General features: G+C 43.1%; 198 protein-coding genes and 3 tRNA genes. 117 read left to right on the top strand and 84 right to left on the bottom strand.

Annotated elements, in window-relative coordinates:
• Window positions 1-238: 238 nt before the first annotated feature.
• From ispH to ACQKC9_RS09960, 11 genes are all read left to right on the top strand, one after another.
• Window positions 239-1,195, top strand: coding sequence for a 4-hydroxy-3-methylbut-2-enyl diphosphate reductase (ispH, locus tag ACQKC9_RS10010; RefSeq protein WP_427621658.1), 957 nt, complete (start codon window positions 239-241; stop codon window positions 1,193-1,195).
• Between the two features lie 59 nt (window positions 1,196-1,254).
• Window positions 1,255-1,503 (top strand): hypothetical protein, encoded by a 249-nt coding sequence (locus ACQKC9_RS10005; protein ID WP_290176364.1) that lies wholly within the window; start codon window positions 1,255-1,257, stop codon window positions 1,501-1,503.
• A gap of 54 nt (window positions 1,504-1,557) precedes the next feature.
• Window positions 1,558-2,373: a thioesterase family protein gene (locus ACQKC9_RS10000; RefSeq protein WP_427621657.1), complete on the top strand. Its 816-nt coding sequence runs from the start codon at window positions 1,558-1,560 to the stop codon at window positions 2,371-2,373.
• A 535-nt stretch (window positions 2,374-2,908) separates the two neighbouring features.
• Window positions 2,909-4,870 carry a molecular chaperone HtpG gene (gene htpG, locus ACQKC9_RS09995; RefSeq protein ID WP_427621656.1) on the top strand — a complete coding sequence of 654 codons (1,962 nt, stop codon included), beginning with the start codon at window positions 2,909-2,911 and terminating at the stop codon, window positions 4,868-4,870.
• A 320-nt stretch (window positions 4,871-5,190) separates the two neighbouring features.
• Window positions 5,191-6,672, top strand: coding sequence for a C13 family peptidase (locus ACQKC9_RS09990; protein WP_427621655.1), 1,482 nt, complete (start codon window positions 5,191-5,193; stop codon window positions 6,670-6,672).
• A gap of 72 nt (window positions 6,673-6,744) precedes the next feature.
• Entirely contained in the window at window positions 6,745-7,635 is an 891-nt protein-coding gene (gene fghA, locus ACQKC9_RS09985; RefSeq protein ID WP_057761382.1) for an S-formylglutathione hydrolase, read from the top strand.
• Between the two features lie 241 nt (window positions 7,636-7,876).
• Window positions 7,877-8,146 carry a TIGR03643 family protein gene (locus ACQKC9_RS09980; protein WP_427621820.1) on the top strand — a complete coding sequence of 90 codons (270 nt, stop codon included), beginning with the start codon at window positions 7,877-7,879 and terminating at the stop codon, window positions 8,144-8,146.
• Window positions 8,147-8,260: 114 nt separating this feature from the next.
• A complete protein-coding gene (gene rpe / locus ACQKC9_RS09975; protein WP_057761380.1) occupies window positions 8,261-8,950 on the top strand; it encodes a ribulose-phosphate 3-epimerase in 690 nt (229 codons plus the stop codon).
• A 211-nt stretch (window positions 8,951-9,161) separates the two neighbouring features.
• Window positions 9,162-9,560 (top strand): hypothetical protein, encoded by a 399-nt coding sequence (locus ACQKC9_RS09970; protein ID WP_427621654.1) that lies wholly within the window; start codon window positions 9,162-9,164, stop codon window positions 9,558-9,560.
• A gap of 143 nt (window positions 9,561-9,703) precedes the next feature.
• Window positions 9,704-10,015, top strand: a complete 312-nt coding sequence (locus tag ACQKC9_RS09965) for a hypothetical protein (RefSeq protein WP_057761376.1) — start codon at window positions 9,704-9,706, stop codon at window positions 10,013-10,015.
• Between the two features lie 221 nt (window positions 10,016-10,236).
• On the top strand, window positions 10,237-10,548 hold the full coding sequence (locus tag ACQKC9_RS09960) for a hypothetical protein (protein WP_101205798.1): 312 nt from the start codon (window positions 10,237-10,239) through the stop codon (window positions 10,546-10,548).
• A gap of 168 nt (window positions 10,549-10,716) precedes the next feature.
• Here ACQKC9_RS09960 and rpmG read toward each other — a convergent pair whose 3' ends face one another.
• Complete coding sequence (gene rpmG, locus ACQKC9_RS09955; RefSeq protein ID WP_010201403.1) at window positions 10,717-10,872, bottom strand: 50S ribosomal protein L33; 156 nt, start codon at window positions 10,870-10,872, stop codon at window positions 10,717-10,719.
• 128 nt (window positions 10,873-11,000) lie between these two features.
• On the bottom strand, window positions 11,001-11,237 hold the full coding sequence (gene rpmB, locus ACQKC9_RS09950; protein WP_057761372.1) for a 50S ribosomal protein L28: 237 nt from the start codon (window positions 11,235-11,237) through the stop codon (window positions 11,001-11,003).
• A gap of 484 nt (window positions 11,238-11,721) precedes the next feature.
• Between rpmB and ACQKC9_RS09945 the strand changes: the two genes are divergently transcribed.
• Both ACQKC9_RS09945 and purU read left to right on the top strand, forming a co-directional pair.
• Entirely contained in the window at window positions 11,722-13,788 is a 2,067-nt protein-coding gene (locus tag ACQKC9_RS09945; RefSeq protein WP_427621653.1) for an Ig-like domain-containing protein, read from the top strand.
• A 206-nt stretch (window positions 13,789-13,994) separates the two neighbouring features.
• On the top strand, window positions 13,995-14,915 hold the full coding sequence (purU, locus tag ACQKC9_RS09940) for a formyltetrahydrofolate deformylase (RefSeq protein ID WP_290176376.1): 921 nt from the start codon (window positions 13,995-13,997) through the stop codon (window positions 14,913-14,915).
• Window positions 14,916-15,000: 85 nt separating this feature from the next.
• Here purU and ACQKC9_RS09935 read toward each other — a convergent pair whose 3' ends face one another.
• Window positions 15,001-15,765, bottom strand: coding sequence for a cytochrome C assembly family protein (locus ACQKC9_RS09935; protein ID WP_427621819.1), 765 nt, complete (start codon window positions 15,763-15,765; stop codon window positions 15,001-15,003).
• A 452-nt stretch (window positions 15,766-16,217) separates the two neighbouring features.
• On the opposite strand from ACQKC9_RS09935, the gene ffh reads away from it, so the two are divergent.
• The 7 genes from ffh (at window position 16,218) to ACQKC9_RS09900 (ending at window position 22,736) form a co-directional block, all read left to right on the top strand.
• On the top strand, window positions 16,218-17,762 hold the full coding sequence (gene ffh / locus ACQKC9_RS09930) for a signal recognition particle protein (protein ID WP_427621651.1): 1,545 nt from the start codon (window positions 16,218-16,220) through the stop codon (window positions 17,760-17,762).
• Between the two features lie 270 nt (window positions 17,763-18,032).
• Window positions 18,033-18,734: a tRNA (adenosine(37)-N6)-threonylcarbamoyltransferase complex dimerization subunit type 1 TsaB gene (gene tsaB / locus ACQKC9_RS09925; protein ID WP_427621818.1), complete on the top strand. Its 702-nt coding sequence runs from the start codon at window positions 18,033-18,035 to the stop codon at window positions 18,732-18,734.
• A gap of 141 nt (window positions 18,735-18,875) precedes the next feature.
• Window positions 18,876-19,718, top strand: coding sequence for an undecaprenyl-diphosphate phosphatase (locus tag ACQKC9_RS09920; RefSeq protein WP_427621650.1), 843 nt, complete (start codon window positions 18,876-18,878; stop codon window positions 19,716-19,718).
• Between the two features lie 66 nt (window positions 19,719-19,784).
• Entirely contained in the window at window positions 19,785-20,684 is a 900-nt protein-coding gene (locus tag ACQKC9_RS09915) for a class I SAM-dependent methyltransferase (RefSeq protein ID WP_427621649.1), read from the top strand.
• Between the two features lie 91 nt (window positions 20,685-20,775).
• Complete coding sequence (locus ACQKC9_RS09910) at window positions 20,776-21,018, top strand: hypothetical protein (RefSeq protein ID WP_347162935.1); 243 nt, start codon at window positions 20,776-20,778, stop codon at window positions 21,016-21,018.
• Between the two features lie 130 nt (window positions 21,019-21,148).
• On the top strand, window positions 21,149-22,066 hold the full coding sequence (gene ubiA, locus ACQKC9_RS09905) for a 4-hydroxybenzoate octaprenyltransferase (RefSeq protein WP_427621648.1): 918 nt from the start codon (window positions 21,149-21,151) through the stop codon (window positions 22,064-22,066).
• A complete protein-coding gene (locus ACQKC9_RS09900) occupies window positions 22,059-22,736 on the top strand; it encodes a DUF4112 domain-containing protein (protein WP_427621646.1) in 678 nt (225 codons plus the stop codon). The genes ubiA and ACQKC9_RS09900 overlap by 8 nt, the downstream gene beginning before the upstream one ends.
• A 143-nt stretch (window positions 22,737-22,879) precedes the next feature.
• On the opposite strand, the gene ACQKC9_RS09895 is transcribed toward ACQKC9_RS09900, so the two are convergent.
• The 6 genes from ACQKC9_RS09895 to ispZ all read right to left on the bottom strand — a co-directional run bounded on the left by ACQKC9_RS09895 (window position 22,880) and on the right by ispZ (window position 27,743).
• Window positions 22,880-23,518, bottom strand: a complete 639-nt coding sequence (locus ACQKC9_RS09895) for a hypothetical protein (RefSeq protein ID WP_427621645.1) — start codon at window positions 23,516-23,518, stop codon at window positions 22,880-22,882.
• 82 nt (window positions 23,519-23,600) lie between these two features.
• A complete protein-coding gene (locus ACQKC9_RS09890; RefSeq protein WP_427621644.1) occupies window positions 23,601-24,035 on the bottom strand; it encodes a secondary thiamine-phosphate synthase enzyme YjbQ in 435 nt (144 codons plus the stop codon).
• A 101-nt stretch (window positions 24,036-24,136) separates the two neighbouring features.
• Window positions 24,137-26,188, bottom strand: a complete 2,052-nt coding sequence (mnmC, locus tag ACQKC9_RS09885; protein WP_427621642.1) for an FAD-dependent 5-carboxymethylaminomethyl-2-thiouridine(34) oxidoreductase MnmC — start codon at window positions 26,186-26,188, stop codon at window positions 24,137-24,139.
• A 123-nt stretch (window positions 26,189-26,311) separates the two neighbouring features.
• Window positions 26,312-26,701: a hypothetical protein gene (locus ACQKC9_RS09880; RefSeq protein WP_427621641.1), complete on the bottom strand. Its 390-nt coding sequence runs from the start codon at window positions 26,699-26,701 to the stop codon at window positions 26,312-26,314.
• Between the two features lie 56 nt (window positions 26,702-26,757).
• A complete protein-coding gene (locus tag ACQKC9_RS09875) occupies window positions 26,758-27,084 on the bottom strand; it encodes a YciI family protein (RefSeq protein ID WP_427621640.1) in 327 nt (108 codons plus the stop codon).
• A gap of 107 nt (window positions 27,085-27,191) precedes the next feature.
• Window positions 27,192-27,743, bottom strand: coding sequence for a septation protein IspZ (gene ispZ, locus ACQKC9_RS09870; RefSeq protein WP_101205812.1), 552 nt, complete (start codon window positions 27,741-27,743; stop codon window positions 27,192-27,194).
• A gap of 291 nt (window positions 27,744-28,034) precedes the next feature.
• On the opposite strand from ispZ, the gene ACQKC9_RS09865 reads away from it, so the two are divergent.
• Window positions 28,035-28,916, top strand: coding sequence for a PHP domain-containing protein (locus ACQKC9_RS09865; RefSeq protein ID WP_427621639.1), 882 nt, complete (start codon window positions 28,035-28,037; stop codon window positions 28,914-28,916).
• Between the two features lie 256 nt (window positions 28,917-29,172).
• Window positions 29,173-30,600 carry a diguanylate cyclase gene (locus tag ACQKC9_RS09860; RefSeq protein ID WP_427621637.1) on the top strand — a complete coding sequence of 476 codons (1,428 nt, stop codon included), beginning with the start codon at window positions 29,173-29,175 and terminating at the stop codon, window positions 30,598-30,600.
• 105 nt (window positions 30,601-30,705) lie between these two features.
• Here the strand turns inward: ACQKC9_RS09860 and truD are convergent, their stop codons facing one another.
• A complete protein-coding gene (truD, locus tag ACQKC9_RS09855) occupies window positions 30,706-31,878 on the bottom strand; it encodes a tRNA pseudouridine(13) synthase TruD (RefSeq protein ID WP_427621816.1) in 1,173 nt (390 codons plus the stop codon).
• 390 nt (window positions 31,879-32,268) lie between these two features.
• On the opposite strand from truD, the gene ACQKC9_RS09850 reads away from it, so the two are divergent.
• Together ACQKC9_RS09850 and ACQKC9_RS09845 are read left to right on the top strand one after the other, a co-directional pair.
• Entirely contained in the window at window positions 32,269-33,915 is a 1,647-nt protein-coding gene (locus ACQKC9_RS09850; protein ID WP_427621636.1) for an FAD-dependent oxidoreductase, read from the top strand.
• An 88-nt stretch (window positions 33,916-34,003) separates the two neighbouring features.
• A complete protein-coding gene (locus tag ACQKC9_RS09845; RefSeq protein WP_427621635.1) occupies window positions 34,004-34,627 on the top strand; it encodes a GNAT family N-acetyltransferase in 624 nt (207 codons plus the stop codon).
• Between the two features lie 44 nt (window positions 34,628-34,671).
• Here the strand turns inward: ACQKC9_RS09845 and ACQKC9_RS09840 are convergent, their stop codons facing one another.
• The 4 genes from ACQKC9_RS09840 to ACQKC9_RS09825 form a co-directional block, all read right to left on the bottom strand.
• Window positions 34,672-34,833, bottom strand: coding sequence for a hypothetical protein (locus tag ACQKC9_RS09840; RefSeq protein ID WP_227670814.1), 162 nt, complete (start codon window positions 34,831-34,833; stop codon window positions 34,672-34,674).
• A 301-nt stretch (window positions 34,834-35,134) separates the two neighbouring features.
• On the bottom strand, window positions 35,135-36,499 hold the full coding sequence (gene gorA / locus ACQKC9_RS09835; protein ID WP_427621634.1) for a glutathione-disulfide reductase: 1,365 nt from the start codon (window positions 36,497-36,499) through the stop codon (window positions 35,135-35,137).
• A gap of 174 nt (window positions 36,500-36,673) precedes the next feature.
• Entirely contained in the window at window positions 36,674-37,126 is a 453-nt protein-coding gene (locus tag ACQKC9_RS09830) for a threonine/serine exporter family protein (RefSeq protein ID WP_057761340.1), read from the bottom strand.
• A 1-nt stretch (window position 37,127) separates the two neighbouring features.
• Entirely contained in the window at window positions 37,128-37,916 is a 789-nt protein-coding gene (locus ACQKC9_RS09825; RefSeq protein ID WP_427621815.1) for a threonine/serine ThrE exporter family protein, read from the bottom strand.
• A gap of 264 nt (window positions 37,917-38,180) precedes the next feature.
• Here ACQKC9_RS09825 and ACQKC9_RS09820 point away from each other — a divergent pair, with 264 nt between their 5' ends.
• Window positions 38,181-38,462: a DUF503 domain-containing protein gene (locus tag ACQKC9_RS09820; RefSeq protein ID WP_427621633.1), complete on the top strand. Its 282-nt coding sequence runs from the start codon at window positions 38,181-38,183 to the stop codon at window positions 38,460-38,462.
• 69 nt (window positions 38,463-38,531) lie between these two features.
• Here ACQKC9_RS09820 and ACQKC9_RS09815 read toward each other — a convergent pair whose 3' ends face one another.
• From ACQKC9_RS09815 to uvrA, 3 genes are all read right to left on the bottom strand, one after another.
• Window positions 38,532-40,322 carry a P-loop NTPase fold protein gene (locus tag ACQKC9_RS09815; protein ID WP_427621632.1) on the bottom strand — a complete coding sequence of 597 codons (1,791 nt, stop codon included), beginning with the start codon at window positions 40,320-40,322 and terminating at the stop codon, window positions 38,532-38,534.
• Between the two features lie 127 nt (window positions 40,323-40,449).
• Window positions 40,450-40,725 carry a hypothetical protein gene (locus ACQKC9_RS09810; RefSeq protein ID WP_427621631.1) on the bottom strand — a complete coding sequence of 92 codons (276 nt, stop codon included), beginning with the start codon at window positions 40,723-40,725 and terminating at the stop codon, window positions 40,450-40,452.
• 315 nt (window positions 40,726-41,040) lie between these two features.
• The gene (gene uvrA, locus ACQKC9_RS09805) at window positions 41,041-43,947 is read right to left on the bottom strand and encodes an excinuclease ABC subunit UvrA (protein WP_427621630.1); all 2,907 of its coding nucleotides are present in this window, start codon (window positions 43,945-43,947) and stop codon (window positions 41,041-41,043) included.
• Between the two features lie 715 nt (window positions 43,948-44,662).
• Here uvrA and ACQKC9_RS09800 point away from each other — a divergent pair.
• The 11 genes from ACQKC9_RS09800 (at window position 44,663) to ACQKC9_RS09750 (ending at window position 57,682) form a co-directional block, all read left to right on the top strand.
• Entirely contained in the window at window positions 44,663-46,027 is a 1,365-nt protein-coding gene (locus ACQKC9_RS09800; RefSeq protein WP_160022262.1) for an MFS transporter, read from the top strand.
• 129 nt (window positions 46,028-46,156) lie between these two features.
• Entirely contained in the window at window positions 46,157-46,768 is a 612-nt protein-coding gene (locus ACQKC9_RS09795; RefSeq protein ID WP_427621629.1) for a DUF3833 domain-containing protein, read from the top strand.
• Window positions 46,769-47,099: 331 nt separating this feature from the next.
• Complete coding sequence (gene ssb, locus ACQKC9_RS09790) at window positions 47,100-47,699, top strand: single-stranded DNA-binding protein (RefSeq protein ID WP_427621627.1); 600 nt, start codon at window positions 47,100-47,102, stop codon at window positions 47,697-47,699.
• A 1,106-nt stretch (window positions 47,700-48,805) separates the two neighbouring features.
• Complete coding sequence (locus ACQKC9_RS09785; RefSeq protein WP_101204384.1) at window positions 48,806-49,129, top strand: H-NS family nucleoid-associated regulatory protein; 324 nt, start codon at window positions 48,806-48,808, stop codon at window positions 49,127-49,129.
• Window positions 49,130-49,358: 229 nt separating this feature from the next.
• Window positions 49,359-50,186 (top strand): type II secretion system protein N, encoded by an 828-nt coding sequence (gene gspN, locus ACQKC9_RS09780; RefSeq protein ID WP_427621626.1) that lies wholly within the window; start codon window positions 49,359-49,361, stop codon window positions 50,184-50,186.
• A complete protein-coding gene (locus ACQKC9_RS09775) occupies window positions 50,187-51,092 on the top strand; it encodes a type II secretion system protein N (RefSeq protein ID WP_427621625.1) in 906 nt (301 codons plus the stop codon).
• Between the two features lie 77 nt (window positions 51,093-51,169).
• A complete protein-coding gene (gspD, locus tag ACQKC9_RS09770; protein WP_427621624.1) occupies window positions 51,170-53,413 on the top strand; it encodes a type II secretion system secretin GspD in 2,244 nt (747 codons plus the stop codon).
• Between the two features lie 204 nt (window positions 53,414-53,617).
• The gene (locus ACQKC9_RS09765; RefSeq protein WP_427621622.1) at window positions 53,618-53,794 is read left to right on the top strand and encodes a hypothetical protein; all 177 of its coding nucleotides are present in this window, start codon (window positions 53,618-53,620) and stop codon (window positions 53,792-53,794) included.
• 161 nt (window positions 53,795-53,955) lie between these two features.
• Window positions 53,956-54,888 (top strand): TatD family hydrolase, encoded by a 933-nt coding sequence (locus tag ACQKC9_RS09760; protein ID WP_427621621.1) that lies wholly within the window; start codon window positions 53,956-53,958, stop codon window positions 54,886-54,888.
• Between the two features lie 100 nt (window positions 54,889-54,988).
• Window positions 54,989-55,849, top strand: a complete 861-nt coding sequence (locus ACQKC9_RS09755; protein ID WP_427621620.1) for a tRNA threonylcarbamoyladenosine dehydratase — start codon at window positions 54,989-54,991, stop codon at window positions 55,847-55,849.
• A 30-nt stretch (window positions 55,850-55,879) separates the two neighbouring features.
• Complete coding sequence (locus tag ACQKC9_RS09750; protein ID WP_427621619.1) at window positions 55,880-57,682, top strand: ATP-binding protein; 1,803 nt, start codon at window positions 55,880-55,882, stop codon at window positions 57,680-57,682.
• A gap of 158 nt (window positions 57,683-57,840) precedes the next feature.
• Here ACQKC9_RS09750 and efp read toward each other — a convergent pair whose 3' ends face one another.
• Window positions 57,841-58,413 (bottom strand): elongation factor P, encoded by a 573-nt coding sequence (gene efp / locus ACQKC9_RS09745; protein ID WP_160022040.1) that lies wholly within the window; start codon window positions 58,411-58,413, stop codon window positions 57,841-57,843.
• 160 nt (window positions 58,414-58,573) lie between these two features.
• Between efp and epmB the strand changes: the two genes are divergently transcribed.
• The 8 genes from epmB (at window position 58,574) to ACQKC9_RS09705 (ending at window position 69,622) form a co-directional block, all read left to right on the top strand.
• On the top strand, window positions 58,574-59,581 hold the full coding sequence (epmB, locus tag ACQKC9_RS09740) for an EF-P beta-lysylation protein EpmB (RefSeq protein ID WP_427621617.1): 1,008 nt from the start codon (window positions 58,574-58,576) through the stop codon (window positions 59,579-59,581).
• 368 nt (window positions 59,582-59,949) lie between these two features.
• Window positions 59,950-61,707, top strand: a complete 1,758-nt coding sequence (locus ACQKC9_RS09735) for a hypothetical protein (protein WP_427621616.1) — start codon at window positions 59,950-59,952, stop codon at window positions 61,705-61,707.
• A gap of 322 nt (window positions 61,708-62,029) precedes the next feature.
• Window positions 62,030-64,117 carry an EAL domain-containing protein gene (locus tag ACQKC9_RS09730; RefSeq protein ID WP_427621614.1) on the top strand — a complete coding sequence of 696 codons (2,088 nt, stop codon included), beginning with the start codon at window positions 62,030-62,032 and terminating at the stop codon, window positions 64,115-64,117.
• Window positions 64,118-64,205: 88 nt separating this feature from the next.
• Window positions 64,206-64,640, top strand: coding sequence for a c-type cytochrome (locus ACQKC9_RS09725; RefSeq protein WP_224737767.1), 435 nt, complete (start codon window positions 64,206-64,208; stop codon window positions 64,638-64,640).
• Between the two features lie 24 nt (window positions 64,641-64,664).
• Entirely contained in the window at window positions 64,665-65,708 is a 1,044-nt protein-coding gene (locus ACQKC9_RS09720) for an AAA family ATPase (protein WP_427621613.1), read from the top strand.
• A 253-nt stretch (window positions 65,709-65,961) separates the two neighbouring features.
• Window positions 65,962-66,978 (top strand): DUF58 domain-containing protein, encoded by a 1,017-nt coding sequence (locus ACQKC9_RS09715; protein ID WP_427621612.1) that lies wholly within the window; start codon window positions 65,962-65,964, stop codon window positions 66,976-66,978.
• Window positions 66,975-69,239, top strand: a complete 2,265-nt coding sequence (locus tag ACQKC9_RS09710; RefSeq protein WP_427621611.1) for a transglutaminaseTgpA domain-containing protein — start codon at window positions 66,975-66,977, stop codon at window positions 69,237-69,239. Before ACQKC9_RS09715 ends, ACQKC9_RS09710 begins: the two co-directional genes overlap by 4 nt.
• A 95-nt stretch (window positions 69,240-69,334) precedes the next feature.
• Window positions 69,335-69,622, top strand: a complete 288-nt coding sequence (locus ACQKC9_RS09705; RefSeq protein ID WP_057761296.1) for a DUF4031 domain-containing protein — start codon at window positions 69,335-69,337, stop codon at window positions 69,620-69,622.
• Between the two features lie 91 nt (window positions 69,623-69,713).
• On the opposite strand, the gene ACQKC9_RS09700 is transcribed toward ACQKC9_RS09705, so the two are convergent.
• Window positions 69,714-70,232: a DUF302 domain-containing protein gene (locus ACQKC9_RS09700; protein WP_427621610.1), complete on the bottom strand. Its 519-nt coding sequence runs from the start codon at window positions 70,230-70,232 to the stop codon at window positions 69,714-69,716.
• A 111-nt stretch (window positions 70,233-70,343) separates the two neighbouring features.
• On the bottom strand, window positions 70,344-71,264 hold the full coding sequence (locus ACQKC9_RS09695; RefSeq protein ID WP_427621609.1) for a LysR family transcriptional regulator: 921 nt from the start codon (window positions 71,262-71,264) through the stop codon (window positions 70,344-70,346).
• Between the two features lie 292 nt (window positions 71,265-71,556).
• Between ACQKC9_RS09695 and ACQKC9_RS09690 the strand changes: the two genes are divergently transcribed.
• Window positions 71,557-72,687, top strand: a complete 1,131-nt coding sequence (locus tag ACQKC9_RS09690) for an S-(hydroxymethyl)glutathione dehydrogenase/class III alcohol dehydrogenase (protein WP_057761290.1) — start codon at window positions 71,557-71,559, stop codon at window positions 72,685-72,687.
• A gap of 123 nt (window positions 72,688-72,810) precedes the next feature.
• Here ACQKC9_RS09690 and ACQKC9_RS09685 read toward each other — a convergent pair whose 3' ends face one another.
• Together ACQKC9_RS09685 and ACQKC9_RS09680 are read right to left on the bottom strand one after the other, a co-directional pair.
• Window positions 72,811-73,506, bottom strand: a complete 696-nt coding sequence (locus ACQKC9_RS09685) for a haloacid dehalogenase type II (protein WP_057761288.1) — start codon at window positions 73,504-73,506, stop codon at window positions 72,811-72,813.
• A 44-nt stretch (window positions 73,507-73,550) separates the two neighbouring features.
• Window positions 73,551-74,204, bottom strand: coding sequence for a DsbA family oxidoreductase (locus ACQKC9_RS09680; protein WP_427621608.1), 654 nt, complete (start codon window positions 74,202-74,204; stop codon window positions 73,551-73,553).
• Window positions 74,205-74,595: 391 nt separating this feature from the next.
• On the opposite strand from ACQKC9_RS09680, the gene nfsB reads away from it, so the two are divergent.
• The 7 genes from nfsB (at window position 74,596) to ACQKC9_RS09645 (ending at window position 82,475) form a co-directional block, all read left to right on the top strand.
• Window positions 74,596-75,252, top strand: a complete 657-nt coding sequence (gene nfsB, locus ACQKC9_RS09675) for an oxygen-insensitive NAD(P)H nitroreductase (RefSeq protein WP_427621607.1) — start codon at window positions 74,596-74,598, stop codon at window positions 75,250-75,252.
• A 335-nt stretch (window positions 75,253-75,587) separates the two neighbouring features.
• On the top strand, window positions 75,588-76,259 hold the full coding sequence (locus ACQKC9_RS09670; protein ID WP_427621606.1) for a 2Fe-2S iron-sulfur cluster-binding protein: 672 nt from the start codon (window positions 75,588-75,590) through the stop codon (window positions 76,257-76,259).
• Entirely contained in the window at window positions 76,256-77,248 is a 993-nt protein-coding gene (locus ACQKC9_RS09665) for an FAD binding domain-containing protein (protein WP_427621605.1), read from the top strand. The genes ACQKC9_RS09670 and ACQKC9_RS09665 overlap by 4 nt, the downstream gene beginning before the upstream one ends.
• 2 nt (window positions 77,249-77,250) lie before the next feature.
• Window positions 77,251-79,689 (top strand): molybdopterin cofactor-binding domain-containing protein, encoded by a 2,439-nt coding sequence (locus ACQKC9_RS09660; RefSeq protein ID WP_427621604.1) that lies wholly within the window; start codon window positions 77,251-77,253, stop codon window positions 79,687-79,689.
• A 111-nt stretch (window positions 79,690-79,800) separates the two neighbouring features.
• Window positions 79,801-81,150 (top strand): XdhC family protein, encoded by a 1,350-nt coding sequence (locus tag ACQKC9_RS09655; RefSeq protein WP_427621603.1) that lies wholly within the window; start codon window positions 79,801-79,803, stop codon window positions 81,148-81,150.
• Window positions 81,147-81,851 carry a nucleotidyltransferase family protein gene (locus tag ACQKC9_RS09650; protein ID WP_427621602.1) on the top strand — a complete coding sequence of 235 codons (705 nt, stop codon included), beginning with the start codon at window positions 81,147-81,149 and terminating at the stop codon, window positions 81,849-81,851. The genes ACQKC9_RS09655 and ACQKC9_RS09650 overlap by 4 nt, the downstream gene beginning before the upstream one ends.
• A 48-nt stretch (window positions 81,852-81,899) precedes the next feature.
• On the top strand, window positions 81,900-82,475 hold the full coding sequence (locus tag ACQKC9_RS09645; RefSeq protein WP_427621601.1) for a GNAT family N-acetyltransferase: 576 nt from the start codon (window positions 81,900-81,902) through the stop codon (window positions 82,473-82,475).
• 28 nt (window positions 82,476-82,503) lie between these two features.
• Here the strand turns inward: ACQKC9_RS09645 and ACQKC9_RS09640 are convergent, their stop codons facing one another.
• The 11 genes from ACQKC9_RS09640 to hutU form a co-directional block, all read right to left on the bottom strand.
• Window positions 82,504-83,175, bottom strand: a complete 672-nt coding sequence (locus tag ACQKC9_RS09640; RefSeq protein ID WP_427621599.1) for a class I SAM-dependent methyltransferase — start codon at window positions 83,173-83,175, stop codon at window positions 82,504-82,506.
• Window positions 83,176-83,591: 416 nt separating this feature from the next.
• Window positions 83,592-84,206: a hypothetical protein gene (locus ACQKC9_RS09635; protein WP_165598498.1), complete on the bottom strand. Its 615-nt coding sequence runs from the start codon at window positions 84,204-84,206 to the stop codon at window positions 83,592-83,594.
• Between the two features lie 140 nt (window positions 84,207-84,346).
• Complete coding sequence (locus ACQKC9_RS09630) at window positions 84,347-84,970, bottom strand: hypothetical protein (RefSeq protein WP_427621598.1); 624 nt, start codon at window positions 84,968-84,970, stop codon at window positions 84,347-84,349.
• Window positions 84,971-85,094: 124 nt separating this feature from the next.
• Window positions 85,095-85,844 carry a PhnD/SsuA/transferrin family substrate-binding protein gene (locus ACQKC9_RS09625; protein WP_427621597.1) on the bottom strand — a complete coding sequence of 250 codons (750 nt, stop codon included), beginning with the start codon at window positions 85,842-85,844 and terminating at the stop codon, window positions 85,095-85,097.
• Window positions 85,845-85,847: 3 nt separating this feature from the next.
• Window positions 85,848-86,342, bottom strand: a complete 495-nt coding sequence (locus ACQKC9_RS09620) for a PAS domain-containing protein (RefSeq protein WP_394124917.1) — start codon at window positions 86,340-86,342, stop codon at window positions 85,848-85,850.
• Between the two features lie 176 nt (window positions 86,343-86,518).
• Window positions 86,519-86,881, bottom strand: a complete 363-nt coding sequence (locus ACQKC9_RS09615) for a roadblock/LC7 domain-containing protein (RefSeq protein WP_010201036.1) — start codon at window positions 86,879-86,881, stop codon at window positions 86,519-86,521.
• A gap of 244 nt (window positions 86,882-87,125) precedes the next feature.
• Window positions 87,126-88,451: an imidazolonepropionase gene (gene hutI, locus ACQKC9_RS09610; RefSeq protein ID WP_427621596.1), complete on the bottom strand. Its 1,326-nt coding sequence runs from the start codon at window positions 88,449-88,451 to the stop codon at window positions 87,126-87,128.
• Between the two features lie 62 nt (window positions 88,452-88,513).
• A complete protein-coding gene (gene hutG, locus ACQKC9_RS09605) occupies window positions 88,514-89,554 on the bottom strand; it encodes a formimidoylglutamase (RefSeq protein WP_427621595.1) in 1,041 nt (346 codons plus the stop codon).
• A 27-nt stretch (window positions 89,555-89,581) separates the two neighbouring features.
• The gene (gene hutH, locus ACQKC9_RS09600; protein ID WP_427621594.1) at window positions 89,582-91,144 is read right to left on the bottom strand and encodes a histidine ammonia-lyase; all 1,563 of its coding nucleotides are present in this window, start codon (window positions 91,142-91,144) and stop codon (window positions 89,582-89,584) included.
• A 226-nt stretch (window positions 91,145-91,370) separates the two neighbouring features.
• Window positions 91,371-92,735 (bottom strand): YjiH family protein, encoded by a 1,365-nt coding sequence (locus ACQKC9_RS09595; RefSeq protein WP_427621593.1) that lies wholly within the window; start codon window positions 92,733-92,735, stop codon window positions 91,371-91,373.
• A 70-nt stretch (window positions 92,736-92,805) separates the two neighbouring features.
• Complete coding sequence (gene hutU, locus ACQKC9_RS09590) at window positions 92,806-94,524, bottom strand: urocanate hydratase (RefSeq protein ID WP_427621592.1); 1,719 nt, start codon at window positions 94,522-94,524, stop codon at window positions 92,806-92,808.
• 385 nt (window positions 94,525-94,909) lie between these two features.
• Between hutU and ACQKC9_RS09585 the strand changes: the two genes are divergently transcribed.
• The 4 genes from ACQKC9_RS09585 to ACQKC9_RS09570 all read left to right on the top strand — a co-directional run bounded on the left by ACQKC9_RS09585 (window position 94,910) and on the right by ACQKC9_RS09570 (window position 98,491).
• Window positions 94,910-95,665 carry a UTRA domain-containing protein gene (locus ACQKC9_RS09585; RefSeq protein ID WP_427621590.1) on the top strand — a complete coding sequence of 252 codons (756 nt, stop codon included), beginning with the start codon at window positions 94,910-94,912 and terminating at the stop codon, window positions 95,663-95,665.
• Between the two features lie 429 nt (window positions 95,666-96,094).
• Window positions 96,095-96,931 (top strand): amino acid ABC transporter substrate-binding protein, encoded by an 837-nt coding sequence (locus ACQKC9_RS09580; RefSeq protein ID WP_296208476.1) that lies wholly within the window; start codon window positions 96,095-96,097, stop codon window positions 96,929-96,931.
• A 14-nt stretch (window positions 96,932-96,945) separates the two neighbouring features.
• The gene (locus ACQKC9_RS09575; RefSeq protein ID WP_057762590.1) at window positions 96,946-97,689 is read left to right on the top strand and encodes an amino acid ABC transporter permease; all 744 of its coding nucleotides are present in this window, start codon (window positions 96,946-96,948) and stop codon (window positions 97,687-97,689) included.
• A gap of 58 nt (window positions 97,690-97,747) precedes the next feature.
• A complete protein-coding gene (locus ACQKC9_RS09570; RefSeq protein WP_057761251.1) occupies window positions 97,748-98,491 on the top strand; it encodes an amino acid ABC transporter ATP-binding protein in 744 nt (247 codons plus the stop codon).
• 114 nt (window positions 98,492-98,605) lie between these two features.
• Here the strand turns inward: ACQKC9_RS09570 and ACQKC9_RS09565 are convergent, their stop codons facing one another.
• On the bottom strand, window positions 98,606-99,559 hold the full coding sequence (locus ACQKC9_RS09565; protein ID WP_427621588.1) for a DMT family transporter: 954 nt from the start codon (window positions 99,557-99,559) through the stop codon (window positions 98,606-98,608).
• 298 nt (window positions 99,560-99,857) lie between these two features.
• Window positions 99,858-100,409, bottom strand: a complete 552-nt coding sequence (locus ACQKC9_RS09560; protein ID WP_427621587.1) for a lysozyme inhibitor LprI family protein — start codon at window positions 100,407-100,409, stop codon at window positions 99,858-99,860.
• Window positions 100,410-100,466: 57 nt separating this feature from the next.
• Between ACQKC9_RS09560 and ACQKC9_RS09555 the strand changes: the two genes are divergently transcribed.
• Window positions 100,467-100,607, top strand: a complete 141-nt coding sequence (locus ACQKC9_RS09555; protein WP_427621586.1) for a hypothetical protein — start codon at window positions 100,467-100,469, stop codon at window positions 100,605-100,607.
• 2 nt (window positions 100,608-100,609) lie between these two features.
• Here ACQKC9_RS09555 and ACQKC9_RS09550 read toward each other — a convergent pair whose 3' ends face one another.
• From ACQKC9_RS09550 to ACQKC9_RS09540, 3 genes are all read right to left on the bottom strand, one after another.
• Window positions 100,610-101,257, bottom strand: a complete 648-nt coding sequence (locus ACQKC9_RS09550) for an anthranilate synthase component II (protein ID WP_427621584.1) — start codon at window positions 101,255-101,257, stop codon at window positions 100,610-100,612.
• A 72-nt stretch (window positions 101,258-101,329) separates the two neighbouring features.
• Window positions 101,330-102,748, bottom strand: a complete 1,419-nt coding sequence (locus tag ACQKC9_RS09545) for an anthranilate synthase component I family protein (protein ID WP_427621583.1) — start codon at window positions 102,746-102,748, stop codon at window positions 101,330-101,332.
• A gap of 100 nt (window positions 102,749-102,848) precedes the next feature.
• Complete coding sequence (locus ACQKC9_RS09540) at window positions 102,849-103,124, bottom strand: Trp family transcriptional regulator (protein ID WP_427621582.1); 276 nt, start codon at window positions 103,122-103,124, stop codon at window positions 102,849-102,851.
• 495 nt (window positions 103,125-103,619) lie between these two features.
• Here ACQKC9_RS09540 and ACQKC9_RS09535 point away from each other — a divergent pair, with 495 nt between their 5' ends.
• The 3 genes from ACQKC9_RS09535 (at window position 103,620) to ACQKC9_RS09525 (ending at window position 110,392) form a co-directional block, all read left to right on the top strand.
• Window positions 103,620-105,707 carry a TonB-dependent receptor domain-containing protein gene (locus ACQKC9_RS09535; RefSeq protein ID WP_427621580.1) on the top strand — a complete coding sequence of 696 codons (2,088 nt, stop codon included), beginning with the start codon at window positions 103,620-103,622 and terminating at the stop codon, window positions 105,705-105,707.
• A gap of 868 nt (window positions 105,708-106,575) precedes the next feature.
• Complete coding sequence (locus ACQKC9_RS09530) at window positions 106,576-108,897, top strand: FepA family TonB-dependent siderophore receptor (protein WP_427621578.1); 2,322 nt, start codon at window positions 106,576-106,578, stop codon at window positions 108,895-108,897.
• 220 nt (window positions 108,898-109,117) lie between these two features.
• A complete protein-coding gene (locus tag ACQKC9_RS09525; protein ID WP_427621577.1) occupies window positions 109,118-110,392 on the top strand; it encodes a PepSY-associated TM helix domain-containing protein in 1,275 nt (424 codons plus the stop codon).
• A 429-nt stretch (window positions 110,393-110,821) separates the two neighbouring features.
• On the opposite strand, the gene ACQKC9_RS09520 is transcribed toward ACQKC9_RS09525, so the two are convergent.
• The 4 genes from ACQKC9_RS09520 to ACQKC9_RS09505 form a co-directional block, all read right to left on the bottom strand.
• Window positions 110,822-111,592, bottom strand: coding sequence for an ABC transporter ATP-binding protein (locus ACQKC9_RS09520; protein ID WP_427621576.1), 771 nt, complete (start codon window positions 111,590-111,592; stop codon window positions 110,822-110,824).
• Between the two features lie 77 nt (window positions 111,593-111,669).
• The gene (locus ACQKC9_RS09515; protein WP_427621575.1) at window positions 111,670-112,755 is read right to left on the bottom strand and encodes an iron chelate uptake ABC transporter family permease subunit; all 1,086 of its coding nucleotides are present in this window, start codon (window positions 112,753-112,755) and stop codon (window positions 111,670-111,672) included.
• A 96-nt stretch (window positions 112,756-112,851) separates the two neighbouring features.
• Complete coding sequence (locus ACQKC9_RS09510) at window positions 112,852-113,937, bottom strand: ABC transporter permease (protein WP_427621574.1); 1,086 nt, start codon at window positions 113,935-113,937, stop codon at window positions 112,852-112,854.
• A gap of 82 nt (window positions 113,938-114,019) precedes the next feature.
• Window positions 114,020-115,072: a siderophore ABC transporter substrate-binding protein gene (locus ACQKC9_RS09505; RefSeq protein ID WP_427621573.1), complete on the bottom strand. Its 1,053-nt coding sequence runs from the start codon at window positions 115,070-115,072 to the stop codon at window positions 114,020-114,022.
• A 486-nt stretch (window positions 115,073-115,558) separates the two neighbouring features.
• Here ACQKC9_RS09505 and ACQKC9_RS09500 point away from each other — a divergent pair, with 486 nt between their 5' ends.
• The 3 genes from ACQKC9_RS09500 (at window position 115,559) to ACQKC9_RS09490 (ending at window position 117,851) form a co-directional block, all read left to right on the top strand.
• On the top strand, window positions 115,559-116,506 hold the full coding sequence (locus ACQKC9_RS09500; RefSeq protein WP_427621572.1) for an energy transducer TonB: 948 nt from the start codon (window positions 115,559-115,561) through the stop codon (window positions 116,504-116,506).
• Window positions 116,507-116,614: 108 nt separating this feature from the next.
• Window positions 116,615-117,304 carry a MotA/TolQ/ExbB proton channel family protein gene (locus ACQKC9_RS09495; RefSeq protein WP_427621570.1) on the top strand — a complete coding sequence of 230 codons (690 nt, stop codon included), beginning with the start codon at window positions 116,615-116,617 and terminating at the stop codon, window positions 117,302-117,304.
• A gap of 145 nt (window positions 117,305-117,449) precedes the next feature.
• A complete protein-coding gene (locus ACQKC9_RS09490; protein WP_201548193.1) occupies window positions 117,450-117,851 on the top strand; it encodes an ExbD/TolR family protein in 402 nt (133 codons plus the stop codon).
• 241 nt (window positions 117,852-118,092) lie between these two features.
• On the opposite strand, the gene ACQKC9_RS09485 is transcribed toward ACQKC9_RS09490, so the two are convergent.
• Window positions 118,093-118,632: a DUF2799 domain-containing protein gene (locus ACQKC9_RS09485; protein WP_427621569.1), complete on the bottom strand. Its 540-nt coding sequence runs from the start codon at window positions 118,630-118,632 to the stop codon at window positions 118,093-118,095.
• Between the two features lie 357 nt (window positions 118,633-118,989).
• Between ACQKC9_RS09485 and ACQKC9_RS09480 the strand changes: the two genes are divergently transcribed.
• Together ACQKC9_RS09480 and topA are read left to right on the top strand one after the other, a co-directional pair.
• A complete protein-coding gene (locus ACQKC9_RS09480) occupies window positions 118,990-119,586 on the top strand; it encodes a hypothetical protein (RefSeq protein WP_179797808.1) in 597 nt (198 codons plus the stop codon).
• A 283-nt stretch (window positions 119,587-119,869) separates the two neighbouring features.
• Window positions 119,870-122,524 carry a type I DNA topoisomerase gene (gene topA, locus ACQKC9_RS09475; RefSeq protein WP_427621568.1) on the top strand — a complete coding sequence of 885 codons (2,655 nt, stop codon included), beginning with the start codon at window positions 119,870-119,872 and terminating at the stop codon, window positions 122,522-122,524.
• 236 nt (window positions 122,525-122,760) lie between these two features.
• Here the strand turns inward: topA and ACQKC9_RS09470 are convergent, their stop codons facing one another.
• Window positions 122,761-123,318: a superoxide dismutase family protein gene (locus ACQKC9_RS09470; RefSeq protein ID WP_427621567.1), complete on the bottom strand. Its 558-nt coding sequence runs from the start codon at window positions 123,316-123,318 to the stop codon at window positions 122,761-122,763.
• 359 nt (window positions 123,319-123,677) lie between these two features.
• Window positions 123,678-126,281, bottom strand: coding sequence for an endopeptidase La (gene lon, locus ACQKC9_RS09465; RefSeq protein ID WP_427621566.1), 2,604 nt, complete (start codon window positions 126,279-126,281; stop codon window positions 123,678-123,680).
• A gap of 434 nt (window positions 126,282-126,715) precedes the next feature.
• Between lon and ACQKC9_RS09460 the strand changes: the two genes are divergently transcribed.
• Both ACQKC9_RS09460 and ACQKC9_RS09455 read left to right on the top strand, forming a co-directional pair.
• Window positions 126,716-128,077 carry a Na+/H+ antiporter family protein gene (locus ACQKC9_RS09460; protein WP_427621565.1) on the top strand — a complete coding sequence of 454 codons (1,362 nt, stop codon included), beginning with the start codon at window positions 126,716-126,718 and terminating at the stop codon, window positions 128,075-128,077.
• A 127-nt stretch (window positions 128,078-128,204) separates the two neighbouring features.
• On the top strand, window positions 128,205-128,420 hold the full coding sequence (locus ACQKC9_RS09455) for a hypothetical protein (RefSeq protein ID WP_371531944.1): 216 nt from the start codon (window positions 128,205-128,207) through the stop codon (window positions 128,418-128,420).
• A 35-nt stretch (window positions 128,421-128,455) separates the two neighbouring features.
• On the opposite strand, the gene ACQKC9_RS09450 is transcribed toward ACQKC9_RS09455, so the two are convergent.
• Together ACQKC9_RS09450 and ACQKC9_RS09445 are read right to left on the bottom strand one after the other, a co-directional pair.
• Window positions 128,456-128,704 carry a hypothetical protein gene (locus ACQKC9_RS09450; RefSeq protein ID WP_427621564.1) on the bottom strand — a complete coding sequence of 83 codons (249 nt, stop codon included), beginning with the start codon at window positions 128,702-128,704 and terminating at the stop codon, window positions 128,456-128,458.
• On the bottom strand, window positions 128,704-129,414 hold the full coding sequence (locus ACQKC9_RS09445) for a 5-formyltetrahydrofolate cyclo-ligase (protein WP_427621562.1): 711 nt from the start codon (window positions 129,412-129,414) through the stop codon (window positions 128,704-128,706). Before ACQKC9_RS09445 ends, ACQKC9_RS09450 begins: the two co-directional genes overlap by 1 nt.
• Before the next feature lie 212 nt (window positions 129,415-129,626).
• Here ACQKC9_RS09445 and fumC point away from each other — a divergent pair, with 212 nt between their 5' ends.
• Together fumC and ACQKC9_RS09435 are read left to right on the top strand one after the other, a co-directional pair.
• A complete protein-coding gene (gene fumC, locus ACQKC9_RS09440; protein WP_102092240.1) occupies window positions 129,627-131,030 on the top strand; it encodes a class II fumarate hydratase in 1,404 nt (467 codons plus the stop codon).
• A 169-nt stretch (window positions 131,031-131,199) separates the two neighbouring features.
• Window positions 131,200-131,874: a tetratricopeptide repeat protein gene (locus tag ACQKC9_RS09435; RefSeq protein WP_427621561.1), complete on the top strand. Its 675-nt coding sequence runs from the start codon at window positions 131,200-131,202 to the stop codon at window positions 131,872-131,874.
• Window positions 131,875-132,009: 135 nt separating this feature from the next.
• Here the strand turns inward: ACQKC9_RS09435 and ACQKC9_RS09430 are convergent, their stop codons facing one another.
• From ACQKC9_RS09430 to ACQKC9_RS09410, 5 genes are all read right to left on the bottom strand, one after another.
• Entirely contained in the window at window positions 132,010-132,285 is a 276-nt protein-coding gene (locus tag ACQKC9_RS09430) for a hypothetical protein (RefSeq protein ID WP_201578737.1), read from the bottom strand.
• Window positions 132,286-132,396: 111 nt separating this feature from the next.
• Window positions 132,397-133,209 carry a MipA/OmpV family protein gene (locus ACQKC9_RS09425; RefSeq protein ID WP_427621560.1) on the bottom strand — a complete coding sequence of 271 codons (813 nt, stop codon included), beginning with the start codon at window positions 133,207-133,209 and terminating at the stop codon, window positions 132,397-132,399.
• Between the two features lie 147 nt (window positions 133,210-133,356).
• Window positions 133,357-134,433 carry a rhomboid family intramembrane serine protease gene (locus ACQKC9_RS09420; protein WP_427621559.1) on the bottom strand — a complete coding sequence of 359 codons (1,077 nt, stop codon included), beginning with the start codon at window positions 134,431-134,433 and terminating at the stop codon, window positions 133,357-133,359.
• Between the two features lie 198 nt (window positions 134,434-134,631).
• Complete coding sequence (locus ACQKC9_RS09415; protein ID WP_427621558.1) at window positions 134,632-135,831, bottom strand: alpha-hydroxy acid oxidase; 1,200 nt, start codon at window positions 135,829-135,831, stop codon at window positions 134,632-134,634.
• 56 nt (window positions 135,832-135,887) lie between these two features.
• Window positions 135,888-136,196, bottom strand: coding sequence for a glutaredoxin family protein (locus tag ACQKC9_RS09410; RefSeq protein WP_427621556.1), 309 nt, complete (start codon window positions 136,194-136,196; stop codon window positions 135,888-135,890).
• 297 nt (window positions 136,197-136,493) lie between these two features.
• Between ACQKC9_RS09410 and mtgA the strand changes: the two genes are divergently transcribed.
• From mtgA to ACQKC9_RS09380, 6 genes are all read left to right on the top strand, one after another.
• Complete coding sequence (gene mtgA / locus ACQKC9_RS09405) at window positions 136,494-137,183, top strand: monofunctional biosynthetic peptidoglycan transglycosylase (protein WP_102093061.1); 690 nt, start codon at window positions 136,494-136,496, stop codon at window positions 137,181-137,183.
• A gap of 149 nt (window positions 137,184-137,332) precedes the next feature.
• Window positions 137,333-139,567 (top strand): polyphosphate kinase 1, encoded by a 2,235-nt coding sequence (ppk1, locus tag ACQKC9_RS09400; protein ID WP_427621813.1) that lies wholly within the window; start codon window positions 137,333-137,335, stop codon window positions 139,565-139,567.
• A 313-nt stretch (window positions 139,568-139,880) separates the two neighbouring features.
• Window positions 139,881-140,051 (top strand): hypothetical protein, encoded by a 171-nt coding sequence (locus ACQKC9_RS09395; RefSeq protein WP_427621554.1) that lies wholly within the window; start codon window positions 139,881-139,883, stop codon window positions 140,049-140,051.
• Between the two features lie 63 nt (window positions 140,052-140,114).
• Window positions 140,115-140,372, top strand: coding sequence for a hypothetical protein (locus tag ACQKC9_RS09390; RefSeq protein WP_427621553.1), 258 nt, complete (start codon window positions 140,115-140,117; stop codon window positions 140,370-140,372).
• Window positions 140,373-140,438: 66 nt separating this feature from the next.
• Window positions 140,439-140,765, top strand: coding sequence for a hypothetical protein (locus ACQKC9_RS09385; RefSeq protein ID WP_102092250.1), 327 nt, complete (start codon window positions 140,439-140,441; stop codon window positions 140,763-140,765).
• 72 nt (window positions 140,766-140,837) lie between these two features.
• Window positions 140,838-141,038, top strand: coding sequence for a hypothetical protein (locus ACQKC9_RS09380; RefSeq protein WP_427621552.1), 201 nt, complete (start codon window positions 140,838-140,840; stop codon window positions 141,036-141,038).
• A 179-nt stretch (window positions 141,039-141,217) separates the two neighbouring features.
• Here ACQKC9_RS09380 and ACQKC9_RS09375 read toward each other — a convergent pair whose 3' ends face one another.
• Window positions 141,218-142,015, bottom strand: coding sequence for a tRNA-(ms[2]io[6]A)-hydroxylase (locus ACQKC9_RS09375; RefSeq protein WP_427621551.1), 798 nt, complete (start codon window positions 142,013-142,015; stop codon window positions 141,218-141,220).
• A 551-nt stretch (window positions 142,016-142,566) separates the two neighbouring features.
• On the opposite strand from ACQKC9_RS09375, the gene ACQKC9_RS09370 reads away from it, so the two are divergent.
• The 12 genes from ACQKC9_RS09370 to ACQKC9_RS09315 all read left to right on the top strand — a co-directional run bounded on the left by ACQKC9_RS09370 (window position 142,567) and on the right by ACQKC9_RS09315 (window position 158,152).
• Window positions 142,567-144,765: a malate synthase G gene (locus ACQKC9_RS09370; RefSeq protein ID WP_427621550.1), complete on the top strand. Its 2,199-nt coding sequence runs from the start codon at window positions 142,567-142,569 to the stop codon at window positions 144,763-144,765.
• Between the two features lie 608 nt (window positions 144,766-145,373).
• Window positions 145,374-146,420, top strand: coding sequence for a porin (locus ACQKC9_RS09365; protein ID WP_427621549.1), 1,047 nt, complete (start codon window positions 145,374-145,376; stop codon window positions 146,418-146,420).
• Window positions 146,421-146,669: 249 nt separating this feature from the next.
• Entirely contained in the window at window positions 146,670-147,791 is a 1,122-nt protein-coding gene (locus ACQKC9_RS09360; protein ID WP_427621548.1) for a porin, read from the top strand.
• A gap of 195 nt (window positions 147,792-147,986) precedes the next feature.
• Window positions 147,987-149,621, top strand: coding sequence for a CTP synthase (locus ACQKC9_RS09355; protein WP_057761184.1), 1,635 nt, complete (start codon window positions 147,987-147,989; stop codon window positions 149,619-149,621).
• Between the two features lie 215 nt (window positions 149,622-149,836).
• Window positions 149,837-150,712: a 3-deoxy-8-phosphooctulonate synthase gene (gene kdsA, locus ACQKC9_RS09350; RefSeq protein WP_201571001.1), complete on the top strand. Its 876-nt coding sequence runs from the start codon at window positions 149,837-149,839 to the stop codon at window positions 150,710-150,712.
• A gap of 27 nt (window positions 150,713-150,739) precedes the next feature.
• Window positions 150,740-150,997, top strand: coding sequence for a cation transporter (locus ACQKC9_RS09345; RefSeq protein ID WP_427621546.1), 258 nt, complete (start codon window positions 150,740-150,742; stop codon window positions 150,995-150,997).
• A 254-nt stretch (window positions 150,998-151,251) separates the two neighbouring features.
• Window positions 151,252-151,476: a heavy-metal-associated domain-containing protein gene (locus tag ACQKC9_RS09340; RefSeq protein ID WP_427621545.1), complete on the top strand. Its 225-nt coding sequence runs from the start codon at window positions 151,252-151,254 to the stop codon at window positions 151,474-151,476.
• A 268-nt stretch (window positions 151,477-151,744) separates the two neighbouring features.
• Window positions 151,745-154,102 carry a heavy metal translocating P-type ATPase gene (locus tag ACQKC9_RS09335; protein ID WP_427621544.1) on the top strand — a complete coding sequence of 786 codons (2,358 nt, stop codon included), beginning with the start codon at window positions 151,745-151,747 and terminating at the stop codon, window positions 154,100-154,102.
• Window positions 154,103-154,428: 326 nt separating this feature from the next.
• A complete protein-coding gene (eno, locus tag ACQKC9_RS09330) occupies window positions 154,429-155,745 on the top strand; it encodes a phosphopyruvate hydratase (protein ID WP_057761174.1) in 1,317 nt (438 codons plus the stop codon).
• Window positions 155,746-155,911: 166 nt separating this feature from the next.
• Window positions 155,912-156,220, top strand: a complete 309-nt coding sequence (locus tag ACQKC9_RS09325; protein WP_427621543.1) for an FtsB family cell division protein — start codon at window positions 155,912-155,914, stop codon at window positions 156,218-156,220.
• A gap of 167 nt (window positions 156,221-156,387) precedes the next feature.
• Entirely contained in the window at window positions 156,388-157,116 is a 729-nt protein-coding gene (ispD, locus tag ACQKC9_RS09320; RefSeq protein ID WP_427621542.1) for a 2-C-methyl-D-erythritol 4-phosphate cytidylyltransferase, read from the top strand.
• Between the two features lie 427 nt (window positions 157,117-157,543).
• Entirely contained in the window at window positions 157,544-158,152 is a 609-nt protein-coding gene (locus ACQKC9_RS09315; protein WP_201578723.1) for a BLUF domain-containing protein, read from the top strand.
• Between the two features lie 239 nt (window positions 158,153-158,391).
• Here ACQKC9_RS09315 and ACQKC9_RS09310 read toward each other — a convergent pair.
• From ACQKC9_RS09310 to pyrC, 3 genes are all read right to left on the bottom strand, one after another.
• Window positions 158,392-158,467 (bottom strand) — tRNA-Glu (locus tag ACQKC9_RS09310).
• Window positions 158,468-159,000: 533 nt separating this feature from the next.
• Window positions 159,001-159,660, bottom strand: a complete 660-nt coding sequence (gene rnt / locus ACQKC9_RS09305; RefSeq protein ID WP_179797889.1) for a ribonuclease T — start codon at window positions 159,658-159,660, stop codon at window positions 159,001-159,003.
• A 291-nt stretch (window positions 159,661-159,951) separates the two neighbouring features.
• On the bottom strand, window positions 159,952-161,022 hold the full coding sequence (gene pyrC, locus ACQKC9_RS09300; RefSeq protein ID WP_427621541.1) for a dihydroorotase: 1,071 nt from the start codon (window positions 161,020-161,022) through the stop codon (window positions 159,952-159,954).
• Window positions 161,023-161,357: 335 nt separating this feature from the next.
• On the opposite strand from pyrC, the gene ACQKC9_RS09295 reads away from it, so the two are divergent.
• Window positions 161,358-162,596, top strand: coding sequence for an argininosuccinate synthase (locus tag ACQKC9_RS09295; RefSeq protein ID WP_057761167.1), 1,239 nt, complete (start codon window positions 161,358-161,360; stop codon window positions 162,594-162,596).
• Between the two features lie 145 nt (window positions 162,597-162,741).
• On the opposite strand, the gene ACQKC9_RS09290 is transcribed toward ACQKC9_RS09295, so the two are convergent.
• Window positions 162,742-164,010, bottom strand: coding sequence for a hypothetical protein (locus ACQKC9_RS09290; protein ID WP_427621540.1), 1,269 nt, complete (start codon window positions 164,008-164,010; stop codon window positions 162,742-162,744).
• A 140-nt stretch (window positions 164,011-164,150) separates the two neighbouring features.
• Between ACQKC9_RS09290 and ACQKC9_RS09285 the strand changes: the two genes are divergently transcribed.
• Window positions 164,151-164,666 carry a L,D-transpeptidase family protein gene (locus ACQKC9_RS09285; protein WP_427621539.1) on the top strand — a complete coding sequence of 172 codons (516 nt, stop codon included), beginning with the start codon at window positions 164,151-164,153 and terminating at the stop codon, window positions 164,664-164,666.
• A 151-nt stretch (window positions 164,667-164,817) separates the two neighbouring features.
• On the opposite strand, the gene ACQKC9_RS09280 is transcribed toward ACQKC9_RS09285, so the two are convergent.
• Window positions 164,818-166,416, bottom strand: coding sequence for a CYTH domain-containing protein (locus ACQKC9_RS09280; protein WP_427621537.1), 1,599 nt, complete (start codon window positions 166,414-166,416; stop codon window positions 164,818-164,820).
• 148 nt (window positions 166,417-166,564) lie between these two features.
• Window positions 166,565-168,151: an isocitrate lyase gene (locus tag ACQKC9_RS09275; RefSeq protein ID WP_201548219.1), complete on the bottom strand. Its 1,587-nt coding sequence runs from the start codon at window positions 168,149-168,151 to the stop codon at window positions 166,565-166,567.
• Between the two features lie 683 nt (window positions 168,152-168,834).
• Between ACQKC9_RS09275 and ACQKC9_RS09270 the strand changes: the two genes are divergently transcribed.
• Together ACQKC9_RS09270 and ACQKC9_RS09265 are read left to right on the top strand one after the other, a co-directional pair.
• Window positions 168,835-169,824, top strand: a complete 990-nt coding sequence (locus ACQKC9_RS09270; protein ID WP_057761159.1) for a LysR family transcriptional regulator — start codon at window positions 168,835-168,837, stop codon at window positions 169,822-169,824.
• Window positions 169,825-170,226: 402 nt separating this feature from the next.
• On the top strand, window positions 170,227-171,600 hold the full coding sequence (locus ACQKC9_RS09265) for an NAD-dependent succinate-semialdehyde dehydrogenase (RefSeq protein WP_427621536.1): 1,374 nt from the start codon (window positions 170,227-170,229) through the stop codon (window positions 171,598-171,600).
• A 164-nt stretch (window positions 171,601-171,764) separates the two neighbouring features.
• Here the strand turns inward: ACQKC9_RS09265 and purN are convergent, their stop codons facing one another.
• Together purN and purM are read right to left on the bottom strand one after the other, a co-directional pair.
• The gene (gene purN / locus ACQKC9_RS09260; RefSeq protein ID WP_427621534.1) at window positions 171,765-172,457 is read right to left on the bottom strand and encodes a phosphoribosylglycinamide formyltransferase; all 693 of its coding nucleotides are present in this window, start codon (window positions 172,455-172,457) and stop codon (window positions 171,765-171,767) included.
• Window positions 172,457-173,518 carry a phosphoribosylformylglycinamidine cyclo-ligase gene (gene purM, locus ACQKC9_RS09255; protein ID WP_427621532.1) on the bottom strand — a complete coding sequence of 354 codons (1,062 nt, stop codon included), beginning with the start codon at window positions 173,516-173,518 and terminating at the stop codon, window positions 172,457-172,459. The genes purN and purM overlap by 1 nt, the downstream gene beginning before the upstream one ends.
• Window positions 173,519-174,018: 500 nt before the next feature.
• Here purM and ACQKC9_RS09250 point away from each other — a divergent pair, with 500 nt between their 5' ends.
• From ACQKC9_RS09250 to ACQKC9_RS09240, 3 genes are all read left to right on the top strand, one after another.
• Entirely contained in the window at window positions 174,019-175,125 is a 1,107-nt protein-coding gene (locus ACQKC9_RS09250; RefSeq protein ID WP_057761151.1) for an AI-2E family transporter, read from the top strand.
• A gap of 328 nt (window positions 175,126-175,453) precedes the next feature.
• Window positions 175,454-176,257 (top strand): DnaA regulatory inactivator Hda, encoded by an 804-nt coding sequence (hda, locus tag ACQKC9_RS09245; RefSeq protein ID WP_420229410.1) that lies wholly within the window; start codon window positions 175,454-175,456, stop codon window positions 176,255-176,257.
• A gap of 102 nt (window positions 176,258-176,359) precedes the next feature.
• The gene (locus ACQKC9_RS09240) at window positions 176,360-177,064 is read left to right on the top strand and encodes a DUF2057 family protein (RefSeq protein WP_427621531.1); all 705 of its coding nucleotides are present in this window, start codon (window positions 176,360-176,362) and stop codon (window positions 177,062-177,064) included.
• Between the two features lie 118 nt (window positions 177,065-177,182).
• Here the strand turns inward: ACQKC9_RS09240 and ACQKC9_RS09235 are convergent, their stop codons facing one another.
• Both ACQKC9_RS09235 and ACQKC9_RS09230 read right to left on the bottom strand, forming a co-directional pair.
• Window positions 177,183-177,668: a Dps family protein gene (locus ACQKC9_RS09235; RefSeq protein WP_427621530.1), complete on the bottom strand. Its 486-nt coding sequence runs from the start codon at window positions 177,666-177,668 to the stop codon at window positions 177,183-177,185.
• A gap of 266 nt (window positions 177,669-177,934) precedes the next feature.
• Window positions 177,935-178,594: a YcxB family protein gene (locus tag ACQKC9_RS09230; RefSeq protein ID WP_427621528.1), complete on the bottom strand. Its 660-nt coding sequence runs from the start codon at window positions 178,592-178,594 to the stop codon at window positions 177,935-177,937.
• Window positions 178,595-179,092: 498 nt separating this feature from the next.
• On the opposite strand from ACQKC9_RS09230, the gene serS reads away from it, so the two are divergent.
• The 4 genes from serS to ACQKC9_RS09210 all read left to right on the top strand — a co-directional run bounded on the left by serS (window position 179,093) and on the right by ACQKC9_RS09210 (window position 184,551).
• Window positions 179,093-180,379: a serine--tRNA ligase gene (gene serS / locus ACQKC9_RS09225; protein WP_427621527.1), complete on the top strand. Its 1,287-nt coding sequence runs from the start codon at window positions 179,093-179,095 to the stop codon at window positions 180,377-180,379.
• Window positions 180,380-180,683: 304 nt separating this feature from the next.
• A complete protein-coding gene (gene tkt, locus ACQKC9_RS09220; protein ID WP_427621526.1) occupies window positions 180,684-182,681 on the top strand; it encodes a transketolase in 1,998 nt (665 codons plus the stop codon).
• 271 nt (window positions 182,682-182,952) lie between these two features.
• Window positions 182,953-183,495: a hypothetical protein gene (locus ACQKC9_RS09215; protein ID WP_427621525.1), complete on the top strand. Its 543-nt coding sequence runs from the start codon at window positions 182,953-182,955 to the stop codon at window positions 183,493-183,495.
• A 60-nt stretch (window positions 183,496-183,555) separates the two neighbouring features.
• Window positions 183,556-184,551 (top strand): NERD domain-containing protein, encoded by a 996-nt coding sequence (locus tag ACQKC9_RS09210; RefSeq protein ID WP_427621523.1) that lies wholly within the window; start codon window positions 183,556-183,558, stop codon window positions 184,549-184,551.
• 27 nt (window positions 184,552-184,578) lie between these two features.
• Here the strand turns inward: ACQKC9_RS09210 and ACQKC9_RS09205 are convergent, their stop codons facing one another.
• From ACQKC9_RS09205 to exaC, 8 genes are all read right to left on the bottom strand, one after another.
• Window positions 184,579-185,550 (bottom strand): peptide ABC transporter ATP-binding protein, encoded by a 972-nt coding sequence (locus tag ACQKC9_RS09205; protein WP_102093680.1) that lies wholly within the window; start codon window positions 185,548-185,550, stop codon window positions 184,579-184,581.
• A complete protein-coding gene (locus tag ACQKC9_RS09200; protein ID WP_057761130.1) occupies window positions 185,547-186,614 on the bottom strand; it encodes an ABC transporter ATP-binding protein in 1,068 nt (355 codons plus the stop codon). Before ACQKC9_RS09200 ends, ACQKC9_RS09205 begins: the two co-directional genes overlap by 4 nt.
• A 1-nt stretch (window position 186,615) precedes the next feature.
• Entirely contained in the window at window positions 186,616-187,530 is a 915-nt protein-coding gene (locus ACQKC9_RS09195; protein WP_427621522.1) for an ABC transporter permease, read from the bottom strand.
• 156 nt (window positions 187,531-187,686) lie between these two features.
• Window positions 187,687-188,703, bottom strand: a complete 1,017-nt coding sequence (locus ACQKC9_RS09190; protein ID WP_057761126.1) for an ABC transporter permease — start codon at window positions 188,701-188,703, stop codon at window positions 187,687-187,689.
• A 195-nt stretch (window positions 188,704-188,898) separates the two neighbouring features.
• Window positions 188,899-190,539: an ABC transporter substrate-binding protein gene (locus ACQKC9_RS09185; protein ID WP_427621521.1), complete on the bottom strand. Its 1,641-nt coding sequence runs from the start codon at window positions 190,537-190,539 to the stop codon at window positions 188,899-188,901.
• Between the two features lie 459 nt (window positions 190,540-190,998).
• The gene (locus ACQKC9_RS09180) at window positions 190,999-192,627 is read right to left on the bottom strand and encodes a GMC family oxidoreductase (protein WP_427621520.1); all 1,629 of its coding nucleotides are present in this window, start codon (window positions 192,625-192,627) and stop codon (window positions 190,999-191,001) included.
• Between the two features lie 190 nt (window positions 192,628-192,817).
• Window positions 192,818-193,144, bottom strand: a complete 327-nt coding sequence (locus ACQKC9_RS09175; protein WP_427621519.1) for a DUF779 domain-containing protein — start codon at window positions 193,142-193,144, stop codon at window positions 192,818-192,820.
• 157 nt (window positions 193,145-193,301) lie between these two features.
• Window positions 193,302-194,828, bottom strand: a complete 1,527-nt coding sequence (gene exaC, locus ACQKC9_RS09170; RefSeq protein ID WP_427621518.1) for an acetaldehyde dehydrogenase ExaC — start codon at window positions 194,826-194,828, stop codon at window positions 193,302-193,304.
• A 326-nt stretch (window positions 194,829-195,154) separates the two neighbouring features.
• Between exaC and ACQKC9_RS09165 the strand changes: the two genes are divergently transcribed.
• The 3 genes from ACQKC9_RS09165 (at window position 195,155) to ACQKC9_RS09155 (ending at window position 198,583) form a co-directional block, all read left to right on the top strand.
• The gene (locus tag ACQKC9_RS09165) at window positions 195,155-197,092 is read left to right on the top strand and encodes an AAA family ATPase (RefSeq protein WP_427621517.1); all 1,938 of its coding nucleotides are present in this window, start codon (window positions 195,155-195,157) and stop codon (window positions 197,090-197,092) included.
• A 159-nt stretch (window positions 197,093-197,251) separates the two neighbouring features.
• Window positions 197,252-198,400, top strand: coding sequence for a type I glyceraldehyde-3-phosphate dehydrogenase (locus ACQKC9_RS09160; RefSeq protein WP_427621811.1), 1,149 nt, complete (start codon window positions 197,252-197,254; stop codon window positions 198,398-198,400).
• A 92-nt stretch (window positions 198,401-198,492) separates the two neighbouring features.
• Window positions 198,493-198,583, top strand: a tRNA-Ser gene (locus ACQKC9_RS09155).
• A gap of 105 nt (window positions 198,584-198,688) precedes the next feature.
• On the opposite strand, the gene ACQKC9_RS09150 is transcribed toward ACQKC9_RS09155, so the two are convergent.
• The 3 genes from ACQKC9_RS09150 to ACQKC9_RS09140 all read right to left on the bottom strand — a co-directional run bounded on the left by ACQKC9_RS09150 (window position 198,689) and on the right by ACQKC9_RS09140 (window position 200,338).
• Window positions 198,689-199,420, bottom strand: coding sequence for a hypothetical protein (locus ACQKC9_RS09150; RefSeq protein WP_427621516.1), 732 nt, complete (start codon window positions 199,418-199,420; stop codon window positions 198,689-198,691).
• 322 nt (window positions 199,421-199,742) lie between these two features.
• Window positions 199,743-200,072 carry a hypothetical protein gene (locus tag ACQKC9_RS09145; RefSeq protein WP_057761113.1) on the bottom strand — a complete coding sequence of 110 codons (330 nt, stop codon included), beginning with the start codon at window positions 200,070-200,072 and terminating at the stop codon, window positions 199,743-199,745.
• 190 nt (window positions 200,073-200,262) lie between these two features.
• A tRNA-Asn gene (locus ACQKC9_RS09140) sits at window positions 200,263-200,338 on the bottom strand.
• A 505-nt stretch (window positions 200,339-200,843) separates the two neighbouring features.
• Here ACQKC9_RS09140 and ACQKC9_RS09135 point away from each other — a divergent pair.
• The 13 genes from ACQKC9_RS09135 (at window position 200,844) to ACQKC9_RS09075 (ending at window position 215,206) form a co-directional block, all read left to right on the top strand.
• Window positions 200,844-201,188 (top strand): DMT family transporter, encoded by a 345-nt coding sequence (locus tag ACQKC9_RS09135; RefSeq protein WP_427621515.1) that lies wholly within the window; start codon window positions 200,844-200,846, stop codon window positions 201,186-201,188.
• A gap of 1 nt (window position 201,189) precedes the next feature.
• Window positions 201,190-201,759: a TetR/AcrR family transcriptional regulator gene (locus tag ACQKC9_RS09130; protein WP_218870191.1), complete on the top strand. Its 570-nt coding sequence runs from the start codon at window positions 201,190-201,192 to the stop codon at window positions 201,757-201,759.
• A 165-nt stretch (window positions 201,760-201,924) separates the two neighbouring features.
• Window positions 201,925-203,427 (top strand): betaine-aldehyde dehydrogenase, encoded by a 1,503-nt coding sequence (betB, locus tag ACQKC9_RS09125; RefSeq protein ID WP_427621514.1) that lies wholly within the window; start codon window positions 201,925-201,927, stop codon window positions 203,425-203,427.
• A 118-nt stretch (window positions 203,428-203,545) separates the two neighbouring features.
• Window positions 203,546-205,246 carry a choline dehydrogenase gene (gene betA / locus ACQKC9_RS09120; RefSeq protein ID WP_427621513.1) on the top strand — a complete coding sequence of 567 codons (1,701 nt, stop codon included), beginning with the start codon at window positions 203,546-203,548 and terminating at the stop codon, window positions 205,244-205,246.
• A 292-nt stretch (window positions 205,247-205,538) separates the two neighbouring features.
• Window positions 205,539-207,584, top strand: a complete 2,046-nt coding sequence (betT, locus tag ACQKC9_RS09115) for a choline BCCT transporter BetT (protein ID WP_427621511.1) — start codon at window positions 205,539-205,541, stop codon at window positions 207,582-207,584.
• Window positions 207,585-207,805: 221 nt separating this feature from the next.
• Window positions 207,806-208,294: a M48 metallopeptidase family protein gene (locus ACQKC9_RS09110; RefSeq protein ID WP_102092284.1), complete on the top strand. Its 489-nt coding sequence runs from the start codon at window positions 207,806-207,808 to the stop codon at window positions 208,292-208,294.
• Between the two features lie 261 nt (window positions 208,295-208,555).
• On the top strand, window positions 208,556-208,978 hold the full coding sequence (locus ACQKC9_RS09105; RefSeq protein WP_427621509.1) for a tetratricopeptide repeat protein: 423 nt from the start codon (window positions 208,556-208,558) through the stop codon (window positions 208,976-208,978).
• A gap of 137 nt (window positions 208,979-209,115) precedes the next feature.
• Window positions 209,116-210,270, top strand: a complete 1,155-nt coding sequence (locus tag ACQKC9_RS09100; RefSeq protein WP_427621507.1) for a flavin monoamine oxidase family protein — start codon at window positions 209,116-209,118, stop codon at window positions 210,268-210,270.
• Between the two features lie 78 nt (window positions 210,271-210,348).
• On the top strand, window positions 210,349-211,290 hold the full coding sequence (locus ACQKC9_RS09095; RefSeq protein ID WP_427621506.1) for a DMT family transporter: 942 nt from the start codon (window positions 210,349-210,351) through the stop codon (window positions 211,288-211,290).
• 209 nt (window positions 211,291-211,499) lie between these two features.
• Entirely contained in the window at window positions 211,500-213,260 is a 1,761-nt protein-coding gene (locus tag ACQKC9_RS09090; RefSeq protein ID WP_427621504.1) for a TrkH family potassium uptake protein, read from the top strand.
• Window positions 213,261-213,349: 89 nt separating this feature from the next.
• Window positions 213,350-214,051, top strand: coding sequence for a potassium channel family protein (locus ACQKC9_RS09085; RefSeq protein WP_427621503.1), 702 nt, complete (start codon window positions 213,350-213,352; stop codon window positions 214,049-214,051).
• A gap of 44 nt (window positions 214,052-214,095) precedes the next feature.
• Window positions 214,096-214,638, top strand: coding sequence for a DUF3124 domain-containing protein (locus ACQKC9_RS09080; protein WP_347163042.1), 543 nt, complete (start codon window positions 214,096-214,098; stop codon window positions 214,636-214,638).
• A 148-nt stretch (window positions 214,639-214,786) separates the two neighbouring features.
• Window positions 214,787-215,206 (top strand): PaaI family thioesterase, encoded by a 420-nt coding sequence (locus tag ACQKC9_RS09075; protein WP_427621501.1) that lies wholly within the window; start codon window positions 214,787-214,789, stop codon window positions 215,204-215,206.
• 21 nt (window positions 215,207-215,227) lie between these two features.
• On the opposite strand, the gene ACQKC9_RS09070 is transcribed toward ACQKC9_RS09075, so the two are convergent.
• The 10 genes from ACQKC9_RS09070 to ACQKC9_RS09025 all read right to left on the bottom strand — a co-directional run bounded on the left by ACQKC9_RS09070 (window position 215,228) and on the right by ACQKC9_RS09025 (window position 226,399).
• Complete coding sequence (locus ACQKC9_RS09070) at window positions 215,228-215,926, bottom strand: c-type cytochrome (RefSeq protein ID WP_427621500.1); 699 nt, start codon at window positions 215,924-215,926, stop codon at window positions 215,228-215,230.
• 103 nt (window positions 215,927-216,029) lie between these two features.
• Entirely contained in the window at window positions 216,030-217,631 is a 1,602-nt protein-coding gene (locus ACQKC9_RS09065; RefSeq protein ID WP_427621499.1) for a flavin monoamine oxidase family protein, read from the bottom strand.
• A gap of 70 nt (window positions 217,632-217,701) precedes the next feature.
• On the bottom strand, window positions 217,702-219,075 hold the full coding sequence (locus tag ACQKC9_RS09060) for a c-type cytochrome (protein WP_427621809.1): 1,374 nt from the start codon (window positions 219,073-219,075) through the stop codon (window positions 217,702-217,704).
• 121 nt (window positions 219,076-219,196) lie between these two features.
• Window positions 219,197-219,811: a YceI family protein gene (locus ACQKC9_RS09055; RefSeq protein ID WP_427621497.1), complete on the bottom strand. Its 615-nt coding sequence runs from the start codon at window positions 219,809-219,811 to the stop codon at window positions 219,197-219,199.
• Between the two features lie 272 nt (window positions 219,812-220,083).
• Window positions 220,084-220,878, bottom strand: coding sequence for a PAP2 family lipid A phosphatase (locus ACQKC9_RS09050; protein ID WP_427621496.1), 795 nt, complete (start codon window positions 220,876-220,878; stop codon window positions 220,084-220,086).
• A gap of 67 nt (window positions 220,879-220,945) precedes the next feature.
• Complete coding sequence (locus ACQKC9_RS09045; protein ID WP_427621495.1) at window positions 220,946-221,416, bottom strand: diacylglycerol kinase; 471 nt, start codon at window positions 221,414-221,416, stop codon at window positions 220,946-220,948.
• 178 nt (window positions 221,417-221,594) lie between these two features.
• Entirely contained in the window at window positions 221,595-222,935 is a 1,341-nt protein-coding gene (locus ACQKC9_RS09040) for a sensor histidine kinase (RefSeq protein ID WP_427621494.1), read from the bottom strand.
• 112 nt (window positions 222,936-223,047) lie between these two features.
• Entirely contained in the window at window positions 223,048-223,743 is a 696-nt protein-coding gene (locus ACQKC9_RS09035; RefSeq protein ID WP_427621493.1) for a response regulator transcription factor, read from the bottom strand.
• Between the two features lie 106 nt (window positions 223,744-223,849).
• Entirely contained in the window at window positions 223,850-225,568 is a 1,719-nt protein-coding gene (locus tag ACQKC9_RS09030) for a phosphoethanolamine transferase (protein ID WP_427621492.1), read from the bottom strand.
• Between the two features lie 141 nt (window positions 225,569-225,709).
• Complete coding sequence (locus ACQKC9_RS09025) at window positions 225,710-226,399, bottom strand: Crp/Fnr family transcriptional regulator (protein WP_427621491.1); 690 nt, start codon at window positions 226,397-226,399, stop codon at window positions 225,710-225,712.
• Window positions 226,400-226,484: 85 nt separating this feature from the next.
• Here ACQKC9_RS09025 and ACQKC9_RS09020 point away from each other — a divergent pair, with 85 nt between their 5' ends.
• The 3 genes from ACQKC9_RS09020 to ACQKC9_RS09010 form a co-directional block, all read left to right on the top strand.
• Window positions 226,485-227,276 (top strand): class II aldolase/adducin family protein, encoded by a 792-nt coding sequence (locus ACQKC9_RS09020; RefSeq protein WP_427621489.1) that lies wholly within the window; start codon window positions 226,485-226,487, stop codon window positions 227,274-227,276.
• 7 nt (window positions 227,277-227,283) lie between these two features.
• A complete protein-coding gene (locus ACQKC9_RS09015; protein ID WP_427621488.1) occupies window positions 227,284-228,162 on the top strand; it encodes an alpha/beta fold hydrolase in 879 nt (292 codons plus the stop codon).
• A 943-nt stretch (window positions 228,163-229,105) separates the two neighbouring features.
• The coding region (locus ACQKC9_RS09010) for an ESPR-type extended signal peptide-containing protein (protein ID WP_427621486.1) at window positions 229,106-230,686 on the top strand (1,581 nt) is incomplete at its 3' end.

Here is a 230,686-nt window from a genome sequence, read left to right as displayed (position 1 = left end):
ATAGAAATTATAATAGATGCATTATTATAAACTGCTTTTATACAAGTTAAAGCTGGTTTTGCAATATGTCGTAAGTATGCTGAGGTTTGCCTACAAAATATTGCTATGAGTAGACAGCTATTTTAGAGAGCGATAAAAGCAAATTATGCTAAAGTAGAGCATTGATTTCGCCCCAACTTTTGAATAAAAAATTCAAAAATACGTTTTAACTATAAATTATCCAATGATAGGCCTTTTTATGCAAATTTATCTTGCCAATCCCCGTGGATTTTGTGCTGGTGTGGACCGTGCAATTGCGATTGTTAATGAAGCATTGACGCGTTTTGAGCCGCCCATTTATGTCCGTCATGAAGTTGTGCATAATAAGTTTGTGGTGTCAGACTTGGCCAATCGTGGTGCGGTATTCGTTGAAGAGCTTCACGAAGTGCCAGACGGCTCCATCGTTATTTTCTCTGCTCATGGGGTCTCCAAAGCGGTTGAAGATGAGGCTGAGCGCCGAGATTTGACAGTGTTTGATGCAACATGTCCGTTAGTGACTAAAGTACATATCGAAGTGGCAAAATTTGCGCAAGATGGAATGGATGCAGTGTTAATAGGACATGCAGGACATCCGGAAGTCGAAGGCACTATGGGACGCTTTAATCGTCGCCATGGTGGACAGATTCATTTGGTCGAAGATGAAGGTGATGTGGCTGCATTAACTGTACAAGACGCCGAACGCTTGGCATTTGTGACTCAGACAACTTTGTCGATGGATGATACTGCGCGCGTCATCGATGCGCTGCGTGAAAAATTTCCTAGTATCCAAGGCCCTCGCAAAGACGACATTTGCTATGCTACTCAAAACCGCCAAGATGCGGTAAAAGATTTGGCCAGTCGCTGTGAAGTGGTTTTGGTAGTCGGTTCACCAAACTCATCAAACTCTAATCGCTTGCGTGAGCTGGCTGAGCGTATGAATTGCCGAGCGTATTTAATCGATAATGCCAGTGAGATGGACAAGGGTTGGTTAGATGGTGTGCAGAGTATAGGCGTGACCGCTGGTGCATCCGCGCCCGAAGTGTTGATCCAAGAAGTATTGCAACAGCTGCAAGACTGGGGTGGCGATCTACCTAGTGAACTATCTGGTATTGAAGAAAATGTGACGTTTAGTCTGCCGAAAGCATTGCGGATACCTGTTACTCAGGTTGGTAAGTAACTAATATTCGTGTTTGTATTTATATTTGTATGAACCATCATTGATATGGATAAGGTCGCATGAAAGAACCAAAAGCCAGATTTGTATTGGCAGAGGCCACGCTCGCTGAAGTCAACAAGCAACTAAAGCTCAATATGATAGTGATGGCAGCAGTAGTTTTTGTATTGTTTATGAATATCATGAAGTTTATGGCAGAAAAAAGCTTTTTCTATGCGATGCTCGCAGTAGTCATGATCTGTTTACTATTTTTCTTACAAAAAGCTCGCCGTATTCTCACGCTAAGAAAACAAGAGCTTATCCATAAATAGAAAGTACAAGCCTAAATAAAAAATACAGATGAAAGTGCCAAATATAGGATAGCTATGACTGCTTATTACAAATTTATCAAACGAGAACTACAAGAAGACGGTGTTAGTGTGGCGCATTATCAGCCAACCAAGCATGCTCAAGGTGCTTGGAATGAGCATGAGCAGCACATGGCACCAGCAACAGGCCTATTAACAGCCGAGATTAATAGCTTTGCGCCACAACCTAATACCCGTATCGCACGTATGAGCCTCGATATCTTGGGGTTAATACCGCTTGACGATTTTACTATTACTACGCGCTGTATCCGACCGGGCAAGACTATTGAGCTGGTCGAAGCGGTCATGAGTAGCCGTGGCCGCGATGCTATCATTGCAAGAGCATGGCGACTGATTACTCAAGATACCAGTGAGATTGCTGGACTTGAAGATCAACCAGCAGAATACAAACCTGAAGAGTTGCCAGTTTGGGAAGGCATGAAAGGCTGGCCGGGCGGCTTTATCGAAAGCGTACGTCTAGTAGCGACAGAAGACCGTCGATCTGGTCACGGTATGGTATGGATTACCAATGATCTAGACATGGTAGAAGGCGAGCCGACTGATGACTTGGTGCATCTATTAGGTATGGTCGATACTGCCAATGGTGTTGTACCAAGATTGGGTCTTGGTTTATCTAAGTTAGAATGGATGTTTCCCAATACTGATTTGCAAATCCATATGCATCGCTCGCCAGAAGGTCGTTGGCTCGGTATCGAGGCTGTACAACAATATGGCGATGATGGTATCGGATTGACCAGTGCGGTACTGCACGATGTACATGGGCCTTTTGGTCGTAGTGAGCAAATCCTTACTATTCGTCCGATGCCACGTTAAAAGGCTAAGAGTCAGTCAGCTTATAGTTTTGTAAAATAAAATAATACGTTGTAATCAATTAATTATACAAATAATAGAGAAATGGTTTTAATAGTAGCTAACAAGACAATATTACTAAAAAGATAATATTACTAACAAGCCGATGTTAATCGACATAGAGGTTACTATGAAAACCCATACTCAATTTTCAAAAAAGCTGACGACTCTCTGGGATATATTGATAGAAGCATATTCAGAATAGTTGCTGTTGTTTGCGCGTTGATTGTTATATCAGAAAACAACTGAGCAATTAAATGACGAAGCAAGTAAATAACCGAGTAAGTAAATAACTGATACCAGAACACCGCCTTGATAAACCAGCGCGGTGTTTTTTATGGAATAAAGATTTTGAGCTTGAATTTTTTCTCAATGCCCCTATTAGTATAGACAGTTTAACGGTATTACATACGGCAAGTTCTCTAACATTATGAGAGCGGCTTTAGTGAGTGTATCGTTATCTGATAATAGGTCTTTCATAGAATTTAAAGGAGTTTTTATGAGTGAAGCAACTCAAGCTGAAGGTCTGAATCCAGAATTAAAAAAACATACGTTTGAAGCGGAAGTGGCGCAGTTACTGCATTTGGTAACGCATTCACTATATTCTAACGCTGATATTTTTGTCCGCGAGTTGGTATCTAATGCGTCAGATGCTTGTGATAAGTTGCGCTTTGAAGGCACAAATGATGATAGCCTTTATGAAGATGATGGCGAATTAAAAATCCGCATCGCCGTCGATGAAGCAGCCAAAACTATTACCTTTACCGACAATGGTATTGGTATGAACGAAGCCGATGCAATCGAAAACTTAGGTACGATTGCTAAATCAGGCACCAAGGCGTTTTTAGACAAACTGTCTGAATCACAGAAACAAGACGGTCAATTGATTGGTCAGTTCGGTGTTGGTTTTTACTCAGGTTTTATTGTGGCTGATACCATCAGTGTTGAATCACGTAAAGCGGGCGAGCCTGCGGATAAAGGCGTGTGCTGGGTATCAGATGGTACCGGTAGCTTTACTGTTGAACCTATTACCAAAGACACGCGCGGTACGGCGATTACTTTGCATCTAAAAGAAGAATATAGCGAAGGCGAAGATAACTACTTGGATCGTAGCAAAATCAAGCGCTTGGTTAATAAATACTCTGACCATATCAGTTTGCCGATTCAGATGCGTAAAGAGATCTGGCAAGAAGATGTAAAAGAAGACGAGAACGACGACACGCCTGCTGGTGGCCAGATGGTACTCACTGATGAGTGGGAAACAATCAACAAAGCCAGTGCACTATGGACGCGCTCAAGCTCTGAAATTGAAGACGATGAGTATGTCGATTTTTATAAGAATATCTCTTATGACATGGATGCGCCGCTTACTTGGACGCATAACCGTGTAGAGGGTCGCGTACAGTATACACAGCTACTATATATTCCTAAAAAAGCGCCAGTTGATCTATACACTCGTGAGCAGCAGCATGGTCTAAAGCTTTATGTAAAGCGCGTCTTTATCATGGACGAAGCTGAGCAATTGCTACCGATGTATTTGCGTTTTGTGAAAGGTGTGATCGATTCAGCAGACTTACCATTGAACGTGAGCCGTGAGCTACTACAAGAGTCACGTGATGTAAAATCTATTCGTGATGGTAACGCTCGCCGTATTTTGACCTTACTCGCAAGCCTTGCGAATAGCGAAGACAGTGACAAGCAAGAGAAATTTGCCCAATTCTATGCAGAGTTTGGTGATGTCATCAAAGAAGGTCTAGGCGAAGACGCAGGCAATCAAGAACGTATTGCTAAGCTATTACGTTATGCAACTAGCACCCAAGACGGTCTGGTAACAAGCTTCGAAGATTATAAAGGTCGTATGAAAGATGGCCAAAAAGCCATCTACTACCTCACCGCTGATAACCTAGCCGCTGCGAAAAACAGCCCGCAACTTGAGTTATTTAAGAAAAAAGGCATCGAAGTTATCTTGATGACTAGCCGTGTTGATGAATGGGCAATGAACTTCTTGACCTCATTCGATGAGACACCGCTGCAAAACATCGCCAAAGGCGCCGTAGATTTAGGCGACTTGCAAGATGAAGCAGAAAAAGCGGAAGCAGAGAAAGCACAAGAAACGCTAAAGCCAGTAGTTGATAAACTAAAAGCTGCGTTGGGCGAGCGTGCTAAAGACGTCAAAGTGTCTACTCGTTTAGTCGATAGTCCAGCTTGTTTGGTTGTAGGTGAAGGTGAGTTATCACCACAAATGATTCAGATGCTACAACAAATGGGTCAGGACGTACCAGCAAGTAAGCCAACGCTAGAAGTAAATCCTGATCATCCACTCATTAAGAAGCTTGAGAGCAGTGAGCAATTCGATGATCTGGCGCAAGTCATTTTTGATCAAGCGTTATTGGCAGATGGTGGTCAGCTAGACGATCCAGCCGCTTACCTAAAACGCGTCAATGAGCTATTGATGAGATAATGTTTAGTAATGAGTAAAAAAAGGAGGCTTTATATAAGAGGCCTCCTTTTTTATTTGAATTTTTGGCCGAATTTGAGTGAATTTTACAAATCAGCCTTATCCTCTTAACCGACAATCCGTTACAATCGCGATAGATTAGCGAGCTAAAATATTAGGCAGTGCTAGTCATCTTCTATAATCACTCCATCGTGAATTCAATATAAATCGATGTCTGCATGCTGTACAAAAAATCGTCAACTGATTGCACCGCGCGGCTGTTACATTAAGATAATTATCATTGAGTCATTTTATTTTTCTCGACTGGCTAGAGGTCTAAGTCTTTGTCACTTACGTCGTTAAAAACCGTCTCGCTTCAGCGTTTTTCGCTCAATTTCGCTGCCAATATTATTGCAACCTTGTGGATGCTAGTGGGCTCAACACGGGCTTTTTCTTGGGTTAAACCTACTTTTGTACAGTTTGCCGTATTTGCACTATTGGCGCTTGGTAGTAATGTCTTATTTTCATGGTTAGCTGCTGAAAGTGGCAGCATATTTAATGAGCAAGGATTGGTCAGTTATTTGATCTGGCCGATGATTATTTTGCTTGGTGGTATTATTTTGGCTCGGCGAGCGAGCAATCAAGCATTGGTATTTGTACCAGTAGTATTATGGTTGGTTGCTGATACATTATCAGCCCTATTGCAGAGCTTGGTGCAGTTTTTTGGTAGCTATGGTTGGTTGCCAAATTGGAGTTATTCGTTCTTACCAGTATTGTTTTTAGTATTGTTCTTATGGCAAACGCTAGCTTTATTGTGGATTTTCTCCCGCCGTCTGCGTATACCATGGTGGGAGCGAATCATTGTATTGATTGGCGCGGTGGCGTTGCTGACCATCTGGCAGCGTAATGTCGCTGATCAGCCAATCTTTAAGCAAATACCCGTAGAGCCTGTATTAGAAGAGGCGGCACTATATCAGCAGCCACGCCTATTACAGCAAGCATTGGATAGTATAGACCCGAGTATCGATGGCAAAACTGACTGGTACTTTATGGGAGTTGCAGGGTTTTCTGATCAAAACGTCTTTCGCTCTGAGATTAATAAAGTGCGCGAGTTGTTTGATGTACGCTTCGGTACTAGCGGGCATTCACTATCGCTGATTAATAACACTTATAGCTGGCTAGATGAACCAATCGCTACTAAGACCAGCATTTTGCGCGGCCTAAAGAAAATCGGTCAGCAGATGAATGCTGATGAAGATGTGTTGTTCCTGACGTTGTCTTCACATGGTAATCAGGATATCGTCCAGTTGGCAAATCCGCCGCTTGCGATGGATAATTTAGATGCCACCTGGTTGCGTGAGGCGCTAGACGCATCTGGTATCCGCTGGCGTGTGATCGTGGTGTCTGCCTGCTACTCAGGTTCGTTTATTGACGAATTGGCATCGCCAACCACGGTAGTGATTACTGCATCAGCTGCTGACAAAGCATCGTTTGGCTGCACCAACACAGCTGAGATGACCTATTTTGGCCAAGCGTTTTTTGCTGAAAGCCTACGAGGGAATACCAGTTTTGAGTCGGCTTTTAAGGATGCCAGTATACGGGTCAATGAGCGTGAGAGCGCAATGGGCTTTGAGCCATCAGAGCCGCAAATGGTCATTGGTAGCTTAATGGAGACGGCATTGCCTGCGTTTGAGCAAGTATTGTTTGATAAGGCGCGCCCATCAGTTGCTAGTATTACAAATAATGCAGCTTCTACAACGGTTAATATTTTACCTGACAGCGCTACTAATCTGTCGGTAGACGAAGTAGAGATAGCCACTGAATAAATACAAAATATGATTTAGCATTTATTAAAAAATATCGTCATTGGTTCTATTTTGAATAAAAGGATATCACTCATGCAAAATTCCTATAGTCATAGTTTATCTACCAATAAACAGCTTACTCAAAAAAGCGTGAATCGCTGTTTTAATGGTGAGCAGCATTATTATAGTCACGAGTCGACATCTACCAAAACCTCTATGACGTTTAGTATTTATCTACCTGATGAAGCCTTGGCTGGACGACGTTGTCCTGCGATATTGTACCTATCAGGTTTGACGTGTAATGCTGATAATGTCACCCATAAGGCGCATTTTCAGCAAAAATGTAGCGAGCTTGGTATGATACTTATCGCACCTGATACTTCGCCTAGAAGTAGTGAAGACAGCGATGTACCAAATGACGATCGCTATTTTGTCGGTCAAGGTGCAAGCTATTATGTTGACGCGACCCAAGCGCCGTGGTCAGACAACTTCAACATGCAAAGCTACATCGTCGATGAGCTATATGACCTATTGCGTTCAGAGTTCCCTATTCACAGCATCGGTGTCACAGGACACTCAATGGGTGGTCATGGCGCGTTATTGCTAGGGTTCAAGTTCCCAAGTAAGTTTGTCAGCGTATCGGCTTTATCGCCAGTATGTGCGGCAAGTGAGTCTGCATGGGGGCAAGCTGCCTACACAGAGTATTTCGGTGATGATAAGTCTCTATGGGCGCAAGCCGATGCCTCACAAATGATTGAAAAGGTTGGCCAGCAGTATTCGAGCATTTTGGTTGATCAAGGTGCAGCTGATAACTTCTTAGCAGAAGGTCAGCTACAGACCTCTAAACTACAAGACGCTTGTGCAAAAGCCAAACAGCCCTTAACATTACGCTATCAAGCGGGGCATGACCACAGCTATTATTTTATCCAAACGGTAATTAATGATCATATCGAACATCATTGGCATATGGCTCAAATGAGCTAAGATGTCCTGCAGATGACCGTGATACATTTTTCGATATTCCATTCATGCTCAACAGGTGATTTTTATGGCAAGTTATCAAGATTTGACCGCTTCTAATCCAAAGAATAAGTCAGCAGATACGAGCTCTACAAAAGCGACTATGCAAGCTGATATGGATGCTGCTCTACAAAACAAACAACGTAACATTGATTATAATGATGAAGTGTCTCAAGTTAAGTCAGACGAGTTGATTGCAAAAACCATCAACGATGCTGGCGATAGAGTACTTGATGATGTGCAAATATCTCGTGTGATAGAGATGGCGTGGGAAGATAGAACACCATTTGGTGCCATAGAGCATAGCTACGGTCTCGATGAGACTGGAGTTATCAAACTCATGCGCCAAGAGTTAAAGCCGTCATCTTTTCGCTTATGGCGTCAGAGAGTAAGCAATCGCGCCACCAAACATGAGGCAAAGCGCTCTTTCGAAGTTGGCCGTGCTTATTGCAAAACCCAATATAAGCAGCGCTAAACCATTAAGTATTTAACATCAGTGTATAACAGGCTTGCAGCATATATGAGCCGCTTGGAATTTTCTTTTTAATTTATCAATATCTTATATAAACATGAATTAGGTAGCTCAATTATGAACAGTCCTGCTAAACCTTATCTTATTGCACCATCGATACTCTCAGCTGATTTCGCGCGGTTGGGCGAAGAAGTGGAGAAGGTACTAGAGTCGGGTGCCGATGTGATTCATTTTGATGTAATGGATAACCATTACGTACCCAATTTGACGTTTGGTAGCATGATTTGTAAGGCATTGCGTGACTATGGTGTTGAAGCGCCAATTGATGTACATCTGATGGTTTCACCTGTCGATAGTATGATTGAGCAGTTCTTGGAAGCGGGTGCTAGTATCATTACCTTCCATCCTGAAGCCAGCGCTCATATCGATCGCTCGCTTCAACTTATCAAAGATGGTGGTGCAGAGTGTGGCTTGGTATTGAATCCAGCGACACCATTACATTATCTTGATTATGTCATGGATAAAGTAGATCAGATTTTATTAATGAGTGTAAACCCAGGCTACGGCGGACAGTCGTTTATCGATAGTACGTTAGACAAAGTCCGTCAGGTACGTCAGCGTATTATTACTAGTGGTCGAGATATTCGATTGGAAGTTGATGGCGGTATCAAAGCCAGTAATATACGTGCGATTGCTGAAGCGGGCGCTGATATGTTTGTTGCGGGTTCTGCGATTTTTAATCAAGAAGACTATAAAGCCGCTATTGATGAGATGCGCGCAGAGTTGCTATTAGCCAACAACAGCTAGCGAGTGTTGTATGGTTAATAAACGCTATTAGCCATGCCATAATAATATTAGAATGTGCTGTATAACTTATGACTATATAGTTAATCCTCTATAAAAGAGCTACAGCGTTAACCGCGCCTGAAGTATCACGTATACATCTGCACTCAGTTGCCTTGTATCTCTTTTAAATTGAACCAACTTTATATAACGGTCAGTCACGTAAAGGTGAAATATGGACACAAATAATTCTAGCAGTTCAAAAGAACCTTCTGTGCAAGCAAGTTCTCATGAGACGTTGAATCAGCAGGCTAAGCAATCACTTGCAAGTGAAACACCGCAGCGCAGTTTGGTACCGAAAGGTATTACCATTGGCTTAGCGATGTTTGCACTTGTACTTAGTTTGGCAGGTTATGGTTTTCGCCTGATGGTAGGTGATGACGTCGAAACAGTGCTGCGTCACGCTGCAGTCATTGTACCTGCATTTATGCTAGGCATTCCGCTGTTTTTTTGGGTAGGCTCTCGCATACTCAATAAAGTCAAAGGCCTGCATATTGAAACTTGGAATGCCATTAGTTTGGGCTATTTGACCTCTTGTGTATCGATGCTATGGCTGATGGGTACTTATAGTTAAGTTATATTGCTGTAAATAGAATGCTTTTTCGCGCCTGTATCGTTTACTCGCACCTATATTGCTTATTCGCGCCTATATAGTGTCGTAATATTTTATATTTTTAATCATTAAGCCATGTCCTACAAGCATGACTGGAATTTTATATGAGAATCGTACCAGCCAGTATTGCTAAAATTATCTATCCTAAAGACTTACCAAATGGCTTATTTACCAGCTTAATTATCGCTTGTTTATTAATGGGGTTGGCGTCACTACGTCACGGAACCGATTTACAAGGTTGGCTAAATGTCATTGAAAATTGGCTGCTTATGCTGCTGATATTGCCTACTGCGACGGCCACCGTTGCACTGCCATTTAAGTATCGTGATCCTAGCCTTGAGCTAAAGCTGGTTTATTACCTTGGAATGTTTGTGGCCTTCTTATTTACATTAGGAAAGTTACGTTATTGGCACTAATATATACAAATGACATGGCATTCAAGTTTGCTTTTATAGCGAAGACTTATGTGACAGCCCTTGAATTTCAATGTTAAAGCGTCCATTGTATGAGTAAGACAGATTTACCCGCGTTACTGTAAGACGATAGATTTGCCGAATGAGTTTATTTTTAAGAAATGACTGCTTTGCAATGACTAGTTTCTCTACCAGTACTAAACGGGATAATAAGGAACACATTAATGCCATACGATATCGATAATGATATAGAAGTAGATAACGAGAGTAGCGATCAATTTGCAGGATTTGCCAAAGAAACCACGTTAGAGTTGGTGGAAGCAGATGATGGTAGATTGTTGTTGCGTGATGCTGAACAAGATGAAGCGCCGCTGATGACTATTGATTTTTCAGACAAGCTAAAAGAGCTACTTGGTAGTGACACTCAAGCCATTGGTCAACACATGATTCATGCTGCGATTCAGGTCATTATGCAAAAGCAGATGAGTAAATGGCATGCGCATGTATATGATAAAGAACCAACACACTACAGCTAAGCTTTGGTTATTTTTGAGCACTAGTTAAGGCGAATAACTGAAGATATAGCTTAGCAACATGAAACTACAGCCATAAAAAAGGGTTTATCAATTGATAAACCCTTTTCTTGTTCAAATAACTCCTTTATAGAAAGTATTTATAAAAATGCCTTCTACAAATGGTGGTAGTTACTTGATTTTAGCTTCTTTAAAGATCACATGCTGGCGTACTTTTGGATCAAACTTTTTGATTTCCATTTTGCCAGGCATAGTGCGCTTGTTTTTAGTAGTGGTGTAGTAATACCCAGTACCAGCTGTTGATACTAATTTAATTTTATCTCTCATGATAGCTTTCCTGTAAATGAGGGGTCTTCAAACGATAGGTACGTGTCTCAAAGAGTAAGTTGCCACAATTAATGTAGCAAAACAGCAGCCTAAATGATGAGAGTCATCACTCAGCTGCTATTTTTAACTTAAACTTTTTGACCTTGTGCGCGTAGATCCGCTAACACTTTATCGATACCAAGTTTGTCAATGATGCGCATACCTTTGGTAGACACACGTAGACGTACAAAGCGGTTTTCAGACTCTACCCAAAAACGATGGTTGTGAAGGTTTGGTAGAAAGCGACGACGGGTTTTGTTGTTTGCATGCGAAACATTATTACCCACCATAGGGCGCTTTCCAGTCACTTGGCAAACTCGAGACATGGCGAACTCCTAATCTATGAGGTATGAGTTTTTCTCATACCAGTCTGGGCAAGTTGCACGTTTTTGCGGCATGGACACAGCAAGCGGCAGCTTTGCACCAAACAAAACTATATGAAGGTTGAGCTGGTTTTGCTGCTATCTAAAGGCAAATAACAGGCTGACCAATTCAGAAAATTTTAAAGCCGACATTTATACCATAAAACAGATGAATACTCAAATATTTTTACAATAACTGTCGAATTAAAGGAGGGCTATTATACCCTGAAATGAGCGCTCTATGTTGTTGATTGTTTAATAGTAAAGATTAATTTTTAGTTGTAAGTTATAACAAAAGTCAGTAAAGTTGCTGTTATATATTTAATACAATCTATTAATACATCAGTATTACTGTAAATCTATGTATCATTACCAATATCTTCTGATTCTGGGTAATGATTTTTTGCTTATTTGCTCAGATAAATTACTGCTCATGCGGAGTCAAAACATGTCATATACATCATTGCCTACTTCCAAGCTATTTCAGTTAACAGCGCTCACATTATCGTTGGCCTTAGTGGGTTGTGGCGGCGGTGATGGCACTGATACGATTGCGCCAGCGCCTGATTTGGGTGTTACGATAGGTACTGATGATGGAGGTGTAGGTAGTGGTGATATTGGAGACGTTTTAAATGTTAGTACGGTATCTCTATTAGACGCAAATGCTAATCTGACTAGAGTAATTTCTATGTCAGGTGTTACGGCTAGAGTAGTTGTTACTGACTCTGAGGGTAATGGGGTAAGTGGTGCTTTAGTGACATTTAGCGGCGATGGTGTACAGTTTGGCACATCCAATGGAGCAGTATTGACTAATGCTGACGGCGTAGCAACAACGTCTGTCGTACCATTATCTTCTACTGATACTGGTAGTTATAGCTTATCTGCGACAGCAACATATGACGATGTGAGTGCAACCACTGCTAGTTATAACTACTCATTGCAAGCGGTTGATATTACGCTGGTGAATTTTTCGACGGGTGAAGACACTTTAGAGTCTGGTGGATCTACAATCGTTACCCTGCAAACCAAAGACACAGTAACTGATCAATTTCAGAATGACGTGACTGTTAATTTATCATCTACTTGTGGTTCATTTGAGAACGCTAGCATCAGCTCTTCAAATCAAGGCAATGTGAGCTCAACTTATAGCGCTATTGATAGTAATGGTAATTTGTGCGAAGGTACCCAAACCATTACTGCAGTCACGGCAAACGACACATCTTCTTCACAAAGTATTGATGTAAATATTAAAGCCATCGAAGCGAGTTCTATTGTCTATACAACGACTAACTCTGTTGTATTGGGTGCAAAAAATAGCGGATCATCTTCATCTAGCCAGATAGATTTTACTATTTATGCTAATGGTGTGCCTGCAGCGAACCAAGAAGTTACTCTGGATTTAATTAAATCACCAAGTGACTTTAATTTCGTCTCGCAAGGCAATCGAGCCTCGAAAACTCTAAAAAGTGATTCTTTAGGGAAAGTCACAGTAAATCTATATCCTGGAAATATTCCAGGCCCTGTGGAAATTAAGGCTTCTTTGAAATCAAATGCTGATACTTTTGCCTTGGCGAAGAATATATCTGTTGCAACAGGCCGCCCTACACAGAATGGCGTGACATTAGCAATAGGCAAAAATGTTTTGGTTGATAATGCTATTGACTCTACAAATATATCGGCTTATTTGACTGACCGTCAAGGTAACTTCGTTCCTGATGGCACTGTAGTAAGTTTTGTAGCAGAAGGCGGGACTGTAACGCCAAATTGTGCCACAGTTAGCGGTAATTGCTCAGTAACTTTCACATCGCAAAACCCTAGACCTGCCAATGGTCGTGTTAGTGTCATTGCTTATGTAGAGGGCGACAAAGCATATTCAGACTTAAATGGTGATAACGTCTATACTGTTGGTATTGACGAACTATTAGATAATATTGGTAATTTTTTCCGCGACGATAATGAGGATTTGAAGTATACGCCAGGTGAGTTTGTCTATAAAAGAGGTGAACAGGAAGGTGGTGACCAAGCGACTTGTGCAGCAGCGACGTTGTCACAACCTAATTTACCGAACTTAATAGTAGACAATGGTACTGATGCTACCCAATGTGATAATTTATTGCCGACAGTACTACGCAAGCAAGTCATTATGGGTTTCGCGAACGATACACCAACTTTCTATAATTATAGTCAGGTGTCTGGGTTTGTCTCTTTCGAGATGTATGGCAATAGCGTGAGAACTGTTTCTATGCCATCCGGAACGGCTTTGAGTCTGACAGTTAAAGATAATACTGATAACGGTGCTACTTGTGAGCCTGAGATTGCTAGTGGTAATATTACAGTACCAAACCTTGTTAACCTCAGCAGAGTAGATAGTGCTGCTAATCAGAATTACTTTGATGGTAGTGGAGAAGTACGTTATACGGTATCAACGGCTGGATGTGCTACTGGTGACAGTATTAAGTTGTCTGTCGCAACCCCAGCACCAACCTCAAAAACAACTACGGTCCAAATTTTCTAATCAATCTTTCTTATTTATAGAATAAAAACCCCTGACCACGTGTCAGGGGTTTTTAGTTTGTCCTTTCAAAAAACCAAATCACCTTAAATAACCAAAAACAACCAACTCGCTCAGCAAAGTATTGCAAAAAAGATTAAAATAACCGGTTTACTACGCTGTCAGCAGTTTTTCAGCGATAAGTCATCATTTTTTATATTGGGCGAATTATGTCAGACAACACTAAAACGGTTTCAATATCGACCATAGCTTCTCAGAGCAAACAGACACCTAGCGCTATCGATACAGCCACGCTGCTCATCAAATGCAAAGATCAGGCTGGTATCGTACAAGCAGTCTCTGAATTTATTCATCGTTATGGCGCTAATATTATTACGCTCGATCAGTATTCAACGGCGCATGAAGGCGGGCAATATTTTATGCGTTTAGAGTTTGCTTTGGCAGGTTTGAGCGATATTATCGAGAATTTTGAAGCCAGCTTTGCGCATACGGTTGCTAAGCGTCACGATATGGATTGGCGTCTACATAATAATGCAACGAAGACCAAAGTCGGTATTTTGGTATCTAAGTTTGATCATGCGTTGTTAGATTTATTATGGCGACATCAGCGTGGACTGCTCGATTGCGAGATTACTTGCGTGGTCAGCAACCATCCTGATTTAAAGCAAGCAGTACAAAATTTTGGCATTACCTTTCATCATGTGCCAGTGACCAAAGACAATAAGGCAGAGGCAGAAGAGCAGATTCATAAGTTAATGGCAGGTAACGACTTACTAGTATTGGCGCGCTATATGCAGATATTGTCATCAGATTTTGTCAAACGTTGGCCGATGCAGATTATCAATATCCATCATTCATTCTTGCCTGCGTTTGTGGGCGCAGATCCTTATCGTCAAGCTTATGACAAAGGCGTTAAGCTTATCGGCGCAACTGCGCATTATGTCACAGCTGAGCTTGATCAAGGGCCTATCATCGAGCAAGATGTACACCGTGTGACGCATCGCCAAGGGGTGACAGAATTGCGTGCTATCGGCCGTGATATCGAACGCAACGTATTAGCACGTGCTGTAAACTGGCATGTGCAAAACCGTGTGATTGTGGCGGGTAATAAGACAGTGGTATTTAACTAAGAAAAATGAGTAGTGAGTCGGCTAAAAATATAAAAAAGGCGGTCAGTAACTATTGTTGCTGACCGCCTTTTTATGATGTGATATTTTATAGGAGCATTTCTAAGACGAACTTGCTACCAACAAAGCCAATCGCTAATAGGATAAAGGCATAAATAGTGATGTTGGCCGCACGTTTGCCTCGCCAGCCTGCACGCCAGTTACCGAATAGTAGCACACCAAATAATAACCATGACAGCAGACTAAAAACAGTCTTATGCACGATATGTTGCGCCATTAAGTCTTGCACATAGATAAACCCAATTCCCAGTGCGATACTGAGCAATACAAAGCCAACCAAGAGCATATCGAATAATAAACTCTCCATACTTTGCAGGGAGGGTAGCTTATTGACCCAAAATCGATGAATGGTATGATGCTTGAGCTCACGTATTTGTAGACGTAGAAATAGCGCTTGTACTGCTGCCATCAACAGCACACAATAGGCCGCTAATGATAATAGGATATGAGTTTCAAGACCGACACTGACGTCAGTAAGCGGTTGATAGGGTGCGCGGCCAACATAGCCGACGGTCATACCTATTAGTGCAGTAGGCGCAGCCAAAATACCAAGGCTAAGAATAGGGCGATATAAACAGAACAACAGATAAAAGAATAAGAAAAATAAACTGGTCAGACTGATTATATTGAACAAGTTGAAATTTAAACCATACAGCGTCACAACGTATGGATATAGCAGTACCGCATGTGCAGCCATACCGATGAGCAACAAGCCCAAACTGAGGCTTTTGTGGATAGGTTTGTCCTGAACCAGCGCCCAACCAATATGGATGCTGACTAAGATATAAGCCATGCTAGCAAGTAAGAATGCAAAGTGCACAGATAAAAAGCCTCATCTTATACTGAGCATAAACTGCCGCTCAATGTGTCGCTAAAGTGGTATTATCAGAATGATTAGAATAATCGTCCAATTTATCATAAAATGGGTGCCAATTGAGCACCATCTTGCTTATAACTTATAAATGATCGGCAGTGCTGCATAGCGCAAAACATAAAGTATGTTATCTATAAAAAGTTAACTACAATTATAAGCGCTGTGTCTTTTGCGAAACGACTATAAGTTTTGAGCCATGTTAATGCTATAGTATTGATAATATAATTCTTTTATCATGTCCCTTGTCATGCAATATCCTAATATCTTATAGCGTATCCTAATATTATTTACGAACCATTTTAATGGTTTGATTTAGAGTTATTTTAATTGCGTATTATTTAATTGAAAACCATTTTAATTGAGAGTTATTTATGTTTGATACCTTAACAGAACGCCTGTCGTCGAGTCTACGTAACATCGTCGGTACCGGACAGTTGACCGAAGACAATATCAAAGACACATTACGTGAAGTGCGTATGGCGTTGTTAGAAGCCGATGTAGCACTACCTGTCACTCGTGATTTTGTAAAACGCGTAAAAGAACAAGCGCTTGGTGCTGAGGTGCTAAAAGAGTTGGCGCCAGGTCAAGCTTTTGTCAAAATCGTACACGACGAGCTGACCGAAATGATGGGCAGTGCAAATCAGCAGTTAGAGATGACAGGTAAACCGCCTGTTGTCTATTTGCTAGCAGGTTTGCAAGGTGCGGGTAAAACGACTACAGCTGGTAAGTTGGCCAAATATCTACAAGAGCGCCAAAAGAAAAAAGTCATGCTAGTCTCTGCTGACGTTTATCGTCCAGCGGCTATCAAACAGCTTGAGCAAGTAGCCGGTCAGGTGAATGCTAAGTTTGTGAAATCAAGCATAGATGAGAATCCAATTGATATCGCAAAGCGTGCGATTGAAGAAGCCAAAATCCAATATCAAGATATCCTGATCATTGATACCGCTGGTCGTCTACATATCGACGATACCATGATGGATGAGATTAAGGCGCTAACTGCAGCAGTTAATCCATCTGAGACGCTATTCGTCGTCGATGCCATGACGGGTCAAGATGCGGCCAATACCGCAAAAGCCTTTAATGATGCGTTGCCATTGACAGGTGTTATCTTAACCAAAACTGACGGTGATGCTCGCGGCGGTGCGGCGCTTTCTGTACGTGCTATTACTGGTAAGCCAATTAAGTTCTTGGGCCGCGGTGAAAAACTAGACGAGCTAGAGCTATTCCACCCTGAACGTATTGCGCAGCGTATCCTTGGTATGGGTGACGTACTGAGTCTGGTCGAAGAAGTTGAGCAAAAGATTGACCGTGATAAAGCCGAAAAAATGGCGAAAAAGATGCAAAAGGGCGGTGACTTCGACCTTGAGGATCTATTGACTCAGTTCCAGCAGATGAAGAGTATGGGCGGTATGGCAGGTTTCTTGGATAAGATGCCTGGTATGGGCGGCTCAGACATGCAAAAAGCCGTCGAAGATGCTAAACCAGAAGAAAAAGTACGCGAAATGGAAGCGTTGATCAATTCAATGACACCATTTGAGCGTAAAAATCCTGACAAGATTAACCCAAGTCGTAAGCGCCGTATCGCTGCAGGTTCAGGACGTGAGATTCAAGACGTTAACCGTTTGCTCAAGCAGCACAAGCAAATGGCAAAAATGATGAAAATGATCTCAAAGCCTGAAGGCATCAGTAAAATGATGAAGTCTATGCAAGGGCTCATGGGTGGCGGTAGTGCTGGCGGCGGCGGTCCATTGTTTGGCGGTGGCGATCAGCAAGGTGGCGCTAAAGACGTGAATCCAGAACAAATGGCCAAGCAGATGGGACTGGATCCAAATAACATGCCGAGCACCGAAGAGATGCAAAAGCAAATGCAAGAAATGCAAAACCAAGCACCAAAGAAGTTCAAAACCCGCTTTTAGATAACGATTAGTTATTTTTAAGAAGTTTGATCAAAGCCCCGAAGCCAATGAAGCTTTGGGGCTTTTTATCGTCATCAGTTGTAGATAAACACTGATGGATAAAGTGTGAAAAATATAGAAATTAATAAAATTCGTGTACCCTAAATGCTATGATAGGCGCTGCTCCATTCTGTCAGTATTCTTATAGTGCATGAACGATAGATCGTGATGAAAAATTAGTAAAATCTGACAAATCAATTTAGAACGCCAAAAGTAAAAGCCGAGGTTGTGATGTTTTTAGCAATGGATACCGTGTTCGACCAGTGTTCGATCGCGATTTTAGATTCGAGCGGACAGGTACTATCGAGCCATACCGAAACAGGAAAGCGTCAGCAGACTCAGCAGATTTTACCCATGATTGATGCTGCATTATCCGAGGCGCAGTTACGTCTTGCTGATATACAGGCTTTGATATTCAATCGCGGGCCGGGTGCGTTTAGTGGTATCCGCATCAATACGGCAGTGGTACAGGCTCTGTCTGTAGCGCATGATTTGCCTTGTGTTGGCGTCTCAAGCCTGCAAGCAATCGCACAATGCGCGTATCAGAAGTATGGGCTGACACATCTATACAGCGCCCTTGATGCTCGTATGCAGCAAGTCTACTTTGGGCAGTATGAGTTGGTAACTGATGACAAATTAGGTCATAGCATTATGCAGCCAGTATTGGCTGATGGTACTGATAGTACAGAGCAGCTATTAGATTATGATAGCCAAACAGAGCTCAACCTGCCTATTGCGGGTAATGGCGCAACGCTGTTGGCACGACATGATCAGCAAGACTGCCATGAAGATGTTTGGCCAGATGCTGCTGTCATTGGGCAGCTTGGTATTGTTCAGTTTGCAAACGATGGTGGTACGGAAGCATCGCAGGCATTGCCAAAATATCTACGCAACCAAGCTTGGAAAACACTTAAAGAGCAAGGTAAAGCATAGCTTTATAAATATGTTTTTTGCAGCCAGCTTTTTAGTGTTTAGCAAGCGCATACCAATATAAAATCAACGTTAATATAGGACAGCCAATCGGTCTGTTTTTAGGCCAGTTTTTTAGGCCAGTCTGTTTCTAGGAAAGTCACTGTGGATATAGTTTTATTCGTTCAAGCTGTCATCATGGGTATCGTTGAAGGTATCACTGAATTTTTACCCATCTCTAGTACGGGATATTTGATCTTATCAGCAGATGTGATGGGTTTCTGGACTAAAGAAAAAGTTGATTTATTTGTTGTGGTTGTACAGCTTGGCGCTATTTTGGCAGTGATTTATGACTATTGGGGTCGATTGTGGCAAGCGTTGATGGGTTTGCTGACTGGCAAAGCAGAGGGTATGACCAATCCTAGACAGCTTGGACTGAGTCTGATTGTCTCTACCATCCCTGTGATGATTGTTGGTTTTACCTTTGCTGATGAAATCAAAGCTTATCTGTTCAATCCTATCGTCGTTGCCATTATGCTCATCATCGGCGGTCTGCTGATATTTTACGTGGAAAAGCGTCCTAAAACGGTCATTGCAGAAGAAGCGGAAGATGTCAGCATAAAAACTGCATTGATGATTGGTCTGTTTCAATGTTTAGCTCTAATACCAGGGACATCACGCTCAGGTGCCACTATTATTGGTGCGCTGTGGTTAGGTGTCTCACGTAAGGCTTCTGCTGAGTTTTCTTTCTTTTTGGGTATTCCTGTCATTGTAGGCGCGGCATTATTAGATTTGATCAAACATGGTGACGTACTGACGAGCAGTGAAGACTGGCTGGTGCTAGGTATCGGAACCATCGTATCATTTGTAGTGGCGCTACTTTGTATCCGTTTACTTGTGGCATGGGTAAGTCGCCGCGACTTTACTATTTTTGCTTGGTTGCGCATCATTACAGGTGTTATCGTGCTGGTCGCCGCTTGGGGCTTTGGTTATCAAATGGCTGGCTAGATTTGCGTTATGATTTAACACGCCAGTAATTTATAGTGAAAATAAGCAGCAAATAGGATGATGGTTATGACCGATGTGCCCCAAACGTATGACGAGACAGGTGCTGTTGTACATTGTCAGTTATTCTACGTCAATGACAGCCAGCAAGCACAGATTGAGAGCCTACAGTCATTGATAGCTGAGCATACATTACCAATTATCTTAGATATAGAGGTCGCTACAGAGAAATTAACTCAAAAGCGCCGTCAGCAATTGAGCCAAGCATCTACTCAGCCTATTTTATTATTAGATGATAAAGATAAGCTATCATGGCTAAGTGATGGGCTTAGTGTGGCACCTGAGTGGGACAAGTTGCAGCGCCGTGTAGTGAGTGCCGGCCGTAAGTCTGAGCTGCTATTACAAGCGGCCAAAATTACATCAGATAGTCATGTTATTGATGCAACTGCTGGCTTTGGGCATGATAGTTTAATATTGGCCAGTACTGGTGCCCAAGTCACTATGCTTGAGCAGCAGCCGTTGATGGCATTGCTGTTACTTGCAGAGGAGCAGCGTATGAGTGCGCTACTCAATTGGCAAAAGCTCATGAGCCGTCTACAGATTATCAATACTGATGCGCTCAGTTATTTTGCGAATTTAGAAGCAGGCACCGCAATAGACGATGCTACGGCAATCGATGTCGTCTATTTGGATCCGATGTTTCCAGAGGATAGCTATCAAGATAGCAAGACAGGTAAAGGGGCAAAAGTCGGTAAGCATATGCAAGCATTGCATCAATTGGCTCGTCCACCAACTTCAGATGAAGAGCGACAACTGCTAAGTAGGGCGCAGGCCGTTGTCAAACAAAATAGCCAAAGCCAAGGTCGCGTGGTCGTAAAGCGTCCACAGTTTGCACCGCTGCTTGCCGATGAGCCAGCTAGTGAAAGCTGGCATAATGAAGCCGTACGCTTTGATGGGTATTTTGTCTGACAGCTGCTGTTTGCGATAATGAATGTACGAGTATAAATGTACGCGATTAATCAGCTTATATGTGCAGAATTAATGGATTTAGGAGCAAGGAATGTCAGCGTTAATCATTTGGGTTATGGGTGCAATTCTATTGTTGATTAATATCATGCTGCGTACTCGCATTCTTCGGCTTGAGGCACGGTTAAAAGAGCTGAGCAATCCACAAGAGCAGCTGGTATTTTTACGTCAACAAGCAGCAAAAAAAGACAAAGTCACAGCGTTAAAAGCATTACGCAAGCAGTATCCTGAGCTATCACTGATCGAAGCGAATAAATTATGGCAACAAATTCAGTAGCCAGACCATTAAACTTAGTAATTAGTCTATTAAAACTCAGTAACTAGCCCCTTCAAAAATTAATTTAGTGGTTCTGAGCGAAATAGATAAGCGCGCATAAAAATTATTCAAACAATGATAATAAAAAGCCATGACATTTAAAGACAAGCTACAAGCCTACATCCAGCTAACCCGTTTTGATAAGCCAGTCGGCATTGAGCTGCTCTTATGGCCAACATTATGGGGCGTACTATTCGCTGCAATGGGTCAAGCGCAGCAGCAAGGAATAACGGCAGCGTTACCAAGTATCAAGGTGTTCGCGATATTTGCCCTTGGTGCAATATTTATGCGAGCGGCTGGTTGTGCGATTAATGACTTTGCGGATCGTAAAGTAGATGGTCATGTGACTCGAACTAAAGGTCGCCCATTAGCAGATGGACGTCTATCTAGCAAAGAAGCTGTCACTGCATTTTTAGTACTGGTGCTGTTAAGTGCCAGTCTGCTATTTTTCCTGCCCATAGCTGTGTTCTATTGGTCGCTTGGTGCCGTGGTATTGGCGTTTATTTATCCATTTATGAAACGCTATACCCACCTGCCGCAAGTATTTTTAGCAGCTGCTTTTGGGTGGGCGATACCGATGTCTTATGTGGCGGTGCAGGGCGCTCCTGATATTTGGTGTTGGCTGCTATTCTTAGCTTATATGTGCTGGACAGTGGCCTATGATACCCAGTACGCCATGGCTGACCGTGAAGATGATTTAAAGATTGGCGTGAAATCAACGGCGATACTATTCGGTCGTTATGATGTGATTATCATCTCAATATTACAGATGCTATTTTTGCTAATGATGGGCGTAGTTATGTGGCATTACTTTGCCCCGACCACATTAGGCGTAACCCCGGTATTTGGATTGGCGCTTGTTGCGATGATGTTTGCCAAACAAAACAGCGCTTGTGCCAGCCGCAATCCTTTGGCTTGCTTTCAGGCGTTCTTGGCCAATATCTGGGTAGGGCGCTATGTCTTTGCGCTCATCGCAGTTACTTGCATATGGACGACGCTAAATGGATAAGTTCGATAAATTGCCGAGGTTCAAATCAAAGAAACCGTCTGATACGAATGCGTCAGTCGTAGAATATCAAGCTAAACTTGCGGAGCATTGTCTGACGCGCGAACAAGTTATCGCAACTGAGCGTAAGTTGGCGAAGTTTGCCAATACCATGGATTCACTAGTACGAGTGCCTTTTACCAAGCAAGGAATGGGTGCGGATGCGGCGCTTTCGACCATTCCACTAGCAGGAGACTTGGCAGGATTGGCATTGACCAGTTATGCATTTATATTAGGACGTCAGTTAGGTGTGCCCGCTCATAAAATGACGCCAGCGGTTAGATTGGCACTTATTGATATGGTCGTTGGTATCGTACCTGGGATTGGTACGCTATTAGATATTTTTATTCGTCCTAGCCGTAAGACACTGGGTATCGTGCACGAGCATCTACATCATGAGTATGGTATTACCGAAACCATGCATATGGATCGGCCGTTTTTGCACCAATCATTAGAAGACAAGCAACAGCAAAGCCGCTTTGGGTTTTTTTGGCGCAATCCAATCGTTGCTTGGTTATATCTGCACATCCCTGACTTTCTTGGACTGCTAGTCATTGTATTTGTCGGTTGGGGATTGTGGACAGTGATAAGCTGGTTGGTCGGTATGTTTGGGCAATCGACTGGATTTGGTTGAATAAAATCACTTGTCAGACAGCTCAGTAGAGACAATTCAGTACATAGTAATACACAGAAACGAAAAAAGCGGCAACGATAATAACGTTTGCCGCCTTTTTTATGATTTTAAATAGGGCATTGAAACAAAGGCCGCCTCAGACTTTATTCAGTGATGACTTCTGCTTCAGCACTGACGGCATCAAAGCTAGTGACTTTATTGTTTCGGATAAGGTCGATAGTGCCGCCACCAGCATGACTGACGAGTTGGATACTACCGTCAGCTGATTGATAGGTAGGATTATTGCCTTGGCCTTCTGGTGCACTTAAGGTCATTTTTGGTTGATTGGGAAGAGTAATGATAGCGTTAAGCATACCAGCTGCTGAGGTCTCAAAGACAACAGATAAACTCTCACCTGCTGCACTTTTATAACGGACATCAGTGATTTGTGCGCCTTTGATAGCTTGTTCTGGGTTAGGTTTTTCAGCGCTATCATTTGCCGTGGACGTAGTATCACCAAGAGCTTTATCTAACTCTGTTAAGCTCATATCACGTTCTGAATCAGTCTGCGCTACATTTTGAGCATCATCTGAGTTGCTACCTTCGGCTGCATCAACGTTGATATTGGTCGTTACTGGCGTGGTTTGCGTTGAGGTCTCAGCTGTAGTTGTATCAGTTGCTTCAGGTTCTGGATCTTTTTGACAAGCAGTAAGTAGCAAAAGACTGAAGAAAATAGCAGGAGCCTTACGATAAAGCAGTTTAGATTTTCGTAAGTTTAGTACTTTTGAGAGAGAAGTATTCATAATCAGCTTTATCCGTTAATAGCGCTCTACGTAAATGGGGCAATTGGCAAGGGTCAACCTGCTATTTATTGACAGTATATTATTACGTATTTACCGTAATCACCAGCTTACGCTGTCCGCCATATTCTGGCAGGTCTCTATGCTCACATAAGTAAATACCTTGCCACATGCCTAGACCTAACTGACCATCGACAAGCGGTATAGTCAAGCTTACCCCAAACATCATGCTTTTGAGATGCGCGGGCAAGTCGTCTGAGCCTTCTAAAGTATGGCGATACTCTGGCTGATCTTCTGGTGCGATTTTATTAAGCCAATCCTCTGTATCTAATCTGACATCTGGATCAGCATTTTCATTGATCGCAAGACTGGCTGAAGTATGCAGCAAAAACAGATGGACCAACCCTACCTTGGCAGAGTGAGGTAACAGCTGCGAAATAGCTTCTTCAACCTTCGGAGTAATGATATGAATGCCACGCGCATAGGCGGGTAGAGTAAGGGTGGTTTGATAATAGCTCATGGGGTATATCTCATTATTAGAGTCGACATCAAATTAAGATATTATAAGACAGTATGAACTATGGAAATCGTTGCTGTTATTTACACAAGAGCCATTTATTCTTAAACAAGCGGCGTCCGTAAACGTGTACGATTGGGTGATAGGCGTGCGAGCATTGCCTCTGACAGTGGTGCAAATGACCCTAGCATCATATCTGCTAATGCTTCAGCGCAAATAGGTGCCAATGCATAACCCTTTGCGCCCATCGCACTCATTGTCCATATTCGCTGACTGTTTGCCAATTGTCCAACGATAGGGTGGTAATCAGGCGTTTGGGTGCGAATACCTGCACGCCCTTGCCATAGACTCGTATCTGCCGGAATAATAGATGCCATTTCAGGTATAGCAGTGATGAGCTTGTCTCGGCTAATATGATGCTCTTCAGGACGTATGTCAGTACTTGTGTCATTGCGGATAAAACTCGCACCAAGCAATAAATAGGGCTCGTCAGCGACGACAGTATTTAACTCGTCATCTCCAGTTTGTGCGTTGAACCGCGCACAGTAACCACTATATTTAAGCGGTATTTTAGGTAGCTTTGTTAGTTGCTCGGTCGAGGGGATAAACCAAGACAGCTGCCCACGAATTTTACGGCAATCAAAAACACGCCGATCCAATTGATGACTTTCAAAAGCCGCGCAAATGACAACATTATCAGCAGTCATAGTGACAGTGTTACGGTTTCCATTGATACCTTCGATACGAACTTGCTGCTCAGTCTCGTTGATTTTAGTCACTTCTAACTGTTGAAAGCGAATGAGTGGATGAGTCAGTATGATGTTTTTTAATGCTTGTGGATTGACCAGACCAGACTGCGGTAAGTATAAGTTCTCTGTTAAGTCTTGCTCTTTCAAGCCACTAGTAATCTGTGCTTGTTCGTGCGATAGAGTGGTTGCCATCTCATCAGGATAGTCGGCAATTTGTTCTGTACCGATATTGGCTTTTATAAGCAAATCAAGGGCGCCAGTCAGTTCAAGTACCGGTGCTGTATTAAGCTGTGTGGCTGTTTGATTAAGGTCTCGATATAGCCTGCTGCTATGGAGGTAGCCTATGGTATGCAGATGCTCGTCAACATGGTGAATCGGTGTCATTTTGGGCGCAAGTAACGCTCTAGGATTGCCTGATGCACCTGCCAAGGGTGCTGATTTATCTAATAAAATGACGTTGATACCGCGATTGGCAAGCGACCAAGCTGTGAGCAACCCTGAGACGCCTGCACCAATGACGACAGTATTATCGAATGTGCTGTAAGTCGTTTCCTGCTTTGCATCGCGACCTTCATTAACACTATCAGTATCACCATTTTCTACATTGGTCATGATGGCCGTTAGCATTTCTCGCTTCCGACCAAAACCTCTGACTTTTTTAATTTGAAAGCCATGTTGTTGTAGCCCACGCTTGACGATACCTGCACAGCTATAAGTAGCGGCAGTCGTATGAGGGCATGATAGGCGCTGCATTTGTGCAAAGATACTGTCAGCCCACAACGTACTGTTGCAGGAGGGCGCAAAACCATCTAAAAACCAAGCATCAATACAAGGCGTATACTGGTTAAAGTGGTCTAATGCCAGTTTGCTTAGACTTTCTGCTGCATCACCAAGCCACATATCGACAGTTAAGTTATCATAAGAAAAACTTAAACGATGACAGCCTGAAATCAGGGGCGGATATGCAGCCAAAAGTGGCTCAATAAATGCTATTAGCTCAGGCGCGCGCTGACCCCATAACGCAAGTATCTGGGTCAAATCTGCTAGCAGTATAGGGAACTTTTCAGTAGTAATAAAGTGCAGACGAGCCGTTGCTAGTTGCGGATTGGTTTCACGCAGTTGGCGCCACAATTGCCACGTTGCTAGTAGATTAAGCCCAGTTCCAAAGCCTAGCTCAGCAATCGTAAAGCATTGTTTTGGTGCAAGGTGTGCCAAACGCTCTGGTAACTGATTGTGCTCTAGAAAAACGTGACGTGTCTCTGCCAAACCATCCGCATGAGAAAAGTACACATCCCCAAACTCACCTGATACTGGCACCATATTGCCAGTATCATCCGTTTGCCAGTCAATCTTGGCAGGCGTGATAACGTTTAAATGTTCAGGGTTTTGATGATTAGCGGTAGACATGAGGCACTTCTTAGAAATCTCAGTAACGGTAGCTCAACGATCAATTGTGACGGATCAATGATATCGACATTGGTTAGATGCAGCGAAGTAGAGTAATGCAAGTCAGTGCGATCACAGCATATATTACCAACGCTCACGACGGACAAATACCAACCACGAGACAAAAATACCGACTAATAGACTGATCAAAACGGTAAACGCACCGTATAGAAACAACTGTCCTTTACTTTCGTAAACCAAGACATTTACTTGAGTCTGTAAATCGTTCACTTGACGCTGTAGTTGTGCATTACGGCTGAGCAGCTCTTGATTGGCAGCTGACAATGCTTTAGTAGATGGTTGCAACTGTGCCGCCAAGGTATCATTGATATCTAGCGCTGAGTTTTTCGTTGGCAAAGCGCGCGCCGCTACTGACCCAGTCAACGGCAGCACTGCTGTCGGATCGGGTGCATCGACAGCAGGTGTTATGGGCGCAGCAGGTGCAGCTTGCGCCGAAACGGCTGTCACTAACATGAGACCAATCAGGGCACTTTTGTAGCAACAGGTAGGTGAAAAAGAGACTCTCTGGATCACGATGCAGCTACTTGATTATTACTGTCAGTTGGCGCTGGCAATGCTTGAACAAATGGTTTGATATCGACATGACTATAAACGCCATCACGTAAATAAGGCTCATCGTTTGCCCATGCTTGAGCCGCTTCGATAGAGTCAAAATCTGCAATGATTAAGCTACCTGACATATCACTTTTACCATGCTCGATAGGCGTTGGACCTGCGATAACAAGATGGCCCTGTTGATGCAATACTTTTAGGCGTTCAATATGTTCAGTACGAGTAATCAGACGTTGTGCACTGCTATTAGCCACGTCATGACCAATGATGGCAAATAAAGACATGAGACTTCCTTAGTGAATAATAAAAAAGTAATAATGAGCTTATATGAGCTTAGTATAAACATCATAGCAATAAAATTGTTATTTCTACTATGACAAGGCAACAGAAACTATTTAGTGGCTTTGTCCGTCAGCGCAGGGTTGAGATGCTTTTTTAGTACAGCAAACTGAGCCACGACAAACACCAGCATAATCGGAATCCAACCATAGGTCTTAAAGTTGATCCATGCTTCATCTGACATTGTGAACGCTGTGATATAATGTAGTACAGCCATTAGGGCAAAAAACAACGCCCAAGCAACGGTCAGCTTTTTCCAGCCGCTAAGCGTCAGGGTAAATACCTCTTTCATAGCAAGCTGCATCAATGGCTTATTAATAGCGGCACTGACGAATAGCGTCAACGCAAAAATACCATTGATAATGGGCGATTTCCAACGCAGATAAATATCATCACGCAGCAGTAATGTGCCGCCGCAGAATAAAATCGTTAATAATAAGACAACCCATTGCTGCTTATCAAACTTACCTTTTTGACGAATAAAATGAATGGCGTAAACGATAATAGTGGCGACGAGCAAGGCCCCTGCCGCTGCTAAAATACCGTTATAACGCGCCGCGATAAAAAAGGCAATTAAGGGAATAAAGTCTAATAATGCTTTCATAGCAAAGGGTATGTCCAACAAAAACGTATGGGGTAGTTTACACGTCTACCGCACCAAAAAAAAGCAATCAACACGATAATCATGCGATATACGCGACCTACAGAGTAATACTTTCTTATTGCGCCTGATGACTATGCCACTGGCCAAATATAAACACAAATACAGCACCGATAACTGCTAAATCTACAGAATCATCAAGACAAACTACAACGCACATAATCGTAATAATGATTATCTGCTCACTAGCTTTTATTCTACTTCTATTTTATTTAACATTTTAAGGCTCAGCTTATGAAAATCGACTTACATTGCCACAGTACTTGTTCAGATGGTACTTATGCACCGACCGAGGTCATACAACGTGCTCATTCAGCGGGCATCAACGTATTGGCATTGACTGACCATGACACGCTAGCAGGGATTGACGAGGCAAGGGTCGCTGCCAGTGCCTGCGATATGCAAATTATTAATGGCGTTGAAATCAGCTGTGAACATACATTAAGCGGTGGTTACGGAAAGAATAAATCCACCAATAAAATTATTCACGTACTTGGACTGGATTTTACTGATCGCGAAAAAATGCATGCAACGTTGCAGCAACTGCAAGACAGTCGAGCCACTCGTGGTCAACGTATCGCCGAAAAATTGAGTGAATTATTAGATATTAATTATGATGAGCTATGGCAAGCAGTGCTCGATAAAGCAGGCGGTAACCCACAAGCAGTCGGGCGCGCCCATATTGGACAGGTATTGTTTGAGCGCGGTGAAGTCAAAACCGTTCAAAAAGCCTTTGATAAGTACCTAGCAGATAATAAGCCTGCCTATGTAGCAATCGAGGCGTTGACGATGCAGCATGGTATCGAGCTGATTCATGCTTGCGGCGGCAAAGCGGTGCTCGCACATCCCACGCGATATCAACTATCAGCGACACGCGTGCGTAAACTGATTGCAGAGTTTGCGCAGCTTGGCGGAGATGCTTGTGAACTACCAGCCACTAGTGAGCCAATTAGTACCCGCAGAATGGTCGACCGTAGCATTGCTGAGCATGGTCTTGCGGCATCTATCGGTAGTGATTTTCACGGTAGTAACATGCCTTGGCGACGTTTGGGCGATGTCCCTATTTTAAATGATGATCAGCAAGGGGTTTGGGAGTCTTTTGCAACGCTTGCTTAGTGAGTGAGATTTACCTTGTTACAGTTACTTCTAATAAGGTTGTTTCCAATAGCGATAGGGCTTGATTTATCGTTATCAATAAGGCCAAAAATAGGTACGTAAACATAATTACATTCATAGAGAAATTATTGGGAAATAAATGCGTAAAACAGATTGATAATTCAGGTATAAATTGCCACACTGAATAGACCTTAATCGTGGCTCACGGCTCGCTATTTTTTAACTCTATAAATTTGACTATCTGCGGTAGTGCATTATGGCTGTATATAAGTTCTATCTAGGCCACAGAGAGCTTTCTAAGGCTGTTTTTGAGTGGGATGCTGCTGATAGGACAGCTCTACTAACAGCATTTATGCTGATGGAGGTTTTTTCACATTGGTTATGGTGCTTATTTGTATGGTATCGCCGCGATACTTATGGCGCTTACGTTGATATCAACCTGCTCTATCCAGTATGGATTAGCGTGTCTATAGTTGGTGTTTTCTTGCTATGGATGTCCAGTCGTTTTTCGCCAGTTAGAAGCGTCAGTAGCAATCTACACATATGGCAAGCTTTACTCATCACTATTTATAGTGTCTATATTACTTTTATTGTCGCCATACTAGGGCATAGTAGTTTGGTAACGGGTGTATCACTAGTAGGTGGTGCTATGCTAGGAATGATGCTCATTAACCGGAATTACGTTTGGCGAGCATTTATAGGACAAATTATTGCGATCTTAGCAGTATCGCTGCTTCCTTATTTTGGTATTACGATACCCAATCTACGCCAACTTACAGCCACCACGCTTCCTCCTAATATTCATAGTTATATGACTCACAGTGATATGACTATCATCAAAAATGAGGCGTTGACCTGGGAGGGTCTTAATCACCTGCGTCAATCTTCCAACCTTTTGTGGCGCTCTACCCATATTTATATGTCGCTACCAAAAGCTATTTTTATCATTTATATGTTTCGTATTTTGTTAGTGTCATTAGATGACAGTAGGAGAGAAACCTTACGACATGCCAATCAGGACGAGCTTACTCAGCTTAAAAATCGTCGCTACGGTTTGAAAAAGATGAAGTATGCTTTGGCTACTGTGCGAGAATATCAAGATTTAAGCGTCATGCTGTTAGATTTGGATTGGTTCAAACAGATTAACGATAACTATGGTCACGATGTAGGTGATCAAGTTCTAATTGAAATCTCACAGACACTATCGCAGTCGTTAACGGATAAGACAATCATCAGTCGCTACGGCGGTGAAGAGTTTTTAATTGTATTACCAGACACGAAGCATGATAGTGCTATGGTGATAGCTGAGCAATTACGACTGAATATCTCTGAGCATGTCATGAAGGTTGAAGGTTTGGCTGATTTTAATGTGACAGCAAGCTTTGGGCTATATACCTTAACTCATGAAGAACGAACTTGTATTGTCCAAGGGTATGAAAAGATTACGCAGCAAAAGACCGTCGCTCGAACGTCACCTCTTATCAAGCCAATTGCTACTCAGCGCGCGGAAAGCCAAATTACCTCAATGCAAAAGCTACCTAGTGATATCTGTCAGCGTCTGATTAGTACTGCGGATAAGGCCTTATATGAAGCCAAACACCGTGGTCGTAATCAAGTTGTCAGTGCAAATGAGATGTGGGCCGACAAAGAAGGCGGTAAGCAATCGCTTTACAAAAGCCGCTAGCCATTAATTTATTAACGATCAGCCATGCCACTAAGACTGTGTAAGTATTATCGGTATGGCTGATATTCTATTGATTGGTCAAATGGTGGCTTCGATTTAATCCAATCAAGACGCTAATTGCTGTACCAAGCTTGAGAGCACACTTGTGGCAAAGCTACCTGTCGTCAAAGTAAAGTTTAACACCAGTGTTTGATCGTCCGACCATTCCCAGCTTAACGCCTCAAGCGGTAGGCGTAGCGCTCGTCTTTGCGCCTTAATATCACGCTGCTCTAATCCAGTTGCCAGTTGCATGAGTAGAGGGCTATGTTGTACTACCTCGGTCTCTAAATCTGCAGCGCTACCGATGACTTTATCGTTACCCGTACCCCATAGCACGGCAGTTGGATGAATATCACCGCTATCAATACGAGCATGCAACGTATCATCTAGTGTTTCACTAGTGAATATCGAGCCTGAACCATCTAAATTAAACACTTCACCTGCTAGGCCAGTGTTCCAGCTGCCATTACGCACTCGCGCTGCCAATATCTCATTAAATATCAAGCTACGTGCAGCAGACAATTCCATCGTATTTTGCTCGCGCGGGGCACGCTTACGTTTGCTCTTTTTTGGTTGCGGGCGAGGCTCTCGCGGCGGACGAGCAAACAGTGATAAGGCTTCTCTAACGTTATTACCCTGACGACCAAAGCGCTGTGGACCAAAATAATTGGGTACACCGTTTTTGCCAATGCGCGTTAGGTGCTGCTCGACGGCCTCTTTTGCAGATAGTAGTTGCTCGGGTGATGCGTCATTTTCGCCATTTTCGTCACTAGCGCTCGAAAACTGGATATCACGTAAAGTAATAACAAACTGATTGGCACGGTGCGTACCGCGATTGAGCTTTTTATTGTGCCAGTGCTGCGCAAGGATAGTGACAGTCTCATTTTCGCCGATGTCCACTGGTGCAAACTCAGTAGGCGGTAATTGCTTCTTTGGTATACGCAAACTGAACCATTGGGTCGTCAACGCATGACGATCCTTCAGCCCTGAGTAGCCAACATCACGCAATGGAATGTCTGCCCACTCTGACAGTAGTTTTGCCAGATAAGCAGTATTCATGCCTGATTTTTCAATATGCAACCATAAATGCTCACCTTCACCAGTGAAGTCTAATGGCAATAGCTCATTAACGATAAAATCAGTCGTATTGGCTTTATAAGTCGCTTGCTGTATTGGCTGCAAGCTTGGCTGAGGCAAATTTGCAGTATCTGTAATAGCAGCAATATCCATATGAGCCATATCAATTTGCTCACTAGTGTTCTGATGATTAGCTATTTGTTCACTGGCGTTTTGAGCAACAGCTGTTGGATTTATAGTAGCAGCTTGGCTATCTAAACTATCTTGAGCAGTAGTAGTGATTTCGTTTTGGTTGTCTTGAGAAGTCATAAGGTCGTCTTTTATTTTGTTTATTAATAATGATTAGAAGTAAAAGGAGTGCGGAAAATAAAGTCGCATAATTACGTTTTGCAACGCAGCAAACATACAAAAAAACATCGTGTGCGAGGCGCTCTTGCTACTATCAATGCATAGCATATTAAAAATAATAGGATAAGTTGAATTTGTCTGGTTGGTTACGGTCATTTTCAACCTGCTGTCATTAGACATCATTATAACTGTTAAGGAAGCATTATGACCGACGCAACGAACAACACAGTCACCATCAGCAAAGCGGATATCCCAAGCGGTGGCATGAAATCATATAAGCAAGAAGACGATAGTATCATTTTAATCACTCGCGATGACGATGAGTTCCGCGCATTCGATGGTAAGTGCCCACATGCGGGCGCAGATTTGGGTGATGGATTACGCTGTGGTAATCGGGTAGTTTGTCCTTGGCATCATGCAACTTTTGATAGTCGCGATGGCTCACTATTAGAGCCGATAGCGACTAAAGGCTTGACCCAGTACGAACTGACTCATGATGGTGATAATCTGACAATTGATACCTCAACTCAGGTAACGGGGCAGGTCGAAAGTGATAAATTGACTGACACTCATACTATTATCGTTGGTGGGGGCGGTGCAGGATTTATGACAGCCGACCAGTTGCGTCAGGGTGGTTATGGCGGCAAGATTACGTTGATTAGTAAGGATGATAAAGCTCCTTACAACCGACCTTTATTATCCAAAGCGTTTTTGGCAGGCAAGATGGACGAGGACAAGCTGCTATTAGGCGGTGCTGATTGGGCAAGTAACAATAATATTGAGTTACGCCTCAACCAAACGGTTAGCGAAGTGCTACCCAATGAAGCGACCGTCGTCATAGAGGATAATGATAGCAACAGAGAGCGACAAACTGCAGATTTTTTGGTCGTCGCCACTGGTGCTAAACCAAACTTACCACCTATTAAAGGTGCTGAGATGGATGGCGTATATACACTACGTAGCATGAGTGATGCCAAATTAATTAAAGCGGCCAGTCATGATCAGCGCGTGGTGATCATCGGTACAGGTTTTATCGGTATGGAAACCGCGTCGGCATTAGCACAAGCAGGTACGACAGCTTCTATTACAGTGATTGGGCAAGGTAGCCGTGTGATGGGCAATATTGTCTCTGAAACGGTGAGTAATGCCTTAATTAAATTACATAAAGAGAAGGGCATCAATTTTGTGTTTGATGCAACCGTCGATGAAATTACTAAGGTTGACCGTCAAGTGGACAAGGATGGAGATAATAATCAGGCTTTCTCAAATGTAGGCGGTGTCACTCTAGCGAATGGCGATCATATTGATGCTGATATTGTGATACTGGGTACTGGCGTGTCTCCACGCACAGAGATATTGAGCGAAGTTAACGATCCAGATGGTGTACAAGTCGATGCGCATCTACAGCTGCGCGATGGCGTCTACGCGCTAGGTGATATTGCTAAAGCTACCAACCAAATGGGTCGCATGCGTATTGAGCATTGGCGCGTAGCATTGCAGCATGGCATGGTCACGGCAGCTGCAATCCTAAACGATAACAGTGTCGATTCATTAGAGGCGCGTATTCCGTTCTTTTGGACCATGCAATATGGCAAGAGCCTACGCTATAGCGGTCATGCCGAGACACCAGATCACAATATCCTACTCGGTACGCCAGATACGCATGATTATATCGAATACTACTTCGATGATGACGGCGAAGACACACGAGCTAGTGCGGCAAGTACGCTTGGACGTGATAAAGAGTTGGTTGCCTTCTCCGAGCTATTACGCCGTGGTCATGCACCGACACGCGCTCAGCTTAATGCAGGGCTCGATATTATTGAGCAAGCGCATGCATTATCGCGCTAGTACTATAGACTAATAAGTATTAGTATTTAAGCTGGCTTAGTGATCTAAGTCAGTTTTTTTATATAAGTGAAAAAGGAAAAATTATAATATGAGCGAAAACAATATAAATAACAGCAATATAAAAACAGACCACTTTAATAAAGAGTCGATATTTTTGCGTGAAGCGACACTAGAGGATATTGGCGCACTTGAGCAATTGTTGAATTGCTGCTATCGCGAGACGGCAGGTTGGACCAATGAGGCCGATTTGATCGGTGGTATCAGGACTACATCAGCCGAGCTCGCTGCTGTTATCAACGACCCTAATCACTATTACTTTGTCTATCCGAAAACCACAACAGGCGACCGTAATGGAGAAGAAACGGGTGAAATACTTGGCTGTATCGCTGTCGATATCAAAACCGATGCTGACTCAAATAAAAAAGCCTATATCGGCATGTTTGCGGTACATCCTGTGCTACAAGGGAAGGGTGTTGGTAATGTAATACTACATGCAGCTGAGACCTTTGCAGATCGCCACTTACAGTCACTGAATCAGCCTAGCCGACTGACTATGTCTATCTTAAGTCATCGTCCTGAGCTTTTGGCTTACTATCAGCGCCGCGGTTATCAGTTCAATGGTAATAAAATGCCGTTTCCAAACGATGGCAATAATGGCGAGCCAAAGCGTAATGATTTAGAGCTATTAGAACTCGAAAAAATCGTTAGCTAAACAAATTGGCTTAGTAAAAAACACTAATAAGTATTCTATCTAACTCAACCCCAAAAATGTCCAAAGGTCATAAATAGTCCAATACTTAGCAGCACAAATGCCACGATGATTAAACGCTTGAACCAGTTAAATGCTGGCAAGCGCGTGGCATTATCATCCGACATGAGATAAGCAAACAAAAACAATAGGCTCGCTGCCAAGGTCATTATCCCAAGCCCAATCGGTAATATAAATAAGTACACCTGCCACACAGTCATCTCTCAACGGTCAGTATTAATCGCATCATAACAGCATCGGGATTGCGCTGTCAGTATGCCTTGCTTTAAATTTCTTAATGCAAATAATGATTAGAAAAATACAGTAGTCATCAGTGCGATATAAAAGTAATGAGTCAGTTTTAGACCTACGAAGCTATATGCTTACGTCATGACTGACAATAAAAAAGGACGCTCAAATGGCATCCTTTTTTATAATAGCTAAGACTAAGAGAAACATTAAACAGTGAGCTTAACGCATCGTCACAAACTCTTCTGACCCAGTTGGATGAATGGCAACGGTATTGTCAAAGTCAGCCTTAGTCGCGCCCATTTTGATCGCAACGGCAAAGCCTTGAATCATCTCATCGACGCCAAAACCAATGCCATGCAGGCCAATGACTTTTTCGTCATCGCCCAAACATACCAGCTTCATGGTACATTTTTGGCGATGTTGAGTGACCGCGCTATACATATCGGTAAAGCTTGAGGTATAACATTTGATATTTTCTTTGCCATAGCGTTCTACCGCGTCGATCTCAGACAAGCCAATTGTACCGATAGCTGGATGGGTAAAAATCACCGTCGGTATCAACGAGTAGTCCAAATGCTCATTTGGCTTATTATTAAACAAACGCTCTGATAAACGGCGACCAGCGGCAATCGCTACGGGCGTTAGATCTACGCTGTTCTCGATAATATCGCCAACCGCATAAATACCATCGACATTGGTGTTTTGGAATTGATCGACTTTAATTTTACCAGTCTCAGTCGTCTCAACCCCTGTCACTTGCAGGTTGATACCATCAGTCGATGGCGCACGACCAATCGCCCAAATCAAGCAGTCGACAGTGTCGATACAGTCTTCACCGCCATCGTTGGTGGTCAAATCAAGGCTGTCATCGTCATTTTTATTGACTTCATTGATCACCGTGTTGGTGTGTAATGTGATGCCAGCTTGTTCCATTTCTATCAGCAAAGTCTCTACGATAGTATGGTCAAACGTACGTAGTGGCGAGTGTTTGCGCACATACAAATGCACTTCGGCACCCAGACTGTTTAACACGCCTGCGATCTCGACAGCGATATAGCCTGCACCCACAATTGCCACGCGTTTTGGCAAATGGTTCAAGGCAAAGAAGCCATCAGAATCGATGCCGTATTCTGCACCTTTGATATCTGGCTGAATCGGGTGACCGCCTGTGGCAATCAAGATATGATCAGCGGTAATCAGCTCGCCATTTACTTCTACGGTATTGGTATCGACAAATTTAGCAAAACCTTTGATCACTTCGACGCCGTTTTTGGCCAAGTTATTGTCATAAGCGCGGTGAATGTTTTCAATATATTGTTGACGGCTCTGTACCAGCTTTTGGAAGTCAAAACCTTTAACATCGACATCAAAACCATAGTCTGGTGCATATTTATGGATGGCTTCAGCCACTTGCGCGCCATACCACATTACTTTTTTGGGAACACAGCCCAAATTCACACAAGTGCCGCCCAATTGGTTGGCTTCGATAATGGCGCATTTTTTGCCATAGCTGGCTGCACGGTTGAGTGACGCGATGCCGCCGCTACCGCCGCCAATGGCGATATAGTCATAATGTTTGGTCATAATACGGTCTCTTTATTAAGTTGTTATTGGTGCTGTTTCCGACTCTACTGTAATGGGTCTTATCATCCATCTTACAAGTTTTTTATGGTTAGCGTATGTTGAATCGCTTGACTACAAACGGTGGTAGGTTAAGAAAAGCCTAGCATTTAGATATTTAAATCCACTCAAACCCATTTATACAATAGGTCGACGTCTATAAAATAACAGCCCTGGAATAGACAAGCCAAGTACCAATCCTGAGGTTACAAACAGCGCTTCAAACAAATACACCATCATTTGGCTAAATAACTCATCCGAAAAGCCGAAATAACCAATCTGCACCATACTGACCATCGCCTTATAAGCAGCGATACCGGGCATCATACAGATGACGCTAGGTGAGATGAGCGCTTTGGGCGGTAAGGTATATTTCTTAGAAAAATACACACCCAAAAAGCTAGCAAGCATCGCCCCAAAAAAGCTAGCAACCACGATATGGATGTGTTGATAAACGAGTGCTGTCTTTAGTCCAAAGCCAAATGCAGTCATCAGTAAACAAGGCAAGATATAGCGTTTGGGTACGCTAAACATTAGCGTCCAGCCAAGGGTAATGATACAAGACAGTATGACGGTTTCAATAAACCACATCTTAAAACCCCCAATGCTGTATGCGAAGTAAAACCAATGCCATCACGATACCGACGCACGCGGATAAGGTGAGCATATAGGTAAAGACCGCACGCCCAACACCAATATTGACATAGCCTTTGAGGATATCTGAGAAAGAGTTAATCAAAGGAAAACTTGGCACTAGCAGTAAAACGCTGGAGGCAACGGCGATATCAGCATTGTTACCAATATCAAAATAATAGGTCGTCGCCCCAATGAGCGAGGCAATAAAAGCAGTCACAATGACCGTGATAAAAGGGTTAAAGTGGTGCTTGGACAAATAAATACGAGTAAACATCGCCACCATACCCGCGATGAATGTCACCGCCGTAATCGACCAACTACCGCCATTCAGATAAGCAAACGCCGCACAAGAGGCACCAACAAATATACTTACTAGCCACGTTGGATATACGGTCTTATCCAACTCATCAAAAGCAAGGGTAGTGCGGTCAATCAAGTCATTGTGATCGACAGTGGCTTCGGTCTTGTTGACGATTTGCTGGATTTGGACCAACAGATTGACATTGATACTCTGATTGATCGTATCTCTGGTAGTGGTGATACAGCGCTCGTCACAGATAGTCGTCAGGGTGATGGCGTTAAAGTTCAGCGAACATTCGACGCTATTCATTCCCAAGGCAAGCCCCAAGCGTTTGGATAAGTCCACCACCACGGCAGACTCAGCGCCATACTGCATAAGGAGTAATCCACAGCGCACGCATAGTCGAGTAATGCGCTGCTGCTTTACGTAGCTGATAGAGGTCATGGGTGAAATACGCAGGTTGGTTGGTATTGATACACTATTATAAAGGGTCTGGGAGTGGATAGGGTAGCGATACGAATATAGCAAGGTAACCATATAGTCAATCCTCTATAAAAGAGTGATAGCGTTAACCTCGTTTGAAGTATCACAGTTACATCTACATTCGGTTACCTTGTATCTCTTTTAAACTGAATCAACGATAGCATCACTCACAGTGCTGATTTGCTACTATTATAAAGCGTAAACCCCTATCGCAAGGAGCACAAAATGCATATCGCTACTTTGATTTTGACATTTTCATTGCCCGGATGTGGCTCGCTAAAAGAAAAACGCCACCGTATGGGCGGCTTGCACGCTCGCTTTGGCAATGCGCCAAGTGTCGCAGTATGTGAGAGCGGTGAGCGTGATCGGCATGACGCCAGTGAATGGACGTTTGTGATCGTTGGACTGTCTAAACGTGAGGTTGAGTCGCAATGTAGTCAAATTGAGGAAAAGCTAGAGCGTACGGTAGATGCAAGGGTGATGAATATTGAGCGGGAGTTTATTTAGTCTACGGCGTCTTCGTAGATAGCCAATTGGGGCTAAATCGCGTCTCATGACAGCTATTCAGTGTTACGATTATATATTCTCTAAGTTATTCGTAAGCTCTAAAAGATGCTCGATAGCTGCTTTGCTATTCGGTTTTTCTTCGATTCTCTCTTGGAGTAACTCTAAAGTCCATTTCTTAACTTCTTCAAATTTAGCAATATCGGTTTTAAAAGCAGGGTGTTTTAGCAATTCTTGAATATATCGAATTCTATCTATTCCATCATCAAGCGGTTGCCAAACAATAGAACCGAATTTTTCTTTACTAATGTTTTGTATGGCTTCAAAAAAGTCCTTATTGTCATTTCCATGTTTGCAAAATCGCATAAAGACTTTAGAAAGATTGCTAACGTCAGCATTTAGAGCCAATGTCGTTTTCTGATTAGTAATAGTTTGCAACAGGAAGTTATAAAAAATATCAGGAGGCGCTGGAGTTTCAAGATAATAATCTCCTGTAAACCATTCTTCTGGACCTTTCGCAACTCTTGCTTCTATATAATCTTTCACTAATTTTTCAAATTGGTTTGCTAAGTGAGGAGTATTGTTTTTTGTGAATATATTATAATAGAAGATTAAATTAGGGAAAGCTTCTCTTTCTATCCTATGTTTAATATTATCAAAAAGCCTTTCATTGAAGTTTTCTTCAGGGTTTAGGCTACGATATTCAGTCATTAATTCTTGCTTTTCTCTATCGCTTTTCAGCTGAGCCTCTGTGAGTTTGTCTGATTGGCTTAGCTTTACGATCAATGATGTGTCTGTATCTAAATCAATAAGTAAGTCAGTAACGACTTTGCTCCAGTTAGAAAGTTCGAAATGCCTATAAAAAGAGGAAATACGAGCATCCATCATCTCAAATTTCCTAGCCTCTTCAATCTTTTTTGCATCGTTTAATTTTTGATTATCTGATTTGTAAGCGTTTTGAATTCTATAGTGGCGAAGATTATTGACTTTGTTTGAGCTAAATGAGTCAATAAAGAAATCAAAATCTATATTATCCCCAAATATAGAGGGCATGTCATGAGCTGCAAGTATGATTAGGAGAGCTTGTAAAATTTGTTTTTTACTCGTAACAGATAGTTCATTAGTTGAATTATCTGTTATAGCTTTAAACATGTCTTGAGCACGCTGATAGAAGCGCAAATTTTTGATTTTTAATGTTTTGTAGAAACTTTCATAGGTCGGAAGCAGTTCATTATTAACAATAATATTTCTAATAATGGATAATGAATTATTCAATATTAGTATATCGTCAAAAACTTTTTCCTTATGTTTATCAAAATAATCTTTATCATCTGATTCTTCATCATGCATTATCATCAATACTTGGCACTTACGCTCATTCTTAAGATAATTGACTAAACCCATTATTTCAGACATCGGTAAGCCATTTGACTTCCTTTCTATATCATCTAAGCAAACTAATGTATTTTTGAGATGTGAAAAAACAATACTCGTAATAAGGTTATTACCAAGATTCAGTCCTATGCGGACATCAGAAGTAGTTCCAATGTTGCTACCTGTCAGGGAAGATAGAAACTTTTTAATAGGTTTGAGGATATCTTTTTTCCATATACTGTCGTTAACCCCAACTGATTTATGAACTTCTATAGCAATTGCAGATTTTAGGCTTGCTAATGAATCCAAACCGAACAAAGAAACGTAGGCATACTTTTTACCAGAAAACACTTCTTCATTTTTATCACGAAGTTCGTCCCATAGATGTGTCTTGCCAACACCCCATTCACCAGTTAGCGCAATAGCACAAGGAATGTCAGTATCAACTAATTTTAAAATTCGCTTCTCAATATTTTCGACATTTGCCATTGCTGATAACCTTACATATGTTCTTAAATTAACGATTATATTAACACCAAATTTAAAACCTTAACCAACAAAAAAGGCCACTCCCTAAAAAGTAGCCTTTCATCAACGATTATCTAAAAATCATTAATTATTGCGGACGGCCTTGACCATGTCCTTCAGGTTTTTTATACCCTTTTGCAGTCATACAGGCTTCTAGCTTCTTCATATCACTTTTACTTGGACGACTTTCTTTAGTCATTTTTACGCCAGCTCGTTGAGCACAATCATCCATGGCTTGCTTCATATCCGCTGACATCGCAGGTCTTTGATGGTTGCGATCGCTTACGCCATTTGATGTGCCGCCTGACGCACAGGCGCTAACGCCAACAGTAGATGCTAAGACAATAAATAGTAATTTTTTCATAGAGAATCCTTAAAATTTCCAGAGGTCGTACAAGAGTGGGTAACGTCAATTTGTGTTGGTTATATTGTTATTAACCAGTTGTTTCTATATCGTATGCGTATACGCATCATATCTAACCAGTTAAATATTAATACATTTAAATTTTAAGTATTTTTAATAAATATTAAGAAAGGTAACGTAGTGAAGTAACTTAAGTCTTAGTTTACATATCGATTTCCGTTCATAGCTTATAGTTTGCGCTTTGCCTTACACCAGCCGCAAAAAAAAAGGCCACCCTATAAAGAGTGGCCTTTTATCAATCAGGACTTAACGGTATTAGCTGACTTCTTTCATACCTTGCTCAAGCATTGGCTTTAAGAATATACCCGTGTAGGATTCTTTGACTTCAGCCACTTCCTCAGGTGTACCTTCAGCGATGATCATACCGCCACCTTTACCGCCTTCAGGGCCTAGATCAATCACCCAATCTGCCGTTTTGATAACATCCAAGTTATGTTCGATGACCACGATAGTATTACCTTTATCGCGTAGGGCATGCAGGATATTGAGCAGCTTATCGATATCATGGAAATGCAAACCAGTGGTTGGCTCATCCAAGATATAAAGCGTCTGTCCCGTATCACGTTTGGCAAGCTCACGCGCCAGTTTGACACGTTGCGCCTCGCCACCTGATAGCGTTGGCGCAGACTGACCCAAGCGAATATAGCTCAGACCGACATCCATCAATGCTTGCAGGCGACGATAGATGGCTGGTATCGCTGAGAAGAATTCAACGGCATCTTCAACGGTCATATCAAGCACATCAGCGATGGTTTTGCCTTTGTAGTGAATCTCTAGTGTCTCGCGGTTATAGCGCTTGCCTTCACAGGTATCACAGGGCACATACATATCTGGTAAGAAATGCATCTCAACCTTAATGAGACCATCACCTTGGCACATCTCACAGCGTCCGCCTTTTACGTTGAAACTAAAGCGGCCCGGTTTATAACCACGAGCACGCGCTTCTTGGGTCTGGGCAAACATCTCGCGCACAGGGGTAAACACGCCCGTATAAGTTGCTGGGTTTGAGCGCGGTGTACGACCGATTGGGCTTTGATCGATATCGACCATTTTGTCCAAATGCTCAAGACCACTGATGCTTTCAAATTTATCGGCAATCAGCGTTGAGGCATTGTTTAACTGAGTCGCTGCCAATGGCATAAGGGTACGATTAATCAAGGTTGATTTACCCGAACCTGAGACACCAGTCACACAAGTCATGATACCAACAGGAATGGTCAAATCTACATCGTGTAGGTTGTTGCCTGACGCGCCTTTTAGCTCGATGGTCATTGGTACTTTTTTGGCTTTAGCCTTACCCTTGACTTCGACATCGATGGTTTTGGCTTTATGACGGACAGTTGGAATTTCGATTTTTTTCTTACCAGACATATATTGCCCAGTCAGCGATTCTTTGTTTGACATGATGTCATCGACCGTACCTTGAGCGATCACGTGACCGCCATGTACGCCTGCACCGATACCGATATCAATCACGTGATCTGCTTGGCGAATCGCATCTTCATCATGTTCAACGACCAGTACTGTATTGCCCAAGTCACGCAAGCGCGTTAGGGTTTTTAGCAAACGGTCATTGTCACGCTGATGCAGACCGATTGACGGCTCATCAAGTACATACATCACACCCATCAGACCAGCACCGATTTGGCTAGCCAAACGAATACGCTGCGCTTCACCGCCCGATAACGTCTCGGCAGAACGAGCAAGGGTCAAATAATCTAGCCCGACGCTCACGAGGAAGTTTAGACGCTCATTAATCTCTTTAAAGATTTTTTCTGCGACTTCACCTTTATGACCGCCAATCTTTAACGTTTTATAATAGTCAGCCGCATCACCGATAGATAGCTTAACGATTTCTGCAATGGTCTGATCATCAACACGGACATTGCGTGAGATTTCATTCAGACGTGCACCATCACAAACGTTACAAGTGGTATCAGCCAGATATTTAGCCAACTCATCACGGACAAGGTTACTTTGTGTCTTAGCATAACGACGCTCTAGGTAAGGAAGCACACCTTCAAACGGTACAGTCTTATTCGTCTTGCGACCGCGCTCATCGGTAAAGTTAAAGGTCAGCTTTTCTTTACCAGAGCCGTGCATGATAAGGTCTTGCTGTTCTTTAGACAGGTCCTGCCATGGCGCATCCATATCGATTTTAAAATGCTTACAGACCGTGCTAAGCAAACCAAAATAGTACGCATGACGCTTGTCCCAACCGTTGATTGCGCCTTGGTTAAGTGACTTCTCATGATGAGTAATCAGTTTTTCAGCGGCGAAATATTGACGTTTACCGAGACCATCACAGCTTGGGCATGCGCCATATGGATTGTTAAAACTAAACATACGTGGCTCAAGCTCAGGCACCGCGCGATCACAGACAGGGCATGAATGCTTGGCTGACATCACTTGGTTTTCGTCACCGCCTTCTTTTGGATTACCATCCATAAAGTGTAGCGTGACCAGTCCTTGACCTAGACGTAACGCCGTCTCTAAGCTCTCAGCGACACGGTTGCCCAAGTCATCACGAACTTTAAAGCGATCGACCACCACTTCGATGGTATGTTTTTTCTTTTTATCTAGGGTCGGTAGCTCATCGGTGTCATAGACATCACCGTCGACGCGCACACGGACAAAACCTTGCCCAATCAGCTGCTCAAGCAAGACGGTATGCTCACCTTTACGCTCACGAATCACCGGTGCCAAGATCATAATCTTGGTGTCATCTGGCAATGCCATGACCTGATCGACCATCTCAGTGACCGACTGCGCAACCATTGGCTCACCGTGTTCAGGACAGTATGGCGTACCGATGCGTGCATATAGCAGGCGCAGATAGTCATAAATCTCGGTAATCGTACCGACGGTCGAGCGTGGGTTATGGTTGGTTGATTTTTGCTCGATAGCAATCGCAGGGGACAGACCCTCGATACTATCGACGTCAGGTTTCTCCATTTGCGAGAGGAACTGACGCGCGTAGGCCGATAAGCTCTCAACATAACGACGTTGCCCTTCGGCATATAGCGTGTCAAATGCCAATGAAGATTTACCAGAGCCAGATAGGCCAGTGATTACCACGAATTTATCTCGTGGAATGTCTAAATCGATGTTTTTTAAATTATGAGTACGTGCGCCGCGTATTGCGATATGGTCATGTGCCATCGGTTACAGGTTTCCTATTTGCTAAAAGGGGATTGGGAAATATCTCAAGCTAAAAAGTAAATACAGATCAGTAAAGTGATTGGTTAAAACGTGAATAATTCTAAATTTATGGTGTTGTTATAAGTAGTGTTGTTATAAAAGATATCGTTATAAACAAAACAGTCATTATGAACAGTGTCGTTATAAAGGGTACATATATTGATAAGGTAAAAGTTAAGCCAGCCTAGTTATTCATTTTCTATTATTGTTTGGCTTTATGTTGCTTGTCATTCCTACGACTATTTCTTATAGGACTAAGCAAATCTAAATCAAATCAATGTTAAGTAACAGGCATCGTTTGTTATGGTTTTGACCAAAATGTCATTTTATAGAAGCGTTCGTCGTTACGTAGATATATTGAGTTAGCCATTAATTGTGCTGACAACGTTTTACTTTATTGTCATGGTGACAGCATTATTCAAGGCATGACTGTGCATCTGATGCAGTTGGTAACAAAATAATCTCGTAATATGAATGGCTTGGGTTAAGGGCGCATACGTTACTGCACCAGTAAGACAAAAGTCTCGGCAACCAAACGGCGAATGTCTTATACTAGGGGGCTTGATTTATAGGCCAATGCCTTGATAAACCAGTAGTGATAAATCACGGTATGGCACAGTGTTAGTCATGAAAGATAGCAGTGAGCAACCAGCAATGATCAACCAGTGAGGCAAGTATGAATAGCGTAGAGAAGCGGGCAATCCTCGGAGTCGGTGGCATCTTTGCCTTACGTATGATTGGCTTGTTTATGATTGTGCCGGTATTTTCTGTCTACGGTGACAATTATGCACACGCGACGCCGTTTTTGATTGGTTTGGCCGTTGGTATTTATGGCTTAGGACAGGCTATCTTTCAGATACCGATGAGTTTGGCGGCTGATAAGTTTCCGCGTAAGCCTATTATCTTTCTGGGATTGATACTATTCGCTGTCGGCGGCATGATTGCAGCAAATGCGACGGATATTTATGAAGTGATCATTGGTCGAGCGCTGGCGGGTAGTGGAGCGGTCTCCGCTGTGCTTATGGCGTTACTGGCTGATGTGACTCGTGAGGAAATGCGTACCAAAGCGATGGCCACGATGGGTCTGACGATTGCGACCTCTATTATGCTCGCCTTTGCTTTTGGTCCATTATTAGTCGGCTCGCTCGGTATCTCTGGGCTGTTTTGGCTAACATCAGGATTTGCTATATTGGCGATGCTGCTATTGGTGGTTGTACCGACGCCTATGCGCGTGCTCAAGCATAATCTGGATAACAAAACCATCGGTCAACAGTTGGCCACTGTCCTTAAGATTGGCGATCTTAACCGCTTACATATCGGCATCTTTGCGCTACACCTAACGATGACGGCGATATTTGTGATATTGCCGCACCAGCTCAGTGACGTACTTGGCTTGTCAGTACGTCAGCAAGGCATGGTGTATTTGCCACTATTGTTTATTGGCTTCGCCATCGCGATACCATTTATTATCATCGCTGAAAAGAAACGCAAAATGCGTCAGGTTTTTTTGGGTGCGATTGCATTGATGACCGCCGCTTTAGCAATACTTGCGCTTGGCAGTCAGGTCGGTGTTGGTATCATATTGGGTTTGCTGCTTTATTTTATGGGCTTTAACCTGCTTGAGGCGACGATTCCTTCATGGATATCTAAGCGCGCACCAGTCGCCAACAAAGCGACCGCAATGGGGCTTAACTCTTCTAGTCAGTTCTTTGGAGCATTTGTAGGCGGGGCAATGGGTGGTCTATTATTAAGCCAGCCTAATTTGTTGGCGTGGGGCATACTGGCTATTATTATGGGTGCCGCATTGCTTATCATTATTCCCATCTCTCAGCCACCTTATCTGTCGAGCACAACGGTTACTATTCCCAAAGATATCAATATCCAAGACTGGTCACGACAAATGCTGGCAGTAGATGGCGTTGACGAGCTGGTCGTCATGGCAAAAGAGCAAGTCGCCTATTTAAAGTTAGATAAGACACAGTTGACGGATGATTCACGTCAGCAGCTATCGAGTTTGGCGCAAAGTCCGCTAGATATATAATAGTTTTATACTAATAGCTGTATATGAAGATAAAGCCAAATAGCAAAAATTGCACAGACAGCAATTTCATAAACCATCAGTATCAATAAGTAGAAACTAACTATTTATCTCTATTTAAAAGGAATTAATATGAGTAAATTTAAGATGTTGTCTGGTAATGTCATCGAAGGTAGAAAGAAGGTGCATCGCTCAATAGCTAAGTTAACAGTAGGTCTTGGTTTATCAGCCATGCTATTAACTTCTGGTTGTGCTACGCAAAATATTCAGGCGTATCAGAACACCACACCGACGCTCGACATGCATGAGTTTTTTTCGGGTCAAATCGATGGTTGGGGTATGTTCCAAGGTCGAAATGGCGAAGTCAAAAAGCGCTTTTATGTTGATATTGATGCAACCCATGAGGGAGATGATGTCATTGTCCTAAACGAGAAATTCTTGTGGGCAGATGGCACGAAATCGCAGCGTATATGGCGTCTGACTGAGCAGACAGATGGCAGCTGGAAAGGTGTGGCAGGTGATGTCATTGGCGAGGCAACAGGGAAAGTGGTTGGCAATACGTTACACTGGAATTACCTATTAGAGTTACCTGTCGAGGACAAAACCTATAAAGTGACGTTCGATGATTGGATGTATCTTATCAATGAGGATGTCATGCTCAATCGCTCAGTGATGAAAAAATTTGGCGTAGAGCTGGGTAGCGTGACGTTGAGCATGCACCGTAAGCCTTCCGATGCTAACTAAAAATTTCTAAATCACTTGATAATAAGTAAGGTGCTATGCAATATCGATAAAGGTAGACGGTGAAAGGTGAAAGGTGTTCTTCAGCGTCTTAAAATGGCAAAATAGCAGCATATTTATCTATTACCTGTTATTTATTGGACTCTACAATATCGACTAGTATATCAAGATAGAGTATCTAAGCGACATAGACTGACGTGCACCATAGGTAGCCTGTAGATATTTCGATAAAAATTGGTTAAAGTAAAATTATACAATTGATAGTGCCAACTGACGCTATCAGATAACGATTAAAACAGTTTATTAAATTATTCATAAGTAAAAGGACGGTATTATGCGCGGAGTCAATAAAGTTATCATCATCGGTAACCTCGGAGCAGATCCTGAGGCACGCCAATTTAGCAATGGCGGTAGCGTGACCAATATCTCGGTTGCGACATCAGAGCAGTGGACAGACAAGCAAAGCGGCGAAAAAAGAGAAGCGACAGAGTGGCATCGTATCGCACTTTTTAACCGTCTAGGTGAAATCGCAGCGCAATACCTGCGCAAAGGCAGCAAAGTCTATATCGAAGGTAGTTTGCGTACACGTAAATACCAAGACCAAAGTGGTCAAGACCGTTATATTACTGAGATTCGTGCTGAACAAATGCAGATGCTCGATGGTCAAACTGGCGGCGGTCAAAACCAAGGTCACAGTGGCGGCTACGATAATCAAGGTAGTCAAAACAACCAGAACAACTTTGGTCAGCAAGCAAATAATCAAATGGCACATCAAGGTGGTTACAATCAACCATCGGCTCAAGGTGGGCAAAACAGTTTTAACAATCAAGCGCCTGCTCAGCAAAACCAGTTCAATCAACCAGCACAGAAACCTGCACAATCTAAGCCTACAGCAATGCCAGACGGCCCTGTAGATGATGACATTCCGTTCTAAATCATATAAGAAAGGAAGTGTAAAGTTAATTGAATAGAAATTGACTATTAACCCTTTATTAGTAAGCTTTAGCTCTGAACCTTAGACTTAATGTTAAAAAAGCCCTGCAACTGCAGGGCTTTTTTAATGCTTGCTGTAGTTGATTCAACTTAAAAGAGATACAAGGTAACTGAGTGTAGATGTAACTGTGATACTTCAAGCAAGGTTAACGCTATAGCTCTTTTATAGAGGGTTGACCATATCTAAAAATATGATGCAGTTGATTTTTTTAACGTAGCTAAACTAAATTTTTATTAAAGAATTTTTAATTTATTTAATATGCTCTTAATATGTAAATAATTAAACTTAAGTTTATTTAGTATTGGTTTGATTCTATTGTTTTTCACATTACCTAATATGCTTACTACCTTCTATACTCTATATTGACCGTTTATACCAAAAAATAATTATGATTAATGACGTTTGGTTTTAAAAATTGCTATACTGACTTTATATGGCGTATAGTTAATATATATTGACTATCTATAAATGAAATAAATTTCGATGATAACCACCAAGTTTTTATTTGTTTCCGATTAATAAATCGAAAGCTATTTGGATAATAGATCTTTATATGAAATGGTTAACTTCTTCAGAAAGCACTATAGGAACGACATAGCAAGTTACTGAGACAATGCAGAACTATCCTCAAAATTAGCAGTATTTGAGAGTCTAGTGTACTGACTTACGACTCTATTATTTTAACAGTAGATTTTTGTCGAAATATTATTGTGAAATTCTAGCAGTAGTCAAAGTACTAGAATTTTGTTCTATTATTAGGAAATACTTTCGAAGCTATAATAGCAATATATAAAGAATAGTGACTTATGTGTTTAGATTTATCTAAAACTAATTTTATTTAAAATGGATACAATGAGCATCTGTTGCTATGTATCTTCTATTTATAGTGGATTGTTCGAGATGCCATTAGAAATTAAATACTCTTTAGAATTAATTATATTTTATGAATAGATTTAATTACTAATGAACGATTTGTTCTCTGCATTATTTCACGAAAAACAATACCTCAATAGAGGCCACACTCTTATTTTATAGTTGGATTTATTATGAGCAAAAATAACGCAATTGATTTAGAAAATTTGAACGTAGATGAGTTACGTGCTATCACTGAAAACGCTCAACAACTTATCGCCAAAAAACAACATCAACGTTTGTATGATGCCTATATGCAGTTCGAGCAGATTGCAGAAGATAGCAATGCAACGATCGAAGAGATACTGAAAGCTGGTGAAAAATTAGAGAAAAAACGCAGTATTAAATATCGTAATACTGATGATCATAGTGAAACTTGGACTGGCCGTGGTCGTAAGCCAACTTGGTTGGTTGAAGCGCTAGCAGCAGGTCGTGATATCGAAGATTTTGCTATTTAATTAGCTGTTTTCTTATAAAATGCCTTTCTGTGAACCAGCTTGAAATTGCTATTGATAATGGTTTATTTACAATCATTTAGCGATAAATAGAGCTGCTTTCGAGGAAATAAAAGCCAGTATCTTTACTGCCAGTATTTTGGCAAAAAGATACTGGCTTTTTTTCTGTCATCTATATGCCATTGTTTGTTATGATAATGACGTTTTTGTCTTATATAAGAGTTGTACGACTGTGGCCCAAGTATCTGAGTTTTCTCATAAACGTCCCCGTAAGCTCTGGTGGCTAGTGGGGTTTGTGTTGTTTGCGCTGTTTGCTGTGTTGCAAATGCCAGCAGCATGGTTACTTGAGAAATACGCGCCAGATACGCCTTATGTCCAGCATGTATCTGGAAATGTATGGCAAGGTGCTACTATTTGGCAGTTGCCTATGTCATCAACGTCGCTTACAGGTATGGCAGAATGGTCATGGAAGCCTTGGCAGCTACTCATAGGTAAGCTAGGTGCGGACGTCAATATTCACTCAGCACAGACACGGCTGAATGGACAAGTTGAACTTGGTCTGAGCTCATGGCAAGTTGACAACATGAGTGGGAAAATTGCACCTGAGACGCTAGCGAGTGTGGTCAACTGGCAGCTGCCAAATACCCCTATTCAGGTAAATAATGTATCGCTAACGCGTCAGTCTGGTAAAAGTGACGCATCTAGTAGTGAGCCTGCTGAAGACACTGGCGGATTTAGTGCAGCGGATGGACAATTGACTTGGGTTGGTGGTGAGGTGGGCTATCCTAGTGGTGGCAAAGTTTTTTATATTACGATGCCTGCTCTAAGAGCTGAGCTTAGTACAGAGCAAAAAAACAATAGAGATTTGCTCCATATCAATTTATTGAACAATCAAGATAAGCGTTTGGGTGATCTGTATCTCGATAGCGATAATATGCTCGATGTTAGTTTGACGCAGCGTTTGCTAGAGAACATGCCTGAGTATAAAGGACAAGCCCCTCAAGATACGCCAGTTGTCAGTGTGCGCCAGCCATTGCTAACTGGTTTGGGGGCGAACTAAATGTTTAATATCGCCGCAAGCCTAAAACCTGTTATCAATACTCTCAATCGTTTTTCAGGTTGGCTATTATTGTTAGCCATTGCTTGGCTATGTTGGACAGCCGCCCGTCTCTTATGGTTATTACTAGCAGCACCTTTAGCGCCTACATTGCCTTTAGCGCCTCTACAAAATAGTGCCAAATCCACCAATGATTATAGTGGCTTGTTTGCAATCTTTGCTGATCCCGATCCTATTACTGCAGCCGTGCAACCACCTCCCAACATCGAGCTCAAGGGCGTACTACTAGCCATACCTGAGAGCATGTCTTCGGCTTTACTGAATGTCAATGGTGAAGTCAAAAATTACCGCATCGGTGATGGACTAAAAGACAGCGATTATACGCTCGTGGCTGTTGATTGGAATTCAGTCATTATCGCTGATGCTAACGATAAAGAAACCGTTATTGAAATGCCAGAGGCGATGCCATTAGACCAAAGTGATATGCTAGCAAGCGGAATAAGTAATCAGCGTTTGCCAAACAATAGCATGTTGCCTACAGCGCCCCAGCCAGTACAAAGCGCTGTTCCTGAGGCAGAGGGGACAACTGGCGCAGACACTTCAAGTAATCCACAGTCGGCTATCGAAGAAGCGGTTACGGCCTTGCAAGAAAACCCTGCCAGTTATCTAAGTAGGATGGGGGTGATGGCATCAGGTGAGAGTTATCAAGTCACAGCTGCGATGCCTGCTGGCCTACGTAATCGTTTAGGGCTTGAGCCAGGCGATAAGGTACTGACCGTCAACGGACAGAGCGTAGGTAATAACCCTGCGCAAGATGCTGGTGTACTTCAGCAAGTACAGCAAGCAGGTGAAGCGCAGATAGAGATTCAACGTGGTGAGCAAGTTATTACGATTCGCCAGCAGTTCTAGCAAGGTAGGTTTTTAGCAAAATTGCTCCTTAAAAACTCAGCACATAGTAAGCAATATCACTGTAGGTAATCATCAATATGGTAAGTTTTCAGAATTTTTCAGCCACGCCTTTGTACCGTAGCCTGCAGCGTTTGATGCGCTTGTGTCGTCCACTTTGTCTGGCAGTGCCATTATGGGCTGCTAGTTTTGGTCTTGCCAATGCTGAGAGCTGGAAAGTCAATTTACAAGACGCTGATATCAAAGCTTTTATCAATGAAGTTGCGACCATCACAGATCAAAACTTTGTGCTTGATCCACGTATCAATGGTAATGTCACAGTCATCTCTAACAAAGCCTTGTCCCGTGATGAGATCTATCAGCTATTTCTGAGCGTGATGCAAGTGAATGGTATCGCCGCGATTGAATCGGGAACGACGACAAAACTGGTGCCAGATAATATTGCTAAGCAATCTGGTGTGGCAGTTGATTTACGCGGTGATAGTGTGGGTGAGTCGCTCGCCACTCGAGTTATTTATTTGACCAATACCCAAGCTGCAGAAGTATTAGGTGTTATTCGCCCATTGATGCCGCAGTCGGCTCACGCGGCCGCTGTACCTGGTGTCAATGCGCTAGTGTTGTCCGATCGAGCAGACAGCCTTAACCAACTGACAGCCCTTATCCGTGATTTAGACAGTAATGTAAATGACAGTTTGCAAGTGATACCACTGCGTCACGTCGATGCCGAGCGTATGATGGAGTTGATTAGCGCCTTAGTCTCAAATGCGGGTAGTGGACAAGCACAAGGTGGCAACAATCAGTTAAAGGTAATTGCTGATACGTCGAGCGATAGACTGCTAGTCAAAGGTAGTCCTGAAATGATTGCTAAAGTCCAAGAAATGGTCAATCAATTGGATACTACGCCGACCAGACGTTTAAGTGGTCTACGTGTTTTTCGATTAAAGTACGCTAGTGCTGGTCATATCGCCGATATGTTACGCGGCTTACTCGCTAATCAATCTATCAATAGTGCTGGCGCGACCTCGACATTAGAATCAGCTTCGCTAAATGATGCAAGTAGCACAGGCGCCGCAATTAATAATGCAGCTAGCGATAGCCTAGGTAGCAGTGCAGCTGCTGTGTCGACTAGCAGCACAAGTGGAACAAGCACAGGAGTAGGCGGTCGTCCTTTTAGTATTATCGCTGATGAAACTCAAAATGCCGTTATCGTCAATGCCGCACCTGAGCTAATGTTTGAGATTGAAGACGCGGTCAACCAATTAGACAGTCGCCGCGCACAAGTATTGATTCAAGCCGCTATTGTTGAAGTGTCAGGCGATGATGCTACTCAGCTAGGCGTTCAATGGGCGCTAGGTAACGCTAATAGTGGCTATGGAGTGGTCAACTTTAACAATGTGGGAGCCAGCGCAACGACGCTTGCAGCTGCCGCTTTAGCAGGGACAAGTACGGCAGGTATTAGCGCTGCAGCCAGCTCTATTGCAGGTGCACTGATAGGAATTGGAGACAGTCGCAAAGACAGTCAGGGCAATACAGAATTTTATGGTGCTATTTTACAGGCGCTTGACTCATCTACCAGTGCCAACTTGCTATCCATGCCATCGATTTTGACGCTGGATAATGAAAAAGCTAGTATCTTGGTTGGTCAAAACGTGCCTTTTGTCACAGGTTCTTTTACCACTAGTGGCAATAATTCAAACAACCCATTTCAGACAATTGATCGCCAAGACATTGGTATTAATCTGAATGTCATTCCTCATATTGGTGACAATGGCACGGTACGTTTAGAGGTGTCGCAAGAAGTCTCTTCAGTCGTACCAGGTAGCACGGGTAATGCCAGTGGGCTAATTACCAATAAAAGCCTTATCAACACAACCATTCTAGCGGATGATCAGCAGACAATTGCCTTGGGCGGCCTGATGCGTGACAATACCACCACACGTCAACAGAAGGTTCCTGGACTGGGCAATGTTCCAGTTATCGGTAGACTCTTTCGTTCTGACAACGACAGCACCCAAAAGAGCAATTTGATTATCTTTTTACAGCCGACTATTTTACGTGATGGTGGCGCGGTAGCGAGTGTGACTGAACGCAAATTCAATCAAATGCGAGTGTTGCAGTTGGTTATTGATAAAAACGGTACGATTAAGCAATTACCATTGAGCGGCACTGAAGGCTGGAATGGTAATGTCAGTGCGGATTACGAACTTATGCCACTCAATCCCCTTATCCCTAAACGTGATCAAGCGCCAAAGTCTACTTCGCAAGGTTTTACGAGAGTAGATAGTCCTAATAGCGGTATCACGACCTATCCTCTTAATCGTTAAAATATTAGCTCTCTATATAACGGTTAATATGATTCAACCGACATAAATTAATGTACGATGTGATAGATAGTAGTTGCATCGTACATTAGCTTGCGTATTCATAACACAGATAAACATAGACGCTTTTATATTTAGGTATATTAGTTACTAATAGAATAATGAATTACGTATTACGTTTTCCCCTACAGTAAATCAGAAGCTAAAATGACAGATGATAAAAATACAAAAAAATGGCTTGTACTAAGTGTGACTGCAATTGCGCTATTACTCATCCCTAGGCGCAGTAGTCGAAAGGACAATACGAAGACAGTAAATGACCATGATACTGTATCTAAGGGTAATGATATTGATGCTGCTCATGAAAATGCAGCTAGTAAATAGAAGCTAGTAATTAAAAAATAGAAGATTAATAATGCATCCATAGCAATATTCTTATATAAAAATACTTGTATAGTAAAAATTGCTTAGTGTTTATTACTCAATTCTATTTTCTGAAAAGTCAGTTTTGGAGTTTATTAATGTGTGGCAGAAAATCAGCGACTATGGCTGAGAGAACAGATGCTAGAGAAGCTTTAAAAAATGTCTATCCTCTTATAGATACGCATACACATTTTGATGCTCCAGTATTTGATCCTGACCGAAGACAGCAGGTAGAGCAGGCTTATAGTCAAGGTATCAGTTACTTAGTGCTAGTAGGTTATTTATACCAGTATTTTGATCGAATGTACGATATTCAAGACTTCATCAATAAAATGTCGCAATCATCTGCGACGAAAGCAAACAACCAAGATAAATGCAATGTTACAGCTCATATCGCACTTGGCTTACACCCATTTTATATTGAGCAGCATACCGATGATCATCTAATACAACTTGAGCAAATAGTGATGGAGCAACGTCCATTGGCCATTGGTGAGATTGGGTTAGATACCTTTACCGATGCAATGAAGCAGCCTGATATATTTGCTAAACAAGAAAGGTTCTTTGCGGTGCAGTTGGATATAGCAGTGGCTCATAGTCTGCCAGTGATGCTGCATATTCGTAAGGCACATGCTGAAGCGCTCGCAATATTAAAAGCGCATAAATACGATGCGCACAAATTAGGCGGTATTGCTCATAGTTTTAGCGGCGGTGAACAAGAGGCAAAGGCTTTTGTAAAATTGGGATTTAAGCTTGGTGTTACTGGTCAGATAACCAATCCGAATGCTAAAAAACTGCGCCGTGCTATTCAAGTAGCAGTTGAGAGTCATGGCATCGAATGCTTGGTCATTGAGACGGATTGTCCAGATATGACACCTATTATGTGTCAGACAACGGATGATACTGATTCATATGATAGAAATATACCAGCCAACCTGCCGTGGGTATTGGCAAGCTTGAGTGAGCTATTAGAAATACCACATGGTAAACTTGCTAAGCAGTTATGGCAAAATAGCTGTGATGCTCTGAAAGTAGACTGGGCTTATTCAATGTAACTGTGCTATTTATAAGAAAAGCATCGTTGTAATTAGAAGCTAAAAAGTATGAGCCGTATAAATGACAACCAAAATATTTGAAAAGAGAATTTGATCTGTTATGAGTAACACGCGACAACTTGAACAACCAAAATCCGTCGAAGACAGTCTTGCACAAGACGAATCGCGCCAACAAGATGAGCAGTACGATCGTCGTTTTCAAGGTACACGGACATTATATGGTACCTCTGCGGTTGATACTTTTTCGGCAGCTCATGTCTACATTATTGGTGTAGGAGGGGTTGGCTCTTGGGCAGCCGAGGCACTGGCTCGGACAGCAGTGGGAACGATTACGTTGATTGATTTAGATGTATTGATTGCGTCTAATGTCAATCGCCAATTGCCTGCATTGGACAGCACGTTTGGACAAAGTAAAATTGAAGCAATGGCAACTCGTATTAGAGAGATTAATCCTACAGTAACGTTAAATTTAGTCGATGATTTTTTGACAGTAGATAATGTCGCCACACTCCTACCAAGTCGTGAAGCAGTCAAATCTGCCAATGCTCAGGGTAGACCGATTGTTATTTTAGATTGCGTAGACGATATGAATGCGAAACTAGCAATCGCTTTACACTGTCGTTTTAATAAACTAAAGTTGGTCTGTGCGGGCGGTGCAGGTGGTAAGATAGATCCAAGTCAGATTAGAGTAAGTGATTTGCGTGACTGTTATCAAGACCCACTACTAGCCAAGCTACGCAACAAGTTACGCCACGAAAAAGGCATTAACAGTGCTTTGAAAGAAAAATTTGGTATCAAATGTGTCTATTCGACAGAGCCGCCAATTGTAGATAAAAGCTGTCAGACAGGCGGTTTGCAATGCGGCGGTTATGGCTCAGCAGTGGTCGTTACGTCAGTGGTGGCGATGATTATGGTGAGTGAAGCATTACAATTATTAATAAGACAGACGAGTCGTAACTAATACGTCTGATATTATTTAACGGAGTTTACCTTGTCTATATCTAACTCACCTCAGCAGAGCTACCCTGTCGCGGTAGATGAAATAGAGCGTATCAATAAGCTCAGAAAGTATCAGGTACTCAATGAAGATGAGGAGCCTGCATTTGATCGGCTAGTTGAACTCGTAAAGCTGTTTTTTGATGTGCCTGTAGTCACCATTACTTTTATGGATGAGGAAACCCAATATTTAAAGCCAGCCTGTCAATTCGATAGTGAAGATGAGGCTGTAAGCAAAGGGCCACGTAACACGGCTTTTTGTAATTATACAATATTGTCTGATGATGTATTAATCGTACTAGACACCTTTAAGGATAGTCGTTTTAGCCAAAGTCCCATGGTCACAGGTGCTCCGTATTTACGATTTTATGTTGGTGCACCTATTATCTTAAATGAAGACAACAAAAGGTATCGTCTAGGCACCTTATGTCTTATGGATACTGAGCCACATCAAAGTTTTAGCAGTCAAAAAGAGAAGATATTGGCGCAGTTTGCAATGATGGCCGCAGATGCGTTGAAATTACAAGATAAGCAACGCGATGCTAAGCGTGCTAATGAGATGAAATCGAGCTTTTTGGCTAATATGAGTCATGAGATTCGTACACCGATGAACGGTATTATCGGTATGGTAGAGATGTTAGGTGATACCGAACTCAGTAGCGAACAGCGTGACTATGTTGATAACATTAAAGTCTCCAATGAGCATTTAATGGTCATTATTAATGGTATTTTAGACTTATCGAAGGTTGAGTCTGGAAAAATGACGATTGATTCTATTCCATTGAATTTATCTAGCTTATGCAATGAGGTCGTCAGTTTATTTGCAATAAAGGCACGTCAAAGAGGTGTAACCTTAGATTATCATTATACTGAAACACTATCACCTTATGTAAACGGCGATCCTGTACGTCTAAAGCAGATTATCGCAAACTTGGTCAATAACGCGATCAAGTTTACGCGTGAAGGTGGTCAAGTAAGTATCGATGTCAAACATATGGACAATTGCTACTGTCCAAATAACACTGACGAAAAATTCGTGAGTACGAGTCAAGAAAAAGAAGCAAACAAAATAGAATGCGATAAAACTGGTCAGAACATGACTTTGTGTATAGAAGTAAAAGATACGGGTGTTGGTATCAAAGAGGAGTCGTTAGAGGCGATATTTGACGCTTATGACCAAGCAAATAAGTTTACTCATCGTATTTACGGTGGTACTGGACTTGGACTGTCTGTTTGTAAGTCCCTAGTCGATTTGATGGGTGGTCACATTCACGTAAACAGTGAAGTAGGGGTTGGTACGACATTTAGTGTTTTATTACCGCTGACTACTATTGATGAAAACAAGTATGAGACATGGCAAGACTCTCACGATACGACCATGATTGAACCTACGCATGAGCGGTCTGGCCATATCTTGTTGGTCGAGGATGATGCTGTCAATGCAATCATAGCTAAAAAATCCCTAACCAGCAGCGGTCATACCGTGACTCATGTTACAGATGGTCAGCAAGCAATTGAGGCTTTTGCTTTATTCCCGGACCGTTATGATGTGATATTGATGGATCATCATATGCCGATTATGGATGGAGTACAGGCAACTATTAAATTGCATGAATTATATGATCCTCAAGCGTTGCCGCCTATTATTGCCCTGACTGCCAATGCAATGGACGGCGAGCGTGAGAAATATCTGAAAGTTGGTATGCAGGACTACTGCACCAAACCTTTTAAGCAAGAGCAGTTGAATGCCTTAGTACAGTATTGGCTGATACAAAAGCAATCATTGGAAGAAGAGTAACTTACTAGATATTAGTATCAGTGCCTTTGATTAGCATCTTAATATAACTATGATCGGTAAATATAAAAAAAGCTTAACCGCCTATATGGTGGTTAAGCTTTTTTATTGATGATAGAGATATCAGTAGATATCAACTACCAGTCATGTTTAGAGCGATATTAGTTCACGCGAGTTTGGTAGTCGCCAGTACGCGTATCAACACGTACCACTTCACCTTGTTGCACAAATAATGGTACACGTACAACGGCACCTGTCTCCAATTTAGCAGGTTTACCACCACCGCCTGAAGTATCGCCGCGTACGCCAGGATCTGTTTCTACAATTTCTAACTCAACGAAGTTAGGCGGCGTGACTGACAGAGGAGCACCATTAAATAACGTAATGGTACATAGAGCATTGCTGTTTTCTTTTAACCACTTGATTGAGTCACTCATTGCGTTTTTGTCCGCTTGAATCTGCTCAAAACTCTCAGGATGCATAAAATGCCAAAACTCGCCATCGTTGTATAGATAGTTCATTTCAGTATCCATCACATCAGCAGCTTCTAGGCTGTCACCTGATTTGAAAGTTTGTTCCAGTACTTTGCCACTACGAAGGTTGCGCAACTTAACACGGTTAAAGGCTTGACCTTTACCAGGTTTGACAAACTCGTTTTCAAGAATGGCACAAGGGTTGCCATCAAGCATCACTTTTAGACCAGCTTTAAATTCATTAGTAGAAAAACTTGCCACAAGAAACTCCTAGGGGTTGTAAATATAATAGTAAGACATAGGGCTGACTGTACCAAAATTTTCTGTTATGCCAAGTATTTACGGATTAACGAGGATACTTTGATAGGCTAGACACTAAGGGCGTATAATATCGGATTTTGGGCACAGGTAATAGGCTGTCATGATAAACCATTTAATCACACAAAAAAACTGGCAAACGCAATTATCGGAAGCTATTACATCTGTCGATGAGCTATTGAGTATCCTACAGCTTGAAACAATGCGTGCAGAAGTTTACGTACCTAAGCATTTTGAACTGCGTGTGCCGCGTGGCTTTGTGGCAAAAATGGCTATTGGCGACCGTAATGATCCACTGCTTAAACAAGTGTTGCCAGACCAGAAAGAGCAAATCAATGTCACAGGCTACGTAGCAGATCCGCTAAGCGAAAACACGCAAAACCCTGTAAAAGGCTTGCTTCATAAATATCAGTCAAGAGTATTGTTAACGATTACAGGCGCGTGCGCGATTCACTGCCGTTACTGCTTTCGCCAGCATTTTGACTATAGTGCCAATATGCCGACTGCTGATGCAAAAGAAAATATCATCAACTATATTAATGCAAATCCTGAGGTCAATGAGGTAATTTTGAGTGGTGGTGATCCACTAAATGTGACTAATAGACGATTGTTTTCATGGTTAGAGACTTTGGAGTCTCTTCCGCAGATTACTACCATTCGGCTGCATACGCGTTTGCCATTGGTGATACCCGCACGCTTGGACGCTGTATTGTTAGAAAGGCTATCCCGAAGCCGCTGCCATATTGTCATGGTGATTCATTGTAATCATGCCAATGAGATAGACGTACTAACCGCTGAGTATTTGCAACGTGTCAGAGCAGCGGGGATTACGCTATTGAACCAAGCCGTGTTGTTAAAAGGTATTAACGATAATCTTGACGCGCAAGTGCAGCTTAGTCAGCGTTTGTTTACTTGTGGCGTGCTACCATACTATTTACATGTGTTGGACAAAGTGGCTGGCGCGGCACATTTTGATAGTAGTGAGCAAGCAGCGATTGAGCTTTATTGGTCATTGTTAGCATCATTGCCAGGTTATCTTGTCCCTAAGTTGGTCAGAGAGTTACCGAATAAACCCTTTAAAGTGCCGATTGATATTTACAGCAGTAGCTAATGTAGGGCACTAGATTAGCTTAGAAAAATTAGTAAACAAAGAGCGGCTTTTAAAAAAGATGCGGATAGTACCTTTAAAAACTAAAATCTAGTATTTATACTTTTTTATAAGTACAAATAGATATATGATTGGAGCAGAATATAGATTGTCAATATACCAGCTAATTAAAAAGTATATAACGCTAGTTACAAGACTCTGCCAGTATGTAGGTATTGTCAGAACGTCCTGCTAGATTTAGGCTCACAATAAATAGATATCATCACTTTTCTATAGTCGAGCTTCACAAACATTTTTTATGCCATACATGTATTTGTACTGCTGCATATTACTGATTGCCTCAGAGTGACTAATAGAGAGTAAAGATACTGATGATAACGTTATCGATGTTTCAAGAGCATTTAGATTCTACAGAGCCACTACCTGCGCTATCTAATCGCTTAGTAAATGGTCAAGAACGATACTTGTTAAAAATGTTGGCAACGCTACCTACGCTCACCCAAGAACAGCAAACAGAACATTTAGAAAGTCTACTGACAGTATTACGTGAATCCAATATGGATGAACAACAGCGTCTCAAATTAATGACAACAGTCATTGATGCCTCAGACCGACTGATTGCAGATTTTAGGCAGCACTATATCTATGAGACAGGTGCGCTTAGTCAGGATCAGATGTCTTATATCGCTCAAATGCAATCGTTACATTATTTAATTATTATGGTTTATGACAAAGTCATACGTCGTGAGACGCAGTTGTCACAAGCCTCCTTAAACCAATTTTCTGGTAAAGGTTGGCAGCGTTTTTTTGGTGCTGAGACTAAACCTGATAGCACGCTTGCTATTGCGATTTATCAATCACTATTAAGGTATCAAAAACTATTAGCAGAAGAAACACTGTGCTATCGAAAGCCTTCAAATTACCTGTGGTCTAAAGTCAATCAGTTATATTATCTTGCTCATCAGAGAAAAGTGGCTGATATTGATTTAAGTCTACATACTGTCATGAATCAAACAAACAGTATTCATCAGTTATATTGCCAAATGTGTTTGCATCACTTGTTAAATTTGCGTGCTATGAGGCGCCCGAATATCTTACTCGTACAGCGTCTATTGCCTGATTGGGCTAAACACATGGTCGCGACAATGGAGCCTGCCACCGAGACAAAAGTTTTCGTTGATCTTCATAGTAGTAATCCGCCAAGCTATCTAACAGTCAACTCTCATATCAACCCCTATGAAGATCGTCATGACTGTCTATTTATAGAACTGACACCGATAGTTGAGTATTTTGAGTCACGTAAAAAAGACTTTATCGAGGAAGGTGGTACAGTAGAATATAGTCTGCTTAATGCTATTTCGATGACCATCAGCTACCGCTATTTGCAGCCACCACTTACCTTACCAACCAAATATACTAGCAAGCAGCAGGCAAAGTTAATCACCAATTTTAATGATATACACTTCCATGTAGGTCATTCAAAAACTTTTGCCAATTTGATCGCTATCAAACATTTACGAGAAGAAGATAGGCCTTTATACGATACATTTGACAGCGAGCGTGGCCGCAGTAATGTCATAAATATTGAAAAATTTGACGACCATGACAGTTCTTCAGCATATCGTACACTGCATTTATTGCCAAAAGCTGCTGATCTCAGTAAGAATGTTGCCAACAAAAACATTCTCAATAAAGAAGGGCTTAACGTAGAACAAACTGACTCTGACGTTTCTCTAACAGCACCGCAGCCTTTACACATCATGAGTTTGATTTTAGTCTATGGCTCTGAAAGTACAGAACAACCTAATTGGTCAATAGGGGTAGTACGCTGGTTCAATGTCGACACTAAAAATCCAGAAGTGGAATGGCAAATACTCGGGCATAAAATTGTGGCATGTGGATTACGTTTGGAAGGCAGTAAAACGCGAAGTCATCATTTTGTACCAGCATTTATTCTCGGTAAAGATGAACAGCTACAGACGACTGGCACACTAATCGTACCACCTTCGTACTTTCAAGTTGATGATAGAGTCGTCATGCGTATTGGTAATAAACAAACTTCCCTACGATTAGGACGCAGGCTGATGATGACTGATAAGTTTAGTCAATATGAGGTGGCTCAGTTATAGCGCTTAGGGATGCTTAGATGTGATAGGAGTTTCAGGCCATAACGAAGAATTTATATAGATTGTCACCAGTAATATAGTAGGCGACAAAGGGCATAAGTTAATCTGCAGTTGGTCTAATTATTGTCTATAATGATAAATATTGTTACTCTGACTTTTATGATATCTATAACAATAAGATAATTATCATGGTGAAAACTCAATCTATACTGATGGGATTTATAGAATATTAACGCTAGCGTCTTTTGTGTGCTAGGTTAGTTTTAGACAAAGATGTAAAGTAACAAAATAATAGATAACAATACGTACGACTAAAAGGCTCCTTATGCGCTCTCAATCTCTTTTAAATTTATTGGTGATCAATGACGATCAGCTCTATGCTGAACGTCTTGTTCAGTTATTGAGTCCTTATTATGATAGTGTGAATTTGGGGTTTTTGGACGATAAAGAAGAGCTATTAAAACTTCTGCGCCAACCGTGGGATGTACTGGTATTTGGCAAAGCTTATAATATGAGCTTTACAGATGTGGTGAGCCTCGTACAAGAGCAAAACATCGATCTCCCAATGATCTGTTTAACGAATGAAGAGATAGCGTCGACTGCCTACAATGAGTATGAGCTACCGACTGTGATTAGTGGCACGATGGTCAAAGCGCTTGAAATGGATCAAGAAATGCCAGTGGTAATGGCTATTTGTCTGCAGCATAGTAGTTTGCGCAGTCGCCGTGAGCTAAAAACTTTACGCCAAGTGCTTTCTGAAGCAGAACAACGTGCCAATGTATTGATTAAGAACTCTAAGAGCGCGGTCGCTTATATAGACGAGGGTATCCATATATTTGCTAATGAGCCCTATCTTCAGCTATTCGGCTTTAAATCGATGAATGAAGTGGTAGGCGTGCCTATTATTGACCTGATTTCAGGTAGAGATAATGTTCAAGGGTTTAAACAGTTTTTACGTCAGTTTGACAAAGGTAGTCGCCAAGACGTTGAGTTTAATTTTGAAAGTGTACGGACAGATGGTAGTACTTTTGAAGCAAAGCTACAACTAGCATCAGCCACGTTAGAGGGCGAGCCAGTCATTCAGATTATTATTCAGCAGAATAGTAATAATAGTGCGGAGGTTGCTAAGCGTTTAGCTGAAGCTGAACGTAAAGATAATTTAACGGGCCTAGATAATCGTCGCGGTTTTGAAGATCAGATGATAGCGATACATCAGCAGGCGTCCCAAGGACTAATAACCGCAGCCCTGCTATATGTGCAGGTTGATAATGTAGGAAAAATAAGAAGTAGTTTGGGTCTACAAGGAATAGATGCAACGGTCAAACAAGTTGCCCACACGTTGACTGAGCTAGTACCTGATGGGCATGTAAGCCGTTTCAGCGATACCGCATTCACGATATTAGTAAAAAACAAGACGACGAATGATCTTGAAGAACTTGCTGCGCATATCGGTTCGTCTATAAAGGGTATGTTTATTGAAGTTGATAAACGTACAACGAATACAACAGTTAGCATTGCTATTGTCAAAATCGAAAAAAATACGGTAGAGCCTGTCATCATATTAGAACGCGCCATGGATGCTATCAGCCAAATCATGGTAGAGACTTCTAATAGTGGTGGGTCTTACCGTATATATGACCCAAGCGAACATGCCAATAGCGATGATCATGCACTTGCTGAGTCATTAGTGGATGCCATTACTAATAACCGCTTTGAGCTATCATTTCAGCCGATATACGACATCAACAACGATCGTAGCGACTTTTTTGAAGTGTATCTACGGTTACCGCTGTCAGATGCTGACAATACGGTATTAACCCCTGATCAATTTATGGCGGTGGCTAAAAAACATCAACTGTTAGAAAAGATTGATCGATGGGTGCTTATCAATGCCTGTAAGAAAATCAATGACGTCCGTAAGGTTCATCCTGAAGCCAGATTGTTAGTACAATTAACTAATGCTTCACTGGTTGATAAAAAACTGCCGATTGTCGCCAGTCAATTGATAAAAGCGGTAGGCGGCGCAGCTGGTGTATTGACACTACAGTTCAATGAAATAGATATCTCTGATCACTTAACTGTCGCGAAATCTCAATTTTCCGCACTCAGCGATGTTAGCTGTCAACTAGGTATTAATAATTTTGGCTCTTCTGTCAAATCTATTGAAATTGCCAATTTTGTCCAGCCTGATATGGTACGCTTGGCGCGCAGTTATATCCAAGATATTGGTTCAGCAGAAAATCTAGAAACGGTTAAATCTCTTATTGCGCGTACTAATGATATCAAGGTTGATGTGCTCATGCCTTATATCGAAGATGCAGCAACGATGTCGGTCGCTTGGAGTGTGGGCGCGCGCTATTTGCAAGGGTATTATTTAGAAGAGCCTAGTAGCACAATAAAGGTAGCGAGTTAAAAGGCCAATACATCATATCGTTTATGTTATGGCGATGATATTCCTCAACCAAAGATTGCTAAAAATGTCCCTTATCAATAGATATCAAATGAGCAGCCTTTTGGCTGCTGTTCTGTTGCTCACAGCTTGTGAGAAAACACCACCTGACCACCGTGCTCCTGTGACTCTACCCTTATATACTGACGGCGATGCAGACAACGGCTCGATAATTTATAAAGATGCCTGTGGTCAATGTCACCAACGTAATGCAGGTTTGAATAAAAAGGGCCCGCAGTTAATGAATATATATGGTGCGCCGGCTGCCGAGTTAAAAGATTATACCTACAGCAAAGGACTAGAAGATTCAGGTTGGGTGTGGGACGCAGAGACACTCGATCCATATATTGCAGATGCCCAAAAAGCCATGCCAGACTCCAAAATGCTGTCTGACCCGATGCCAGATGCGAAAGAGCGTGCCGATATCATTGCTTATTTATCTACGCTCCGTGCCGCTGCACCAACCGTTACAGATGATGTGAACTGACTTATCATCGCTATGACCTAAAAAATGAGCCAACAACCTACTATGACCCATGCAGCTAACGATATATCATTATCCATCTCTCAGAGAACAGCGAATCCGCTTAGCCAGTCCATCCCTAGTACGGCTGATTTTCAACACAATCAGCAGAAAATTGCACAGCTGTTAGCGCAATTAAATCAGATTGTATTGGACAAGCCGCAAGCAGTTAGGCTAGCACTCAGTTGTATCCTAGCAGGCGGTCATTTGTTATTGCAGGACTTGCCTGGTATGGGTAAGACGACTTTGGCACAGGGCTTGGCACAGCTGTTAGGTTTGAGCTTTAGCCGAGTGCAATTTACCAATGATATGTTGCCTGCTGATATTTTAGGTATGAGCATCTACGACCAAAGTAAACAGCAATTTGAGTTTCGTCCGGGACCTATCTTTACTCAGTTATTACTTGCTGATGAAATAAACCGTTCCAGTCCCAAAACGCAGAGTGCGTTACTTGAAGCGATGGAGGAGCGCCAAGTCACGCAAGATGGCCAGACTTATCCTTTGCCGCAACCTTTCTTTGTCATTGCCACTCAAAATCCATTGCAACAAGCAGGTGTCTATCCGCTCCCAGAGTCGCAGTTAGACAGATTCTTGTTATGTTTATCATTGGGTTATCCATCGCCTGCCGCAGAGCGTGAGCTGCTAAAAGGTAAAGACCGTCGCGAGCTACTCAAAGACTTGAATACGGTACTTGATACTGAAGCTGTACTACTGGCTCAGTACGCTGTCAGGCAAGTTTATGTAGCAAATACAGTACTGGATTATTTGCAAAGACTGGTTGCAAAAACTCGTGCAAGCCAAGAGTATCATGGCTTATCGCCTCGCGGCGTGTTGTCGCTACAGCGTGCTGCCCAAGCGCATGCCTATGTATCGGGATATATGGAAGTGACCCCTGAAGATATTCAAGCGGTGTTTGCTGCGGTCACTGATCATCGCCTCGGTCAGCGTTTCGTACCTGCGCATGTGACTGGTGGTCAAGCAACAAAAACCATCGCCCAACGCATCCTAGCAGAAGTGTCAGTCGTCGCTTAGCAGCTAATATGCTGTTTGACCCCATTGATTAACTGCATCGGTGAACCATAGTTCTACACACAGTCAAAGCTATATAACTTAGAAAAAATATCAAAGTCACTAAGTTCAATATTTACGGTATTTTCACCCGTTCTTCTTGTATTCGAATTGTCCTTAATCAACTATATCGTTCTATTCGTGAGTTTGCTTGTTGGTCAGGTATAAATATAAATACCGACAGCATTGTCAATCAGATGGTAATAATAGGGTAGTCATGAGCTTGTTACCAAAGGCCTTAACCGCACCAATAAAATTAGCTCTGAGCCGCTGGTTTGCCGCGCGCGCACCTAAGAGTGACAGTGCTACGCTTAATTTGCGCAATGTCTATATTTTCTTTAGTCGTGAAGGGATGCTATTCGCCGTATTATTAGTAATTACCTTTATCGCAGGTATCAACTATGGCAACAATTTGGTGCTTGGTTTGTGCTTTTATCTGGTCAGTATTTGGCTAATTAGTTTTCATGTTACTTTTGCTCATATATCTGGTCTGCAAGTGCGTCTGCTAGAAGTCACTATGACAGAAGCTGGCTTGCCTGTTTGGATTACGCTGCAGTTAGATAGTGATAGTCGCCAACCACGGCGCCAGTTGCTATTTGAATTTGAGCAGATAACCAATAAGAAAACCAAAAATGGCATAAACGCGCAAAGTTCAGTGCTTATCACGAGATTACAAGGTGAGCAAGTCATTCGACTGCCTATTCAAACCAATACTCGTGGTCAGCATGAACTGCCACGGTTAAAAATAAAAACAGTTTATCCCTTAGGTATCATGCGTGCATGGTCTTATGTCTATTTTGCGCGTACAGCTTGGGTATATCCAAAACCTGAAGTTTTTGACTGGCAAGCAAAATATGCAATCGCAAGCTTAGAAGATTTACCAACAGGTGGGCAGTATAGACAGGGTCAGGACGACTTTGAGCGATTAGACAACTATATCGAGGGTGAGTCATTGGCCCGAGTCTCTTGGGGGCATGTGGCGCGAGGACAAGGTATGCTGACCAAGCACTTCGCTGATCCGGTCGGTCAGGAGCAAACGCTTGATTATGCAGATATGCCAGCTGCACATCACGAGCAAAAACTTGCACAATTGGCTTATGGGGCATTGACGCTGGGTCAGCTAGGTGTGCCGTTTCAAATGCGTTTACCTAGTGATACTCCTGCTACTGCGGAGATGGGTAACGGGGAATCCTTTGCGCAAGCATGCTTGCTAAGGCTTGCGAAAGCACCATGACCAATTCTAAACGCTTATCTTCTGCTCATGTTGATACACTGTCCACAGAGTATTCTGCGCTCAATGCTACAAAAACGGCCAGCTTTGAGCAGTTGGCTTTAGGTCAAAAAGTCTCGCTTCAACCTGAGCAAAATGACGCTAAATGGTATCGTAAGTTATTTGCACTGCCAGCTTATTATTGGGTATTAATTGCTCAAGTCGTCGTTGTGTTACCGCATGCCGCACATTTACCATTATGGCTGATAGGATTTGCCACCATCAGTATCGCCGCTCAACTGCCTTATATCAAAGCTAAATTCAAAAAACTATCGCACCTAAAGCGTATTTATCAAAGTGTACAAATGCTAGGCTTTCTGCTGGGGCTATTAGGTCTGTGGCTAACCTACAATACGGCATTTGGGCTCGATATGGGTGTGGCATTTTTGGTGCTATGCCTAGTTAGTAAATTATGGGAGCTATATAAGCGCCGCGATGCCTATGTGATATTGAATTTATCATTATTCGTGCTTGCAGCATTATTTTTGATGGACCAAGGTTTACTGACTACTTTAGAAGTGATCGTTGGCGCAGTCATTGTATTGCTAGCATTTATTGCGCTTAATGATGATAGCAATGCTAACGGTGATGGACGCTTGCGTACATTGGGCGTGTTAGGTGTTGGCGCATTGCCATTATTGGTGGTGCTATTTTTGTTTTTTCCGAGACTGCCTCCACTGTGGTCTGTACAGCTCTCAGGTCAGCAGGCCGTAACAGGTGTCTCTGATAGCATGTCTCCTGGTGATTTTGCCAATTTAGGGCAGTCGACTGAGCTAGCCTTTCGCGTAGAGTTTGCTGATGAGCGCCCACCACAACAGCAGCTGTATTGGCGCGGTTTGGTATTTAGTGATTTCGATGGTGTCACATGGCGTCCGGCTTCCCAAAAGAATCAATGGTCGTCGAGATTGCAAGCACCTGCATGGATTCAGAACGCCTTCGCTACTGTACCTGATGAATCAAGGGCGGCACCTGTCAATTACAAGGTTATCTTAGAACCCACTCAGCAAAACTGGCTATTTGGTCTTGATTATCCGTTCTCCCAGCAGCCAGATATTAATACTACTTCTGAATTTACCTTATCAAAGGATCAACCTGTTACGCAGCAACTTCGCTATGATGTGTTGCAGTTTGCACAGATGCGTATTGATCCGGTTCTAACAGAGGCATCAAGACGTGAGAACCTTGCCTTGCCTAATGAAGGTAATCCACAAGCACGCGCGCTTGCTAAGCAGTTATTTGAGCAGTCAGGTTCAGACCCTGTGCGCTACATAGCGGCTATCGAGCAATGGATTAATCGAACAGAGTTTCGCTATACATTGTCGCCACCACGGCTCAATACCAATCGGATTGACGAGTTTTTATTTGAAACCAAAGCAGGGTTCTGTGAGCATTATTCTTCAAGCTTTACCTTTATGCTACGCGCCGCTGGCATTCCTGCACGAGTAGTAGCCGGCTATCAAGGCGGTGAGCCGAGTCGCAATGGTAACGTATGGGAAGTGCGGCAAATGGATGCGCACGCATGGACTGAGGTTTGGCTTGAGGGCCAAGGCTGGGTACGTGTGGATCCGACAGCCTTTGTGGCGCCTGAGCGAGTAGAGCAAGGCATGAATACGATGACCCAGCAGCAAGGGGCAGCCATGTTTGGCAATGGTGCCAGTGCACAGATCAGCTATCAGCAGTATCAAATGCTACAAACGCTACGCCGACTATCAGACCAAGCGAGCTACTACTGGCAAAAAGACGTAGTCGGCTATGACCAAGACAAACAGGCAGACTCATTACTCAAATGGTTCAATATCAGCTCAATCATGCAGCAAATCATTTGGTTAGCCACCAGTGCGGTTTCCGTTATGGCTATCTTAGTATTTGTCATTTGGTATCGCCGCCGCAAACGTTGGCACCCAGCAGACTTACCTCTTGCTCAGCTCTCAAAACGTGTTGCTAAGCATGATAAATTATTAGCTCGCAATGATAATGAAGGGCAGCTAGCTTGGTTGGAACGTTTGGCATCGGCTATTGATAGCCGTAAAGATAACAATGCTCACTCTGCTACGAGTCAGCTAACAGATAGTAGCGACCCAATCGTTATTCAGACAAAGCTTATTGAAATTAGACAAAACTACCGTCAGTTACGCTACGGACGACTGAGTACATTTGATAGCAGTCATAGCGAGTATCAAGAACGACTCAAACAACTTAAAAAAGATGTGCGCGCATTGTTATAAAGGTTTTTGATGATAGTGTTATTAAGTTGCTAAAGTATTTTGAGCTAACGACAAGTCAGATAAGCGAATCAATGAATAAGTAGATAGGTGGTTATATGGCGATATATGTAGATTTTGTGCAGATAAAATTCAAAGGCCATAAGTGGTGTCATATGCTGGCGGATAGCTTGCAAGAGCTGCATGATTTTGCGGCGTTTATTGATGTGGATGCGCGTCTATTTCATCGTAATGCTAGCTATCCTCATTACGATATTACCGTTCAAATGCGTGAAATCGCTATTGCGCAAGGTGCTATTCCTGCCGATAGAAAAAAAATTATCGAGTGCGCAAAGAAATTAAAAGTAGAGTTGAATGACCAGATAGAGCAATCTAGTCATTCTTGATATGAGGGGTTTTTAAGTAAATAAGTAATACTTCCGTAGCACATTTCACTTATTTACTCGAATATATATTTATTCAACTATACCGAGTGCATTATTTTGCTATTGCTGCAGTACTGATAGCGTTGAGTGCTTTTGAGATATTAGCAATCTCGGTATCGCAACCTTTGATATTGTGGCGTGTCTTGAGGTAGTCAGGGTTGTTGTATGACAGCCATGCTTTTTTATCGGCATCTTCGCTAATTAAGATTTTCTGCGGCAAATCAATGGCAACGGTTTGCTCACAGTTCATTAATGGCGTACCCGCTTTAGGGTCACCAAACATAACGACTTGCGTTGGTCTCAATGATAAGTCAGCACTCTGTGCATTTTTCTGATGATCGACTCGCGCAAATACTTTCATACCCTTACTTTCGATTACTGAGACCAGTTTGTCTGCGGTATCTTGGACTGAGTGATTACTTTGCATGGTCACCAAGCCTTTTTCGGCATTGATAGAGGTGGTGGTGTCTGTCATAGCACCAGTGCTATTGGTTTTATCCAGCAGCGTATCAATACTGGCACAAGAGGAAACGGCTACTGCTAGCGCAGCGATAGAGACGATTTTAATCATAATGATACCTATAAGTTATCTGTAGTATGGTCAGTCCTAACTATAATGAGCAACATCGAATATTCATTGTGCGTAATCAGGTTTGTGATTGCAATACGTCTTAACAGAACGTTAAACCAAATGTTCTGCCAAATAATCTACGAGCAGCCTAATTTTTGGTGATAAATGACGGTTATGTGGATAAATGGCCCAAATGCTTTCTTCGGGCTCTCTATAGTCATCAAGTAAACTGACTAACTCGCCAGACGCTAAATACTTTTGCACATAGTAATCAGGCAGCTGTACGATACCCAGACCTTTTAGCGCAGCATCGACCAGACTATAGCCGCTGTTATATTGCACTGTACCAGAGACACGCAGGTTCCTTTCTACACTTGCTTGTTGGTTGTCCGTCTTACCATTAGTATCGCTATTCTCTTTTGCTTTAGCAGTATCTATAAAATGCCAGTAGTCACGAGTACCTAGTAGGCAGTTATGTTGACTTAAATCACTTAAATGGTGCGGTATACCATGTTTTTTTAGATAAGAGGGCGCAGCGCAGACAAAATTAGTGCGCAAGCTAAGTTTCTTTGCCATCATCGTCGAGTCATGCAATTTGCCAATACGAATGGCCAAATCATAACCCCCTTCAATCAAGTCGATTTTCTGATTACTCAAAAAGGCAGTCACTTCGATATCATGATATTGCATCATAAAATCATTGATGAGTGGTAATAACTGCTGCTCACCATAAGTAACGGGCGCTGTTAGTTTTATCCTGCCTTGAGGCTTTGATTGTAAGTTGGTTACGGCTTGCTCAGCGGCATCCAAGCCATCGAGCACACTGCGGCAATGCTGATAGAATACACGGCCTTCTTCAGTCAGTGAGACCTTGCGCGTGGTTCGATATAGCAGCTTTATGTTTAAACGTTTCTCTAACGCGCTGATCTGGCGGCTGACTTGTGCAGTCGAGATACCCAGCTCTTTTGCACCACGCGTAAAGCTCTCGAATTCTGCAACATAGACAAACTCACTAATTCCTTCCCAGCGCATGATTATTACCAATATGTAAAAGATATTTGCAAATATAGCATATTGTTATCCGCTCAGAAATAAATATAATGGTTAGTATCAATGTAAACAGATGGTGTTTTACTGTCATCGATGCTTGCCTATAGAGGGCAGGCAAGATAAGCTCAGCCTATCTTTATTTGTTTTAACTGTGGATATAGTGACTGCTAAAATCCATAAGATGCGCTAGCAAACTTTCAAAACTACTTGTACTTATAACAAAACTGTTATGTCGTCACCCATAAATAACAATCAATTAAAAAGAGAGATTTTTATGTCGGATAAATTTATTAAATCAAAAGCCGCCATCGCGTGGGGTCCAAAGCAGCCACTATCTATCGAAGAAGTGGACGTCATGCTACCGCGTAAAGGTGAAGTGTTGGTAAAAATCGTTGCCAGTGGTGTCTGTCACACAGATGCTTTTACCTTATCTGGTGAAGACCCAGAAGGCGTGTTCCCTGCGATTTTGGGCCATGAAGGCGGCGGTATCGTTGAGCAAGTTGGTGAAGGCGTGACCAGCGTTCAGGTCGGTGACCATGTCATTCCGTTATATACAGCAGAATGCGGCGTTTGTAAAATGTGCCGCTCAGGCAAAACCAATCTATGCTCGGCAGTACGCGAGACTCAAGGCAAAGGCTTGATGCCAGATGGCACCACACGTTTTTATAAAGACGGCGAGCCTATCTACCATTATATGGGTTGCTCAACTTTCTCTGAATACACAGTTTTACCAGAGATTTCTTTGGCGAAAGTCAATAAAGAAGCGCCATTGGAAGAAGTTTGCTTGCTTGGTTGCGGCGTGACTACAGGCATGGGCGCGGTTATGAATACTGCAAAAGTCGAAGAGGGCGCTACAGTGGCTATCTTTGGACTGGGCGGTATCGGACTGTCAGCAGTGATTGGTGCTGCCATGGCAAAAGCCAGCCGTATCATCGCGATTGATATCAATGAAAGCAAGTTTGAGTTAGCCAAAAAACTCGGTGCAACTGACTGTATCAACCCGAAAGATTATGACAAACCAATTCAAGAAGTGATCGTTGAATTGACCGATGGCGGTGTGGATTATTCGTTCGAATGTATCGGTAATGTCGATGTTATGCGTTCAGCGCTAGAGTGCTGCCACAAAGGTTGGGGCGAGTCGGTCATCATCGGTGTCGCTGGCGCTGGACAAGAAATTTCAACCCGTCCATTCCAGTTAGTGACTGGTCGAGTCTGGAAAGGCTCAGCATTTGGCGGTGTAAAAGGTCGCACAGAACTACCAGGTTATGTCGAGCGCTATCTAGCAGGCGAGATTCCTTTACAGGACTTCATCACTCATACGATGCCAATAGAAGACGTCAATGAAGCGTTTGACTTGATGCACAAAGGCGAAAGCATCCGTACGGTTGTACACTTCTCAGAGTAATCAATGAAGGTAGGAACGACATTATTGTCTTAGAAATACTGTATCCAAAATAAAAAGGCTGCTTCGATATTGAAGCAGCCTTTTTTAATATTATTTTCACACATAGCTTAATGATTGAAAGTCTCAAGCACTCTTTTTGCTAATGATTTGATCCGCTAGTGTCGATAAATCTGATGCGGTCAAATCTGGAACTGGTACGTTGGGCGCGTTCAGCATCGCATTATAGGGACGGGTCAAAAATGCACCGCGACAACCAGCCGCTTGTGCGCCTATAGTATCCCAGAGATGACAGGCGACAAGGCATAAATCTGACGTATCAACGGCTAGCGTATCAGCCACCAATTGGTAAGTATCAGGTGCTGGCTTGAACTTGCCAACAGTCTCAATGCTAAAGTGCTGCTCAAAGAATTGACTGAGACCAGCTTTTTCTAATGGCGTTGGAGACGCACTGCTTGCTGAATTGGTCAGCGTGACCAGTCGAAACCCTGCATCACGCAAACGAGTCAGTGCTGGCGCAGCGTCAGGATGAGCAGGCAAGGCACTCATTCTTTCTTTGAACTCATTGATATCGTCGTCTGTCAAAGTAACTTGTCTGATGTTAGCAACCATTTGCAATGCACCAACCCCAAGCTCGCCAAAAGGCGTATAGAGGCCGGACAACGTCATAGTTTGCGAGTACAGTACTAGCTGAGCGAACCATTCTCTCAGCACTCTTTGCTTACCAAAGACGCGCATGAATAAAGGCGTTAGCGTGTCGATATCGAGCAATGTTTCATTGACGTCGAACACAATAATCGAGGGAAAGCGTTCAGAAGACATAAAGTATCCTTTTATAGAATGACATTTTTATAACGTCGTATGGTTTACTCAGTCATGTTGGCCAATTGCTCTAAGATACTGATATAGTTCTCGACCCCTTGAGCACCGCTGACCAGATGACGCTCATTAAAGATAATCGCTGGTACACTTTGGATGCCTTGCTGTTGCCAATGCTGCTCTTCTGCTCGTACTTCTTTTGCAAAGAATTGACCTTCCAACACTGCTAATGACTCACTACGATCAAGCCCAGTCTCTGCTGCAATATCGGCAAGCACATTGATATCTGAGATATTTCTGTTATTGGTGAAATGCGCAGCAAACAAGGCTTGCTTTAGCTCATGCATGCGGCCTTGCTGATCAGCGAAATGTAGCAGCTGATGCAAATTAAATGTGTTATGCATACGTGTGTCATCATTGAAATTAAATTCAAAGCCAACTTCCTGTCCAGCTTCAGTCATTCTGACTCGGCTAGCATCTGATTCTTGCTTAGTAGAGCCGTACTTCTCGATGATGTGCTCACGTAGGTTTTGACCTTCGCTTGGCATATTTGGGTTTAGCTCAAACGGATGCCAGTGGATAGTGTGAGCGGTATTGGTTTGCTCAAGTGCTGCTGCTAATTGGCGATAACCGATAACGCACCAAGGACAGACGACGTCTGACACGATATCTATTCGGAGTGGTTTTTCTGATGTGCTCATATTTCCTCGCGGGTATTATTATGTATGTTTTATTTGAGATGTATAGATAGAGGCATATCAGTTGGAATCAAGCAGATATACCTAGTTATCAGACAACTATAACTAGTTACCATATATCAAGTCAGTTCATACTAAGAGAATGACTAAGTGATTACAATGTAGTCTGCGCAGTCGGCGTCACCAATTCGGTAGCGTAATTGTAACCATTACTAATAAGAAAGTAGGCGTTTTTGCAATACGCTGACTCAGTCATAACAAAACCTACGAATACTTAACCAAGCAGGCATGGTCATAAAATAGCTTTTTATTTAAAGTGGCTTCGTTGAAATGATAATTGAAAAAGAAAAATTCTAAGCAAGAATAAAAATTAATATCAATAATGGAGTCACAGATGAAAAATATCACTGAAGCAATGAACTGGCGCTACAGCACAAAAGAGTTTGATACCAATAAGAAAATCTCAGCAGAAGATTTCCAAAGTCTAAAGAATGTTTTACGCTTAAGTCCTTCGAGTACCAATATTCAGCCTTGGCATTTTGTCATTGCTGATGATGAAGCTGGTAAAGCCCGAATCGCGAAAGGTACTGAGGGCATGTACGAGTTCAACGATGCTAAAGTAAAAGGTGCCTCGCACGTCATTGTATTCTGTAGCCGTGTCTATGCTGATGATGAGTTTTTGGATGACATCTTAGAAAAAGAAGATGCAGATGGTCGTTTTGCAGAGCCAAAATTTAAAGAGCAAATGCATCAGACGCGTAAAATGTTTTTAGACATTCGTCGTTATGAGCAAAAGGACGAGCCACATTGGTTGATAGAGCAGTTGTATCTTAATATGGGCGCTCTACTACTAGGAGCGGCAACCTTAGGTATTGATGCAGTTCCGATGGAAGGGGCAGACTTAAAGGCACTTGATGAAGAGTTTGATTTACGTAGTAAAGGCTACACCGCTGTGGCGATCGTATCACTTGGTTACCGTAGTAAAGATGACTTTAACGCTGAGCTGCCAAAATCACGTTTTGATGAAGAAACGATTATCACGAAAGCCTAGCCAGTTATTATCTAAGCAAATGACATTTTTGATAGACATATCTACTAAATACTATATGTAAATAGTCTATTTAAGAGCCTCATAAACTGACTGTTTATGGGGCTTTTTTTATCGGGATTTCCTTTGAAATAACGTTAAAAACTGAGGATAAACCACATACCACCTATTAGCAGCGCTAACATTTCGATACTCTCACAGATTAGAAACTACACTGGAATCCCTACAAAGTAAAAACAAAACAACTTTTTTCATACGTCATAATGAATTTATTAACGTTGTTATTTTGAAGCGTATTTCACCATTCCATTATATTCATCTGCCAGCGAGAAGCCAGCATGTCTACTTTGACCTTAACAATCAATAAGCAAGATTATCAGCTTGAAAATCTTGACGCCCGTACGACACTGCTCGACGTCTGTCGTCAGCACCTACAAATTACTGGACCCAAAAAAGGCTGTGACCACGGTCAATGCGGGGCATGTACAATGCTCATCAATGGACGACGGGTTAATTCTTGTCTGACGCTCGCCGTTATGCATGATGGTGATGACATCACAACAATTGAAGGTATCGGAATGCCAGAATCACTGTCGGCATTGCAGCAAGCGTTTAAAGACAATGACGCTTTTCAGTGCGGATATTGCACGCCTGGTCAGATTTGTTCAGCGACCGCATTGATAGAAGAAGTGAAACAAAATTGGCCAAGCCATGTGAGCACCGACTTAAAAAATCCTGATGGCCGCCTTGTACAAGAAATTGCTGAGCGCATGAGCGGTAACATCTGCCGCTGCTCAGCTTATCCAAATATTATCAAAGCCATTTCACAAGTGCTTGAGAGTCAGGTATCAGATAGTCAAGTACTAGAGTCTAGTATTCAAGCAGCAGACAACGCAGTGCAAAACTCAAGTGTTACAGGTATCTGGTCACCGCCACCGAGCGAAGCACAACTTGGTAAGACCTCAGCGAATAACAAGACAGCAACTGCTACAACAGGAGGCCGCCCATGAAACGCTTTGAATACAGTCGTGCTGATGCACCAGAGCAAGCGGCAATATCTGCCAGTACCAAAGATGCATCTTTTATCGCAGGTGGTACCAACTTATTAGACTTGATGAAATTGGAGATTGAGACGCCAATTAAACTGGTCGATATTACCCGTTTAGAATTAGAGCAAGTTGAAACTACTGCCGATGGAGGTTTGCGCATCGGTACGCTTGTGACCAATAGTGATTTAGCAGCGCATCCTGAGGTTATTGCCAATTACCCAGTATTATCCCGAGCGATTTTGGCAGGAGCGACTGGCCAGCTGCGTAATAAAGCAACGACTGGCGGTAATTTCTTACAGCGCACCCGTTGTTATTATTTTTATCAGACAGACAGCGCCTGCAACAAGCGTGAACCGGGCACAGGTTGTCCAGCTATCAATGGCGAGAACCGTACGCTGGCTATTCTAGGCACGAGCGATGCCTGTATTGCTCAGCATCCATCTGATATGGCGGTAGCAATGCGCTTGCTAGATGCCACTATCGAGACAGTCAAAGCTGACGGATCGACTCGTTCTATCAATGTAAAAGATTTTTATTGCTTACCAAAAGATACGCCGCATATCGAAAATGTATTAGAGGCAGGTGAGTTAATTACTCACGTTGTATTACCTGCGCCTATCAAAGGTATGCATACTTATGACAAAGTGCGCGATCGTGCTTCTTATGCCTTTGCACTCGTATCCTGTGCAGCAGTAATAGACGCTGATGTTAGCGGTAATCTAAAGACGGTACGATTGGCATTTGGTGGTATCGGTACTGAGCCATGGCGTAATGAAGAAGTTGAGGCGCTATTAACAGATACCGATGGCAATACTGATGTCATCACGCAAGCTGCCGATCTGTTATTGAATGATGCCAAAGGTAATGGTCAAAACGACTTTAAAATACCGTTGACGCGTCGCCTACTAAAACAAGTCATTCAGCGCGCACTAGCGGGCGAGGGAGCATAATCATGTCATTATTTGAATCAATCACTCAGTCAGAACCGACCAAAAAAATGACCATGGATGAGCCTGTTGAGTCTTTGTTTAGCACAACAGCGAGCAAACTGGTTGGTAAGCCAATTAACCGTGTTGACGGCTCGCTGAAAGTTAGTGGTCAAGCGCCTTATAGTGCTGAGATCCATTTAGACAATAAAGCGTACGGTGTCTTGGTCGGTGCGACCATTGCCAAAGGACAAGTCGAGAATATCGATAGTAGTTCTTTAGACGGCATTCCTAATATTATCAAGGTCGTGACAGATCCTAAGCACTTCTTGCGTAATTCTCAGCAAGGTGGATTAAAAAAAGCGCCAAAGCAGGGAGCGACTGAGATTTTTTATCATGGTCAGCCTATTGCGGTCGTCATCGCTGAAACCTTTGAGGCAGCAACAGAAGGAGCAAATGCGCTTAAAGTCACTTATAAAGATGAGACTGACCAAGCAGCATTGAATTTCAATAAAGAATTGTCTAACGCCCATGCAGTTGATGAGAAAAAAGGCTCTGACAAAAATTATGTCCAAGGCGATCCTGAGCAAGGATTGGCTGATGCTGAGGTAACGCTTGATCGCTTTTATCATACGCCAAGTCAAAACAGCTCGGCGATGGAGCCACATGCAACATTGGCACATTGGGAAGACGACAAGCTTGTTCTTTATACTGCCAACCAAATGCTGGCGTCTTGTAAGCAGCAAGTCATGGACGCGCTAGACTTAAATAAAGATCAAGTGCAACTGATAGCACATTATGTCGGTGGTGGGTTTGGTAGCAAGCTCGGTATTGCCCCTGAATCTATTGCCGCTGCTATTGCGTCAAAAGATCTTGGTCGTCCAGTATTAATTACCATGACGCGTCCACAAGTGATGGAAGCCACAGTTAGACGCTCGAATACTCGTCAGCGCATTGCAATTGGCTGCGATAAAAATGGCGTTATCGATACGTTAATTCACGATACCATTTCTAGTAATTTGCCAGATGAGGCGTTCTTTGAGCCAACTGCATTGTCTACGCACTATCTATACAGTGGTAAAAACCGCCGTGTAAATTATGAAATGGTCGACATGAACCAAGTGCTATCAGGTTCGATGCGTGCGCCTGGTGAAGCGGTCGGTATGATTGCCGTTGAATGTGCAATGGATGAATTGGCTGCGCAATTGAACCTTGATCCTATAGAGCTGCGTCGCCGTAATGAACCCGAAAAAGACCCTAGTAAAGACATTCCATTTTCGACGCGCCAGCTGATTGCCTGTATGGAGCAAGGTGCTGAGCAGTTTGGTTGGAGTCAGCGCAACGCAAAGCCTGCTAGTCAATTAGAAGGCGACTGGTGGATAGGAACGGGCATGGCTGCAGCCGCACGTGGTAACCAGTTACAGTCTTCTGAAGCGCGAGCAACACTGCAAGTCGATAAGTCAAAAGCGCTAGGTGTCAAAGCAGTCATTGAGACAGATATGACAGATATCGGTACAGGGTCTTATACAGTGTTTTCTCAGGTAGCTGCAGATTTATTAGGACTACCTATTGACCATATCGAGATGAAGTTAGGCGATAGTGCCCTGCCGCCTGCATCAGGTTCAGGTGGTAGTTGGGGCGCTGCAAGTGCAGGTAGTGGTGTCTACCTCGCTTGTGAGCAATTGCGTGAGATGTTAGCAGCAAAAGTCGGCCTATATCCTGATACGATTCAGTTAGATAATGGTCAAATTAAGCAAGTAGGCAAGCACGAACTGACTGCAGTAGAGACAGCCAAAGAGAATGGTCAAGCGTTTGCTGATAGCACTATTGATAAAATATCTGAAACCACAGGAGTCTCATTTTCAGAGAATGTATTAGAAGAACAGTCAGGATCAGAGAAATATGATTTTAAGAATATAGAGTCATACGCGCTTGCTGACGTGGTCGCAGGCTATGAGGAGCAAAAAGTCAGTGCTAAAGGACAGATAAAACCAGGTAAAAATGGTAAAAAGTATCGTCAGTCTTCTTTTGGTGCAAACTTCGCTGAAGTAGCCGTGCATAAAGTCACTGGTGAAATCCGAGTAAAACGTATGACAGGCGCATTTGCCGCAGGTCGTATTCTTAACCACAAGACAGCGACTTCGCAATGCTATGGCGGCATGGTATTCGGTATTGGTTCAGCGTTGATGGAAGAGGTCATCCACGACAAACGTGACGGTCGTCTATGTAACCATGACCTCGCTGAGTACCATGTGCCAGTCAATGCCGACGTACCACAGCTAGATGTGATATTGGTTGAAGAGGATGATCCTTATACCAACCCGATGCATATCAAAGGTATTGGTGAGACGGCTATTGCCGGTGCTGCCGCCGCGATTGCTAACGCTGTATACAATGCCGTCGGCGTACGTGTTTATGATTTTCCGATCACGCTTGATAAATTGCTTTACGAGATGCCAGAGTAATTTTTTAAGCCACATGTACGATAGGAACCCGCTTAATGAGCGGGTTTTTATAACTTAATCAGCTGTATATTTCGTCATTATCAAGAAAATAACTACCAAATAAGAGGCGTTATGAATCAGGTCGCTGACATTCTTAAGCTGGCAATCAAAGCTAAGCAACAAGGTATTGATGCTGTATTGGCAACGGTCGTACGTACTGAAGGCTCAGCATATCGCCGTGCTGGCGCGATGATGCTTATCTGTGAGGATGGTCGCTCAGTTGGGATGATTAGTGGCGGTTGCTTGGAGCCGCACATTATCAAACGTGCCTTTTGGCTTACTCGTAACGGTGCCAATGTGCAAGTTTATCAGACGGGTGATGACATTAAATATGCTGACGATGGCCAAGCGCAAGCAGGTGTGAAGCGAACTAACTCTGATATATATGATGGGTCGGATAGCGATTTATATAACGACTTAAATAGCGGCTTAGATGGCGGTTTAGATGAAGCGGACTTTGATGAGCTAAATTTTGGATTGGGCTGTAATGGGCGAGTGCATGTATTATTTGAGCGACTAACGACAGCAACGCCATTGCTAGAGACAATCCGTAATGTTCGACGTACTCAGCAGCCGATTACTGTAGCGACTTTAATTCGTGCTAACGACTATCAGCATCAAAATTCTATATCGCAAAACAGTGATAATCTGCAGATTGGGATGCGTATTAATTTAGATGAATACCGTAGCTTGGGAAGTGTTTCTGCACTAGGGAAAACAGCGTTTTCAAGCATACTTGCCAATACCGTAGAAGAATTAGCACAATATAAGCTGTCTGATAAAAATGCCGAATATGTGACGGTGGAAAACGGCGAGGTAACAACAGAGTGGCTTGTGCAACGCCTGCAACCACAATTGCGTCTATTGATTTGCGGCGCAGGTAACGACGTGATGCCACTGGTGACCATGGCTAAACTACAAGATTGGCATGTAACAGTTATAGATAGTCGCGCGCAATATGCGACGCGTATGCGGTTTCCTCAAGCGGATGCTGTGATGTCGCTATCCTTAGATGATAGTGAGGCTTTGCTTAAGCTCAGTAATAACGCAGCCGTCGCTCTGATGTCACACAGCTTGAGTCAAGATCGTGCTCGCCTAGCAATACTACTCAAGCATCCAGACAATTATAGATATTTAGGACAGTTAGGGCCGCGATATCGTACCGAACGCTTGATTAATGAAATCAGCATAAATATTAGCAATCCTACTATGTTAGAAGCGGGCATTCATAAATTGCATTATCCGATTGGTTATAAGCTGGGTGGAGACGGCCCTGAGGCACTTGCGCTCGGCATCATGGCACAGATTAATGCGGTCATGCACAATCAAGATGCTCCAGTAAGTGGTTCGCATAACAATGTTTCAAATATCTCAGCGGTGAGTAGTGATACGAATACCAATACTGTTCAGAGTGGCGTATGAGTAAGCGTGCATTTACAGAAAGTACTGAACAGCAGAGCCAAAACCATGCGGTCATTATCTTAGCAAGTGGCCTCAGCCAGCGTCTCGGTCAACCTAAGCAGCTACTCGTTAAGAATGGCGAGCCGTTAATTACTTATATGACTCGACTGGCAATAATTACCAATCCGCAAGTTATTGTCATTGTCATTCCTGATAATCAGCATTTGATTGCTAGTATGATGACAGAGTTGGAAAATCAACATCCAACGGTTCAGATAGTGGTGAACTCACAAGCTGATACTGGTATGGCGCATAGTTTGAGTCTGGGTATTGAGACAATTGCTGCTCTTGAATCGACTTCAATCGATCGAGTGCTCATCATGGGAGTAGATCAAGTATTGTTAGATAAGCCACATCTAACAGCTTTGCTAGCGGGCAAGCACACGGTAGTGGCCAGTCGCTATCACAGTTGGCGACGTTTAGAAAAATATCAAAATCGAGATGAAAAGGTATCTGATATTATAGGTCTACCTTTAGCAATTAACTGTAAACTGCTGAGACAGTGGCAGTCAGAATTGATAGGAGATAAAGGGCTTCGTCACCTCATTAGAGGGTTGCCTACTGATCAAATAGGTGAGGTCGATAATGACCAACTTAGCTACGATATTGATACGCCTGAGCAGCTAGCCTATGCCAAACAACAAGGCTGGCTTGATAGCTAGCCTGATTAATTTAATTTATTTTGAATAGTATTCATTTTGAACAACGAAATGCGAGAGAATAAAATTATAAATACGATAGAAACCGAACGACTGTACCTACGACAGTGGCAAGCGAGCGACTTTGCGCCATTCGCTGAGATGAATGCTAACCCTGAAGTAATGGAATACTTTCCTAAGTTATTAACTACTTCGATGAGTAATGCTATCGCCAAAAAATGCCAGTCACTGATTAATGATAATGGGTGGGGTTTTTGGGCGGTCAGTCTAAAAGAAACAGATACTTTTATCGGTATGGTTGGGTTAAATCATACGCATGCCGATATGCCGTTTTCTCCTGCTGTCGAGATTGCTTGGCGCTTACATAATGACTATTGGGGATTAGGGTATGCGACTGAGGCGGCAAGAGCTTCATTGAATTTTGCGTTTGATACATTAGGACTAGATGAAGTCGTTGCCTTTACTGCCGTTATCAATAAGCGCTCACAATTGGTTATGGAGCGCCTTGGTATGACCAATACACAGGAGAATTTTTTTCACCCTATGCTTGAGTCTAATCATCGGCTCGCTGAGCATGTGCTATATAAAACAACTCGGCAGCAATGGAAGGATACTGTGCTAACTTAGCTACATTGACGGTTGTCTTTTACTCTGTTTAGCTACTATTATCTCGCGAAAACGTCAGAATATGCCCTTTAAATGGTAAGTCTAGATAAGTAGTATTTTCAGGTTTAACGTGCTTACTACTAAAGCCAAACTCAGTCATCTTGTTGGTTAGTTTGTTTTTTCGACCGCGACCAGGATCGACCACGATGACCTCGCAAGTCGGCATAGCATGACGGTCAATGAACTCAGCCAATATATCAATGTGTTGGTCTTCATAGAGCAAGTCACTGCCGATAATCATATCAAACTTGCCAAGATGACTATTGTCCTCTGCCCAGTCTAAACGCTCAAAATTAATCTCTTTGTTATTATTCAGCGTGGTATTTCTATCAAGGAAATACTCAACCGTTGGATGGTAGTCAGTCGCTGTGATGTCCGCATGTCTATGATTCAGTAATAGACTAGAGAGCGCCATACCGCAGCCAACTTCCAAGATACGTTTGCCTGCAATATCGTAATCGAGCATATGATTGGCTAGCACCAAGCTTGACGGCCATATCACCCCAAACATCGGCCAAGAAGCGGAGCAGATGCCCAAATTTAACGCTTCGTCATCAGGGTCACTAAATTGTTGATTGTCACGTAGTGTGCAAATATGAATGTCGGTGTTGCCAATTTCAATTGTTTGATAACGCACGCGCACAGTGGTCAGCGAAGTCATAAACTGTCCTAAAAAATAAGCAAGAATGCAAGGTTTGGCAGGGGTTGCCGATTTCGGTAGGGTACAACGTTGGAAAAGATGATGAAAATATTGGAAGCTGTGTAGATGTTTGAATGGTTATGGGTTTATGGCAACTTAAGTCGTGGCAAGAAAATACTTAAGTATGAGGAGAGTATGACCTAAATTCTCACAAGTTATTGTTAATTCTGAGAGTATTGTTATTGCTGCGTAGAATTGGCTGATATCAGGGAGTGATATAGATAAAAATGGTACGAACATTTTCGTATGAGCATAAGCAGTGCGCTTAATTTGAGCTAAACGTACTGCTTATGCTCGCATAAAAGATTGAGATTAGGCATCAAATCAGTCGATGCAACGGAATGAATTAAGCGAGTTAAATCAGTTAAGAAACCTCCTTAATTAAGAAATCTCAATCCAGACGTTTTAAGGGCCCATACCAGCTCAACAAAGGCACGACTATTGGTCAGAGGTTCGCCATCGATGATGAGAACGTAGCCTGCATTATCTATCCATAAAAATACAAAGCTGGTCTCAGGAATGAGTAGGTCGACCTGCTGAAAAAACGAGATTGCTTGGCTTTCTACCGCCCATCCACGTTGCTTTTGGCGAAGCATAAAGCCTGAAAAATCAGCGGCGGCGACACTGAGCATATCTGCTTCTTCTTGACTATAGCCCACTCGCGCCAAACAAAATCCTTCATCAGAGCCGATCGCGGCACGGCGTTTACCAGATAAGCTCGCCACGACATAAGGCAAGAACTGGTCCAATGGTAAGTTAGGTGCTGGTAAAAGTAGCGACAGCTTTTCAATCCAACCTTGTTCTATAAAGCTCTGTAGCCATTGTTCAGAATAGCGCTGAAGCCAGTCAGCAGCGAGCAACGTCTGATCATAAGACAGCAAATCCTGTAATGCCAACTGCTCATCAGTTGGTTCGTTCTGTGAAAACGCCTCAAAAATACCAGCTGGCGTCAGGGTAAGATAGGTTTTATCAGCATTTAAGTAAGAGGACATAGTAACTACCATTATGATAAAAGTGATTAATAGGTGACAAATTAGGCTTTCATATCGTAGAGTTCAAATAATTTCGATACAAGCAAACCGAGCGTAAGTTACACATTAATATGCTTAGCGAGGATGACGATGTAGCGGATTTATATGGATTTGACTATAGTTTGATCGAGATGTTGTTGGCAGTTGTCCCAACGTGCATCGAACTGCCAATCACTTCTACCCAAGCGAAACCATACCAGCGAAAATGCGAGACGATCATTGCGCGCAGTACAATGGGCAAAAAACTCATTTTCGATTTGCTCAATCGTACCCCAGTCTTCGTCCTCACGCGCTTGCATCAGCTCAGTGGTGATGTCTTTAGCGATTTCTCGGGCATCGTCGCTGCTGATACGCAGCCGTTGCTTTTGCTCATTGAGAGAAGGGGATATCAGCACACTCCAACGAGTGGCCAACATACTATTGCGCTGGATGTATCTTTTTTTATCAATACACTCGCGAAAGCCTTGCTGGACATGAGGATACAAACGATCTTTGATACGAGTAAATAGGTTGTTTACATCATATGGGATATCAAACCAGCACCCATAAAAAAAGTCCGCTACAGCACCTTGTAACGGCTCTTTCTCCGTCAACAGTAACGCTGCATTGATACGCAGCTCATGAAAGTGACGGTTGTTGGGTGCCAAAAATACTTTACGAGAGTAAAACCGAAATACTCGATGCGCGACTCTTTCATTTTCTTTGATCAGGTCTGAATCAGACATAATAATACCCTCCTGTCATCGCTATTATTACGACGGTGCTTGCTTCAGTGATAATGATGTCATACGACAAGCGATGACTTCATCTCGCAAAATAGCGCTTCATATCAATACAATGATTGAGCGACTAGTCCAATAACGTCTGCATTAAATCAATCATAAATTCGGCATCTTCTTCGCTCATCGGCTCAAATCCTTGAGGCATACCAAGTTCAGCTAATGCTTCTTTACCATCGTCATCGTTGTGCAAATTGAGAATGGCCTCTAGGAAGATTTGCGCATCGGGAAAGTCTTCTTTGACAATGAGTACATGGCTAATATCAGCCAAGTCACTTTCGATAAGTACTGACAGCTGAGTCTTGGTCAAGCGTGAAAAGCTATGAAATATCTCTGCCAAGAAAAACGCGACTTGGGCTTCACCTTTGATGACTTTGCGGGCAGCCGCTTGATAGGTCTCGGTCACATCCCAGTTGAGATCAGAGGCTTCTATATCGACGGCTTCTAGCAATCGCAAACCAATCAGTTTGACATCTCGGTTGTCAGCCATCGCGACAGTAGCCCCTGCTTGAATGTCTTCCAAACGGCTGATAGTGCTATTGGCAGCGGCTGCAATGATCATCTCGTCAGATTTACCGATAGGTCGCGCAATGGCTCGATAGCCTTGCTCTCGGATGAGAGTGGCTGCATCAAAAGGGTTGGCATAAATGATTTGAATGTCACCACCATCAATGACCTGCTCTTGCTCAGCGTGAGAGGCAGGGATATTTAGATGCATGTTTAAGTTGGCACGTTTTTGAATCAAGGTGTTGAACATGTGCCAGCCTGCAAAGCGATCAGGCGAAAAATCAGGGGCGATTAACATATTATGTGTCGTCATGACTTAGCCTTCCTCATCTTGTTTCATTTGGGCATATTGAGTCATCGCCGCTTCAATTTTGCTGCGTGATGGTTTGCGTCGTACCGAGGTGTAGCCGACGGTTTCGCCGCGACGCACGTTAGGCACTACAGTGGCATAGACCCAATAATGACTGCCATCTTTGCATAAATTTTTGACATAGCCATGCCATTTTTGTCCAGACTCGGCAGTATTCCATAAGTCTTTATAGGCGGCTTTTGGCATATCAGGATGCCGCAAAATATAGTGCTGTTGGCCAATCAATTCATCTACATGATAGCCACTGATTTCGACAAAGGCGTCGTTGACGTGAGTGATGATACCGTCGAGATTGGTACGCGAGACAATCAGCTTACCGTCTGGGTAGGGGCGCTCTATACCAGTATCATAGACAGTCCGTGACGTGCCATCATGATAAGTCATCGTGATTTGCTCAGCAGGCATATCGGGTTTGTGTGCATCAGGGATTGGAGAACCCATGGTCATCTCCTTTATTGATCGTTATATCGTCAATCCTCTATAAATCGGATACGGTGTCAGCCTTGCTTAGCCTACTACTTGTAGTACTTTCACTCGGCTTTCTTGTATCCAAATTATATTGAACCGACTATGTTTATAGTAATTAAAAGCTAATAAATTCGATAAGCAGTCGCCAATCAAATGAGCTTTGCCAACGCTTCTGAGGCGCGCTTAATATCTAGGAATATCAAGCCAAGCTTGGCGTTGGGTTTTGCCATGATGGTAAGTACGGCTTCATCGCCTGATGAGGTCATGATGACGTAGCCTTTCTCGCCTTGAATCATAATGCGATCAATACTACCGCGTGCCAACTCGCGTCCTGCACGGTCACCTAATGATAATAATGCTGCTGACATAGCACCCACGCGATCTTCATCCACGCCGGTTGGTAGAGCTGAAGCAATCATAAGACCATCGTTAGAGATTAGCGCAGATGCTTCAACATCTGCTGATGAACTGTTTAAGTCTTCCAATATCTGCTGAAATGAATCTGTACGCATATCGCTTTCTCTATACTGTTTGTTAATTTTTATTTATGAACTATAGTTAGTCAAAAATAACCCTATTTAAAAAAGGGTATTATAAATCCTTACTAATAATATTGATATAGTAAATCCCTATTTAAAGTAAGGTTATGAAGGTTTTTTTCTTCAATTTCACAAAATTTGCAGCCTCTCTACCAAAAAAAGCCCCAGTCATTGGATGACTAGGGCTTTTTAATTGAGATAAATAAAAATGTATTGACTATATGGTCTCGCGCCATTGTCCTTGAATCATAATCCCTTGGATAGGGTTCAGCCCCATCTGATAGGCCAAGTCAGCAGGGCGGGCGATATCCCATAGTGCTAAATCAGCATCACAGCCAACTTCGATTTTTCCTTTATTAGGTAGCCCCAAAGCCTGCGCCGCATAAACCGTCGATCCTGCCAGTACTTCTTCAGGGGTGAGGTAAAACAGCGTACAGCCCATATTCATCGTCAATAACAGCGACGTTAACGGTGAGGTACCAGGGTTACAGTCAGTTGAAATCGCCATGGGGACTTGGTGCTTACGCAGTGCCTCAATTGGTGGCAGCTTGGTGTCACGTAACGTATAAAACGCGCCGGGCAATATCACCGCAACCGTATTACTAGCAGCCATCTTCGCTATGTCAGTTTCTGATAAGTGTTCTAGATGGTCGCTAGATAGCCCTTTGTATTCGGCAACTAAAGCGCTACCGCCGATGTCAGACAGCTGCTCAGAATGCAGTTTGACGGGCAGCTCTAATGAGCGTGCAACCTCAAAAACGCGTCTGATTTGATCGCTACTAAACGCAATGTTTTCACAGAAACCATCGACCGCATCGACTAAGCCTTCTGCATGCAGAATCGGTAGCCACTCGCAGACTTGCTCGATATAGTCGTCCGCACGGTCTTGCATGTGAGACTTATATTCAGGTGGTAAGGCGTGCGCCGCTAGATACGTGGTACTCACATGAATATCATACTTTTCGCCAAGCTGGCGCGCGACCGTGAGCATTTTGCGTTCAGTGTCTAAGTCCAAGCCATAACCGGACTTGATTTCGATACTAGTGACGCCTTCTTTCATCAGCGCGACTAGACGTTTTTCACTTTGGGTAAATAGCGATTCAATACTGGCGGCGCGGGTGGCACTGACAGTCGCGACGATACCGCCACCTTGTGCAGCGATGTCTTGATAACTGGCACCTTGCAAACGCGCTTCGAATTCATTGCTGCGGTTGCCACCATAGACAATGTGCGTATGACAGTCGATAAGCCCCGGGGTCAGCCATTTACCATCGACGTCTGTGATTTGGTTCTTTTGATAATGAGGCAGATGAGTAGCGATTTGAGCTTGTGCCCCAATCCAAGCAATCTTGCCGTCTTTAATACCGATAGCCGCGTTCTCTAACTGACCGTATGGGACGCTATCAGGATCCTCGTTTTCATAAAGATTAAAACCATAGTGCGCTGAAAACGTTGCAATGTTGGCATTGATAATGAGTTGATCAAACGATGTCATAGTAGATTCGTCGAGCGTCTGCTCATTAAAATTCTCTGATTCATTCATAGTATGCTCCTAATAATTGGGAGGCGAGTGACCTTTGTTTGTAAGACCTTTGTTCGTAAGATTTAAGTGACAAGTAAGTGTTGTTCTACTATGGTTGCTAGCAGTCGAGCCGCCACTTTGCAGCTGCGACTATCAACATCAAAGGTCGGGTTGATCTCAGCAATATCGGCCATTTTTACTTTGCCTGATGCCATAATCAGCTTCACCATACGCTCAACAAAACTCAGCTCAATACCAAAGGCGGCAGGTGCACTGACACCTGGGACGACACTAGAGGGGAGGCAGTCCATATCAATGGTGAGATAAATAATATCAACCTGATCTATGAAGCTTTTGACCTGCTCGGCAAGTGTGTCCCAAGGCTGATAATGACAGTCTTCATCGCTAATGACCTGTACGCCTAATTGCTCAGCGCGATCAAAGAGCGCGGCAGTATTAGAAAAGCGACTGACACCTATACAGCAATAATGAAAGGGCTGATCGTGTCCATCAAGATGCTCAGCAATTTGGCGAAAAGGCGTTCCAGAGGTCGCCACATCCGACTGACGAATATCCAAATGCGCGTCAAAATTAATGATTCCGATTGTCGGTGCTGCGGATGTGCTGATAGTCGTGTCATTTGTATTTTCCAACGCTTGCCACAATCCCAAAAAGCTACCGTAAGCAATGGCATGACCACCGCCCAATCCGATGGGTAGGCCGCCTTGCTTGACAATAGTGCTGACTACATCAGCATATTTGATCTGAGCTTGCTCAAGAGTGCTCTCGGCAAAGCCGTCGTTGTCACGACAATGAATGTCACCCGCATCACCTAGTAAGGATGGTAGTTGATCATCAAAGCGTTGTTGCAACTCGGCAATGACTGGCAATGCAGCGAACGCCCGACGAATCAAAGGCGGTGCGGCTCGTGCGCCTACGCGACCTTGATTGCGTCTAACCCCTTGGTCACAAGCGAAACCAACCAGCCCAATATGTTGAGCCTCATAAGGCTGGGCGAGCTGATACCAATAGCGGGCACGTGCAGTCTCAAACGGCTCAGCACGGCCTGTCCACTGAGTCATATCAGCAGGTGTATGGCTAATGAGTGTGGTTGCTATTGTCATCGTTGCTCTCCTTGTAGCAATTAACCGTTACTTAGACTCGTACCAGTCGCGACGTAGTTCTTGCCAGTGCTGAGCAAGTGTACCGTCTAGTACTAGCTGCTTGGCTGCCTCGATATCTGGGGCTAGGTAACGATCTTTATCATAAAACGTCACATGCTCGCGTAGTTTCTGATGCGCCACTGTCAACGGCTCTGATGTCTCGAGTCCGCGATGGAAGTCGATGCCTTGACCAGCGGCGAGCAGCTCAATACCGATGATAGTGGCTGTGTTGTGCGCCATCTCGTATAGACGACGTGCACAATAGGTGGCCATGGATACGTGGTCTTCTTGGTTGGCAGAAGTCGGGATACTATCGACGCTGCCTGGATGGGCGATGGATTTGTTTTCTGAAGCCAGTGCAGCAGCGGTCACATGCGCAATCATAAAGCCTGAGTTGACTCCAGCGTTATCAACTAGGAATGGTGGCAGACCACCTGACAAAGTCGCATCAATCAGCAAAGCGACACGGCGCTCAGACATCGAGCCAATCTCAGCGATAGCCAATGCTAAAATATCCGCGGCAAAGGCGACAGGCTCAGCATGGAAGTTACCACCTGATATGGCGACCGGACCATCTTCGTTATTAAAGATAAGTGGGTTGTCGGTTACTGCATTTGATTCGATGAGTAGGGTTTTCCCTGCTTGGTTGATGATATCAAGGCAAGCACCCATGACCTGCGGCTGACAGCGTAGGCAGTAAGGGTCTTGTACGCGATCGTCTTGTTCGCCATCGTGCGAGGCGCGGATAGCACTGCCTTTGATCAATTGACGGTGTGCTTTGGCGATTTCAATTTGACCATGATGACCGCGTACTTCGTGAATACGAGCATCAAATGGTGAATCTGAGCCTTTGGCCGCATCAATCGACAGTGAGCCGACGATGGTTGCGGTTTCAAGCAAGTCACGCGCTAAGAAATAACCACGTAATGCTAGTGCTGTTGATACTTGTGTACCGTTGATGAGTGCAAGGCCTTCTTTGGCTGCCAATGTAATCGGCTCAAGTCCGTGCTGTGCTAGAGCATCAGCGGCAAGGACTTTTTTGCCATCGACATAGACGTGACCTTCGCCCATCATCGCAAGTGTCATGTGTGACAACGGTGCTAAGTCACCAGATGCACCAACTGAGCCTTTGGCGGGGATATTTGGTGTGATTTGATTGTTGATTAAGGCCAGTAGACTATCTACTACCTCGCGGCGGACGCCAGAAACACCTTGCGCCAAACTGGCGACTTTCATCACCATAATTAGTCGTACCACGCTGTCTGGTAACGCTTCACCAGTACCCACGGAGTGAGAAACGATTAGGTTACGCTGAAGTAGCTCAAGCTGATCATCACTGATACGTGTTTTTGCTAACAGGCCAAAACCTGTATTAATGCCATAAGCGCTTTTGTCTCGTGCAATGATGGTTCGTACATCTTCGTGCGAGGCATCTATCGCTTCATAAGCGCTCTCAGGTAATGTCAATCTAACAGGTTGCTCGTAGATATCGCGTAGTATCTTAAAGCTAAGCTGGCGAGGATGTAGGGTTAGTTGTTTGATGTTGTTCATAGGGGTCATCCTAGTGTGGTAAGTCATATAGTCATTCCACTACAAAAGTATTACAGCGTTAACCTCGCTTGAAGTATCACATATACATCTACACTCGGTTGCCTTGTACTACTTTTAAATTGAATCGACTATATGGGTTATATTATTTTTGATTCGTATCTTTATCAAAATGAAGTTGTTAAAAGGATTTTAATCAACGAAATACTTATTATTGGGTTTGAATTTTTTAGCCAATCCAATTGAGGTACATAGCCAGATGTCCGAAAGCCGCAGCCAATAAAATACTAAGTACCACGCGCTCGAACCAAATGATGACCATTTTGCCAACAGAGACTGGAATCTCGGTCGCAAGCACACACGGAATCATGGCTGAGAAGAACAGCACGCTGCTGATGGAGATGACCCCTGCGACATAGCGTGTCAGAATATCTGCCTCACTTAGTAGTAATGCTGGCAAGAACATCTCAGCCAATCCCGCTGACATTCCTTTGGCGGCGACGAGCGGTTCTGGTAAGCCGCCAAGCCATGTAAAGGGATAAAGAAGTAAGCCCAAGGCATCGAACACGGGTGTATATTTTGCTAATAGCAATCCTGTTAAGCCGACCGCGATGATAGATGGCACGATAGCGGCTGCCATTGTCAGGCCATCACGAAAGTTAGACCACAAGATTTGTTTGAGGTCAGTGGCACGGCGTGAAGTGGATAATCCCAAGTCAAACGCAGCTGCTAGCCGTGTACCACGTTTATGATCTAAAGCGGGACGTTCAACGCTATCATCAAAGAGACTAATAGGCGGAATACGAGCAGTAATCGCAGTAACAATAAAGGTAATCACTAGCGTAGACCAAAAGAACATATTCCAAAATTCCATCAGACCAAGCGTTTTGGCAACAATAACCATAAACGCCGCTGATACAGTCGAAAACCCAGTCGCAATGATAATGGCTTCACGCGCTGAATATTGCTTTTGTAAATACACGCGATTGGTGATGAGCAAACCAATAGAGTAGCTACCGACGAAGGAAGCAACGGCATCAATCGCTGATGAGCCTGGGGTTTTCCAAATAGGTTTCATGATTGGCTGCATGAGCACACCAACCATTTCTAGTAAGCCAAAACCAACCAAGAAGGCCAATATCAGTGCCCCAAGCGGTACAATCATACCAACTGGTAAGGCCAACTTTTCAAACAGAAAAGGCAGCATGTCCTTTTCCATCATAAAGGCAGGCGCTATGTCAGCCACATACATCACTGCTAGTATCAGACCCATGATTTTAAAAGCAGTCATAATCATATGGGTGATATTTTTACGCCATGAGCCATCGATAAATGGCTTACTCACGCCATAGAGCATGAGTAAAAACAATAGCGTCACGGACAAAGTATGCTGCTGAGTGACCAGATAGGTTGCGCCATGATCGAACAAAATCGTGCTTTTCTCGCCAATGGTAAATGGCACAAAAAACATCACTAAACCGATCGCACTGAATACGATCAGCTGTATTAATGCAATAGGGGTTGATAGTAGTTTTTTCGATGAGGTCGTTACATTTTCATCGTTCAGATCAGATGCTGTATTTTGTTCAATCATATTATCCTCCTTGATAAAACGCCGATAATGTCCTTATGGTAATTCATCGCTCATAAGGACAAGGGACAAACTATTTGATCATTGGCAGATTTAAACCATAATCTTTCGCTGTTTTAATCGCCAACTCATAACCTGCATCGGCATGACGCATAACCCCTGAGCCGCAATCATTGACTAATACGCGTGACAGTCTTTTGGCTGCGGCGTCCGTACCGTCTGCGACAATGACCATACCTGAGTGCTGCGAATAGCCCATGCCGACACCGCCGCCATGATGTAGTGATACCCAAGTTGCGCCGCCAGCCACGTTCAGCATACCGTTCAATAGTGCCCAGTCAGATACTGCGTCTGAGCCGTCTTTCATACTCTCTGTTTCGCGGTTTGGACTGGCGACAGAGCCCGTATCCAAATGGTCACGACCAATAACGATCGGGCCTTTTAGCTCGCCGTTTTTGACCATTTCATTAAATGCCAAACCTGCTTTATCACGCTCACCAAGACCTAGCCAGCAGATACGAGCAGGCAAGCCTTGGAACTGAATACGTTCCTTTGCCATATCTAACCAACGATGAATATGTTGGTTTTCAGGGAATAGCTCTTTAATCTTTTGATCAGTCTTATAAATATCTTCTGGATCACCTGATAACGCTACCCAGCGGAATGGGCCTTTACCTTGGCAAAATAGCGGACGAATATAAGCAGGGACAAAGCCTGGGAAGTTAAAGGCATCTTTGACGCCTTCATCAAAAGCGACCTGACGGATGTTATTACCGTAATCAGTCGCGGGAATGTCCATCGCTTGCAAGTCCAAAATTGCTTGTACATGTACTGCACAAGATTGAGCGGCTGCTTTGGTCAGTGCTGCATGTTGCTCTGGATCTTCTTGGGCGGCTTTCCATTCTTCTACTGTCCAACCGCTTGGTAGATAGCCATTAATCAAATCATGCGCTGAGGTTTGATCGGTGACCAAATCAGGCTTCATGCCACCAGCGTTAGCGCGCTTGACCATCTCAGGCAAGATATCTGCGGCATTGCCAAGTAGGGCGATAGAGACGGCTTCACCAGCGTCCGTATGTTGTTTGATTAACTCATAAGCATGGTCAAGATCATCTGCTTGCTTGTCGACATAACCAGTACGTAAGCGGAAATCGATACTAGACTGCTGACACTCGATGTTTAACGAAGTCGCCCCTGCAAAAGTTGCGGCTAGTGGCTGCGCGCCGCCCATACCGCCCAGACCGGCAGTCAAAATCCAACGACCTGCCCAGCTACCGTCATAATGCTGACGACCTGCTTCTACAAAAGTCTCATACGTACCTTGGACGATGCCTTGCGTACCGATATAAATCCAGCTACCTGCAGTCATCTGACCGTACATAAACAGGTCTTTGCGATCCAACTCGTTGAAGTGCTCCCACGTTGCCCAACGCGGTACAAGGTTTGAGTTGGCAATCAAGACACGCGGTGCGTTTTCGTGCGTTTGAAACACGCCTACTGGTTTGCCAGATTGCACTAGCAACGTCTCATCATCTTCTAACTCTTTTAGCGATTCTAGGATTTGGTCATAGCTTTCCCAGTTACGGGCTGCGCGCCCAATACCACCGTAGACAACTAGGCTTTTTGGGTTTTCTGCCACATCAGGATGCAGGTTGTTTTGCAGCATGCGATAAGGGGCTTCGGTCAGCCAGCTTTTGCAATGTAGCGTGCTACCGGTAGGCGCAGCAATATTACGGCTCTCATCGCGGCGAGTCAGCTTAGTTTCTTTGTTGGTTCCGTTGTCAGTAGTCATGGTCAAATCCTTGTGAAATCTTTTAAGTCGATTGGGCAATTAAAGTAAGTGTCTTACAGTCAGTCTAGGTGTTCATCTACTAAGTATTTATCTACTACTAAGCATTCACCTAAATTCATAGAAATATCGAATCGATAAAACAAATTTTCTAGCACCGCTGTAAAGTTGTATATACAAATTACCAAAGATACTTTTTTCATGCAAGGTTTTTTTTCGTGAGCTGATTATTTTTGTGATTAACTCAGCCGGTTTAGATAACATCGAGTGAGTTGAAAAGCGCCCTAGTTAATACTGAACGCTCAGACATTTTGACTAAGGCTTGCACGGTGGTCTCGTGATATTATGTGGTCATTCCTATTAGCAAAACTGACGGTCAAAGGCGGATATGACAAAGACGATTCCGGCGTATCAACGCATAAAAAACGCCATACTAGACAATATTCATTCTGGTAAGTGGCAAGCGGGCAACGCGATTTCGACAGAAATGGCATTGGCTGAAGAGTTTGGTGTGTCAAGGATGACAGTCAACCGTGCGCTAAAAGAGCTGAGCGAGGAGCGGGTGCTAGAGCGTCGGCAAGGGTCGGGCACGTTTGTCGCACAGCAGCAGTTCAATCATACCTTTGTTGAGGTACGCAACATCGCTGAGGATTTAAAGTCTGCCAATCGTGATTATGAGGCACAGGTCGTGAGTAAGCGTGCTATTACGGCTGATATGCTTGATAATGAATTGCGTCGTAAGTTTGGTATTGGTGAAAAGTCTGTGCCTGTTAACGCAAGCGCTCAGACAGATGCTAGTGATGAAGCTGTGCTGTATGAAGTAAAAATTATTCACTTTGCTGATGGTCAGCCCATACAGTTTGAAGAGCGTTGGGTTGATGCTAAAAAAGTGCCGAAGTTTATCGATCAGGATTTTAGTGTGGTCAATACCAGTGATTACTTGATTGCCAAAAGCCCTCTAGAGAGTGGTAGCTATACCATCCGAGCATTGGCAGCCCCTAATGAGATTGCTGAGTTTTTGCAAATTGCGCCGCAGTCACCAACGCTTGTGCTGCGTCGACAGACCTATTCGGCCGGCCAAGTCGTTACCTTTGTCAAAATGTGGCATGCGGGTGCTCGCTATCAGTTCTCAGGCGAGTTGTAGCAGATATAGTCAAGCCTATATAAATCCGATACATCGTCATCCTCGCTAAGCATACTAATGTATAACTTGCACTTGGTTTCCTTGTATCGAAATTATATTGAACTGACTATAGTTTACGTATGCTCACTGATTGTGTACGTTTTTCTATCTAAAGTGAGATACTATATCCATAAGCTGCTATTTAATAAGATAACAATTGGCGCTAATTAAACTCGTCAGAATATTTGAACAATCGTTAAAAATTAAAATATAATATAGAAACAGTATTGAAAAATAGCCCAAATAACCTCAAATCGGGCAACCAAAGCCGAATATCATAGGGGAGCTCATATTGTTCTTCTGTGTCGGCTTATCCTATTTATTAGCACCGTATATTTTATTAGCATTATGCGTTTTTACTTTATTCATTCACTCTTATAAGGACGTCTTATGAAACGTCGTACTCTCTTAGCCCTTGCCGCCAGCACTATGTTCCTTGCCGCTTGTGGTCAATCTACTACCAACGAAGCCGATACCAGTGCAACTGACAGCGCTGCAACAGGCGGTTCTGATTTGCTACAACGTATCAACAACGGCGGCACCATCAACGTCGGTACAGAGGGTACTTATCCTCCATTCACGTACCATGATGAGAGTGGCAAACTAACGGGTTATGATGTTGAAGTAACGCGTGCAGTCGCGGATAAACTAGGCGTAGACGTTGAGTTTAAAGAAACTCAATGGGATGCGATGCTGGCAGGTTTGGATTCAAAACGCTTTGATATGGTGGCTAACCAAGTCAGTTTGACCACGCCTGAGCGTAAAGCAAAGTATGATAAAGCAATGGCTTATAGCTGGTCAGGTGCGGTTGTATTGGCACCTACTGATGACAACCGTTATAGCTCATGGGAAGGTCTAAAAGGCCTACGTACGGCACAATCACTTAGCAGTAACTACGGTGAGCTTGCAGAGCGTTACGGTGCAGAGATCGTTCCTGTCGATGGTATGGCGCAAGCGATTCAATTAGTGAAGCAGGACCGTGCTGACTTTACGATGAATGACAATCTAGCGGTATTGGATTATCTAAAGAAATTCCCAGATTCTGATCTTGAAATTAAATTAACTGCCCCTGCAAGTGAACAAACTGGTTCAGGTCTAGTGCTTATCAAAGGTGATGATGAAGTCGTAGCAAAACTGGATGAAGCGATGGCTGAATTGGCGGCTGAAGGCACACTTACCAAGCTTAGCGAACAGTTCTTTGGTGCTGATATAAGTCAACAAAAATAATGTCAGTTTCTATCATGTCAGCTTCTGTAATGTCTACATCATGGTTCGCGGACTTATTGGCAGTATTGCCATTTATGAGTCCTGATCGAGCGCAGATTGTCATCTCGTCGTTTTGGCCAATGCTCAAAGGCGGTATCTATTATTCGATACCGCTAGCATTGATCTCATTTGCGATTGGTATGGCCATTGCACTGACAGTGGCATTGATTCGTATCATTCCGCGTGCCACTTGGTTCCATGAAATCATTTATCGGCTTGCTCGTGTCTATGTGTCCGCAATTCGCGGTACACCGATGTTAGTTCAGCTGTTTATTATTTTCTACGGTTTGCCAAGCGTCGGAGTGAAGCTTGATCCCTTTCCCTCAGCGATTATTGCGTTCTCACTGAACATCGGTGCGTATGCATCGGAGACAGTGCGTGCTTCGATTTTATCGATACCAAAAGGACAGTGGGAAGCAGGCTCAACGGTCGGCTTGACGTATCTACAGACGTTTCGTCATGTGATTTTACCGCAGGCGCTTAGAGTATCGGTGCCGCCGTTGTCCAATACCTTTATCAGTCTGGTAAAAGATACCTCACTTGCTTCATTGGTACTGGTCACTGAGCTATTCAAACAAGCGCAGATTATCACAGCTCGTAACTATGAGTTTATGCTGGTCTATACAGAAGCGGCGATTATCTACTGGGGTATCTGTCTGTTCTTGACCTTTATCCAAGGCAAGCTTGAAACTAGGCTAGATCGTTATGTGGCAAAATAAGCTAGTAGTAAAATAAATTATGGCTCAATAGACACGCCCTAGCACAACAGGAATTTTTATGATCAAAGTCACTAATATTCATAAAGCCTTTGGTGGCAATCAGGTGCTAAAAGGTATCGACTTGACCATCAATAAAGGCAAAGTGGTCGTAATATTAGGACCTTCAGGATCGGGTAAAACCACCTTTTTGCGTTGTTTAAATGCGCTAGAGATTCCTGATCAAGGTGTGATTGCTTTTGATGACGATAGCTTGAGCGTCGACTTTGCGACTAAGCCAAGCAAAAAAACGCTATTAGCTTTACAGCGTAAGTCAGGTATGGTGTTTCAGTCTTATAACTTGTTTCCACATAAGACAGCCATTGAAAACTTGATGCTTGGGCCTACGGTCGTACAAGGGCAGAGCAAGGCGCAAGCCCGTGAACAGGCATTGGTACTGCTAGAAAAAGTTGGACTGTCGGACAAAGCAGATCTCTATCCGTTCCAGCTATCTGGTGGTCAGCAGCAGCGTATTGGTATTGCCCGTGCGCTTGCTATTGAGCCATCGCTCTTACTGTTCGATGAGCCAACCTCTGCGCTTGATCCAGAGTTGGTACAGGATGTGCTAGAGACAATGAAGCAGCTCGCCTCTGAAGGTTGGACTATGGTTGTGGTAACTCACGAAATCAACTTTGCTCGTGACGTTGCCGATCATGTTGTACTGATCGAAGACGGTCATGTGGTCGAAGAAGGCAGTGCCAAACAGCTCTTTGAAGACTCAAAGCATCCTCGTACGCAGGCATTTTTGCAACGTATTGAGCAGTAAAAACGTTTGTTTTTAAGTAAACGATAAAACAAAAGGGCCCCAATCATGACGTCATGGTTGGGGTTTTTTTTATCGCAATAAACTGGACGTATCTCAAATGAATAGACAGTAACACTATGCCCTTTGTCGTTGTTTTAACCAGCGAGGTACGCGAGTAGCAGTACCGTTCAACACAGCATTCAACAAAGCCGCCAGTAAGATAAGTGCCACGCCTATATATTGAATCCAAGACAAAGATTGATGTAGTAATAGCATGGCAAGTGCAATCGCAGTCAATGGCTCGAAAATCGTAAATACCGATGCACGAGTGGCAGGCAGTTTTTCCAATGCCTTCATATATAGCCCAAATGGCACGACGGTTCCCAGCAGTGATAATCCCAAAACATAGCCCCAAGTCATTAAGGGCAGACTCAATAGCTGCTCATAAGTGTTATAGGTCTCAGGTAAGAGCAGTAGTACGCCAGCACTAATGATAATGGAAGTAAAAAATACCAGAGGGGCAGGGTGAGCATAATGCATTGCGCGCTTGCCCAATACACCATATAACGAATAACACATCCCTGCTGATAGACCGAGTAAAATCCCCCAGTTAACTTTTGCTTGCTCACCTAACATCGTCAAACCTACGCCAAACACAGCCATCAATGCTAGCAACACTGATTTACGAGTAATGGACTCACTCAGTAAGAATTTTGAGAACAATAAGCTAAATACGGGTGCGGTATAGAGTAAGGCAACGGCAGGGCCGGCACCAACGTAGCTTACCGCAAAAAAATAGCAGACCGACATACCAAGGACACCTATCAACGACTGCATCGCCAAACCAAGCCACTGTTTTGGCTGTAATTTGATAAGGTGTGGCCACAGTTTTGGTAGCATGGCTAAAATGATAAAGGCCGCCGTGACAATTCGTAATATGGTTACTTGCCAACCACTAAATCCAATTTGGTTTAGGTAAGTCGAGAATATACCCAACGTACCCCAGCAGATAGCAGCCGTGATGATTTGAATGGTGCCTAGCCATGATTGATGCGAATGGGTCGTCATTCCGTTGTCGATGTTTGCCATACTGTTTTCTTCTTACGATCTAAGTGACACAAGATGTTGTAAGATTGCTATTAATACAATCTCTCCAAGCAATACTGAAATAAGAAAAGACAACCTGATTAAAGGCTGTCTTTTGTTTATTCTTTTGAGTCTATCACTAAAAGATAATAAGTGGCTACTAGGTCGTGTGCTAAATTCAATTGATAGTTATCTAAATGGCTAAAAAGTGGCTAGCGTTAGCTAAATAACCTAAACAATATCGAATCATTCACTCATATCATATTCGTGTTCGCATCACTTTCTTATTTCTATAGCTCTGTTAATCAATCCATAAAAAGAATGTTTGCTCTCGGAGAGCATTTCGCTGAATAAAGCACACTTTTTCCACTTGGGTTCTTGGTAAATGATCCGTATCAGCACCGCAATTTTTTGAGCGCTGTTTTATCCACTGAGTCTGCTCTTTTTTAAGATCAGCCGGCATATCCTCACCGTACAGGCGTCTAACTTCATTTCGCGTTACTCTGTAGCTTTCATTCAATGCTTTATCAGACGTGTTATATATCTGATCAACCAAATCAGCTTGTGATGCTAATGGCAGATAAGTCTCGTTTTCTTTGTAGGTGGCACTATAGGTATCGACTGTCCATTTATTTCTTATAGATATCTCATGATTCGAGGTATCTATAAACCCGTCAAAATCTGCGCCTTCAAAGGTATAGCCCTGAAATCGACACGGGGTCACGCCATCTTTACATAAGCTATGCTTGGTTTCTGCAGAGTAGTGTTTGACAGCATAGGGCGACTTACTAGGTACTGGTGTTGTCTGCAATAGTCGTCTAAATTGGGAGCGACTAGCAGCATATTGTTGCAAGTGACGCTTCCTTCTGCACAGCTCTCATAAAGGTTGAGACGTTGGCCTTGGATGTCCATGCCCATTGTAAATTTTGCCTGTACAGGTGCTACAGCCGAACTGACAGACGTCTCTAGCGTTAAGCTCAAGAGCAACGCAGTACGTCTGAGTAAGCTGTATTTATTTAGGCTTGAGCTAAATATGGAGACAGACATATAGATTTATACTTGTAGCAAGAAATTACTCAGCAATCGCTTAGCGCCCTCAGTGGCAAATGACTCAGGGTGAAACTGTACGCCTTGGATTGGGTACTCTTTGTGCGCCAGTCCCATAATCTCATCACCAGTCAATGCTGACTCAGCAAAGCTTAATTCAGCACGGCTGTCATTAGCGACTACCGAGGTAATTGTCAGACAGCTTGGTATGGTGTCGGCTTTTACCACCAGTGAGTGATAGCGCATGATCTCAAGCTCTTGTGGTAAGCCTTGATAAATACCTGAATTATCATGGCGAATCGATGAGACCTTGCCATGCATCGGCACACTGGCGCGTACCACGTCACCGCCGAATACGTGAGCAATGCCTTGCATACCTAGGCAGACGCCCAGTAGTGGCACCGTTTTGCCCAGTGTCTCGATGACCTCGCTACAGATGCCAAAGTACGCCGGATCGTCAGGAGAGCCAGGGCCAGGTGAGATAATTATTCTATCAAGATTCATCGCTTGCACATCTGCTAAGGTAATTTCGTTATTGCGTTTAACGATGACGCTGGCTTCTTCATCACTGTCTAAGGTTTGTAAAATCTCGCCCACATACTGGTAGAGGTTAAAGGTAAATGAGTCGTAGTTATCGATAATTAAAACATTCATGGGTCATAAACTCTTCTGTAAAAATAGTGCTAGGTAAAATATGGTCAATTTATGCAATACGTTTAGCTTCAATTATGATTGCATAAAGCTGTCTAACACGACTTTCATCGCCGACAGTTTGCGCTGAATCTCTAAGTACTCATCGGCTGGGTTTGAGTCGTAAACGTTACCACCGCAAGTTTGAGCGTAGGCAGACTCGCCATTGATAAACAGACTGCGAATAGGAATGGCAAAGATACAATCACCATTGAAATTGAACGAGCCTAATGCACCACCGTAAGCACCGCGACCATCTGGCTCTAGCTCATTAATTACTTTGATGGCTTCTACTTTAGGTGCGCCTGATAGTGTCCCAGCAGGGAAGTTGCTGGCAAGAGCACTAAACATATCTTCGTTAGGATGCAAGATACCGACGATTTCAGAAGAAATATGCTGCACGTGAGAGAAGCGTTTGATATCCATCAAGCTACGTACTTTTACCGTACCAAAACGTGCCACACGGCCAATATCATTGCGATGCAAATCGACCAGCATATTGTGCTCGGCAATTTCTTTGTCATCGTTGAGCAATGCGCGGGCAAGCTTACGGTCTTCGATCACATCGGCGCCGCGCTTGGCAGTTCCTGCGAGCGGATAGGTTTCCATTTCACCCTGACGCAAGCGGAATAGCAACTCAGGAGAAGCACCAATGATGCACTGCTGGGCAAATTTCATAAAATACATGTGTGGCGATGGATTGACGGCACGCAGCTTTTCATAAATCGGCATCTTGTCACCGGCAATACGATACTTAGACTTAAAGCCTACCTCGCACTGAAAGATACGCCCAGCGATGATGTCTTCTTTGACTTGCATGACGACATTGGCATGCTCTTCTTGGCTCATACCATCACCTAAAAACTCAACTTTAGGCGCTTCATAACTAGGCGTTGGCTCATCGAGTAGGGCTTTGATTTGCTCGATGCGGTTTTCTTGTTGAGCGGTTGGGTAATAAAAGTAGAAGATTTCCCCAGTCATCTTATCTAGGGTCAATCCATCTAAATACACGCCAAACTTAAATGGTTCAAAGTCTTCACTGGCTTTTGCATTGAGGCTAGGTTCAAAGAAGTTCACGCAGTCATAACCCAAATACCCGACCAGACCACCGCTTTGATCACGAGCAATAACATGTTGCGGTGTTATATCACGCAGTAGCTGATAAGGGTTGTCGGTTTGATAGCAACTTGTCTCAGCAGTTTTATTATCGGTAATCGCAAGCGTGTTGCGATCTAATGCGGCGATAGTCGTCACAGGGTCAAAGCCGATCGCATGATGGCGCGAGATATGGCTGTCTTCACCTAGTGATTCGAGCAAATAGCAGGTATCAAACGCACTTTCGATACGTTTGAATAATGCAAAAAAATCGATATCTTGCGTCAGTTTGATACGTTGTGGTTTGCTCGGGATATCGATAGGAGCAGGTTTGGTCTGTGTGCGAGTACTAGAGGTCATAACAAAGTCCGAAATGGTTCAAATATGTGTTGATTGATAAGTGTCGATTAATAAGTATAAGTTTCGTCAGTAAAAAGCTAGATAGTATCGTCGTTAGAGGCTAAGAGTGATCTCTATGAGTGGCCAGTAACGCGCTGACATCATGGCTGTGCATGGCTCTAGCGCCGCGAGAGACAGTCGCGATACCAACGCCTAGTTGCTCAGAGATGTCACGCTGCGTGATACCTCGATCAAGCAAGTCAAAGATACGAATACGATTGGCAATGTCGTGCTGCTCTTTATCCGTCAGCAGGGCACTGAGTAGCTTTTCAACCTCTGTGCTATCAGTACAGTTTGCCAGATGACTCAGTAAGCTGTGATAAGGGTCGGTACTCATAATTTATCGTCTTATAATCAGTCGTCTTAATCAAAAATAGTCAGAATAGCCATGATATTTTTGGCTTGTATCAGCATTCTAGTACAGTAGTACAAGAAATACAAGTGATGAGCTAAGTTAATAGCAGGCTGCTATAGAAGTGATGATTTTAAGCCTTGCTGATACAGATTCAACTCGTGGCCAGCGGCATATTCGATAGCATATTTATAGTTAGTACTAAGCGTTGCTGCGTTCACTTGGCGTACTAAGCACTAGAATTGAGAATGTATGATATTAATTATTGCCAAATTGTTAATACTTAGTTATTATGCCTCTCATTATTTAAACGCTAATTATTATCATTAACATTAATCATGTTATTCGCACGATGAGTTAAGTGTTTTAAGGTATTTAATCTTCTGGTGGGCACTATTTTAAAGGTTGTTTGACGATAGCCTTTAAAAATAATTCTAAAAATTCTAATTTCTGACAGTAAACAAAGTGAGTAAATGTGTTATGCGCGAAGTAAAGTTATCTAGTCAATTGACAGTATTGTCTATCGGTGTCGCCGCTGTATTGTGGACGCAAGCTGCCAATGCTGCAACGGCAGCAGATATGCCAAACACGACATTACAGACTATCACTGTAACAGCAAATAGCTCAGTACGTGACGCTGTACAAGAAGACTCTGTCTATATAGATGACTACACCCCAGCTGCACAAGCCAGCCATTTGAGCGATTTTCTGGACGTTGTACCAGGGGTGAGCGTGGGCGGTACCTCATCGGTCAACCAACGTATTCGTGTACGTGGTCTTGATGATACCAACCTAAAAGTCACGATTGATGGCGCACGTCAAGAAGGCGCGTTGTTCTACCATATGGGTGATGTCACTATTGATCCAGATCTGCTAAAACAAGCAGAAGTATCAGTGGGCAATAACTCAGTGACGCTAGGTAATGATGCCATCGGCGGTGCGGTTGCTTTTGAGACGGTCGACGCGGCAGATTTACTCAAGCCAGGTCAAAAAGTAGGTGCTAAGCTGCATACAGGTTATGCTAGCAACAATGATGAACTGCTAACTTCAGCTACTGTATATGGTGCGCCAACAGAAAATGTTGATTTACTGGCTTATTATGGTAAACGCAATGCGGACGCTGGTGAAGACGGTAAAGGCCGTAAAATCCAAACGGAAGATAGCGAAGGCGAAAACATCCTATTAAAAGCTGGTGCTTATGTCGGTAGTGATCATCATGTAGGCGCTAGCTTTAGCCGTACCGAAAACAAAGGCAAGTTCCCATTACGCCCAGATTTTCCTGCTGGTGGCTGGAACCCAATCATCCCGCAGGAAGTCAAACGCGATACCTATGCGCTTGACTATGCTTACAACCCTGCCAACCAATTGGTTAATGTAGATGCTAATGTATATCAGACTAGCACGCAGATTTTGCGTAACTCTGATGGCGAACCTGGGTTTGAGTTTGATGCAGAAGTCCAAACCACAGGCGCAAAAGTACAAAACACTAGTATCATCGATAGCAGTATTATTAACGGTGTGCCAGGGGTTCATAAGTTAATCGCTGGGGTTGAGCATTACAAAAAAGAATCTGAGATGACACGCGACTTTGGTAATGCGAGCACCGATGAAGCAACCAATACGTCTGTATATCTAGAAGACCAATGGCAAATGGGTAAGCTTAGCTTAACGCCAGGCGTCCGTTATGACCGTTATGAGTCTCCAGAGTATGTATCGGCTGGCAAGACTTACGACAATGTCGTTGGCGCATTAGCTGCTAGCTATGAGATTGCACCGCGCACCCAGCTATTTGCAAGCTATACGCAGTTATTTAATGGTCCAGATCTTAGCCAAACGATTTTTAACACTGATGGCGCTGATACGTATGTGAACAACGACCTAAAAGCAGAAGAAGGTGACAATGCAGAAGTCGGTATTGCTACAACGCTGCGTGGTCTGACTATGGCTGATGACTCTTTAAAACTAAGTGCTAAATACTTTGAAACCAATATCGAAAACTATATTGAGTTTGTACGTGCAGGTGGTAGTAGAACTGGCATGAATTGCACAACTGGACAACTAGGTACAAGTGCTGCCCCTGAAGCCTGCCAAGGTGTCATTAATAATGACGAAGATTTCAAAATCAAAGGTGTAGAGCTATCAGCCGACTATCGCGCAGATAACTTCAACATGGGTCTAAGCTATGCTCGTGCGCGTAGCAAAGGCGAAGATACGGGTTACAATATCTCTTCTGTCAGTGGTAGTGGCTCTGAGTCTGGCGATAAGTACATGGTCAACCTAGGTTACGCTCCAACCAATACTACTGAGCTTGGCTGGCGCAGTACTTATGTCGCCGATGTGACACCGAATACCGCTGATGATGACAACGAAAAACCAGGCTATGACGTACACGATATCTTTATGACTTACACGCCAACTCAAATTGAAGGTCTAAAGGCCACACTAGGTGTATACAATATTTTTGATGAGACTTATGCAAGCCATGCATCGCGTAACTCTATAGATGATGACTATACTGATTTTGAAATGGGACGTAATATCAAAACGTCTTTAACGTATCAGTTCTAATCTAGCTTATCGAATTTAAGTCTAATCGTACTGATAAAGTCAGCTGTCTTATACGGGAGCTGGCTTTTTTTACGAGATTTTGAGAGTACGATTTATCTAAGAGTAGATGTCAAGTTGCTTGTTCGGTAGAAGGTGAGGCTACCGTATAAATAGCATATGAGTTAAATCTTATGCGAGCAATACGTCAATACTCTAAACAACAGCGAGATATCTCCCAAATTATCAGGAAATAATTGTGAGTGAATACGGGCATAGAGTAAGTAAACGTCGAAATTCTGAAGCTGACGCATAATGTTTCTAACTGGCCGAATTATCATATTGGATATATCGACAAGATTTGACAGTGTAGTGCTTATACAATTGAAACTATTAGGCATTTCTATAGATATATTGAGCATTAATTAAACCGTTAAATGAACCACATATAAGAATGCAAACATTAATGATAATAATTATCATTAATGTTTGCATTCTTATATGTATCTTGCTAAAGTGTGTTTCGTTCATTACAGGACAGTTAATGGCCCTTTGCTCTATTCTATTTATAGAGACTTTTTTACGCTAAATATTTAATTCGTTGGCTAATGATAGTTACAGCGTCATCAAACTTTTAACCCTACTTAGTAGATACCCTTATTCGTTTACTCTCAATAACTAAGCATCTTGGCAATATTTTAGTCATGTTTTTATAACACATATATTTACGGACACGTCTATCCGACAATCGTATGTCAATTTTAGACGTTTATTTATGTGTACTTGCACCGAGAATGCATCCGAAGCATTGCATAAAAAGTGGCTAAAACCATTCACTGACGATGAGATAAACAGGTATTAACGAAATTGTGCGCTTCAAGGAATATTACTTATGTCAAACCAATCAGGATGCTCTGATTTCTCAGTCATCACTTCTCCAAAAAAACTTCAACGCGTCGTGACTGGTAAGCTTTTACTAAGTATCGCTGTGACTTCTATTCTTAGTAGTACAGCTGTTGCTGCAGAGAGTGATGACAATATTATACAGGGAGTAAGTGGGCAAGAAGCTGTGCCTACAGCTACATTGGATACAATTGTGGTGCGGGCAGCAAGGGACGAGCTAGAACAAGCGGCAGGGCTGTCTGTTATTAGTGAAGAAGCCATCGAAAAAGCATCAGTTTCTAATGATATCTCGGAAATTGTACGTAAGATGCCAGGTGTGAATTTGTCGGGTTCATCAACGTCAGGTCAGCGTGGTAACCAACGTCAAATTGATTTGCGCGGTATGGGGCCAAACAATACACTTATCTTAATCGACGGTCGTCCTGTCACTTCTCGCAATTCCTCACGACCTAGTCGTGGGAGTGAGCAAGACACGCGTGGTGACTCGCAGTGGGTACCACCAGGCGCTATCGAAAGCATCGAAGTATTGCGTGGTCCAGCAGCTGCCCGTTATGGCTCTGGTAGTATGGGCGGCGTGGTAAATATCATTACTAAGAGCCCGACTGAGCCAGAGTTTTCTATCAGTGGTCACTATGAGGCACCAGAGAGCGATTTAGAAGGCAGTAGCTGGCGTACCAATATCAATATGGCAGGTGCCTTGACAGATAAGCTGTCCTCGCGTACCACTCTTGGTTATCACGATAGTGAAGGCGATGATCCTTATATCAATGCCAAAGATGCACAGATTGTTGATGGGCGCAGTGGTCCGGCTGCCTCGGTAGCGGCAGGTACTGAAGGTGTCGAAAATATCGATGTACGTCAATTGTTCGAATACGCGATGGATGCGATAAATACTATCGGTTTTGAAGTGAACTATAGCCGTCAAGAAAATCGCTGGGCGGGTGACTCGTTGTTCCAATCAGTGAATGAAACGTTGATAGACGAATTAGACGGCGAAACAACGAGCAAAATGCAACGCTATGGCGCGGCGATCACGCACCGCGGTGAGTACGATGACGCTAGTAGTAACAGTTTTGTAGAGTATACTCGGACAATTAATGAGCGCTTGGGTGAAGGTAGTGCAGGTGGTGGCGAAGGACAGATTGTCCTACCTGAGGACGGTGAGGATTTTGAATGGACAGAGGCGACTTACGATACGCTGAATGCTAAATCAGAATGGGATATTTACTTTGATCGTCATACCTTGACTGCTGGTGCAGAGTTTCGCGGCGAAAAGCTAGATAACCCGGTGGTATCTGATTTGTCGTTTGCAGAGGGTTTTGATTTTGGTGATGTAGAAACCGATCCTGAACAGCGTGATCCAACCTCGGATGCCTACCTGATCGGTGCTTATTTAGAAGATAATTACGAGATCACACCTGACTGGTATGTGACTCCAGGTCTACGCTTCGACTATCATAGCGAGGCTGGTAGTAATTGGTCGCCTAGTATCAATACTACTTGGCACTTTAGTCCTGATTGGTCAGTGAAAGGCGGCGTCAGTCGTGCGTTTAAAGCCCCTTCATTATATCAGCTTGATCCAAACTATATTTACTATACTGGTGGCAATGGTTGTCCATCTTGGGTACCTGCTGATGAAAGAGGTTGCCATGTATTAGGGAACCCTGACCTAGAAAATGAGACATCTTGGAATAAAGAGATCACCTTTACTTATGATGATGGCACTGGACTGAATGCAGGCTTGACTTATTACCACAATGCCTATGATAACCGCATTGGCGCTGGTACAGATCGTGTGGCGGTAGATACAGCGACAAATCGTTCTATCTTTCAATGGGACAATCAAGGTGAAGCAATTGTCGAAGGTTTAGAAGGTTTTGTACAAGTACCAGTCACTGACAATGTTTCATGGTCTACCAATATCACCAGTAACATCCGCTCAGAGCGAAAAGACAATGGCGAGCCATTATCACTCATTCCTAAGTTCACTGTGAACACGGGTGTGGATTGGGATATTACGCCTCGCTGGAATGCCGACTTTGATGTGAGCTACTACGGCACGATTGAAGCCCCTACGATTTCAGTTACGACTGGAGAAGATAGTGGTGACCCGTTGCTTGATCGCGAACCGTATGCCATTGCCAACGTGAGCACTCGCTATGATCTGACAAAAGCAATTACTGTTGGAGCTGGTATCAAAAACTTATTTGATGAGGGTGTTTATCGTGAGGGTACCGCTACGAACGCCGGTGCACGTACGTTCAATGAACCTGGTCGTACTTATGTGTTCGACGTTAGCGTTGATTTTTAGGAGGTAGACACAGAGTTTGTTAAGTTAGAAAAAGGTCTGAGCTATTTGCTTAGACCTTTTGTGTTGTTAGGGCAGGTTCTCATTTTCAAAATAAGCCCATGCCCCCGTCAATATTTTTAATAATTCAATAACTTACTATCACAATATAACAGCAGATTTATTTATGTCATTTAATTTTCGCTATAGCTGTCTTTGGATTCACCGTTATACTGGGCTTGCCATGGCAGCTTTTTTAATTATCACTGGTATTACTGGCACGTTATTGGCATTTCATGACGAGCTAGACGATATCTTCAACCATAAACTGGCTCAGGTTGAGAAACAAAACGCATCACATCTGCCTATTGCCGAGCTTCATGACAAGGTCATCAGTGCGTATCCTCAATATAAATTTTCTAGCATGCCAACCTCGATAGCAGCAGAGAGGTCAGCCGTATTTTCGGTAGATAGAGCACGAGGAAAAGCCGCCCAAAACCAACCAAAAGCACAGTTTCAACAGGTTTATGTCCACCCTTATACTGGCGATATCATTGGTACTCGTGATAGAGATGAGTGGGCATGGCACAACACCATGTGGAAAGTGTTTTGGTTACATCGCGATCTATTACTGGGTGACATTGGAAAATTGCTACTAGGGATTGTCGCGCTCGTGTGGACGATTAATTGCTTTATTGGTTTTTACTTAACGTTTCCTAGAGCGATCAAGAAAAAAGCACAGAACCAAACCTCGCCTAAAAAACGTGCCTCCTTTTTAAAACGTTGGTTACCAGCGTGGAAAATTCGTACCAAAAGTAATATGTTCAAATTGAATTATGATCTACACCATGCCTTTGGGTTATGGCTTTGGGGGATTTTATTTGTCATCGCGTGGTCGAGTGTTGGTTTTAACCTAAGAGAGGTCTATCAACCTGTGATGCACGCTGTCGTAGGACTTGAGGGAAGAGGTGAAAGACAGGAGAACTCAAGAAAACCATCAGAAAAAGCAGAGCAGGCGTCTGGTGCAGAAACAGCGACTAGGGTTAAGGCTGTAAACAATGAGGTTGTCGATGTCGAGTCTGTTGATGTGGTCAACAAAGCCAATAGCATTGCTTATTTAAGTGAGCAGGCAAAAACCGCTGCCCAAAGCAAGGGTATGCTAGTACGAGAGTTTTTAGGCATACGTTGGATTGAGGATGAGGGTCAATGGCAGCTGCGCTTTAAGACAGATAAGGACATTGGTAAGAAAGGCGGTGCATCATCCATCACGGTCAATGCAAAAACGGGTAGCGTTGAACAGGTGGACTTTGGCTACCAAAACTCATCATTTGGTAGCAAAACCAACAATTGGTTGTTGACCCTACATATGGGTCATATTAGCCATGGCATTGGCCACTTACTGTATCAAATATTTTTAGCACTGGTAGGTTTGGCTGTGACAGTGTTGTCAGTTACTGGCGTCTATCTGTGGTGGAAAGGGCGTCAAAGTCGATTGAAGGCGTTGCAAAAGGGTAGGTAATATTGCCAGATTTCTAGGGTATATTTTTATTTAGATAGCTATCTGTTGAATCAAAGGTATGCCCTAGTTATAAATTTAATTGCAAGAATATTGTGTATGCTATCGAGACAGTAAAAATGAAGAAAGCAAACGTTTCACCTATCATGACCCATCTATGCCAACTATTATTTTCATCATAGTTCTTTGTGTAATCTACTGAAGAGATATCTTGAGTAAAATCCATAGGAATAACCACTAATCTTAGACCATATAAGGTCATTCCTAACCAAAAAAAGGTATTTGATATCTCCTTATTTAGAGCATAATAAATAAACAGGCAAAGGCTAATCACTAAAATTAATAGAGATAGGTTCTTGTAGTTTATCCATCGATTATTTAATAGCGCTCTATGCATCTATAACTTCTTTTATTATTTGCGAAGTTCTTTATTTAAACCGTATCAACAATCACTGGACGACCCTGATGACTTAGGACAGTGACATCGACGTTATATAAATCTTTCATCGTCTCTTTAGTAATAACGTCAGCAGGGCGACCAACAGCCGTCACTTCTCCTGCTTTCATCGTAACCACAGTATCTGCAAACTGTGCCGCTTGGTTGATATCATGCAGGACAATCACCACGGTTTTTTGCTGATTGTGGCTAAGCTGACGTAGCTCACGCATCAGCCGACCAGCATGATACATGTCTAGGTTATTTAGTGGCTCATCGAGCAATAGATAGGGCGTATCTTGGCAGACAATCATGGCGATCAGCACGCGCTGACGCTGTCCACCGGATAGCGTTGACAAGAAACGCTCGGCAAGTGGCTCAAGCTCAAAGCGTTCAAGGATTTCTTGCACTTTTTGCTGATCGTCTGCGGTTGGTTGCCCTTGATGATAAGGATAACGACCAAACATCAGTAGCTCATGTACGCGTAGGCGTCCTTGCACATGATTGTCTTGCCCAAGCATCGCGACCGTCTTGGCCAGTGTCCGCGCCTGACAGCTGACAATATCACGCTCTTCATTATCTACAGCGAAGCTCACCTGCCCAGATTGTAGCGGCTGCAAACGGGCCATGACAGAAAACAACGTAGACTTCCCAGCGCCGTTAGGCCCAATTAAAGCAATCACCTGCGCCGTTGGTAGGAACAACGTAATATCATGCAAGATTTGTTGTTTGCCAATATGATGAGAGATATTATTCAGTTTAATCATAGTCAGTCTTATTTAAAAAAGTCTTAGGTTTTTCTTGATGAACAGCATTGGCTAAACAAACAATGTCAGCTAAGTAGTTATAACGAACGACGCTGGGACATAAATATCAATGCTAAGAACATCAATCCGCCCGCTAGCTCTATCACGACGGACAATACGCCTGCCATATCTAGCACTTGCTCAAAGATAGTCTGACCCAGTATTAAGCAAATCATAGCGACCAAGCTGACCAATATCAGCCGCTCGGTGTGATACATATGTCGCGCGATACGATTGGTCAATGCGCAAACCAATAGACCAAAGAAAGTCACTGGACCGACCAATGCAGTGGCCGTAGCGACCAGTACAGCGATGACAGTTAATAGACCAAATGCCAGACGCTGATAGTTGATACCAAGGTTGACGGCCTGTGCTTGTCCGAGCATCAACACATCGCACTGGTAACGCCAGCGCCACACAAACACCGCAGTGATGACACAGATAAATAAGCTGATACCTAGTAGCTGAGGATTGACCGTATTGAACTGCGCGTAGCTAGCAGATTGTACGACCACAAAATCATCAGGGTTAATTAGTCGTGCAATGAGTGCTGATAAGCTGCGGAACAACACCCCAAAGATAACACCCACCAATATTAGCCGCGTCAGATCCTGACTGCTTTTAGAAAATAATAGCTTAAACAATAATAAGGATGCCCCAAACATAAGGACAATCTCTAGCGTGAATTTGGCAATAGGATCGAGACTGGTAAAGCTAATCGCACCTAAAAAGAAAACCAGTAAGCTCTGCAACAGAACATAGAGTGAATCAAATCCGAGTAGGGAGGGCGTTAGAATTGGATTGTGAGTCAACGTCTGAAACAGTAACGTCGACACGCCAATCGCATAGCCAACCACCATTAGTGCCAGCAGTTTCTTGCCGCGTAATGGTAGTGCAAAGTCCCAATAGCCATTGACATTGAGTGTCATAAACAAGGTCATCGAGATAAGTAGAATAATAGCTGCTATAGATTTTGGATGCGCAGCTATAAATGTCCAAAGCTTTACCAACTGACTTTGTGCAGCGGCTGAATACTGACCATCTGCTGAAGATGAGTTATCTATCGCTGTGCTGGTTTTGGTAGCATCAGTTTCGGTGGAAGTAAGCTTAGTTGATGAGAACATACAAAAATCCTATGGTGCCAAGCTTATCTAATAAGGCAAAAAATGAACGACGGTAAGTGAGTGCTGCAAATTAATACACAGTTAGTAAACATAGTGCTACTGCTCAGCTGGTGCACGTAATAACAGCCATAAAAATAGCACTGTACCAACCACACCAAAAATAGTGGCGACCGGCACTTCAAATGGATAGCGAATAGAGCGCCCGATAATATCGCATAGCAACACCGCTGAAGCACCAAGTAGGGCAACTGCTGGCAAGCTACGACGTAACTTATCTCCCATTAGGCGGCTCACAATGTTTGGCACGACCAGCCCAATAAAAGGAATCATGCCTACTGTCACGACCACGACAGCGCTCATCATGGCTACCATGCCCACGCCAATCCAAGTGACCTGACGCTTACTAATGCCTAAGTTCAAAGCGATATTGTCACCCAAACCGACGATGGTCAGCTTGTCAGCAATAATATAGGCCAGCACACACAGTCCACCCGTGAGCCACAGCAGCTCATAGCGCCCTGCCAATACGCCTGAAAAATCACCAAACTGCCAAACACTGAGCATCTGTAGCGATTCGGTTTGATAGGCGATAAAGGTAGTGACTGCTTCAATAATGCCACCGAAGACAATGCCAATCAGTGGAATCATCAAAAAATCAGTAGGCGGAATGCGGTGAATCAGTAGCATAAATAGCATCATGCCAAAAATGGCAGTGATGGTTGCCACACCCATTTTTACAATGAGCGCACTGGCAGGGAACAGTAAACTGACCACCAGCAAACCAAGTGCAGCGCTCTGAGTCGCACCGACCATAGACGGCTCTACAAAGCGATTTTTTAGCACTACTTGGATAATCATCCCAGCCACTGCCATTGCAATACCAGTCAAGATAATGGCGATGGTACGCGGTATGCGGCTAACCAATAGCAATGAGCTATCGGAGTTGGCACTCTGATTCAGAAGACTCTGCAAGATACCTGACCACGAAAAGTCAGCCACGCCAATGGATAAGCTCAATAACACCAAAAGCCCCATAAGAATGAGGCTTGCTGTATTGATGAACCACGGTGGTACGACAGTACGTCGATGTAACGCATTGCCAGTACCGCTCTGCCAGCTTGACGCTGATGGAGCAGTACTGGAGTTGAGCCTAGCATGAGTACGGTGTGAAAATAACGACATAATCTCTACTGGCTTAAAAATGAGCAGGGTTAACGGTAATAATTACCTACTTGAGCAATAATCGTTTTTATAAGCAACGACGTTATTTAGCGTTAGTAAAAGCATCTTTGATCGTCGTTAGATCCTGCATCCACTGGTAGTAGCCGCCAAATGCTAAGTAAGAATCTGGGCTCAAATAAACCACTTGCTGCTTACTCCATGCGTTGCTTTGAGCAACCAATGGATTGTCTAATACGGCTTTGGCACCAATACCGTCTTCACCAATTGCAGCACTACGGTCAATGACAAATAACCAATCTGGATTGGCTTTTTGGATATATTCAAACGATATCGGCTGACCATGAGGCGCATCGGCAATTTTGTCATCTGCCATTGGCACACCTAACACAGTGTGGATAAAGCCATAGCGAGACTTGTCACCATAGGCTGACATTTTGTTGCCATTGACCATGACGACTAGACCAGTACCTTTATTTTCTTTCGTTAGACTTTTGGTCTCAGTGATAAGTCCATCGATGTTCTGCTGTAGCTTAGCAGCTTGATCGCTTTTACCAAACAATGCACCTAGATCATGCAGGCGCTGCTTGCTTGACTCATAGATATTGGCTGTATCAATACTCATGTCTAACGTTGGGGCGATACTTGATAGCTCGTCGTATTTTTCTGCCATGCGTGAACCGACCAAAATAGCTTGCGGCTGCATTGCATTCAACGCTTCAAGATCTGGCTCAAACACAGTACCTACCGATTTTGGATCAGGCTGTGTTTCTGAGTGTAGATTCTTTAGTAGTAAACCACCAGGCATACCATCGACTGCTACATCTAGCGCCGCCAAATCTTGCATCAACGTCATGTCATAAACGACAAGTGGCGATGGGTTCATGGCCAGCTCAACATCACCTTTTACGGTATTGACCATTATTTTCTCAGCAGATACAGCGTCGTTATTAGCAACGTTCTGTGATTCATCAGCCGTTGGGTTTTCAGTTTTGGCGTCTGCTGGCTCAGAGTCATTGGATTCAGACGAGCTACATCCTGCCACTACGGTAGCTAACAACGCTGTCATGGCGGCAGTCAGTAATGGACGTTTGAAAAAAGAGGCGGTAGGTCTGCTAGATAATAAAGGTGTCGGCATAATGAACTCGGTCTATCAAAAAATGTTTAAGCAATTGTCTAAAATAATTGCAAATGAATGACGCTAAAAATATTAAGTCTGAACGATGCTTGAGATAAAAAGCATAAAATAAATAGTCTACTTAGTACCACTCACTAATTTTTTATACGAATAGTTTTTATAAAAATAGTATGAGTTGACAGGACAGACGTTATAATAAAGTAGTTGAGACTCATTATCAATATAAATGATAATGGTTTTTATTAACAGTACTTGCTATATTAAACGCAACGTATCATTTGATAAAAAGATAAGTTTCATAGTAGTGAGGTATAAAGGTAGGCAACGTTCATGAAAATGAGTGTTGCGATAGGTAAAACTATTAAGCAATATTACGTGTCAGAGATGTATTAAATAGTGAAAATATTGTAAATTATTATTGATAATAATTATCGTTTGCATTATTATCTACGCCATTCTACTCTGAGTAATAAACATTAGGCTGTTATGAGTTCAACGGATTTAGACGCGCCACCACTTAAATCGTTATTGCTAGCTATTGTTGCAGTCTTAGGACTCCATGTGCTTGCCGCAATTGCACTAGTGGCAATAAAAACGCCTGAACTCAAACCTGAGCCAAAAAAAGAGATGTCACCACTTGAGATAAAGTTTGTGTCATTACCGGCAAAAACGGTCTCAACTGAAGTAGAAAAGCAAACAGTCACAGCCAAAAAAGAAGTACAGCCTGAGGTACAAGTTCAGCCAGCGCCGCAACCTGAACCAAAGCCTAAAGAGCCGGTTAAACAACCAACAGAGACACCAGTAAAACCAAAAGAGCCTGTTGTAAAAAATGTAGAGCCGAAAGTGACGCCTGTGATAGCGTCAGAAAAGCCTCGTCCTGATACCAGTCAAAAAGTAGCCCCAAAAGAGCCGCTACCGAAACCAAAGGTTGATAACTCAGCAGCTGAAGCACAACGTCAAGCAGCTGCCCAAGCTGAATCAGAGCGACAAGCCAGAAAAGCTGAGCAAGAGGCGCAAGCTAGGGCAGAGCAAGAAGCCAAAAGAGTCGCTGATGCCAAAGCTGCCGCTCAAGCGAAGGCCGCCGCTGCACAAGCAAGAGCTGAGGCGGAAGCAGCAGCTGCTTTAGCACAGAGCAATGAGCCTGTGAGCTTTACTGCTAGCTCAGCCAACTGGGCATCTGCGCCAAACTTTAGTTTCCCTGAGCGCGCCGCACGTAGAGCCCGTTCTGGTGATACGCTCAACGTTGTCTTGGTATTACGAGTCAACAAGCAAGGCGGCATCGATAACGTGCGCGTTGCTCAATCATCAGGTAATCCGCTAGTAGACAAAGAAGCCCGACGTCAAGTGCGATCTGGCAAGTTCAAACCCTTTACTAAGAATGGCGTACCCGTGGTAGGTGATGTGACCTTACCGATCAGTTACGCGGTTCCTTGATAACTCACATTTTATAACAACGTATTTATTAATAATCTTTCATTATAAAACTAAACATGATATTTACCTCAGTATCATGTAATGGCATTACACATTAAGGAGTCTGACATGGACTTTATGCAATACTGGCAGATCAGCGACATGGTGACAAAAACGTTGTTCTTTTTGTTGCTTGCGTTATCTATTCTCTCTTGGGTGACAGGTATCGTCCGCGTATTGCAAAGCCGCAAACTGGCGACCAATGTAGCAGATGATTTGAGTCAGCAATTACAAGCCAGACAGTCTGACTTGGCTGGTTCTGATGCTGCCACTCGCCGTTTGGTAACTGAGCAGACTTTGCTCAAGCACATCGGTCGCTATCGTTTTGCTAGTGAGCGTGGTCTGCCGATTCTTGGTACGACGGCAGCGATTGCACCGTTCATTGGCTTGTTTGGTACGGTATGGGGTATTTTCCATGCCTTGCACAACATCGGTATGAGTGGTCAGGCAGGATTGGGGCAAGTTGCAGGACCAGTCGGCGAAGCACTGATTATGACAGGTCTTGGTATTGCAGTAGCGATTCCAGCCGTGGTGTTTTACAACCTTGCAGTACGTATCAATCGCCGCATAATGTATCAAGCCAACGACAGAGCGCATGATTTATTGGCGCAATCAACGGGTCTTGTGGATACTACCAAGGTAACTGCAAGCCATGCTGCTAGTGCTTCACAAGTGCACTCTGCAACGAGCAGTCGTTCAACGACGAGCGAGACTCAGCATACCAGCAACTACAGTAATTCTGTGCCAAAGCAGCTATAGATAGTATTAATTCTACAGATACTGATTCTGTAAACGCTAGGTCTGTAAACATTAAGGCTGCAAGCGATAGGTCTATAAAGGCTCAAACGACAAGTCAAAAAACGGCTTGGCTGTGTGAAAATAACCAAAAGCATTGAGAGTAACTATGGCATTTCAATTGGGTGATGATGACGTACGAAGCATGGATGAGATGAACCTCATTCCGCTGATCGATATCATGCTGGTATTGATGATTATATTTTTATTGACAGCGACCGTGTTGAATCCGACGGTGCCTTTAGATTTGCCAGAGACTAGTGCCGCGCTCAATGAAACGCCGCCAGAAGCGATTCAAGTCAGTATTGATAAAGACGCGGGTATATTCTGGGATAGCGATCCAATCAGTATGGAAGAGTTAGAGAATCGCTTGCAGCAACAAGGCGCGACTGGTAAGAATCCAGCGGTACAGTTACGTGCGGATAAAGAAGGCAGGTACGATACGGTCGCTCAAGTCTTAGCAGCGGCAAGTAACGCTGGACTGACCAAAATCGCATTTGTGAATGAGTAGCTTAGTAGCTAAATACTGAATAACTTAAGCACTGAATAACTTAAGCACTGAATAGTTTAAGCACTGTGAGTTAGTGCTAGTAGCTTTGGCTCTATATTAGAAAACTGGCTAGATAAATCAATAGCCCAACCAGTAAAACAACCAGCACCGCTATAATAAAAACAATTAAAATAATAAAATTTTCTCCAACCTCATTAACTACTTAAACCTCAAATTAAGTCGTTAGTGAGGTTTTCTTTTTTTACCAGCCATAGCCAAACGGACGATAGCCGTAACCAAAACCTGCATGTCTGTAGCCAAATGGGTAAGGTGAGCGTAAGTAGTCGAGATCGCGCTGACGGATATAGTAGTAGCGCCCTTGGGAGTAGGCTTCTTCTAACTTCTCAATACCTTCTAACGGGCAGACAGGTTGCCAGTCATAGCCTTCGCGACCGAGCTTATAAGCATTCAGTTCGGTACAGTAGTTTTTGAGACCTTGTTGACGGCCTTGCTCCCATTGGATGCGGTTAGGGCTGGCGCCACCTATACTAGCGCAGCTATTGGTATAGTGACCGAAGTAGGCACCTGAACGTCCTTGCGAGCCATCAGCGTAGCCGACTTCTTGCCAGTTACTGCTTTGACACTGCTGCGGTGTTAGGCTCTGAGTCGTGGCACAGCCCGATAATGTCAGTACGACCGCGCCAAGTAGCGATAGGCTCATGCCTGTTTTGCTCATGACTTTATTCATCAGCTTGCGAGCGTGATAAGCGCCCGATGAGTTTGACTCAATAAGATAATTCATAATAAACCTGCGCGCGTTTAAAATTATGGTTTATCATAGCACTTTTTTGAGCTGACCACTTTTCGTATCTGGTTTTTATAGCGTACTGTGATCGGTAAGTTTGTATACGCTAAATAGCTGATTTAATAGCGTAACTTGCTAAATTGTCATATGCTTTAACAGCACTCGTTGCACCGCGATTGGACGACAACGCTTGATTTTTAATGGTTCGTGCTCATTATAAGCCCTTATATATAGTTGTTTGTTATCGTGCTAATCGCAAATCTATATGTACTGTTTATAAATAACGGTTCATTAGCGATATTTCACTCTATATCTCTTAGTATCTTTTTCATTTAGTCAAAAGGCCAGACCATCATGGGAACATTGATTGGCGTTATCATTGTACTATTCGTATTAGGGAGTATGATGGCGCTCAAACCGAACGGTATCGATCAGCGTTTGGATAAGCTGCGTATGACCGCGCGTCGTTTACAGCTCAATCCAAAGCTCGTTTCGTGCCCTGATTGGATCAAAGGCCGTGACAATGAGTATGGCCGCGGTATGCTTGGACAGTACTGCCTAATATTTGAAGACACTAAACTGCCGCATACCCGTTATCAAGTAATTGATGGACAGTGGCGACCAGACAGCAGTTTTGTCGATACCAGTACAGATGATAAGACGCTTACTATTCCCAGTGCGATTCGTTCTAGTCAAATCAGCAATAATCCGACAGTCAAAAAGACTGATTTTAGCTTGGATCAAGTGCCGTTAGAGCTGCCAGTAAGTATCGAGCCGTTCGTTAAAGGTCTATTGACCAAGGCGAATAGCATTATTATTTATTGGGAAGATATTGCTTATGTACGTCCAGCATCCAACCCAACGTATCATCAAAAACGGATCGAAGCGGACTTATTAGTGCTAAAAGAAAACCTTGAGAAGTGGGCGCTACAGATGCAAAAACAAGCATAAACCTAGTAAAGCGTTTTTTCGTCTCCATTAAAGGGCAATATGCAAGCGGTTTGTCATATTCAAATTATTTAAAGTTGACAGTTTAACGCTTAGCAGTGTAACGTCTTTATAACTATATCTTTATTTTATGGTTATTATTTGTTTTATAACCTTTTTTATCAGCAGCGATTATTACTATAAATAGCTGAGCCATGGTCAAACCATGAGTATTCGCTTCCATAAATTGCCGTGCTGCTGAATTTAACCTTACTTTTAATTTACTTATATTATGGTGTCGTCAAACATGGCAAAAACCACAACCAAAAAAAGTCCAGCACCAGCTGCTGACAGCCCAAAGGGTAAGTCTTTGGTGATCGTAGAATCACCAGCCAAGGCAAAAACGATTAATAAATACCTTGGTGATGACTTTATCGTACGCTCAAGTATCGGTCACGTCCGTGATTTGCCGGTTAGTGCGAGCAAAAGCGCAAAAAAAGCAACGGCCGCTAAAAAAGATGACAGTCTGACCAAAGAAGAAAAAGCGCAGCAAGCACTGGTACGCCGCATGGGTGTAGATCCAGAGCATGACTGGGCGGCAGTCTATGAAGTACTACCAAACAAAACCAAAGTCATCAAAGAGCTTAAAGCATTAGCCAAAGACGCTGATAAAATCTATCTGGCAACGGATATGGATAGAGAAGGGGAAGCGATTGCTTGGCATTTAAAAGAAGTCATCGGTGGCCCTGATAGTAAGTATCAACGTGTGGTCTTCAACGAGATTACCAAGTCAGCTATTCAAAGTGCGTTTAAACAGCCTTCGAAATTAGACATTGACCGCGTGAACGCGCAGCAAGCTCGTCGATTCTTGGACCGTGTTGTTGGTTTTATGGTATCGCCACTATTATGGCAAAAGATTGCCCGAGGACTGTCGGCAGGTCGTGTACAGTCAGTCGCTATGCGCTTAGTCGTTGAGCGTGAGCATGAAATTCGCGCGTTCATTCCAGAAGAGTACTGGCAGATTCATGCCGACACGCACATTGCTAATGGAAAAAAAGACACCGAGCAAATCGGTATACGCTTAGAGGCGACCAAACAAGGTGGCAAAACCCTAAAGCTTGGTAATAAAGAGCAGACTGATAAAGTTCTAGAAGTGCTCAAGGCAAGCGATTTTATCGTTAAAGAGCGTGAAGAAAAACCAACGCAATCACGTCCAAGCGCACCATTTATTACTTCGACCTTGCAACAGGCTGCTAGCACGCGCTTAGGATTCTCTGTTAAGAAAACCATGATTTTAGCGCAGCGTCTATATGAAGCGGGTCATATTACTTATATGCGTACCGATTCGACGTTCTTATCAGGCGACGCGCTTGCTGCTGTCCGTGGTCATATCGAAGACAGCTATGGCGCAAAATACGTACCAGAAAAACCAAATTTCTATGGTAACAAGCAAGGCGCACAAGAGGCGCATGAAGCGATTCGTCCTTCTAATGTCAATATGAAGTCAACGCAGCTCAAAGGTGTTGAGCGTGATGCGATACGTCTATACGAGCTAATCTGGCGTCAATTTGTGGCGTGTCAGATGTTACCTGCCAAATATTTATCAGTGAACCTGTTTGTAGGCGCAGATGATATCGAGCTAAAAGCGCGCGGTCGTACCATGGTATTTGATGGCTATACAAGAGTTATGCCACCGGCCAAGACTGACGATACCTTGCTTCCTGATGTCAAAAAAGGCGATAAGTTAAACCTAGATAAGCTAGATCCGAGCCAACATTTTACTAAGCCTGCGCCTCGCTATACTGAAGCCAGTCTAGTAAAAGAGCTTGAGAAAAAAGGCATCGGTCGTCCATCGACGTATGCCTCAATTATCTCAACCATTCAAGATCGTGGTTATGTGAAGCTTGAGAATAAGCGTCTGTTTGCCGAAAAAATGGGTGATATCGTCACTGATAGATTGACGGCTAGTTTCCCAGATTTAATGGATTATACCTTTACTGCTGCGTTAGAGGACAAGCTCGATCATGTGGCAGAAGGTGATCAAGACTGGAAAGATGTGCTTGATAATTTCTATGGTGAGTTTAAAACTACTCTAGAGCGTGCCAAAGAAAAAGACGGTATGCGTCCAAACGATCCAACTGACGTGCCAGATGTCCATTGTGATATCTGTGATCGTCCGATGCAGTTGCGTACCGGGTCAACAGGTGTATTCTTGGGCTGTACTGGCTATAACTTACCGCCAAAAGAGCGCTGTAAAGGCACCAAAAATCTAATGCCAGTCGAAGCATTCGCCAATCTAGATGATGCGGAAGGTGATGACGAAGCGGCAGAAGTTAAAGATTTGATGGAGAAAAAACGCTGTCCAAAATGTGGCACGGCGATGAATGGTTACATCGTAGATGGTGGTCTCAAACTACACATTTGCGGTAACAACCCTGATTGCGATGGTTATATTCTAGAAGAAGGCAAATTTGAAGTACCTGGCTCAGATGCACCAACCATTGACTGTAACAAGTGTGATGGACAGATGGAGCTTAAAACAGGACGCTTTGGTCCGTACTTTGCTTGTCAGAACTGTGATAACACGCGCAAGGTACTAAAAACAGGCGAAGCAGCACCGCCACGTATGGACCCAATCCACCTACCAGAGCTAAAGTCGACCAAGCACGATGATTATTTCATTTTGCGTGAAGGGGCGGCTGGGATGTTCTTAGCAGCGTCTAAGTTTCCAAAAGTGCGCGAGACACGTCCGCCAAAGCTGGCTGAGCTACGAGAAATTAAAGATAAAATGGAAGATAAGTTCCAGTATCTGTTTGCAGGGCCAGATGAAGATCCTGAAGGTAACCCAACCATCTTGCGCTGGTCACGTAAGAAAAAAGAGCAGTATATCGGCTCTGAGAAAAACGGCAAGGCCACACGTTGGGGTGTTTACTGGCGTAAAGGTGAATGGGTAGAGGAGTAACTATTGTTAAATCCACTATAGGGCTTTTATAGCGTCAGACTCATTTAATGTACTACAGGTACAATTTGCATTGGTCTTTCTTGTATTAGCTTTATATTGGCTTCAACGAACCTAATGGTTACTTCCAATAAAAAACCCTCTTACAGTTTAAGAGGGTTTTTTTTGCGCCTATAATATTTCTTTTAAGCTATTTCTACGTTTGCAAACCTAGCTTAAGTTCATAGGTTTAGATAGTATTAGTTTTTTACGATGATACCGCAACCAATACGATCGCCTGCATTACCTGAAGGCTGACTGGTATAGTCGTCAACGCCAGCATGTACGATAAAGGCCAAACGATTTACGCTGTATTTGCCTGCTTCAGTCGCTGCGATTTTCTTGTTCACATAGTTAATAGTAGCAACACCATCTTCATTAGCAGTTAAGTTTGGCAAGTCACCAGCATGACCATTCATGTCATCTGGATTAGAGTGTGGCTTGTTGTCTGGGTTGAAGTGACCGCCTGCTGCTTTACCCATGACGTCACAGCTACCTGTTTCATGGATATGTAATGAAACAGTTCTGCCTGGCTGTAGGTTAGTGAGTTTACCGTAAACTTGGACGCCGCCATCGACTGGACGTAAGAAAACTTGACCAACTTCTTTCTTCTCACCATCTACTGTTTGTATGGTTGATTTTAGCGTCGGTTGTGCTAAAGGATTGCCTGTTTGCATTTGACTTTCTACCGTTTGACAACCAGTCATTGCTAACGCTGAACCGCATAATAGGGTACTTACAATTAATGTCTTATTCATTATTATCTCCAATTGTTTGAGTTGTTATTTTTAATCTTCATTAAAGCCACGAATATCTATCGTTATTGTTCTATAAAAATGGGCGTCAATATTCGTTAACATCGGAGTCAGTATAGCCAAGCTAACTCTATAGTTATTCATCAAATGCGCAACAATCAGTTAATAAATGTAAGTAACGTATGGGTTTGAAAAACGAAATAGCATGAATAATTTCGAAATTAAATGGCTACAAATACGTAAGAAATCTACTAAGTAGGCTATGAATTGCAAGTAGATAAATAATAAACAGGCATAAAAAAGCCGCCCATCATTGTGATGAGCGGCTCTTATTTTTTAAGAATTGGCTAACGAATAATCAATTAATTGTGCAGTGCTTTGCCAGAGGTTTTATCAACCGTAACTTTTGCAGGTTTGATTGGTGTTGGCATACTCACCAAAGCAACCTTTAAGATTTCTTCAATCGTGGCAACTGGCTGAATGGTTAAGCCTTCTTTCACGTTATCAGGAATATCAGCCAAATCTCGCTCATTGGTCGCTGGAATCAAGACGTGTTTGATACCACCGCGATGTGCCGCAAGCAATTTCTCTTTAAGGCCACCGATACGTAATATCTTACCGCGTAAGGTAATCTCACCTGTCATCGCAATATCTGGACGGATAGCGATACCTGTCAACGCAGAGACGAGCGCTGTCGTCAGTGCACCACCAGCAGATGGGCCGTCTTTTGGCGTCGCACCTTCTGGCATATGGACATGGACGTCTGTTGTTTTAAACGTCTCGTAGTCGATACCTAAGCTGTCACCGCGAGCACGAACCACGCTCATGGCTGCGCGAATCGACTCTTTCATCACATCGCCTAGTGAACCGGTAAAGCTAAGCTCGCCTTTACCTTTCATACCGACCGCTTCGATGGTCAATAGCTCACCGCCGACTTGTGTCCAAGCAAGACCTGTAATACGACCAATCTCAGGCTCTTCTTCAGCCAGACCGTAGTCATACTGGTGCACACCTAGATAGTCATCGATATTTTTGTCATCGACTGTCACTAGCTGACGTTCTGCTTTTTTCGGAGCGCGCGCACCATGAGTTTCAACCGAACCACGAACCACTTTACGGCAGATTTTGTTCACTTCACGCTCAAGGTTACGCACACCTGCTTCACGCGTATAGCTACGCACGATGCTGTGCAATGCCGCTTCAACAATCTCAATCTCACCTTCTTTGAGACCATTTTGCTTAATCGCTTTTGGCAGTAGGTATTTTTGTGCGATATTGACCTTTTCTTCTTCGGTATAACCAGGCAGACGAATAACTTCCATACGGTCAAGCAGCGCAGGCGGAATATCCATACTGTTAGCAGTACAGATAAACATCACTTGCGACAAATCTAAGTCCATATCTAAATAATGGTCGTTAAACGTATCGTTCTGTGATGGGTCCAATACTTCAAGCAATGCTGATGCTGGATCACCGCGGAAGTCTTGCGCCATCTTATCGATTTCATCTAATAAGAATAGCGGGTTTTTGACTTCTACTTTTGCCAATGACTGAACGATTTTACCTGGCATAGCACCGATATAGGTACGGCGATGACCACGAATCTCTGCTTCATCACGTACGCCACCAAGCGCCATACGTACAAACTTACGACCCGTGGCACGGGCAATTGATTCACCCAATGAGGTTTTACCGACACCTGGAGGACCGACGAGACATAGAATCGGACCACGAAGTTTTTTCACGCGTGATTGCACGGCGAGGTACTCTAAGATGCGGTCTTTTACATCTTGTAGACCATAATGGTCTTCGTCTAACACCGTCTTAGCTTTGTCTAGATTAATAGATACTTTGGTCGTCGCATTCCACGGTGTGTCCAAAATCCATTCAATATAGTTACGTACGACTGACGATTCACTTGATGCAGGTGGCATCATTTTGAGCTTTTTAAACTCTTGCTCAGCTTTTTTGCGCACATCTTCTGGCAGGTCAGCATCTTCTAAACGCTGCTCTAACTCAGCCACATCATCTTCACCATCGAACGCGCCGTCATTCATATCTGACAGCTCGTTTTTGATGGCTTTCATCTTTTCATTTAAGAAGTATTCGCGCTGATTGTCTTCCATCTGCTGACGGACAGCATCTTGGATATCTTGTTCGATGTTTTGCTCAGCACTTTGCTTAACCAGATATTCAGTCAAAGTATTGATATGCGTTTTGATATCGTCTTCTTCTAAGAAAGACTGTTTGATATCAAGATCCATCGACACACGAGTTGAGATGAAATAAACCAACTCAAGCAAGTCGTCGATACGTTTGGCCACACGAGTCAGCTCACGTGCATTGCGAAGTCGCGCATCTGCATAGCTTTCGAATAATGTGGTTAACGCTTGAATGGTGTTTTTCTGTTGGCTCTCATCCATGCTGACATCAAGATCGGCACGCTCAAATCTCGCCATCAATAAATCGTCATGGCCTTCTATATTATCGACACGAGCGCGGTATTGACCTTCGATCAATACTTTAATGCAGTTCTCATCGCTGTCATGTGGCATAGTGCTGACGATGCGACACACCGTACCGTACTGATACAAGTTATCTTGATCAATATCTTCGGTCAGTGAGTCTTTTTGCGCGACTACCAGTACTTTGTTGCCATACTCAGCCTGTGCCAACTCAACCGCTTTCACCGATGGTGCGCGTCCCACAAACAGTGCAATTTGCATATGTGGATAAACGACGACGTCGCGTAATGCTAGCAGTGGTAGATAGCTTTCATCTTCATTGTCTTTGACAGCGTTGGATGAGGCATTTGACGCATCCGTAGATGAGCTTTCTGTCTCATTATTCGCGTCAGCACTTATGTTAGCGTCAGTGTCAGTATTTGCATCAGACGTCGTGTCAGTGTTAAGGGCAGATGATACATCGATGTCGATGTTGTCTTTATCAATATTATGTTCACTCATATGTTTTTCCTCGTTCCCCAGACTTGTAAAGTCAAGTTCGTGGTTCATGTTTAGATAAATGGTGCTCACGAAAAAAATTGCAAGGCTGATTGGTGAAGTCGTCTGCTTATCTTTGTTAAATAGTTGTCTGAGTGCCCAGTTATTAATGCAATCAATGTTACCAATGACATGTTGTCAACGGTATAACTGGTCTGTGAAGGATAAAGACAGTCAGAAATTATAGAAGAGGGTTTAGATGTATAGGTGGTATTTGGCTACCTATGTTGATGCCTAATCGGTTCTATGCGTAGGCTTTATACCCAAAATAAGGTAAACTGGCGCGCGTCTAAAACAGGCTCTCATATTGAGACGTTTTAGACAACAGGGCGATATTCATTAGTTTCAATATTCATAGGTCTCATTAAGACCAAAGTATAAAGAACAAGGGGCAACACATGGCCATCAATGCAGTATTGCTAGCAGTTATTATCATGCTAGGACTGTCACTTTCGCGAGTGCACGTGGTGCTCAGTTTATTAATCGGGGCGCTGGCAGGTGGACTGCTAGCAGGGCTTGGTATTACTGATACGCTTAATGCTTTTCAAGAAGGCATCCGTAATGGCGCAGAGATTGCGCTGTCATATGCACTGCTCGGGGCGTTTGCGGTAGCGATTGCTCATTCGGGCTTGCCGCAATCGTTGGCAGGCGCGGTCATCAAGCGTATTGATGCCGCTGGCACGAGTGGCATGATTAAGTACATGCTGTTTGCAGGCCTCATTATCATGAGCTGCTTTAGCCAAAACTTAATCCCTATTCATATTGCCTTTATTCCATTACTGGTACCGCCACTATTGTTAGCATTCAATCGCATGCAGATTGATAGACGCCTGATTGCTTGTCTGATTACTTTCGGACTGGTCACCACCTATATGTTTATTCCTTATGGTTTTGGTGATATCTATCTCAATCAGATTATGCTAAAAAACGTGGGTGAAGCGGGCATTGATGTTGCTAATATTTCTGTAGTGCAAGCCATGGCGATTCCTGCATTGGGTATGCTAATTGGTTTGCTGGTTGCCGTATTTTTCAGCTACCGTAAGCCACGCGCATATCAGCAGATTGCGATAGATCAGCAAGCGCATGATGCCGTCGTAGAAGGCGATGCATTAAGCAAAACTGCTGCTGGTGCACAGTCACAAAGCAAGCTAAAGACACTGGTTGCACTGGCTGCTATCGTGACTGCTTTTGTGGTGCAGTTATATACTGATTCGCTACTACTTGGCTCGATGTTTGGCTTCGGTGTGTTTATGGCAACTGGCGTGGTGAAATGGCGTGATGCTGATGGCGTCTTTAATGACGGTATTAAGTTGATGGCGATGATTGGCTTTATTATGATTACCGCGCAAGGTTTTGCTGAAGTAATGAAAGCGACTGAGCAGATTCAGCCATTGGTCGATGGGGCAGCGTCACTGTTCGCTGGTAACAAAGCGATGGCTGCCTTTATTATGCTATTGATCGGTTTGATCGTGACCATGGGTATTGGTTCGTCATTTTCGACCATTCCTATCTTGGCCGCGATTTATGTACCGCTGTGTATCTCTCTAGGGTTTTCACCGTTGGCTACTGTGGCGATTATCGGTACGGCTGGCGCGCTGGGTGATGCGGGTTCGCCTGCGTCAGATTCAACATTGGGGCCAACGTCTGGTCTAAATATCGATGGACAGCATGACCATATCAAAGACAGTGTGATACCGACATTCTTGCATTACAACATTCCGCTATTGGCCTTTGGTTGGATTGCAGCGATGGTGTTGTAAGTTTTTGATACGTGTAAAATGCTCAGTAGCTTTGTAAGGTGTGCCGTGCACACCTTACAGCTCCCATTAGTATTTAATTGATGCTAACCTTTAAACAATCTAATCTATTATATGCAGGCTAGACATTATGGACAGTCAAGGCTTTAGTCAAAGTGAAGTAGAGTTATTGTTAAAAGGGCTTAGAGTTTTATTATCTGAAAAAGCAAAGAGCGATCCTGAATTAATACAATGGTCGTATGTAAGAAGTGATCCTTACATGGAAGTATTTGCTGTAGATAAGGCGAAATATGAAGAAGACCGCAATCATATAATAGATTTAATTCGTAAATTAGAAAAAGGCTAGCTCAGTAATAAAGTGATGTTAAATTAACTAGTAAATCACTCATCGAAACCTCTCAACTCGTCACTTAAACCATTCAAAAACTCATCACTTTGCGCGAGCAATTCATTTAAGCGATCTTCATTGACGAGCCGTGTCATTTCATCAGCGCTAAACGGTTGCTCTTGACTGTAGTAACGTTGCTCCCTAGCGTCCTCATTGCCTAATGTTTGCAAATATTCATCCACACTGTCTGCAATAGAATCAGCAGCGCTAGAGTCTTTTTCAAATTGTTTATCGTCTTTCATCAAAACCACCTTATGCCGCTTGGCGTAATTAAACCATCTAATGGCACATCCCACGGTTGACGCGCTAATTGTTCCACCACTTGAAAATCATAACACCAGCCTATCTTTAACGGCCTTGAAGCCCCTGATCGATGGCTGTTACCAAGCGTCGTATCATAGAACCCGCCACCCATGCCCATACGATTACCATTTAGATCAACCGCCACCAGTGGACAGATAATCACGTCTAGTTCTGAGGCCCATAATAGAGCGCGGCTATGATTCTGCTTCATGCCTAATTGATGAATGCGAGTAGGGATATTCACCAGTTTTGAATGATAAACAGGTACGAAGCGCAATCGTTTATCGTCATTACCATTGCTAGTACGGCCAAGTGAGCCGACGACTGGTAAGTAAGGAAAATAGCCTAAGTGCTGACACCAGTCAAGCAGTGGCTGAGTGGGCAACTCACCAAATCCATCGTAATATAGTCCAACACGCGCATGTGCTGGCAATCGCTGCTGTAGCTTAGATAGATGTAAACTTGTAGATTGAGCAAGTTGTCTACGTTCGCCATCGCTCAACTGGCGGCGTTGGCGAGTAAAAAGCCGTCTAGGCGGGTTGCTGATGACAGGTTCGGATGTTTCAGCGTTTTTTGAGTCCGAATTATCTGAATCAAAGTTATTTGGCTCAGGGCGTATTGGTTTAGGGTGCATAATTTTAGAGTGCATAGGTATCTTATCCAATGAAGTATCAGATTGGTGATGACAGGCGTTTTTAGACATTCGTTTTTAGGTATCGCTCAAGGCTATTTGTGAATATTCAATACGCCTTAGTCATGCTATCATAACGCCACTTTACATCGTATTTCCGTTTATGTGCAGCAGCTGTTGCACTTTTTATCGTTCAGTTATTTAACAACAAACCAGTAAAGAGGGTAGTTATGTCGACACAGAATCAGGCAACTCGTACCGAAAAAGACACCATGGGCAACGTTGAAGTCCCAGCTGATGCTTATTGGGGTGCGCAAACTCAGCGTAGCCGCGAAAACTTTAAAATCGGTGGCGAGACTTTGCCGCGTCCAATGATTGAAGCGATGGCACTGGTCAAAAAAGCCGCTGCGATTACCAATGCAAGCCTAGAGCGTATCGAAGGCGACAAGCGTGATCTCATCGTACAAGCCGCTGACGAAATCATCAATGGTGGTCTGGTCGATCAGTTCCCATTGGTCGTATGGCAGACAGGTTCTGGCACCCAGTCAAACATGAACATGAACGAAGTATTGGCCAACCGTGCTAACGAAATCGCTGGCTCTGAGCGTGGCAGCTACACGCCAATTCACCCAAATGACCATGTAAACCATGCACAGTCTACCAACGACAGCTTCCCAACAGCGATTCGTGTGGCTGCTGCTCGTCAGATCAACAGCTTGTTGATTCCAGCGGTAAAAGCACTACGCGATACGCTAGCGGCAAAAGCCAAAGAATTCGATAGCATCGTAAAAATCGGTCGTACGCATCTACAAGACGCGACGCCTTTGACCCTAGGCCAAGAGTTCAGCGGCTATGTGAGCCAACTTGACCATTCATTGACTCGTATCGACAACGCGCTACAAGGTCTATATGAATTGCCACTAGGCGGTACTGCGGTTGGTACTGGTCTAAACGCCCACCCTGATTATGCGGTAAAATCAGCTGAGCAATTAGCGACTTTGACTGGCTTGCCGTTCGTTACGTCACCGAACAAATTCGAAGCACTAGCGGCTCGTGATGCCGAAGTATTTGCGTCAGGCGCACTAAAAACGCTAGCGGGCAGCTTAAACAAAATCGCTAACGACGTACGTTGGTTGGCATCTGGTCCTCGTTGTGGTCTGGGTGAGTTGACGATTCCTGAAAATGAGCCAGGCTCTTCTATCATGCCAGGCAAAGTGAACCCAACTCAGTCAGAAGCAATGACCATGGTTGTCGCTCAGGTTATGGGTAACGACACGACTATCAGCATGGCTGGCGCGTCAGGTAACTTTGAGCTAAACGTGTATAAGCCAGTTATCGCGTTTAACTTGTTACAGTCTATCAAACTGCTTGGCGACGCTTGCAACAGCTTTAACGAAAACTGTGCCGTAGGTATCGAGCCAGTAAAAGACAAAATCGATGACTTCTTGCACAACTCATTGATGCTAGTGACGTCATTGAACCGTCATGTTGGTTATGAAAATGCCGCAAAAATCGCTAAGACGGCTTATAAAGAAAATAAAACTTTGAAGCAAGTGGCGGTTGAGCTAGAGCTATTAACTGAAGCACAGTTTGATGAGTGGGTAATTCCTGCTGATATGGTACATCCTAAGTAAGCTAGCTAATAGTTTCTTGAAATAGTAAAAGACCTTGTCATGTGGCAAGGTCTTTTACTATTTCATATGGTGAGATGCTGGCCTTTACGCTATGATCACTCAACCTCATATCACAATTTCTTTAAATCTTGAGAGATAGATTATGCATTTAAAGCAAAAGTTCACCAGTATGGCAGCAGGTTATTTATGCTTAATAGTCTCTACGGGTATTAGCTGCTCAGTATTAGCAAAGGATGCGATCGTCGACGAAAATTCTGTAGCGAGTAATAAAGGTTATTCACAAGATGATTTTTCTCAAGTATATGATTCAGAGGTTAATACTACGTACAGTGACGAAGAATCCACTAGTGAACTTTTAGAAGCTGCAAATAACGGCAGCGTAGAAGCACAGTATCATCTTGGTGCTATGTATTTTGAAGGACTAGTAGTCGATAAAGACTATGTTGAGGCTAGGAAGTGGTTTTTAAAAGCTGCGAATCAAGGAGATGCAAATGCTCAGTACGTTTTGGCTTCAATATACTGCTCAGGACTAGGTACAGATGTTAATTATATTAAAGCAGCCAAATGGTTTAAAAAATCTGCTGAGCAAGGCAATATTAATGCTCAATTTTTCATAGGTTTACTTTATTTTGAAGGTAAAGGTGTTGAAAAAGACTATCTTGAAGCTTTTAAGTGGTTTGAACTGGCTGCCGATCAAGGTGATGCAAAATCCCAAGTAAATTTAGGCTGGATGTATATGAACGGGTTAGGTGTTGATTTCGATCATATCAAATCATTTAATTGGTACAAAAAAGCTAAAGAACAGGGAGATAACTCATCTCTCCATCCTCTTGGCGTCAGGTAAGTATAACGGGTAAAAGATATAGTAATGTACGACATAGTTTAAAGGTTAACGAACTTAGAAGAGCCATACGTTACTAAGGCGTGTTTCTATTTTAAAAATGGTGATAAACGTTTGGATCAAGAATATGTCCTAGACTCATTTAAATACAATGCTTAATAAGGATTGGAACCAACTATTCGAAACAGAGTCTTTCTCAATTCTATTTTTTTCAGCCATCAATCGTTTTTCTAATTCGTTCGATTCTAACGCTAAAGCGTATTCTTTTGCTGCTTTCATAGCAATTTCAAGACCAGCATAAGGAAAGTCGTATTTTATTTCGCCCAATTGTTTGTATGCAATATTAAAAGCTTCAATACCATACTCTGTGCGGTCAGTCAGCAAGCTAAATTCAAAAATCTGCTCAATAGTCATACAACCTACATCTTATGAGTATTCAAAATAACTTTTTATGGTTTAGCTCATTTTAAAATAAAAAAGCCGAGCAAAATGCTCAGCTTTTTTATATTAAATCTATCGAAAACTCTAGAATTTATAAAGCAAACCAAGCGTGGTCGCTGCTTCAGTACGTGAGTCGACCATTGGGCTATCGTACTGCTCATTTGGTACATAGCTCACGCTTTGATTGGCAAATCCTGCCCAACGTTCATTGAAATCATAGTTGGCACTGATATTGATATACGGATTCAGGCTTGAGTTAGATTTATAAGCGTCAACGCCTGTCTCTGCTGACTCTTTTTCACTGACACCATAGTAGTATTCATTGTAGTCAGCATCATGATATTCAAAGCCAATACTTGGATAAACCGTTAGCTTGCCTCTAGTAATTCTAGAAAGGTAGGTCAAGCGAGCCGTGTTGCCGCCACTACGATCTAATACATCAGCACCTATCTGCGCGCGGATGCCGCCAATAGCCGTACGACGCTGATAGCTTAGACCTGCTTCTGCTGATGATTTACGCTCATCCAAACCTTGTAGTGCACCATTGGCATCATCAGGTTCAAACTCAGAACCCGCAAGCTTGGCATAGGCAGATAACTGATTGACACCATCATTGATCAGATACGCACCAGCTTGCGCACCGCGTACATAGACTTTGTTGTTGTCATAAAATGCACCTGGTAGCACGCGCACTTCAGTGCTGTCTTCGAGATCATAGGCCGATTTGACTGCCATGACATTGACCCCAACGCTGAGCTCAGCATCTTTGTCAGTCGGCAAGTTGTCATTAAAAAGTGCGGCGTTAGACATGCTAGCCACACTAAATAGTGCAGTAGCGGTAAACGCGCTAAACATAGTACGTGTAGAGATATTAGGTAGCGCTGCAAGTTTTAACATAATTGGATCTCGTAAGTGAGTATAAATAACTGAGTGGTGCGAGTAAGCAAAACGTGTTCAAAAGAGTAAGCGATAAAACGAATCAGTAATGTTGGTCAGTATGCTGTTTTTGGGAGCTATATAGCAATGATAGATAAGTATGAGCATTTACTCAATGGCTTTTAGTACTTGCAGTAATTGCTGATGAATATCTTGCCACCACCAGACAAAAACAATGCTAATAAGTAACATCGCAAGCCATGGCAATAGTTGCCAAATAATGGAAGGTTTTTTAAGTGCTTCGGGTTCAATACTATTATGATGAACAGCTTCGTGACTTAACGGTGAATTGTTAGCAGTAACGCTTTCAGCACTATTGTTAGCATTTATATCAGACACATTCGTTTCATTGTTAGCAAGCACAGTATCTTGCTCAGTCGAAGCAGAATTAAGATAAGGCGATTGTTCGATAGAAGTGGCATCATACGGACTTTGATTATCGTGTTGTTCACTATACTGACTGTTATATGATGGGGTGTCGTGAGCGCTGTATGAATAGTTGGTTTGATAAGCGTTGAACGTGCGCTGCTGCTGAATCGCTGCGTTTTGTATAGCGACTGCTAGACGCTGACGGTAGCCAATCGCAAAAGCCAATGCAATCACTAGTCCCGTGATTGCGCCACCGATATGACCAGCATTATCAATTCCCGGTACGGCAAACCCATAGACGAGGTTGATGCCCATAATAAATATCAGGCTTTTGAGGTTAAGCACCATGCCATTGACCGATATTTTAAACAGTGCAGCAATTAATAATGCCGCACCAATACCCATAATACCGCCAGAAGCCCCAGCTGATAGCCCAGGCTGTCCTGTACCATCCAAAATACTTTGCCACGTTACATAGCTATTGAGTAAGTTGCCACCGATTGCCGCCAGCAAAAATAACGCCAAAAACTTAGCTGAGCCAAACATCGGCTCGGCAATCTGCCCAAAGAAATACATGGCAAACCCATTAAACAATAAATGCATCAAACCAATGTGCAAAAACGCACTACTGACCAGTCGCCAAGGATCATCACCCATAGTAAAAGGCAATGCATTGGCACCCCATTTGAGCAGTGCCTCAGTTGAAGGGTTATTGGCATCGACGCCCGTCAGTACCTGCATAATAAATAGCCCAATAAAGCTGGCTAGTAGCAGGGTAGTGACGGGTGCTGTTTTTAATAGTTGTTGAATGGTCATAAAAGCGAGATATCATCAAAATGTTGTATAGATAGTATAAAGGGTATGGTCAGATAATGTTATGTATCCGCAGGTCATCATGGTACAAGTTTTCATAATCTTTATGACTGATAGCTTTTAAAAATAGCAAGCTCTTAGAAATCGATAGTTCTTAACGGATAGCTCTTAAAAATGAACAGCTCTTTAAAATGAATAGCTCTAAAAGTGACCAACTTTAAGATTCTCATAAGTACCTTTTACCAAGATATCGTCCGTAACTTTATTGATATCGGTATGACCGCAGAACGCCATTGAGATATCACACTCTTTATAGATGATTTCAAGCGCGCGGCGTACGCCATCTTCACCATAAGCGCCCAATCCATAGAGAAAAGCGCGCCCAATCATCGTGCCTTTCGCACCCAGTGATATCGCTTTTAGCACATCTTGACCGGAGCGAATGCCACTGTCTAACCATACCTCGATATCACTATCCTCAGCATGGACAGCTTGTACGATGTCAGACAGTGCAGAAATAGAAGACAGTGCGCCATCTAACTGACGGCCACCATGGTTTGAGACGACCAGTGCATCAGCACCGCTACGGGCAGCCATGATTGCATCTTCAGGTTCCATGATGCCTTTGATGATGAGCTTACCGCCCCACATATCTTTGATACGCGCCACATCATCCCAGCTCAAACGTGGATCAAACTGCTCTTCTGTCCATGAGCTCAATGATGACAAATCTTCAACACCTTTGGCATGACCGACGATATTGCCAAAGCTACGACGTTTGGTGCCTAGCATATTCATACACCACTGCGGCTTGGTCATGAGGTTGATGATGTTGGTAAGTGTCGGTTTAGGCGGTGCAGACAAGCCGTTTTTGATGTCTTTATGGCGTTGACCCATGACCTGTAAGTCGGCAGTTAATATCAGTGCTGAACAATTGGCATCTTTGGCTCGTTTAATCAAATTTGCCATATAGTCTTGATCGCGCATGACATATAACTGAAACCAAAACGGCTTGCTGGTATGAGTAGCGATATCTTCGATAGAGCAGATGCTCATGGTCGAGAGCGAGAAGGGCACGCCAAATTTTTCAGCAGCACGCGCGGCATGAATCTCGCCATCTGCCCACATCATACCAGTGAACCCAGTTGGAGCGATGGCAACGGGCATATTGACGGACTCGCCAATCATTTGTGTCGCTAGGCTGCGATTGTCCATATCGACCAATACCCGTTGGCGCAGTTTGATACGGTCAAAGTCAGTTTCATTACTACGATACGTGGTCTCAGTCCATGAGCCTGAATCGACATAGTCATAAAACATACGCGGTACTTTGCGCTCAGCGACACGGCGCAGGTCTTCAATCTCTGTTACTTTCTTTAAGACAGGTTTTAAATCTTTCATGATCTCTCACCACTTTATCATCGTAATTGGGCGTCTTTATTATAGGTCTAATGCTATTAAGCGAGCAGCTGCTGCAAATCCATCACTGAAAACGGATAGTTTAATCGTTTGGATGGCGTCAAAATCACAGGAATAGCTGTGGCAAATTCCATCATCAGCGCCTCATCAAAGTCTGCAATATCGACATGTTGGTAACTAATTGGTTGTACGGCTTGAAACTGAGTGATTATTTGCTCAGCAATATCACATAAATGGCAGCCTGAGGTGCCGAGTAGCCACCATTGATTGTTATTTTCAGCGGTGTTGAGGCTTGGATTTGCTGCAATAACACGCGCTCGTAATACTTCTATATTATCATCGTGCATGGGTAATCTCTTATCTTCATACTGATTGCAAAGCGCTGATGCTCAGCACGCGCTTATTTAAAACATAAAATACTTTAACGGTCATTACATCATAAAGAAGTGGGGTAAATAATGACAGCGATTGTGAGATTAGGTAAGATGACCTGCTATTGATCGTTATTAATGACTAATGCTCAACAGTTAATGGTTGGCTATAAATAGCCCGTTTACAATCATTGATTCTTAGTTGATGTCTCATAGTCATTAATAAAGTATCTATCTTATCTTATTACTTTTTTAACCACTCGGATATCGCGCATGGCAAGTTTTGGCACATTTATCAAACGTCTGTTATTGGCAATTATGCTATTGGTTGTCGCATTTCATATATTGGTCGTCGGACTATTATTAATTTGGAAAACACAGCCAATTAACAACAGCATGTTTATGTTGACGCATCGCCTAACGGGCGGCACGGTTACTCAGACATGGGCTGAATATGATGCGATTGCCAAATCTGCCAAGCAAGCGGCGATTGTGAGTGAAGACTCGACGTTTAGTCAGCACAGTGGTTTTGATTTTAAAGGTATCAAAGCGGCGCAAAAGAAAAATGAAGAAACAGGAAAAATGTCTGCTGGCGGCTCAACGATTACTCAGCAATTGGCAAAGAACTTGTTCCTAACTTCGCATCGCTCTTATGTGCGTAAAGCGGAAGAGGCTGTCATCACTGTGATGATTGAAACGCTATGGGACAAGCAGCGCATTATGACCGCTTACCTAAATGTGGCGGAGTTTGGCAACGGTATTTATGGTATAGACGCGGCAGCGCATCATTATTTTGATAAGTCTGCGGCCAATCTAAACCGAGATGAGTCAGCACTTCTGATTGCGATGCTTACCAATCCAAAGTACTACGAAGACAATCAAGGCGATAAGCGTTTACGTAACAAGCAACGTATTATCAAAAAACGCATGAAAAATGCTGTATTACCGCAAGCAGCTTCATAAATATAAATCATTAGGGCTGGGTTAGGTTATAGGATCGGATGTTGTAGGCTCGGCTATTTCGAATAAAACTAGGACATGCCCTAGAAAAGACAGAACGATAAAAGATGATGGCGTATCGATAACGCAAAAGGAGTAGTGACGTGGTAGAGATGACTAGTAATCAGGGCAGTGGTGATGTTAACGATATGATTGACGTTAATAATGTTGAAGATGGCGCTAATGACAATATTGATAAAGACATTAGTGTAGATAATATCCAAAATAACTGGGCAGAAATCGAATGGCAACGCTCAGCAGATGGCAGCTATTCACCGAGCAGTTATATCAATCGTGATTTGTCTTTATTACAGTTTCATTTGCGGGTATTAGCGCAGGCATCTAGTTCGCGTCACCCATTGCTTGAACGCTTATTTTTCTTGATTATTTTTTCATCCAATCTTGATGAGTTTTTTGAGATTCGTGTCGCTGGTATCATGCAAAAGCTTAACATCGGTGATGTATCGACCAGTGCTCATGGCATGCGTCCTAGCGAAGTGCTAAACGAGATATCTATTATTACTCATGCCGCAATCAGTGAGCAGTATCGTATTCTCAATGAAGATATCCTGCCAGCGCTCGCGCTCGAGGATATCCGCTATCTCAAACGTGATGAGCTAAACGCTGAGCAGTCTGCATGGATGAAGCGCTATTTTACGGAGCAAGTCGTACCCGTATTGACACCGATTAGCATTGATCCAGCGCATCCATTCCCGCGTCTTGTAAATAAAAGCTTAAACTTTATCGCCACATTGGAAGGCAAAGATGCGTTTGGACGTGATATCAACTTGGCGATTGTGCCTGCGCCGCGCAGTCTGCCGCGTGTGATACGCCTGCCAGATGAACTGACTGGTGGCAAAGAGCATCATGTGATGCTATCCGCTATCATTCATGAGCATATCGGTGAGCTATTCCCTGGAATGAGTGTGACAGGCTGTCATCAATTTAGGCTAACACGTAATGCCGATTTAGATTTGGCTGATGATGTCGAAGATATTGCCAAAGCATTAGAAGGCGAGCTTGAAAACCGCCGCTTCGGTGATAAAGTACGTCTTGAAGTCACAACCGATTGTCCAACACATATCAGTGAGTATCTGCTCAATGAGTTTGAGCTGCATGACAATCAGCTATACCGTGTCAATGGCCCAGTCAACCTAACGCGTTTGCTGTTTGACTTTAATATTCCTGCGCTACGCTACCAGCCATTTACTCATGTCGTGCCAAAGGCATTTCGCCGAGAAATGGATAAATCAGATAAATCGACCAGTATGTTCGCCGCCATGCGTAAGAGCGATGTGTTGGTTCATCATCCTTTTCATGCGTTCTCACCGATTATCAATTTACTTTGGCAAGCGGCCAGCGATCCTAAAGTATTGGCAATTAAACAAACGCTATATCGTTCAGGTACCAATTCAGAAATCGTCAAAGCACTTGCAGCCGCCGCTCGTAATGGCAAAGAGGTTACGGCTGTTATTGAGTTGCGTGCGCGTTTTGATGAAGCATCTAATATTGCAGTTGCCAACTATCTACAAGAAGCAGGCGCGGTCGTGGTCTACGGTATCGTCGGTTACAAGACCCATGCAAAGCTCATGCTAATCGTACGCCGCGAGGAAGACCGAATCCGCCGTTATGTGCATCTGGGCACCGGTAACTATCACGCGGCCAATGCCAAGGTTTATACGGATTATGGTCTGTTTAGCGCTGATCCTGATATCTCAGAAGACGTTCACAAGATATTCCAAGAGCTAACCGGCATGGGTAAGCCTGCCAACCTCAAAAAACTATTACATGCACCGTTTACTTTGCATGAGAAATTGATGAGCTTTATCGATGATGAAATCGCTCATGCCAAAGCGGGCAAACGTTCTCATATTATTATCAAGGCTAATGCGCTCACTGAGCGCCGTCTCATTGATAAGTTATACGATGCCTCGCAGGCAGGCGTTAAGATTGAGCTGATTTTACGGTCTATGTGTTGTCTACGTCCGCAAGTAAAAGGACTCTCCGAAAATATTACGGTACGCTCTGTTATCGGTCGGTTTTTGGAGCATACGCGCGTTTATTATTTCTATAATAATGGCGATGAGCGCTTGTATTGCGGTAGTGCAGATTGGATGGATCGTAACCTGTTTCATCGCGTAGAAGTGGCGTTCCCAATTAAGAACAAAAAGCTGTTTAAGCAGATTTATCAAGATGGCTTGATTAACTACTTACAGGATAATACGCAAGCATGGACACTTTATGGCACTGGCGTTTGGCAGCAGCTACAGCCAACAGCAGGTGAGGAGCCACATGTCGCACAAGAGCATTTATTAAAAACGATTAATCGTGTTGAAGAGTCTAGCTAATTCGTAAAAGTACCTTTAGGCGATAATCAGCTATTCGATTATCTATCTGACCAAGCACTGGTAAATACTGGTGCTTGGTTTTTTTGTGCTCACCAATTGCAAAAGTTACAAACTGACTTGCAACCTCACAATTATTCACATATTGATACGGCAGTACACTGGTGCATTACCCAAGGTCATACCTATAATTAATATCAATTCTGACGCTACTTGATAAGTATTAGTTACTCATTTGGGCGTTGGTGCAATCTCGAAACACATATCTATTTAATATTTTAAAAGCGTGTAATCAAATAATAATAGGAAATAAACCATGAGTACTACTAACGATGATAATTCAGATATCAAGCAAGCAGCAGAACGGGTAAATGGTCAAGAAGTTGAGAAGAACTTAGCAGAGAATAAAAAAGTCGACGCCCCTGAATCATTAAGCGAAGAAGAGCAAACACCTTTTATTGATGATGATCTACGTACTGATAAGTAATCTACGACATCAAACATCGACCTAATAATTAATAATAACCAACAATAAAGCGAGGGACGCGCCATGACTATGCAAGAACCAGTAGCAACAGACACAGAAGAAAAAGTAATCGTGGATGACCCTGCTGCTAATGAGTTAGAAAACCCTAAAGATAGCTATGCAGGGCGCAAGTACAAGCCTGAAATCGATGGCCCTGAGCAAGACTCACAAGAGACCGACGAAGTTTATGCTGATCCACGTAAAGAAGAGAATCTTCCAGCTGGTGGCAAGAATGCAGCAGAACTAAATGCCTACGACTTGAGCCAAAAAGGTAATGAGTAAAGGACTATAGGTAACAGCGGGCTAACCAAATCGATAAAATTATAAATATAAAAAGAGGATATGATAATGCAAGCCAAAGACTCAGCAATAGACAAGACAAAGGTACTAGGATCTGATGACCATAGTGCAATTGAAAGAAATACTACTGAGAACAAAGGGACTGATACTTTTGATGAATCTGTGGTCGACTCAGAACACGTAAATGATAATGACAATCCAGCGCGCCAACCAGATCGCCGTGATCAAGAAGGAAGTACCGCATTTGATGACAATATCAATGAAGATACTGTCGGTAGTGCAGCACCAAAGAGCGAAGGTATTAATGATTTAAATCGTTATGCCAATATCGATAACGCACAGACTCGTATTTTAAATCCTGATGAAAAAGATTAAGCAGGTATAAGTCTCGAAAGGTATATAGTGTTCCTTAGGTTAGACGAGTAATTATCATAGTAGGGAGTACCAATGAATAACTCACATAATGAAAGCATCAATAACGATCGTAACTTGAAAGATGCAGATGACAATAATGGTATTGTCCCTGATGATTCATTACAAAAAGCAAATCCAGCCGCAGCAGAAAAGGCTACGGAAGACCATGATCCGCATAATGTTGCCAAGAGTAACAAACAGTATGATAGTCCATTGATGGAAGATGACAAGTAAGATTCCAGGATATCGATAGATATTAGTATTTGTACATAAATAGGCATTTGTACATAGATAAAAAGGCACTGCGTTTGGTAGGAGTTCATAACTCTTACCAAACACAGTGCCTTTTTTTGTTTCCTAAATTTTTACTTTCTACATTATATAGGTAGATATGTTTAGGTAAGGCGTGGGCTTTAAGCAGGTGTACCACTGTGAAAGCGTAGCTCAGCATCTGGGCTACTTATTAATTCAGCCTCTACTTCCTTGAAGAAAGCGACACGCTCATCAATATTCTCGTCTGATAACGATTGAGCGAGTGCAAGATAATCTTCGAAATGACGACTCTCTGACTTGAGTAGATAACGATAATACTTCGCTAAGCGTTCATCATTGATGACTTCGGCCAACGCTGCAAAACGCTCACAAGAGCGCGCTTCAATAAATGCCCCAATTATCAATACATCAACCATCGCTGCTGGTTCGTAAGTGCGTTTGTGCTTCAACATACCCTTAGCATAGCGTCCAGCACTCAGATATTTCCATTCCTGCCCGCGCTCATTCATGATACCCAGTACTTGCTCGTAGTGCAGCATCTCTTCACGTATCAGCTGTGCGAGTTTACGTTGCAAGTCATAAGAGAACTCATAACGAAATATCAAATTCATCGCAGTACCAGCGGCCTTTTTTTCGCAGTTGGCATGGTCTTGAATGATCATAGGTAGGTTTTCAATCGCGGCATCTACCCAAGATTGCGTGGTTCGCGCACCTAAGAAATTATAAACAGGAGATAAGTCTACCTTTATAGGAGTACGCAAATGCGTAATATCGACACTGTCTTCTTCAGGCAGTTTTTCTTCGATTAGATCTGATTCAGCACTACTATTTACAGTTTGAGAGATATTTTCTTCGACAGATTTTTTTTCGATACTCTCGTTATCTATAGCATTTACTGTTGATGGTAATGTCGTGAGGTCTTGTTGATTGATAGTCATAGTCTAAGAAAGCTTTATTTATGAATGGTAATACGAGTAATTATATCGTTAGTCTGACCTAGATACGATGCTAAATAACTGACAGTCATCAATAGGTGTTTATTAATAGATAACGGTTAAGCATAATTAAAGGTATCAATGATTACTTACTGTTTATATTAACATTGCTGCATCTATTTCCCAGATGATGATTATAGCCTCTAGAGTAGGCCACTTATAGACTATCATTATTAAACAGCCTAAGTATTTACTTAGTGAATGGTGTTTCCTTGTTAATTTTATTATTTGATAGTAGGATGAGATTTTGCTATTTAAGCATTTCGTCTTACTTTTATGATTCGCTCTTAGTAAAGAGTAAGTCTAATATTAATAGGTTACCTTTTACTAGAACATAAACTTTGTAGATATATCTTCTCAGAAAAATTAGAGAATCAAAGATTCCACAATGAATGAGATATGAACGTTTAAAACCTCACAAGCTTAAAAACTCTTAAATAGTTACTGTCACAACTCAGTATTAGTACCCCTCACGAACAGATAAGGATAACAATATGAGCCAGTCTTCTAACACCAATCGTATTCAAAAAGGCAGTCTTGCCATCGATCAGCAGTTATATGACTTTATTGAAAACGAAGTACTACCGAAAGTCGGTGTGGATTCAGACGATTATTGGTCAGGTTTCGAAAAGGTTATTAAAGAATTTACCCCGCGCAATAAAGCGTTGCTTGCGACTCGTGACAAGATTCAAGCACAAATTGACCAATGGCACTTAGATAATCCTGCAAAAGATGGCGAAATAGATTATCCAGCTTATAAGACATTCCTACAAGAAATTGGTTATTTGCTACCTGAAGGCGAAGCGTTTACAGTTGATACCAAAAACGTCGATGACGAAATCGCGTACATCGCAGGGCCGCAGCTAGTCGTACCAGTTCGTAACGCTCGTTATGCGCTCAACGCGACCAATGCGCGATGGGGTAGCTTGTATGATGCTTTGTATGGCACCGATGTTATCAGTAGTGACAATGGCCAAGAAGCGGGTGGTAGTTATAATCCTACTCGCGGTGCTGCTGTTGTCGCTTACGCCAAAGCGTTCTTAGATGAGCACTTTACACTAGTATCAGGCTCTTACAATGATGTGACTGGCTTTAAAGTAGTCGATGGCAAGCTAGAAGTCGTACAGGGTGATAGCAGTACCGAGCTAAAAGATACGGCTAAGTTTGTCGGTTTTGTCGGTGACGCTGAAGCTCCTACAGGTGTACTGTTGAAGAACAACGGTTTGCATGCTGAGATTCAAATCGATAGTAGTCATCCAGTGGGTAAAGACGATCCAGCAAACATCAAGGATGTACTGCTTGAGTCGGCCATGACAGCTATTCAGGATTGTGAAGACTCAGTCGCTGCTGTAGATGCAGAAGAGAAAGTCGAAGTTTATCGTAACTGGCTTGGCTTAATGAATAGCGACCTACAAGAAACCTTTGAAAAAGGTGGCAAAACCCGTACACGTAAGCAAAACCCAGATCGTGAATATAACACACCAGATGGAGGCAAGCTGATCTTGCCAGGTCGTTCGTTATTATTAATTCGTAACGTCGGTCATTTGATGCAGAATCCTGCAATCTTAGTCGATCTAGGCGAAGGACAAGAGCAGATATTTGAAGGCTTAATGGATGGCTTGATCACACCACTATTATCACTTAATGATATCAAAGGCAAAAACGAGCTATCAAACTCACGTCAAGGCTCAATGTATATCGTGAAACCAAAGATGCATGGCCCTGAAGAAGTCAAAATGGCCAATGACTTATTTAATGCATCAGAGGATCTGTTAGGTCTAGAGCGCAATACGCTCAAAATCGGCATCATGGACGAAGAGCGCCGTATGACGGTCAACTTAAAAGAAGCAATCCGCCAAGCCAAAGAGCGAGTTATCTTTATTAACACCGGCTTCTTAGATCGTACTGGTGATGAGATGCATACCAGCATGAATGCAGGTCCATTTGTACCAAAAGGCGAGATGAAGTCGCAAGCATGGCAGCCTGCTTACGAGCAGTGGAACGTCGATATCGGTCTAGAGACAGGCCTACAAGGTCGTGCGCAAATTGGTAAAGGTATGTGGGCCAAGCCTGATGAAATGAAAGAGATGATGGATACTAAGGCCGCTCATCCTAAGTCTGGTGCTAGCACTGCGTGGGTACCATCACCAACGGGCGCTACCTTGCATAGCATACATTATCATCAAGTGAGCGTAGCCGATGTACAGGACACGCTAAAATCACGCGAGCGTGCTAGCTTGGATGACATCTTAACCATTCCATTAGCAAAAAATACCGACTGGACTGACGAAGAAAAGCAGCAAGAGCTTGAAAACAATGCTCAAGGTATCTTGGGTTATGTCGTACGCTGGGTAAATCAAGGCGTTGGTTGCTCCAAGGTGCCTGATATCAACGATGTCGGTCTCATGGAAGATCGTGCTACTTTGCGTATCTCAAGCCAACACATTGCTAACTGGTTGCATCATGGCGTGGTTAGTGAGCAGCAAGTGATGGATACGATGAAACGCATGGCCAAGGTCGTTGATGAGCAAAATGCAGGCGATGATGACTATCAATCAATGGCAGATAACTTTGATAGTTCTTATGCATTCAAAGCCGCCTGTGATTTAATCTTTAAAGGACGTGAGCAGCCTAGTGGTTATACTGAACCATTATTGCATCAAGCACGTTTGGATCTTAAAGCAAACGCTTAGAACAATAGACCAAATATGACAGGCATTTGAGCATACTTGATGAGCAAGTATGCCAGTTAGTCTTGCTCATTTGTAACTACAAAATGTGTCAAAGATAAGTCAGAAACTGTTTTATGAGCGCTATTTGTGATCAATAAATAGCGCTCTTTTTTGGTATATTACTTAGTATCTATTATGTGTGTTTAAGACTATTAGTAACGGTATTAACCAATATTATTCGTATCTAATTGAGTAAATAGAAGTTTTTTCACAATCGTTCAAATATAAGAAATCATCTGTTATTCGATAACGCGTGTATCGAAAAAGCAAAAAAATATGTTGCAAATTATGTCAAAGTTGTTATGCTTGTATTCGAAGTATGAGTTTGGTAACGGATGTTACGCACGGAGCAATAAAGACCAAATGTTACATGGCAGTTGCGTTATTTAATCCCAGTCATGTGTGTCATGGTTTTTTACCTTACTGTAATAGAAATTCGCCACACTTGTTTCTGACTAATCTCGGTAGCCAGTTACACATTATATCTTTGAGGATTTGTGACGATACCATTATGGGCGCCAGCTAATAATAGCTTGCTCATTACTACAATTGTAAAGTGGAGATACCCCATGAAAAAACTACTTTTAGCTACAGCAATCGCAGCCCTATCTGTATCTGCAGCCAATGCAGCACCTACCGTTTATGGTAAAGCTTTCGTTACTGCTGACTATGTAAATGCTGAGCGTGACGGTACTGATGATCAGTTCGACGTAGATAGCGATTCTGTACAAATCAACTCAAACATTTCACGCCTTGGTTTCAAAGGTTCTGAAGCGATGACTGCTAACACTGATGTTATCTATCAGTTAGAGTATGGCATTGCTATCGACGGTAATGATGACAACATTGGTTTCAAAAGCCGTGATACTTACCTTGGTCTAAACAACAAAGACTTCGGTCAGTTCCGTTTTGGTCGTAACTACTCAGTAACTGATTACATCAACAACGTGACTGTTACTGAAGGCTACTGGGATAACCTAGGTGTTAGTAACCTTGATATGGATGGCGACGTACTTGACGCTGTAACTATGGCTGATGGCGGCCGTGTTAATGATTCTATCGTATGGATTGCACCTAAATACAACGGCTTACCTTTAGAGCTTGCTCTACAGTATGGTGCTGACGAATCATTTGTTTCTGACAGTGATGACCGTGACAGTGGCTACGGTGCTTCTTTGATGTTTGACCAAGGTACTGGCTTCACTGCTGGTGTTGCTTACGAAAAAGACATGAGCCAAAATGGTGACCTTCTACGTGGTAGTGCTACTGTTGATCTAGGTAAATACATGGCTGCACCAGTTATGCTAGGCGCTATGTATCAAGTAGCTGATTTCGATGACGGTGCTAAAGACGAAAAAGGTCTAATCGTAAGCGCTGAAATGGGTCTAAACAACTTTGCTCGTCCTGCATCTGTATATGTACAGTATAATGGTACTGAAAACCTAGCTGGTTTCGACAACCGTGATTCAGATCAAGTGGTTGTAGGTGGCAAATATAACTTTAAAGACAACATGATTGCTCATGCTTATATCGGTAACAACTCTGCTGAAGACAAGAACACTAATACTGATCTTGACGTATTCGCATTGGGTGGCGGTCTAGAATACTTATTCTAGTATCACCCTTAAGCAGATTACATAAAAAGACTCATCCTTCGGGGTGAGTTTTTTTATGCACTAAAGAATGATAACGGTTATGTAAACTTTGGTTTTTTCATCTTACTGTAATATTTGCTTGGTAAAGTTATGTCTAAGCAGTTCTTATGGCTCGCTGTATATCATGGTTTCGAAGGTATAGGACCTTACCATTATATATCTAACGATCTTAGACCATTTATCACTCAAATCGTAAAGTGGAGATATCCTTTGAAAAAATTACTTTTAGCTTCAGCAATTGCAATGCTATCAGTTTCTACTGTTCAAGCAGCCCCAACTGTCTATGGTAAGGCATTTGTGACTGCTAACTATGTAAATGCTGAGCTTGATCGCCAGTCGATGGATTTGCCAAACGATGCTATCAATGTCAATGAAGACAATAGCTCGGTACAAGTTAGCTCACACTCTTCACGTTTAGGATTCAAAGGATCTGAGGCAATAACTGCTAATACAGACGTCATTTATCAATTAGAGTACGGTATCAAAATCGATGACAGTGGTAGTGACAATATTGGCTTTAAAAGCCGAGACACTTATTTGGGTCTAAAGAATAAAAACTTTGGCCAATTCCGATTCGGTCGTAACTACTCAGTTTCTGATTATGTTAACAACGTGACTGTAAATGAAGGATACTGGGATAACATTGGTTCGAGCTCTTTAGGTAGTAGCAATACACTAACTGAAGCACTTACTTTGACTGATGGTGAGCGTATCAATAACTCAATCGTATGGATTGCGCCAAAATATAACGATTTACCAGTAGAGCTTGCACTACAGTACGGCGCTGATGAGTCTTTTGTTTCTGATAGTAGTGATCGCGATAGTGGCTTCGGTGCTTCGTTGATGTTCGATCCAGGCACTGGTTTTACTGCAGGTGTTGGGTATGACAAAGATATGAGTGTTACAGGTGAGATTCTACGCGGTAGTGCTAGTGTCGACCTAGGTAAATACGTGGCTTATCCAGTGAAGCTAGGTGCGCTATACCAACAAGTAGATTTTGATGACTCAAACGATGAAGAGAAAGGTTTGGTCGTCAGTGCTGAGATGGGTCTAACCAACTTCTCACGTCCAGCTTCTGTTTATCTACAGTATGATAAGACTGAGAACTTAGCAGGTCTAGGCGGCAATGATTCAGACCAAATCGTATTGGGCGGTAAGTATAAATTCAAAGACAATATGATTGCACATGCTTATATCGGTAAAAACTCTGCAGATTTAGAAAATGGTCTCCTAGTAGTCAGAGACTACGACGACAATACTTCTGAAGAAGTTGTTGCACGCGGTGATGCGGATGTATTCGCTATCGGTGGCGGTTTAGAATACAAATTCTAAATCAGATTGTCTTATAAGTTATTCATAAAGACTCATCCTTCGGGGTGAGTTTTTTGTTGCGTAGCGTTTTAATAATAGAAAAATGTTTGCTACTGGCACCAAAATATAAGAGTTTCAGACAGTTTGCATTTTTGCCCTATATTTTATGGCATATTTTTAGTAAAATCCTTCTTTACCAATTACCGACAGAGTACTATGACCAAGTTTATATTCGTGACCGGTGGGGTAGTGTCCTCACTAGGAAAAGGTATCACCGCAGCTTCTCTTGCAGCGGTCTTAGAAGCACGTGGCGTGACTGTCACGATGACCAAAATGGATCCGTATATTAACGTTGATCCAGGTACAATGAGCCCGTTTCAGCATGGTGAGGTATTCGTCACTGAAGATGGCGCAGAGACAGATCTAGATTTGGGTTATTACGAGCGCTTCTTGCGTCACTCAAAAATGAGTAAGAGTAATAACTTTACAAGTGGCCGTATTTATCAGAATGTTTTGAATAAAGAACGCCGTGGTGAATATCTAGGCGGTACTGTACAGGTTATTCCACATATTACTGATGAAATCAAAAACAAAATCCTTGCCAGTGGCGAAGGGTATGATATCGCTATTATCGAAATTGGCGGTACGGTTGGTGATATCGAATCACTTCCATTTATGGAAGCCGTACGTCAGATGCAGGTAGAGCTTGGCCGTAATAGAGCCATGCTAATGCATCTTACTTTAGTACCGTATATTGCTAGTGCGGGTGAGACCAAAACCAAGCCAACGCAGCATTCAGTAAAAGAGCTGCGCTCTATTGGTCTACAGCCTGATATCCTAATTTGCCGCTCTGATCATCATATTTCACAAGACAACCGTCGTAAGATTGCGCTATTTACCAACGTTGAAGAGCGTGCAGTCATTATGTGTGAAGATGCACAGAGTATCTATCAGATACCGCGTACATTGCACGAGCAGGATCTTGATGATCTAATTTGTGAGCGTTTCGGTCTTGATGTGCCTGAAGCTGATTTGAGCGATTGGGACAAAGTAGTTGAAGCACAGTTGAATCCAGAAGGAACAGTGACTGTTGCGATGGTCGGCAAATATGTTGAGCTTCCAGATGCTTATAAGTCTATCAACGAAGCATTGCTACATGCTGGTATCACTCATAAAGTAGACGTGAAGATTGACTACATCGATGCTGAACGTCTAGAAGATGACGATACTTTACTTGCGCAGCTAAATGATGCTGATGCTATCTTAGTACCAGGCGGTTTCGGTGAGCGCGGTACGATGGGCAAGATAAAAGCCATCACTTATGCTCGTGAAAACAACGTTCCGTATCTAGGCATTTGTCTTGGTATGCAGTTGGCAGTAATTGAGTATGCACGTAACGTACTTAACATTAATGCCAACTCTTCTGAGTTTGATCGTAAGACAGCTGAGCCTATCATTGGTCTGATCACTGAGTGGTTAGATGAGCGCGGCGAGCTACAGATTCGTAGTGATGATTCAGATTTGGGTGGCACGATGCGTCTAGGCGCACAGCAAGCAGAGCTGGTTTCTGGTAGTAAGCTAAGCCAAATTTATGGTGCAAGCAATATCACTGAGCGTCATCGCCATCGCTATGAGATGAATAACCGTTATATCGAGCCGTTAGAGCAAGCAGGTATGACCATCTCTGGTTATTCTGCCAAGCAGCATTTGGTAGAATCGGTTGAGATTTCTGAGCATCCGTGGTTTGTTGCTGTACAGTTCCATCCAGAGTTCACTAGCTCACCACGCGGTGGTCATCCACTGTTTAATAGCTTTGTAAAAGCGGCTAAGAACCACAACGAAGCAAAATAGCTCTCAGAATGTAATGTATATTGAAAGCGTTTATTATAAAAAAGACTGATCTTCGGATTGGTCTTTTTTTTGCTTAATCCAAACTGCTAGTAGTTATTAACGAGTCAACATTCTCATTAATAATCTCTAATTACGCTTGCATACTTTTTTTAATTAGCCTATCGGTTACAATATGGGATAGAGATATTAATAACAAAATAAGAGGTAATGGCTTCATGGAAAACTTATTGACCGCACAATCACATATCACGCTCAACACACCTAATAACGATACGATTAAAATTGGTAACGACCAGCCTTTTGTATTGTTCGGTGGTATGAATGTTTTAGAGTCTAAAGAATTGGCATTTGAGATCGCTGAGCAGTATGTTGATATCTGCCAGCGCTTGGGTATCGGCTATGTTTTTAAAGCGAGCTTTGATAAAGCCAACCGCTCAAGTCTACATTCGTATCGTGGGCCTGGTTTAGAGCAAGGTATTGATTGGTTAGGTCAGATCAAAGAAAAGTTCCAAGTACCGATTATCACTGATGTGCATGAGCCACATCAAGCAGCACCAGTCGCTGAAGTGGCTGATATTATTCAGTTACCTGCATTTTTGTCGCGTCAGACAGATTTAGTGCATGCGATGGCAAAAACAGATGCCATTATTAATATCAAAAAGGCGCAGTTTTTGGCCCCTCACGAGATGCGTCATATCGTTAATAAGTGCCTAGAAGGTGGTAATGATAAATTGATACTTTGTGAGCGTGGTAGTGCTTTTGGCTATAATAATTTGGTCGTGGATATGCTTGGTTTTGATACCATGAAGCAGATGGATATACCGGTATTCTTTGACGTGACGCATAGCTTACAGCAGCCAGGTGCACGTAGTGATAGCGCTGGTGGACGTCGTGAGCAGATTACAACGCTTGCCCGTGCAGGTATGGCTACAGGGTTGGCAGGGTTGTTTTTAGAAGCGCATCCAAACCCAGAAACTGCAAAATGTGATGGTCCATGTGCGCTGCGTATGAGTCAACTAGAGCCGTTCTTACGTCAGCTTAAGCAAATTGATGATTTGGTCAAAGGTTTTGAAGTATTGGATACTCATTGATACGGTACGTAATAAGAGGGCTATACAATGGCAATTCAGATGGCGCAAGTAAGCATTGAAAATATCGATGATACAGAAGGCTTAGATAGCGTGATGATCGCACTCAAGAATATCTCAGGCGTGACGGCTATCAATTTGGATCCTAAGCATAATGTCGCAACGGTGAGCTATGATGATACAGATACTAGTATCCATGCCTTAACGGCGGCGATTAGTATGGTGGATTATGTGACTCAGCCATTTCCGATTGATTCACCGCAGAACCCGCACCATAACGATTTATAATCACAAATAACTATTGTTATAGAATTGTCGATGAGCTCTTTTACGTTTTTATTAATAAGTTCCTGTCTCGTTAATAGCATCTCGTTAATAAAGCAACAACCAAACGGTCTTGTTGTCGAGGATAATAGGGCTTATGCTTATTTAATGTAGCTTTGATAGTTGCTCTTACTTTGATAACTTAAAAAATATCAAAGTAAGCATTAACAGAATCACTATTAGAGTTGCCTCTTACTAATAAAAATAAGGAGCCTAATATGGCAGATCAAACACGTATTATTAAAATTGACGGTATGACTTGTGGCGGATGCGTAACAAGCATACATACAGCAACAGCCGATATTGATGGATTAGAAACTATTACTGTTGACCTCGCTGATAACTTAGCGACGGTAACCTTTGATGATAGCAAAACCAGTGCAGAGGCTATTGCTTCAGCTATTGACGATGCTGGATTTGAGGCGACAGTTGCTAACTCATAAATTTCATCACTTATTTACAGAACCAGCTAACATGTTATTACAAGCATGATAGCTGGTTTTTTAATGATTAACGATTATGAGTCTTCAGTCTCGATACTTTGATACTTTGATACTTTGATACTTTGATACTTTGATACTTTGATACTTTGTCTAAAATACTCATACTGAATACGATATAACCTAATTGCTTTATTTGAATTTCTTGCCCACCCACTGATATTTTATCGTGGTTCCTACAAATTTATAGGCACCATGACGAGTTTTATTTATGAACGATACCACCCGTACTACCAAAGATGAGTCTTATGATGTCGAAACTGATATTGAGTCCAACACGCCACTGACACCGCAACGCGCGCATTTGCAATTGGCGATTGATGGCATGACTTGTCAGGCCTGCGCTTCAAGAATTGAGAAGGTGCTTAACAAAAAGCCTTCGGTGTACGAGGTAAGTGTGAGTTTTGCTGGCGAGACCGTCAATGTTGATTATGATCCAACCCAAACGACGCCCGAACAGGTGACAGAGTGGGTAAATAAAACAGGCTTCGTCGCTAATGTACAGGCAGCTGATAGCTTATTTGCTCAGACTGACGAAGATACTGCCACTCAATACCCATGGCGTTTGATCGGATTATGGATTTGTTTGGTGCCATTTTTAGTGGGTATGGCGGGTATGTTGGCGGGTTTTGGTATGGCGTGGATGCCGCCAGTCTGGGTTCAGTTTGTTTTAGCTACGATTGTACAGTTTGGTTTAGCGCTACCGTTTTATAAGAGTGCATGGGCATCTATAAAAGGTGGCCTTGCCAATATGGATGTACTGGTGGTCATTGGTACCGTGACGATATGGGTGTATTCGACTTATCTTTGGCTCACGCACGGCGATGGTACTTTAAACAGCCTATTGCAAAGTGGGCATCTGGGCGAACACGGTGCTGGTAACAGCCCAGCCGTATATTTTGAAGCAGGGGTGATGGTCATTGCCTTTGTGCGTACAGGTAAATATCTTGAGGAACGTACCAAGAAGCACAGCCTAAACAGTATTGATTTATTATTGTCACTGACACCTGATGAAGTAGAGCAGCAGCAGCCAAATGGTGATTTCCATCATATTGCGTTGTCTGATGTACAAGTAGGTGACATCCTACGTGCAAAACAAGGCAGCCGCGTCGCTACAGATGGTACCGTCATAGAAGGCAGCGGTTGGTGCGTGGAGAGTCATTTAACTGGCGAGTCGGTAGCTCTCAAAAAAGAGCAAGGTGATGGATTGCTGGCAGGTGCCTTGGTAGAGAATGGCAGTCTACTGTATCGTGTCAGTGCGAAGGGTAGCGATACGAAGCTCGGCGATATGGTACAAGCGTTGAGTGATGCACAAGGCTCAAAAGCCAACCTAGCGCGTCTCGCGGATCGAGTAACGGCTATTTTTGTCCCCGTGGTAGTAACGATTGCGTTGGTTACTTTTGGAGTCACATGGTGGCTAACAGGTATGGTTGATACTGCTTTAATGCACGCAGTATCGGTATTGGTCATTGCTTGTCCTTGCGCGCTTGGTTTGGCCACGCCAGCGGCAATCATGGCTGGTATGGGCGTTGCCGCGCGTCATGGTGTTTGGTTCAAGGATGCACAAAGCCTGGAGGCAGCAGGTAATATCGATACAGTAGTACTCGATAAAACGGGCACATTGACTATTGGTAAACCTACTATCGTCGATCATGTCATGGTGGATAAATCGCTTGCTGTGGACGATGTATTGCAGATTGCGGCCAGTGTCGAGGCGCACGCCAGTCATCCACTAGCAACTGCTCTCGTCAATACGGCTAAAGAACGTCAACTGTCTCTATTTAATGTGACTGACATCAGTGTGATAAAAGGTGCTGGTATACAAGCAAATATCGAAGGGCTTGGGCTGATAAAAGTGGGTACGGCAGAGTTTGCGAACCTGACGCTGCCTAAATTGATGCCAAAAGTATGGCAAATTGCTAGTACCGTTGCGATTAGTATTAATGACGAGCCATTAGGCGCGTTTGCCCTAGCTGATGACTTAAAGGCAGATACGCCGCAAGCAATCGCTGCACTACAAGATGCGGGTATTAATGTGATTCTGATGAGTGGTGATAAGCAGTCCGTCGTCGATCATGTAGCAGGGCAGTTGGGCATTGATAAGGCTTATGGCAAGATGAGCCCGCGTGACAAGGCCAGTCAAATTGCATTATTGCAAACTGCTGGTCATAAGGTAGCGATGGCAGGAGACGGCGTCAACGATGCGCCAGCGATGGCCACTGCCGATGCCAGTTTTGCGATGTTTGAGGGGACTGATGTCGCTCAGCATAGTGCCTCTGCACGTCTAATGGGTGAATCGCTCATGCATATCGATGCGGCACAAAAAATCGCTCAAGCAACGCTACGTAATATCAAACAAAATCTGTTTTTTGCCTTTATTTATAACTGTCTCGGTATTCCGCTTGCTGCGTTTGGGTTTTTAAATCCGATGATTGCGGCAGCAGCGATGGCGCTTAGCTCCATCTCAGTACTCATGAATGCACTACGATTGACACGGTTTAAGACAGAGGTTGAGCTAGATAATACGGTATCCACCTCTCATACGGATAATAAACGCATAGCGAAATAGTAGCTATCATATTTGCTTAGGTATTCTACAAATATAAAACAGACAGCCACCACATATATGTATCTCTAAGATTGTTTTTATGACGGCAAGTCGGTGTAAGATAAGGGAAGTTTGGTAAAATATATGCTATGATGCCAAGCACTATAGCCGACTATTAATCTGCTTTATATCCCTCTAATTGCTAGGTAACGATAGTCACAAGATAGAAAGGTATAAAGGGTTTTTAGGATTACGCGCTATATGATATTTTGCTTTATCTTTTTTGTATGCTAGCTGCCGTTATTTATCTCACAAACTTGGCATGACCAAAGGAATTAACAGACATTATGTACGCTGAAGAAACCAACAACGTCACCGCAATTAAAGACATTCGCGCTCGTGAAATTTTAGACTCGCGCGGCAACCCAACTATCGAAGCTGATGTTATTTTAGCTGACGGTACTGTCGGCCGTGCTGCTGCTCCAAGTGGCGCATCAACAGGCTCACGTGAAGCGCTTGAGCTACGTGATGGCGACAAGACCCGCTTTATGGGTAAAGGCGTCAAAAAAGCCGTTTCTAATGTCAATAGTCAAATTCGTAGCGCCTTGATTGACAAAGATGTGACTGAGCAACAGGCCATTGATGATGCCATGATTGCGCTAGATGGTACAGAAAACAAAGAAAGCTTGGGTGCCAATGCCATGCTAGCGGTGTCACTTGCGACGGCCAAAGCGGCAGCCAAATCACAGAATCTGCCATTACATCAATACATCGCTAATCTACGTAACCAAACGTCGTTGACCATGCCTGTGCCGATGATGAACATCCTGAACGGTGGTGAGCACGCGGACAACACGGTTGATATTCAAGAGTTTATGATTGAGCCTGTAGGCTTCACAAGCTTCTCAGAAGCGCTACGTGCTGGTACAGAGATTTTCCATAGCTTAAAGTCTGTATTAAAATCACAAGGTCTAAACACTGCCGTTGGTGATGAAGGTGGTTTTGCACCGAACCTACGTAGCAACGAAGAAGCCATCACGGTTATTATGCAGGCGATTGAGCAAGTTGGCTACAAAGCTGGCGAAGATATCCATCTTGCGTTAGATTGTGCCGCTAGTGAGTTTTACAAAAACGGTCAATACGTCTTGGCAGGCGAAGGTAATAAAGCCTTTGATAGCCAAGGGTTCTCGGACTATCTAGTTGGGCTGGCACGTCAGTATCCGATTATCTCTATCGAAGACGGTCTTGACGAGTCGGATTGGGATGGTTGGAAGTATCTGACCGAGCAGATTGGCGATAAAGTCCAATTGGTTGGTGATGACTTGTTTGTGACCAATCCTGCAATCTTGCAAGAAGGTATTGATAAGCATATTGCCAATGCTATTTTGATTAAATTTAATCAAATTGGTACTTTGTCAGAAACGCTAGATGCGATTTATATGGCTAAGAAAAATGGCTATGCAACCATCATTTCGCATCGTTCAGGTGAAACGGAAGACAGCACTATTGCAGACTTGGCAGTTGGTACCGCTGCTGGTCAGATCAAAACTGGCTCGCTATGCCGTTCAGACCGCGTAGCGAAGTACAACCAATTGCTACGTATCGAGCAGCAAGTACGCGCAAGCTACCGTGGCCGTGAAGAGTTTATCGGTTTACGTGGCTAAGAGTCTGACTGGCTGTTTGGCGCGTAATATGCGTTAAGTAATATACGCTAAAAAGCTTATACTCATTAGCTGAAGTCAATATTTAGGCGATATATAACCATTTATATATCGCCTAATCAGCTTAAACTTTACTATCCTCTTTTATACCGTTTGGCGTTATCACCTTATGAAATATTTTAGCCAATTTATACTACTTTCTTTAGCCGTTGCAGTGCTTTTAGGACTGCAATATCAGTATTGGTTGGGTGAAAATGGCCGCTTTGAACACAATAAGTTGACGGCCCAAATTGAAGAGCAACAACGTTTGAATGACAATCAAGTTGGGGCAAATAATCTATTACGCACCGATGTTCAAGATTTAAAAACGGGGCTTGAGGCTGTAGAAGAGCATGCTCGCTTAGATTTAGGTTTAATCAAACCCAATGAGACTTTTGTCCAAGTATCTACCGCACCAACCACGCACAGCAACTATTAGCTTTATAAATACACTAGCTTTCACGAATACACTAATTTTTACGACATGAATTAATTTTCATGATGCAGCATCGTAATGTTGTTATTTGACACCATTCATCACACTTAACACCTGCTTTATTCCTCTTTACATATACTGTCATGGGCTCAAACCATGAGTACACTACTATGAATACAACCCCTAATATACATGCCATGATCGTCGCAGCTGGTCGCGGCAGCCGTTTTGGTGCGTCTATCGCCAAGCAATATACAATGCTAGAAGGTCAGACGTTGTTGCAGCATAGCGTGGCACGACTTGCTTATAGCGATTACATTGATAAGTGTCTATTGGTCATATCAGCCGATGACAGCACGGCTCAACAGTTAGAGTTTGCACTTCCTATAAGCTATGCAGTCGGCGGAGTAGAGCGTTGGCAGTCAGTACAGTCGGGCGTTGAAGCGATTAGTCAGACAGGTGCTGATGATTCGGATTTGGTGCTTATCCATGATGCAGCACGTCCCGCTGTACCAAGTTCGGATATCGATCAAGTGATTAAAACAGCGATGCTGGAGCCTTACGGCGCTATTCTAGCGACACCAGTGGCCGATACGTTAAAAGCTTCCTATCAGCTAGCTACCTCCGCAGAAGAGAGTCGTGCACACTCTTATATCAAATCTACTATCGACCGTAGCAACATGTGGCAAGCACAAACCCCGCAAGTATTCCGCTTAGGTCAATTAAAAAAAGTCCTAAATCATGTGTTTGAGCATCAGTTAAGTATCACAGATGAAGCCAGTGCTTTTGAACAACTAGGTTTTCCAATACGCTTAGTCTCTGGTAGTCGCCAGAATATAAAACTGACCTATCCTGATGATGCGGTACTGTTAACAGCGATCATGGCGCTTCAGTCTTAGCCTCAATTCTGCTTCCGCTAACGAGCATCAGTTTTACTCCTTTTATACTTAATGATGGCCATGATAAGCATTATGGCTTCAGTAGCCACTATATCCTCGTTAAAATTTTCTGTACTATTCTTAAAAATTAATTCAAAAATGAACTATTGCTAAAGCCTATACCAAGAATATATATAATCTACTTTGGAATATAATATGGTTATTACATATGTTTTTTGTGTCTGAGCGGGCCTATGTCCAGTAATAGGTTGCTTTAATGACTAAACTAACCTATGATGTAACTAACTTAATACAATTAATATAAAAACTTATAAAATCAATAATATATCAGACCAATTCATTACGCTTAGTTATGTTGTCTCTATATTTTTTCTGAAGTTAGTATGATTGTTTTAGCGACATTTACCTGATAATAGGGAGAAGCTGATTGTCAACAATCAACGATTCAACAAATCCAGTAACGACAGATCTCTGCCAGCTTGTGTATATAAGCCGGATTACCTCTACTGGTCTTTCAAGTCCTAGCACGCTTAATGATATCTCAGAGACCGCGGTTGAACGCAATCAAATAGATAATGTCACGGGTATTCTTTGCTATGGCAATGGCTACTTTTTACAGTGTGTCGAAGGATCAGAGCAGGCACTAACCAATCTAAAAAATCGTTTGTTGGTAGATGATCGACATAAAGAATTAAAGATTTTAGATTTTTCTGAAATTACCAAACGCCGTTTTTCCGGTTGGTCATTACGTTCGATTACCCTTGAGCGTTGGATGACTAAAGAGCCTGAGCTTAAAAAGTTAATGCCATTTAAGCCGTATGAATGGGATTCTAATGAGTGGCAGAAGTTCTTAGACATATTGCAAGGCTACTATGAAGAGCAAACGAGAACAGGCAACGTCGATACGCCTCCTGTCAAATACAGCACGCTAGGGGTGACTTTAAGTAAGGTTGTAGGGCAGCATCAGGCGTTCTTTTTGATCCAGACGATATTGGGATTAATGATAGTTGCTACGTTGCTATGGTTGCTGCTGTAATCGATAGAAATGATTAAAGTTCCCATTAAGCCAAGCTATATTTATAATTAATAAGACAACCAAATAGAAAAAGCCAGCATTCAATTGATGCTGGCTTTTTTATTTAAAAAAATAAGTTAGCTTTTAATAACAGGTATAAAAAAACCCAGTTCATAATTTATTATGAACTGGGTTTTGGTGGTACGCTTGTTAGTCTAATCTAATGCTAAGCAATAGTGCTAACAAGTGACGCCAAATAGTGGCGTCCCCAGGGGGATTCGAACCCCCGTTACCGCCGTGAAAGGGCGGTGTCCTAGGCCTCTAGACGATGGGGACTAGTAACAACACTTCAACTGCTTTCACCATTTATGCTGAAGTGGTGCGTATTTTAATAGTGTCGGCGCTTCCTGTCAAGCCTTTTTCTACGTCTTTTTAAAATTAAATATCTTTTTTTAATTGCGCGACGTGGATGTAGGTCATTTCGCTTCAAATGATAGCGAATCCATAAAGAAGTACAGGCACTAATCGTCAATGCGAGTAGCATATAGCCGAGAATGGTGCCCCATAACTTGAGCTGTGGATCCATAATAAAGTCCCTCCTATTAATCTTGATAATACCTACTATCAAGACAGTGTGAGCAACTTGAACCATCTATAGGATATAACTACATCGCTTAGGAGTGATATTTTATCATCAGACAGTTATTCGTATCGAATAGAACAACTATGTCTGTAATCACGAAAAAATAGTTCCGTCTATATATTATGATATCAATCATATCCCTATTGATTGCCAAATCAAGATGTCAAAGTCATCAAGTATTACAAATAGCACTATTATGTATGATTGGCAATATAGAATATGTGACTTATTGACTGTCGCTATCAGTTGACTCTTCTTTCGCGTCTTCATTGTGCAGCGCATTGGCCAACATGGGATAGTTATTCAGTATATGACAGAATAGTTCAGCAGTCTTTTGAGTGTCATACAGAGCTGAGTGAGCATTCTTACCATCAAACTCTAACCCTGCTGCTTTACAAGCGCGTGCTAGGACGGTTTGACCAAATGCTAATGCTGATAAGGTAACGGTATCGAATACTGAAAAATTATGAAATGGATTGTGGTTTTTGCTATTGGTTCGTAGCACAGCTGCATTCAAAAAAGCCAAGTCAAAATGAGCATTGTGCCCAATTAAGACACATTGACGGCATTCTTCGTCACGGCGTACGTCTTTTAACCCTTTAAAGATGCGGCGCAACGCTGTTTTTTCATCTTCAGCAATAGCTTTACGCATTGGGTTTTTAGGGTCAATACCAGTAAAGGCAAGCGCACTTGGCTCTAAGTTTGCGCCTTCAAAAGGCTCAATATGAGCGTTGAAAGCTTCACCTGGATAAAATACACCTTGCTCATTCAGTAAGACAGGAATGCAGGCAATTTCTAACAGTGCATCGGTCTGGGCGTTGAAACCTGCTGTTTCCACGTCGACGACGACAGGCAAGAACTTGCGAAAGCGGTCTTTTAAGGCCATAGGCGCTTGCTCATCCGTCGCTGAAGCTGCATCTTTCGGGGAATTGCTTAGAGTAGCATCAAGACTAGCAGATTTAGGGTTTGATAAGTCTTCGTCAGGCAAGGTCGCTATGTTTTGATTGGTCATATAAAGTTAAATCACTTTTATCAGTCGTACTAATATATTGAATAAGAAATAAGCATCCTATGATACTAACTGTACCTTTAGTACAAAGAAATCTACTACAAAGGTATCATCAATATCATAGGATAAAATAATAGGTCATTCATTGAATGCTAAGCTTTGCAGACGTTAAGCCTTAATTGACCAAGGTAACGTCTCACCTGCCATCAAGGGCGTCAATGATGCACCATCAAAATAAGGATAGTCAGTCGGCACTTGCATAGGCGTGTTAACAAGCGTGATAGTGCTTTCATTTAGAGGTAAGCCATAGAACTGAGCGCCAAAACGACTAGCAAAGCCTTCTAACTTATCTATTTTTCCAACACTATCAAAGGCAGTCGCATACAAAGGCAGCGCCGTGGCTGCACTATAGCAACCGGCACAGCCACAAGCGGCTTCTTTTTTGTCTGTCGCATGTGGCGCAGAGTCAGTACCTAAAAAGAACTTTGGATTACCACTAGTAGCTACATCTAATAGCACTTTTTGGTGGCTCTCACGCTTCAAAATAGGTAGGCAATAAAAATGTGGTTTGATGCCACCAACTAATAAATGATTGCGGTTAAACATCAAATGCTGCGGTGTGATAGTGGCAGCAACATGGTTACCTTGTGACAATACAAAATCTGCCGCATCGCTCGTAGTGATGTGCTCTACTACTATTTTCAATGTAGGGAATTTCACGATAATTTGAGCCAATACTTCATCTAAGAAACGTTTTTCACGATCAAAGATATCTATATGGTCTTGGGTTACTTCACCATGAATCAGTAGTGGCAAATTGTACTTTTCTAATGCTTCAAAGACATCGACGCAGGCGTTAATATTGGTGACGCCATCTGCGGAGTTGGTAGTTGCCCCAGCAGGGTAGAGTTTGACAGCTTGTACGATACCTGACTGCGCTGCCAACTCAATATCTTGGGCAGTGGTATTATCCGTTAAGTATAGAGTCATACGCGGATCAAAAGCTGACTTGCGCTCAAGACTTAAGTTACTAGCTGCTAATTGCTCCATGATACGTGCGCGGTAAGCAATAGCATCCTGCGCACTTTTGACTGGAGGCACAAGGTTTGGCATACAGATGACACGGTTAAAGCTGCTTGCTGCATGCGGTACGGTCGTGCTCAAAGCGAGATCGTCACGCAAATGAATATGCCAGTCATCTGGCTGAAGGATGGTCAATTCTCTAATCGAATCAGTCATAGTGTCAAAGCGCTCTATATCGTCAAATAAAGGAAACAAAAGGGAGTGATACTGTGGGTCTATCATAACAGATTTGCCCACTTGACTAAATATAAGGCTAGATATCTGTACATAATTCATCGAGCTAAGGTTAGTATCCTGTCGTTAAATGATGTTTAAATTTTGGTGGCAAAAATGAGGTTGACTAGAATTTAAGTCAAAAGCGCACGCCTTATGGCAGTTAGACTTTTGCCCGTAGTAAATATGATGTACACTGAGCAGGTAATTATCGTTCGACTTGCTTTCGATTTGATCGTCGCCTTTTCTAAAACTATATTTCATAATGGGAGTTATTCATGGCTCAACTTGATCCAAAAAATATCAATAAAATCGTCTTGGCTTATTCAGGTGGTCTTGATACCTCAATCATCGCTAAATGGCTACAAGAAACTTATGATGCGGAAGTAATCACCTTTACCGCTGATATCGGTCAAGGCGAAGAAGTTGAGCCAGCACGAGCCAAAGCTCAAGCAATGGGTATCAAGCATATCCATATCGAAGATTTGCGCGAAGAGTTCGCTCGTGATTATGTATTCCCTATGTTCCGTGCTAATGCTATCTACGAAGGTGAGTACTTGCTAGGTACGTCTATTGCCCGTCCATTGATTGCCAAGCGTTTGGTTGAGATTGCTAAAGAGCATAATGCCGATGCTATCAGTCATGGTGCGACTGGTAAAGGCAATGACCAAGTTCGTTTTGAGCTAGGTGCGGTCGCTTTATCACCAGACGTAGTAACCATTGCTCCTTGGCGCGAGTGGGATCTATCAAGCCGTGAAAGCTTGATGAAATATGCTGAAGAGCATGATATCGCAATCGATTATGCGGGCAATAAGAAAAAATCTCCTTACTCAATGGATGCTAACTTACTACACATCTCTTATGAAGGCGGTGTCCTAGAAGAACCGTATACTGAAGCAGAAGATGATATGTGGCGCTGGTCTGTTAGCCCAGAAGAAGCACCTGATGAAGCACAGTATCTAGAACTAGAATACGAAAAAGGCGACATCGTTGCTATCGATGGCGAAGCGCTTAAGCCTTATGAAGTCATGATTAAGCTGAACGAAATCGGTGGCAAACACGGTATCGGCCGTTTAGATATCGTTGAAAACCGCTATGTCGGCATGAAGTCACGTGGTTGCTACGAGACGCCAGCGGGTACTATTATGCTAAAAGCACATCGCGGTATCGAATCACTAACGCTTGATCGTGAAGCTGCCCATCTAAAAGATGAGCTAATGCCACGCTACGCAAAAATCATCTACAATGGCTATTGGTTCAGCCCTGAGCGTATGATGCTACAAGCATTGATTGACAAGTCACAAGAATACGTCAACGGTACCGTACGTGTAAAACTGTATAAAGGTAGTGTGAGCGTTGTTGGTCGTAAGTCTGACGATTCATTATTTGATGAAAAAATCGCTACTTTCGAAGATGATGCGGGCGCTTATGATCAAAAAGACGCAGAAGGCTTTATTCGTCTAAATGGTTTACGTCTAGCTATCGAAGCTAGCCGTGGTCGCGATTTATCTAAGTAAATTTTTTGGCTACTTATAGTCAATTCGTAACTTAGATGGCACAACAAAAAAGAGACTCTATATTAATAGGGTCTCTTTTTTTATGGCTAGTAAATGGTTGCTAAAACGGTTGCTTTGAGGATAGCTATTTCAAAAGTAAAACGCTTTACTCAGCTTTTTCTGTCTCTACCACGTCAGATTCATCTTCGTCTACCATTACGATGGCTACGTCTTGCTGTTGGCGCTCATCAATGGCATCTTGTTCTAATACTTCTTCAGTTGCCAGGATCGCACCGTCAGATTTTTGCGATTGGTACTTTAAGGTAGCGAGCGCACCAAGGACACCAACGACAAGTATGATGATAAGAATGACAGGATTTTTCCATAGCGGTGTAGAAGCCTCATACTCGATAGGCTTTTCACTAGTAGTGGTCGGTGTATTGTCGTTATTGCCGCCGATTAGTCCCAAACTTACTAAAGGCGGTTTAGGCGGATTGGCTGGTTCAGAATTAACGCGCAGTCGATTTCGACTGAGATAGATATCTGAGATTTTGGCCAACTGCAATAACCAACGTTGATGTGGTAAGGCAACGGCATGCATCTCCGTAAATACCAGCATATCGTTGTGACGACCCTGCTGTAGATTGTCAGGTGAGCGTCCAATCGCTTTTAGATAATTGCCTGTTGCCATTTGCATGTCTTGCACAGGTTCATAGCTTTCAGGTTTGAATCCGGAGAGTTCATACCAGTAAGGATCAAAAGGAGGTGGAGTGCTTGATAACTGCTCAGTATTTAGTAACGTACGCTCTGCATTACTCTCTGAGTTGTTCCCTATCGCTTCAACAGCTTCAGTAGTTGTTTCGAGCAGGTCACTATTGCTTTCTGTCTCAGCAGATGAGGTATGCGCATGCTCTAGGCTAAATCGGGCTGCTGATAAAAACTGTGGTTGTAGCGCAAACCATTTATTGATCTCATCACTGTCTAGTTGACTGTATTCTGTCAAAATAGCCAATTCACGCAGCACAATCACGCACAATGAGGTGAGTAGAGTTTGAGCCTGCTGCATCGTTGCATCGATCTTTTCAGCGATATGTTCGCTTGCCTTTATGACACGGGCATTATCGCTAAATACAGCATCTGCTGCATCGTGACGATGGTAGAGTGTGGCACTGATGGTGGCAAAGTTCATTGAGTTATACTGTCGTAACTCTTTGACAGCACTACGACTAAACAGCTTCTTGCTGACTGCTTGTCCCTGATGACGCTGCTGATAGGCAAGAAGCGCACTTATGATGGCTTGTAGACTGGCATCCATCCCTAAGCGAGCTTGCGGTAGAGAGAGCTGTGCAGCATCGGCCAAAAGTGACAGCATAGGCTGGGTATCATGATATAAAAAATCATACATCGACACACGTGTCGGTGAAATAGTCGTCATAATCTGCTAGCATCAAAAAGTGTGCCCCTATATTACGGTGCCAAATGTCTTGATACAATCCCTTGATAATAGAAATTTTCAATCATTTTAATAATAACCTTAATAGTAATCTGATGAATAATAGATAGTTGGAAGCATTTATGACCAATAATAAGACGCTTGATAAACAACTCGTGATTAATATCGCTGAGCAAACATTGACGATGTACCAGCAGCAGACTGAGGTTGCGAGATACGTAGTCTCTACTGCAAAGAATGGTATTGGTAGTCAGCAGGATAGTGGTTGCACGCCGCTCGGTAGGCATATTATTGAACAGAAAATAGGTGGTAGCGAGCCTATAAATGCGGTATTTGTCGGGCGTGTGCCGACAGGTGAGATATACGATGCAAATCTTGGTGAGCTACATCCCAAGCGTGACTGGATATTGAGCCGCATTCTTTGGTTAAGGGGTCTTGAAGAAGGGTTAAACAAAGGTAGCAATAGCCAAGGTGGTTGCGATACTTATGAGCGCTATATCTATATTCACGGTACACCAGATATTGAACCAATGAGTATTCCGCTATCACATGGCTGTATCCGTATGCGTAATGAAGATATTGTAGAATTATTTGAGCAAGTGGAGGAGGGTACGCCCGTTACGATCGTTGTTGATTAGGTCGTGTTGCACACAAATTTAGCCATAGCGCTGACAGAAACTATTTAAACACAATAAAAAAAGACAGCCTGTTATATAACAGGCTGTCTTTTTTATGAAGTGGTTTTACTTTATGAAAGCAGTATCCGTCATAAACATAATATTCCTACTTCTACCAAAACGTTGAGCTGTCCGCAAATTTTGCTAAACGTGCATCAATATGACTCTGGTCATCAGTCAGTATAGCCGTAAACCAACCCGCACCATATAAAGCATTAGCATCTGTTGTTGATTTTAACTCATAGAACTGCTGATATTGATTATCATCGTTCAGTTGTTCTAATGCCTTTTGCGCTTTTATCAGCCGTTTGAGCCAACGTTTGGTTTTCTTCTTAGCTTTTTTCTTGCTTAATAAAGGCGTAGAAAACTCACTGATGTAACGCAAATCTCTTAACTGATTGAGCAGGTCGCTTTCAGTGTGGTCATTATCAGCAATATCTGTGTTTAGATCTACGTCATCGCTCACAAGCTCGGTAACACTTACTTCATTACTTACTTCGTCAGCTTTTTTATTGGTTTTAAGGCATTTTTTATATTGTTTAGAGAGGACTTTCGTTAGCTTATCGCGGGCAAGCTGATCAGTCTGAGGTTCAATGCTTGGGTCGCTCATAGTAAAGGCAATCAGCTCTAGCAAGGTTATCTGAAAGTCATTGGCTTGCAGCGTATTGATAGGTGTGATCTTGATATCTTCGATATCTGTTGTCCAGTCAACGGCAGGCGCGCCACATGCTTGTAGTTCAGGTTCGATCTGTGCATTGATATAAGCAAGTTGATAGTAATCGCTAAGCAAGTTCGCAGTTTGCTTTAGTATCGGCAGCCATTCAGGATTAATTTCATCAGAGAAGTCAACAAATGCTTTCAACGCAGTACGCAAGCGATCAATACCAATCCGTAACTGTAAAATATGATCGTCATCTATGCTGCCAGCGACGATAGCACTACTATTTGGTAGTATCTGCAATAAGCAGTTGTGTACGACCGCACGTATAAAGGCAGGTGTGCTGCTGTCTTTGTCTATTTGCAATTGACTTAGGTTTGCGTTGACTGCTGGACTATGATTTTGTCCGTTAATAAGTAGGCCACCGTTTTCAGCTTTGGTAACGGTAGATAGACACAGCTTATAGCGCTTGCACCATGTTTTGGCAGTCGTAAATAGAAAATCTAAATCTCCTGACACCAGTTCAAACTCTATCTCTTGAATGGCCTTGCGTAGTGAGTCATCAGTACCATGAATAATCTCTCCCTGATCATAAGCCATTTCGATACAGTTATCGGTTTCATCCTCATTACTTTCTGTTAGCAACCGCGTAGTGCGCTCGACGTCAGTAACATAAAGTCGTGTTAGCGTCTTTGCTAGCTTTTTGAGTTTAAAGTCAACCAATGCTGCAGCGACTGAAGTGTCTTCATATATTGTCAAATCAGGTATCAACTCATTATTATCGAGCATCGCTTGTACTTGCTCATTATCGAGTACGGCATTGTGCTCCAAGCGTGCCGCGATACCATCACCACCAGCTTTAATGGTTTGTACCCATGTATCGCCTTCTTTGCGAATACGCAGACCGATACCTGCCTGTGCAAGCTGTTGGTCAGGCGTATCGTAATAATGTGCAGCCAGTTGCGTCACTTGTGAGGATTTAACGTGCGTTTGACGCATTAAACCCTTTAGCCGTGACTCTGGTACCAAAAACTTCAGCTCTATCTCTTGCATATTGGCTCCTAATAATTCTGACTGATGGCTCTGATTGATAGCTTTATTACTATTAGTCTACCATTCTCTGATTGTTTAAACCGCAATAAAAAACCGCCCTACATGATGTAGGGCGGTTTTTTAATAAATACTGCTAATGTGTCGGTTATTAGAACTGGTTCATCGTGTTCTTGCCGCCGCCAGCTTTCAGAGCGTTATCGCCTGAGAAGATTTCTTTGTGGTCATCGCCAAGGTCAGAACCAGCCATTGCTTGGTGCTTAACACAAGAGATGCCTTCGCGGATTTCTTTACGCTGTACGCCAGCTGCATAAGCAAGCATGCCTTCTTCACCGAAGTAGCCTTTAGCAAGTTCATGAACGCTAAGAGCAGTCGTGTGGTAAGTCGGTAGCGTGATTAAGTGATGGAATACACCAGCTTCACGTGAAGCATCACGTTGGAAGTTCTTAGCGGCTACGTCAGCGGCTGCATCAAGCTCAGTACCGTCGTAATCAGCACTCATCAAGTCATCTTTATTGTATGCAGAGATGTCTTTGCCCTCGGTTTCCCACTGAGCGATAACTTGCTTACGGAAGTTAAGCGTCCAGTTGAATGATGGGCTGTTGTTGTATACAAGCTTGGCTTTAGGCTGTTGCTCTTTAATACGGTCAACCATCATTTTGATGTGTTCTACGTCTGGAGTCGGTGTTTCGATCCATAGTAGGTCAGCGCCGTTTTCTAGAGCAGTTACACAGTCAAGTACAACACGGTCGATGTTAGTCTCTTCACGGAACTGATATAGGCCGTTAGGTAGACGAACTGGGCGTACTAGTTTGCCGTTATGCTTAAGTAGGCTGTCGTTTTCTTGAGCATTTTCTAGCGTTACTTCTTCCATTTCGATGAAATCGATGTATTTAGAAGCAAGGTCACCTGGCTCATTTGATACTGGGATTTTTTGTGTTAGTGATGCGCCTTCAGAATCAGTACGAGCAACGATAACGCCGTCTTCAACACCAAGCTCTAAGAATGCATAACGAATAGCGTTTAGCTTAGAGATGAAGTCTTCATGCGGAACCGTTACTTTACCAGCCTGGTGACCACATTGCTTAGCGTCAGATACTTGGTTTTCAACCTGAATGGCACAAGCACCAGCTTCGATCATTTGCTTAGTCAATAGGTAAGTGGCTTCTTCGTTACCGAAACCTGCATCGATATCAGCGATGATTGGCACAACATGTGAATCAAAGTTTTCAATTTTTTCTAGGATAGCTGAAGTGTCTTGGCCAGCTTCTTCAGCAGCGTTTAGCTCACGGAAGTAGTCGTTCAATACTTTAGCATCTGCTTGACGCAAGAAAGTGTAGATTTCTTCGATTAGCTTAGGTACTGACGTCTTTTCGTGCATAGATTGGTCAGGTAGTGGACCAAACTCAGAGCGTAGGGCAGCTACCATCCAACCTGAAAGGTAGATGTAAGTTTTAGAAGTCGTACCGAAATATTTTTTCTTAGCGTACATAGTTTGCTGTGCAACAAAACCATGCCATGCACCTAAAGACTGCGTGTACTGAGACGTATCATTGTCATAATCTTCCATGTCTTGACGCATGATTTTCGCAGTATATTTTGCGATATCCAAACCTGTTTTGAAACGGTTTTGTGACATCATACGTGCAGCATCAACTTCGCTAATGTTCTGCCAGTTGCCGTGCTTTTGCTTTAATTCACGTACTAAGTCGATCGCTGATTTATATGCAGTTGACATCTATAGTCTCCTTGGTGGGGTGTAAAAACAAATAAGTTAATTGTTAAAATGATGGGTCTGTCGCTTTACTAAAATCTTTGTACTAAAAAGTAATATTCAAAATTTGGTCTATCATTGATTTATCGAAGCTCTATTTACCCTAAACAAACCGCTAGGCTATTACAAGAAATTTGCTGAACTCAACAGTTGAAAATAATTGCTGGTTTATAAATATTTATCGTTTCTCACTATATATCTAAAAGGTATCTGAATACTTAATAGCCAGTGATGTCATAATTGGTAGCAAGAGATGTTACAATAATGAGGTCAATTAACCGTATTTAACGACTGATAAAAACCATTAATATATTACTTAGCGACGATATTTAATCGGATGAAAACAGCTTATGAACCTAAAGTTCGTCCTCTATGCTGCAAATCCTTTATAGAACTCACTATAACCACCTTACCAAGATTTATCTAATTTATGATAATTATCTTTGGTATTTCTGTATGATATAATGTTTATATAACAGGGCCTTACGATAGGTTGAATGAGTTATAATGGATGGCTAACAGAAAAATCCAGAACCAAATTAGTAAAAAATAATGAAATTATGCTGTTATAACGCACAAATCACCGTAGCAGCACTACAAATGCCAGCCTTAATATGGCGTTTATTCAAAAGCCAAGAGAACCAAATATGAATTTGCAGCGGGTTGATTTAAATTTATTAGTCCATCTAGATGTGTTGCTACGAGAAAAAAACGTTACTCGTGCAGCCGAGCAGCTTGGGATTACTCAGCCTGCTATGAGTAATATCTTGCGCCGTTTGCGTAAGCTGTTTAATGATCCATTATTGGTACGCTCATCTGAGGGTATGACCCCGACTGAACGCGCACTTGAGCTACAGCCGCGTATTCGCGAGATACTCGCTGACTTGACTCAAGTATTGGAGCCACGTACCGAATTCCGTCCTTATAGTACCTCTCGTGTGTTCCGTATCATGACATCGGATTATGCTGAAGCAACCCTAGTACCTAAGCTAGTAAAAGCACTACGTTCTGAAGCACCCAATGTGATTTTGGACTTTTTGACTCCATCAGATGTCTCTTACCGAGATATGGAGCAGGGACGAGTTGATTTAGCGATTAACCGTTTTAACGAAATACCTCAAAGCTTCCATCAGGTTCTGGTATGGCGTGATACTTTTAGCTGCCTATTATCTTCTGACAGTCCTTATGCCAATCGTTTTAATCTGAAAAACTATCTAAAAGCACAGCACGTTTGGGTATCCAAAACAGGAATGGGTGTGGGTTTTGGGGTTAATCCAGAGAAATCTGGTGGACTAGGGTCTATTGATCAGGCCTTGCAGCGCCTTGGGCAAAAACGTCAAATCAGTGTCTTTACTCGACATTATCAAATGCCTGCTATGCTTGCAGCAAATAAAGATTTGATAGCGACTTTGCCCACGCGTGTGGCAAGAATGCAGGCAAACAATGACAGTATCATGATGGAAGATCCGCCGTTCTTTATCCCTGAGTTTGAGCTTACGATGGCATGGTCACCTCTGTTGCAGCATCATCCAGCCCATCGCTGGTTACGTCAACTAATTATGCATGTAGCGCGCCAAGTCGTCGCTGAAGAAGAAAATCCACCACAAGAGATACCGGTTATTAATCATTTGTTTTGATTGGTTTGTGTGAGTTGAATCTATCTTCTATTAGAGCAGAATATTTTTGATTATCTGAATTTTTAGTAAGAGCATTTTTCTTTATCTCCCACTCTATATAGTTATTAGACCAGCCACTAGGCTGGTTTTTTGTGTTCTAGCATTTAATAGTTAGTATATGATATGTAGTTATACTTAATAAGTCAGTCACACTATTAACATCTTCAACACACTTCACAATATATTGTAAAACTCTTCATCAAATAGCTTGTTAAGATAACGGCAGATAGAAAACGAGCTACCGATAGATTGTGCTATCGACGTAAATTTAACAATTAAAGCTGTCACCGCAAAATAACTACGAGTGGCAATAAACTCGATCATAAATCTCAAATATAAATTCGAATAATAAGGACAGTAACTATGTCAGACATTACTACTATTAACCCAACCACGGGCGAAGAAATCAGTAACTACAATTATATGAGCAACGACGAAGTCAACAAGATTGTCGATGCTTCACATAACGCATTTTTAGAATGGCGTACAGTGAGTCACGAAGAACGTGGCCGTGTCATCAAGTCTATCGGTGATAAGCTGATGGAATATAAAGAAGAGCTGGCTAAGCTGATGACTGAAGAGCGCGGTAAGTTATATAGCCAAAGCATGCAAGAGATTGATCTTTGCAAAGCCATCTGTGATTACACTGCTGAAAATGGCGTCGCTTCTTTAGCTGATGATGTACGTGATATCGAAAGCATGAAAAAAGGGCTAGTGACGTATCAACCTATTGGTATTATCTACGGCATGCAGCCTTGGAACTTCCCAGCGTATCAAGTATTCCGTTATACCATCGCAAACTTGATGGCAGGTAACAGTGTTCTGCTAAAACACGCATCTAACGTAACAGGCTCTGGTCTATTAATCGAAAAAATTCTTCATGAATCTGAATTATCAAGTGATTTGTTCCGTACGATTATCATCGACCATGACCAGTCAGAAGCATTGATTGGCAATGACAAAGTACGTGGCGTGACACTAACAGGTAGTGATAAAGCAGGTGTGATCGTTGGTCAGCAAGCAGCTAAAGCGATTAAGAAAGCGGTATTAGAGCTAGGTTCAAACGATGCATTTATCGTATTAGAAGATGCAGATATCGAAACTGCAGTAGAAACTTGTACTCAAGCACGTTTAATCAATAATGGTGAAACTTGTGTAGCAGCCAAACGCTTTATCGTAGTCGATAGCGTATATGACGAATTCCGTAAACGTATCGTTGAGAAATTTGAAGGCACCAAAGCGGGTGACCCAATGGATGATAGCTCAGATATCGGTCCATTAGCACGTGCAGATCTACGTGAGCAGCTACATGAGCAAGTAGAGCAAAGTGTGGCTAAAGGTGCAACGATCGCTGTTGGCGGTAAAGTACCTGAAGGTAAAGGTAGCTTCTATCCAGCAACTATCTTGGAAAATGTTGAAAAAGGTCAGCCTGCATACGATGACGAACTATTTGGTCCTGTCGCTTCACTAATTCGTGCAAAAGATGAAGACGATGCAATGCGCATCGCTAATGACAGTCGTTATGGTTTAGGTGGCGCGATTTTCTCAAAAGACGAAGAGAAAGCTGTTCGTCTAGCACGTGAGCAATTCGATACAGGTATGGTCTATATTAATGGTTATGGTCTTGCCAATCCTGCACTGCCATTTGGTGGCGTGAAAAACTCAGGCTATGGCCGTGAGCATGGCGGTTTTGGTATCAAAGAGTTTGTCAACATTAAAGCGGTTCATGTATTCTAAGAATGAACTAATTAGACAAATTAGCTAAATAGATAACTATTTACGATTTTAAGTAATAATAAATGGTTATCAAATAAAAAAGCCCAGTTGCTCGTAATGAGTAGCTGGGCTTTTTATTGAGCTATATAAAGCATTATTAAAAGCAGTTTAATAAGCTGAGATTTTTATCCGTCTGTAAGCAATTGCAAAGGCAACTTAGGTAGGTAAGTCTCCGTTTGCGATGGTGTATTATTTGCTTCAAGTGATAATACATTTTTTGCTAGTAGTAAAATCGTCCAAGGTAGTAGCTGATGCTCAAGCTTCTGAACCCGTGACTGTAAGCTCTCTACTGTGTCCTTGATATCGACATTCAATACTGCTTGAGTTAATACCTGACCTGCATCAAGCTCCGCCGTCACTTTATGAATACTACATCCGTGACGACGTTCACCCGCTTGTATAACCCGTTTATGAGTATCTAAACCCTTATAAACCGGAAGTAGAGAAGGGTGAAGATTAATCATGGGCGCTGGTACATTATCAATGAATGAGCCACTTAGTACACGCATAAACCCAGCTAAGACGATCAAATCAGGTTGCCATGCTATTAGCTGCTCGTTGGCATGGGTTTCAAACGTCTTGATGCCCATACGTTTGCCATTAGCAACGTGTGACAATACCGCAACTGGAATATAGGCATCTTTAGCACGTGTCAACGCATAAGCATCTTCACGGTTACTAATAACACCAACGATTTCGACTGGTAGCGCACCTGCTTGCATTGCATTGATTAACACTTGCAGGTTGCTACCACTTCCTGATACTAGAACAGCAATACGCAATGGTTTGATAGGCTGGCTTGCGTTATCAATTGACATTAACGGTACACCACTGCATCCGCCTGGCCATCAGTGCTGCGTTTGACCATTTCACCTATTTGCCAAGCTGTCTCGCCTGCATCAGTCAAGGTCTGGATAGCAGCTTCTGCTTTGTCTTTTGGCATAACGATGACAAAACCAACGCCGCAGTTAAAGGTACGGTACATCTCGCTCTGCGCGATATTACCTTGGGTCTGTAGCCAAGTGAATAGCTCTGAGAACTGCCAGCTATTGGTATCGATGCTAGCCGCTAGGTTATCAGGTAGTACACGTGGCAGGTTGTCCGTTAGACCACCACCTGTGATATGTGACATCGCATGTAAAGCTGAGCTACCAAGCGTGTCTTGTAATGCCTTGATGGCTTTTACATAGATACGGGTAGGAGCCATTAAAGCGTCTTGAATAGGCTGACCATCTAGTTGCTCATCGCTGCTTGTAACATCCACACCGCTAACTTCGATGACTTTACGAACCAATGAGTAGCCATTTGAGTGCGCGCCACTTGAGGCAAGGGCAATCAGTACATCGCCTTCTGCGACATTTTCACCAGTGACGACTTCTGCTTCTTCAACCACGCCTACACAAAATCCAGCTAGATCGTAATCGTCGTCTTGATACATGCCTGGCATTTCAGCAGTTTCACCGCCGATAAGCGCACAGTTAGCAAGTTTACAACCATCACCAATACCAGTCACGACAGTCGCCGCAACATCAACATCTAGCTTACCAGTTGCATAATAGTCTAAGAAGAATAGTGGCTCTGCACCGCAAACCAGTAGATCATTGACGCACATCGCGACCAAATCAATACCAATCGTGTCATGACGGTTCAGCTGTAGCGCCAGTTTTAGTTTGGTGCCGACGCCATCAGTGCCAGAAACCAATAATGGTGAGGTATAACCTGTTGGGATACGGCATAACGCACCAAAACCGCCAAGTCCACCCACGACTTCAGGACGAGTAGTGGCTTTTGCAACGGACTTGATTCGCTGAACCAAAGCATCGCCTGCATCGATATCAACACCGGCATCTTTGTAGCTTAAAGAAGGCTTGTCACTCATAGTCATCTCACAGTTGGGGATAGATAATTGGAATTAGAAGGTAAAGTAATTGAGCACGCAAAAATCAGCGTTATAAAGTTCAAAAGCAAAGTTTAAAGACAGTGCGCGCATTATACCCAAAAACAGACCGTACTCGCAAAGCAACTTGCCAATATTTGACTAAGATTTGCATTAAGTGGCAAATAAGCCGTTAAGAAACAAAAAATGACTGATTTTTTATTGTACTCTGCGATAATAGAACGCTAAATTTATTGTCAATAATGGCCTTAATACAAGTCCAAATGTGATTGACAGAATAAAAACTAATAAACATAAATTTATTAAAAATTAGACTTTTTAGGAACGTTGATACGTCTCAGTTTAGCTAGCTAAAACTAATGAGAAAAGAAAGCAATTCGCCTAGTGACACATCGTGATGACGGCATTTATTTTTTTAGAAAATACTATTACTGACTGACTGTCACTTTTTTTAACCTCGTCCAACTATAGGATTACTTGCCATGATGAATCAACCAATAGATCCTTTTTTTCGGCGTTTATTTATTGTCGTGGCGTTAGTTGTGGCTGTGTTTCTCTTGTATTTAATGATGCCCGTCATCGTGCCCTTCGTTTTTGCCTTTATGCTGGCTTATCTATTTAATCCTCTAGTCAAGCGCCTATCAAAATACATCAAGCGCTGGGTCGCGATTATTATTGTCTACTCGACGATTACTTTGGGGATGGCGTTATTATTGTGGTGGTTGGTACCGACACTATGGCATCAGCTGCAAGCGGCCTGGGATTATTTGCCAAAGATATTTAATTGGTATAACCAAGTAGTACGAGAGTGGTTCAACAGTAATACTCGTATCAAACTGCCCCAATTAGAATCTAAAGAGTTTTCCGATACTCTCGTCGATTATATGCAAACGAACTATAAGTTTGCTGATGCTAGCACCATGATGAGCCAAATACTGACCTCAAGTATGAACTTCATCAATAATGCAGGTCTTATTGTATTGGTACCTATTTTAACCTTCTACTTCCTATTTAATTGGGATCAGCGCTTGCATAACTGGAAGATGGCGATACCAGGTGCTTACTGTCAAAAAGTGACTGAAATAGCTAAAGAATGTGATCTGGCATTGATGGCATTTATCAAAGGTCAATTGCTGGTAATGGTGTTGCTAGGCGCTATTTATGCCGTACAGTTGCAGCTTATCGGGCTAGAGCTTGGGCTTATCATTGGTATGGTAGCAGGCATTGCCAGTTTTGTGCCGTATTTAGGATTTGGTATTGGTTTTATCGCGGCTATTATTGCCTGCCTATTTCAGTTCGGATTGGACTGGACGTATTTGTCATTGGTCGTAGGTGCGTTCTTGATTGGACAAGCTGCAGAAGGTTATATCCTACAACCATTGCTGTTAGGTGATAAGATTGGTCTATCGCCATTGTGGGTCATATTTGCCGTCTTGGCTGGTGCCAGTCTACTAGGCTTTGTCGGTATGCTTATTGCCTTACCAGTGTCCGCTGTCTTAAATGTCTTGTTCCGCCATTTATACAACTACTATCGAACCACTGACTTTTATAAAGGTCGTAAACAACTGGCATTGTTTGAAAAAAGATAATTATCTTATTATTGAACATACTAGATAAAGATCGATATGCAATATTAGGATATGAACGCAATGATTGATAAGGCTTAATGGGTAAAAGACTTGTCAGTCATTTTGTAAATATGTTATATATAGGCGCAGTGTTGATAGTATCAACCGTTTTGGTACCAGTTTTGCTAACGTTGTTTTCAACAAAGTGACTGACCGATTTTTGCAAAGGCTATAGGGCCATTACTTACAGCTGTATCGGCTAGTATTGACAGTAATGAATACAGCTCAAAGTAACCTATCTTTTTTATTATATTTTTCCATTGCACTACGCAACACGAGTTGATGATTCATGGCAGAAGCACAGCTAAGTCTCAATCTGGACATTAAGCATGATGCAAGTCTCAGCGACTTTGCCGGTCCCGGTTGGATGTCGATTATTGATGCAGTACGGCAGTTACATGTCGGCCTGATCGGTCAACTATATCTGTTTGGTAGCCCTGCTACAGGTAAGTCCCATTTGCTGTCTGCTATTTGCGAGTCATTTATCGAGATGGACAAATCGGCTATTTGTTTGTCCCTTAACGAGCTGATTCATACAGATGTCCACGTACTATCATCTTTAGAAAACTTTGATCTGATTGCTATCGATGATTTGGAAGTGCTTGAGCAAAGCAGCCAGTGGCAAGAAGCTTTATTTCACTTGATAAATCGTAGTCGAGAAGGGCAACGCCAGTTATTGTTTGCCGCTAATAAACCAGCCGATGACTTACCATTCCAGTTAAGAGATTTAATGACACGTTTGGCACAAGCACCGACCTTTAAAGTGCCTACTGGTCATGATTTTGCAGACAGACAAGCATTATTACAGTCTATTTTGCGTCGACGTGGATGGCAGTTTGACGATCGAATTATTGATCATTTATTGACCGATGGACCGCATCGTATCGGTGCGATGATGGAAGTACTTAATTATATTCAACCAATGTTCTCTAATCTTGGTCGCAGCAATATCTCAAAAGCAGTCATAAGTGATGCTTTGCGTACCATCGATGAGCAGACGCTTGCCGCGGAACTGGCGGATATCGCTCAAGAAACACAAGTAGATAACGACACGCCTGATCAAGACCAACATACGATGCCACTTGATTTTTAGCAGCAAAACTCTTAGCAGTAAGACCTTTAGCAGCAAAAAATGAATAGCCGTAAGAATACGAATCTTTTGTCCAACTCGCTTTTACTATTAATGGAATAACTTATGAAATCGAATGCTTCTTTGCTAAAAAAATTAACGATAGGTACGTTATTGGTAGGTGCTGCCTCGGTCTCTATGTTGTCACAGGCAGCAGTGACCCTACAGGTTGATGACCATATCAAAGTAACTGCTATTAATGGGCAGGAAATTCAGCAGAGCGCTTTTCAGCCGCTGCAGAAAACATTTACGTTACAGCCTGGACAACACGCTATTACTGCTAAGTATGACCGTCTATATAACTTGCCTCGTGATCAGCACGACTATTTGCGTTCAGGTAACGTCAGCGTGACAGCACAATTGGCCGACAATCAAACATATCGTTTGACTATGCCTAATCAACCAGAAGCATATGAAGCTGCTAAAGACTATGCCAAGCAGCCAACGCTCGCTGTGCAACAGAACAATACGGTCATTGCTAGCCAGCAAAGTATGGTCGGTAATCAAGGCGGCATATTCTCAGGCATTGGTAAAGCATTAGGCGGCGTGTTCGGCGGTGCAGGTGATGCAGAGTTACAGAACCAACGTGCTATCGCCTCTTTAGATCAACCAGTAGTAAATACTACTAGCAACGTCAATACTGGTACGACTACTGTTAAGCAAGCATCTAGCGTAAACACTTCGACTAATACACTAGATACGTTTATGCAAGTTTGGCTACAAGCTACGCCTGCTGAACGTGAAAAAATGCGTCAATGGATCGAGAAATAAATTAATATCCTATAAAAGATAGACAATAAAAAAGCACCTAATTAGGTGCTTTTTTATTATTTAGAACTTGATAATTATTAGAGCTAGTAATGTTAAGCCGAACAAAATCTAACGACTATTAACCCAAAAACGCGTTATACATCCATACCAGTTTTTCTTGCTCTTGTACGTAAGCATCAACTAGGTCAGCTGAACCTTGGTCTTCGCTCTCTTCTGCTAGAGCTGATACTTGACGCTGTTCTGCAATTAACGCTTGCAAGCCAGTGACTACGCCTTTGACGCAGCTTGTACCATCTTTGACGTTTTTATCTTCACTGATACTAGTATGCTGCGTAAAGTCGCTGTAAGCGTGAAGTGGTGTACCACCCAAGGTTAAAATGCGCTCGGCAATTTCATCAATTTGGACCTGTAGTGACGTATACAATTCTTCAAATTGCGGATGCAAAGTAAAGAAATGCTCACCCTTTACATTCCAATGATAGCCACGTACGTTTAAATAAAACACGTGATATGTTGATAGTAGATTATTCAATTGAGCGATAACTTCGCTCATGTCTGCTTTTTCTAGACCGATCTGGTTAGTAGCATTATTAGAATTACTCATAGTATTGTCCTTATAGTGTGAGTGTAGTTATATGATAATGAACAAAGAAGAATAAAGACTCTAACAAATCAAAATACAGAGAAAAATACTTTAGTTTTCATCTGTATCTATTAATATAGACTCTATCTCTTCCTTTGATGCTTATAATAATAGCAAACTATTATTAATAAGTTAAATTTAATAAATACAATTTTACGATTGGTTTTATAAAACTTAAATCAAGTCTCTCTACTGTTCTTCTAAACGATAGAGAGACCTCATTACATTTACACTGGTGGCTGCAAGTTTTCAGGGTTTAAGCCTTTTACAGGAACCACTTCTTGTAAATGTTGACGTATCGTATCGATAGGAAACTTCTGTGCTTGCAAGCGTTTCGGTACGATTTGGCTACCTTGCTGACCTTTTAGCTCAAACATCATAAAGATATAGTCATCAGTCTCATCCCAGCTCTTGATAGAGGTCCAAGGAATAACTGCTTGCTGAGTCGCACCTGCACGCATTTGCATACCGCGCATTTGCGAGTTTTTCATCATATCAGGCTGGTTGCTTGGCATCGCCATGACTAGACCATGCTTTTGCACACCTAACTTCATCTGGCGCATTTCATCTGGCATCTCTTGGTCAGCCACTTGTTTGTCAAACTCTCTTTTTACGTACCATTTAAAACCTAAAGTACGCGCCAATAGATAAATCACTACACCAACCAGCATCAACCAAAATATGATGGTTGAATAGCCTGTTACAAAGATAAGTCCTGCAATAGCGAGTACCACAACCACTGCCATGATGATCCACTCTTTGGTCTTAAAGCTTGATAAACCAAAAGACGGGCTGGCACTGGCAAACAGTTCATACTGTGCTTGGTGAAATTCAGCCTCAGTTAAGTTTAAGGCGACAGGTTGGAGCGTGTAGGGGTACAGGGCCATAAAGGTTTCTCAAATACTTATATTAAAAGCGTTGGATTAAAACTGCCAAAGCGAAGCAGCGATGCCGTACTTGGCTAGAAGTGAATAAAGGTATGCGCTTATCTTACCGAAAAGTACTCCTAAATGAAACATATAAGCAAGACTGTTCACGGATAGATGTCATATTAATGACGTAGTTCACGCTCTATACTCAGCTTACTCAGACTAGACGAAAGCAAAAGTGAGCAATTAGAAATAGAATAACTTGTGATAAGCGATTAGCATAATGAACAAAAGCTAGTGAGAGTCAGTTAAAAACAGGGAAAAGCAGTCAAAGATATCCAAAACATGGTCAAATCTGCCGTGTCTTGGTATTATAGCGTCTACAAGATATGTTGATATAAAACATAACGTCATAGCCAGTTATCACAAAGACCGTGATAGCAGTACGCTAGGCAATTACTCTATAAATAATACTTTTAAACCTTTTACTAACCTTTAGTGTTACAGGCAACTACTATGATTGATCCGAAACTCTTACGCGGCGATTTAAGCGACCTACAACAGCAGCTAGCCACCCGTGGTTATGAGCTTGATATGGAGTTCTGGCAGACGATTGAAAATGAGCGTAAGTCTCTACAAGTCAAAACCGAAGAGTTGCAATCACGCCGTAATGCTGGTGCAAAGCAAGTAGGTGCCCTAAAAAAATCAGGCGAAGACGCCAGTGAGCTATTGGCTGAGATGCAAAGCGTTAGCGGTGAGATTAAAACTGCGGAAGACGAACTACGTACGTTACAAGAGCGCATCACTCAAGCGGCTTTGCAAATTCCGAATATTCCGGCGGCGGATGTACCAGTCGGTACGTCAGAAGACGATAACGTAGAAGTGCGTAAATGGGGCACGCCGCGTGAGTTTGATTTTGAAATTCAAGATCATACGCATATCGGTGAGACGCTTGGTATGTTGGACTTTGAGGCAGCGACTAAGTTGACTGGTAGCCGTTTTAACGTGCTTAAAGGACAATTGGCACAATTGCATCGCGCACTAATTCAATTCATGTTGAACACGCATACGATGAAGTACGGCTATCTTGAGACATATGTGCCTTATATCGTTAATAGCGATAGCTTAAAAGGTACGGGTCAGTTGCCTAAATTTGAAGATGATTTGTTTAAGCTAAGCAATCACACGAATAATGAAGAGATGGATTTTTACCTTATTCCAACCGCTGAAGTACCAATGACCAACTTAGTACGCGGCGAACGTTTGGATATCAAAGAGCTACCGCTAAAATTCACCGCGCATACGCCATGTTTTCGTAGTGAAGCGGGTTCGCACGGGCGTGATACTCGTGGCTTGATTCGTCAGCATCAGTTTGAAAAAGTTGAAATGGTCAATGTCGGTACTAGCGATCAGTCTGATGACCTATTAGAAGCGATGACAGGACAGGCTGAATATATCTTGCAGCAGCTTGAGTTGCCATACCGCACGGTACAGCTATGTACTGGCGATATGGGTTTTGCCGCACAAAAAACCTATGACATTGAAGTATGGTTACCAAGCCAAGATACCTATCGTGAAATCTCTAGCTGCTCTAACTGTGGTGATTTCCAAGCGCGCCGTATGGGTACGCGTGTCAAAGATGGCAAACAAACCAGCTTGGCTCATACTTTAAATGGTTCAGGTTTGGCCGTGGGTCGTACGCTACTAGCAGTGATGGAAAATCATCAAAACGCTGACGGCAGCATTACGATTCCAGAAGTACTACGTCCGTTTATGGGCGGTGCTGAGACTATTTCAGTTTAATAAATGGACTATAAGTAATGAGCTGCCTGTCACTTAGGTCACTTAGGTCACTCGCAGTTTGTTATTTATAACTTAAATTAAAATATATAACTGTCTATCGTTTAACAAAACTGATGTGAGTCATTGCTAAATATAAACGGTCTTGTCACCGCATTTTTGGCTAGGCTCATAGCAAATATGTTAATATTGCATTTTTATTTTATAGCCTATCCATTGAGGACGCCTGTCGCGTTTTTGATGGATTATCCTCTGAGTAAACTCTCCTCTTATCTTCATACTACTCATTCGAATATTAGGACACTCTATGCCAGCTCCAATTAGCGAACGTAAACTAGCCAATGCCATCCGTGTACTGTCGTTTGACGCGGTTCAAAAAGCCAACTCTGGACATCCGGGTGCGCCAATGGGTATGGCTGATATTGCCGAAGTTTTGTGGCGCAAATTTTTGAAGCACAATCCAGCTGATCCTAATTGGCACAACCGTGATCGCTTTGTACTGTCAAACGGTCATGGCTCGATGCTTATTTATTCATTGCTACACTTATCAGGCTATGATGTCAGCGTTGATGACCTTAAAGGTTTCCGTCAGCTGCATTCAAAAACCCCAGGGCATCCTGAACTTGGTTACACGCCTGGTGTAGAAACGACGACTGGTCCACTAGGACAAGGTATTGCTAATGCCGTTGGTTTTGCGATTGCAGAAAAAACCCTAGCCGCACAGTTCAACCGTGACGGTCATAATATCGTCGATCATCATACTTATGCGTTCTTGGGCGATGGCTGCTTGATGGAAGGTATCAGTCATGAAGTTTGCTCACTGGCTGGCACGTTGGCGCTTGGTAAGTTGGTATTCTTCTACGATGATAATGGTATCTCAATCGACGGTAATGTCGAAGGCTGGTTCACTGATGATACCGAAGCGCGTTTTGGGTCTTACGGCTGGCAAGTTATCAAAGTTGACGGTCATGATACTGATGCAATCACGCAAGCGACTGAGCAAGCCATTGCAGAGACTGCTAAGCCAAGTCTAATTATTTGTAAAACCACGATCGGTGCTGGTAGCCCGAACAAACAAGGTCTAGCCGCCAGTCATGGTGCTCCACTTGGTGATGATGAAATTGCCTTGACTCGTGATGCGCTGTCTTGGAAACATGCCCCATTTGAATTAGATGACGAAATCTATGAAGCATGGGATGCTAAAGCCAAAGGCGATGTCCAGCAAAAGAACTGGGACGCTGACTTTGAAGCATATAAAAAAGCCTATCCAGAGCTTGCAGTAGAACTATCACGCCGTCTAAATGGCGAATTGCCTGCTGACTTTGCTAGCCAAGCGCAAGCCTATATTCAACAAACGCAAGAAGCGGGCGGCGATGTCGCTAGTCGTAAAGCTAGCCAAAATGCAATCAATAGCTTGCAGCCTTTATTGCCAGAACTGTTGGGTGGTTCAGCCGACCTAGCTGGTTCAAACCTGACGCTATTTAAAGGCGCTAAGGGTATCGAAAAAGACGCTGACGGTAACTATATCTATTATGGCGTACGCGAGTTCGGTATGACTGCGATTGCCAATGGTATTGCATTGCATGGCGGTTTTATTCCTTACGTAGCGACGTTCCTGATGTTTATGGAATACGCACGTAACGCAGTACGTATGGGCGCATTGATGAAGCAGCGCGTCATCCATGTCTATACGCATGACTCTATCGGTCTGGGTGAAGATGGCCCAACGCATCAGCCAGTTGAGCAATTGACTAGCCTACGTACCACGCCAAACCTACGTACATGGCGTCCGTGTGATGCGACTGAATCTGCAAGCGCTTGGGTAGAAGCAATCAAATCAGAAAACAATCCATCAGCGTTGATCTTTAGCCGTCAAAGCTTGCCACATCAAGCGCGTGATAGCGAGCAAGTAGCGAACATCACCAAAGGTGGTTATGTGCTTGCGAAAGAACAAGGTGAGCTAAAAGCAATCATTATCGCTACTGGTTCAGAAGTTGGCCTAGCGATGGAAGCGTATGAGGCGTTGAGCGCAAATGGTGTTGGCGTCCGTGTGGTGTCTATGCCATGTGCTGAGATTTTCGTTGAGCAAGATGTTAGCTATCGTGAAGCCGTATTGCCAACCAATATTCGTGCTCGCGTAGCAGTAGAAGCCGCGCATGTAGATTACTGGTATAAGTTCGTTGGTCTAGATGGCAAAGTCATCGGCATGACCACTTATGGCGAATCTGCTCCTGCTAGCGACTTGTATAAAGAGTTTGGTATCACGACTGATGCTGTGATTGAAGCGGTAAATAGTTTGGTGTAATAAACCTAACTTAGTTAGTATTTAAAAAAAGAGCTACTAGAGAAATCTAGTGGCTTTTTTTATAGCTTAATCTTTGGCTTTTCTTTTGGTCTGCTTTCATCAATATGGCTATCGATAAAATAACTGCTGCAATCAGTACTAAATTCTGTGCCTCAACATAATGATTTAGTGGTAAATTAGAATAGATTGATTGCTCACAAAGCTATATTTTACTTCTTGTGCAGCTCTCATATAAAAATAAATTATACGACTATAGAACTGGAAAAATTAGATGGATAGTATCGAACTGGCAAATGCTATTACATGGCTAAAACAGATTGAACTAAGTGAAGGCTTGATAGCAGCCTGCATAATCGGAATGTTTGGACTGTGCGGTATTCTCATTGCTCAGAGAGCTGAACGCAAAAAAGAGTATGAAGCCTTTTTGAGAATAAAGTTTGAGGAAGTGGTTTTTAGACTGGTTGATTTTGCAGCCATTATTCAGGAAGTTCAATCCAAAAGTTTTTCAAGCAATTGCGATGAAACTTTGGACGTTGATGAATTTTATAGAGAAGGTGGCAAGATAGAAATATTAATAGCTTTATATTTTCCAGAGCTTGAGAAAAAATATGAGTTGTTTTTAAATGCAGGGGGAAACCTGATAAATGCACAGCATGAACATGAAGTTAATCCTAGCGATAGTACTTTAGATGTACTTAAACAGCTTGATGAAGAATATGATCGGGTTTATAAGAGTTTTTATAAACATATCAAATCATGTTCTTCTGCTTATGCCAAGCCTTTAAAGCATCGTAAGAGAGTGCTGATTAATTAAATTTAAAGAGTTTTGGTATTACGCTTAGCACATTCTATAACCATTCTAAAGATCGCTATTATGTCCCTAAAATCCAGCTTTAAAGGTTTCCTCGGTGAAACCGTCATCAACGTCGCCATGTGGCTAAAGCTTGAAAAAGATGTTTATCATCGATTAAACGGTATTACCTTGCCAAGAGCCAATGGTGGCAGTACCCAAATAGATCATATCATCGTTTCTGTATACGGCATCTTTGTGATTGAAACCAAAAATTATAAAGGCTGGATATATGGTAGCGAGAACCAAAGACAGTGGACACAAGTTTTCCAAAATGGAAGTAAATTTAAATTCCAAAATCCGTTGCGCCAAAACTACTTGCACATTAAGACGCTCGCAGATTTATTAGGCTTGGAGCCCCGCTACTTTCATTCGATGATTGCGTTCATCGGTGAGTGCGAATTAAAAACCCGCGATGAGTTGCCCGAGCATGTGTTGACGAGTGGTATGGTCTCGTATGTAAAGAAAAAGCAAGATAAGATACTCACTGAGGACGAGGTCAAGTCCATCGTTGAGCAGATTAATAGCAATAGATTTAGTAAGTCTTGGCGTACCAATAGAGAGCATAAAGCCTATCTAAAAGACAAGCATAGCAATCCAAGCCAGAATACTGATAATCCCGCACCTGAGTCTATAGTAAAAGAAACCGTTGATAGAACTATCCTAAAAAGCAGAGAAGTGCATCAATGGTCTGGTCAGACTGAAATTGAATCTAGCGATTTACTAATTGATAGTATGGACAATCAGCAGGCAGTCACTCAGCATACAATTACATCGCACGATATTGCTGATAAGGTTTTTCTTACGCCGTTTGAAGTTATGGAGCCTGAACTAGCAGCGAGTTCTTCTGCGACAATTGAGGTGATAGACCATACAGCTGATTTAATTCAAACGCCAACCTGTCCAAGGTGTAACGGTGAGATGATTAAGAGAGTAGCAAAAAAAGGCCTGAATCAAGGTCAGACCTTTTTTGGTTGTAGCAAATTTCCTAAGTGCCGCGGTGTGGTTAATATTGATTAGTCGTTAATCATTTTAACCTTAGTCACCTTAACCATAGATTTCTTCTAAACGTAAACAAGCCACTAATCGACCGTCCCATTCGCGCAGTTGTGGCTCTACTTCGCTACATTGCTGCTTGGCATAGGGACAGCGTTTATGGAGGGCGCAGCCACTTGGCGGGTTGAGCGGACTTGGTAGCTCACCTTGTAGGGTCAAATCATTTTTATGGCCATTTACCGTTGGTGCCGCAGCCAATAGGGCGATGGTATAGGGGTGTTTTGGCGCATTATAAATCGCTTCTTTGGGGCCGTGCTCAACAGCTTGACCCAAATACATCACCATCACATCATCAGCGACGTGGCGCACGACCGACAAGTTGTGCGAGATAAAGACGTAAGCGGTGCGATACTCATCCTGCAAATCCATAAATAGATTTAAGACTTGCGCCTGAATCGATACATCGAGTGCGGAAGTTGGCTCATCAGCGACGACGATTTTAGGGTTGAGCATCATCGCGCGGGCGAGGGCAATACGTTGACGCTGACCACCCGAAAACATATGCGGATAACGACCAGCATGTTCGGGACGTAGACCGACATGTCTCATCATCTCGTTGATTTTGTCGCGCTTTTCTTCTTTAGACAGTTTGGTATGGATATCTAATGGTTCTGTCAATTGATAGCCAATGGTATGCCGCGGATTTAAGCTACCATAAGGATTTTGAAAGACCATTTGAATTTCAGTACGCAACTCTTTTAGCGCTTTTCTGCTATAGCCTGTGGTGCCTTCATCGTTGATAAATAGCTCACCATGTGTAGGCGCTTCGATCAGTGTCAACTGTCGAGCAAGCGTGGATTTTCCGCAGCCTGATTCGCCAACGACGGCCAATGTCTTGCCAGCTTCGAGTTCGAACGAGACACCATTGAGCGCTTTCACGTAGGCCTTTGCTTTGCCCAGACCTTGTGATACTGGATAGTGCTTGTGTAGATTGTCTGCTTTTAGGACCACTTTATTACTCATACTTGTGACTCCAAGGTAGCAGCGTGAGAGGGTCGAGAGGTAATATTAGAATCAATACAACGCACCTTGCCATTGGGCGTATCTAAAATAGGCGGTGGTACTTCACAAGCAGGTTCTTTATACGGGCAACGGGGAGACAGCAAGCAACCAGCTGGCCTGTCATATTGACTTGGCACGACCCCTGGTAAACTGTTTAGCCTATCTTGACCGATGGCTAATTCAGGGATGGCTTGTAGCAATGCTTCAGTATAAGGATGTGCAGGCTTTTGAAAAATCTCTGGCACGGTACTGGTTTCAACCACTTGTCCAGCATACATGACCGCGACATCGCGCGAGTTTTGCGCGACAAGGCCCAAATCGTGGGTAATTAATACCATTGCCATTTGTTTTTCGCGTTGTAATCTGCTCAGCAAATCCATGATCTGTGCTTGTACCGTGACATCCAAAGCCGTGGTTGGTTCATCTGCGATAAGCAGTTTTGGCTCGCAAGCAATAGCCATCGCAATCATAACCCGTTGACTCATACCGCCTGATAGCTGATGCGGATAGACCTTAAGTCTGTTTTTGGCATCGGGCATCTCGACCAACTCTAGCAGCTCTAAGATGCGTGTTTGTACGGCTGCGCCTCGTAAACCAAGGTGCTTGCGTAGCACTTCACCTAGCTGCATCTCAACCGTAAAGCTTGGATTTAGGCAAGACATGGCATTTTGAAAAATCATAGAGATGTCTTTACCAATGATGCCGCGTCTCTCTTTGGCTGACATACTGAGCATGTCTTTATTGTCAAAGACCACTCGCTGTGCGCGTACGGTCGCGGAAGGTGGCAACAGACCCATTAGCGCCATCATAGTGACTGACTTACCTGAGCCAGATTCACCCACGACAGCGATGACTTCACCTTGGGTTATCTTTAACGATACATCATCGACTGCGCGAAAGGCACGCACCCCTTGTCCAAAAGTGACAGACAGGTTTTCGATATCTAATAGCAACGGTGAGTCTTTTGTTGATGCACCATTCATAGACGTATGAGTGATAGGCGTATTAATTAATGGTTCAGTCATCTTAAGTCACCTGCTTTAATTTAGGATCTAGCGCATCGCGTAAGCCATCACCAGTCAGGTTAATCGATAGTGCTGCTAAGAAAATAGCGACACCCGGCCAGATTGCTAGCCAAACGTTACTTTGAATATATTGACGCGCCGTACCTAGCATCGCGCCCCATTCGGCATCAGGTGGCTGTACGCCAAAGCCTAGGAAACCAATCGCACCCGCTTCTAAAATAGCAGACGAGAAAATCATCGTTGCCTGTACGATAAGCGGTGCCATACAGTTGGGCAAAATAGTAATAAACAACAAACGCAGTACGCCAGCGCCCATCACTTGTGAGGCAATAAAATATTCACGTTGCAGCTCTACCATCGCCGTCGCACGAGTCAGCCGAATAAAAGGCGGCGTACAGACCAGTGCGATTGTAATAATCGTATTGGTCATAGATGGTCCTAAGATAGCGGCAATGATAATGGCCAATAGCAAGCTCGGATAAGACATCAAGATATCATTGACCAACATGACCGCTTTGCCCCAGACCTTTGGCCAAAATGCTGCACTCAGACCTAAAGAAATACCGACCAGCATAGCAAGGGTGGTCGCGCTCAAACCGATAAACAGTGAATAGCGCGCGCCATACATCACTCGCGATAAGGTATCGCGGCCAGCATCATCAGTACCTAGCCAAAACATCGTATTGCCACCATCCAAAAAAGCAGGGGGCAATTGCTCTTGACCGGTAAATAGCTCATAAGGGTCATGAGGTGCAATGGCGGGCGCGAGTATGGCAACAAGCACCATGAGTGCCAGTACGATAAAACCAAGCACCGCGCCTTTGTTTCGGCAGAACGTCGACAAAAATAGTTGCCAAGAGGATGGCGGTGTGGCTGCCATCAGATTGACATCAGAGGGGAGAACAGAAGGCTTCATGAGCATTTCCTATAGTGGCTAACGCGTTGCAAATATGTAGAGTTCCATTTCTAGCAATCATTCCTAGTAATCATTCAGGAATGTGCTGAAAACGACTCAAAACCAGGCAATCGCTATTTTTCACTACTTATAATATGAGTATTTATCAATGTTGAATTAAGAAGTATGGCGAATACGTGGATTGATCAGACCATACAAAATATCAATAAATAAACTAACCAAAATCAAGGCAGTGGCCACCAATAAAATACCGTTTTGTACAATAGGGTAGTCACGAGTGAAAAACCCATCGAGTAGCCAATTACCAACGCCTGGCCAACTAAAGATAGTCTCGGTAATAATGGCGCCTGCGAGCAATGTCGCCATCTGTAGGCCAACGACTGTAACCACCGTAATCAAGGCATTACGCATTACGTGGACTAGTATCACTCGGCGTGGAGATAAGCCTTTGGCCCGTGCTGTACGCACATAATCCTCATCTAACACCTCTAGCATCGCAGAGCGTGTCATTCGCGCAATCATTGCTAACGGAATGGTCGACAAGGCAATAGAGGGCAATATAAAGTGTTTGACCACGTTCCAAAACGCGCCAGGCTCTCCTGAGCTTAGTGAGCCGAGTAACCATGACCCATACAGTGGTTGCACATCTAAAAACTGTGCAACAGATATGACTCCAGCGACAGGCAAGAGACCTAAATAGTGAGCGAAGATACCAGTCAGGATGGGACCTAATAAATAGATAGGCATAGAGTAGCCTGCCAACGCGCCTGACATTAGGGTGTAATCAATCCATGTACCACGGCGCAGGGCAGCAAAGATGCCTAAGCTGACACCAATGACACTAGCGATAACAATAGCGCATAATGCCAATTCTAGAGTAGGAACAAAGTGAGCAAAGAAGTCTTGTAGTACGGGCGTACGAGTACGAAAGGACTGACCGAAATCACCCGTTAGGATACCAGTCAAATAATCCCAATACTGGGCGACGAGCGGTTTGTCTAATCCTAGCCTTTCTAAGGCACGAGCATGTAGCTCTGGATCGACCATACGCTCGCCCATCATAATCTCGACGGCATCTCCAGGTACGAGACGAATCAGAGTAAAAGTTGATAGCGTTAGACCAAGATAGACGGGTATTAAAATGGCAATACGACGCAGAATATAAAGTAGCATGGGCTGCTCAATAGTTGTGGTTCAATGATTAAAGTATTAGCGATGATGAAGAGATCCGTGACAAAGCGCTTAATTCATATTGTTCATATCATTCATATAAGTGCGGCTGGAGCAGAGTATCTGACCCAGCCGCACTTATATGAATGAATAAAATGAATAAATTGCTTACGTTGTAACGGAGTTAATCAGTCAAGGTTATTCAACTTTTACACCATCGAAGCGTATTGAGCCAAGCGGACTGATTTTATAATCGACAACGTTTGGTGCGGTGAATACGGTCACTACCGAATGCGCCATTGTCGTCCAAGGAAGCTGCTCTTTGAATATTTGCTGAGCTTGCTCATATTCACTGACACGCTCATCTTGATTGTTAATCTGACGGGCATTGGTCACCAAATTATCGAAGTCTTTATTACACCAGCGCGAGTAGTTATTACCACCGACCGCGTCACAAGACAATAACGAACCAAGCCAGTTGTCTGGATCACCATTGTCGCCAGTCCAGCCTGCTAGAATGACATCAGGCTCACCTTTAGCAGCGCGTTTTAGGTACTCGCCCCACTCATAAGTCACAAGCTTGGTATCGACGCCAATCTTCGCCCAATCGGCTTGTAGCATTTCAGCCATTAGCTTGGCGTTTGGGTTGTACGGACGCTGAACTGGCATATACCATAGATTGATAGAAAGGTTATCCGCGCCAGCTTCTTTGATTAGTGCTTTTGCTTTTTCGACATCATAAGGCGCATCTTTAAGTGACTCATCATAGCCCCACTGCGTTGGCGGCATTGGGTTGGTTGCCTTGAGGCCTTCGCTCTGATAAACCGCGTTAATAATAGCGTCTTTGTTGATCGCCATATCTAATGCTTGACGCACTTTAAGATCACTCAGTTGAGGTTTTTCTACGTTATAACCGACATAGCCGACGTTGAAGCCAGGCTGATCGAGAACAGTGGCTTTACCTGATTTTTTGACAGATTCGATTTCGGCAGGTTTTGGATAGGCTGACACGTGACATTCCCCAGCTTGCACTTTCTGTGCACGAACTGCCGAGTCTTTCGTGATGACAAACACTAGGTTGTCGATATAGATATCGTCTTTATTCCAATAATCTGGGTTTTTGGTATAACGAATTTGCGCGTCTTTTTGGTATGAGGTAAAGACGAAAGGTCCAGTACCGACGGGCTTAGTATTGATATCAGCAGCATTGCCAGAGGCTAGCAATTGATCTGCGTACTCAGCAGAACCAATATAAGCAAAAGGCATCGCTAGGTTCTGTAGGAACGGCGCATTGGTTTCGCTAAGGGTGATTTTTACCGTATAATCGTCGACCTTTTCGATATTAGAGATAATATCAGGTAGTCCCATGCCGACCGAATATGGGAATTCAGCAGGATAAGCTTTGTTAAATTCGAAGTCTGGGTCAGTGATACGTTCTAGCGTAAAGATAATGTCATCTGCGTTGAAATCGCGAGTTGGAGTAAAGTAATCAGTTGTACCGAATTTAACCCCTTTGCGTAGATTAAAGGTATAAGTTTTGCCGTCTTCACTAATATCCCAGCTCTCCGCAAGTCCTGGTTGAATCTCAGTCTCCGCTCTTTTGAATTCTACCAAGCCATTGTAAATAGGGAAGGCACTCGCATCAAAATCCGTACCTGAAGTATATTGCGCTGGATCGAATCCAGCTGGGCTACCTTCTGAGCAATAGAGCAATGTTTTGGCGGCTTTGGCATCTGAGCTAGCAGCAGAGTCATCCGTAGTTTTGTTGTCTCCACTACAGGCGCTGATACCTAAGACAAATGTCGCCAACATCGTAAGTTTGAAGAGTGATTTTTGCATTATTACATCCTATGTAATGGTAGGTAGGTACTCATGTATCCATGCGTTCGTACTCGAGCATGAATACGATGAGAAAGCGTTTAGTGACCTCTAAAGTGTCTATCTATGCAGTATTTTATATGTACAAAATAAAACATATTAAAGGTTGTTATAACTTTAAATTATATAGACGGAAACTAAAAATATAAATAAGTCGTTCGAATATACTCTCTTAATCTGTGATAATGCAAGCGATAAATAGACTAATTTTGATAAAAAATGCACAGTTTTACCGTATTTAGCATCAATAAGATATTAAATACTAGATTCTATGGCTTTATGTTTGTTAAATCTAAATAATTAAGAGACATACTTCTAGATTGCTAACCAGTTACAATTTTACTAGGTGTAAACAATTAGAAATAATAAAGTTATGTCTCTTTGAAGTAGCCAACTATAGGCCGTTTGTCCAATGCAGCATTAAACAGGGCTATGATTCGTTTTAATGAGATCGGCTATTTTTTCGGCAATCATAATAGTTGGCGCATTGGTATTGGCGCTAATAAGCGTTGGCATCACTGAAGCGTCGATAACTCGTAGTCCGCTCACACCTCGTACCTTTAATTCCAAATCAACCACAGAGCTGTCATCTGAGCCCATGCGGCAGGTGCCTACTGGATGGTAGATAGTATCTGACTTATTTCGGATATAGCCGAGCATGCCGTCTTTTTCGAGGTAAGGGGCAGGATAGTCTTCAGTGATGTACTTAGCGAGTGCGGGCTCTTGCATGATGGCGCGAGTACGCTCGGCACCGGCAACCATGTACTCTACGTCTTTTGGATGCGACAGATAGTTTGGATCGATCAAGACGGCATCAGATGGGTCGGCTGAGTCCAATCTGACAGTACCTCGACTTTCAGGCCGTAAGTAGCAACTGTGACAAGAGACAGCAAATCCGCGTCTGAGATCGCGGCCATGCTCGATCACGCGTGAGATGACAAAGTGCAGCTGTGTGTTTGGCCACTCTTTTGGGTCATCACCGACGCTAAAGAACGCACCTGCTTCTGCATAGTTGGTAGACAGCAGCCCTGTACCGTCTTTTCTCCATTGCCGAATACTTTTGGTTAATGTCGAAATCGATGCTATGCCAATACCGATGACATCAGTCGTATTGACCTCGTAATCAAAGACGACGTCTAAGTGATCTTGTAAATTACCACCGACCTCAGGTGCATCTACCACCACGTCAATACCATGAGACTGTAAATGCTCTGCAGGGCCAATACCTGAGAGCATCAAAACTTTGGGTGAACCAAACGCACCACCTGACAGTAGGACTTCATGACGTGCCGTGACAGTATGTTCGACACCGTCTTTTTCGTAGACGACGCCTGTCGCTTGATTGTCTTCGATAATGACGCGGTTAGCCTGGGCATGAGTGATGACAGTTAGGTTGGAGCGGTTTTGGACAGGATGTAGATAGGCGGCCGCGGCAGAGCAGCGTTGGCCTTGTTTTTCACCATGGAAATGAGTGACTTGATACAATCCTGTACCGTCTTGCTTTTCGCTATTAAAGTCGGTGTTATGATCTAGGCCATTGGCAATCGCAGCTTCTACGAATGCCTTAGAGATGTCTCGTGGACTGAGTAGGTCGCTCACATGCAGCGGCCCGCTATCACCATGTAGATCATCGCTACCACGAACGTTGTTTTCAGCTTTGATAAAGTAAGGCAATACATCGTCAAATCCCCAGCCAGTACAGCCTTGCTTTACCCAGCGCTCATAATCTAGCTTACTACCGCGTGTATAAATCATGGCATTGATCGCTGATGAGCCGCCCAGACATTGTCCACGCGGCTGAAAACCTTTACGGTTATTAAGGTGCTTTTGCGGGGTGGTGTGAAAGCACCAATTGTTCAATTTCAGCGGCTTGCCAGGAACCATCAGAATCAGTCCAGCAGGCACGCGTACTGCTAGATCTTTGCCATCACCGCCGTACTCTAATAAGCAGACACTGATATCTGGGTTTTCAGTGAGACGGCTGGCGAGCACGCAACCCGCCGAACCTCCGCCGACGATGACATAGTCAAATGTTGTGTCAAATTCCATTTTATATTCCTTATAGCATCCATGCTAATTAAAATAGGGTACGCTTTACAGTAACTATTATTCTGCTGAAATAATAAAATAAAAATGACTCTGCGGTATCTGTTTGCACCAATATCATAGGACAAGCTAAGACTGTTATATTCGGTACATTATTTAAAATTAATGCTACCGAATTTTGCACCAAACGTCCTTATATCGCACAGATTTCTGAGCGTACGATAAAGCGTTTGCCTTCAGGGATTTCTAACGAAAAGCTCGCACCGCGGCCATTGACGACATCAATGGTGAGATCAGTATGCTGCCATAAATTGTACTGTGCCTTACCCATATAAAATGGACAGCCAGCAAGCTCACCAACCAACACATCCTGACCACCCACTTTGAACTCTCCTAATGGATAGCACATGGGCGAGCTACCATCGCAGCAGCCACCTGATTGATGAAACATTAGCTCACCGTGCTTGGATTTCAATAGCTCAATTAGCTCTTTACAGGACTTTGTTGCTGTAATTTTCATAATCAACTCCTATGCTATCAGTGTCGAAAAGTCATATCATTCTAAAAAACTATTATTCAAAACATGGCTTTTTACGACTTCTTAAAGTGAAAATGCAACCTATCTTGCGACAGATTGCATTTGTTTTTTAAGTACTGTCATGCGTTCACAGGTTGGATTAGAAGAAACCCATTTTTTTAGGGCTGTACGAAACCAGCATGTTTTTGGTTTGCTGATAATGATCGAGCATCATCAGATGGTTTTCGCGGCCGATACCTGATTGCTTATAGCCACCGAATGCCGCATGTGATGGATATAGGTGATAGCAGTTGGTCCATACGCGGCCCGCTTGGATACCACGTCCGAAACGATAGGCTTTATGTACACTACGTGTCCAAACGCCAGCGCCTAGACCATATAGGGTGTCGTTGGCAATTTGCATGGCTTCGTCGTCGTCTTTAAAGGTGGTGACAGCGAGTACAGGTCCAAAGATTTCTTCTTGGAACACGCGCATGTCGTTGGTGCCTTCAAAGATAGTTGGCTTAACATAATAGCCGTCTGCTAGGTCGCCATCGTGTTTGGCTTGATCGCCACCGACTAGGACTTTTGCACCTTCTTTTTTACCGATATCAAGATAAGATAAAATTTTCTCTAACTGGTCTGAGCTGGCTTGCGCGCCAATCATAGTCTCAGTATCTAGTGGGTTGCCCATTTTGATGGCTTCGACACGAGCGATACAGCGTTTGATAAATTCGTCGTAGATGCTTTCGTGTACGAGTGCACGTGATGGGCAAGTACAGACTTCACCTTGGTTTAGGGCAAACATGACTAGGCCTTCAACCGCTTTGTCCAAGAAGTCATCGTCTTCATCCATGACATCAGCAAAGAAGATATTTGGGCTTTTGCCGCCAAGCTCTAGTGTGACTGGAATGATGTTTTCGCTGGCGTACTGCATGATGAGGCGACCGGTTGTGGTCTCACCAGTGAAGGCAACTTTATTGATACGCGGGTTAGAGGCAAGTGGTTTACCAGCTTCGACACCAAAGCCATTGACGATGTTTAACACGCCTTTAGGTAAGATGTCAGCAATACCGATCGCTTCTAACATATATAGTATCGATGCAGGCGTCTGCTCAGCAGGCTTCATGACGATACAGTTACCAGCGGCTAGAGCCGGAGCGATTTTCCATACTGCCATTAGAATAGGGAAGTTCCATGGGATAATCTGCCCGACAACGCCAAGCGGCTCATGGAAATGATAAGCAACAGTGTCTTTATCAATCTGGCTGATACCGCCTTCTTGGGCGCGGATGGCACTGGCAAAATAACGGAATTGATCGATGGCTAATGGAATATCTGCCATTAAGGTTTCGCGTACAGGCTTGCCGTTTTCGTAGCATTCAGCAATAGCGATCGCTTCTAGATTGGCTTCCATGCTATCTGCGATTTTTAATAATAAATTCGCACGTTCAGCGACGCTGGTTTTGCCCCAAGCGTCTTTGGCAGCATGCGCGGCATCTAGGGCTTTTTCGATATCTGCTTCTTTTGAACGGGCAACTTGGCAAATGGTTTTACCATCGATAGGGCTTGGGTTGTCAAAGTACTCGCCATCGACAGGAGGGGTCCACTCACCATTAATAAAGTTATCGTATTTTTCGCGGAATTGGACGGGACTGTTTTCAGTATTGGGATAAGCGTATAACATTAACCACTCCTTATTGTGTATTATGGTTATTTAAAATATGGTTACTTACGTATGACCATTTAAAAATACATTCTTGGTCTTCCTAACCAAGTTATCATCCTATCGTACTGAGCTTTTTAGCAGAACGATAATGACTTTTTATAATGATATATTTTGTATCGTATAACTTTAAGTTATGTGATATGAGTCGGTTAAAATGGTTCGCAAACGGTATGCAGCTGTTATAATTGTGAGCATCTACTTTGGCTGGCTATGATTATTGAATTAATCATGGCGGCTTTCTTTTTGTACTATTTCTTCTTCATAATATTGGTTGGTTTGGATCTATGCGTCAATCTTCTGCTCTTGATATCCTAAAAACAGGTCAAAACGTCTTTTTGACTGGCTCAGCAGGTTCAGGTAAGACTTATACTCTCAATCAATACATCGATTATTTACGCGCCCGCCGTGTCCCTGTTGCGGTGACAGCCAGTACGGGTATTGCTGCCACGCACATGAACGGTACGACGATTCATAGTTGGTCAGGTATCGGTATCAAAGATGAGCTGACTGATCGAGATTTATCCACCTTGTCACGCAAGCAGTTTTTAGCAGACAGATTGAAAGATACTGCGGTCTTGGTCATCGATGAGATATCAATGCTACATGCCAAGCAGCTTAACTTGGTCAGCCAAGTGCTCAAGCATATTCGCAAAAATGACAAAGCGTTTGGTGGTATTCAGGTGGTAGTCGCAGGAGACTTTTTTCAGTTACCACCGATTGGCAGTAAAGGTGAGACGAATCGTGAAAAATTCGCCTTTATGTCTGAGGCTTGGCTCGATGCCAAGTTCCATATTTGCTACTTGTCTGAGCAGCATCGTCAAGTCAGCGATGCAGCCAATGGCGGTCTCGATTTGGATGACATTCTTAACCAAATTCGTCGTCAGGAAGTAACCTTTGAAGCGATTGCCGCTTTAGAAGCGACTTATGACCAGAGTGTCGATATCAAGCGTACGCGTCTGTATACCCATAACCTCAACGTCAATAAAATCAATGACAAAGAGCTGGCGTCTCTAGATGGCGAGATGATGCGTTTTGAGGCGACGGCAACGGGCGATAGTAAGCTGGTTGAGACGCTAAAAAAGACCGTGCGTACCCAAGACGAGCTGATTCTCAAAGTCGGCGCCAAGGTGATGTTTATCAAAAACAATGCTGAGCTTGGTGTCTCTAACGGGACGATGGGCGAGTTGATTGGGTTTGCTGCTGTCAAAATAGACGATAAAGACAGTAGTGACGCGTTAATCGAAGACGATAGCAGCGATGACGTTGATGAGGATGCTACTGGCGAAAAAACGACAAAAGGTAATAAGTCCGCTGCTAAAAAAGACAAAGAAAAACCAAAGTCAAAGAAACCAACGACCCAAAAAATGCCTGTCGTGCGGCTTAATTCAGGACGAGAAGTTATCGCTGAGCCTGAAGAGTGGATTATCGAAGATGAAACGGGTGACGTGCTGGCAAGTTACTTACAAGTGCCGCTCTGTCTGGCATGGGCGATTACCATTCATAAGTCGCAGGGCATGACCCTCGATGCGGCTGAAATCGATTTATCGCGTACTTTTGAGTTGGGACAAGGCTATGTGGCATTGTCACGCCTCAAGTCGCTATCTGGGCTACAGCTGCTGGGTATGAATGACATGAGTCTGCAACTTGATCCATTGGCACGCGGCGCAGATAAGCGGTTTTTGGTACTGTCTGAAGAAGCGGATACCAATTATGCGATGCTAGATGAAGAAAGCATGCAGCAGGCACATGAAAAATTCGTCTTGAAGTCAGGTGGGACATTGAGCAAGTCGGTAATCGATGCTTACGCCACCCTACAAAAGAAACGCCGCGAACAACAGCAAGCGAAAATCGATAAAAAACAGAAGTTAGGCAATCAGGTCTCTGACAAATCAGACAGTACTCTACTTGCGACCAGAGTTTTGTTAGAAGAGAGTTTGACCATTGCAGAGATATCACAAGCGCGTCAGTTGTCACAGTCGACCATCATGCGTCATATTGCTGACCTAAAATCACAAGACCCAAGTCTTGCCTGTGATCACTTGCGTCCAGATGATGAGGTAATGACAGCCGTTGGTAATGCCTATGTCGCTATTAAAGTCGCCAATAATCCAAATGACTTCAATGATGACGGTAGCATCAAGCTGCGTCCGATGTATGATCATCTCAAGCAAAGTATTGACTACAATACCATTCGCCTCGCATTGATTTTTATCACCCCATAGTTTTGCTGCCTATAATTTTATTGCCTATAACTTTGTTACCTTTAGTTTTATAGGCTTTATCTTTGCTATTTCTTAGTATTCAGCAATCATTAGCGCACTCAACGTGATAACGCTCAGTCTTTACCCCCATTTATAGCGATACCCTTTATGTCCGATGTTATGCCTGATTTTTCGAGCGCTACTTATCAATTGACCTCTGACCCGATAGCGGCGACGTTCCGTGCTACTGGTGAGCATACACAGCCACTGAGAGTCGCTATCAATGGCTTTGGTCGTATAGGGCGCAATGTTCTTCGCGCTTTGCTAGAGCGCTTTGAAGTGTTGGGCCGCGCGATTCATGTGGTAGCAATTAATGACTTAGCGCCAGCGGATATCTTGTTGCATTTACTCAAGTTTGATAGCACCCATGGCCGCCTCAGTCGATTAGGGGTAAATGCTGAGATTGTAGAGAGTGAGTCAGGTGGTACGAGCAAAACTGAGCTCTGTCTGACCAAAAACAATCTGACCTACTGCATCAATATGCTATCAGAGCCTGATCCCAAAAATTTACCTTGGCAGGCGCTGGGTGTCGATGTGGTTTTAGAATGTACTGGGCATTTTCGCTCATATGAGCAAGCAACGCTACATATTGATGCTGGCGCGCAGCAAGTAATTATCGGTGCCGCGCCATTCGATGATGTGGATGCTTGTATCGTCATGGGCGTGAATACCGATGCGCTCACGCTTGAGCTACCGATTATCTCTAGTGTTTCTTGTACCACGCAGGCATTGGTGCCGTTGATTGATACGCTTGATAAGGCGTTCGGTGTGCAGTCCGCCATGATGACAGAGATTCATGCAGTCACCGCTGATCAGACAGTTCTAGATCAAGCACATCGAGATCCAAGACGGGCGCGCGCTTCTGGCTATAACATTATCCCGACGACATCCAGTAGTATCGCTGCGACAGAACGAGTGCTACCAGCCATGGTCGGCAAGATAAATGGACATTCGATACGGGTGCCCACTATCGACGTGGCTGCGATTGATGTCACCTTTGTATTTGATACGCCAGATGTCGATGTTGAGACAGTACGAGAAGTACTTAAATCTGCTAGTCAGGCACATTTGCATGACATCATGGCTTATACCGATGAGCCATTGGTATCTAGTGACTTTATCCATCAGACTGAGTCGCTTATCATTGATGGTCAGCAACTTATGCAAGTGGGTGGTCAATATAAGGTTTTTGCATGGTACGATAATGAATGGGGCTATGCCAATAGGCTGCTCGATATGTGCTTACATCTGGCCTCAAGCAAGCGGTAATGCACCAATTTACAAGTATTCGAAAATTAATTGAATTTTTTTAGTTTAGGGGCTTGCATTATAAAATGATATCTATATAATGATGCACCAATGGAGACGTGGCAGAGCGGTTGAATGCACCGGTCTTGAAAACCGACAAGGGTTAATAGCCCTTCGAGAGTTCGAATCTCTCCGTCTCCGCCAAATTCGAAAAACCCCCAATCAGCAATGATTGGGGCTTTTTTTTATGGTATTGATAAAAGTATTAATTAGTACCTTTTATAAAATCCTCAATAGTAGGTTATACAGCTACTTCACTAACGAATTTTCAAATTCGATTGTCTGATCATCTATTAAGGTAAGCGTACCTTTATTAATCTCGATAGTGATGCCACTAGCATTTTTGATAGCGCGCATGACATTGATATCCTCAATGCTGCTTTCAATAATGATCTTGCCAGACTGTTCTGGTGCGATAGGTGGATCAAACGTTGTCAAAGGCACATTAAAGTTTTTGCCCTTTGTCAGGTTGGCGTCCTTCATAGTCAGCGTCCCTTTAAAATTTTTTATCGCGCTTTTGCCATGATTGGATAGCATAAATTGCATTTTGACTTGATTTAAGCTATCGCTATCACTGGTTTTTACAGGTAGTAGGGCGACAGGGTACATCTGTGCAGTAGCGTGAGTCGCCTGACCTTTGACAATTGGGCTTTTCTTGCCCGTTGGGTTGTTTGGATGCAGACGCTCGTATTCACGCTGTTGTATCAGCGCTTGCTTGATAGTGGTGCGCGGCATCGCTCCTGATTCATAGGCATCGCTCAATTTCATACGCAGCATATATCGGCTGAGTACTTGTTGATCGGACTCAGACAATTGCTCAAAAGTTTGTCCTAGCTTTTTTTGCCATTGGTCAGAATCTGTCGGTATCGTTGTTTTATTTGGATCAGTCTGCGGCGATGAGCAGCCAGTCGCAAACACTAGCATTGCTACCGTCATGGTTGAAAACAAAGTTTTGTTGAAACGCTGATGTAAGCCCGTCATCGTACCCCTCCTTGCAGATCTTTATTATGTTGAAACCTTATAAATAGTCGCGACTATATTCTTAATATACCTTGTTTAAACATCTGTTGTGTTTAGTTATGGCTAACTAAAACCGCAAATATCGCAGAGTACTTAAAAAAATACGTACTATGAATAAGATGGAAACAGGACGTAACAAGAAGAGAGTTAGAAAAATATCAATAATGCTTTAACTTCTATAACAGCCACAAAAAAGACCAAGCTCGCGTTAGCAAACTCGGTCTTTTTATTTTCATACTATTTAGCAGCGATACTATTAATTAGTAACGATATTATTAATTTTTTAATCGTTGTCTTGCAACTCAGATAGCGGGTGAGTGATGTTGTTATTATGCGTCACTACAATCGCTTCATCAATAATATGTTGGCTAACGCCGCGCTTACGTAGCGTTTCGATGAATACTTCATCATGGGCGAGCGTATAATCCTGATGGTCACGATCCAAGCCCTGACGAATATAAAGACGAATAAGCCCTTGAATGCGCTTAAAGCCTAAGTCTGATGACGTCGTTTCTAATAGACCAATCATTTCTTCAGACAAACGAATACTAATCGGGCGCATGATTTTTTGCGGATGATCAGAAAACTTATTTTTTATACGTACAGGTATCATAATAAACCATTACTTTTAGTGAGTAAGAGCGAAGCACTCAAACAAGAACGAACCCAATCAAAACTAATCTTACCATACAACAAAAATGTCTAAAAGAACACCACAGCCGTGCTAATATTATTAGAAGTAAATATAAAAGACGCAGCAATAAAAAAACCTCCATCAAATTATGATGAAGGTTTTTAGTATATGGCTCTCCAACCTGGGCTCGAACCAGGGACACACGGATTAACAGTCCGTTGCTCTACCAACTGAGCTATTGGAGAATAGCTGGTCATAACAGCAAGTTATTGACGCTTTATATTAAAGCAGTTAATTAGCTTGTTTGCGTTATGTGGGGCACATTTTAGCCAAGTCACTACAGGCTGTCAACCTTATTATGCGTTTAATTATAAATATTATCGCAATTATTGAAAATTAACGCCAATCCCTTATCAGATAGGCTATTTCAAGGCAGCACTTAGTAGGAAATGACGACAAATGTGTTTTAAAAATAAAATGTGCTTTAGAAATAAAGAATATTTTCAGAAACTTTTATATGGCACATAGAATAAACGATAAGAATATAGAACTGGACGTCAATTCGGCAAAGTAAAACCGGATTTAATACTTTGTATTTTCGAATATAAAGGTGATGCGATACCGTTTGACACAATAAAGTTGCAAGACAGCCCTTCACATTGGCAGTAGAGTTCTATAAAATACCGACCATGTGGTTTCTTTGCTATGTTTTTTCATAGCATGCGTTGAACAAAAGCGGGTGTTCTAAAGATGAGTCCTACTACGATTGCTTACGGTTATCTGACTATTGCCATTATATGCGAAGTGGTGGGTACGACTTTTTTAGTAAAGTCAGAACAGTTCACCCGTTTGGTGCCAACTTTGATGATGGGCGCGCTTTATGCGGTTTCATTTTATCTATTGGCTCATACGCTCAAGACCATACCGCTAGGCATTGCGTACGCGCTGTGGGGCGGGCTTGGGATTGTACTAACCTCACTCGCTGGTGTGGTGCTATTCAAGCAAAATCTTGATACAGCAGCAGTGGTCGGTATCGCGATGATCGTCGGCGGTGTTGTTGTGATGAACTTATTGTCTAATTCTGTGGTGCATTGATATGGAAAATGCTTATAAGCGTAAAAAACAGCCAGAAGTCATTCGTCGTGCGTTGTTAGATCAAGCAGCACGTATCACGCTGGAGCAAGGTCTATCTAAAGTGACTTTTCAGGCAGTCGCTGATGCGGTTGGGGTGACAAAGGGTGGCGTGATGCATCATTTTTCTACTAAAAATGCGCTCGTGCTAGAAGTCTTCAATGATGCAATGGCTAAGTTTGAGGCAGAAGTAAATGCAGCAATGGCTGACGACCCTGTTAAGTACGGTTCATTTACCCGCGCTTATATAGATGCCACTATCAGCCTCGGCGAGCAAGGACAGGAGGAATACGATAATCAAGCGACCTTATATGTATTGATGCTAGGTGATAGTGAGCTGCGTGAATTGTGGGCTAAATGGGCGAATGAGCAACTCAAAAAACATGCAGCAACGGATAATACCGAGACATTATGTATGGTTCGCCTCGTCGCTGACGGTATTTGGCTCTCAGACTTTTCAGGCATCGATATCGCAGACAAACAATCATTACGTGATCGCTTGATAAAAATGACACAACAAGACTTTGATTTATAAAACGTTGCTGATTCATAAAACGATGCTTATTTATAAAATAACTTTTATTTCACTATTTAAAGACTAAATTTCTTAAAGACTAAATTTCGAAACTTAACTAACGACGACATTATGTGGTAAGAGCCTATTTATAGCTACTTTTGCCAATCGTCCTAAGGAGAATTTATGACTGATATTAATAATGTGACAGATATTATCGATTTAGACCAAGTACAAACAGCCTATATCAACGGTCGCTATTTAGCGGTTGATGAATCGCTGACGACTTTTGAAGATATTAATCCAGCCACTGGTGAAGTATTGGCAACGGTTCAGCAAACCAGCAATGAGCAGATTGATGAAGCCGTAAAAGCCGCACATAAAGGTCAAAAAATTTGGGCGGCGATGACAGCGGTCGAGCGTGGTCGCATCTTATCAAAAGCTGTTGAGATATTGCGCGATCGTAATGATGTATTGGCATTACTTGAGACCAAAGACACAGGTAAAGCCTACTCTGAAACTAAATACGTCGATATCGTCACTGGTGCTGATGTCGTGGAATACTATGCAGGTCTGGCACCAATGATTGAAGGTCGTCAGATTCCATTACGTGATACTAGTTTTGTATACACTCGCCGCGAGCCACTAGGCGTGGTCGCAGGTATTGGCGCGTGGAACTATCCTATTCAAATCGCGATGTGGAAAGCAGCACCTGCATTGGCTGCTGGTAATGCGATGATTTTTAAACCATCAGAAGTGACACCGTTGACGGCATTGAAACTGGCAGAGATATTGACAGAAGCTGGATTGCCAGACGGTGTGTTTAACGTGGTACAAGGTAACTATGAAGTGGGTCAGGCGCTAACTGAACACTCAGATATCGCAAAAGTATCGTTCACAGGTGGTGTGCCAACTGGCAAGAAAGTCATGTCGAGCGCGGCAAGCTCATCTCTAAAAGACGTAACCTTAGAGCTTGGTGGTAAATCACCTTTGATCATATTTGATGATGCAGATATCGATACCGCTGCTGACATCGCTATGATGGCCAACTTCTACAGTACGGGTCAGGTATGTACTAATGGTACGCGCGTATTTATCCCTAAAGCGCTACAAGAAAAATTTGAGCAAGCCATCTTAACCCGTGTTGAGCGTATCAGACTGGGCGATCCTATGGATGAGAACATCAATATGGGTCCGCTAGTTAGCTTCCCGCATATGGAAAGAGTACTTGGCTATATCGAGCAAGGTAAGAAAGGCGGCGCACGTCTGCTAACAGGTGGCGAGCGCGTTACAACGAATGAGCTTGCAAACGGCTCATTTGTCGCACCGACAGTATTCACTGATTGCACTGATGATATGACTATCGTACGCGAAGAAATCTTTGGCCCAGTGATGTCGATATTGACTTACGAGACCGAAGAAGAAGTCATTCGCCGTGCCAATGATACCGATTACGGCTTGGCAGCTGGGGTTGTGACTACAGATCTAAAACGCGCGCATCGAGTCATCGCTCAGATCGAAGCTGGCATCTGCTGGTTGAATACATGGGGCGAGTCGGCAGCACAAATGCCAGTAGGCGGCTATAAGCATTCTGGTATCGGCCGCGAAAACGGTATCGAAGCGCTCGAACACTATACTCAGACCAAATCTATCCAAGTAGAGTTGGGTGCGTTTGAATCTGTCTTTTAATCAATCTTATTGAGAAAAACGAAGCCAGTAAGGTTTCTTATTAGCTTTTATTTAGCCTTTTTAGGACACCTTACTGACCCTAAACGATTTATGTTTTTTCAATATTATGGAGTATGTTATGACATCAACCACACCTGAGTATGACTATATTATTGTTGGAGCAGGCTCAGCAGGAAATGTGTTGGCCACGCGTCTGACCGAAGATGCCAGTATTAAAGTACTGCTGTTAGAAGCAGGTCGTCCAGATTATCGTTTTGATTTCCGTACCCAAATGCCAGCTGCGCTTGCCATGCCATTGCAAGGGACGACTTATAACTGGGGTTATAAGACAGATCCTGAGCCATATATGAATAACCGTGTCATGGACTGTGGCCGCGGTAAAGGGCTAGGTGGCTCATCACTGATTAATGGTATGTGCTATATCCGTGGTAATGCGCTAGATTTTGACGACTGGTCTAAGATAAAAGGTCTGTCAGATTGGACGTATTCGGATTGCCTGCCTTATTTTAAAAAGCTAGAAAACTGTGACGCTGGTGAGAACGACTATCATGGCGTGGGCGGTCCTGTTGAAATGACTACCTCAAAGCCAGGGGTCAATCCACTGTTCCAAGCTATGATTGAAGCGGGCGTACAAGCGGGTTATCCACGTACCGAAGATCTAAACGGTTATCAGCAAGAAGGTTTTGGTCCGATGGATCGATTCGTGACGCCTAATGGTCGCCGTGCATCAACGGCTCGCGGCTATCTTGATCGTGCCAAACCACGTAGCAATATTACGATTTTGACAGGTGCATTGACTGATGTAATTTTATTCGACGGCAAGCGCGCTATCGGTGTCAAAGTCGAGCACGAAGGCCAGACCAAAAACTTCCATGCCGCTCGCGAAGTGATTGTCTCATCTGGTGCGATTGCCTCACCGCAACTACTGCAGCGTTCAGGTATCGGTCCTGGTCAGTGGTTAAGAGACGCTGGCGTGACTGAAATATTGGATCTGCCAGGTGTCGGTAACAATTTACAGGACCATCTAGAGCTATATATGCAGTATGAATGCAAACTGCCAGTGTCAATCGCGCCTGCCAATAAATGGTGGAATAAGCCTGCGATTGGTGCGGAATGGTTATTCAATGGAACAGGTCTTGGTGCGTCTAACCAATTTGAAGGTGGCGGTTTCATCCGTACGGATGAGAAGTTTACCCATCCAAATATTCAGTATCATTTCTTGCCACTAGCTGTACGTTACGATGGCCGCAGTGCTGTGAAATCACATAGCTTCCAAGCACACGTCGGCTCACTGCGCTCACCAAGTCGTGGCCGCGTCAAGCTAAAAACACGTGATCCGAAAGCACATCCAAGCATTTTGTTTAATTACATGTCGCATGATCAAGACTGGCAAGAGTTCCGTGCTGCGATGCGTATCACGCGTGAGATCATGCATCAGCCAGCGCTTGACCCTTATCGTGGTCGCGCGATTGCACCGACCGATGATTTGGTCACCGACGCTCAATTAGATGAATACGTACGCAATCATAGTGAGACGGCTTATCATCCATCTTGTACCTGTGCGATGGGTGAAGATAACGATTCGGTAGTGAATGGCGAAGGTCTGGTACATGGTATTGATGGCTTGCGAGTCGTCGATGCGTCTATCATGCCAAACATTATTAGTGGTAATCTCAATGCTACGACTATTATGCTCGCCGAAAAAATCGTCGACAAGATGAGAGGCGTACAGCTGCCACGTTCAACGGCAGATTATTACGTGGCCAATGGTGCACCACTGCGCACAGAGCCAATGCGCGATTATCTCTCGACGGTGTAGGCTGTGATATAAGCCTGCATATAGGATACTGAATAAATAACGATATGAGAAAATTTTAACCAAAAGGCCTTTCCAAGTAGAGGCCTTTTCTATCAGCGCTAACGTATTAGAATAATGAATACCGTTCAGGTTGAATTTGTTTATAATTTTATTAGCTTTTTATTTATTGGTACTGCTTTGTCCGTCATGCGGTTGGTTCCACGTTATACGGTTATAGATCATCAGTCTACTATTAGACGATGCCGGACAAAGCAATATCGGACCCTGTTTAATTTACCTATTGAGGTCTTTTATGTACAGTTCGCCATCACAAGATGTGACGAAACCTCTGACCCTAAACAAAACCGTGTTTATGGGCTCAGCTATTATTTCTATTTTATTGATAATCTGGACCATCGCTTTTCCAGATTATAGTGAGGCCTTGTTGAGCGCGAGCATGACTTGGGTATCAGATAAGTTTGGCTGGTATTATATGTTGGTGGTTGCCGCTTATAGTATCTTTGCGTTGTTTGTTGGTTTTTCTAAGTACGGTGATATAAAGCTTGGTCAAGACCACGAAAAAGCGCAATTTCCGTTTTTAGCGTGGGCGGCCATGCTGTTCTCAGCGGGTATCGGTATTGACCTGTTGTTCTTTGGTGCCTCTGAGCCTTTGATGCATTATTTGACCCCGCATACAGGCCTAGAGCCTGCTAGTGCTGAGGCCATGCGTGAAGCACTTGCTCAGACTTTCTTGCACTGGGGTCTACATGGTTGGGGTATTTATGCGCTGATCGGTATGGCGCTGGCTTACTTTGCTTATCGCAAAAACATGCCGCTGGCACTACGCTCGCCGCTAACACCGATATTTGGTGAACGCTTAATCAAAGGTTGGTTAGGTGATGGTATTGATACCTTTGGCGTTGTTTGTACGTTGATGGGTATTGCAACCAGTTTGGGTATTGGGGTATTACAGGCAAATGCTGGCTTGACCCATGTGTTCGGTATCGAATCTAGCAAAACGGTTCAGGCGCTTATCATCGTAGGCGTTGTCGCTGCAGCCGCTGTCTCTGCGATGACAGGTGTCGAAAAAGGCGTTCGTCGTCTATCTGAATTCAACATGTTGTCGTCAATACTGTTGTTGCTTGCCATATTGGTAATGGGCAATACGGTATATCTATTAAATACCTTTACTCAAAATATCGGTCAATATTTCCAAACCATCGTTTATAAAACCTTTGATGTTTATGCTTATGACGGTGCTGCTGGTGCCGAGTGGAAATCTTGGTGGACGATATTTTTCTGGGCATGGTGGGTTGCTTGGGCACCATTTGTAGGTCTATTTATCGCACGTATTAGCCGTGGCCGTACGTTGCGCGAGTTTGTATTTGGCGTGATGTTTATTCCGCTTGGGTTTATTTTTGCATGGTTCTCTATCTTTGGTAATTCAGCGATAGATTTGGTTGCCAATGGCGCAACAGAGCTTGGCGAAATCGCGGTCAATGATGCGGCAATGGGCATGTTTGCGCTGTTTGAGTACTTCCCTTACAGTGAAGTATTGTCATTTGCCGGTGTGGTTATTGGTCTTATTTTCTTTGTGACTTCTGCTGACTCAGGCGCGTTAGTATTAGCGAACTTGAGCTCAAGAGGTATGACCAATGATACTGATGCACCGGTTTGGTTACGTCTGTTTTGGGCAGCAGCCACTGGTCTCATTACCTTAGGATTATTGTTTGCAGGTGGTTTTTCTTCACTACAGTCTGTCTCTGTCATTGCAGGTTTGCCATTCTCTATTATTCTTGTGCTCTACATGATGTCTATGTGGAAGTCGCTAAAAGAAGAAGGCAATAAGCGTAAAGCCAGTACAATTGGCACGGCAAATGTGTTGGACAGTGGGAAGAGCTGGAAAGCGCGCTTGCAACGTATTGTGAGTTTCCCGGGACATGCACAGGTTGAAAAATTCTTGCATACGGTCGTCATGCCAGCGATGTCTGAGGTCGAAAAAGAATTTAAAGCAGGTGGTCTCAAAACCTCGTTAGATACCAAAAACCTTGCTAGTATCGGTGAAGGTATCGATGCAGGCATGGACCAAGATAGTGGTCAGGTAGACGGTCTAAAACTGCGTGTCGGTCATGGCGATGAAGATGACTTTATTTATGAAGTCAATCTGATTAAAGCTCATCGTCCTAACTTTACATTGAGCACATCTACCAAGCACGCAGAGTACTACTACCGTGCGGAAGTGTTCTTAAGTGAAGGCTCGCAAGAGTATGACTTGGTTGGCTACTCAAAAGAGCAGGTATTGGTTGATATCTTAAATCAGTACGAGCGCCATTTGCAGTATCTGCATTTAGAGCGTTAATCAGACACACTTTTTAAGTGAAACTATCAGTAAAAATGTCCCCATAAGTTGAACGCAGCTTATGGGGTTTTTTTATGAATAACCATTTATAAATAACTATCGTTTGAATTGAGGGCATATCTCAAACAAGTGCAAAACAAGTACCGCAAATATAAGGTAAAATTCATTAAGATTAAATTGATCGACTGATACGCTGCAACGTATTAGCAAAGGATACATTTGTGACCAAATTAAAGTACATAGCGCATTACTCAGAGCAGATTCAAACTCAAGCTGCTCAGCTTATCAGTGATGGTAGGTTGGGCGAGTATCTGGAAAAAAAATACCCAACTCAGCATCAAGTCCAAAGCGACAAAGCGCTTTATCAGTATATAAATGAGATAAAAACCCAATACATGCGTAAGATTGGTCAGCTATCGAATGTCAGCTATAGCAGTAAGCTCAAGGTTTTAAAACATGCCCTAGGTATCCATACGACGCAATCGCGCGTACAGGGCAGTAAGCTCAAATCGCACAATAGCATCACGGTAGCCAGTCTATTTAAGGATGCGCCGCCAGAGTTTTTGCGCATGATAGTGGTGCACGAGCTTGCCCATTTCAAAGAGCATGAGCATAACAAAGCGTTTTATCAATTATGCTGCCATATGGAGCCTGAGTATCATCAATTTGAGCTAGATACGCGACTGTGGCTGCACTGGCGCGAGTTGTAACCCTAATATAGTCAAGTCTATATACATCCGCTACATCGTCATCCTCGCTAAGCATACTAATGTATAACTTGCACTCGGTTGCCTTGTACTACTTTTAAATTGAATCAACTATAGTATGAATAGTAATCTTGATAACTTTCATAGTAATCTTAATAACAGCCACATAAATATCGTGTTCTTCTCTGTAGCAATCATCTGAGCCGCCAGAATTACGTTATAATCCTAACCACACACGATATAGTCCATAAAAGGTTGTAAACAATGATTAATACCAAAATATATAAAGCCACTTACACCTTAGCTGAAGAATTATTAGAAGCGGATCGCAGAAGCAATCAAGAAAAATTTGATTCGTTATATGCTGAACTAAACGCCATTTGCACCGATAATGAAGGTACTGACAAAGACCACCCAGAACAATGGGAAACGCTCGCTGATTTCACAGAAGATTTGGACGCAGCACTGGTGATTTATGACAAAGCATTGGCCAAGGCTACTGCCATTAACTCAAAAGATCATATGTCATCGATTGCTTTTTCTATGGCGGTGCTACAGCTTGAGACAGGTGAAAAAGAAGCCGCTATCCAAAGCCTACAAAATGCTAAAGTCACAGCCAATAAAATTGAAGACAAAGAGTTCAAGGTTGAGATTGATGAGATGCTTACTAAACTATTGGCAGAGTAGTTTGGTTTATAGTCAATCCTTCTATAAATTGGGTACGGTGTCAGTCTAGCCTAGCCTAGCTTACTACTTGTACTACTTTCACTCGGCCTCCTTGTATTCAAATGATATTGAACCGACTATAAATAGGGCAATCAGATATGCAAGACATACCTGTGGTAATCGTTGGTGGTGGGTTGAGTGGATTATATGCTGCCTTCTTATTAGAGCAAAAGGGTATAGCGTATAGATTGCTAGAGGCGCGTGATACCGTGGGTGGTCGCATTGCAGTTGCTAAATATCCATATGCGCATGCTACTAATAACAGTACTGATATCGAACAAAAAGAATCAAGCGCCGCGTTTGATTTAGGACCGTCTTGGTTTTGGCCGGATTATCAAACGCAGTTAAGTACGCTTATTGAGTCGTTAGATTTATCACGTTTTGCGCAGTTCGAAGAAGGCGATATGATGGTTGAGCGGGCTGCCAACCAGCTACCTGTGCGTATGCAAGGTTACAAAAGCGCACCACCTTCTATGCGTCTAGTTGGTGGTATGGCCGCTTTGATTGAGGCGCTATATGCTCGCTTAGATGCCAGTTGTATCATGACCAGTCAAACCGTAAGGCAATTAAACAGGACGCCTCAACATATCGAAGTACAGAGTGAAGATAGCTCTGGGCATGTGACCGGACATGTGATGACGTTCCGTGCGCAGCATGTGCTACTTGCGTTACCGCCTCGATTGGTAGAAGGTCGGATAGCATTTCAGCCAGCGCTACCGCAAGACTTAAGTGAACAGTGGCGCGAGACAGCCACTTGGATGGCGCCTCATGCCAAATACGTCGCTGTTTATGAATCACCATTTTGGCGAGATGCTGGTTTCTCGGGTGCCGCGCGCAGTGCAATAGGGCCACTTACTGAGATACATGATGCCTCGACATTAGAGAACGATGGGGCATTGTTTGGCTTCTTTGGTGTTCCCGCTCAAGTACGACAGAGTGTCTCTGATACAGTGCTAAAAGAACATTGCCGTGCGCAGTTAGTGCGACTATTCGGTGCGCAGGCAAGTACTCCAAAAGCTGAATATCTTAAGGACTGGGCACAGGATCCATTAACAGCGATGCCCGCTGATGCTAGCGGTAACGGTCAGCATGCAGTAGCACCGCCGTCCAAGCCAAAAACGGGCATGTGGCAAGACTGTCTAATAGGTTGTGGTAGTGAGTGGTCAGCACAGTTCCCAGGCTATGTCGCTGGGGCAATTGATGCAGCAACCGTCGCTGTACAAAGCTTACCTGCTACTATTTTGCGCCAGTAGCTATTAGGGTGCTGTTGTAAGCTATTATGAAAGCCATCCAACATGACTAAGAAAATTCGTCATCCAATAGGATAGTCGATGAATGATTCGCTCAAACAAAAAACTTCTCACAAAACCACTTGGCTGGTGCCTTTTGTTTGTCTACTGGCAGGCGGTGCACTCACTGGTATCTCGACCAATGTGGCAAAGTACGCTATCGATGTCGGTTTGACCCCATTAGGGTTTTTGTTTTGGTCGATTACTGGCGCTGCTGTTATTTTATTTATGATAGCGCTCATCAGAAAAGAACTTCCTCCTCTTAATGCGCGCAGCTTAGAGTATTACTTTGTCGCGGCGCTTGTCAGTGTCGCGGCCGCTAACTTATTATTATTTTCTGCCATTCCTCATGTGGGCGCAGGTTTCGTCGCCTTAATCCTCTCATTGCCGCCACTGCTAACGTATCTTGGCGCGCTGATACTACGTATAGAGCAATTTTATATTGTCCGTGCGCTTGGAGTCATCGCAGCACTCATTGGAGCAGGGGCATTAGCCGTACATAAATTCTCTACGCCAGATTCTAGTGTGTTTTGGATTTTAATCGCGCTTTGTGGGCCAGTGCTACTTGCTATTGGTAACATATATCGGACATTACGCTGGCCTAATAATGCGTCTTCTGGCGCACTCGCTCCAGGTATGTTGATTGCGGCAGCGCTGCTGCTAGGTTTGTTTAGTATGATGTCAGACTTCTCTATTGCTGTACCTTTAGAGAATTGGTTGCCGCTAAGCATGATAGCTATACAAGCAGGCGTATTCGCTGGACAGTTTTTACTATTATTTCTATTGCAAAAGACAGGTGGGCCCGTGTTGCTGAGTTTGTTAGGTGCGGTAGGGGCCATTGTCGGCGTACCCGTCGCTATTTTTTTGCAAGGGGAAAGTCCACCAGAAGGTTTATTTTTAGGTGCGACTTTAATTGCTATTGGCGTGGCATTAGTGACATGGGGCGGCGTAAAAATATCAAAAGTAAAAGAAGAAGTCTCATAAATGTGTATAGGCAATAGCATTAAACTATAGAGTTATTAAAACCGTTACTGCCTAATGGACACTTCTTATCTCGCTCTGGTTATCAGTATCTAGCTTATCAATAGCTGCTATGACTCAATAATTGGTTACGATTAACTTCAATCACTTTTTGTGGATAGGACAAAAAAGGAGTATAAGTATCGTGGTTATCGTTGTCATGGACTCAGGCTATGAATGCAGCCACGCGTTATCGGTTATTAAACAATTTTACGATTCTTATTAGTGTCATCGGGGTAGCGATTGCCTTGTTAGATAGTGGTTTTACACTACCGACGTGGCTCCAGCAAGTATTCCATATTTTCTATTTGGTCATCATCTTCCTTAGTTTTATGGTGACCGCTGGTCGTTACATCTATACTAAAAAGCCATTAACGCTTAATAAAGTCGCTGTCTTTGACGCACTGACTAGCATTGCCATTATCATTTTATTGACCGCGCATTTTACGGACTTAGTACGTTCGGGCCTAGCTGCTGCCGTTGATGGCTTTGTCGCGATAAAGATAGCGGTGTTTGTCACCTTCGTCCGCGAACTCTCCGATCATAATTTCAATCTCAATCGTACCTTTCTACATCCTGCCCAGTTTTTTATTCTAAGCTTTTTAGTCGTGGTGCTGGTTGGAGCATTGCTATTGATGATGCCCAATGCGACAACGCAGCCGCTGTCTTTTGTGGATGCGCTATTTACTGCGACCAGTGCGGTCTGCGTGACAGGGCTTATCGTCGTGGATACTGCCACCTATTTTACGACTTTTGGCCAAGTCATTATTATGGGGCTGATACAAATTGGCGGTTTGGGTATTTTGACCTTTGTGACCTATTTTAGTTATTTCTTTAAGGGCGGTGTCAGCTATGAGACACAAGCCAGCATCAGCGAGATGTCTTATATGCGCGGTATGGGTGATGTGGTGTCGACACTCAAGTCTATCTTATACGTCACATTTGCTGTCGAGGCGGTAGCGGCTGCGCTGATTTATATCAGTATTTATGACATACCCAATATGGATTGGTCTGAGCAGCTATTTTTTTCGGTCTTTCATGCGATTTCTGCTTTTTGTAATGCTGGATTCTCTACATTCAGTGCTGGCTTGTACGATGATTCGCTACGTTTTAATTATTCGCTACAGCTGATTCTGGCGATGACATTTATCTTCGGTGGTATGGGTTTCACCATCGTGGTCAATGTGCTTAGGTATTTACGTTATCGTGCTCAGCGGCTGATAAATCGCCATGACCAACGCTACATCTATCAGCCTTGGTTACTTAATATTAATAGCCGTATTACTTTGATTACCACAGGCGCATTACTGTTGGTCGGTCTGATTGGGGTGATGATATTTGAATACAACAATGTGCTCGCTGACCATACCAGTTTTCTTGGGAAGCTGGTAACAGGGTTCTTTACTGCGGCTACCCCGCGTACGGCAGGGTTTAATGTCATTGATATGGGTGAACTTACATTTCCGACTGTTATGCTGACGATATTTCTAATGTGGATTGGTGCGTCACCAAACTCGACAGGTGGTGGTATCAAGACCAGTACCTTTGCGATTGCGCTATTGAATACATTGAGTCTGGCGCGTGGTCAGACCAAGATAGAAGTCTTTAAAAGAGAGATTGCGGAGATTTCAGTTCGCCGCGCATTTTCTATTATGTGGCTGTCGCTACTGGTCATCGGTACGGGCGTGACACTCATCAGTTATGATCAGCCAGAGCTTGATTTGATTAAAGTGGTATTTGAGTGTTTCTCAGCTTATAGCACGGTGGGCCTAAGTTTAAACCTGACAGCAGACTTATCAGATTTTAGTAAAATAGTGGTTTCGGTCATTATGTTCGTTGGCCGCGTCAGTATGCTGACGATATTTATTGCACTGCTAAAAAATATGCGTCAACGTAATTATCGCTATCCTACTGAAGAGATTACGATTAACTAATCCGTCGTAAACAGTTATCTAATCCATCGTAAACAGACTATGTCGTTCTTAATAAATAGCAAAAAATATTAAAAAAGGTTGTTTAAGTTATGAAGTACATCATCGTAGGGCTAGGAAATTTCGGTGCATCGTTAGGATCGGCATTGACCAGTCAAGGGCATGAAGTGATTGCTATTGATAGTAGTATGCAACGGGTTGAAGCTTATAAAGAAGTGATTTCTCATACGCTGTGTATGGATGCCACGGATGAGTATACGGTTAGCGGATTACCAATCGTTGATACTGATATTGTCATTGTGGCAATTGGCGAAGATCAAGGGGCCAATGTTATGGCAACAGCGCTATTTAAGACGTTAAAAGCCAAGCGTTTGATCAGCCGTAGTATCAATCCGCTACATGAAAAAGTCCTCCAAGCCATCGGCGTGGATGATTTGATTCACCCTGAAAAAGAAGCGGCCAATCGCTGGGCCAAGCGTCTGTCACTACGCTATTTTGTCGATTCGTTTGAATTAAGCGATAACTTCAGCATGGTAGAGATTAAGATTCCAAATGTGTTGGTTGGTAAGACTGTCGACGACTTACAGTTAGAGCAAAAGTTCAATATCCGATTGCTTAGTACGTTGCGCTATGAGTATTATGAAGACAGCTTTGGTCGTACGCAGAGCAAGCCTAGCATTCAAGGTTTGGCGACGCCTGAGCAAGTACTGCAAGAGCGCGATGTACTGGTGATTTATGGCGCCAACAAACATATCAATCAGTTCTTACGTAGTGTGGGTGTGAAAATAAAATAGCAGCTTGCCATTGCAGTAATACCAGAAGGTATAGGGAAATGATTATGAATAAGCGAAGTATCTCTGTCCTACTGATCGCCATAATGACACTACTGTCAGGTTGTGATCAATCAGCGCAAGACCCGAACGTTCTTTTGTCTGAGCATCAAAAAGACCCGATTAAAGAGTTGGCGATTACCTCAGACGTGGATCACAGTCAGTTTGGTTATAAGCAAACCTTTTATGTGCCGATTTATTCTGATATCTATACCGATAGAGACGCTCGCAAAGTGCTGCTATCGGCGACGCTGAGTGTACGTAATACCACGCTCAAAAAGTCACTGTATATTAATAAAATTGATTATTACGATACAGATGGAGCATTGGTCAAATCATATTTAGATAAGCCTATCGAGCTACCAGCGATGGCCACGCTGAACTATATTGTCGAAAAAGAAGAGGATAAAGGCGGTTCTGGTGCTAACTTTATCATCGAAGTTGAAGGTGTAGATGAAACCGTCAGACCAGTGATAGAAGCGGTCATGATTGGTAATTTTAGCAATAAGGGATTTGCCTTTAGTACAGAAGGCACGCCCGTAATACATTGAGATATGTATAGTCGGTACGTAGTTCAGAGCATTAAAAGAGCACTGTAGTATAGGCGGAAGTAGTTTCTACTTTTACTTTGCTATCTAGCGATGCTCGTATAAATGTATTAAGCGAATCAACATGGACAGTTCAATTCAAGGAAGAGTTATGTCTGCAACCAAAGAAGAAATCAGCGCCTTTATGGCATTGGAGTTTCCCCAAACCAAATGTGTCGTCGAGACGGTCAACGAAAATGGCGCGACCTTATCGCACGAGATTGGCATAAATGAGCTGCGTCCCGGTGGCACAGTCTCGGGACCTGTCATGATGGCCGTCGCTGATGTCGCTATCTATGTGGCGATACTCGGAAGAATCGGCATTGTCCCGTTAACGGTGACGACGAGTTTGACCATCAACTTTTTGCGTAAGCCATCAGCAAATGCTCGTATTATCGCCGAATGTACCTTGATGAAAGTAGGGCGCACGTTGATTATAGGCGAGGTATCTCTGTATTCAGAAGGCTCTGATGATATCGTGGCTCATGTGGTCGGCACGTATTCGGTGCCGCCTAAGCATATTGAAGGTTAGCTAGTTTATAGTGTATTTTACTTACTCACTAGGGTCTGATTCTGGTGGGAAGTCATGGCGTAGCTGTGCGACATTAGCAGTGGTCACTATATCAGTGAAATTATTTAGATCGCTATGCACGTATTGTGTGACAGCTGCTATTTGCTCATCACTCATCATGCGATGAAAAGAGGACATACCGCGCAGACCATTGATTAACACACTGATGATATAGTACTTCGATTCCATCTTGCTGTTATTGGCAAGCGGTGGATAGTAACCAGCGCCTTGTGCACCGTCACCTTTTTGCATATGACAACCTGCACAAGAGTCGTCATAGAGTTTCTTACCATTGGTGGTAAAGAACCCCGTTTTGCCTTGTGTGCTGCCTTCAAACTTTGCGAGCCATTTCTGCATGCTAGCATCATCGCTCATTTTTGGTATTGAGCGCACATCGACAATATTGCTGGTGGGCTCAGCCAACTCTGCTTTGGACATATATACGCCGCCCCATGCGCCTTGATTGCGACTGGCCTGATTGTCAAAATTTTTATCGAATATCATTGGTGCTGTCTGCGGGTTAGCGATGGTGGCTGCGTTTTGTGTTCTATTCTGACTACAGCCTGACAACGTTGTTAATGTTGTCAATGTTATTAACGCGGTCGACCCGCCAACTATGAGCTTCATTATGGCCTTGCCTGAGCCAGACGATGCGATTGGGTTTGCTGTCAACATATTCATGATTATTCCTAACGTCCCTAGTCTCATTGTTATCATCCTTGCTTCAATGCCAGACTGATTTTCCAAAAAATTATTATCTAAAATTTCATTACTTAAAGACGTGCTACCCAAGCTTTTTGGCTTTTTGATGCAAGCGTTTGGCGGCGTCCATACCAGATAGTATCGCGCCTTCTTGCCAAGCAGGAATGTGTGAACAATGCTCACCTGCTAACACAATCCGGTGGTCTATCTCGCATAATGTCTCATAGTACTGCTCACGACTTGACTCGCTCCAGATACCATAACAGCCAAGCGACCAAGGGATACGATGCCATGCGACAGACGTGCCCGAACGGAACTCTTTGGTATATTGCGGATGAATCTGTTTGCCATAGGCGAGCGCCGCATTGATACGCTCTTTGGGTGTTAGCGAATTAAATTTGTACGAGGCTTCCCCAAATCCATAAGCACCAAGCAACACACCTGAGCCTGAGCTAAACATATCTTGTGAAGGGTAGGAGATTTGCGAGATGGGCATATCGGTATACGTGATGCCGCCATAGATCCATTCATCCTCTTCCCAAAACCGCCGTTTGAACTCCAAACCCACTTTGTAAGAGCTGTCATAAGGAACGGCTGCCATCGCTTGTTTCATTGGCGCGGAGACATTGATATCAATCTGAGTCAGTATGGACAAAGGAATGGTGCAAATACACCAATCTGCGCGCACTGTTTTGGTAGCACCGTCAGGGCTATTGCTATCGACATAGTCAACGGTGACACCAGTTTCGTCTTGATTGATCTTGGTGACTTTGGCATTGAATGTAATCATCTCGCGACATTCACGTGTGAATGCATCACCGATTTTTCCCATACCGCCAACAGGCTGAAACATCGCTGGTTGATGGACATGGACGGTATAGTTGGTATAAATATCCGACCACATGCCTGAGTCTAGTAATTTGTCCATCGGTATGGGCGTTGATGGCTTGGCATCAGGCATTAGACCACCACCGGGATATACGCTATAGCCACGATGCTTACCAGTCTCATGGCTTTTGACATAGCGATAGTTATTATCAAGGACACCCCAGCCTTTTAAGCCTTCGAGTAGTTTTTCTTTGTCCTCTTTATCAACTGTATTATCAAGACTGCCTTTATTGACGGCTTTGGACAATAACTCTGACACATAACCGCGAATATCGCTCTGTACTTCGCCCAAGCGCTGCGGCGCCCCATCGAAGTGATTGGTACGATGCAGATAAGCACGATCATTGGTTTGGATAAAGGGCTGCAATGCCACGCCGAACTTTTTGCAGTAATGAAAGACCGCGTAATGATGGATGGGCAATCGCCATGGCCCACCGTTAAAGTAATTGCCTTTTTGAAAGTCGCACGTGACCTCAGCACCGCCCAGCTCCGTATATTTGTCACCACTGTTCAGTGTCCAGCTACGTCCACCGCCACGATTTTGGTACTCAAGCACGGTCACTTTATAGCCTGCTTTTCGTAGCTCATAGGCGGCAGTCAGACCGCCCAACCCTGCACCCAATATCACGATACTAGCGCCAGCCGGTGCGCCTTTAAGATTCATCTCTTCTTTGAAGCTCGACTCAGATGCAAACCCCAACGTAGTCATCGCTTGATACATCGCGGTCGCGCCTACCGTCTTGCCTATCATTGAGAGCAGTTGTCGCCGCGTGGGAGATTGGAGCAGGTCATTCATAGGACTATCCTTATCGTGCTGAGTCTTTGCGGTATTATCAAAAATAGTAATTGAGGCATATTCTTTATAGCTAACTTTTCTCTTTTATCACACGCGTGACATCCGCCGCGCTGACATCGCTACTTGGTAAACCACCAAAGGTGACTCGTACGTAGTTAGTAATATTAGCAATCTGTGCAGGGCTTAAATCTTTTGAGAAGCCGGGCATTTTTGGTGCTGTATTAAAGGCACCTTTTGCGCCAAATGCAATGACGCCAATGAGTGCATCAGGTTTTACGCGGCGAATACTACTCAAACCAACGATGGAGGCATAGCGTGCATCGGGCTGAGCGTAACCATCGACGCCATGACAGCTGGCGCAATTTGCTAAATATAAGTCTTTTGGCGAGTTGCTGTTAAGACCGCTGTTGTTAGCACTGTTGACAGTATTCGTTTTAGCCTGTGCCAGATAGTCTTTCTGCTCAAGCAAGTCATAAGTAATCGAGTTACTGACTGGCTGCGGCAGGCGAGACACATTGACTGGTATCAGATAATCATTGGTCTTAATGGCTGGGACGACTTTTAAGTAGTCAGCCATCGCTATAAGGTCTTCGTCGGTGAGGTAGCGTGTACTATGCGCCACGGCTTCTGCCATTGGCCCACCTGCGTAAGCGCGCTTATCAAGCGTGCCTGTACGCAGGTAAGTTACGATATCCATTTCGCTCCAAAGGCCGATACCTGTGTCGTTGTCAGGCGTGATATTCGGTGCAAACCATTTACCAAGTGGTGCGCCGGATAAATAGCGGTCTTTATCTAGGCCTTGGGTTAAGTTGCGCGGTGTATGACAAGTGCCGCAGTGCTCTAAGTTATTGACCAGATATTCACCACGCTGCTGAGAGTTTGTCAGCCCTGAGCGATTTTCGGTAGAAGGCACATTGATGACATTCCATGCCAGCATTAAGCTACGAATATTTAACGGGAAAGGCAAATGAGTGGTTTTTTCAGGTGGGTTGTCTACGATAGGAACGGTCTGAAAGTACGCGAACAAGGCGCTGATATCCTCATCTGTCATGCCATGATAAGACGGGTAAGGCATCGCAGGATAAAGCTGATGGTTGGGTGCACGACCTTTTTGCAAAGCCTTTTTGAAATCGGCTTCAGTATAGTTGCCGATGCCATAGCGCGTTGACGGTGTAATATTGGTTGAGTAGATATTGCCAATGGGCGTCTCAATTGGTACGCCGCCACCATAGTCATCACGGTGGCAAGCCATACAGTCTGCTGTACGCGCCACGTAAGCCCCGCGATTGGCAAGCGCACTATTAGCAGGGCTGACATTTGGTAGGGTTATTCGACTGGGCAGATTTTCCATTGGCAGGCTGACCGTGCCTGCCATCACGACGGTAGACACTAAGCTGAATCCCAATGTCAGTGTTATTATCGAAGAAAATGACAATGCTGGCATGACGGCAGAAAGTGGTTTCGCAATACTCTTATAATACCGATGAATCATGTCTAATTCCTTTTTAAGCTTTCTGCAAATCACTACCAGTATCCATTCAGACAATGGCGAAACATTAAAAATACTACTGTCTGGCGGCTTCGACCTTGATACTTAAGTCAAGGTTTTTGGTCAGTCCGAACCAAGCGAATTTATTGATATTCCATTTTGTGCGATTAATCGTAGCAGTGAACTCGCCACCGCAAACATCCTTTCTGAGATTAGTGCTCAGATAACAATCAAATTTAGTCGCGGTTAAGCTAATTAGGTGGGTCTCGCCATGCAGTGTCAATTGTCCATCTACCCGAGTGACCTGCGGGCTTTTTTTATCTTGATTAAAATGCCATTTTGTCGATTCAAAATGCGCTGAAGGAAACCTCTGCATATCGAAAAATTCAGGCCCCGTTAGACTATTATTAAAAGAAGGGTTGCCCGTATTTAAGGAGTTTATCGGTATGATCAATGAGATTTCGCCTGATCTTCGGTTTGGATCGTATTGCAACTGGCCTTTGATATTATAAAAGCCACCAGTCGTGGCTGAACTCTTAAAGCGTTCGATAGCAAATCGGATATAAGTGCTGGCAGGATTAATAGCATAACTGGCAGCTTGACTGCTATTTGCAGCGCCTACGAGCAATAATAAAATGGCCAAAAAAGAATAGATATGCGAAGGTTTTGGCCTAATAAACAACAAGCGCATAGCTATATTCCTTTACAGGCTATTGATATAGAGGAGCTTATTCACAAGCGCTATCCATGCGTTTGCTTAACAATAAGCCAATGATTGTTTATTATTTATACAGGGTTTTTCAAATACTTAGTAGTGCTATTTTAGTAAAGAGTTAACGAATGACTCTGTCATGTCTGAACGTCAATTCCAAGTATGGATGCTAAGTACTGATACCTAATTATTGAAGCTGAGTACTTATGCAACAGTACTGATGCATAAGTACTGAATGCTAGGTGCTGACTTTAAGTGTTAGAGTGCTCAATGCTAGACAAGCTAAGACCAGTATGTCTTTTATCATCGTTGGTGCTGTGTGCTTTATTTTTAATCGATTGTTTAAAAAATAAGGCTGCGAGCGCACAGGCTATAGTTAATGACAGCATCATTGAGACCAATGTATGGCTAAAGAAGTGATCGCCAAACAGCATCTTATACAGTCCCATTGTCCAGCCCAAAACGGTTACTGATATGACTATTTGATAGCGGTATTTTCTTAGTGTCGGTAAAAAAGCCAGTCCATATAAAGAAAATCCTGCGCTGGCGTGAGCTGCTGGGAAGCATCTGGCAGGCGTTGCTGCTACGATGTTTTGCCAAAGATTGAGGTAGGGTGAATCTCCATTAAAAATAGCTAAGTCATTTGGGCAACTAACATGGGTGACGCCTTTGAACGTGGCAATAGTAGCAGGTACAATCGCCAATATAATCAGTAGGTAGCCGATCTCTCGAATTGGTAAAGGAAGCAGAAATCTATCGAATTTATGGCGATGCTGCGAGGCGGCGTCAGGCAAAGGTTGTCGATATTTTATAATTAACACTGCTATGAGGTAGACCGCCAGTAGAATTAATAGGGCTTTGGGCAAATCATAAAAGATAAACGCATAAGGCTGCGCGCCTTTTTCTAGTAGCCAGTGTCCATTGCTATAAAACAGCTCGCTGATGCGTATGTCCAACTGGCTATGCTCAAAAACCAATGCGGCAATGATGGTCACGCACAGTAGTTTTAGCCAGTCCCAAGCCATTGAGTGGTTTTCTAAAGTCATGGATACACCTGATAACGTATATTAAGTGATGAGAGCTTCCAGCATGCTGCTATAAAAAAATAGACAACTATAAAAAGACAGACAGCGCCATTAACCATAAAACGGTTAAGAGAAATAACGACAAAAATTGTGCAGCAGAGCCGACATCTTTTGCGATTTTTGCGAGTGGGTGCTTGGCGGTCGAAGTATGGTCAACGCAGGCTTCGATACCTGTGTTGATTAGCTCAACAATCAAAGATAAAAAAGAAGCGACGACTAGCATCATTTTTATACCAAGCGCAAAAGGCATAACGATGACAGCAGCTAGCAGTACAAGATTGAGCCACACCACTTGTCTAAAAGCCGCTTCAAATTTATATGCGGCCTTAAAGCCGTCTAGAGAGTAACCAGTGGCTTTTATAATGCGGTAAATTCCTGTTTTGCCTTTGGCATGACTTGCGAAGCTGTCAGCTGCAAGTGCACTATCATGTGCTGTTTGGTTGACAGAACTATGCTCGGCTAACGGCTCTATAAGGTTGGTATGAGTGATTTGCTTCATAGGACATTCTTAATGGTCTATTAAAATTAAGATAGCCTGAGTATAAGACGGGAGAGGTTAAGAAAACGTTAAGAGGATATAGAGGGATGAGAATAAAGCGTAATGGTTGTTTAAGCCTGTCGTTTCCCAATCAGTAATTATGATTAGGAAATGAATATGTCTTTGAGCTATCACGAGGTTATTTATAATAAATACTAAAGGTACTACCACCTGAGCGATTGGCTTGGTGAGTGAGCTGCCAGCCCATATGTGACATGATACGCTGGACGATACTGAGTCCTAGACCTGAGCCTTCAACCTTATGTTTTGTTTCATGCTCTGACAACAGGATTGTTTGCTCGTCTTTATAATAAGACTCTAATCGCTCAAACCGTTCATAGAGTAAAGGCATCATCGCCTCAGGAATACCTAAGCCAGTATCAGTCACTGTGATTTTTTCGTCATCGATAGTAATGGCTACTTCGCCATCATCGGTATATTGAAATGCATTTTTTATGAGGTTACCCAATGCCATTTTTAGTAGTTCGGGCCGTACGTAAGCGCTGTATTCCTGCTCAGCAATTACCTGACAAGTGACAGACTTATACCGCAGTAAGTATTTTAGGCGCTGCATTTCCGCTAAGGCGATACTGTTGATAGAGGTTTGCGGCGCGTCTAACTTTTCAGGCGCGCGCGATAGTAGGAGCAGGGCAGTGATAATCTCAGAAGTTTCTTTTGCCGTGGTACTGATACGGTTGGTAAACTCGTTTAAGTGGCTGTCAGCATCTAATTGCGAGGCCAATACTTCAGAAGCCCCCATGATAATAGTCAACGGCGTACGCAGCTCGTGGCTGACATCACCAGTAAATAGTTGCTCGCGCTTGAGATATTGCTCTAACTTATGGTTTTTCTCATCGATAGCCCGTGCCAAGACACCGACCTCAGATGGCAAGTGTGTCAAATCGCTTAAGTTGTGATGATCGGTCTCGACGGCTCGTTTCAAATCTAATAAAGGTTTGATGATTTGTTTGGAAGACAATTGAGAGAAGATAGCGGCGATAAGTAAGCTTAAAATCACGGCTACCTTTAACGTATCTGCAAATATGTCTTCTAGGTGCTCAAATATCGCCAAGACTGGATAATTTTCCATTACCATTTCTGTGTTTTCTAGGTAAGTCAAAATATAGGTTTGACCATCTTGAGTATAGGCGAAAAGATGTAGGTTGGCATGACCTGCTCCAGAGGCTTTATTAACAGTGACAGAAGTCTCTTGCACCGTGTCATTGGCTATCGCTTGTAAACTAGTAGGTGCTTTATCATAGCGATAAATCTTGATACCTGGTTCAGCGACATAGATAGGCTGGTCACCATACTTTTCTTGACTAAGCTCTAGCTGCTGCAATAGGCGAGCTTTGACCAAATCTTGCTCTATTCGGCTCTCTGCGTATAAAAAAATACTGACAAAAGCTGCGCACAGTAATAACGCGAATATGAAGTAAGACAGTCTGAACTTATTGGCTATCGAGTCTATATTGAGCATGGCATGAGACAACTTAATAGAAAAAGGCGATATATAACAGAGCGATAAATACGTTACGGTCAGTCAGTTAGTAAATTGGATAAGGTTTATTCAATCCATACTGTAATGATAACTACGCGCTTGCTGATTCACTAGGGACAACAATTTGGTAGCCCACGCCAGGTACTGTGACTATCATGGATGTGTCAAATGGCTTATCAACCTGTGCACGCACGCTATGCATATGGGTGCGCAGTGCATCACTACTCGGTATGTCTAGCCCCCATACTTTTTCTTCAATCTCAGTTTTACTGACGACTCTAGGCGCTGCACTCATGAGGATGTGCAATATTTTAAAGCCAGTGGGGGTAAGCTTTAGTGATTGTCCGTCGCGCATAATAGTATGCTCACTATTGTTTAAGGACAACGCTCCGACCGCAATACTGTGGGCAAAATGATCGTCCTCATGGCGACGTATGAGCGCTTTGATACGGCACTCCAACTCGACCAACGAAAACGGCTTGACCAAATAATCATCAGCACCGCTATCAAAACCAGCGACTTTATCTAAGATTGTATCGCGAGCCGTGAGCATTAGCACAGGCGTCTTGTCATGCAGCTCTTCTCTGAGTTTTTTGCACAGCTGCGTGCCATCCATACCTGGCAGCATCACATCGAGTAGTATCACATCATAACGATTGTTTGAAGCAAGTGTTAGCCCGCTATAGCCGTTATACGCGTTGTCCAATTCAAAGCCTTTTGGCTCAAAGAAAGCATAAATATTGGCCACGATATCGGGGTTGTCTTCAATAACGAGTATCTTGTACATGATGCTGACCTAAAAAATAGTGGTTACCTAAAAGGACTGAGTAATATAAAAACGAATGTAGAGAGCTGTTTTAACAAATTATTTGGAATAACTCACTTTTAACCACTCAATTAGAATGGGACAGTTTGAAAAGGGTTGCTTCACCTTTGACTTCATCGGTCGTAATACCAAAAAAGCTAAGCAATGTTGGCGTAATGAAATCGTGCGACACAGGCTCATTGACCATACTAGAAAGATTTTCAGTATCGATACTATTGCTATTGGGCGACCAAACTATCGTAGGCACGTGTTTTTGGGTATCTGGTGCGAACTTATAGGGCAAGCCGTGCAGGTAGATATTATTTTCACCCAAACTCTCCCCATGATCACTAATATATACCATTACCACATCATAATCTTGCTCATAAGGCTTTAGCGTATCAATCACATTATTCAAAAAATAATCGGTATAACGAATCGCATTATCATAGCCATTTACCAACGACTGAGCATCACATTTAGACAGCTCATTGGTCATGCAAACAGGGTTATACGCTTCAAATTCTTTGGGATAGCGCTGATAATAGGCGGGGCCATGATTGCCCATTTGATGCAGCAAAATAAGTGTGTCTTTCGGCATCTCTTTCTGTGAGCTGCCTGACTTAACCAGTGTATCAAACCCATCAAGCATACCGATATCTCGGCATTCAACATCACAGTTCGGATTGGTATCAGCTGTTTTATAGTCTTCAAAAGTAACGCGATCAGCCACGCCTTTTGAGCTAGAGTTATTGTCGCGCCAAACGACATTGACCCCTTGCTTACTTAGCGTATCTAGTACGTTTTCATTATACTTGGCGGTATCGATATCGTAGTCTGCTCGATTCGCATAGCTGAACATGCAGGGTACGGAGTAGGCCGTAGAGGTGCCGCAAGAGACGGCATCTTTAAAGCTATAAAGGTCTGACTGCTTTGAGAGCAGCGGTGTGGTGTTGCGTGTATAGCCGTTCAAACCGAAGTGATCTGCGCGAGCCGTTTCGCCAACCACAAACACCATCAATTTAGGTTTTCCGCTGCCACTCACACTATTAGCAGGTGCCACGCGTTTTGCATCTGTCGCATGTAGTGTGAAAGTATCAGGACGGCGTAGCTCATCGACATAGTTTTCGCCAAGTTTGATCGTAGAGTAAATAGGCGTGATCGGGTTGGCATAAGAGCGAACTTGTTTATGCTGACGAAAGAAGCTGGCGTACTGGTCACCAAATGGTAAAAGACACGCTGCGATCAGTGCGATAGACAATATCAAGGTGGCTGTTTTTTGTAGTATGCTGCGTTGCCAAGTAAAACGCTTTAGACGAATTTTGCTAATGATAAATGCTGGCAACACGCCCAGTAGCAGCACACGAATGACCATGCTGGGGGCAAACAACCCCATCGCCTCTGCCTGATCGGTCTCCAGACTGTTGATCAGCATGTTTGTGTCAAATATCGTCCCGTAAGCATCGGTAAAATAACCACAGACGGCGGCAGTGATTAGTAGCGCAATCAATACTGGTTTGGCAGTTGGGCGATAGCAAAGCAGCTGTAATACCAGCCACATCAGTCCAAATAACAAACCTGTGATGGAGAGTATAAAGCCCATATTTGTGCTAAATGGATAGATAGCCAGCACCTGCTCAAAGAACCCAATATTTGCAGTCGCTACCAAATATACAGCCACGATAATAATAAGATAACTGAGACTTATCTCACGATCATATAGCTTACTAAGGTAGCTGGTTTTTGCGTTGGCATTGGACGCGTTGATTTTCAGCACATTGGTCTTGATGACTTGAGGTATGGACATACAGATACTTCTCAACAGATGGTAGGAAACGTCATTCCTTACCATAGCAAGTGGTCTGTTAAGAAGATGTTAAGGCGGTTCATGCCAACTCTAATAAGTTAGATGTTGTGTGGATTGTTGAGATGGCTTTGTATATTTAAGTTAGGCAGGATGCATCATTGCCATCAGCTGGGGCTTGTCTTTTATAGTGATAAAACCATAGTGCATATTGATAAGGTGCTGCTTTTGCCACGATTGAATGATTTTATTGATGGTTTGTCTGGTAGTGCCAAGCATAAAGCCAAGCTCTTCTTGCGATAAGCGCAGCTCTATTTTGATATCGTCTCCTATTTGCTTACCATAAGTGTCGATCAGTCCAATCAGCATGCTAGCCAATCGCGCTGAGGTATTGAGTGAGGTAGCATCATCAATCCAATCAAATGCTCGGCGAATTCGCTGGCAAGTTATAAGTGCGAGGTGCTTGTATAAAATCGGATGCGATTGCGCTGTTTGAATCACCAGATTTCTTGGGATTGAGATTAGCGTTACTTTATTAATCGTCCACGCATCATGGGTGCGAGGATTGTCATCTATGATAGATATTTCACCAAACCACTCACCACTAGATAGATGTGCCAGTGTCATGGCATGGCCACTAGTGCTCACATTACAGACTCTAATCGTACCCGACACGACAAAGTGTAGAGCGGCATCATCACCATCACCGATGGCATGAATCATTTGACCTTTTTGGTATACCTTTAGCACCGCATCGCCCGCCAGTAGCGGCTGCACAATGGCTGGTAGTTGACTAAACCATGGGTCGTTATTTAAATAATGATTAATATTCATAAGTGTAATGTTTTTGACAGATTTGGTTTTATAAAATGGTGTAAGGTAATAATTCGGGATATCTAAAACAGTAAAGGAATACACCATGCAAACAGCTATGCAAACCACTACATCAACGGATTCATCATCGAGTGTACACCATAATATGAGCGAACAAGAGTGGCAGATGCGCGTAAATCTTGCAGCCTGTTATCGAATGATTGCTTCTTATGGCTGGGACGATTTGGTATTCACTCATATCTCTGCACGCGTACCGGGTACTGAGGATGAGTTTTTAATCAATCCATACGGAATGTTATTTGAAGAGATTACCGCCTCTAGTCTGGTAAAGGTTAATAAAGCAGGCGAAAAAGTAGCGCCATCAGAGTTCGAAGTCAATCCAGCTGGATTTATCATTCATAGTGCTGTGCACGAGGCTCGTGATGATGCGCATTGCGTCATCCATCTGCACACAAATGATGGCGTTGCCGTCTCAGCGCAAGAAAAAGGCTTACTACCTATCTCGCAACAATCATTATTTCCACTATCTAACTTGGCATACCACGACTACGAAGGCGTCGCATTAAACCCTGAAGAAAAGGTTCGTTTGGTTGCTGATTTAGGCGATGCTCACTTTATGATTTTGCGTAACCATGGTCTACTCACTTGTGCCGATACGGTTGCCAATGCGTTCTTGTACATGTATATCATGCAAAGAGCTTGTGAGATTCAGATCAAGGCGCAGAGCGGAGGCGGTGCATTGACGCCAATACCAGCACAAATATTGGCCGGTATTCAAGCGGCATCTGAGCAAGTGACCCGAGGCGCAAACGGTGACATCGCATGGCCCGCCTTATTAAGAAAGCTACGCCGCACTGACCCATCATTTGAGGAGTAAGTCTCTAATGATAACTCTTGATGAGTGGCAACGGCAGGGGCAATATGAATCCATTAACGGGCATCAAATCTTTACTCGGTATGCAGGGGATAAAAGTGCGCCTGTATTGCTATTGATTCATGGTTATCCTAGTGCCAGTTGGGACTGGGAGGGCATGTGGGATGCGCTAACCGAGCACTATTATGTTATCACCCTCGATATGCTGGGGTTTGGGTTGTCAGATAAACCCAAAAACGCGCGCTACCTAATCAGTGAACAGGCGGATATTTATCAAGCTGTTTTGCAAAAACTGGGCGTCAGTGATTATCATATATTAGCGCATGACTATGGTGATACAGTGGCTCAAGAGTTGCTAGCCAGACAAGTTGAGGGTAGCGCTAGCGCTGAGCGACACATTGCTAGCGTATGCTTTTTAAACGGTGGTCTATTTCCTGAGACGCACAAACCTATCTTGGTACAGAAGCTACTGCTATCGCCATTGGGCCCTCTGGTATCGAAGCTGATTAATAAGCAGAAATTTGCGGGCAGCTTACAACGGATATTTGGCCCTGACACGCAGCCCACAGCAGAGGTGATAGATACGCTATGGCAGCTGTTAAATCACAATGATGGATTGGGTGTGATGCATAAGCTGATTAATTACATACCCCAACGTCAGCAGTATCGCGAGCGATGGGTCGGTGCCATTATCAACAGTACCGTACCTGTGAAATTGATAGCTGGTGCCAAAGACCCCATCTCAGGACAGCATATGATTGATCGTTATCGTCAACTGATACCCAATGCTGATATAACCAATATGCCTATGCTAGGCCATTATCCGCAGGTAGAAGATGCGGCAGCGATCACAGCGGCCTATCTGCAATTTAGACGCAGTATTTTGTAAATACAGTTCAATCTAACAAACGCAGAGCATCAAATGGTGCCCTGCGTTTTTTTATGGGTGGTGAGCACTGAGTGCATCGCTGTCTCTTAGTATGTATTTGTACGGCTATAGCTGGTCAGTACATAACGTCTATGCGCTACGCCTATCTGGTATGTCATTACTTAACTGTGCCCTTTTATCATGTCATAAGCTGCTTTGTTGGCATCTTCATTTGTATTAGCTATTTTCATTTATGCGATTCAATTCCCAATAACTTTCTATTTTAGTTCTGTTTATTTTAATAAAAATAAAATGTGGCCCATTATATTTGTTTGGCTGAATATATTTGTTTGGCTGAATATATTTGTTTGGCTGAATATATTTGTTTGGCTGAATATATTCACTTAAAAGGATATGGAGAAGGTAAACACTAGTCTTTTAAAAAATCACCCATCATATTTTCTACAATTAATATATGTATAAATTTTTCAGTAAAAATGATTCAAAAGATGAAAATTTGTAAAGAAAATGTATCTTGGAATTTGGATGGTTTCTCTGGTTTAGGCCATATAAATAAAGGGGTTTGCTGATAAGAAATAACTAAAAGAATAAAGAAAAACATATTTATTATAAGTATATGTTATATAAATGTTTTTTAAATTACGATAGAGGTTTTTTGCAATTTTGTATGCAAAAAGAGACTTATATCATAGGAGTTTTATTTTCGTTCGATTAATATTATTTTCACAATGTTTATATATGGTTCTATTAGTGATTGATTATTTTATTGTTTGTACTAGAATACTAAATAAGCGTATCTAAATTGTTAGTCATATATCTAAAATATTTCCAGTACAAGGAAGTTTTAATTTTAAGCCCAGAGTAATGTTGTCTTTTTTGCAATAGACAACAATAGACCTTACTGCTTGACCTCAGCTCTCTAATTGATAAAGGAATAATAAACATGAATCGTAACTATAAAGTAATTTGGAATAGATCATTAGGGTGCTTTATGGCTGTTGCAGAATATGCAAAGAGTCGAGGCAAGTCTTCAAGTTCTGCTGTCAGCTCTAACTCTAGTGCATCAGCCGCGGTATCGACAGGTGCACGATTGCTACGCTTGAGTAGTCTCACGGTGGCACTGGCCGCGACAGGGCTTACGTTATCAACACAAGCGTTTGCCGTGGCAGGTGCTGCTGGAGGTAGCAGTAGTCAAGCCTCGAGCACAGCAATTTCACCATTAGCACTAGATTGTGGACCGCTAGGAGAAGCGGCAATTATTGGGGTTGGGGTAGCAGCTGTACCAGGTGTTTCACCTACCATTCCAGCCCCAACAAACAGCATTGCAATCGGTTGTGGTACGACAATTAATAATGCTAACGACTCAGTCGCTATTGGTAGAGAGAATACTGTTAGTGCGACAAATGGCCTTCAACAGCAAATTGGAGATCGAAGGTTAGGCGGTGTTCGCAATTACGCTACTGGTGAGACTTTTTATATAGGTACGGCAGTTGCACTCGGTGATTCAAATTCTACAGCCGCTGGCGGTGGTGTCGCACTGGGTAACAGTAACCAAGTAACTGGCGGCAGTCACGGTATTGCTATTGGTCAAGGTAATGTGACAAGTGAAGCATTTGGAGTAGGTCTAGGTGTGGGTAACCTATCAACTGGAAATACAGCAATCGCTATAGGTACTGCCAATGAATCAACTGGTAATACCTCGATTGCCTTGGGTCGTCAAACCTATTCTCGTGCAGACTTTGGTATTGCGGCAGGTAATATTGCGACGGTTGAGGCTGGTGCTACCAATGGTATCGCGCTAGGTACAAGTTCTAACGTTGCCGCAGCAGGCGTGAATAGTGTAGCGATTGGTGCGAATACTGCCGCTAACGCTGCAAATAGTGTTGCTTTAGGGCAGGGATCTGTTGCAAATGCCCAGACGGGAAATTCTTATTTAACTAATGTTGCTGCTACGACTGATGGTACAGTCTCGGTAGGTAGCGATACGATAAAACGTCGTATCACCAACTTGGCTGATGGTTCAGCAGCCAGCGATGCTGTCACAGTAGCACAGTTACAAAGTTCAGTCAGCGCAGGGTCAGCAGGTAACACTACTCGTTCTGAAGGCAACATGACGGCCCTAGGTGGTAGTTATGATGCAGCCACAGATACTTATACTCCGCCAGAATATGTTTTAGATAATAGTACTACTACGGTTAATACTGTCGGTGAAGCTCTTGGTAACCTAGATAGTCGAACAACAAACAACACTACAGCCATTGCTAGTGGTCTTAACTTTGCAGGCGACAGTGGCACTAACGTCAACCGTCCACTAGGCTCTATTCTTAACATCACAGGTGGTGAGACGGATCCTGCCAACTTAACCACTGGTAACATTGGTGTGGTTGCAGACGGTACAGATGAACTCAGCATTCAACTAGCAGAAGCCATTGACCTTGGCGAAGATGGCAGCCTCACCACGGGTGACACGGTAGTCAACAACGCAGGCGTTGCTATTGATGACGGTGCAGATAACGTAACCACC

It is taken from the genome of Psychrobacter sp. NPDC078409 (assembly GCF_050268505.1).
In the GTDB taxonomy this organism is placed as follows: domain Bacteria; phylum Pseudomonadota; class Gammaproteobacteria; order Pseudomonadales; family Moraxellaceae; genus Psychrobacter.
Note: the sequence above shows the minus strand (reverse complement) of the source record. Positions and strands in the feature narration are given on the sequence as shown.

Excerpts from the sequence above, each read along its gene's own strand:
- ispH (WP_427621658.1), top strand. The coding sequence starts at position 239 with ATGCAAATTTATCTTGCCAATCCCCGTGGATTTTGTGCTGGTGTGGAC.
- ACQKC9_RS10005 (WP_290176364.1), top strand. The coding sequence starts at position 1,255 with ATGAAAGAACCAAAAGCCAGATTTGTATTGGCAGAGGCCACGCTCGCT.
- ACQKC9_RS10000 (WP_427621657.1), top strand. The coding sequence starts at position 1,558 with ATGACTGCTTATTACAAATTTATCAAACGAGAACTACAAGAAGACGGT.
- htpG (WP_427621656.1), top strand. The coding sequence starts at position 2,909 with ATGAGTGAAGCAACTCAAGCTGAAGGTCTGAATCCAGAATTAAAAAAA.
- fghA (WP_057761382.1), top strand. The coding sequence starts at position 6,745 with ATGCAAAATTCCTATAGTCATAGTTTATCTACCAATAAACAGCTTACT.
- rpe (WP_057761380.1), top strand. The coding sequence starts at position 8,261 with ATGAACAGTCCTGCTAAACCTTATCTTATTGCACCATCGATACTCTCA.
- ACQKC9_RS09970 (WP_427621654.1), top strand. The coding sequence starts at position 9,162 with ATGGACACAAATAATTCTAGCAGTTCAAAAGAACCTTCTGTGCAAGCA.
- ACQKC9_RS09965 (WP_057761376.1), top strand. The coding sequence starts at position 9,704 with ATGAGAATCGTACCAGCCAGTATTGCTAAAATTATCTATCCTAAAGAC.
- ACQKC9_RS09960 (WP_101205798.1), top strand. The coding sequence starts at position 10,237 with ATGCCATACGATATCGATAATGATATAGAAGTAGATAACGAGAGTAGC.
- rpmG (WP_010201403.1), bottom strand. The coding sequence starts at position 10,872 with ATGAGAGATAAAATTAAATTAGTATCAACAGCTGGTACTGGGTATTAC.
- rpmB (WP_057761372.1), bottom strand. The coding sequence starts at position 11,237 with ATGTCTCGAGTTTGCCAAGTGACTGGAAAGCGCCCTATGGTGGGTAAT.
- ACQKC9_RS09945 (WP_427621653.1), top strand. The coding sequence starts at position 11,722 with ATGTCATATACATCATTGCCTACTTCCAAGCTATTTCAGTTAACAGCG.
- purU (WP_290176376.1), top strand. The coding sequence starts at position 13,995 with ATGTCAGACAACACTAAAACGGTTTCAATATCGACCATAGCTTCTCAG.
- ACQKC9_RS09935 (WP_427621819.1), bottom strand. The coding sequence starts at position 15,765 with ATGGCTTATATCTTAGTCAGCATCCATATTGGTTGGGCGCTGGTTCAG.
- ffh (WP_427621651.1), top strand. The coding sequence starts at position 16,218 with ATGTTTGATACCTTAACAGAACGCCTGTCGTCGAGTCTACGTAACATC.
- tsaB (WP_427621818.1), top strand. The coding sequence starts at position 18,033 with ATGTTTTTAGCAATGGATACCGTGTTCGACCAGTGTTCGATCGCGATT.
- ACQKC9_RS09915 (WP_427621649.1), top strand. The coding sequence starts at position 19,785 with ATGACCGATGTGCCCCAAACGTATGACGAGACAGGTGCTGTTGTACAT.
- ACQKC9_RS09910 (WP_347162935.1), top strand. The coding sequence starts at position 20,776 with ATGTCAGCGTTAATCATTTGGGTTATGGGTGCAATTCTATTGTTGATT.
- ubiA (WP_427621648.1), top strand. The coding sequence starts at position 21,149 with ATGACATTTAAAGACAAGCTACAAGCCTACATCCAGCTAACCCGTTTT.
- ACQKC9_RS09900 (WP_427621646.1), top strand. The coding sequence starts at position 22,059 with ATGGATAAGTTCGATAAATTGCCGAGGTTCAAATCAAAGAAACCGTCT.
- ACQKC9_RS09895 (WP_427621645.1), bottom strand. The coding sequence starts at position 23,518 with ATGAATACTTCTCTCTCAAAAGTACTAAACTTACGAAAATCTAAACTG.
- ACQKC9_RS09890 (WP_427621644.1), bottom strand. The coding sequence starts at position 24,035 with ATGAGCTATTATCAAACCACCCTTACTCTACCCGCCTATGCGCGTGGC.
- mnmC (WP_427621642.1), bottom strand. The coding sequence starts at position 26,188 with ATGTCTACCGCTAATCATCAAAACCCTGAACATTTAAACGTTATCACG.
- ACQKC9_RS09880 (WP_427621641.1), bottom strand. The coding sequence starts at position 26,701 with ATGTTAGTGACAGCCGTTTCGGCGCAAGCTGCACCTGCTGCGCCCATA.
- ACQKC9_RS09875 (WP_427621640.1), bottom strand. The coding sequence starts at position 27,084 with ATGTCTTTATTTGCCATCATTGGTCATGACGTGGCTAATAGCAGTGCA.
- ispZ (WP_101205812.1), bottom strand. The coding sequence starts at position 27,743 with ATGAAAGCATTATTAGACTTTATTCCCTTAATTGCCTTTTTTATCGCG.
- ACQKC9_RS09865 (WP_427621639.1), top strand. The coding sequence starts at position 28,035 with ATGAAAATCGACTTACATTGCCACAGTACTTGTTCAGATGGTACTTAT.
- ACQKC9_RS09860 (WP_427621637.1), top strand. The coding sequence starts at position 29,173 with ATGGCTGTATATAAGTTCTATCTAGGCCACAGAGAGCTTTCTAAGGCT.
- truD (WP_427621816.1), bottom strand. The coding sequence starts at position 31,878 with ATGGCTCATATGGATATTGCTGCTATTACAGATACTGCAAATTTGCCT.
- ACQKC9_RS09850 (WP_427621636.1), top strand. The coding sequence starts at position 32,269 with ATGACCGACGCAACGAACAACACAGTCACCATCAGCAAAGCGGATATC.
- ACQKC9_RS09845 (WP_427621635.1), top strand. The coding sequence starts at position 34,004 with ATGAGCGAAAACAATATAAATAACAGCAATATAAAAACAGACCACTTT.
- ACQKC9_RS09840 (WP_227670814.1), bottom strand. The coding sequence starts at position 34,833 with ATGACCTTGGCAGCGAGCCTATTGTTTTTGTTTGCTTATCTCATGTCG.
- gorA (WP_427621634.1), bottom strand. The coding sequence starts at position 36,499 with ATGACCAAACATTATGACTATATCGCCATTGGCGGCGGTAGCGGCGGC.
- ACQKC9_RS09830 (WP_057761340.1), bottom strand. The coding sequence starts at position 37,126 with ATGTGGTTTATTGAAACCGTCATACTGTCTTGTATCATTACCCTTGGC.
- ACQKC9_RS09825 (WP_427621815.1), bottom strand. The coding sequence starts at position 37,916 with ATGACCTCTATCAGCTACGTAAAGCAGCAGCGCATTACTCGACTATGC.
- ACQKC9_RS09820 (WP_427621633.1), top strand. The coding sequence starts at position 38,181 with ATGCATATCGCTACTTTGATTTTGACATTTTCATTGCCCGGATGTGGC.
- ACQKC9_RS09815 (WP_427621632.1), bottom strand. The coding sequence starts at position 40,322 with ATGGCAAATGTCGAAAATATTGAGAAGCGAATTTTAAAATTAGTTGAT.
- ACQKC9_RS09810 (WP_427621631.1), bottom strand. The coding sequence starts at position 40,725 with ATGAAAAAATTACTATTTATTGTCTTAGCATCTACTGTTGGCGTTAGC.
- uvrA (WP_427621630.1), bottom strand. The coding sequence starts at position 43,947 with ATGGCACATGACCATATCGCAATACGCGGCGCACGTACTCATAATTTA.
- ACQKC9_RS09800 (WP_160022262.1), top strand. The coding sequence starts at position 44,663 with ATGAATAGCGTAGAGAAGCGGGCAATCCTCGGAGTCGGTGGCATCTTT.
- ACQKC9_RS09795 (WP_427621629.1), top strand. The coding sequence starts at position 46,157 with ATGAGTAAATTTAAGATGTTGTCTGGTAATGTCATCGAAGGTAGAAAG.
- ssb (WP_427621627.1), top strand. The coding sequence starts at position 47,100 with ATGCGCGGAGTCAATAAAGTTATCATCATCGGTAACCTCGGAGCAGAT.
- ACQKC9_RS09785 (WP_101204384.1), top strand. The coding sequence starts at position 48,806 with ATGAGCAAAAATAACGCAATTGATTTAGAAAATTTGAACGTAGATGAG.
- ACQKC9_RS09775 (WP_427621625.1), top strand. The coding sequence starts at position 50,187 with ATGTTTAATATCGCCGCAAGCCTAAAACCTGTTATCAATACTCTCAAT.
- gspD (WP_427621624.1), top strand. The coding sequence starts at position 51,170 with ATGGTAAGTTTTCAGAATTTTTCAGCCACGCCTTTGTACCGTAGCCTG.
- ACQKC9_RS09765 (WP_427621622.1), top strand. The coding sequence starts at position 53,618 with ATGACAGATGATAAAAATACAAAAAAATGGCTTGTACTAAGTGTGACT.
- ACQKC9_RS09760 (WP_427621621.1), top strand. The coding sequence starts at position 53,956 with ATGGCTGAGAGAACAGATGCTAGAGAAGCTTTAAAAAATGTCTATCCT.
- ACQKC9_RS09755 (WP_427621620.1), top strand. The coding sequence starts at position 54,989 with ATGAGTAACACGCGACAACTTGAACAACCAAAATCCGTCGAAGACAGT.
- epmB (WP_427621617.1), top strand. The coding sequence starts at position 58,574 with ATGATAAACCATTTAATCACACAAAAAAACTGGCAAACGCAATTATCG.
- ACQKC9_RS09735 (WP_427621616.1), top strand. The coding sequence starts at position 59,950 with ATGATAACGTTATCGATGTTTCAAGAGCATTTAGATTCTACAGAGCCA.
- ACQKC9_RS09730 (WP_427621614.1), top strand. The coding sequence starts at position 62,030 with ATGCGCTCTCAATCTCTTTTAAATTTATTGGTGATCAATGACGATCAG.
- ACQKC9_RS09725 (WP_224737767.1), top strand. The coding sequence starts at position 64,206 with ATGAGCAGCCTTTTGGCTGCTGTTCTGTTGCTCACAGCTTGTGAGAAA.
- ACQKC9_RS09720 (WP_427621613.1), top strand. The coding sequence starts at position 64,665 with ATGAGCCAACAACCTACTATGACCCATGCAGCTAACGATATATCATTA.
- ACQKC9_RS09715 (WP_427621612.1), top strand. The coding sequence starts at position 65,962 with ATGAGCTTGTTACCAAAGGCCTTAACCGCACCAATAAAATTAGCTCTG.
- ACQKC9_RS09710 (WP_427621611.1), top strand. The coding sequence starts at position 66,975 with ATGACCAATTCTAAACGCTTATCTTCTGCTCATGTTGATACACTGTCC.
- ACQKC9_RS09705 (WP_057761296.1), top strand. The coding sequence starts at position 69,335 with ATGGCGATATATGTAGATTTTGTGCAGATAAAATTCAAAGGCCATAAG.
- ACQKC9_RS09700 (WP_427621610.1), bottom strand. The coding sequence starts at position 70,232 with ATGATTAAAATCGTCTCTATCGCTGCGCTAGCAGTAGCCGTTTCCTCT.
- ACQKC9_RS09695 (WP_427621609.1), bottom strand. The coding sequence starts at position 71,264 with ATGCGCTGGGAAGGAATTAGTGAGTTTGTCTATGTTGCAGAATTCGAG.
- ACQKC9_RS09690 (WP_057761290.1), top strand. The coding sequence starts at position 71,557 with ATGTCGGATAAATTTATTAAATCAAAAGCCGCCATCGCGTGGGGTCCA.
- ACQKC9_RS09685 (WP_057761288.1), bottom strand. The coding sequence starts at position 73,506 with ATGTCTTCTGAACGCTTTCCCTCGATTATTGTGTTCGACGTCAATGAA.
- ACQKC9_RS09680 (WP_427621608.1), bottom strand. The coding sequence starts at position 74,204 with ATGAGCACATCAGAAAAACCACTCCGAATAGATATCGTGTCAGACGTC.
- nfsB (WP_427621607.1), top strand. The coding sequence starts at position 74,596 with ATGAAAAATATCACTGAAGCAATGAACTGGCGCTACAGCACAAAAGAG.
- ACQKC9_RS09670 (WP_427621606.1), top strand. The coding sequence starts at position 75,588 with ATGTCTACTTTGACCTTAACAATCAATAAGCAAGATTATCAGCTTGAA.
- ACQKC9_RS09665 (WP_427621605.1), top strand. The coding sequence starts at position 76,256 with ATGAAACGCTTTGAATACAGTCGTGCTGATGCACCAGAGCAAGCGGCA.
- ACQKC9_RS09660 (WP_427621604.1), top strand. The coding sequence starts at position 77,251 with ATGTCATTATTTGAATCAATCACTCAGTCAGAACCGACCAAAAAAATG.
- ACQKC9_RS09655 (WP_427621603.1), top strand. The coding sequence starts at position 79,801 with ATGAATCAGGTCGCTGACATTCTTAAGCTGGCAATCAAAGCTAAGCAA.
- ACQKC9_RS09650 (WP_427621602.1), top strand. The coding sequence starts at position 81,147 with ATGAGTAAGCGTGCATTTACAGAAAGTACTGAACAGCAGAGCCAAAAC.
- ACQKC9_RS09645 (WP_427621601.1), top strand. The coding sequence starts at position 81,900 with ATGCGAGAGAATAAAATTATAAATACGATAGAAACCGAACGACTGTAC.
- ACQKC9_RS09640 (WP_427621599.1), bottom strand. The coding sequence starts at position 83,175 with ATGACTTCGCTGACCACTGTGCGCGTGCGTTATCAAACAATTGAAATT.
- ACQKC9_RS09635 (WP_165598498.1), bottom strand. The coding sequence starts at position 84,206 with ATGTCCTCTTACTTAAATGCTGATAAAACCTATCTTACCCTGACGCCA.
- ACQKC9_RS09630 (WP_427621598.1), bottom strand. The coding sequence starts at position 84,970 with ATGTCTGATTCAGACCTGATCAAAGAAAATGAAAGAGTCGCGCATCGA.
- ACQKC9_RS09625 (WP_427621597.1), bottom strand. The coding sequence starts at position 85,844 with ATGACGACACATAATATGTTAATCGCCCCTGATTTTTCGCCTGATCGC.
- ACQKC9_RS09620 (WP_394124917.1), bottom strand. The coding sequence starts at position 86,342 with ATGGGTTCTCCAATCCCTGATGCACACAAACCCGATATGCCTGCTGAG.
- ACQKC9_RS09615 (WP_010201036.1), bottom strand. The coding sequence starts at position 86,881 with ATGCGTACAGATTCATTTCAGCAGATATTGGAAGACTTAAACAGTTCA.
- hutI (WP_427621596.1), bottom strand. The coding sequence starts at position 88,451 with ATGAATGAATCAGAGAATTTTAATGAGCAGACGCTCGACGAATCTACT.
- hutG (WP_427621595.1), bottom strand. The coding sequence starts at position 89,554 with ATGACAATAGCAACCACACTCATTAGCCATACACCTGCTGATATGACT.
- hutH (WP_427621594.1), bottom strand. The coding sequence starts at position 91,144 with ATGAACAACATCAAACAACTAACCCTACATCCTCGCCAGCTTAGCTTT.
- ACQKC9_RS09595 (WP_427621593.1), bottom strand. The coding sequence starts at position 92,735 with ATGATTGAACAAAATACAGCATCTGATCTGAACGATGAAAATGTAACG.
- hutU (WP_427621592.1), bottom strand. The coding sequence starts at position 94,524 with ATGACTACTGACAACGGAACCAACAAAGAAACTAAGCTGACTCGCCGC.
- ACQKC9_RS09585 (WP_427621590.1), top strand. The coding sequence starts at position 94,910 with ATGACAAAGACGATTCCGGCGTATCAACGCATAAAAAACGCCATACTA.
- ACQKC9_RS09580 (WP_296208476.1), top strand. The coding sequence starts at position 96,095 with ATGAAACGTCGTACTCTCTTAGCCCTTGCCGCCAGCACTATGTTCCTT.
- ACQKC9_RS09575 (WP_057762590.1), top strand. The coding sequence starts at position 96,946 with ATGTCAGCTTCTGTAATGTCTACATCATGGTTCGCGGACTTATTGGCA.
- ACQKC9_RS09570 (WP_057761251.1), top strand. The coding sequence starts at position 97,748 with ATGATCAAAGTCACTAATATTCATAAAGCCTTTGGTGGCAATCAGGTG.
- ACQKC9_RS09565 (WP_427621588.1), bottom strand. The coding sequence starts at position 99,559 with ATGGCAAACATCGACAACGGAATGACGACCCATTCGCATCAATCATGG.
- ACQKC9_RS09555 (WP_427621586.1), top strand. The coding sequence starts at position 100,467 with ATGCCCATTGTAAATTTTGCCTGTACAGGTGCTACAGCCGAACTGACA.
- ACQKC9_RS09550 (WP_427621584.1), bottom strand. The coding sequence starts at position 101,257 with ATGAATGTTTTAATTATCGATAACTACGACTCATTTACCTTTAACCTC.
- ACQKC9_RS09545 (WP_427621583.1), bottom strand. The coding sequence starts at position 102,748 with ATGACCTCTAGTACTCGCACACAGACCAAACCTGCTCCTATCGATATC.
- ACQKC9_RS09540 (WP_427621582.1), bottom strand. The coding sequence starts at position 103,124 with ATGAGTACCGACCCTTATCACAGCTTACTGAGTCATCTGGCAAACTGT.
- ACQKC9_RS09535 (WP_427621580.1), top strand. The coding sequence starts at position 103,620 with ATGCGCGAAGTAAAGTTATCTAGTCAATTGACAGTATTGTCTATCGGT.
- ACQKC9_RS09530 (WP_427621578.1), top strand. The coding sequence starts at position 106,576 with ATGTCAAACCAATCAGGATGCTCTGATTTCTCAGTCATCACTTCTCCA.
- ACQKC9_RS09525 (WP_427621577.1), top strand. The coding sequence starts at position 109,118 with ATGGCAGCTTTTTTAATTATCACTGGTATTACTGGCACGTTATTGGCA.
- ACQKC9_RS09520 (WP_427621576.1), bottom strand. The coding sequence starts at position 111,592 with ATGATTAAACTGAATAATATCTCTCATCATATTGGCAAACAACAAATC.
- ACQKC9_RS09515 (WP_427621575.1), bottom strand. The coding sequence starts at position 112,755 with ATGTTCTCATCAACTAAGCTTACTTCCACCGAAACTGATGCTACCAAA.
- ACQKC9_RS09510 (WP_427621574.1), bottom strand. The coding sequence starts at position 113,937 with ATGTCGTTATTTTCACACCGTACTCATGCTAGGCTCAACTCCAGTACT.
- ACQKC9_RS09505 (WP_427621573.1), bottom strand. The coding sequence starts at position 115,072 with ATGCCGACACCTTTATTATCTAGCAGACCTACCGCCTCTTTTTTCAAA.
- ACQKC9_RS09500 (WP_427621572.1), top strand. The coding sequence starts at position 115,559 with ATGAGTTCAACGGATTTAGACGCGCCACCACTTAAATCGTTATTGCTA.
- ACQKC9_RS09495 (WP_427621570.1), top strand. The coding sequence starts at position 116,615 with ATGGACTTTATGCAATACTGGCAGATCAGCGACATGGTGACAAAAACG.
- ACQKC9_RS09490 (WP_201548193.1), top strand. The coding sequence starts at position 117,450 with ATGGCATTTCAATTGGGTGATGATGACGTACGAAGCATGGATGAGATG.
- ACQKC9_RS09485 (WP_427621569.1), bottom strand. The coding sequence starts at position 118,632 with ATGAATTATCTTATTGAGTCAAACTCATCGGGCGCTTATCACGCTCGC.
- ACQKC9_RS09480 (WP_179797808.1), top strand. The coding sequence starts at position 118,990 with ATGGGAACATTGATTGGCGTTATCATTGTACTATTCGTATTAGGGAGT.
- topA (WP_427621568.1), top strand. The coding sequence starts at position 119,870 with ATGGCAAAAACCACAACCAAAAAAAGTCCAGCACCAGCTGCTGACAGC.
- ACQKC9_RS09470 (WP_427621567.1), bottom strand. The coding sequence starts at position 123,318 with ATGAATAAGACATTAATTGTAAGTACCCTATTATGCGGTTCAGCGTTA.
- lon (WP_427621566.1), bottom strand. The coding sequence starts at position 126,281 with ATGAGTGAACATAATATTGATAAAGACAACATCGACATCGATGTATCA.
- ACQKC9_RS09460 (WP_427621565.1), top strand. The coding sequence starts at position 126,716 with ATGGCCATCAATGCAGTATTGCTAGCAGTTATTATCATGCTAGGACTG.
- ACQKC9_RS09455 (WP_371531944.1), top strand. The coding sequence starts at position 128,205 with ATGGACAGTCAAGGCTTTAGTCAAAGTGAAGTAGAGTTATTGTTAAAA.
- ACQKC9_RS09450 (WP_427621564.1), bottom strand. The coding sequence starts at position 128,704 with ATGAAAGACGATAAACAATTTGAAAAAGACTCTAGCGCTGCTGATTCT.
- ACQKC9_RS09445 (WP_427621562.1), bottom strand. The coding sequence starts at position 129,414 with ATGCACTCTAAAATTATGCACCCTAAACCAATACGCCCTGAGCCAAAT.
- fumC (WP_102092240.1), top strand. The coding sequence starts at position 129,627 with ATGTCGACACAGAATCAGGCAACTCGTACCGAAAAAGACACCATGGGC.
- ACQKC9_RS09435 (WP_427621561.1), top strand. The coding sequence starts at position 131,200 with ATGGCAGCAGGTTATTTATGCTTAATAGTCTCTACGGGTATTAGCTGC.
- ACQKC9_RS09430 (WP_201578737.1), bottom strand. The coding sequence starts at position 132,285 with ATGACTATTGAGCAGATTTTTGAATTTAGCTTGCTGACTGACCGCACA.
- ACQKC9_RS09425 (WP_427621560.1), bottom strand. The coding sequence starts at position 133,209 with ATGTTAAAACTTGCAGCGCTACCTAATATCTCTACACGTACTATGTTT.
- ACQKC9_RS09420 (WP_427621559.1), bottom strand. The coding sequence starts at position 134,433 with ATGACCATTCAACAACTATTAAAAACAGCACCCGTCACTACCCTGCTA.
- ACQKC9_RS09415 (WP_427621558.1), bottom strand. The coding sequence starts at position 135,831 with ATGAAAGATTTAAAACCTGTCTTAAAGAAAGTAACAGAGATTGAAGAC.
- ACQKC9_RS09410 (WP_427621556.1), bottom strand. The coding sequence starts at position 136,196 with ATGCACGATGATAATATAGAAGTATTACGAGCGCGTGTTATTGCAGCA.
- mtgA (WP_102093061.1), top strand. The coding sequence starts at position 136,494 with ATGGCAAGTTTTGGCACATTTATCAAACGTCTGTTATTGGCAATTATG.
- ppk1 (WP_427621813.1), top strand. The coding sequence starts at position 137,333 with ATGACTAGTAATCAGGGCAGTGGTGATGTTAACGATATGATTGACGTT.
- ACQKC9_RS09395 (WP_427621554.1), top strand. The coding sequence starts at position 139,881 with ATGAGTACTACTAACGATGATAATTCAGATATCAAGCAAGCAGCAGAA.
- ACQKC9_RS09390 (WP_427621553.1), top strand. The coding sequence starts at position 140,115 with ATGACTATGCAAGAACCAGTAGCAACAGACACAGAAGAAAAAGTAATC.
- ACQKC9_RS09385 (WP_102092250.1), top strand. The coding sequence starts at position 140,439 with ATGCAAGCCAAAGACTCAGCAATAGACAAGACAAAGGTACTAGGATCT.
- ACQKC9_RS09380 (WP_427621552.1), top strand. The coding sequence starts at position 140,838 with ATGAATAACTCACATAATGAAAGCATCAATAACGATCGTAACTTGAAA.
- ACQKC9_RS09375 (WP_427621551.1), bottom strand. The coding sequence starts at position 142,015 with ATGACTATCAATCAACAAGACCTCACGACATTACCATCAACAGTAAAT.
- ACQKC9_RS09370 (WP_427621550.1), top strand. The coding sequence starts at position 142,567 with ATGAGCCAGTCTTCTAACACCAATCGTATTCAAAAAGGCAGTCTTGCC.
- ACQKC9_RS09365 (WP_427621549.1), top strand. The coding sequence starts at position 145,374 with ATGAAAAAACTACTTTTAGCTACAGCAATCGCAGCCCTATCTGTATCT.
- ACQKC9_RS09355 (WP_057761184.1), top strand. The coding sequence starts at position 147,987 with ATGACCAAGTTTATATTCGTGACCGGTGGGGTAGTGTCCTCACTAGGA.
- kdsA (WP_201571001.1), top strand. The coding sequence starts at position 149,837 with ATGGAAAACTTATTGACCGCACAATCACATATCACGCTCAACACACCT.
- ACQKC9_RS09345 (WP_427621546.1), top strand. The coding sequence starts at position 150,740 with ATGGCAATTCAGATGGCGCAAGTAAGCATTGAAAATATCGATGATACA.
- ACQKC9_RS09340 (WP_427621545.1), top strand. The coding sequence starts at position 151,252 with ATGGCAGATCAAACACGTATTATTAAAATTGACGGTATGACTTGTGGC.
- ACQKC9_RS09335 (WP_427621544.1), top strand. The coding sequence starts at position 151,745 with ATGAACGATACCACCCGTACTACCAAAGATGAGTCTTATGATGTCGAA.
- eno (WP_057761174.1), top strand. The coding sequence starts at position 154,429 with ATGTACGCTGAAGAAACCAACAACGTCACCGCAATTAAAGACATTCGC.
- ACQKC9_RS09325 (WP_427621543.1), top strand. The coding sequence starts at position 155,912 with ATGAAATATTTTAGCCAATTTATACTACTTTCTTTAGCCGTTGCAGTG.
- ispD (WP_427621542.1), top strand. The coding sequence starts at position 156,388 with ATGAATACAACCCCTAATATACATGCCATGATCGTCGCAGCTGGTCGC.
- rnt (WP_179797889.1), bottom strand. The coding sequence starts at position 159,660 with ATGGCCTTAAAAGACCGCTTTCGCAAGTTCTTGCCTGTCGTCGTCGAC.
- pyrC (WP_427621541.1), bottom strand. The coding sequence starts at position 161,022 with ATGACTGATTCGATTAGAGAATTGACCATCCTTCAGCCAGATGACTGG.
- ACQKC9_RS09295 (WP_057761167.1), top strand. The coding sequence starts at position 161,358 with ATGGCTCAACTTGATCCAAAAAATATCAATAAAATCGTCTTGGCTTAT.
- ACQKC9_RS09290 (WP_427621540.1), bottom strand. The coding sequence starts at position 164,010 with ATGACGACTATTTCACCGACACGTGTGTCGATGTATGATTTTTTATAT.
- ACQKC9_RS09285 (WP_427621539.1), top strand. The coding sequence starts at position 164,151 with ATGACCAATAATAAGACGCTTGATAAACAACTCGTGATTAATATCGCT.
- ACQKC9_RS09280 (WP_427621537.1), bottom strand. The coding sequence starts at position 166,416 with ATGCAAGAGATAGAGCTGAAGTTTTTGGTACCAGAGTCACGGCTAAAG.
- ACQKC9_RS09275 (WP_201548219.1), bottom strand. The coding sequence starts at position 168,151 with ATGTCAACTGCATATAAATCAGCGATCGACTTAGTACGTGAATTAAAG.
- ACQKC9_RS09270 (WP_057761159.1), top strand. The coding sequence starts at position 168,835 with ATGAATTTGCAGCGGGTTGATTTAAATTTATTAGTCCATCTAGATGTG.
- ACQKC9_RS09265 (WP_427621536.1), top strand. The coding sequence starts at position 170,227 with ATGTCAGACATTACTACTATTAACCCAACCACGGGCGAAGAAATCAGT.
- purN (WP_427621534.1), bottom strand. The coding sequence starts at position 172,457 with ATGTCAATTGATAACGCAAGCCAGCCTATCAAACCATTGCGTATTGCT.
- purM (WP_427621532.1), bottom strand. The coding sequence starts at position 173,518 with ATGAGTGACAAGCCTTCTTTAAGCTACAAAGATGCCGGTGTTGATATC.
- ACQKC9_RS09250 (WP_057761151.1), top strand. The coding sequence starts at position 174,019 with ATGATGAATCAACCAATAGATCCTTTTTTTCGGCGTTTATTTATTGTC.
- hda (WP_420229410.1), top strand. The coding sequence starts at position 175,454 with ATGGCAGAAGCACAGCTAAGTCTCAATCTGGACATTAAGCATGATGCA.
- ACQKC9_RS09240 (WP_427621531.1), top strand. The coding sequence starts at position 176,360 with ATGAAATCGAATGCTTCTTTGCTAAAAAAATTAACGATAGGTACGTTA.
- ACQKC9_RS09235 (WP_427621530.1), bottom strand. The coding sequence starts at position 177,668 with ATGAGTAATTCTAATAATGCTACTAACCAGATCGGTCTAGAAAAAGCA.
- ACQKC9_RS09230 (WP_427621528.1), bottom strand. The coding sequence starts at position 178,594 with ATGGCCCTGTACCCCTACACGCTCCAACCTGTCGCCTTAAACTTAACT.
- serS (WP_427621527.1), top strand. The coding sequence starts at position 179,093 with ATGATTGATCCGAAACTCTTACGCGGCGATTTAAGCGACCTACAACAG.
- tkt (WP_427621526.1), top strand. The coding sequence starts at position 180,684 with ATGCCAGCTCCAATTAGCGAACGTAAACTAGCCAATGCCATCCGTGTA.
- ACQKC9_RS09215 (WP_427621525.1), top strand. The coding sequence starts at position 182,953 with ATGGATAGTATCGAACTGGCAAATGCTATTACATGGCTAAAACAGATT.
- ACQKC9_RS09210 (WP_427621523.1), top strand. The coding sequence starts at position 183,556 with ATGTCCCTAAAATCCAGCTTTAAAGGTTTCCTCGGTGAAACCGTCATC.
- ACQKC9_RS09205 (WP_102093680.1), bottom strand. The coding sequence starts at position 185,550 with ATGAGTAATAAAGTGGTCCTAAAAGCAGACAATCTACACAAGCACTAT.
- ACQKC9_RS09200 (WP_057761130.1), bottom strand. The coding sequence starts at position 186,614 with ATGACTGAACCATTAATTAATACGCCTATCACTCATACGTCTATGAAT.
- ACQKC9_RS09195 (WP_427621522.1), bottom strand. The coding sequence starts at position 187,530 with ATGAAGCCTTCTGTTCTCCCCTCTGATGTCAATCTGATGGCAGCCACA.
- ACQKC9_RS09190 (WP_057761126.1), bottom strand. The coding sequence starts at position 188,703 with ATGCTACTTTATATTCTGCGTCGTATTGCCATTTTAATACCCGTCTAT.
- ACQKC9_RS09185 (WP_427621521.1), bottom strand. The coding sequence starts at position 190,539 with ATGCAAAAATCACTCTTCAAACTTACGATGTTGGCGACATTTGTCTTA.
- ACQKC9_RS09180 (WP_427621520.1), bottom strand. The coding sequence starts at position 192,627 with ATGGAATTTGACACAACATTTGACTATGTCATCGTCGGCGGAGGTTCG.
- ACQKC9_RS09175 (WP_427621519.1), bottom strand. The coding sequence starts at position 193,144 with ATGAAAATTACAGCAACAAAGTCCTGTAAAGAGCTAATTGAGCTATTG.
- exaC (WP_427621518.1), bottom strand. The coding sequence starts at position 194,828 with ATGTTATACGCTTATCCCAATACTGAAAACAGTCCCGTCCAATTCCGC.
- ACQKC9_RS09165 (WP_427621517.1), top strand. The coding sequence starts at position 195,155 with ATGCGTCAATCTTCTGCTCTTGATATCCTAAAAACAGGTCAAAACGTC.
- ACQKC9_RS09160 (WP_427621811.1), top strand. The coding sequence starts at position 197,252 with ATGCCTGATTTTTCGAGCGCTACTTATCAATTGACCTCTGACCCGATA.
- ACQKC9_RS09150 (WP_427621516.1), bottom strand. The coding sequence starts at position 199,420 with ATGACGGGCTTACATCAGCGTTTCAACAAAACTTTGTTTTCAACCATG.
- ACQKC9_RS09145 (WP_057761113.1), bottom strand. The coding sequence starts at position 200,072 with ATGATACCTGTACGTATAAAAAATAAGTTTTCTGATCATCCGCAAAAA.
- ACQKC9_RS09135 (WP_427621515.1), top strand. The coding sequence starts at position 200,844 with ATGAGTCCTACTACGATTGCTTACGGTTATCTGACTATTGCCATTATA.
- ACQKC9_RS09130 (WP_218870191.1), top strand. The coding sequence starts at position 201,190 with ATGGAAAATGCTTATAAGCGTAAAAAACAGCCAGAAGTCATTCGTCGT.
- betB (WP_427621514.1), top strand. The coding sequence starts at position 201,925 with ATGACTGATATTAATAATGTGACAGATATTATCGATTTAGACCAAGTA.
- betA (WP_427621513.1), top strand. The coding sequence starts at position 203,546 with ATGACATCAACCACACCTGAGTATGACTATATTATTGTTGGAGCAGGC.
- betT (WP_427621511.1), top strand. The coding sequence starts at position 205,539 with ATGTACAGTTCGCCATCACAAGATGTGACGAAACCTCTGACCCTAAAC.
- ACQKC9_RS09105 (WP_427621509.1), top strand. The coding sequence starts at position 208,556 with ATGATTAATACCAAAATATATAAAGCCACTTACACCTTAGCTGAAGAA.
- ACQKC9_RS09100 (WP_427621507.1), top strand. The coding sequence starts at position 209,116 with ATGCAAGACATACCTGTGGTAATCGTTGGTGGTGGGTTGAGTGGATTA.
- ACQKC9_RS09095 (WP_427621506.1), top strand. The coding sequence starts at position 210,349 with ATGAATGATTCGCTCAAACAAAAAACTTCTCACAAAACCACTTGGCTG.
- ACQKC9_RS09090 (WP_427621504.1), top strand. The coding sequence starts at position 211,500 with ATGAATGCAGCCACGCGTTATCGGTTATTAAACAATTTTACGATTCTT.
- ACQKC9_RS09085 (WP_427621503.1), top strand. The coding sequence starts at position 213,350 with ATGAAGTACATCATCGTAGGGCTAGGAAATTTCGGTGCATCGTTAGGA.
- ACQKC9_RS09080 (WP_347163042.1), top strand. The coding sequence starts at position 214,096 with ATGAATAAGCGAAGTATCTCTGTCCTACTGATCGCCATAATGACACTA.
- ACQKC9_RS09075 (WP_427621501.1), top strand. The coding sequence starts at position 214,787 with ATGTCTGCAACCAAAGAAGAAATCAGCGCCTTTATGGCATTGGAGTTT.
- ACQKC9_RS09070 (WP_427621500.1), bottom strand. The coding sequence starts at position 215,926 with ATGAATATGTTGACAGCAAACCCAATCGCATCGTCTGGCTCAGGCAAG.
- ACQKC9_RS09065 (WP_427621499.1), bottom strand. The coding sequence starts at position 217,631 with ATGAATGACCTGCTCCAATCTCCCACGCGGCGACAACTGCTCTCAATG.
- ACQKC9_RS09060 (WP_427621809.1), bottom strand. The coding sequence starts at position 219,075 with ATGCCAGCATTGTCATTTTCTTCGATAATAACACTGACATTGGGATTC.
- ACQKC9_RS09055 (WP_427621497.1), bottom strand. The coding sequence starts at position 219,811 with ATGCGCTTGTTGTTTATTAGGCCAAAACCTTCGCATATCTATTCTTTT.
- ACQKC9_RS09050 (WP_427621496.1), bottom strand. The coding sequence starts at position 220,878 with ATGACTTTAGAAAACCACTCAATGGCTTGGGACTGGCTAAAACTACTG.
- ACQKC9_RS09045 (WP_427621495.1), bottom strand. The coding sequence starts at position 221,416 with ATGAAGCAAATCACTCATACCAACCTTATAGAGCCGTTAGCCGAGCAT.
- ACQKC9_RS09040 (WP_427621494.1), bottom strand. The coding sequence starts at position 222,935 with ATGCTCAATATAGACTCGATAGCCAATAAGTTCAGACTGTCTTACTTC.
- ACQKC9_RS09035 (WP_427621493.1), bottom strand. The coding sequence starts at position 223,743 with ATGTACAAGATACTCGTTATTGAAGACAACCCCGATATCGTGGCCAAT.
- ACQKC9_RS09030 (WP_427621492.1), bottom strand. The coding sequence starts at position 225,568 with ATGTCCATACCTCAAGTCATCAAGACCAATGTGCTGAAAATCAACGCG.
- ACQKC9_RS09025 (WP_427621491.1), bottom strand. The coding sequence starts at position 226,399 with ATGAATATTAATCATTATTTAAATAACGACCCATGGTTTAGTCAACTA.
- ACQKC9_RS09020 (WP_427621489.1), top strand. The coding sequence starts at position 226,485 with ATGCAAACAGCTATGCAAACCACTACATCAACGGATTCATCATCGAGT.
- ACQKC9_RS09015 (WP_427621488.1), top strand. The coding sequence starts at position 227,284 with ATGATAACTCTTGATGAGTGGCAACGGCAGGGGCAATATGAATCCATT.